Raw genomic sequence first — 228053 nt, forward strand, 5'->3', positions numbered from 1 at the left:
GGGCGGCTCCGGCACTGCGGCTGGCGGCACCGCCCACCCGGTGGGCGTCTCCAACGGCTCGGCCGCCCCCGGTGGGCTGCGGCAGGGCTGGGACGGTTCGAAGTACTGGTTCAGGAACGCCAGGGGCGAGTGGCGCTACACCAGCCACTACGACGTCTACCTCGACCGCACCGGCCGGCCCGGAGGGTCGGGCGGCCAGAGCGGTGCGGCCTCCGAGCCGTCCGCCCCCGCCGACGTCTCGCCGGCCTCCGACCGCGTCGAGACGGCGATCGCCTACGCACTCGCCCAGCTCGGCAAGCCGTACGTCTGGGGTGGCAACGGGCCGTCCGGCTACGACTGTTCGGGTCTGGTCCAGCAGGCGTACCGGCGTGCGGGGATCAGCCTTCCGCGGGTGGCGGACGACCAGTACGCGGCCACCACGCCGATCGGCGCGGGGCAGCTGCGTCGCGGTGACCTGCTCTTCTGGTCGGACAGCGGCCGCGCCTCCGGCATCCACCACGTCGGGATCTACCTGGGCGGGAACACGTTCGTCGAGGCGCCGCGACCGGGGAAGACGGTCCGGGTCTCCACGATCGGCTCCGGATTCCGCCCGACCCACTTCGGCCGCCCGTAGGTCCCGGCCGGCTGCGGGCCGCGGCCCTCCGCGCCCACGGCGGTCGGCGTCCGGAACGCCCCGGGCCCCGGCGGGAATCGTCCCGCCGGGGCCCGGGTGCGTCCGCCCGCCCGGCCGTTGCCCGGGCCGTGGCCGGCCGCCGGTCGGGCCGGCGGGCACTCCGTGACCGGGAGGGACCGCTCACCTCCACCGCCCCGGTGTTGCGCGGCCGGCGGGTGAAGACCCGGTGGAGGTGCCGCCGAAGGGTCCCGCGGGGAGGGTCCGGGGTGTCGGCGGAGCGCGCGGATTCGTTAGAGTCCCTGCCATGGCTGACAACGACTACGACTCCGCCGGCAGCACCCAGATGTTCCGGGCGTTCGTCGACGAGAGCCCGGCACCGCAGGCACCGGGCTCCGTCTCCACCTACGGCAACAGCAGCAGCCGGACCGGCCTGATCGCGGTCGTGACCGTGGTCGCGCTCGCCGTGCTCGGTACCGTCATCTGGCTGGCGGTCAAGTAACCCTCACGACGGGGTGCCTGGCGGAGCACCCGCCCTGCCGGTTCAGCAGGGCTTCCGCCAGGCGTCCAGTTCGAGCTTCTTCTGCATCGAGCTGAGGCCAAGGGCCTTGGACTGGTTGCAGAACTTCTCCGTGCCGAGTTTGTACTCGACGTGGAAGACCGCCTTGCCCGCCTGGATGAAGGGCGAGAGCCGGCCGCACTCGTTGAACTGCGCGCACTCCTCGTTCACGGCGAAGTCGAAGTCCGGCAGCAGGGCGGGGATCTGCTCCAGGTCGTTCTTCAGACCGATCGCCATGCCGCGCTCGTGGGCGAGTCCCGCCAGCATGCGGTTGTAGCGGAGCTGGTCCTCGGAGGTCAGCGGGAAACCGCTGTTCTGGTTGTAGGCCTCGATGGTGTCGGGCTCGACCGCGTCGAAGCCCTTCTGCCGGCACATGTCGAAACGGGCGGCCATCAGCGGCTTCAGCTGGTCGAGCTTGCGGATGTCGAACCACTTCTCGCCCTTCCAGCCGTTGCCGGAGCCCTGGAGGGCCTGGGCGAAGGCGGCGGAGTCGGGGCGGAAGTCCTCCCAGGAGCCGGCGTTGATGTAGCAGATCACCTTGCGGCCCTTGGCGTGCAGCGCGGCGACCACCGAGGCGTCGGTCTCGAAGCCGTCGATGTCGTAGACCGGCACGTCCACCGACTGGTCGACGCCGCCGCCGAGCTGCCACTGCCAGGCCAGGCCGGGGGTGGGCTGCCAGCGGGCGCCGCTCGGCTGATGGGTTCCGGGGGTGCCCGGCGTGGCGGGTGTGCCCGGGGTGCCCGGCGTCGCCGGGGTGCCCGGCGTCGTGGGGCCGGCCGGGGTGGTCGGGGTCCCGGGTGTGCCGGGGGCCGACGTCGCGGGCGGCGTCGACGGGAGCTCGGTCGGGCTGCCCGGAACGGGTGCGGCGGTGGCCGCGGGCGGCTGGGCGCCGGTGGCGTCGGCCGAGGGATCGTCCTCGTCCTCCGAGCCCGAGCTGCTGCAGGAGGTGGCGAGCAGGGCGGTGGTCAGGGCGAGCGCGGCCAGCAGGGGCCGGGTACGGCGGGTCACGGTACTCGAACTCCGTTTGGGGTCAGGTCGGTTCGGCGACGGTCAGGCCATGCGGCACGGTGCTCCAGGGGTTGTCCCCGGTGCCCGGGACCGCACAGCCGATGCCGGCGCGGCGGGCGGCGATCAGGGCGGCGGCCTCCTGGGCCTCCTCGGCGGGCACGTCGTACACCAGGTGGCAGAACCGGGCGGCGGCGTGCCGGCCGGTCCAGAGCGGCAGGGTCATCTCCCGGTACGCCGTCCAGTCGCCCTCGAAGGTGACCAGCAGGTCGGCGAGCCCGACCTCGGCGTAGCCGGGGTCCGGGTGGTCGCCGTGTCCGAACACCACGGTGGAGCAGCCGGCGGCGCGGGCCGCGGTGGCCAGCCGCCGGTAGTGCGGCAGCGCGCTCGGGTGGGTGGCGACCTGGTCGAGGTAGACGCCCGTGATGCCGTGGCGCTGGCGGTAGGTCAGGACGTCGTTCACCACGGCGGCGTGCGGGCGCCGGCCGTAGTCCGTGTCGGCGTAGCCGAGCAGCGGGAGTCCGGCCTTGCGCAGCTCCTCGGCGGCTTCGGCGAAGACGTGGTCCGGGGCGGCGCCGGGGCCGTCGGCGAGGTTGAGCACGACGGCGGCGATCCGGTGCGGGTCGGCGGCGGCGACCGCCTGCCAGGCCGCCGGGTCCACCGCGGGGTGGACGTACAGCGGCACCAGCAGGCGGCCGTCGGGGTGGCTCGCGCCGGTCATGCGGCGACCGGTGCTTCGGTGCCGAGCCAGAGGTCGCGCAGGGTGTCGGCGAGTGCGGTCTCCGGGTGCCAGCCGAGCACCCTGGCGGCGGCCGACACGTCGGCCTGCTGCCAGGAGACGGCGGCCGAGCGCTCGGAGCCGGCTCCGCTCTCGTCGATCCGGCCCGTGAAGCCGGACGCCGCGACCAGTCCGTCGGCGATCGCCCGGACCGGCTGCGCCCGGCCGGAGGCCAGGTTGAGCACCCGGGGCAGCGGACGCCCGGCGGTGACCGCCAGGGCGACCGCGCGGGCGATGTCGCGGGCGTCGACGAAGTCGCGGTGGGCCGAGAGGTCCCCGACCTTCACCACACCCTCGGCGCCGTCCGGCAGCGCCCGGCGCAGCTCGGCCGCGAGGCGGCCGGGCAGCGAACCGGCCGGGGCACCCGGGCCGACCGGGTTGAACACCCGGAGCACCACGGCGTCCAGCGGCGAGCCGGCCACCGCGAGGGAGCCGGCCAGCTTGGTGGCGCCGTAGACGCCGACCGGGCGGGCGTCGGCGTCCTCGGCGAGCGAGCTGCCGGGGTCGCAGACGCCGTACTCGCCGGCCGAGCCGATGTGCACCAGCCGGGCCCCGCGGGCGCCCTGTTCGAGCGCCTCGCAGAGGACGGCCGGGCCGCGGGCGTTGACCTCGGCCAGCTTGACCGCGCTGCCGGCCACCGCGCCGGCGAAGTTGACCACGGCGTCCGGTGCCAGCGCCGCGAGCTCCTCGCCGAGCGGGCCGGCCTCGGCCGTGGCCAGGTCCAGCCGCAGGTCGTGGTCGGGCCGGCGCCCGGCGGTCAGCACGGTGGCGCCGGGCAGTGACCGCAGGACGTCGGCGGCGTGGCGGCCGAGGAAGCCGTCCGAGCCGAGCAGCAGGATCCTCACGCGGCCCGTCCGCCGTTCTCGGGGCCGCCGACGGCGGCCGCAGCCGGCTGCCCGGCGGCGTCGGCCTCGGTGCGGGCGGCCGGGACCGGCGCCTCCTGGCCGTTCGGGACGGCGTACAGGCTCTCGGCCGACTCGGCCGGGAGCAGCTGCGAGCGGATCTCGGCGAACTCGGCGTTGGCCCGGTCGTAGTCGTCCGGCCGGCCGATGTCGAGCCAGTAGCCGCCGAACTCGTAGGCGGACGGCGGGGTCTGGGCGGCCAGCAGGTCGAGGACCAGCTCGTCGAAGCCCAGCGGCAGGCCGGGGCTGTACTTGGCGAGCGCCGAGCGGGAGACGCCGTAGACGCCCATCGACACCCGGTAGTCGATGCTCGGCTTCTCCTGGAAGCCGGTGATGGAGCCGGACTCGGCGGTCAGCACACCGAAGTCGATCTTGACCTGGCGGGCGTAGGTGGCGATGGTCAGCGGCGCCCGGGAGGCCTCGTGGTGCTTGAGCACACCGGCGAAGTCCAGGTCGGTGAGGATGTCGCCGTTCATCACCAGGAAGTTCTCGGGCAGCCGGTCCTGCATGGTCAGGAGCGGGCCCATGGTGCCGAGCGGGGTGTCCTCCACGGCGTAGCCGACCCGCAGCCCCCACTGGGAGCCGTTGCCGACGTAGGCGCGGATGATGTGGCCGAGGTGGCCGATGGCCAGGGTGACCGACTTGAAGCCCGCCGCGGCGAGCTGGCGCATCACGATCTCCAGGATCGCGTGCTGGTCGCCGATCGGGACGAGCGGCTTGGGAAGCGCGGTGGTGTACGGGCGCAGGCGTACGCCCTTGCCGCCGGCCAGGATCACTGCGTGCATGGTGTTTCCCCCACGGAAGATGGTGCGACTGGAGCCTTCGGTTACCAGTGGTGTGCGGAGCCGGCGGTTCGTGCGGCCGGCGGCCCCGGTGGTGGCGGAGCGGCGCGCGGGATCAGACGTTGTAGATGTCGGTCTTGTAGCGCGCGAGGTTGGCCGGGTCGCGAAAGAACTCGATGGTCTGCTCCAGGCCCTCCTCCAGGGAGAACTGCGGCGCCCAGCCGGTGGCGGTGCGCAGCCGGGTGGCGTCGGCGACCAGGCGCATGACCTCGGAGTTGGTCGGGCGGATGCGCTGCTCGTCCTCCTTCACCGTGACGTCCACGCCCATCAGCTTGCCGACCAGGGTGACCAGGTCGCCGACCGAGATCTCGCCGCCGGTGCCGGCGTTGAAGGTCTTGCCGACGACGGCCTCGGCCGGGGCGGTGCCGACCGTCCGGAAGGCGTTGGCGGTGTCCTTGACGAAGGTGAAGTCACGGGTCGGGCGCAGGTCGCCCAGGGTGATCTCGGTCTCGCCGGCGGCCAGCTGGGCGATCACCGTCGGGATGACGGCGCGCATCGACTGGCGCGGGCCGAAGGTGTTGAACGGGCGCAGCGTGACGACCGGGGTCTCGAAGCTGGCGTGGTAGCTGTCGGCGAGCCGGTCCCCGCCGGCCTTGGAGGCGGCGTAGGGGGACTGGGTGTTGATCGGGTGGTCCTCGGTGATCGGCACGGTCTGGGCGGTGCCGTAGGTCTCGCTGGTGGAGGTGTGCACCAGGCGGGGGATGTCCAGGTGGCGCACCGCCTCCAGCACGTTGAGGGTGCCGGTGACGTTGGTCTCGATGTAGGAGTGCGGGGCCCGGTAGGAGTAGGGGATCGCGATCAGGGCGGCCAGGTGGTAGACCGCCTCGGTGCCCTTGACCAGGCCGTTGACCGAGCCCGGGTCCCGGACGTCGCCGAGGACGATCTCGACCGAGTCCAGCACCTCCTTGGGCAGGGTCTCCAGCCAGCCGAAGGACGAGAAGGAGTTGTACTGGACCATGGCCCGGACCTGGTGGCCGTCGGCGACCAGGGTCTCGACCAGGTGGGAGCCGATGAAGCCCTCGGCTCCGGTGACGGCAACGCTGCTCACGGTGACTCTCTCTCTGTGGATGGGGACTGCCGAGCGCCGGACGGTCGTGGTGGAGCGCTCAGCGGTGCTTGGTGGTGCGGCCGAGCACGGGCCCGGCGATGGCGGTGAGGACGGTGGCGGCGGCCCCGCAGCCGATCAGCTGCAGGACGGTCGGGTCCGCACCGGTCAGGAGCCCGGCGCACTCGGCGCCCGCGGCTGCCAGACAGATCAGGGCGGTGCTCCAGCTGAGCCCGAAGGCGTTCAGCAGCAGCGCCAGCCAGAGGGAACCGCCCAGGAGCAGCAGCGCACCGAGTTCCGGGATCCCGAGCGCCGGGGCGCCGGGCCAGAGCACGGTGGCGGCGGCGTCCAGCGCGGCCACGGTGGTGAGGTAGATGAACAGACAGCCGAGCAGTACGCCGCCGGTGCGGCGGACGAACGCGGCCGGGGTGTGGCTGGTCCTCAGCGCGGCGACGGCCATCGCCCGGTAGCGGAAGAGCAGCCACTCGGCGAGGCCGAGGCTGAGCGTGAGCGCGATCATGGCCGGCCCGGTCGGGCTGGCGGACGCGCCCGCGGCGGCGCCGGTCTCGACGGCCTGGTGCACGGTGGTACCGAGGCCGGCGATCAGGGTGAGCGTGCCGACCGCCAGGCCGAACAGCAGGTGCGGCAGCTCGTGCAGGAGCGGGAGCTTCGGCACGGTGGTGTCCCGTTCGCCGCGCAGGCAGCGGACGATCTCGCGGGCGGCCAGCCCGATCGCCAGCCCCAGCGAGGACAGCAGCACGACCGTTCGGGTGAGCTGCGGGACGTCCACGGCGAGCACCACACCGGCGCCGACCGCGGACGGTGCCAGTGCGAGCAGCAGGAACTTCTCCCGGCCGAGCACCAGCAGGACGGTGGCCGCCGCCAGGTATCCGGACTGTCCGGCGGCGAAGCAGAGCGCTCCCAGCGGCCCGCCGACCACGTACCCGGCGGTGGCCGCGACCAGCGCGCCCAGCGGTGCGCCGACGGCCAGGCAGATCCCGGCCGAGCGGCGTCGCCCGCGGCCCAGCCAGGCGTACGAGCGGTGCGCGAGCGCCTGGTTCCAGGACCAGCTGACCAGGGTGGCGACGGAGAGCGCGAGCATCCCGGAGGGGAGGCCGAAACGCATCCGGGTGGCCGCGAACAGGTTGGCGCCGAGCAGGTAGCCGAGGCCGGGGAGGGCGAAGACCAGGCCGCGCACCACGCAGCGCCAGGGGTCGGCCCGCCAGGGGTTGGCGAACTCGGCGCTGGGGCCGGGGTAGCGGCGATCGACCTTCTCGAACAGCTCCTCGGCGACGGTGAACGCGTCGGGGCGGCCGTACAGCAGGGCGGCCTGCTCGTCGGAGAGACCGTCGGACTCCAGGAAGGCCGCGATCTCGTACGGGTGGACGGCGTCGGCGCAGACGTCGGCGAGCCGTTCGGCGAGTTCGTCCAGCGGGTCGGGGGAGAGGTCGAGCTGCGGCTCCGGCTCGGGCCGCTGCCCGGGCAGGACGGGGCGGCGGCGCTTGCGCGGCAGGGTGCGCAGCTGCACGGTCTGCTCGGCCCAGTCCGGGCCGGCCTCGTCGGGTACCAGGCGCAGGGGGCCGCTCATGCGTCCACCCCTTCCCCGGCCTCGGCGGACGGGAGGTACCCCCGCCACTCGGCAGCCGCTTCGCGGGACGCGCACCTCTCGGTGATCCGCTCTGCCCCGGCCTCCGGCCGGGGGGATCCCCATCGCTCGCTCATGCCGTCACCTCGTCACGCTCGCCGACGGCCAGCGCTTCGTCCCAGCCGGCCGGGGCGCCGTCCCCGACCGCCACGACGCCCTTCGGCATCCAGCGGGAGGTGCCCAGCAGCTCGGTGTAGATGCCGCGGAAGCCGTCGATGTTCTGGCGGAGGGTGAACTGCTCGATCACCCGCAGCCGGGCCTGCTCGCCCAGCCGGGCGCGGCGCTCCGGGTCGCGCAGCAGCTCGACGGCGGCGGCGGCCATCGGCTCGGGCTCGCGCGGAGGGACGACCAGGCCGGTGTCGCCGACGGCCTCGCGCACGCCGCCCACGTCGGTCGAGACGGTGGAGCGGCCGCAGGACATCGCCTCGATCAGGGTGAACGGGAAGCCCTCGCTGATGCTGGAGAGCATCACCACGTTCCCCGCCGCGTACGCGTCGGTGATGTCGGCGACGCGGCCCTCGAAGGCCACCGAGTCGGCGATGCCGAGCTCGGCGGCCAGGGCTATGCAGCCGTCCCGGTACGCCTCGCCGCCCTTGGGCGTGCCGCCGAACAGCCGCAGCTTCGCCTCGGGTATCTCGCGCTGGACGATCGCGAAGGCGCGGATCAGCGTCTCCAGGTCCTTGATCGGGTCGACCCGGCCGGCCCAGCTGAGCGTCGGGGTCTCCGGCTCCGGCCCGGCCGGCGGGAAGGCCGCCGGGTCCACGCCGTTGTAGACGGTGCGGATGTGCGCGGACGGCGTCCCGCCGCGCTCCTCCCAGCGCCGGTTGTACCGGTTGCCGGGGGTGACGAGGGCGGCGCGGCGGTAGCTCTCCTCGGCGAGCATCCGGTAGAAGCCCAGCAGCAGCGCCTTGACCGGCCAGCGGTAGGGGCCGGTGCGGTAGCCGAGGTAGCGCTCGCGCAGGTAGATGCCGTGCTCGGTGAGCAGGAAGGGGACGCCGTACTGCTGCGAGGCGATCAGCCCGGGCAGCGTGGCCAGGCCGCCGCTCGCGGCGTGCGCGACGCCCTCGCGCGGCGGTTCGACCGACAGCGGACGCAGCGCGTGCTCCAGCAGGTCGGTGGCGTTGAGCGCGTCGTGCAGGGTGGGCCGGGAGACGGCGGTGGAGAGGTAGTCGCGGGTCCAGACGTGCTGGAGGGTGCGCAGGGCGCGCTCGCTGCGCAGCGCCGGGCTGAGCAGCCCGCGCCGGGCGAGGTCGGCGAAGCCGTACAGCTCGGTGCCGAAGTGGGTGGTGTAGACCGGGTCCAGGATGGAGTGCAGGAAGCGCTCGTACGCGTTGAGGAAGCGGCGCATCTCCTTGCCGCGCGGGGCTCTGCCCTCGGATGGCGGCCCCCAGAGCGGTGCGGTGGTGACCGACCGCACGTTGGCGGGCAGCTCCCAGGCGAGCGACTCGTGGCCGGTGCCGGTCACGGCGATGATGTCGAAGTCGACGTCGGGCATGCCCTGGACGAGCTGGTCGCACCAGACGCTCACGCCGCCGTGCTGGTGCGGATACGTCCCCTCGGTGAGCAGGGTGACGCGCATGGCTTTCCCCCCTCCTGTCCTTGCGTCAAGCGCCCGGTCCTGGACGGTCCGGGTCGGGTGGCCGGTGGTGGGGCCGGGGGACGGCCCGACCCCACCACCGGTGTCACCTGTCTAGCGGATGCCGGGCTGGCCGGCGGTCTTCTTGGCCGGGTCGGCCTTCCCCCCGGAGGCCTTGCGGGTGGTGCTCTTCGTGCCGCTCTTGGCGGCCGCCTTGTCGGTGGTCACGCCCTTGCCGGCCACCGGAGCCCCGCTGCCGGGGACCAGCACCGGGGCGTCGGTACGGGCGGTGTCGCCCGGACCGGCCGGAACGGCGTCGGCGGTGCCCTGGGGCACGATCTTCTTGTCGGCCGGGGCCGGAGCCGTCACCGATTCGGCGGCGACGGCCGGAGCAGCGGTCGGCGCCACCGGGGCGACGTCCGACGGCAGCTTCAGCAGGACGCTGCTCTGCAGCGAGCCCGGCTTGACCCAGCCGGACAGCGTACCGGCGTAGGCCGAGCCGAACCCGGTGGTGCCGATGGCGAGCTGCTGAACGGTACCGGTCGGCATGGTGGCCTGGACCTGCACGCCGGACGGGGCGGACACCGTCACGGTGTTGCCGACCCGGTAGGCGGTGACCTGGCCGGCGGCCAGGGCCGCGTTCCAGGCCGCACGGCGCTGGAACTCGGCGCCGATGTCCTTCTGCGCCAGGTTCACGATCGGGGCGTTGTCGGCGTGCAGGGACCGGTAGGTGGAGAGGATCTTCTCCAGCACCGGGTACACGATCCGGTCCTCCGCCAGGTTCGACTGGTGGATGAAGTGGGGGCGCGGGTCGTTGCTCAGCACGTGGCCGAGGTCGATCCGGGCCTCCAGCGGCACGATGTACGACTGGTAGCCGGTGTTGACGTCCAGCGGCGCCGGCAGGCAGGTGGAGTTGGCGTTGCTCTCGCAGACGCCGCTGCCGCCGTTGGCCACGCTGGTGTAGATCCAGTTGTACTCGTCGGCCTCCTCCTTCGCCGTACCGGCGTTGTAGAAGACGTTCATCGGGTAGCGCGGCACGGTCAGCGTGGACGAGCCGACGGCCCGCTGGGCGGGCTCGCGGGACGCGTCGCTGGCGGTCCACTTGACGCCGTTGGCGACCAGCGAGGGCGCCAGGTACGGGTTGTCGCTGGTCTCCTGCGGAGCGGTCAGCAGGCCGGAGTGCTCGCCGGTGACCAGCTCGGTCTTGTCGATGTGCAGGTTGCGCGCCGCGGCCCAGTCGATGTTGTTCTTGATCTGGGACGTGATGGTGGCCTGGTCGACCCAGACGGTGTTGCCCGAGGCGTCCTTGGTGCACTTCCACGGCACCACCGAGACGTCCTGGAGGCAGCCCAGGTACGGGTGGGTGTAGGTGTGGTTGATCCACCGGTAGCTGTTCTGGTCGGCGACCATCTGGTCCACCACCGGGTCGGCGGTGACCTCGTGGTCGGCCTTCCAGTCCTCGCTGCCGCCGCCGTTGAACACCATGTCCATGGTGAAGTTGTTGGCGGTCTGCCACTGCTTGGCGTACTGCGCGTCCGCGGTGGTCATCCGGATCGGGTTGACCGTCTCGGGGGTGCCGGGCGGGCAGGTGACGTCGCCGGGGGTGCACTTGAGCACCGTGTCCCAGCGGTCGTCGGCCAGGAAGACGTCGTCGACGTGGGCTGCGAAGTAGTTGCGGTCGTAGCCGAGGTGGACGCCCTGGGTGATCCAGTCCACGATGCCGCGCGCCAGCAGCCGGTACTGCTGCTGGTACTGGTTGTAGACGAAGGTGACGACCAGCTCGTTGCGGCCGTCGTGGCTGTACTCGCCGACCAGCGAGCCGCGCTCGGTGGAGCCCGGTATGGGGGCGTCGACCAGCGGCGTGAACGTGGAGCCGGACGGCAGGGAGGCCAGCGGAGTGGCCAGGAAGCCGTAGCTCTCGTCGACGCCCGGGTCGTTGTCCTCGAACGGGACGGATCCCTTGAGGTACCCGAACGGGCCGGCCAGGCCGGCGCCGGTGACCTGGGCCTGGACGCCGTCCAGCTTGCCCATGTATCCGGGGTTCTGTGCCCAGTTCAGACCGACGTCCGGCTGGGCGTAGGTGTACGCGTCGACCTGGCGCACGTTGAACGCGGCCTCGTAGGTCGCGATCGCGGTCATCTCCGCGGAGCCAGCCGTGAACGGGTTGTTGTTGGGCATCACGATGCCCTGGAACTTGCCGCGCGGCTGTCCGTTGACCGTGTCGCTGAGGAAGGCGGCGTCGATCACCGGACGGTGGGCGTCGGTGAGGTCGACGATCTTGTACGGGGTGCCCTGGCTCTTGAGCTCGGCGGCGATGGCCGCCGTCGCGGGTCCGCCGTCGCTGATGACCAGGACCGTCAGGTCGATCCTGGGTGCGGTGGTGGCACCGTGTGCGAGGGACGACTGCAGGCCGCCGGCCAGCAGGACTGCTGCCGCGCAGGCGGCAACTCTTCGGGTCGCTCGACCCATTCTGTGTTCCTCCCCTGGGCAGGGCGCTCCGCTGCTCGGCGCTCGCCTACCCGGTCGCTGTTCTCGGGCAGCAGGCTGCCCGGAGCCCATCCTGGTGGAGACTCCGCACCGATTGGGACCAAATGGGCGGGAGTGCAGCGAATCTGTTACCAACGTTCATGGCGATGCCATGGAAGCGCTGATTGTGGCCGGAACCGAGCCTGTTGCGCAAATAATGAATTGAGAATTAAAAGATGGCGGAGTCGGAGCGTTACCGCTGGTCACCGATCTTCTGGTCTGGGCCGGTAACCCGCGGCCTACACTGGCGGCGTTGCGCATGACACTCTTGCACATCCAGCCGTTCTGTCGGGCAGGTTCATGCAATATTGCGCAGGGTTGTGCCATGTCACAGTCCGAATATCCAATGGAGGCCACCGCGTGACCGAGCAGCAGACCGAGACCACCGCAATCCAGGCCGACCGGAAAGCGGTGCGCGTGCCGACGGACGGTGCCGAGGCGGCCCCGCAGGCCCGGAGCCTCGGGCTCCGCGGCGCCGTCAACGCGCGCGATCTCGGCGGCTACCGGACGGCCGACGGCCGGGTGCTGAAGCACGGCGTGGCACTGCGCAGCGACGGTCTCAACCGGCTCACCGAGGAGGACCTCGGCCTGCTGGCGGCGATCGGTCTGCGCCAGGTGGTCGACCTGCGCAGCCTCGACGAGGTCCGCGAGGCCGGTCCGGACCGCGTCCCGGGCCTGCCGGTCGCCGCGATCGCGGCCGCCGAGCTCTCGTCCGAGCCGATCACCGTGGCACCCGCCTCCGGGGACGGCATGACCCTGCACCACCTGCCGGTCTTCGCGGCGGACTTCGACATCTACGTGGCGCTGCGCGACGCCCTGGCCGACCGCAGCCCGGAGAAGCAGCGCGCGCTGCTCGGGGACGGCAAGGCCGCCGCGATGATGGTCGGCCTCTACCGGTGGTTCGTCACGGACGCCGTGGCCCGGGAGCGCTTCGCCGCCGTGCTGCGCCTGCTGGCCGCTCCGGACGGCCCGCCGCTGATCTTCCACTGCTCGGCCGGCAAGGACCGGACCGGCTGGACGGCCGCCGTCCTGCTGACCGCGCTCGGGGTCGACCGCGAGACGGTCTTCGCCGACTACCTGCTCACCAACGAGCGCTCCGCCGCGATCGTGGAGCACGTCGTCGACAGCTTCGGCACCCGTGGGCTGATGCAGGAGCCGGAGCTGCTGCTCCCGGTCTTCCGGGCGGAGCGACGCTACCTGGAGGCGGCCTTCGAGGAGGTCGCGGCCGGCTGGGCCACCTTCGAGGACTTCTGGCAGGACGGCCTGGGGCTGGACGACGAGGTGCTCGCCGGCCTGCGTGCCAACCTGCTGGCGGACGCCCGGTAGGGCGCCCGCCGGGGCGGCTCAGCCCTCGCTGACGAGGCCCTCGCGCAGCTGCGTGAGGGTCTTGGCCAGCAGCCGGGAGACGTGCATCTGGGAGATGCCGATCTCCTCGCCGATCTGCGACTGGGTGAGGTTGCCGAAGAACCGCAGCATGATGATCCGGCGCTCGCGCGGCGGCAGCTTGGCCAGGAGCGGCTTGAGCGACTCGCGGTACTCCACGCCCTCCAGGGCGAGGTCCTCGTAGCCCAGCCGCTCGGCCAGCGGGCCGTCGCCCTCCTCCTCGCCGGGGGTGGAGTCCAGCGAGCTGGCGGTGTACGCGTTGCCCACCGCCAGGCCCTCGACCACGTCCTCCTCGCTGACGCCGAGGCAGGCGGCCAGCTCGGCGACGGTCGGGGAGCGGTCCAGCCGCTGGGAGAGCTCGTCGCCGGCCTTGGTGAGGGCCAGTCGCAGCTCCTGCAGCCGCCGGGGGACCCGCACGGACCAGCTGGTGTCCCGGAAGAAGCGCTTGATCTCGCCGACCACGGTCGGCATCGCGAAGGTGGGGAACTCCACCCCGCGCTCCGGGTCGAACCGGTCGATCGCCTTGATCAGGCCGATCGTGCCGACCTGGACGATGTCCTCCATCGGCTCGTTGCGGCTGCGGAACCGGGCCGAGGCGTACCGCACCAGCGGCAGGTTGAGCTCGATCAGGGTGTCGCGGACGTAGGTGTGCTCCGCGCTGCCCGCCTCCAGCGCGGCCAGCCGCAGGAAGAGCGAGCGGGAGAGCGTCCGGGTGTCGAGACCGGCGGCAGGCTCGGCGGCGGCCGGCCCGGCGGTGCCGGGCGGGGCGTCGGGGACGGGCGCTGCGGCCTCGGCCCGCTGGAGCGGGATCAGGCCGGCGGTCGCCGTGCGCTCGGCCGCACCGGCGTGGCTCCGTGCAGTGTGGATCTCCGCAGTGCCCAGCTCTCCGGACATGCGCCCACCCCCTTGTGACTGACGGTTCAACGGGTGCCGTCGCGGGAGCGTTCCCGTGCGGCGCCTTACCCCTCCATACCGGCGCACCGGACCCGGCAAACCCGAGCGTCGCAAGATGTCACGCGCCGGTAACGCGCAGCGATCGGCCGCTGCCCCCGCGTCGCCGGTCAGTCCTCCCAGGAGTTGCCGGTCCGAAGCCTGGTCAGGATCCGCGAGAGCAGCCGGGAGACGTGCATCTGGGACATCCCCAGCTCGGTGCTGATCTGCGACTGCGTCAGGTTGGCGAAGAACCGCAGCATGACGATCCGCCGCTCCCGCTCGGGCAGCTGGACCAGCAGGTGGCGGACCATGTCCCGGTGCTCGACCTCGGCCAGCGCCGAGTCCTCGTAGCCCAGCCGGTCGAGCAGGGCGAGCCCGCCCTCGTGCTCCTGGGCGGCCTCCAGCGAGGCGGCGTTGTAGGCCCGGCCGGCGTCCAGGCAGGCCCGGACGTCCTCCTCCGGGATGCGCAGGCTGGCGGCGATCTCGGGGACCTTGGGGGCCCGGCCGTGGACCACCGTCAGCTCCTCCATCGCGCCGCTGACCTGCACCCAGAGCTCCTGCAGCCGGCGCGGGACGTGCATGGTGCGGACGTTGTCCCGGAAGTAGCGCTTGATCTCGCCGAGGATGGTCGGCAGCGCGTAGGTCGGGAACTGCACGCCGCGGCTCGGGTCGAACCGGTCGATCGCGTTGATCAGGCCGATCGTGCCGACCTGGACGACGTCCTCCATCGGCTCGCTGCGGCTGCGGAACCGGGTGGCCGCGTAGCGGACCAGCGGGATGTTCACCTCGATCAGGGCGGCCCGGACCCGCTCGCGCTCGGGCGCGTCCGGGGGCAGCTCGGAGAGCCGCTCGAACAACACCCGGGTCAGGGTCCGGACGTCCACCGCGGGGCGGCCCCCGGGACCGCGCAGGCCGTCCGGTCGCAGTTCGCCGGCGGGGCTGATGATCGCGGCCAGCACCTCCTCCGGCGGGCCGGCCGGGGCGGGCGGCTGAACGGTCGGTGCGGTCGGTGCGGTCGGTGCGGCCGGCCGGGCGGCGGCGGAGTGCGCGGCGGCCGGTGCGGTCGCGGACGGCGCCGTGGCGGACCGCGCAGCGGTCTGTGCGGCGGCCGGACCGGTGTCGGCACCCGGCGCGCTCCCTGGTGTCCGCACGGACACGTCACCCCTCCCAAAGTCGACAACGGTGGGACTTGCGGATCGGGTGTCGCGTCTCGATTCACCACCTCGCCATGTCCGGCAAAACCGGTCATAGCATCACAAGCTGGGCGCAGTTCGGGCAAGCACCGAGCGGAGGTGTGTTGGTGCGGCGTTGGCGCTCCGCGGGGCCTTCCGGCGGGGCGGCGGGCAGACCGTTCCCGGACAGGGCAAGGCGCCCCGCCCGGTCTCGGGCGGGGCGCCGCGGTCCGTCCGGGGGATGCCCGGGGGATCAGACCTCGATGTCGGCGATCACCCAGGTGGCGAACTCGCGCCACTGGCCGGCCGCGGCCTGGTGGGCCGGGTGGGTGAGGTAGGACTGCAGCGCCTCGCGGTCCTCGACGAGGCTGTTGATGGCGTAGTCGTACGCGATGTCGCGCTCGGTGGTGTTCCAGCCGCACTCCCACTCGCGCAGCTCGGGGATCACCGGGCCGAGCTCCTCGAAGGCCTTGGCGCCGGCGAGTGCGCGGGCGTCGTCCTTGCCGACGCCTTCGTTGAGCTTGAACAGGACCAGATGCCGGATCACGATGCCGCTCCTAGCGGACGGGGTTGAGGGACGGCCCCACCGTAGCCGGTGCCCCGTTGCCTACTTCACCAGCCCGGTCATGAAGGTGCCGATGGCCTTGGCGGCGTTCGAGATGCCCTCGAACCCCAGTTGGACCAGCTCGGCGGCCCGGGCGGGTGACGTGATGATCGTGTAGAGCACGAAGACGAGCAGGAGGACCATGCCGATCTTCTTCGCCTGCGCCATGCGCGACCTTCCTCCCTGCTGCGGGCCGCCGTCACTCGGTCCCCGAGCGGCCCTCTGCAGTGGGCAGCTTATCCACCGAACGGCCCATCAAGTGTGCGACGCGTTCACCCGGCGGGACGAAGGTCCTCGTGACCGAGGCCTTTCTCCGGGTGCCCCGGCGCGGGCGGTCGAGCAGGATGGATGTCGTACCGAGGATCTGGCAGGAGTCCCCGGTACGTGGATCCGGAGCTCCCCGCTGTGGGACCGGGGCCGCGGCTTCCCCCCGACGCGGCCCCGGTTGTGGGACTCCGCCCGGGGGAGCGGTCAGTTCCCCCGAACCGCTCCCCCTCGGGCTCCGTGCACGAAGGGCGTTGGTGGTCATCGGCCCCCGGCGCGGAGCCCCCGTTCCGCGGATGAGGGTGCGCGGAAACGACGAAGGCCCGTCCGTTCGGACGGGCCTTCGTGCTGCTGGCGGTAGCGGTGGGATTCGAACCCACGGTGGAGTTGCCCCCACACACGCTTTCGAGGCGTGCTCCTTTGGCCGCTCGGACACGCTACCGAGGGGAACTCTACCGGACGGGGGCCGCCGTCACGAAATCCGTATCCGCGCGGGCGTGCGGCGGGGTCGGCGGTGGGGTTCAGCGGTGGGGTTCAGCGGTGGGTGTCGAAGAAGTCGCGCAGCTGCTCGGCGCACTCGTCGGCGAGGACGCCCCAGACCACCTCGGGGCGGTGGTTGAGGCGTCGGTCGCGCATCACGTCGAAGAGGGAGCCGGCCGCGCCGGCCTTCTCGTCCAGGGCGCCGTAGACCACGCGGTCGATCCGGGACAGCACGATCGCGCCCGCGCACATCGTGCACGGCTCCAGGGTGACCACCAGCGTGCACCCGCTGAGCCGCCACTCCCCGATCTTCCCCGCCGCCTGCCGGATCGCCACCACCTCGGCGTGCGCGGTCGGGTCGCCGACCGCCTCGCGCTCGTTGTGGCCGCGTCCGATCACCTCGCCGTCCGGGGCCAGGACGAGCGCCCCGACCGGGACGTCCCCGGTGGCCGGCGCCAGCGCGGCCTCGGCCATGGCGAGGCGCATCGGCGCCGCCCAGCGGTCGCGGACCGGGTCGGGGCGGACGGGTGCGGGGAGCGGGACGGGCTGGTGGGCGGACGCGGACTGCATGGCATCCAGTGTCCGGCATCCGTCGAGCGGCACCGGCCGCTACCGGACCGCCTCCAGGACCTCGCCGCAGCCGAGGGCCTCGGCGATCTCCTCCAGCGCGTCGCCGGGCACCGCGCCCTCGCCGCTGAGCCCGAGCAGTTCGTCGGAGGCCAGCCCGAACTCGGTGAGCAGGTGGGAGTCGCCGAGCGGGCCGACCGGGACGCCGCCGCGGCCGACCGTGTCCTCGTCCTCGTCCTCCTGCTCCTGGGCGGCCTCCTCGTCCTCCAGTTCGGCCACCAGGTTGTCGAGGTCGCCGAACTCGCTCTCACCGGCCTGGTCGACCAGCTCGTCGGTGAGGACGGAGCCGTAGGAGCTGCGCGCGGCGGCGGCGCCGTCCGACACGAAGATCCGGGGGTCGTCCTCACCGTCGACCCGGACGATGGCGAACCAGGCGTCCTCCTGTTCGATGAAGACCAGGACGCTGTCGTCGTCCTGCGCGGCCTCGCGGGCCAGGTCGGCCAGGTCGGCCAGCGTTTCGACGTTGTCGAGCTCCGTCTCGCTCACATCCCACCCGTCCTCGGTGCGAGCAAGCACTGCAGCGAAGTACGCCACCAGGGACACTCCCAAGATCTCGGTCTCGGCTGTCGGCGCGCTCGGGCAACGCGGAACCTGGCCGCCCCCGCGCCAGAGGCGGTCCGCTGTTCGGACCGTCCCATCGGAATCGTGACAGAAAGCCCGCCCTTGCGGGGGGTGTTCGGCAGCGCGTCTTTGCAGGTCGTGTCGGAAGCCTTGGCCGGGAGCCGGTGAACCGCAGCCCCGGCCGCGGGGAACCGGCCGGATCGTTGTCAGATCCGGAAGGTTCGCATCCGCATCGCCTCGCGCATCCGGCGCTCCTTGGTCCGGCGAGGCTGGACCCGCTCCCTCAGCTCGCGCGCCTCGGCGAGCTCGCGCAGGAAGACGGCCCGCCGCTTGCGGCGCTCCGCCTCCGTCTCCGGGCGGTCCGGGGGCTGGCCCGAGCGCCCGCCCGACGGGCCGAGGGCGCCGTCCGCCGAGCCGTCCCCGGTCCTCGGGTTGCTCGTCATAGGACCTGACTTTCCCAGATCCGCCCGGTTGATACCACAGGAAGCCGTTCCGTCCGGACATTCGCAGCGGGTCACGGCGTGTCACGTCTGCGTCACTCGGGCCCGCCGCCGGCGGGGGCTCCGGGGCGGCCGTCCGGGGGCTGTTCTCGGCCGGGCCGGCCGAGGCGGGTCGTACGGGCGTCCGGGCGCGGGCTAACCTCGACGCATGCGGATCCACGTCGTCGACCACCCCCTGGTCGCCCACAAGCTCTCCACCCTGCGCGACGAGCGCACCGACTCGCCGACCTTCCGTCGCCTGACCGACGAGCTGGTCACCCTCCTCGCGTACGAGGCGACCCGGGACGTCCGCACCGACGACGTCGAGATCACCACGCCCGTGGCGGTCACCACCGGTACCCGGCTGAGCTACCCCCGCCCGCTGGTGGTGCCGATCCTGCGGGCCGGCCTCGGCATGCTGGACGGGATGACCCGGCTGCTGCCGACCGCCGAGGTGGGCTTCCTCGGCATGGTGCGCAACGAGGAGACCCTGGAGGCCTCCACGTACGCCACCCGGATGCCGGACGATCTCTCCGGCCGCCAGGTCTACGTGCTCGACCCGATGCTGGCCACCGGCGGCACGCTGGTCGCCGCGATCCGGATGCTGATCGAGCGGGGTGCCACCGACGTCACCGCCGTGGTGCTGCTCGCCGCCCCCGAGGGCGTCGCGGTGATGGAGAAGGAGCTGGCGGGCCTGCCGGTCACCGTCGTCACCGCCGCGGTCGACCAGCGGCTGAACGAGAACGGCTACATCGTCCCCGGCCTCGGCGACGCGGGCGACCGCCTGTACGGCACCGCCGGCTGAGTCCGCCGCTCCCGGACGTGAAGGAGCCCCCGGCACGGCGGGTTCTAGCGATCCCCGCAACACCCTGTAGTTCAGGGAGTTGCGGGGATCGTGGATTTCGGGGTGTTGAAGGCGAGGTTCTTCGAGGCGTTGGACCGGGAGGACGGCAGCGTCTCGGGTGCTGCCCGGATGGTCGGGGTGAGTCGTCATACGGCGGCCGGCTGGGCGCGGAAGGCCGGTGTCCGCGGCCGGGGGAAGTCCGGTACGGGCGGGCATCCGGGCCGGGCGGAGTACGAGCGGCTACGCGCGTCCGGGGTGCGACGCCGTGATGCCGCGGCACGGGTTGGGGTCCACGAGCGCACCGCCCGGGACTGGGACCGCGGGATCCGCAAGATCGGCAACGCGCGCCTATACCCCGATGGGCGCAGGATCGACTACACAACGGGGATGACCAGCACCGTTTCCTCCAAGGCCACACCGTCCCTCGCGGCGGTCGAGGCCGAGCTGCATCCCCGGTTCTTGACGGTGGCCGAGCGGGAGCTGATCGCGGACCTGCACCGTGAGGGCCGGTCGCTGCGGGCGATCGGACGGGCATTGGGCCGGCCGGCCTCCACCGTCAAACGCGAGATCGATGCCCGTTCCGTCGACGGCCTCTACCGGCCGCACCGCGCCCAGCGGGCCTGGGCCGGGAGCCGGGCGCGCCCCAAGGACTCCAAGCTCGCCCAGGACGGTCCACTGCGCGAGTTCGTCACGGACGGGCTGCGGAAACGGTGGTCGCCCGAGCAGATCTGTCACGCTCTGGTCATGGAGTTCCCCGACGACGACAGCATGCGGGTGAGTCCGGAGACGGTCTACCAGGCGATCTACGTCCAGGCCCGCGGCGGGCTGCGTCGCGAGGTCGCACTCGCACTGCGCACCGGGCGCACCCGACGCAAGCCGCAGCGCAGCCCGGAGCAGCGCACGTCCCGGTTCGTCGACGAGATGGTGATGATCTCCGAACGCCCTGCCGAGGTCGAGGACCGGGCGGTTCCCGGCCACTGGGAAGGCGATCTGATCGTCGGCACCCGCAACGAGAGCGCGATCGTGACCCTGGTCGAGCGCTCCACCCGTTACGTCCTGCTCGGACACCTGCCCGGCGGGCACACCGCCGAGGAGGTCCGGGAAGTGCTGGTGCCCCTGATCCAGACCCTGCCCCAGCACCTACGCGGCTCGCTGACCTGGGACCAGGGCTGCGAGATGGCCGCGCACAAGCAGTTCACCGTGGCCACGGGCGTGCCGGTCTACTTCTGCGATCCGCACTCACCCTGGCAGCGCGGATCGAACGAGAACACCAACGGCCTGCTACGGCAGTACTTCCCCAAGGGCACCGACCTGTCCGTCCACAGCCCCGAAGACCTCGAACACGTCGCCCAACAACTCAACGGCCGACCACGCAAAACGCTCGACTGGAGAACCCCAGCCGAGCGCCTGCGTGATCTACTAACGACCACATAGCCATCAGGTGTTGCGAGGACCCCAAGAATCCGCCCACGGCGCCGGGGGCTCCTTCACGTCCGGGAGCGGTTCAGCAGCTGCCGGTGGCGCTGGGGGTCGGGGAGGGCTTGGTGGCCAGGGCCAGGGCGGCCGCGGCCTGCGTCTCGTCCAGCAGGGCGTTGTAGCTGTCGCCGACGACGACGTCCACGGTGTTGTCGGTGCGGGCGTCCGTGGTGACGGTGGCTCCGGCGATCTGCGAGCTGATCAGGGTGGCGGCGCCGGCGCCGGCCGGACCGGCGATCACGATGGCGGTGCCGGGCACCTTCTTGTCCAGCTCGGCCGGGGCGTTGCCCTTCTTGTCGACCGTGAAGCCGCGCTTGGTGAACTCCTCGGCCGTCCGCCCGGCCAGGCCGGACTTGGTGGTGGCGTTGAAGATGTTCAGCTTGAAGGCGGTCGGCTGCGGGATGGCCTTCGGATCGCCCGCGGGTGCGCCGGGCGACGCCTCCGCGGTGGGGGTGGGTGCTGCCAGCGGTTTGCCGGAGGGCGTCGCGCAGGCCTGGGCGGAGGAGTCCCTGCCCTTGCCGGTGAAGATGTCGTAGAGCTGCACGCCGCCGAGGGCGATCAGCGCCAGTGCGAGCACCGAGCCGATCAGGGCGAACACCTTGCGGCTCTTCTTCGGCGGCCGGCCCAGCCGTGGATAGCTGTTGCCGGTGATGCGGTACTGCTTCCCCTTCAGGCCTTGGGGAGTCAACATGCTCACGGTTTGTCTCCCCCTCGTGCCGGGGCGGGGATCGGGTGACGGTCGGCCGGTGCCGGCGTTCGCCGTGGTCGCGGCCGTAGTCAGCAGACTAGTGCGGTACGGCAGCGAAGGTACTAAATGATCATCATCTGGAGTACGCCGGTACCCGAAAGGAGGTATCCGGGTACGAACGGACCGCCTTCCGGCGGGTGGCCGGAAGGCGGTGCGGCGGTACGCGGGAGGGGCCCGTCACTCCATCTCTAGGACGCGGGCGTGCAGCACCTGGCGCTGTTGGAGCGCGGCGCGGACCGCCCGGTGCAGCCCGTCCTCCAGGTAGAGGTCGCCGTGCCACTTCACGACGTGGGCGAAGAGGTCCCCGTAGAAGGTGGAGTCCTCCGCGAGGAGCGTTTCGAGGTCCAGTTGTCCCTTGGTGGTCACCAGCTGGTCCAGTCGCACCGGACGCGGGGCGACGTCCGCCCACTGGCGGGTGCTGGTCCGGCCGTGATCCGGGTACGGCCGCCCATTGCCGATGCGTTTGAAGATCACACGGAAAGCCTACCGTTTGGGCGGCGGATGGCGCAGCAGCCGCGGCGCCGCCACGCCCCCGGGTGCGGGCTGCGGGCGGCCGATTGCGGCTGTTTCATGGGAAATGTCGCGATCGTTCCTTCCCGGTCCTGCCTTCGGAGTGTGCCCGATGCCCCCCGCCGAGCCGCCGTCCCCCGCCGAGCCGCCGCCCCCCGGCACCGCCCTCGCCGGCCTCCCGTCACAGGTGCGGGAGATCGCCGGCGGCTACGCCTTCACCGGTCCCGCACTCGACCTCGGCGCCGTGCTGCTGGACGGCGCCGCCTACCCGGACGCCCCGGTGCGCGTCCCGCTCGGGGTGCTCAACCGGCACGGGCTGGTGGCCGGCGCCACCGGCACCGGCAAGACCAAGACCCTCCAGCTGATCGCCGAGCAGCTCTCCGCCCAGGGCGTCCCGGTGTTCCCGGCCGACGTCAAGGGCGACGTCTCCGGTGTCTCGGCGCCCGGCGTGCCGGGCGAGCGGACCGCCGCCCGCGCGGCCGAGGTGGGTCAGAGCTGGGCGCCGCAGGGCTGCCCGAGCGAGTTCTACGCACTCGGCGGCCAGGGCGAGGGCATCCCGATCCGGGCCACCGTGACCAGCTTCGGCCCGCTCCTGCTGGCCAAGGTGCTGGACCTGAACGACACCCAGGAGTCCTCGCTCGGCCTGGTCTTCCACTACGCCGACCGCAACGGGCTGGAGCTGTACGACCTCAAGGACCTCACCGCCGTCATCGACGACCTCCTCGAAGCGGGTGTCCGGGAAGGCCTGGTAGAGCTCGGTGGTGGCGCCGCCGAGGTTCGGGCCGCCGTGCGGGCTGCTGGTGCAGTCGATGATCTCGAAGACGTGGGGGATGGCGCCGGGTCCGATGATCTTGTCGGTCTCCGGGTCGGTCCAGATGCCCTTTCGCTCGCGGATCATGACGATGTGTCCGGTGTAGAGCGCGTCGCCGTCGTCGGCGTACTCGAAGGCGACGAGGTCGCCGCCGCAGGCTGCTCGCCGGAGCCGCGGGCACCGCCGGAGCCGCCGCTCTGACCACAGCGGCCGGCACCGCCCCGGCCGCCGCCGCCACGCGGGTGTGGTCTCCATGGTTGCTCCCCCCTCGGCGGATGATCACGGCGAGGGGAGCCTAGGGCCCGGATGTCGGTGTGGACAGGGGTGATCGCTCGGGTGGCGATTGCTTTCGGACAGCCGGTGGGCGGTCGCCGGCCGGACGGGATCCGGCCGGCACCTGCCTCGGCCGGCCGGTTGCCCGTGTCGGCCACCCGGCTCACCCGGCTCACCCGGCTCACCCGGCTCACCCGGCTCACCCGGCTCAGCCGGCGAGGGCGGCGCCGATCCGGTCGAGCGAGGAGAGCCGCATCAGGCCGTAGTGGTAGAACTCCACCTCCGGAACGCCCAGTTCGCGCAGCACGGCGATCTTGGCGGCGAGGTCGGCCGGGCCGTCGCAGTCCGAGGCCATCGGTCGCAGGACCACCGCCATCTCCTGCGGGCGGACGCCGTGCAGGGCGAAGGCGGCGACCTTCTCGCGGACGGCCTCCGGGGTCTTCGCGTAGCCGAGGGTCTCGATCTGGTCGGCGGCCCTGGCGAGTGCGGGCAGGTCGATGCCGGCGAGCCACCCCCGGCCCGGGCCGCCACCGTCCATGAAGCTCAGCCGCATGCCGTGGTGGCGGGCCTGCTCGGCCAGCTCGGCGGCGAGTGAGGACACGGTGGCGGCGGAGGCGTCGACGTACGCGGCGAAGGCGCCGCCCGCCAGCTCGTCCAGGGCGGCGGGTGCGGCGGCGGCCGCCTCGTCCGCCAGCCGGCGGCGCAGCTCGGTCCGGACCGCCGCCGCCACCTCCTCGGCGGGCACGCCGGCCCGGTCGGCGGCGGCGCGGCAGTGCGCGCAGAAGCAGACCCCGAGCAGGGCCTCGGCGACCGGGCCCAGCTCCTCGAAGTAGCGCTCGTGGTGGTAGCCGTGGCGCAGGCCGTGGAAGTGCAGCGATTCGGCCCGGATCGCGTCCACCCCGTACCGGGCCAGTTCGGTGACCAGGGTCGCGGCGTACGCGCGGACCTCCGGGTGGGCCGGGCAGAGGTCGGTGAGCTGCCGGTCGCCGAAGGCGTTGGCGGGGGCGCAGTCGGGGTGCTCGAAGCCGAGCCGGTCGTTGTGGCAGAAGACCGTCCAGGCGTGCAGCTTCAGTCCGCGGCGGTGGGCCTCGGCGGCGGCCTCGGCGAAGGGGTCGCGGTCGCCGATCGCGGTGGACGGGGTGGGCCGGAGCCGGCGGCCGGCCCAGCGGGCCGGGTCGGGGCGGAAGTAGGCGGCGCCGGGCTCCAGGTAGCGGACCACCCGGTGCGGGTTGTGCGGGAAGACGTCCCGGGCCTCGTGGTAGACCGAGGCGAGGGTGACGCCGCCGACGCCCGCCCGGTCGGTGAGGTTGCCGAAGAAGGTGTCGGTCCCCTCGTCGAGCAGATCGGTGGCGAAGGCGAGGACGGACGACTCCACGGTGCGGCTCCGGAGCAGGGGGCAGGTGCCCCTCACGCTAGCCCGTGGGGCAGCACTGGTCTATACCTGGTCGGCGGCGCGCCACGGTGGCCCGGCCGCCGCGATCCGGTGGCGGCGGTTCAGAGGCCCAGGTCGTCCAGTTCCTTGAGCAACTCGGCCCGGGAGCCGGGGACGGCGGGGATGCCGGTGGGGGCGCCGGTGGGGGCGCCGGTGGCGGCGGCGGGATCCGGGACGGTGGCCTTCGGTCCCCGGTCGCGGAAGATCCAGGCGCCGGCCAGTCCGCCGACCAGCCCGCCGAGGTGGGCGGCCCAGCTGATTCCAGGGGCGACACCCGGCAGGGCCCCGGTCACCATGTAGGCGTAGGAGGCGCCGAGCACGACGCCGATCAGGGTGTCGATCAGGTTGCGGTCGAAGACTCCGCGCAGGACCACGTAGCCGAAGTAGCCGAACACCAGACCGCTGGCTCCGACGCCGATGGAGTTCGGCTTGTCGAAGATCCAGGCCGTCAGCTCGCTGGTCACCGCGAGCAGCGCGGTCAGGCCCAGGAACTTCTTCACCCCGCGGTAGGCGGCGAGGAAGCCGAAGACGAACAGCGGGCCCGAATTGGCCTCCAGGTGCGCCCAGTTCCAGTGCAGCAGCGGTGAGGTGACGATGTGCGGCAGGCTGCCGAGCTCCTGCGGCCGCACCCCGTACGCCCGGCTGAGGCCGTAGTCGTCGAGCCAGTTCACCAGCTGCAGCAGCCAGACGACGGCCATGACGCCGACCATGGTGAAGAGCGCCCGCCGTGCATCGGCGATCATCCGGGCGGGGTCGAGGCTGGACGCGGAACCGCTGCGGTCGTTCGAGGCCATGACGGTGACTCTAGGGCCGCGTCGATCGGGTGTGCACCCCACTAGAGTGAACGGCGTCATTCAGCCAGGAGCCGGGGCGACCCCGGCTCGTCGAGAGGTGACCACCCATGAGCGTCCGTCCGCCGCTGCCGTACGAGTTCCTGCCGCAGGTGCCGTCCTTCGAGCTGACCAGCGAGGACATCGCCGAAGGCGGCGAACTGGCCCAGGAGTTCATCCACGCCGGCGGCAACCTCTCGCCGCAGCTGGCCTGGTCCGGCCTGCCCGAGGGCACCAGGTCCATCGCCGTCACCTGCTACGACCCGGACGCCCCGACCGGCTCCGGCTGGTGGCACTGGCTCGCCCTCAACCTGCCGGCCGACACCACCGGCCTGGCACGCGGCGCAGGCTCGTCCGACGCCGACCTGCCGGGTGGGCGCTCGTTCCACGCCCGCAACGACTTCCCCGGCAACAAGTACGACGGCGCCGCGCCGCCGCCCGGTGCCCCGCACCGGTACGCCTTCGCCGTGCACGCGCTGGACGTCGAGGCACTGGACGTCGCCGCCGACACCCCGCCGGCGCAGGTCGGCTTCAACATCACCTTCCACACGCTGGCCCGAGCGGTGCTGACCGCCGAGTTCGGCGTCTGACGGATCCTCCACGGGGGCCGGGGCGGCACGGGTCAGTCCGTGCCTCCCCGGCTCCCGCTGTTCGCGGCCCGGCCGGCCCGGTCGGCGAGGTCGCGCAGGTGGGCGTGCAGCTCCGTCGGCCGGTGCACCTCGAACTCGCAGCCGAGCATCAGCAGGCGCATCGCCAGCCACTCCAGCGAGTCGGCCCTGGACCGGAGGCGGCAGGTGCGTTCGTCGACCGGCTCGACCGTGGAGTCGCCGTAGCCGCCGATCCGGCGCTCGACCTCGGCCGCGGAGGCCTGCACGGTGGCCTCCAGGGTGTACGTGGGGGACTGCCGGCGGAGCTTGCCCGCCACGAACGCGGCCGCGTCCTCGGCGGGGAGCGGCCGCGGGGTGAACCGGGCACCGGTGGGGAAGGGTTCGCTGAGCCGGTCGACCCGGAACAGCCGCCAGTCGTCGCGGTGCAGGTCGTACCCGACGAGGTACCAGCGGCGGCCCGCCGAGACCAGCCGGTCCGGCTCGACCAGGCGCCTGGTCTCGGCGCCGTCGCCGGCCCGGTAGGCGAAGCGCAGGCGTTCGCGGTTGGTGACGGCGTTGGCGAGCACGGTGAGCTCCTCGGGGTCGACGGTCGGGCCGTCGCCGGTGAGCAGCGGGACGGTGGCCGTGTTGAGCGCGCCGACCCGGTGGCGCAACCGGTTCGGCAGCACCTGGAGCAGTTTGCCGAGCGCGCGCACCGAGGCCTCCTCGATACCCACCACGGCGTGCCCGGCGGCCGCCCGGAGGCCGACGGCGATGGCCACCGCCTCCTCGTCGTCGAGCAGCAGCGGTGGCATGGCCGTCCCGGCCACCAGCCGGTAGCCGCCGACTGCGCCCATCGTCGCCTCGACCGGGTAGCCGAGTGCGCGCAGCCGGTCGACGTCGCGGCGGATCGTCCGCGGGCTGACGTGGAGGCGTTCGGCCAGTTCACTGCCGGGCCACTCGCGCGGCGTCTGGAGCAGGGACAGCAGGCTCAGCAGTCGTGCCGGAGTGTCGGTCATGGTGTCCAGCATGCCGGACAAGGCGGACAGGATCTGACCTACATGCCCCCTACCGTCGCAGTCGTGCCGAAGAGTGACGAAGAGGAGTACGTGATGACGAGCGACGCCGTGGCGGCGGACCGCCGGAGGTGGATCGCGCTGGCGATCGTGATGACCGCCTCGTTCATGGACCTGGTGGACGTCACCATCGTGAACATCGCCGTGCCGAGCATCCAGGCCGACACCGGGGCCTCGTTCAGCGCCGTCCAGTGGGTGACCGGGGGCTACGCGCTGGCCTTCGCGATCGGGCTGATCACCGGTGGGCGGCTGGGCGACATCCACGGCCGGAAGCGGCTGTTCCTGGTCGGCATCGGAGGATTCACGCTCGCCTCCGCGCTCTGCGGGGTGGCGAGCGGCGCCGAGATGCTGGTCGCGATGCGGGTGGTCCAGGGCGCCACGGCCGCCCTGATGGTGCCGCAGGTGCTGTCGATCATCCACGCGACCTTCCCGGCGGAGGAGCGCGGCAAGGTGTTCGGCATGTTCGGCGCGGTGGTGGGGCTGGGCGCGGTCTCCGGGCCGATGATCGGCGCGCTGCTGACCGAGTGGGACCTCTTCGGCCTGGGCTGGCGGCCGATCTTCCTGATCAACCTGCCGGTCGGCGTGGCCGGGCTGCTGCTGGGCCGGGCGTTCATCGCCGAGTCGAAGGCCGAGCGGGCGCTGAAGCTCGATCTGGTGGGCGTGCTGTTGGCCAGCGTGGCTCTGCTGATGCTGATCTACCCGCTCACCCACGGCCGGGAGGCCGGCTGGCCGCTCTGGGGACACCTCTCGATGGCCGGGAGCCTGCCGGTGTTCGCGCTGTTCGTCGCCTACGAGCGGGTGAAGACCCGCCGGGACGGCTCGCCGCTGGTCGAGCTCTCGCTCTTCCGGGTGCGGAGCTTCGCGGCCGGCATCGGGGTGCAGCTGGCCTTCGGCGTGGTCACCGGGATCTTCTTCCTGGTCTGGACCCTCTACATGCAGCTCGGCCTGGGCTGGAGCCCGCTCAAGGCCGGCACGACCGGCATCCCGTTCTCGCTCGCGGTCTCCACGGCGGCCGGGCTCTCGGTACAGAAGCTGGTGCCGCGGTTCGGGCGCAAGGTGCTCCAGGCGGGCGCGGCGGTGATGGCGGTCGGCGTGCTGGTCTACATCGCGGAGGCCGAGCGGTACGGAACGGCGATCGCGCCGTGGCAGATGGCGCTGCCGCTGGTGATCATGGGCCTGGGCATGGGGCTGATCGTCGCGCCGATCACGGACGCGATCCTGGCCGAGGTGCCGCGCGAGCACGCCGGGTCGGCCTCCGGGCTGATCAACACGGTGGGCCAGGTCGGGATGGCGCTGGGGCTGGGCCTGGTGTCGGTGGCGTTCTTCGACCGGGTGGACGACGCGGTCGCGCCGGCGGAGGCCGGGGCGGCGTTCAGCGCGGCTTTCGTGCACGCGATGTGGTGGGTCGTCGGGGTGCTGGCCGTGGTGTTCCTGCTGATGTGCGCGCTGCCGCGGCGCCGGCCGGCGGCGGTCGTGGCGGAGAGCGTCGAGGCCGTGGAGCGGGAGCAGGAGCCCGTGCTGGTCTGACGGTCTGCGGGCGGTGGGCCCCGGTCGCGCTGCGCGGCCGGGGCCTTCGTGCGCACACTGGGAGGGCCATGGACCGCACGCCGGTGGACTCCTCGGCGCTGCGCTCGGTCGGGTACGACGCGGCGCGGCGGGTGCTGGAGGTGGAGTTCGCCGGAGGGTGCGTGTACGCCTACGACTCCGTTCCGGGGCGGGTGCACGGGGAGTTGATGGCGGCGGAGAGCCACGGGCGCTACTTCGTCCGGGAGATCCGGGGCAGGTACCCGTACCGGCGGCTCGGCTGAACCGCCCCCACCGGTCGCGCTAGCGGGGCCAGTCGGGGGCCGGGTCGGTGTCGAGCAGGGGGCGGACGGCGCCGAGGACGGCGCCGATGCAGACGTCGCGCAGCTCGGCGCGGGAGCAGGTCTCCTCGGTGAGCCAGTCCACGCAGAGCACCTGGACGAAGACCAGCCAGCTCTTCAGGACGCCCGAGACCGCCTTGCGGGCGGCCTCGTCGGCCAGCGGGAGGACGCCCAGCAGGCGGGCGCGGAGGGCGTCCAGCTCGTTGTTCATGATCGTCTGGATGACCGGGTCCCCCGCGAGCACCCGGTTGGCGGCGAGCACGGCGTGGCGGTTGGCGACGAAGTAGTCGAGGTGGGCGTCCATGCCCTGGGCGAGCTGCTCGACCAGGGTGTGGGCGGGGTCGAGCCGGGTCTCGGCGAGCAGCTCTTCCGCGGCCTGCCGGTAGACGGCCGCGAAGAGGTCGTGCTTGCTCGGGAAGTGCCGGTACAGCAGGGCGCGCGAGACGCCGGCCCGGTCGGCGACGTCCTCCATCAGCACCTCCTCGTACGGGCGCGCGGCGAACAGCTGCGCGCCGACGGAGAGCAGCTGGGCGCGGCGGTCGGCGGGGCTGAGCCGCTGGCGGGGAGGCATGCGGGAAGCCTACTTGACACGCGTCTACCAGAGCGGGCTAGCTTAGTAGACGCATGTCAACTAGTGGCGCGAGGGATGGTGGTCGCCGTGGCCAGGGTCAAGGTGCTTCGGGTGCTCGCCCGGACGATGGGCGTCGCGTGCGTGCTGATCGGGCTGTTCCACGTGCTCGGCGGCAACGCCGCGATCCCGGGGGAGGCGGACGCCGGCCCGACGATCGACAGCCTGGGCCGGTTCTTCGGCGCGATCTTCGTCGGGTACGGGCTCGCGTGGGTGTGGGCGGCCCGACAGGCGCCGATCCCGGCACGGGTGGTGGGGTGCTGACCGGCGTCTTCCTGCTGGGCGCTGCCGGGCGACTGCTGTCGATCGCGGTGGAGGGCCGGCCGCACGCGTTCCAGCTCGGCCTGATGGTGCTCGAACTCGCCCTGTCCCCGGTCTACTTCTGGCTCGCCGACGCGGACGAGAGGGCGGTGCGACCGGCGCGGGCCCGGCGCTCCCGGAGCAGCGCCGGGCGACCGTGACGATCGGTCAGGCCTTCACCTTGGCCTCCTTGGCGGCGCGCTTCACCTCCTGCTTGTGGGCGCGGACCTTCTCCAGCGACTCCGGTCCGGTGATGTCCGCGACCGAGCGGTAGGAGCCCTCCTCGCCGTACGCGCCGGCCGCCTCGCGCCAGCCCTCGGGCTGCACGCCGTACTGCTTGCCGAGCAGGGCCAGGAAGATCTGCGACTTCTGCTTCCCGAAGCCCGGCAGCGCGTTCAGCCGGCTGAGCAGCTCCTTGCCGGTGGCGACGCCCCGCCAGAGCGCGGCCGCGTCGCCGTCGTACTGCGCCACCAGGAACTGGCAGAGCTGCTGCACCCGCTTGGCCATCGCCGCCGGGTAGCGGTGCACGGCCGGCTTCTCGGAGAGCAGCGCGACGAACTCCTCGGGGTTGTAGACGGCGATCTCGTGCGCGTCCAGGTCGTCCCGGCCGAGCCGCTGGGCGATGGTCAGCGGGCCGCTGAACGCCCACTCCATGGGCACCTGCTGGTCGAGCAGCATCCCGACGAGTGCGGCGAGCGCGCTGCGCCCGAGCAGTTCGTCGGCCTCGGGCTGCTGCGCGAGCCGGACGGTGACGTTCATGGGGAAGCCCTCCTCTGAGCGTGGAGACTCGGGTCGCCGCCCAGTCTGGTGGACGGGTGCGGAGCGGGGGGTGTCAACACGCCCGTGAGCGGGCATTGATCGGGTCGGCCGGCCTTGCCCCGCCTAGGTGGTTCGTCGGCGTAGTTGTTGTGCGCGTGCGTGCGCGCCGCCCCTGAGGGTCCCAGGACAGGTTCCTTTAGCGCATCCGTTCCATCGCGCGGCTCGCGGCGCCGGGCGTGGTCGGAGACGGGGCCGGGAGCGGAGACGCACGGCGACGAGGCCGGGCGTCCGGTGGCCGCCTCGGCGCCCTCGCCGCCGTCGCCGTCCGAGGGGGGAGTGCGTGAGGCGTGCTCGCCCCCTCGCGGTCCTCGCGGTCCTCGCGGCGCTCGGGCCTGCGGGTGCCGTACAGGCGATCCAATACCGTCCGGTTCCTGGGTCGGATGTTCGAGTCAATGGGCCTATTTCATATGACTGTTCCTGTTCTCCGGTGTGGGACGTCGGCGAGGGGTAAGGCTGGGCCGACCGGGTGGCGGGTGTGGGGAGTGAAGGCGCTGCTTCGCCGTGCCGGTCGGCCTCGTCGACGCGTCCAGAAAGGCCCGCCCGGTGACTCAGCCGTTCGAACTGCCCTCCTTCTACGTGCCGCACCCGGCACGGCTCAATCCCCATCTGGAGGAGGCCCGCACCCATTCCACGGCCTGGGCACGGGAGATGGGGATGCTGGAGGGCTCGGGAATCTGGGACCGGGCCGACCTGGAGGCCCACGACTACGGCCTGCTCTGCGCCTACACCCACCCGGACGCCTCCGCCGAGGCGTTGTCGCTGGTCACCGACTGGTACGTCTGGGTCTTCTTCTTCGACGACCACTTCCTGGAGGTCTACAAGCGCACCAACGACCGCGAGGGCGGCAAGGCCTACCTCGACCGGCTGCCGCTGTTCATGCCCGCCGACCCGGCCACCCCGGTGCCCGAGCCGACCAACCCCGTGGAGGCCGGGCTGGCCGACCTCTGGCGGCGCACCGTGCCGGCCATGGGCGAGGACTGGCGGATCAGGTTCGCCGAGAGCACGCGGAACCTGCTCAACGAGTCCCTCTGGGAACTCGCCAACATCAACGCGGGCCGGATCGCCAACCCGGTGGAGTACATCGAGATGCGCCGCAAGGTCGGCGGTGCGCCCTGGTCCGCCGGGTTGATCGAGTACGCCGCCGGCGCCGAGGTGCCGAAGGAGGTGTCCGGCTCGCGGCCGCTGCGGGTGCTGATGGACGCCTTCGCGGACGGCGTCCACCTGCGCAACGACCTCTTCTCGTACCAGCGGGAGGTCGAGGACGAGGGCGAGCTGAGCAACGGCGTGCTCGTCCTGGAGACCTTCCTGGGGTGTAGCACGCAGGAGGCCGCCGAGGCCGTCAACGACCTGCTCACGTCGCGGCTGCAGCAGTTCGAGAACACCGTGTTCACCGAGCTCCCGGTGCTCTTCGCGGAGACCGGGCTGGATCCGGAGGGCTGTGCCCGGGTGCTCGCCTACGTCAAGGGCCTGCAGGACTGGCAGTCGGGCGGGCACGAGTGGCACATGCGGTCCAGCCGGTACATGAACGGCGGTGGCACGGAGGCCGGTTCGGGCGGCAACTGGTGGGACGCCTACGCGATCGGCGGCGTCGGCACGTCCGCGCTGGACGTGCTGCGCCCTGGGGCGTCCGGCGGACTGCCGGGCGGGATGGGTGAGTTGGGATCGCTGAGCGGGGCCCGGGCGGCGGCGGCCGAGGCCCCCGCTCCGGCCGCCGGGCGGGATCCGGCCGCACGGCGGGCACGCTCCCATGCCCACGTGCCGTTCCAGCATGTCGGGCCGTCCCGACTACCGGATTTCAGGCACCCGTTCACCGTGGAGCCGAGCCCGCACCTGGACGCGTCACGGCTGCACACGGCGGCGTGGGCCGAGCGGATGGGCCTGCTGGAGGCCCAGCCCGGTGTGATCGGTTCGGGCATCTGGACCGCCGGGAAGCTCGCCGACTACGACTTCCCGCTCTGCTCGGCCGGCATCCACCCGGACGCCACGGCGGAGGAACTCGACCTCACCTCGGACTGGTTGGCCTGGGGGACGTACGCAGACGACTACTACCCGGTGGTGTACGGGCGCAGGCGCGACCTGCTCGGCGCCCGGCTGCAGAACGAGCGGTTCCCGGCCTTCATGCCCGTCGACGGCGGCCCGGTGCCGGACCCGGTCAACGCCCTGGAGCGGGGTCTGGCCGACCTCTGGCAGCGGACCGCCGGACCGATGACCGTCGAGGACCGGCGCCGGTTCCGCGCGGCCGTCGAGTCGATGGTGGCGAGCTGGCTCTGGGAGCTCGACAACCAGGCGCAGCACCGGATCCCCGACCCGGTCGACTACATCGAGATGCGCCGGAGGACCTTCGGCTCCGACCTCACGATGGGCCTCGGCCGGCTGTCCCGAGGAGAGACCGTGCCGCAGGAGATCTACGAGAGCGGTCCGATGCGCTCGCTGGAGAACGCGGCCGCCGACTACGCGTGCATGATGAACGACCTGTACTCCTACCAGAAGGAGGTGGAGTACGAGGGCGAGGTCCACAACTCGGTGCTGGTGGTGCAGAACTTCTTCGACTGCGACTACCCGTCGGCCGTCCGGATCGTCGACGACCTGATGCACTCGCGGGTGGACCAGTTCCAGCACGTGGCGCGGAACGAGTTCCCGGTGCTGTACGACGACTTCGGGCTCGACGCGGAGGGCCGGGCGCTGCTCGACGGTCGTGTGAGGCAGTTGGAGAACTGGATCGCGGGCATCGACGTCTGGCACCGGGACTGCCGCCGGTACGGCGAGGCCGACCTGCGACGGCACTTCGGGCTGGAGGCGGAGGCGGTGCCGGCGGCGGCCGCCCTTCCGGCGGAGGGCGTGGCGGACGGGCAGGCGCCGGCCGCGGACGCGCCCGCCGGGGTCGCCGCGCTGCGGCTCGGGCCGACCGGGTTCGGCACGGCGGGTGTGCGGGCGCCGTTCGGCGCGGCGGTCCCGGCCCCGGCCGGTGCGCCGGGCCCGGTCCGGGCGGCGGAGCCGCGGTAGCGCGCGGCGGCAGTGGTGTCGGGGCGGCGGTCCGACGGGTTCCCACCCGGGCGGACCGCCGCCCCGCGCGTGCGGGCGGCGGCTCGGGGCGCGGAGCGGCGGCGTACTGACTACTGTGGCGAACCGGGGCAAATCGTCACACGGAGAGGGCGGAGCCATGGCTGTGCTACCCGAGGGAACGCCCTGCTGGGCCGACGCGATGGTCAGGGACCTGGACAGCACGAGGGCCTTCTACGGCGCCGTGCTCGGCTGGACCTTCGGCGAGAGCGCGTCCGAGTTCGGCAACTACACGACGGCGTACTCGGACGGGAAGGCGGTGGCCGCCGTGGTCCCGCCGATGCCCGGCGGCGAGGAGCCGCAGCCGGCCTGGTGCCTGTACTTCGCGTCGCCCGACGCGGCCGCGACCGCCGAGCGGATCCGGGCCAACGGCGGCGAGGTTCTGATGGGGCCGATGCCGGTCGGCGACTTCGGCACCATGGTGGTGGCCAAGGACCCGGGCGGGGTCGCCTTCGGGGTCTGGCAGGCGGGCAGCCACGAGGGCTTCGAGAAGCAGGGAGCGCCCGGCGCGTACACCTGGGCCGAGGTGCTGACCCGCGAGCCGGGCAAGGCGGACGCCTTCTTCCCGGCGGTCTTCCCGTTCACCACCAAGCGGATGGACACCGACGAGGTCGACTACAAGATCTTCCACGTCGACGACCGGCCCGTCCTCGGGCGGATGAGGATCGGCCCGGGTGAGCTCCCGCCCGAGGCGCCCTCCTACGTGAGCGTCTTCTTCGCCGTGCAGGACTGCGACGGCGCCGTCCGCAAGGTGACCGAGCACGGCGGGCAGCTGTTCTTCGGGCCGATGGACAGCCCGTACGGCCGGTTCGCCGCGGTGGGCGACCCGCAGGGCGCCGCCTTCGGCATCATCGACCTCGGGGCGGCCTCCGGCGACGTCCCCGCGCTGGCGGACGCCTGATGGGCGCGGGGCAGCCGACGGGCGCCGGGGAGCGGGCCGAGCTTGTCCAGACGCTGGACAAGCACCGGGGCTTCCTGCGCCACACCGTCCGCGGCCTCGACGACGAGCAGGCCGCCCGGCGCACCACGGTGAGCGAGCTGTGTCTGGGCGGCCTGATCAAGCACGTCACGGGCACCGAGGAGCGCTGGATGCGGTTCGCGGTCGGCGGCGCGGAGGCGATGGAGAGCGTGCCGTACGACTGGGCGGGCCAGTTCCGGATGGCGGACGGCGAGACGCTGGCCGGCCTGCTCGCCGCGTACGACAAGGTGGCGCACGAGACGGACGAACTGGTGTCGACGCTGCCCGATCTCGACCTCGTCCACCCGCTGCCCGAGGCGCCGTGGTTCGAGCCGGGCGCCGGCTGGTCCGTGCGGCGGGTGGTGCTGCACGTCATCGCGGAGACCGCGCAGCACGCCGGGCACGCGGACATCATCCGGGAGTCGCTGGACGGACAGAAGACGATGGGGTGAGGCCGCCGCTGCCGCCGCGGCGTGCGTGTCCGGGGGCCGCGTCTCTGGGGCTGGCTACGGGGCGAGGCCCGGTGCGGGGCGGGCTCAGCGCGCCGGGTCGAGGTCGATCCCGAGCAGCTCGTGCAGCGTGCGCCCGCCGTCCGCGGTCACCCGCAGGGCGCGGCCGGAGCCGATCCGCTCCACCCAGGACCGGTCCAGTGCCGTCCGGCAGAGCGCCGCGCCGAGCACGCCGCCCAGGTGGGTGCGGCGCTCCGTCCAGTCCAGGCAGGTGCGGACCAGTGGGCGGCCGCCCGTGCGGCCCGGCCGGACCGGCAGGTCGATCCCGGCGCCGGCCAGCCACGTCCGCCCGTCCTCGGTGACGGCGAGGCCCGCGTCGTCGGCCACCAGGCCGCGGTCGTGGAGCGCGTCGGAGACGGCCACACCGAGGCGGCCGGCCAGGTGGTCGTAGCAGGTCCGGGCCCGTGCCTCGGCGCTCTGCCGGGCGGATTCGCGCAGGGTGCGCGGGGTCCGGCCGGGGCTCGCCGCCTCGGCGAAGGCGGTGAGGTCCTCGATCAGCGCGGCCGCCGCCGGGTCGGCCAGCCGGACGTAGCGGTGCCTGCCCTGCCGCTCCTCGGCCAGCAGCCCGCCCGCGATCAGCCGGGACAGGTGCTCGCTCGCGGTGGACGGCGCCACGCCGGCGTACCGGGCGAGTTCGCCGGCGGTCCAGGCCCGGCCGTCGAGCAGGGCGGTGCAGAAGGTGGCGCGGGTGGGGTCGGCGAGGAGTCCGGCGAGCTGGGCGAGCGACATGCCTCCATGGTGCCCCTGCGGCTGTTCGGCGGATGCCGAAACGTCCCGCGTCCGGGCCTGCGGACCTCTATGGGTAAATCATCGACATATCCAAATCGTTGATCTATGCTCCGAAGCATGGCTAACCGTCAACTTCAGGAGCCGACAAGGCTCGTGCTCACTGCGCTGGCCGATGCCCCGCGGCACGGCTACGCGATCGTCCAGGAGGTCCTGGCCATCTCGGGCGGCCGGACCAAGCTCCTCACCGGCACCCTCTACACGGCGCTGGACCGCCTGCTCCAGCAGGGGCTGGTCCGGATCGACCACGAGGAGGTGGTGGCCGGGAGGCTGCGCCGCACCTTCGCGCTGACCGAGGAGGGCGGAGAGGTGCTGGCCGCCGAGGCCGAGCGGCTGCGCGCCGGCGTCGCCGAGGCCGAGCGCCGGCTCGCCCTCGGCGGGCTCCGGCCGGGCCTGCGGCGCGCTCTGGGGGAGGGCGTGGAGCGGACGTTCGGTGCGGTGCCGGGACCGGGCGGGGTGACCGCATGAGCGCGACGCGGCCGCAGCTCCCGCTGCCCACCGGACTGCCCCTGCTCGGTCTCTATCCCGCCGCGTACCGGAGCGCGCACGGCGAGGAGATCGCCGCCGTCTTCGCCGAGTCCGTCGAGGGCGCCGACCGCGGAACCGTCCTGCGCGAGTGGGCCGTTCTCGCCGCGCACGCCCTGCGGCTGCGCACCGGGCTCAGCTCGCGCGACCGGCTCGGCCGGATCGCCGCCGGCGCCGCGCCCCTGATGCTGGCCGGCGGGGCCGCGCTGGCCGCCGTCCACCTGCTGCTCGGACTCGTCCTGCGGCAGCCGTTCTTCGCGGACTTCGCCCACCCCGGGGTGGCGGTGGCGGTGGGCGCGGCGCAGACGCTGCCGTGGATCCTCGCGCTGTCCTTCGCCGTCGCCGGCCACTGGCCGAAGGCCCGGCTCCTGGTGCTGGCGGGCACCCTGCTGCGGATCGGCTCCGCGGCCGCGGCGCTGCTCGTCGGCTACGCGTCCTTGTGGCAGTACGTCTTCCTGCTGCCGTTCTGGCTGGTGCTCGGCGGGGTGCTGCTGGCCGCCCCGCCCGACGCCGTGGACCTCTCGCGGCGGGGCCGCTACGGGATGGCGCTCGCCGCCGGGGCCGTGGCGCTGCCGATGATCACCCTGGTGGCGCTCTGGCCCTGGCCGGATCCGTCGGCGCCCGTCGAGGCGGAGTTCGGCGGGGCCGCGAAGGTCCTGCTCGACGTCTCCACCGCCTGGCCGGCCACCGTGATGTGCCTCGCCTACCTGGTCCGGCTCGGCGCGGCCCGGCCCGACCGCCTGCGGGCCGCCGGGGCGGCCCTGGCGGCGCTGCCCTGGACGGTGATGCTCTCCGCGCCGGACTACCTGATCCCGCCGGTTCCCCACGCCGCGCTGCGCAACCTCGGCGTCGTGGTCGGGCTGATCGGCGTCTGCACCGCGATCGACGCCCTCCGGCGGGCGGTCGCCGCGCGGACGGGCCGGACCGGTGGTGCGGACCGTGCGGCCGGGGCGGCCGACGTGGCCTGAGGATGCGTCATCCCGGTTCCGGGGCGACGCCGTGTGCCGGCGTCGCCCGGGTGCGGTCGGACCGGGACGGGCGGGCGCCCGGGTCGTCGTCGGCGCCCTCGGCCCGGGCGCCCGGCCGGCGAGACGATCGGACATCTTCCGAAGACTGAAGGATATTCAGCGGCTCGTCCGATCTTCCTAGAGTTGAGGACATCAGGAGCCGGGCCGACGGGGGCCGGACCGAGCGAGAGGCAGTCCTCCCATGCGCGCAGTCATCCAGAAGTCCTTCGGCGGCCCCGAGGTGCTGGAGGTGGTCGAGACCGAGCGCCCTGCCCCGCTCGGCGCCGAGGTCCTCGTCCGGGTCCACGCCAGCAGCGTCAACCCGGTGGACGTGGGAGTCCGTTCGGGAGCCTACCCGCTGCTCGGAGAGCCGCCGTACGGGGTCGGCTGGGACATCTCCGGCGTCGTCGAGGAGGCCGGTCCCGGCGCCCGGTTCAAGCCCGGCGACGAGGTCTTCGGGATGCCGTTCTTCCCCCGCGCCGCCACCGGCTACGCCGACTACGTCGCCGTCCCCTCGCGGCAGGTGGCCCGCAAGCCCGCCACGCTCGACCACGTGCAGGCCGCCGCGCTCCCGCTGGCCGCGCTCACCGCCTGGCAGGGCCTGGTCGACGCGGCCGGGCTGACCGAGGGCCAGCGCGTACTGATCCACCGCGCCGCCGGCGGCGTCGGCCACTTCGCCGTCCAGATCGCCAAGGCCCGCGGCGCCCACGTCATCGCGCTGGCGAGCGAGGCCAAGCACGACTTCGTGCGCGGTCTGGGCGCGGACGAGGTGATCGACTACCGGACCACCGACTACACCGAGGCGGTCGCCGACGTCGACGTGGTCTTCGACTCCTCCTCCGAGGGCGTCCGGGCCCTGGAGGTCTTGAAGCCGGGCGGCACCCTGGTCAGCATCATGGAGCACTGGAACACGGAGCTCGCCGCGAAGATCGAGGAGGCCGGCCGGCGCTTCGCGGGCGTCTCCGTCGAGCCCGACTACGCCTCGCTGGAGGCCATCGCCGCGCTGGTCGACGAGGGCCGGATCCGCCCGCACGTCACTGCGACCTTCCCGCTCGCGGAGGCCGGCAAGGCGCACGAGCTGGTCGGCTCGGGCCGGGTGCAGGGCAAGGTCGTGCTGACCGTCGCCTGAGCGGCGCTCCCACGGGGGCGGGGGTGCGGGCCCGGACGGACGCAGGGCCGGGCCTCCGCCCGCTCGGGGGACGGGCGGAGGCCGGGCGGAGGCCGGGCGTGCCGGGGCGACCGGGGACGGGCGGGCGGCCCGGACACGGACCGGGGGCCGGTGATGCCAGCCCCTAAGGTGGGGGCGGACCGCGGCGGACCGTGGACAAACGGATGACGGGGGAAGGTCGTTGGACATCCTGACCGAGGCACTGAGCTCGATGCGGACGGGGCTGCCCACGTCGGTGCGTACCGAGGGCCGGGCCCCCTGGGGCCTGCGCCTCCCGCCGGTCGCCGGAGCCGGCTTCCACGTGGTGCTGCACGGCACCTGCTGGCTGATCCCGCTCGGCTGCGCCTCCAGCACCGAGCCGATCGCGCTCAGCCCCGGGGACGTGGTCTTCCTGCGGGCCGGCAGCGGCCACATCCTGGCCGACCACCCGTCCACCCCGGCCGAGCCCGAGCGTCCCGACCTGTACCGCCCGACGGGGCCGATCGGCACCGTGACGCTCGGCGGCGACGGCGCCCGCACCAGCCTGCTGTGCGGCAACTACCACCTGGACAAGGGCCGTCCGCACCCGCTGGTCCGCCAGCTGCCCGAGGTCGTCCACCTGACCACCGGGCACGGCCGGCACCCCGAGCTGAGCGCCGCCGTCCAGCTCCTCGGGGTGGAGCTGGAGAACCCGCGCCTCGGGTCGACCGGCATCGTCCCGGCCCTGATCGACTCGCTGCTGCTCTACATCCTGCGGGCCTGGCTCGACGACCAGCCCGCGGCGGCCGCTGGCGGGTGGGCCGCCGCGCTGGGCGACTCCGCGGTCGCGCCGGCCCTGGCCGCCATCCACGAGGACCCGGCGACCCCGTGGACGGTGGAGTCGCTGGCCCGGCGGGTGGGCCTGTCGCGGGCGGCCTTCGCCCGGCGGTTCGCCGCGATGGTGGGCGAGCCGCCGATGGCCTACCTGACCCGGTGGCGCCTCACCACCGCGGCCCGGCTGCTGCGCGAGTCGGAGGCCCCGCTGACCGCGGTGGCCGCCCAGGCCGGGTACGGCTCCGAGTACGCGTTCGCGAAGGCGTTCAAGCGTGAGTTCGGCCGGGCGCCGGGCGGCTACCGACGGGAGGTCAGGGTCGCTGCCTGAGCGGGTGCCGGGGCGCGGGTGCCGGGGCGCGGGTGCTTGGGACCGGGTGCCGGGGCCTCGGGCGGCGGGGTCGGGTCAGTCGGAGGTGCCCAGGATCTCGCGGATGCGGGCCGCGTAGGCCCGGGGGTGGGTGGTGTTCCCGTTGTGGCCGCCGGGCAGCTCCAGCGCCTCGGTGCCGAGGAGGCCGGCGAGGGCCAGGGCGCACTGGACGTCGAAGACCTCGCGGGGCGTGGTGAGTCCGACGGCCGGGAGGATGCGGGTGCCGGTCCCGCGCAGGCCGGCCGGGTCGAGGGTGTCCTGGATGATCGCGCTGAAGTCGTGCCGGACGAAGTGGTCGAAGTTGGCGAGGCGCTGCTCGTCGAGGGGCTGCGGGGTGAGGCCGGCCTCGCGGTCCGGACCGGCCGGGTCGATGCCCAGGACCCGGGCGATCTCCGGGAACGTCGCAGCCCCTCGCGCCGGTAGAGGTCCTGGAGGTGGGCCAGCTCCCGCTCGTGGCCCGCGCGCTGGTCGGCGGGCAGCAGGCGGGGTGCGACGGGCTCGTGGGCGATCAGGGTGCCGATCAGCCCCGGGTGCCGCTGGGCCGCGTGGAGGCCGATGACGGCGCCGAGGCTGCAGCCGAGCATGAGCACCGGCTCGTCGGTGAGGGCGGTGAGCAGGCGGTGGACGTCGTCGGCGTGCTCGACGAGGGTCGCCCCGCGGTCCGGCTCGGTCAGCCGGCTGCGGGACAGGCCCCGGCGGTCGTAGGTCACCACGGTGAAGGCGTCCGTGAGCGCGGTGACCAGGTCGACGCTGCGGTCGGCGTCCCCCTCGCCGCTCTGCGAGATGAGCAGCATCGGCCCGCTGCCGCTGACCTGGTAGTGCAGAACGGCGCCGGCGACGGCCAGGGTGCCGGTGGTCGGGTGCGTGGTGCCGGGCATGGTGGTCCCCCTTCGCCGGGCCGGCGGTCCGTCCGCCGCCCGGTGCTCCACCATGATTCATCGAAGGAGATGCATCTGTCTAGATGTATTGAGATGGATGTATCAAGGCGGGCGCTTCGCGCCCCCGGGGCCTGCCGGATCCATTGATCTCGATGAATCGAATCCGATGTACGCTCCCGGCCATGAACGGAGTGGAGCTGTTCCTGCTGGGCCGGGCCCTGATGAAGCTCGGCGAGGACGCGCTGCCGGAGCCCCCCGGCGGCGCCGGCCGCTACGCCGGCAGTGCCCGGCTGGTCCTGATCGTGGCCAGTGACATCGCCGCCCACCCGGACAGCGCGGTCGGTGAGATCGCCTCGCGGACCGGCCTCCCGCAGAGCCAGGTCTCCACCGCCGTGGCTCGCCTCAAGGAGGCCGGTTCGGTGGTGACGGCCGCCGACCCCGCCGACCGCCGCCGCGTCCTGGTCAGGCAGGCCGCCGACGCGTCCGACCGCGTCGCCCAGGTCCGCGCCGCCGGCATCGAGCGTGTTCTCAGCGCCGCGCTCGGCACCGAGGACCCCCGGCGGCTCGGTGAGGTCACCGCGGCCCTGGACGTCCTCGCCCGCCACCTCCTGCCCCACAGCCCGCAGGACCCGGCGCCCGGCGCGGGCCGGTAGGGCCCGCCCGCGGCCGGTCCTGTCCGGGCCGTCGTTGGGCGGGCGGCCGGGGCAGGGCGTCCTCGGACGTGATGTGGGGGGCTTCGGCGGCCTCGTGGGCGCAGGAGCGGCAGGGCGGGGACCGGGCAGGTGACGGGTGGTCCGGAGCGGCGAGCAGCGGACCGGGAGCCAGACCGCGGCGAGCCCCGCCGCACCGGCCCGGAGCGGGACGAACCGGTCCGCATCGGGCAGGAGCAGAGCGGGAATCGAGCGGGAATCGAGCAGGAATCGAGAAGCGCCGCCCACGGACCAGCGCCTAGCCTGCCCACCATGGACATCACCATTCACACGACTGCCCTCCCGCACGACGACCCGGACGCGTCGCTCGCCTTCTACCGCGACGTCCTCGGCTTCGAGGTCCGCAGCGATGTCGGGCAGGGCCGGATGCGGTGGATCACGGTCGGCCCGGCCGGTCAGCCCGGCACGTCGATCCTGCTGGCGCCGCCGGCCGCCGATCCCGGCATCACCGAGGACGAGCGGCGCACGATCACCGAGATGATGGCCAAGGGCACGTACGGCTGGATCCTGCTGGCGACCCCGGACCTCGACGCCACGTTCGAGAAGGTGCAGGCCGGTGACACCGAGGTCGTCCAGGAGCCGACCGAGCAGCCGTACGGCGTCCGTGACTGCGCCTTCCGCGACCCCGCGGGCAACCTGGTCCGCATCCAGGAGCGGCGCTGATCTCTGCGGGTACCGGTGCGGCCGTGCGGGCCTCGCCGAACCGGCCGTGAGCCGGACACCGCCGAGCGTCCGGGGTTCCCGCCGGGGCGGCGACCCCGGACGCTCGTGGACGTCCGGGGGACGGGAAGACGAACGACGAACGGGGAGGGTTCTCATGGGCAGGCCTGAATGGCGGCGTGCACAGGCGCAGCGCCTGGACGATCTCGCGCGCCTGCGCCGCGTCCGCGACCGGATCGACAGGGAGTACGCGCAGCCGCTGAACGTGGAGGAGCTCGCCCGCGAGGTGCACATGTCCTCCGGGCACCTGAGTCGGCAGTTCCGCGCGGCCTACGGTGAGTCGCCGTACGCGTATCTGATGACGCGTCGCATCGAGCGGGCGGCGGCGCTGCTGAGGCGGGGCGACCTCAGCGTCACCGAGGTCTGCTTCGCGGTCGGCTGCGCGTCGCTGGGCACGTTCACCACCCGCTTCACCGAGCTGGTCGGCATGCCGCCCGGGGCCTTCCGGCGCCAGGCGGCCGCCGCAGCGGCAGCCGCAGTGGCCGCCGAGCCCGATGCCGCGGGTACGGGCGGTGCGGCGGGCCCGACGATCACGGTGGAGGGGATGCCGGCGTGCGTCGCGAAGCAGGTCGCACGACCGGTCAGGAATCGAGAAGCCCCGGCCGCCGGGCAGCCCCTAGCGTGATGGTCATGGCAACCACCGCTTCCACCGCAGCCCCCACGTCCATCGCCTCCGTCACCCTTGAGGTGGCCGACCCCGATGCCGCCCGCCGCTTCTACACCGCCTTCGGCGTGGACGAGCACATCCGCCTGCGGGCGTCGGAGGGGCACTCCGCCGGATTCCGCGGCTTCACCCTGGCGCTGACGGTGTCCGGGCCGGCCACCGTCGACGGCTTCTTCACCGCAGCGGTGGAGGCGGGCGCCACGGTGCTGAAGCCCGCCGCGAAGTCGCTGTGGGGCTACGGCGGTGTCGTCCAGGCCCCGGACGGGACGATCTGGAAGATCGCGACCTCGGCGAAGAAGGACACCGGCCCCGCCACCCGCGAGATCGACGACCTGGTCCTGCTCCTCGGCGTCGAGGACGTGAAGGCCACCAAGCAGTTCTACGTCGGCCGGGGTCTGACCGTGGCCAGGAGCTTCGGCGGCAAGTACACCGAGTTCGCGCCCGGCACCGCCAGCCCCGTCAAGCTGGCGCTGTACAAGCGTCGCGCCCTGGCCAAGGACCTCGGCGTCCCCGTCGACGGCACCGGCTCGCACCGCATCGCCCTCGGCAGCACCACCGGGACCTTCACCGACCCGGACGGCTTCGCCTGGGAGGCCGCCGCGCAGCCCGCTCCCATGCCGTCCTGACCCCCCACGGCGTCGCCACGGCGCCCGACCTGACGGTTCATGCAGTACGTACACCTCGAACGAACGGAGAAACGACATGAAGGCGCACGTGAGCTCGATCCTGCTGGGCGTCCGGGACATGGAGGCCGCCAAGCGGTTCTACACCGAGGGACTCGGCTGGAAGATCCAGAGCGACTACGGCATCTCGGTGTTCTTCGAGTCGGACGGCGCCTCGCCCGTCGGCTTCTACAGCCGCGAAGGCCTTGCCGACCAGGTGGGCACGAGCGCGGACGGCAGCGGCTTCAGCGGGCTGGTCCTCACCTACGTCGTCCGCAGTGAGTCGCGGGTCGACGAGGTGATGGCGGAGGCCGCGAAGGCCGGTGCCGAGATCCTCAAGCCTGCCGGTGCCCTGCCCTGGGGCGGGTACGGCGGCACCTTCGCCGACCCGGACGGCTACGTCTGGAGCCTCGGCTACAGCGCCCAGGGCGCCGACCAGCCCTACGCGGAGTGAAGGAGCACGCCGTGAGGTTCCGCACCCTCGTCGAGCCGCCCGAGCCCATGCGGGGACTGGAGGTTCCGCCCGAGGTGGTCGGGGCGCTCGGCGGGGGCGCACGACCGCCGGTGACGATCACCGTCAACGGGCATCGTTGGACGAGCCGCGTCGCCGTCCTGCGCGGCCGTCACCTGCTCGGCCTCAGCAACGCCAACCGGCAGGCCGCCGGTGTCGCGACGGGCGACGAGGTCGAGGTCGACTTGGAGCTCGACACCGAGCCGCGCGTCGTCGTCGAGCCCGTGGACTTCGCCCGGGCCCTCGACGGCGACCCGGCCGCCCGCGCCGCCTACGACGCTCTCACCGACAGCCGCAAGCGTGAACACGTGCGCGCCGTCGAGAACGCGAAGAGGCCCGAGACGCGCCGGCGGCGCATCGAGAAGGCCGTCGCCGCCCTGCGGGGCTGAACCTGGACGAGGGCTCCGGCGCCGCGGTGCGCCGGGCCGGGAAACGAGCAGGACGCGGGCAGGCGACGAAGGCCCGGACCGCCGGGTGGTTTCTCGGGGTCGTGGCAACACGTGGTCGGTTGTCCGGGCCGCGAGGGGTTTCAGCCAGACGCTCGGCCGGGGTTTCCCAGCCGAGCGTTCTGCGTGGGCGGCGGCTGAGCTGGTCGGCGACGTGGTCAGGTGCTCGGGGCTGTAGCCCGACAGGTCGGTGCCCTTCCCGGCAGGTCGGTGCCCTTGGGGAAGTCGCAGCAGGCCGTTCGTGTTCTCGTTGGAGCCGCGCCGCCAGGGGCTGGCCGGGTCGGTCGCAGACGTAGGCCGGGACCACGGCGGCGGCGCTCGGATGCTCAGTAGGCTGCAGCGCATGTTCGAGTACCACGGCTGGATCAAGGTTCTGGAGAACGCCGACGCCGACGATGAGGAGCACAACGACGACCGTTTCCGGCTGGTTGTCGAGGGTATCGAGGAGCGCATCCGGGAGATCGACAGCCGTTATCTGCTTGATCTGCGGTGGATGAACGGGGAGGTGTTCGTTCACTTTGATCTGCGGTGGATGAACGGGGAGGTGTTCGTTCACTTCGGCGGCCTCGCGAACCACCGTGACGCGGGGATCCCGGTGTTCTTCCGCGAGGTCGGTGAGCGGGCGCCGGGTTCCTATGGGCTGCTGCATGTGCGTGATGACGAGGACCCCGGTCGTGAGAACGAGGTCCTCGTCATCAAGATGGTCCGCGGGCAGGTGAGCGAGCACGCGGATTCGCTACTGTCGCCCTGCATCCCCGTGCTGGAGGATCCGTTCCGGGGGTAGGACGTGAGGTCGGTCAGGCCCGTCGCAGGGCGATGCCGACGTTGGTCGTCAGGATGGTGCTGGACTTCAGATACCGCTGGTTGATCACCTGGAACAGGGCGGGGCCCCGTCCCCGGGCAGCGGGAGGTAGCCGAGTTCGTCGATCCGAGGAGCCTGGGGCCGGCGAAGAAGCGCATGCAGGTCGACCAGCGGCCCTCGATCGCGGTCTTGCGGCACTCGGCGGCGAGTTCGGCGGCGGTGGTGAAGTAGACGCGGTGGCCGGCCTCGACCGCCGAGCGGGCGAGCGCGATGGCGAGCACGGTCTTGCCGGCGCCCGGCGCCCGGCGCCCGACGCCCGACGAACAGGACGTTGGAGGTGTTGTCGAGGAAGCGCAGGGTGGCCAGGTCGCGGATCAGCTTCTCGTCGACTCCGGGCTGGGCGGCGAGGTCGAAGTCGTTCAGCGTCCAGGGCTCGGGCAGGCAGGCGAAGCGCATCCGGGAGACCAGCTTGCGGGCCTCGGTCGCCTTCACCTCGATCTCCAGCAACCACTCCAGCGCCGTGGTCAGGGACATCCGCTCGGTGCGGCCAAGCACGCCGGGGCCACCCGGATCGAGGTGGCGATCGACCAGGACACCGGCGTGGTGAGGGTGTCGGTGTGCGACGACGGACGCGGCGGCGCCGATCCGCCGGGCCGGGTCGTGGAGGGCCGTCCCCGCCGCACTCTCCGGCTCCGCGTGCCCTGGTCCGCCCTTGTCCGGTCCCGTTCATCACCGTGCCCGACGGCGCTCACACCGAGGGTCCGGACTGCGCCGGACGGTAGCGGATGAGACCACCGACGAGGCCGTGCGCCGCGAGTTCCACCGAGGCGAGCGGATGCGTGGGCAGAGCGGCCTGCTTAGCCTGAAAGAGTGAAGCGTGTCACGGTTGACCATTTCGGCGGGCCCGAGGTCTTGAGGGTGGTCGAGGACGAGGATCCCCGTCCGGGACCGGGTGAGGTGTGCGTCAGGGTGCTGGCTGCCGGCGTTTCGTTCACGGACGCCCAACTGCGCGCCGGCACGTATATTCCGGGTGCTCCGAAGCCACCGTTCACACCCGGCTACGAGCTGGTCGGCGTCGTCGAAGAGCTCGGGCCGGACTGCTCGCGGCTGCACGTGGGAGACCGCATCGGCGCGCTGACGGTGTGGGGCGCCGACGCCGAGCGCGTCTGCGTGCCCGAGGCCGGAGCCGTCGAGGTCCCCGAGGACCTCGACCCGGCGGAAGCCCTGAGCCTCCTCTTCCCCTACATGACCGCCTACCAGGTGCTGCACCGCACGGCGAAGGTGAAGAGCGGCGAGACGGTGCTCGTGCACGGTGCGGCCGGCCGAGTCGGCACCGCGGCCCTGGAGCTCGGGGCGCTGGCCGGGCTCCACCAGTACGGGACCGCTGCAGGGCGCGACCGCGCTGCGGTCGAGCGCCTCGGCGCGGTGGCGATCGACTACCAGAACGAAGACTTCCTGGCCCGCGTGCGCGAGACGGCCGGTGGCGTGGACGTCGTGCTCGACTCGCTCGGTGGCCCACTGTCGCTGCGCTCCTTCCGGGCGCTGCGGCCCGGCGGAAGGCTCGTCGTGTTCGGTCGCTACTCGACGCTGTCGCACGGGCACAAGAACTGGTCGGCGGTGATCGAGTGGTACGCGTCGATCGCGGCTCTCTGGCTCTGGGCCAAGTTCTCACCCCGCCGGAAGGCGTTCTCGTATCGGATCCAGAGGTTCCGCGACGCTGCTCAGCAGCGGCCCGGAGCAGTGGGTGGCGAGCCCCGCTACCCGCAGTGGTTCCGGGAGGACTTCCACGCGCTGGTCGAGTTGCTCCGTCGGGGTGAGATCCACCCGGTCGTGGCCGAGCGCCTGCCGCTGTCCGAGGCCCGGCACGCTCACGAGCTGCTTGAGACCTCGGCGGAGAAGGGAAAGCTCGTGCTCGTGCCATGAGCGAGGAGGACGCCCGCTGATGGCGTGCGAGGACCGTGCCGGTCGAGGAGGGCGGGTCGTGTCCGGTGGAGTTCGACGGGCGCCGCAGGCGCGCTACCTGCCCATCGCCGAGCACGGCCTGATCGGCGACATGCACACTGTCGCGCTCGTCGGCACCGACGGGACGATCGACTGGTTCTGCTGCCCGCACTTCGACTCGCCGAGCGTCTTCGCGGCGATCCTCGACGCAGACCACGGGGGCCTGTTCCGTATCTCGCCCGACTGCGACGGCTGGAGCTCCAAGCAGCTCTACCTCCCCGACACCAACGTCCTCATCACGCGCTTCCTGATGCCCGACGGAGTGGGGGAGGTGCAGGACTTCATGCCTCCGCCGCGTTCCGGCGAGGCGACGCACCGCCACCGCGTGATCCGCCGGGTGCTCGCCGTACGCGGGCAGATGCGATTCGTCGTCGACGTCGTCCCCCGCTTCGACTACGCGCGCGCCCGCCACGAGGTCGCGCTCACCCCGTACGGCGCGCACTTCCGCTCTCCCGAGCTGGAGCTCAGCCTTTCGACGGGCTGCCCGCTGGAGAAGTCCGACGACGGCGACGTCCGCGCGCGCATCGCCGTCCGGGCAGGGGAGACGGCCACCTTCGTGCTCGACCGCGTCGAGCCCGGGGAGACGCCGGTGCCCTGCTCCGATGCCGACATCACCGCCGAGTTCGACGCCACCGTGGCGTTCTGGCGACGTTGGCTGAGCCGCTCGCGCTACAACGGACGCTGGCGCGAGACGGTGCACCGCTCGGCGCTCACGCTGAAGCTGCTCACCTATGCACCCACCGGCGCGATCGTGGCCGCCCCCACCACGAGCCTGCCGGAGGAGCTCGGCGGCACACGGAACTGGGACTACCGCTACACCTGGATCCGCGATGCCGCCTTCTCCCTCTACGGGCTGCTCAGGCTCGGGTTCACCGACGAGGCCGGTGCGTTCATGGAGTGGCTGGAGGGGCGCTTCCGCCACTCGGCCGACCGTGAGTCCGGCCCGCTGCAGATCATGTACGGCATCGACGGGCGCGAGGAGCTCCCCGAGGAGGAACTTCCGCACCTGGAGGGCTACATGGGCTCGGCGCCGGTGCGGATCGGCAACGAGGCGGCGACCCAGTTGCAGCTCGACATCTACGGCGAGCTGATGGACTCCGTCTACCTCTGCAACAAGTACGGGCGGCTCCTGTACCACGACGGCTGGATGGAGCTCACCCGCAACCTCGAATGGCTGATGGACCACTGGGACCAGCCCGACGAGGGGATCTGGGAGACCCGCGCCGGCCGCCGGGACTACACGTACTCCCGGCTGATGAGCTGGGTCGCGGTCGAGCGGGCGATCCGGATCGCCCGCCAGCGGGGCCTGCCTGCCGACCTCCTGCGCTGGACGGCGGTCCGGGACAGCATCTACAACCAGATCATGGAGCGTGGCTGGCATCCCGGTCGCCGGGCGTTCGTCCAGCACTTCGACACCGAGGTCCTCGACGCCTCCCTGCTGCTCATGCCCCTGTGCAAGTTCATCGCGCCGACCGACCCGCGTTGGGTCTCCACGCTCGACGCCATCACCGCCGAGCTGGTCTCCGACAGCCTCGTCTACCGCTACAAGGCGGATGCGTCGCCCGACGGACTCACCGGCGAGGAGGCGACCTTCTCGATGTGCTCCTTCTGGTGGGTGGAGGCGCTTGCCCGGGCCGGGCGGCTCAACGAGGCGCGGCTGGCCTTCGAGAAGATGCTCACCTATGCGAACCACGTCGGGCTGTACTCCGAGGAGATCGGGCCGACCGGCGAGCAGCTCGGCAACTTCCCCCAGGCCTTCACACACCTGGCGCTGATCAGTGCCGCCTTCAATCTGGACCGCCAGCTCGGGTGAGCGCCGACGAGCCCATGATCCCGGGCCGTGCGGCCTTCGCAGCGGCGCGGCACGGACCCGCCACCTCTCGGCATGTCTGCCGCCGCGCGAACCGCGCACCCCCTCGACGCCAACGTGGTCGCCGAGATCACCACTCGGCCGAAGCCGGCTCGGGCTGTTGCGGCCTGGGCCCGTTCGGTCCCTGCCACCGGTCTCTGCGTGAGCGTCATGGCGTTCTGACCTGTGGTGGAGCGAGCGTCCAGCAACGGCTGAACCTGGCCGGACGGGGGTGAAGGAGACCAGAACCGAGGCCAGGCGGCTGCTCGGCCGCAGCCGTGCCGGTTGCTTCCAGCCGACGCAGCTGCCCGGCTGATGCCTCGACGTGTCGCAGCGGAGTGCAGAGGCCCTATGCCTCGGTGGAAGTGAAGCCCGCGCGGTACTCGCGTGGCGTGACGGCGTGTCCGGCACGGAACACCCGGGCGAAGTAGCCGGCGTCGGGCAGGCCCACGCGGCGGGCGATCTCGCCGACGGGCAGATCGGTGCCGGTCAGCAGTCGGCGTGCCTCGGTGAGGCGGCGCTCGGTGATCCACCCGACGACGGTCCGGCCGGTGCGGCGGCGGACCACGGTGGTCAGGTGGCCCGGCGTCATCCCGATGCTGTCGGCCACCTCGCGCAGCGACAGCGGTTCGGTGAAGCGTCGCTCGATCACTTCGAAGACCTCGGCGAGCAGGGGTTCGTTGCTGCGGCGCAGATCGCCGACCACATCGGTGGCCAGTCGGGCGACGTCGACGAGCAGCAGCGTCAGGTGCGCGAGCGCGGCTTGCCGGTAGCCGTCCTGCTGGTCGGCGAGCTCCGTTTCGATCGCGCCGATAGTGGCCGCCCACCTCGGCCGCCGGGCGGGCGGAACCCGTACGCGCAGCAGGCCGCCCGGGATCTGGTGGAGGAAGGGCAGCAGCAGCGGGTGAGCCCGCCAGGACGGCCACGCCGCCCGCTCGTCGCCGCCGAGAGCGGTCGGGTCGAAGAACAGCCCCGTCCCCGCCGTGAGCGCGGCGACGGCCCTCGGGTGGACTACCGCGCCCTGGGCGACCACGAAAGCGTCGCCGTCCGCGACCGGATCGCCCGGCAGATCAGGAGCACCGGGAGCACCGGGTGACGGCGGCGCGGCGCGCTCGACGTACACGAGCACCGGGAAGTCGTGGATGTGGCGCTGGTCGTACCCAGGGTGCGAGTGCGGTCCGAAGCGGAGCACGGAGACCGGCGGTGTCGCCGGGTCCGTCCGGTACTGGTAGACGGGTACGCCGGCGTGGAGACGGACCGCCCTTGCCATCTCGGTCATGCTGCCGAAGATAGTCCTACTTCTGTCAAGAAACGACTGACCAGCCTGGAAGCCAAGCAATCAGCATGGAGGACATGGCGAAAAATCATCCCACCACAGCTGCAGCCACCGCCCCGCGCCGCGACTACCTGCCTGCGGCCGGCCGCGACGCCTTCCTGCCGCTCTACGACCGGCTCACCGCCCTGCTGGGCGTTCCCGGACTGCACCGCACGCTGATCGAGCAGGCCGACCCCACCGAGGGCCAGCGCCTGCTCGAGATCGGCTGCGGCACCGGCAACCTGGCCGTCCTCGCCAAGCGATCCCGCCCGGGCGTCGAGGTGGTCGGCTCCGACCCCGATCCGCTCGCGCTGGCCCGCGCGCAGCGCAAGGCGCGCGGCCTCGACGGAATCCATTTCGAACGCGGCTACGCGCAGGCGCTGCACTACCCCGACGGCTCCTTCGACCGGGTGCTGTCCGCGCTGATGCTGCACCACCTCGACCGCGACACCAAGACGGCGGCGGCCGCAGAGGCGCTGCGCGTGCTGCGCCCGGGCGGGTCCCTGCACGTGGTGGACTTCGCCGGGCCGCAGGGCGGCATGCACGGCTTCATGGCTCGACGCATGGTCAAAGCCGGGCACTTGGCCGACAACGCCGGCGGCGGCCTCCAGCGCCTGCTGGCCGAGGCCGGTTTCGCCTGCGAGGCGGTCGCCGCGCGCCGCCACCCGGTCATGGGAGAGATCACCTTCTACCGGGCCACTCGCGCCTGAGACCCGACCCGGTGTCGCTGAGGAAGCAGCGTGCTCGTGATCCGAGGTGCCGCGTTCGTGAGCTCTGCTGGGCCGGCGAGCGCGGGTGCCTCTGAAGGGGGGATCCGACGCGGTTCGTGCTCGCCTTGCGCCCGCCGGTTGCCCCGCTCGCCGGCGGAGGTGACCGCTGCTACGGCGCTGCGCCGGCTGCACCCCCAAGGGCCGGGCGTCGAGACGACGAAGGCCCGTACCGAGTGGTCCGGGCCTTCGTTTGCCCTGGCGGGCGGAGGCGGGCGGAGGCGGGCGGAGGCGGGCGGAGGCGGGCGGAGGCGGGCGGAGGCGGGCGGAGGCGGGCGGAGGCGGGGGATACGAGATTCGAACTCGTGAGGGTGCCCCCAACGCGCTCTCCAGCTGCTCGCCCGACCGTCCGGGGGCAGTCGTGGGTGTCCTGACCTGCGGCGGAGCAACCCGCCAGCCGGGCTTCGAACGGTGCTGGACGGTGCTGGACAGGGGTGGACGCAACCAGAACTGCCGCCAGAACAAGCGCATCGCGATCAGGGACGGCATTCCTACTTCTTTGATAATTTGGGGCTCATGACTGAGATGCCCTACAGCATCGGCGAAGGGCCGGCCACCAGAGTCAGCCTCTCCCTGCCTGAAGGTACGGCCGAGGCGATCCGCCAACGGGTGGGCAAGCGCGAGTTCTCGGCGTTCATCACCGCAGCCGTCGAGCGGGAGCTGCGAGGGCAGATCCTGGATGAGTACCTCGCCGACTATGAACGTCGGAAGGGACCGGTCTCGGCGGCAGAGCAGGACCGGGCCCGGCAGGTCTTCGACGAGGTGTTCGCCGAGGAGGGCGAATGGCCCGTCGCAAGCTGAGTCATGAAGGCACCCTGGTGCTCGATTCAGAGGGCCTCTCGAAGCTGATCAATGACCACGAGCCGGCCGTCGCGCTGGTCGCGGAGGCCCGGAAGCGTGGCATGGAAGTCGTGATCAGCGCCTTGACCATCATCGAAGCCGCGCACGGCCGTACTGATCAGGCTCGCCTCCGGCGGATTCTGTCCGGGCTGAGAATTGTGCCGGTGGGTGACGAGGAGGCTCGGGCGGCTTCCGCGATGCTGATCGCCGCAGGCCTTCATGGCCACAAGTACGCGATCGACGCCGCTGTTGGCGAGATGGCTCTGCGGCAGCAGCGGCCGGTCGTCGTGCTGACGTCGGACACCGACGACATGGCCAAGCTCTGCGGAGATCGCGTCCGTCTCGTGGCCGTCTGACAGCTACCGTTCGACGACGGGGCCGGGCGGGAGGCAGGGCCGCGGCCTTCACACCGTTCGCGAGTAGCGTTTCGACCAGGCGGTCCGCGCCGCTCTTGGTGTCGATCAACATGATCACCCTGCCTTCGCGGGACGCGATGTGGGCGATCGTGGCGTTCTTGTCGGCGCGCTGCACCTGCAGCGCATAGTGCTCCATTGTGCTGACCGCTCCCGCGGACGGATCCACCGAGTGCGTGACCGGGTCCTTCAGGAAGCGCCGCACGAGGCTGTCGACGTTGCGGTCCAAGGTGGCGGAGAGCAGCATCGTCTGGCCGCCTTCGGCGACCTGGTCGAGAAGCGCGGTGACCTCGGGCAGGAAGCCCGTGTCGGCCATCCGGTCGGCCTCGTCGAGGACGGTGACACCGACCCGGTCCAGGCGGCAGAGCCTGCGCTCGACCAGGTCCCCCAGTCGGCCGGGCGTGGCCACCACGATCTCGGCACCGCGGTTCAGCACCTGCGCCTGGCGGCGGACCGACACCCCGCCGACCACGGTGGCCATCCGCAGACGCGCCGCGTGGGCGTACGGGGTGAGGGCTTCGGTGACCTGCTGCGCGAGCTCACGGGTGGGGACCAGGACCAGCGCGATCGGGCACTGCGGCTCGGCCTGCCGCCCTGCGGTGCGGGTCAGTACGACGAGACCGAACGCGAGTGTCTTGCCGGAGCCGGTGCGGCCCCGTCCCAGCACGTCGCGGCCGGCCAGCGAGTTCGGCAGCGTCGCGGCCTGGATCGGGAAAGGGGTGGTGACACCCCTCCGCGCCAGGATCGTCAGCAGTTCCCCCGGCATGTCCAGTTCCTCGAAGGAACCGACTGCGGGCAGGGCCGGCACGGTAGTCACCGGCACCGAGAACTCCCGCCGAGAGGCGGGTCCCGCGCTGCTGCCCGGTGCGGAGCGGGACCCGGTGTGTCGGCGCGGAGGACGGCTGGAGCGGTTTATGCGGGAGACCCCTCTCGGGGCGGCAGATGACGTACGGTCGACGCTCACCGGGAAGGCTGGAGCTGGAGCGGAGAACCCCGAACCGTGGACCGCCAGGGCGTGATGCCGGTCCGGACGCGGCGCTGCGCGTTCGCGCGGGAAGGCGGCCGGTGGACCGGATGCGCCCGCCCAGGCCGGAACAGCCCGGGGCGCGTTGTGGCACAAAGCCGAGAGGCCCGCACCGGGCATCATGTGCGCGGTGCGGGCCTCTCGCTGCCAGGCGACTGCCGTGGCAGTGGGAACTACAGCGGGCGAATGTTCTCGGCCTGCGGGCCCTTCTGGCCCTGCGTGACGTCGAACTCGACCTTCTGGCCCTCAAGCAGCTCGCGGAAGCCGCTGGCGTTGATGTTCGAGTAGTGGGCGAACACGTCCGGGCCGCCACCCTCCTGCTCGATGAAGCCGAAGCCCTTCTCCGCGTTGAACCACTTCACAGTGCCATTAGCCATGTAAAAGAATCTCCTTCAAGGGACCTTCCGGCACTCGCACGGTACGGGCACCGAGTCACCGCGATGAGCGCCCGCCCGGAAAATAGTCCGGAAAACAAAAGTGCGCCCGCGATACATCAGCAGGCGCACACAAAGTTCATGGGAACCACTACTGCAACTCCTTCGACTGTAGCAGCCCCAAGTCCGCAATGGGGGACATTTTGGCCCCGGTTTCGGCGGAGGTTGTCTCCGGCGCTGTCGGGCCGGATCCACCCCGCACACCAACACGCCTGTCAGTCAGGGTAATTGATCCGATCGCGCGTGCGCCCCGGCGCAGCAGCCGACCCGCGGCGCCCCGCCGGGCCCACTCCCGCGGGGGAGTGCCGTTCGACACACCCGGCATTTCGGGCATCCAGAATTCGGGCTGTCAGAAAGGGTCGTTTCCCGCGCTCCACCGCGCATACTGGCCTGGATGAGAAAACCTGAAGCAGTCCGCCGGCACCTGCCCACCAGCCCCTTCAAGGCCAGGACCGAAGCACCGCGCAAGCACTTCGCCCTCGGTGACCGCGTCACCCACGACGCCTACGGCCTCGGCCGGGTCATCGGTGTCGAAGGCGACACCGCGGTACTGGTCGACTTCGGATCACGACAGGAGCGCATCGCAGAGCCGTACCGCGGGATGTTCAACCTCTGACCCGTCCCGCCACGGGCGCCGTTCCGTCGCGTTCCGCCACCAGTCCTTCGGCTCCTTCGGCCGAGGCGGAGGAGGCGGGGTTCGAAAGCAGGCCGTGGTCGGAGTGAAAGACCACTCCGCGCACGTCCCCGCCGCGGGCGGCGACCGCTGACTGCACGGCGTCGGCGACCGGGCCGTCCCGCATGTGCTCCGCGAGCGACCCGCCCACGAGCCGCCGACCGGCAGGTACGTGATGTCCCCGCACCAGTGCACGTCAGGCGCCGACGCCGCGAACACCCGTCCGAACAGGTCCGGGGCCGGCGGCACGCTCCGGTCCGCGACCGCCGTGCGGACCGTGCGCCGCAGGTGCCGCCCGGCGAGCCCGCGCTCGCGCATCAGCCGGGCGACCCGCTTGTGGTTCACCGCGCCGTGCCGCTCCGGCAGCTCCAGGGTGATCCGGGGCACTCCGTAGGCGCCGTTCGACTCGTCGTGGATCCCCTCGATCCGCGAGCCCAGGTCGTTGTCGGCAGCCCTGCGCGCGGCCCGGGCGGCCGCCGCGGAGATCCACCGGTAGAAGCCGGACGCGGAGAGCCGAGCACCCGGCACAGCCGCTGTACTCCGTACAGGTCGCGATGGTCGGAGATGAACCGCCGGCGGCCGGTCGGAACGACGAAGGCCCGGACCGCAGTTGCGGTCCGGGCCTTCGATCAGGCGGAGGATACGAGATTCGAACTCGTGAGGGGTTGCCCCCAACACGCTTTCCAATTCTCCCGAACCCCGTCCGCCGGGGTTCGCACCCGTTCCGACCTGCAGCGGAGCCTTGGCTGAGCGTCGGCTGAACTTGGCCGGACGGGGATGAATGAGACCAGAACTGAGACCACGCGAGGGGATCGCCGGGGCGGTCGTGGAGTCAGCGAGGTGTCGGCGCGGGGCGTCGGGTCGCGGCGGCGAGGCGGGCGGCGGCTTCGGCGAGGTCGGCGGGTTCGGCTGCGGCGGCGAAGCTGAGACGCAGGTGGGCGGCGGGCGGCTCGGCCGGGAAGTGGTGGTGGCCCGGGTTGACTGTGACTCGGTGGGCCGTGGCCGCCTCCGTGACGGCGGCCTCCGTGAGGTCGAGGGGAAGCTGGACCCATAGGTGCAGACCGCCTTCCGGCACACGCAGAAGGGTCCAGTCGGGGACCTCGCGGGCGATCGCGTCGGCCAGGATGGCGCAGCGGTGGCGCAGTGCAGTGGCCAGGCTGCGTAGGTGGCGGTCCCACGCGGGGGTGCTGAGCAGTTCGACCGCGGCTTCCTGGAGGGGGCGGGCGATGAAGAAGTCGTCGACCTGCCGCATGCCGAGCAGGCGCCGCATGACCGGGCCCCGGGCGATGACGGCGCCGATCCGCAGGCTGGGTGAGGCCGGTTTGGTCAGCGAGGTGAGGTGGATGACGGTGCCGTCGCAGTCGTCGGCGACCAGCGGGCGCGGTACCGGGCGGCCGTGGCCCAGATGGCGGGCGAAGTCGTCTTCGATCAGGAAGGCTCCGGCGGCGCGGGCCACGTCGACGATCTGGCGGCGCCGTTCGGGGGAGAGGACGGTGCCGGTGGGGTTGTGGAAGGTGGGCTGGCAGTAGAGCAGGCGAGCACCTGTCATGGCGAAGGCGTCGGCCAGCAGGTCGGGGCGCAGGCCCTGTTCGTCCATTGGTACGGGCACCGGCCGCAGTCCGGCGGCGCGGGCGGCGGCGAGCGCACCGGGGTACGTCGGCGACTCGACCAGGACCGGGGACCCGGGGGCTGCGACGGCGCGGAACAACATGGACAGCGCCCCCTGCCCGCCCCCGGTCACCAGGACGTCCTCGGGGGCGACGTCGCCGCCCGCCTGACGGGCGAAGACCGTGCGCAGTGTCGACAGACCGGCCACCGGGGCGCGGTGCCAGGCGTCCGGGCGGCGGGCGGCCCGGGCGAGAGCACCACCGAGCAGCCGGGTGGGCTGGAGGCTCTCGTGCAGGTAGCCGCCGGACAGCGCGATGGTGCCGACCGCCGGTGTGCCGGACTGCTCGTTGGAGGTTTCAGGGAGGGGCTGGCGGCCGGCCAGGGCGACCGCCTGCCAAGAGGTGTCCGGTTCGCCGCCGGCGGCCTGCGGCCGGCGGGCGGCCACGTAGGTCCCGCTCCCCGGGCGGGTGACGACTGCCCCCTCGGCGGCCAGGAGTGCGATGGCCCGGGAGACGGTGACCGGCCCGACTCCGTGACGCACGATCAGGTCGCGGCTGCTGGGCAGACGATCGCCCGGGGCGAGCCGGGCGATCTCGTTCCGAAGGACCGCCGTCAGAGCCTCGGTACTGCTACCGTCATACATGAAGAATGAGAATAGCGCTTTCAGTCGCAGCGCGGAACCGCTCCTGGACCTCACCGCCCTCCGGGCCGACACTCCCGGCTGCGAGGCGGTGATCCACTTCAACAACGCCGGCGCCGGGCTGATGCCGCGTCCGGTACTCCAGGTGATGCTTGATCACCTCCAACTGGAAGCGGCCATCGGGGGGTACGAGGCATCCGCCGCCCGGGCCGCCGAGGTCGCCGACTTCCACGCCTCGCTCGCCGAACTCCTGGGTACCCGCCCCGGCAACATCGCCTTCGCCGCGAGTGCGACCCACGCCTACACCAAGGCCCTCTCCGCGATCGACTTCCGCCCCGGAGACGTCATCCTCACCACCCGCAACGACTTCATCTCCAACCAGATCGCCTTCCTCTCCCTGCGCAAACGCCATGGCGTCCGAATCGTGCACGCCCCCGACCGCCCTGACGGAAGCGGCGTCGACGTCGACGCCATGGCCGCGCTGATGCGCGCCCACCGCCCGAGCCTGGTCGCCGTCACGCACGTGCCCACCAACTCCGGCCTGGTGCAGCCGGTCGCCGAGATCGGCCGGCACTGCCGCGAACTCGACCTGCTGTACCTGGTCGACGCCTGCCAGTCGGTCGGCCAGTACCCCGTCGACGTGGAGCAGATCGGCTGCGACCTGCTCACCGCCACCTGCCGCAAGTTCCTGCGCGGGCCGCGCGGTTCGGGCTTCCTCTACGTGTCCGACCGGGCCCTCGCCGCCGGGTACGAGCCGCTGCACATCGACATGCACGGCGCGCGCTGGGTCGCCCCGGGCTACTACCGTCCAGTCGCCACCGCAGCCCGGTTCGAGGAATGGGAGTTCCCGTACGCCACCGTGCTCGGCTGCGCAGCCGCTGTCCGCTACGCGCTGCGGGTCGGCCTCGACCCGGTCGCCCGGCGCACCCCGGCCCTGGCTGGACGGCTGCGTGAGCACCTCGCCGCCGTACCCGGTGTCCGGACGCTGGACCGGGGGCCGGCCCCGGCCGCGTTGGTCACGTTGGCGATCGAGGGGTGGGAGTCGGAGCCGTTCAAGGCGGCACTGGACGCGCGCGGCATCAACTCCGCACTCAGCTACCGGGAGTTCGCGCAGTTCGACTTCGCCGACAAGGACGTGCAGTGGTGCCTGCGGCTGTCGCCGCACTACTACAACACCGAGGACGAGGTCGACGCGGTGGCCGGTGCGGTCGCCGAACTCGCGAGGAGCGCCCGATGACCCAGACCTCGACCGCGCCGGACACCACGGTCGCACCGGGCCAAAGCCTGTGGCACAACGGCGACTTCCTCCGGTTCTGGACGGGCGAGACGCTCTCCCTGCTCGGCACCCAGGTGACCAACCTCGCGCTCCCTCTGACCGCCATCGGCGCGTTCGGCGCGACCGACGAACAGGTCGGGCTGCTGCGCTTCCTGCAACTGGTCCCCTACCTCGGGCTCGCCCTGGTGATCGGTGTCTGGGCGGACCGGCACCGGCGGCGGCCGGTCATGCTCGGCGCCAACCTGGTCAGGCTGGTCCTGCTCGGCCTGATACCGGTGCTGTACTGGTGCCACGTGCTCAACCTGCCCGTGCTGATGGTGATCACCTGCACGGTCGGCATCGCGTCGGTGGTGTTCGACGTGAGCTGGATGTCGTACGTGCCGGTACTGGTGAGGAGTCCCGAGCACTACGTCGAGGCCAGCGCCAGGATGAGCACCAGCTCCTCCGCCGCCGACATCGCAGGGCCCGGGCTGGGGGGCGTCCTGGTGTCGGCGGTCGGTGCGCCGGTGGCCCTGGTCGCCAACGCCTTCTCCTACGCGGTGTCTGTCATCTCGCTGCTGCTGATCCGCACGACCGAGCCGCGCCCCGAACCGGTCGCCGAGCGGCACCTGTGGCGCGAACTCAAGGACGGCATGGGCTGGGAGATGCGCGACGGCGTGCTGCGGTCTCTCGCGCTGATCGGATTCTGCTGCAACTTCTCGATGGTCACCGTGTGGACGATGTTCCTGCTCTACGGCAACCACGACCTCCACCTCGGTTCGGAGACGATCGGGGCGGTCTTCGCGACCGCCTCCGTCGGCGGCCTGATCGGCGCGCTGATCTCCCGGAAGGTCATCGCCCGGTTCCCGCTCGGCAAGGTCTACTGGATCGCCCAGTCCGCCCTGCTGCTCGGCCCTTCGCTCATCCCCGCCGCCACCGGGCCGCGACCGGTGATGATCGGGATGTTCGTCCTGTCCTTCTTCACCACCTACCTGGGCCTCGGCGTGGCCGGTGTCGTCATCGTCAGTCTCCGCCAGGCCGCGACGCCGCAATCGATGATGGGCAGGATGACCGCCGCGTTCCGAACACTGCTGTTCGGCGGCGGCTCCCTGGGCGGCCTCTCCGCCGGCCTGCTCACCGGCCAACTCGGCGCCCGAGGGGCCCTGACCGTGGCCGCCGCCGGCTCCGCCGTCGTCATCATCGGACTGGTGCTCTCCCCGGTCAGCCGCCTCAAGACCCTGCCGTCCGCCTGGAAACAGACGGCAGCAGCCCGCTGACCGAACGCCGAAGGCCCGGACCGCTGAGCGGTCCGGGCCTTCGATCAGGCGGAGGATACGAGATTCGAACTCGTGAGGGGTTGCCCCCAACACGCTTTCCAATTCTCCCCGGCACCGTCCGCCGGGGTTCGCTCCCGTCCTGAACTGCAACGGAGCAAGCCGTTGGGTGGTGACCGTACCTGGTTGGACGGCGATGAATGAGACCAAAACTGAGACCACGCTGCCTGGCACCTACGGCCGGATCGCCTATCTTGCTCAGGGTCAGCTATCCGTGTCCTTGGGGTGCCGAGGCGAGGCGTAGACGAGATGGACGGTCCGCCCCGGCTCGTCGACGAGGTAGCGCACGCGCCCGCCGGCAGTCACCTCGTACTCCCACTGCGGTAGCTCGTCCCCGCCGAGAACGCGCGTCGCCAGGCGGCCTCGGAGCCGGTGCTGTCGATCGGGGTCGCGCGTGGACAAGGGGTCGGCGCGGAGCGCCTCGAAGCAACGACGAGTGTTCCCCGGAACCTCCGTGCAAAGGTCGCCCCACCCCTTGGCGGCCTCGCTGGTGGCGAATCGAAGCCGCCACTCGCCATCGATCGGTGGCGGCGGGACGTCGTCTCCACGCTTGGGGCTCACGGGACGAGTACCTCGCCGTGGTCATCGCCCGGGAGCGGTCCGGTGAGCTGGGCGCTCAGTTCGGGGTCCGCCAGGATCCTGGCGGTGGCCCGCCATTCGACGATCACACGGTGCAGGTTGGCGTGAACGTCCAATTCCACCACGTCGCGGGTGGCGTTCACGAGGTCGATGACGAACTCGCGTACCTCCTCGGCCGACAGGTGTCGGGTCCAGGGGAAGACCTCGGGGAGGGCGAGGAGAACCGCGCGCGCACCCTCATTGCTGGTGATCAGCGCTGCGAACAGTCGCGCGGTGACGTCGGCGGTTTCCTCACGCTGGCGGTCGTGGCGCTCGGTGGTGAGGTACAGGTCCTCGCCGTCGCGACGGGTGACGTGAACGCGGTGCGCCTGCTCGACGGTGTCCGCGACACGCTTCGAGTTCTTCGACAGGTCGGAGAACGACACGGTGAGAGTGGACATGGCTCGATGCTACTTCGGAACGTGTTCCGAAGTCAATCGAATCGAACGGGAGCGGATGCGGACAGGGCGATGCCTCCACCTTGCAGCGAAATTACGGAGAGTGTCCGAGCTTCTCGCGACCCTCAGGGGCTGTTGGATCCCAGAGGGCCCTGAAGGCCTCCTGTAGTGCGACTCCCTGCAAGTGTGAAGTTCACGATTATTCCTCTGGTGTCAGTCGAAGGCAGGGGTCTTCTCGTGATTCACCTACAAAGGTCCAGTTCAAGTCCATCATCCTGCGGGGCTGCTGGCGCTTCCTGCGAAGACTGCCTCAGTGGAGGTTTGTGCGCACTTCAGTGCGCACTTGGTGCCTGATGGTCAGTCATCTAGCTTTCTCTAGCAGAGCAGCCGATCGATGACGGAGAGAGAGTGACTGCGTTGAGTGACAAGAGCAGTGGCAGGAGACTCGTCTCCCGAGCCAAGATTGCAGAGCTGGCCGGTGTCGGGGCCTCTGCAGTCACGAACTGGCAGAACCGCCATCCGGACTTTCCGCAGGAGCTGCGGCACGGCCGCGATCGGCTGTTTCGACTCTCCGACATCGTGCAATGGCTTGACGCCCGGTCTGTGCCCAAGTCGGCACGGAGGGTGGAGGAGCCCGCAGGGGTCACCTACGGCGACAGGGCCCGGGCTTGGTTCGGGCAGTCCGAGGGAGTGCCCGTGGCCGGCTGGGCCACTGGGTTCGCCGTGTCTTCACCGAGCGCCGAGCAGCAGCGGTTGCGGTCCCGGCGAGTTCTGGCGGAGTTGCTGAAGCCCCAGATGAGGACAAGGTGGGGCGCGCCGTCGCTGACGGCTTACCTTCCCCTGCCGATGTGCCTGATCTTTCTGAGAAGGAGTGCACCCGAGGACTGGGCGGCTCTGGAGGACCGGGTCGGCGCACACCTGATGATGACCCCCAAGGGCTTCCTCGTAGAGGTGGGGGAGCGAACCGATCGGTTGCTGAAGACCTGTGGGGTGGCGCCGACCATGCGGCTTGCGCTGCACGGTCTTGAGCCCCTACCCGCTGCTGACGTACCGCAGTTGATGGCCTCGGTGGCCGAACTCGACCGGGATGCCTTCCGGGATCTGCTCGATGCGTATGCCGACGTCGTGCGCATGGACAGTCGTAGCGCCTTCACGCCCAGAACGGTGGTGGCCCTGCTGAGCGAGCTGGTTGCCCCGGAGGGTGTGTCGGGCCGGATTCACGATCCCTACCCGCGTGGCGGCGAACTGCTGTCGGCCATGGTGGCGGCCGGCGGCGACGGGTCGGTGTCGGAGGTGACGGTCGGGAGGCCGGACGCGGCGACGCTGCACCTGACCGCGATGAACCTGATGCTCCACGGCGTGACTCCGCGGGTGGGCACCCACGACATCGCACCACGGCCCGAGCCGGTGGATCGACGCGAGGAACGGGTGGACCTGGTGCTGACCAATCCGCCGTTCAACGCCGAATCGGGCCGGATTGTGGACGGAGGCTGGCGATATGGGCCCCCGCCTCCGTCCAACGCCAACTTCGCCTGGATCCAGCACGTCCTTTCCACTCTCGGGCCCGGCGGACGAGCTGCGGTGATCATGGCGGACAACGCTGCTGTGTCCGATCAGCCGAGGGAGCGTGCGATCCGGCAGGCCCTGGTCGAGGACGGCGTCGTCGACGGCATCCTCGCCCTTCCTCCCCACCTCTTCACCGGTACCGCGGTGTCGGCCTGCATCTGGTTCCTCTCGGCGCCGGCGCAGCGTACCGAGGTGCACTTCATCAATGCCCGCGAGTTGGGCGAGCTGGTCACTCGGACCCGCCGCGAGCTGAGCACCGACGATGTGCGGCTCCTGGGGCAGATCCACCGATCGCTGCGTGACGGGAGGCCGATGCCCGACGAAGCGCGTGCGCTCGGTCGATCGGTCTCCGTGGAGGAGATCGGGCAGCGTGATTACTCGCTCAGCCCCGTCGACTACGTCAGCCTCGGTGCGTACGAAGCGGCGACACCCGCCCAGGTGGAATCCGCCCGCCGGAAACTCGACGATGCCTTGGAACTGGCGGGACCCCTGGACGAGGAGGTGCGGCGGGTCTGGGATCGGGCAGCGCCCGGCCGAAGTCCGGAACCCGGTGCGAGGGGCCGACGGTACGTGCTCCTGCAGGATCTGTGCAAGGTGCAGCCTGGCCCGTCACCCTCCTTGATGAACCCCGGGATGTACTCCGCGGACGGCCCTGTTCGAGTGGTGCTGCCCAAGCACCTGCGAAACCGGCGGATCCACGGCAGCGAGGACACCAGGATCTCGGCACGCGACGCGCGGCGGCTCGAACGGTTCCTGTTGAATAAGGACGACATCCTCTGTACACGTACCGGGACGGTCGGACCCGTGGCACTGGTGGGAGCGGACGGGGCCGGCAGCCTCTACAACGGAAATCTCCTTCGACTGCACGGCTTCGAGCCCGGCGTGGACCCGCGTTTCGTCCTGTCATACCTTTCCCTTCCGGGAACTCAGGCGTGGATCAAGGACCGGGCGGCGATGTCGACCGTTGACTCGATCAAGACCAGCGCGATGAGACAGCTCCCGGTATCGCTGCCGCCCTACGAGGAGCAGCACCGCATCGGAGAGCTCCTGCGCGTGTTCGACGACCAGATCGCAGCCCACCAGCAGGTGGCTGCCGCAGCCGATGCCGCCAGAGCAGAGCTCTCGACGCTCCTGATGGACATCGCGGCAATGCCGACTGCCCACCGGCCCGATGCCGGACTCGTTCCTTCCAGCGACCACGACACAGAAGAGGAATCCGAAGATGAGTAACCTGCCCGTCGTCACGCGAGTTCCATGGCTGCTTGTCTCCGCGCTGGTCTCCGTGATCACCGCCTTGCTGGCCTTCATGCTGAAGCGGAGCGCCGGTACCGACCGGCACAGTGCTGTCCTCGCGGCCGGCGCGGCCTTCGCCAGTTGCATGCTGCTCTGCCTCGCGGTCCTCTCCGCCGCAGTGAGCGGTTGAATCGGGCGCCGGAAACGACGAAGGCCCGGACCGCAGTTGCGGTCCGGGCCTTCGATCAGGCGGAGGATACGAGATTCGAACTCGTGAGGGGTTGCCCCCAACACGCTTTCCAAGCGTGCGCCCTAGGCCTCTAGGCGAATCCTCCGTGGGAGAGCTTAGTACATGTTCAGGGGTGGTCGCGACCACGTATCTCGCAGGCGGGGCGGCGGCGTGACCTGCGGATCGGGGAGGTGGAGGTGAGGGGCGGGGATCCGGTACTGTGGGGGTCAGCCCCTCGTGTGGCGCCATCTCGCTGAACCCCCCCAGGGCCGGAAGGCAGCAAGGGTAGGAGAGCTCTGGCGGGTGCGCGAGGGGTCTTTGCGTTCCCGGGGGAGGGGCGGGCGGGGGCAGGACGAGGGGCGACGCGTTTGTCGGTCCGTCCCGATATCGTCGGTGGTGTGTCCCTAGCCCTGTACCGCCGCTATCGCCCCGAGACTTTCGCCGAGGTCATCGGGCAGGAGCACGTGACCGCTCCGCTCCAGCAGGCCCTGCGCAACAACAGGGTCAACCACGCGTACCTGTTCAGCGGCCCGCGCGGCTGCGGCAAGACGACGAGCGCGCGCATCCTGGCCCGCTGTCTGAACTGCGAGCAGGGGCCGACGCCGACGCCGTGCGGGGAGTGCCAGTCCTGCCGGGACCTGGCGACGGGCGGGCCCGGGTCGATCGACGTGATCGAGATCGACGCCGCATCGCACGGTGGTGTGGACGACGCGCGGGAGCTGCGCGAGCGGGCCTTCTTCGCCCCCGTGCACAGCCGGTACAAGATCTTCATCCTGGACGAGGCACACATGGTGACCTCGGCCGGCTTCAACGCGCTGCTGAAGGTGGTGGAGGAGCCTCCGGAGCACCTCAAGTTCATCTTCGCCACCACGGAGCCGGAGAAGGTGATCGGGACGATCCGGTCCCGCACGCACCACTACCCGTTCCGGCTGGTGCCGCCCGGCACGCTGCGGGACTACCTGGCGGAGGTCTGCGGCCGGGAGCAGATCCAGGTCGAGGACTCCGTCTTCCCGCTGGTGGTGCGGGCCGGTGCCGGGTCGGTGCGTGACTCGATGTCGGTGATGGACCAGCTGCTCGCCGGGGCCGGCGAGGGCGGTGTGACGTACCAGATGGCCACCGCTCTGCTCGGGTACACGGACTCGGCGCTGCTGGACGAGGTGGTGGACGCCTTCGCCGCGCACGACGGGGCGACGGTGTTCCAGGTGATCGACCGGGTGGTCGAGGGCGGGCACGATCCGCGGCGGTTCGTGACGGACCTGCTGGAGCGCCTGCGCGACCTGGTGATCCTGGCCACCGTGCCGGAGGCAGGCGAGAAGGGGCTGATCGACGCCCCGGCCGACCGGGTCGCGGTGATGCAGGCGCAGGCGGACGCGTTCGGGGCGGCGGAGCTCAGCCGGGCGGCCGACATCGTCAACACCGGGCTGACCGAGATGCGGGGGAACGCGGCGCCACGGCTCCAGCTGGAGCTGATCTGTGCCCGGGTGATGCTGCCGGGCGCTTACAGCGACGAGCTGTCGCTGCAGGCGCGGATGGACAAGCTGGAGCGGCGGGCGGCGGCCGGAGGGTTCGCGGCACAGGTGGCCGCTCCCGTGGCGGCTCCCCCGGGCGCTCCGGTCGTGGTGCCCGCGGCGCCCGCGGTGGCGCAGGCGGCGGTGGACGAGCCCGCCGCCGTGCAGATGGCCCCGGTGCAGCCCGCCCCCGCCCCGGTGGCTCCGCCCGCGGCGCCCCCGGGACCGGCCGGGCCCGCTCCCGGCGCCTGGCCGATCCCGCGCAGTTTCCCGCCGGCCGGGTCGGCCGGCACCGGTGCGCCCGCGCAGCCGGCACCGGCGCAGCAGGCGCCCGCACAGCCCGCACAGCCTGCACCGGCAGCCGCACAGGCCGCGCCCGTCCAGGCTCCGCCGGCGGCCGCTCCGGGCGGCGGGCAGCCTTCGCAGGCCGCCCAGCAGGGCGCGGCGCAGGTCCGGCAGCTCTGGCCGCAGATCCTGGAGGCGGTGAAGAACCGCCGCCGCTTCACCTGGATCCTGCTCAGCCAGAACGGCCAGGTGGCCGGGTTCGACGGCAGCGTGCTCCAGGTGTCGTTCATCAACGCGGGCGCCCGGGACAGCTTCGTCGGCAGCAACAGTGACGACGTGCTGCGCCAGGCGCTCGCCGACGCCCTCGGTGTGGACTGGCGGATCGAGTGCATCGTCGACCCGTCGGGCGGCGCCGGCGGCGCCGGTGGTGCCGGCGGTGGCGGCAGCTTCAGCGGCGGCGGCGGCGGTGGTGGTGGCGGTGGTGGCTGGGGTGCCGCCCCGGCGCGCCCGGCCGCGCCCGCGCCCGCGGTGCAGCCTTCCGCGCCGGCGCCCGGTCCCGCGCTCGCGCCGATGGCCGCGCCCCCCGTGGTCCCGGTCGCGCCGGTGGCGCAGCCGCCCGTGCAGGCGCAGGTCGCGACGGCCGCGCCGGTCGGGCGGCCGGTGCAGCCGGTCGCCCCGGAGGACGACATCCCGGAGGAGGACGACCCGGACCTCAACGAGGACGCGTTCTCCGGCCAGGAGCTGATCATCCGCGAGCTCGGGGCGACGGTCCTGGAGGAGATCCGCCACAGCGGCGGCTGAGCCCTCGGGCGCTGGGGCCCTCCGGTCGCCGGGTCCGGGGGCCCGGGGGTCCGGAGCTCCACGCGGCCGCACGGGCGTGCCGGGCGCGGAGAGCACGTAGGCTCGGGGTGACGACGCAAGCGCGACAGCACGCACACAGAACGCAAGGAGTGAGCCGTGTTCCCCGGTGGTGGCCAGCCCAACATGCAGCAGCTGCTCAAGCAGGCGCAGAAGATGCAGCAGGACCTCGCCAAGGCGCAGCAGGAGCTGGCCGAGGCGAAGGTGAACGGTTCGGCGGGCGGTGGCCTGGTCGAGGTGACGGTGACCGGTGCCGGTGAGCTGGTGGCGCTGACCATCGCCCCGGCCGCCGTGGACCCGGAGGACACCGAGACCCTGGCCGACCTGATCCTGGCGGCGGTCCGCGACGCCAACCAGACCGCGCAGAAGATGCAGGCCGAGCGCATGGGCCCGCTGACCCAGGGCCTGGGCGGCGGCATCCCCGGCCTGCCGTTCTAGGTTCGACCGCAGGCGGTGAGCGCGGACGGCGAGCCGTGCGGTCCGACCACAAGCGCCGAGAGGTCTTGACGGTCCGAAGTTCAGACAGTCGACCTGTGTGATTTATGCGGGAGTAGGGCGTCGGGCGGTGTGCCCGGCGCCCGATTCGTTGGATGATGGCACCGGGGCGCCCCGAGCGGGTGCCCCACCGACCACCTGAGGGAAGGCGCGACGTGTACGAGGGCGTGGTTCAGGACCTGATCGACGAACTGGGCAGGCTGCCCGGCGTCGGGCCCAAGAGCGCGCAGCGGATCGCCTTCCACGTCCTGCAGGCCGACCCTGTGGACGTGCGCCGGCTGGCGCACGCACTGTTGGAGGTCAAGGACAAGGTCCGGTTCTGCGTCGTCTGCGGCAACGTCGCGGAGGCCGAGCAGTGCCGGGTCTGCCTCGACCCGCGTCGCGACCTCGCGGTGATCTGCGTGGTCGAGGAGCCCAAGGACGTCGTCGCCATCGAGCGCACCCGCGAGTTCCGCGGCCGCTACCACGTGCTGGGCGGCGCGATCAGCCCGATCGAGGGCGTCGGCCCGGACGACCTGCGGATCCGAGAGCTGCTGGCACGCCTCGCGGACGGCACGGTCACCGAGCTGATCCTGGCCACCGACCCCAACCTGGAGGGGGAGGCGACCGCCACCTACCTGGCCCGGCTCTGCAAGCCGATGGGCCTGAAGGTGACCCGGCTGGCGAGCGGACTGCCCGTCGGCGGGGACCTGGAGTACGCGGACGAGGTCACCCTCGGCCGTGCCTTCGAAGGGAGACGACTGCTCGATGTCTGACCGGACGATCAACCAGCAGCCCCACACGCCTCACCAGGCCGGCCCGCAGCAGGACCGGCACGCCCCGCACACCCATGCGCACGGCTCCGAGCCGGACGACTTCGCGGTGCAGATCGCGGACTCGGTGGAGAGCTTCGTGCTCGCCGTCACCGAGGTCGCCAAGGGCGACGAGCCCGGCAGCGCGGTTTCGCTGCTCCTCCTGGAGGTCTCGCAGCTGCTGCTGGCCGGTGGCCGGCTGGGCGCCATCGAGGACGTCGTCCCCGAGGACCGGTTCGAGCCCGACACCGGGCCGGAGCCGGACGGTGAGCAGCTGCGCGAGCGGCTGGCCGAGCTGCTCGCGCCGATCGACGTCTACCACGAGGTCTTCGACCCGTACGGTCCGCCGGAGAAGCCGAACGCGTTCCGGATCTCGGACGACCTGGCCGGCGTGGTCAGCGAGCTGCAGCACGGTCTCACCCACTACCGCGAGGGGCGCGTCAGCGAGGCGCTCTGGTGGTGGCAGTTCTCGTACCTGTCCAACTGGGGCACCACCTGCACGGCGGTGCTCCGGGCGTTGCAGTCGCTGATCGCCCACGTCCGGCTGGACAGCCCGATCGGGGCGGTCCCGGACGGTGCGGACACCGACGACGACGGGCTCACCGACGAGCAGCTGGAGCAGCAGGCCGGCGACCTGATGGCAGCCGAGCTGGGCCTCCACCGCTGAGGGTCCCCTCGCGGCGCTGCGGGGCGCTGTCCGACGCCGAGGGGCGCTGCGGGGGCTGTCCGGCGCGGTGGGGTGCTGCGGGCGCCGTGCGGCACCGTGCGGCGCTGTGACGGAAACCTCAGGGATCTCCGCGGAACGGAAATCCCGGGGGCCGTCGTCCGTTCGTCCGCCGATTCTTCGGGAGGGCGGCGAGGCGCCCGCAGACCTGCCGGTCGCCCCCCGGCACCGGCGCCCACCTGCTGAAACGTGCGTCTCATCATATGGAAAGCATCGGCCGGTCCACCCCTGCTCGGTAGACTGGCGCCGACCGCACAGCCCCCGCCACCCGGGGGTGCCGGGGGCCCCGGGCCCCCGGAACGACACAAGTCGAGGAGCGCACGTGGGCCTTGTCGTGCAGAAGTACGGCGGCTCATCCGTTGCGGATGCCGAGGGCATCAAGCGCGTGGCCCGTCGAATCGTTGACGCCAAGAAGGCCGGCCATGAGGTCGTCGTCGTGGTGTCCGCGATGGGCGACACGACGGACGAGCTCATCGAACTCGCGGAGCAGGTGTCCCCGCTCCCTGCCGGCCGTGAGTTCGACATGCTGCTGACCGCTGGAGAGCGCATCTCCATGGCCCTGCTGGCCATGGCGATCAAATCCCTGGGTCACGAGGCCCAGTCCTTCACGGGCAGCCAGGCCGGTGTCATCACCGACTCGGTCCACAACAAGGCGCGCATCATCGACGTGACGCCGGGCCGCATCCGCACCGCCCTGGACGAGGGCAACATCGCGATCGTGGCCGGCTTCCAGGGTGTCTCGCAGTCCAGCAAGGACATCACCACGCTCGGCCGCGGCGGGTCGGACACCACCGCCGTCGCCCTCGCCGCGGCCCTCAAGGCCGAGGTCTGCGAGATCTACACCGACGTGGACGGCGTCTTCACCGCCGACCCGCGCGTGGTGAAGAAGGCCCGCAAGATCGACTGGATCGCCTACGAGGACATGCTGGAGCTGGCCTCGTCCGGTTCCAAGGTGCTGCTCGACCGCTGCGTGGAGTACGCGCGGCGCTACAACATCCCGATTCACGTACGCTCGTCCTTCTCGGGCCTTCCCGGGACGATCGTCAGCAACGACAACCCGAACCAGCCCGAAGGGGGCGAGATGGAGCAGGCCATCATCTCCGGAGTCGCCCACGACACGTCCGAGGCCAAGGTGACGGTCGTCGGCGTGCCGGACAAGCCGGGCGAGGCGGCGCGGATCTTCCGGGCCATCGCCAACGCCGAGGTCAACATCGACATGGTGGTGCAGAACGTCTCCGCCGCCTCGACCGGGCTCACCGACATCTCCTTCACCCTGCCGAAGACCGAGGGCCAGAAGGCCATCGACGCGCTCGGCCGGGTCAAGGAGGGCATCGGCTTCGAGTCCCTGCGCTACGACGACGCGATCGGCAAGATCTCGCTGGTCGGCGCCGGCATGCGTTCCAACCCGGGCGTCACCGCGACCTTCTTCGAGGCGCTCTCCGAGGCCGGCGTCAACATCGAGCTGATCTCCACCTCGGAGATCCGCATCTCGGTCGTCACCCGCGCCGAGGACGTGCCGGAGGCCGTCCGCGCCGTCCACACGGCCTTCGGCCTGGACAGCGAGTCGGACGAGGCGGTCGTCTACGGGGGCACCGGGCGATGACCCGGCGGCCGAACCTCGCCGTCGTCGGCGCCACGGGCGCGGTCGGCGAGGTGCTGCTCGGCCTGCTCTCCCTCCGTCAGGACATCTGGGGCGAGGTACGCCTCGTCGCCTCCCCGCGCTCGGCCGGCCGCAAGCTGGTCGTGCGCGGGGAGCCCGTCGAGGTGCTCGCCCTCGACGAGGCCGCCTTCGACGGCGTCGACGTCGCGCTCTTCGACGTACCCGACGACGTCTCGGCCCAGTGGGCGCCCATCGCGGCGGCCAAGGGCGTCGTGGTGGTGGACAACTCCGCCGCCTTCCGGATGGACGAGGACGTCCCGCTGGTCGTCCCCGAGGTCAACGCGGCATCGGCCCGGCTGCGCCCGCGCGGCATCGTGGCCGGCCCCAACTGCGCCACGCTCACGATGATCGCGGCGATCGGCGCCCTGCACGCCGAGTACGGGCTCAGCGAACTGGTCGTCGCCTCCTACCAGGCGGCCTCCGGCGAGGGCCGGTCCGGCGTGGACGCGCTGCGCGCGCAGACCGCGCTGGTCGCCGGCACCGAGGTCGGCGAGCAGACCGGCGACCTCCGCGCGGTGATCGCCGACAACGGCCCGTTCGCCGCCCCGCTCGCGTTCAACGCGGTGCCGTGGACCGGCTCGCTGATGGACGGCGGCTGGTCGTCCGAGGAACTCAAGATCCGCAACGAGTCGCGCAAGATCCTCGGCCTGTCGGCGCTGCGGGTCTCCGCGACCTGCGTGCGCATCCCCGTCGTGCGTACCCACGCGCTGGCCGTGCACGCGGTCTTCGAGCGCGAGGTGACGCAGGAACACGCCCAGGAGATCCTCCGGGACGCCCCCGGCGTGGTGCTCTACGACGACCCGGCGGCGGGGGAGTTCCCGACGCCGAACGACGTGGTGGGGACGGACCCGGTCTGGGTCGGGCGGGTGCGCCGGGCGCTGGACGACCCGACCGCGCTGGACCTCTTCCTCTGCGGTGACAACCTGCGCAAGGGGGCGGCGCTCAACGCCCTCCAGATCGCCGAACTGGTGGCGGGCGAGCTCTCCGGCTGAGGGGTCGTGAGGACCCCGTCGAGAGACGGTGAGGACCTGTCCCGAGGGGTGGTGACGCCGACTCGGACCGGGTAGTTGTGGACAACGTCCCAATCCCCTGGAGGGCGTTTCGGCCCATGCGGGAGAATGTCCCGCGGGCTGGGCAACCATGACAGGGGATCGAGTGTCCAACGGGCGTGGCGAACGTGATGGTGGGGGTTGGGGCGGGCATCTCGGCAGTGGCCGCGGTGACCTTCCCGCCGCGCGCCCATCGGCCCTCGGATAGGCCGGAAGACAGTCAGATGACCGCGGTCGCACCCGGCGCGGCGGATCCCGGCGCCGACACCAGCGCCGGCGCCAGCGAGGACCTGCTCACCGAGACCTACCAGGCCCACTACCGCTCCCTGCTACGGCTCGCGGCGCTGCTCCTCGACGACCTCTCGACCTGTGAGGACGTGGTCCAGGAGGCGTTCATCCGGGTCCACGCGGCCCGGCGCCGGGTGCGCGAGCCCGAGAAGACGCTCGCCTACCTCCGGCAGACCGTGGTCAACCTGTCCCGCTCCACCCTGCGCCGCCGGATCCTCGGGTTGCGGCTGCTGCCGAAGCCCATGCCTGACATGGCCAGTGCAGAAGAAGGGGCCTACGATGCCCTGGAGCGTGACCAGTTGAAGGCTGCGCTGCGGGGTCTGCAACGCCGTCAGCGGGAGGTTCTGGTGCTGCGTTACTTCGTGGACATGACGGAGGCGCAGGTAGCGGAGACCCTGGGGATCTCGCTCGGCTCGGTGAAGGCGTACGGCTCGCGCGGACTCGCCGCACTCCGGGTCCAGATGGAGGCCGGGCATGGCTGACGATCGGATCGGTCCGAGGCGGGAGGGCGGCGACGCCGGTGGCGCGGACGCCGGCGGGCCGGGGAGGTCGGCCGCCGCACCGGGCGGCCCGGGCGCACCGGACGCACCGGGCGGCCCGGGCACGGAGGAACGGACGCTCCGGGAGCTGATGCAGCGCGCCGTCGCCGAGATCGAGCCCGACCCCTCCGGCCTGCAGCGGATCCGGACCGCCGTACCGCGGCGGCGGGCCGCCCGGCGAGGGGCCCTGACCGGGGCCGCCGCGCTGGCCCTCGCGCTCGCCATCGCCCTGCCCGCCCTGCACGACCCCGACCACCTGGGGCTCTCCGGCGGGCCCGGCTCGCCCACCGCGCGCGGCGGGACGGCCGCGGACCACGACGACGACGGCGCCGGGCCCGGCACCGTCGGAGGCCACGGTCCCGCCCCGCACCCGGGGGCGGGCGGGACCGCCACCGGCGGCACCCCGTCCGGCTCCGCCAGTGCCTCGCCCAGCCCCTGGACGAGCCCCACCAGCGCCGTCCCGGGCACGACCGAGCCGGTCACGTCGTCCAGCGCCGGCAGCGACGGCGGCCCCCTGGTGCCGCTCTGCATCCGCGGAGATCTCGGTCGCGGCGCCTCGCAGGTCGGTGCGCCCGACGGCGCCGGACGGATCTACGGGTACTTCATGGTCGTCAACATCTCCGCTCGGGCCTGCCGGTTGGGCGGGCCGGGCTCGGTCGCCGTCACCGAGGCCGCCGGCACCGACCCCGCCCGGATCAGGGTGACCGACCACGTGGCCGGGGATCCGGCGACCGGACTGCCCGCACCGGGCCCGACCTCCGCCGCGGGCGGCGCCGGCGGCGCCGCCGTGGACGGCCAGGGCCTGCTCCTCACGCCGCGGGCCGGGTACCGGGTGGACTTCGGCTGGGTGCCGGACGCCGCCGGTTGTCCACTCTCGGCCGGCTCCTCGCCCAGCGCGACGCCGGGCGTGGCCGGCCCGCCGGTGGCGGGCGACCCGGGCATCGCGGGAGGCGGGGGAGACACGGGAGGCACGGGCACGTCGTCGAGTGTGCGGTCCGGCGGACCGGGCAGCGGCCCGGCCGCCATGGCCCCGGCGGGGGGACCGTCGGCCGAACCCACTGCGGGCGGCGGCGCGGCCTCGGCGTCGCCGACGGCCGCTCCCACCGCGGCCCCGAGCCCGACCGCGACCGCCGCGACCGGCGCGCCGAGCACGCCTCCGTCGGCCGTCACCATCGCGCACACCCCGGCGCCCGGCAGCCCGTCCGCGGCCACGGCGACCCTCCTCGGCGTCTGCTCCGGCACGGTCTACCGCACCGGCCCGCAGCCCCTCCCGCCCCCGCCCGCCGCGACCCCGTCGGCATCCCCCTCGGGCGGCTGAACCCGCGCGCCGGTCGCCGGCCGGGCCGGCGACCGGCGGACGAGCAGTCCGGCGGCCTCCCGTGCTGCCGCCCACCCCCTGTGGTCGGGAGTGGTGTGAGGAGTGGTTACCGTGGGGGTGTGTACCGGTTCCTCCTCACCCCGCGCTGGCTGAGCGGCACCGCGCTGGCCGTGGCGGCCGTTGCGGTGTGCGTCTGGCTCGGCTCCTGGCAGCTCGGCCGGTTCGAGGACAAGGTCTCCTCGCACCAGGAGATCAGCAGGTCGGTGACCGACGCCGGAGCGGCCAGGCCGCTCGGCGAGCTGCTCGACGACCGCCGCCCGCAGGTCACCACGGACACCGTCGGCCGGGCCGTGACGGTCTCCGGCACCTTCGACCAGCAGCACCAGCTGGTCGTCCCCAACCGGGTGCTCGACGGCAAGCAGGGCTACTACGTGCTCACCCCGCTGCGCACGGGTGACGGCCGGACCGTCGCCGTCGTCCGGGGCTGGGCGCCGGGTGTGCCGGCCGCCGAGGCCTCCGCCGTCGCGGCGCCCGCCGGCGAGGTGACGGTGACCGGGCGGCTCCAGGCGGGCGAGACCAGCGGCAGTGGCGGTGCGGTGGCCGGCGGTCTCCCGGCGGGGCAGCTCGGCACGATCAACCAGGCCGCGCTGGTCAACAAGCTCTCCTACGACGGCTGGTACGACGGCTGGGTCGCCGCGGACGCCGTGCCGACCGGGCTGACCGCGGTGCCGACCGTACAGCCGCAGGGTGGCAACGGCCTGAGCCTGCGGGCGTTCCAGAACCTCGGGTACACCCTGGAGTGGTTCGTCTTCGGTGGCTTCGTCGTCTTCATGTGGTTCCGCCTGGCGCGCCGCGAGGCGGAGGCCGAGCAGGACCGGGCCCTCGGACTGGACCCGGTCCTGGAGTAGCCGCCCCCGCCTCAGCGGGTGGGCGCCCCCGCACCGGCGGGCGACCTCGGAGGTGCCACGGGCGCCGTGGCCGACGGCGACTTGTCCGGCGAACCCGGTGCCGAGGCGGAGCCCGACGTGGAGGCCGCCGGCGTGGGCGACGACGCGGACGGCGTGGGCGAGACCGTCGCCGTGGCCGGCGGGCCGCCCGTCGGCGGGTCGTCGCACCGCCGCCCGCTGCTGTCGTTGCCGCTCCCGCTGTAGTCGTCGTCCGAGTCGTGGTCGGCGTGGTGGCGCACCTTGCGGCCGCTCTTGGAGGTCTTCGAGCCCTTGGAGCTCTTCGAGCCCTTCGAGCTGCCCTTCGACCCGGACTTGGCGAGCAGGACGACCCCGCCCCCGCCCTCACCGGTCTCCACGGTGACGAACTCCGCCCGCACCGCGAGGCCGCCCACCGGTGCCGCCGTCCCGGCAGCCGCGGCCCCGGCAGCCGCGGCACCGGCACCCGAGGCGGCGACGCGCGTCGCGCCCCCCGACACCGCGGGCGAAGCCTTCTCCGGACCCGAGGCCCCACCCGGGGCCGCAGTCGATGCACCGGCCGACGGCGCAGCCGACCGCGACGACGTCGCCGTCGGTTGCGCGGACGGCACGGCCGACGGCGGCGGGCAGGCCACCTCGTCGTCGTCCTGGCCCGAGCAGCCGGTCAGTACCAACGCGCCGGCCACCCCCGCCCCCACGACCGCCAGCAGTCGTCTCACCCGGTCCCCCCGTCTCTCCCCGCAACGCCCGAGGCCACGACGGCGTCCTGGGCCCCCTCGGTCCCGTCGGCCCGGTTCTCCCCGCCGACGCTAGCTCCGAGGTGTCGCCGGACGAAGTCGATCTCCAGCCGCAGCTGCTTGATCCGCTCCTCCACCACCAGCGAGCCGTGCCCGGCGTCGTACCGGTAGACCTCGTGGGGCTTGTCGAGCTGCTCCAGCCGCTCGACGTAGTTGTCGATCTGCCGGATCGGGCAGCGCGGGTCGTTCACTCCGGCGCTGATGTAGACCGGCACCCGGACCTGCTCGACGTAGGTCAGCGGGGAGGAGGCCGTCCAGCGCTCGGGCACCTCCTCGGGCGTGCCGCCGAAGAGCGTGCGGTCGAGCGACTTCAGCGCCTCCATCTCGTCGTCGTACGCGGTCAGGTAGTCCGCGACCGGGACGGCGGCGACCCCCAGCGCCCAGCTCTCCGGCTGCACGCCGAGGCCGAGCAGGGTCAGGTAGCCGCCCCACGAGCCGCCGGTGAGCACCAGCCGCCCGGGGTCGGCGAGGCCGCTCGCCACCGCCCAGTCGCGGACCGCGCCGATGTCCTCCAGCTCGATCAGGCCGACCCGCTCGCGCAGGGCGTCCGTCCAGGCCTGGCCGTAGCCGGTGGAGCCGCGGTAGTTGACCCGGACCACCGCGAAGCCGTGGTCCAGCCAGGCGGCCGGACCGGCGGCGAAGGCGTCGCTGTCGTGGTGGGTCGGGCCGCCGTGGATCTCGAAGACGGTCGGGAGCGGTCCGTCGCCCTCCCCGGCGCCGGCCGGCCGCTGCACCAGCGCGTGCACCCGCCCGCCGGGGCCGTCCACCCAGACGTCCTCGACCGGCACCGAACCGGGCGGGACGGCGCCGGGGGCGCGCAGCACCACCGTGCCGGCCGTGGAGCGGACGGCGGACGGCTCGGCGGCGGAGGACCAGAGGAACTCCACCGTGCCGTCCGGGCGGGCGGTCGCACCGCCGACGGTGCCGCGCGGGGTGTCCAGCCGGGTGAGCACGCCCGTGTCCAGCGCGTACGAGAACAGCTCGCTGCGTGCCTCGTACTCGTGCTCGACCAGCAGGGCGGCCGCTCCGGGCCGCCACTGCGCGGAGACGTCGCCGGGCAGCTCGCGGCCCTGCTCGTCGCGGAGCGGCAGCACGGTCTCGGCGCCGGTGGCGACGTCCCAGATCATCGGCTCCCAGCGGCCGGTGCGCTGGTGCGCCACCAGCAGCCGGGAGTCGCCCTCGACCGGGGCGAAGCCGAGGCAGGCGACCCCGCGCGGCTCGTCCCGGCCGGTGACCTCGTCGAGCTCGGCGACGGTCGCGCCGTCGGAGAGCCGGACGACCCGGATCGCCGCGTGCATCGCGTCGCCGTGCTCGGTGTGGTCGATCGCCAGCAGCGTGCTGTCGTAGCTGAGGTCGCCGACCCCGCCGTACTCCTCGTGCCGGTAGATCTCCACGGCCTCGGCCGCGCCGGGGAGGCGCAGGTGCAGGGTGGTGCCGTGCTCGTCCGTGGAGCGGCCGACCACCACGGTGCCGTCCCGGCCGAGCGCCAGGCCCGCCGAGTAGGAGGCGGCCAGTCCGGGGACGGCCTCCTCGTCAGGCCCGTCGGAGCCCTCCGGCCGGCCCTCGAAGGGCTGGCGGCGCCAGATGCCGAACTCGTCCCCGTCGTTGTCGTCGAACCACCAGACCCACGCGCCGTCCGGGGTCAGCTCGGCGTCGGTGGTGCCGTTCGGGCGGCCGGTGACCCGGCGGTGGGTGTCGGCGGCGCGGTCCCAGGCGTACACCTCGTAGGTGCCGGTCCCGTTGGACACGTACAGCGCCCGGTCGGGGGCGTCGTCCGCCCAGTCCGGCAGGGAAACCCGTGCCGCCCTGAACCTCTGCTCCCACGCCGGTACGGCGCTCTTCTCCTCGCTCATCCACCCATCCAACCCGATCGGGGCGACCGAACGGAACGGGCGGGTGGGCCCCGTAGGCCCACCCGGCCGTTCCGTTCGGTCGCCTGCCCGCCCGGCCCGCGAAGACACGCCGGCCGGTCCGCCGGTCAGCCGGTCCGCCGGGGCAGCAGTTGCACCAGGCCCACCAGCACCAGCTCCAGCCCGGCCAGCGCCACGACGCTGTGCCCGAAGGCGGCGACCGGATCGCCGGCGCCGTAGTACAGGATGCCGATCAGCGCGATCCCGAGCGCCCCGCCGACCTGCTGGACGGTGGCCACCACGCCCGCGGCCGAGCCGGCCAGCGCGGGCTCGACCGCGGCCAGCACCACCGCGGTCACCGGGGCGATCACCAGGCCCATGCCCAGGCCGTCCACGAAGAGGCCGGGCGCCAGCCACCAGACGCTGCCGGTCGTGCCGCCGGCGTACGCGGCGAGGCAGAGCAGGCCCAGCCCGGCCGCCATCAGCAGTCCGCCGAGCGCGATGGTCCGGCGCCCCAGCCGGGCGGCGACGCGGTGCGCGGTGGTGGAGGTCAGCAGGTAGCCGACTCCGATCGCGGTGAAGACCAGGCCTGCGCCGAGCGCGTCCAGCCCGCGGCCGGGCTGCAGGTACAGGGCCAGCACCAGGAAGAACGACGCCTGGCCGAGCCAGAAGGCGAGCTGGGCGAGGAGCCCGGCGGTGAACGCGCGGGACCGGAACAGCCGGGTGTCCACCAGCGGCGAGCCGGTGGCGCGGCTCCGGTGCTGGTGCACGGCGAAGACGGCGAGCAGTGCGGCCGAGCCGGCCGCACAGAGCCAGGTCCAGAGCGGCCAGCCCAGCTCCCGGCCCTGGATCAGCGGCAGCACCAGGCCGGTCAGCGCGGCGGTGACCAGCAGCACGCCCACCGGGTCCAGGCCGGGCCGGTGCGGGGCACGGGACTCCGGCAGGCAGCGGCGGACCAGGGCGAGCGCGGCCAGGCCGACCGGAAGGTTGATCAGGAAGCAGCTGCGCCAGTCCAGCCCGAAGAGGTCGGCGCGGATCAGCAAACCGCCGATGAGCTGGCCGAACACCGCGCCGACGCCCATGGTCAGCCCGTACATCGCGAACGCCTTGGCCTGCGCTGCGCCGCTGAACGCCGTTCGCAGGATGGCCAGCACCTGCGGGCCCATCAGCGCCGCCGCCAACCCCTGGGCGACCCGCGCGCCGACCAGGGCGGCCGCGGTGGGGGCCAGCCCGCAGCCGGCCGAGGCGAGCGTGAACAGGGCCAGGCCGAGGCCGAACACCCGGCGCCGGCCGTAGCGGTCGCCGAGCCGCCCGGCGGTGATCAGGCCGACGGCCAGCGCCAGGCCGAACCCGGCGATCACCCACTGCACGGCGGCCGGTCCGGCCCCGAGGCCGGTCTGGAGGGAGGGGACGGCGACGTTGACCACGAAGACGTCCAGGGAGGTCATGAAGGTGGCGGTCAGGACGACCGGCAGCAGCCCCCGGGGAGCTGACTCGACGTGCCCGACGTGCCCGACGTGCCCGACGTGCGGGACGGACTCGACGTGCTCGACCGGTTCGGTTGGCGTGGGGCCGCCGGCGGCGGCCGGTGCGGGGCGCAGGTCGGTGCTCATCTCGGCTACTCCTCAAGGGGGTTCGGAGGGGCGGGCGCGGTGCGGCCCGCCCCTGCACGCTGGCGCGCGCTCGGTGGCTCAGGCGCCCGGCACGCGGTCCAGGAAGCCGTGGACGGCGGTGATGCGGCCCTCCGGGTCGGCCACCAGCACGTCGAACCCGACCACCAGGGCCTCCCCGCCGGCCGGCCCGAGGTTCCAGGTGAACCGGGCGATGTCGTGGTGGGCGTCCACCGGGCCGAGGGTGAACACCAGGCCCGGGAACTGCGCCTGAGCCGCGCCGATCAGCGCGTCCACGCCCTCCCGGCCGGTGACCGCGGCCAGCGGGTCGGTGTAGCGGCAGTCCCCCGCCCAGACCTCGTCGATCAGCTTGCGGCGGGCGGCCGGGTCGGTCTCGTTCCAGGCGGCGAGGTAGCGCTCGGCGAGCTGCTGCAGGTCGGTCGTCCGGGTCTCGGTCATCGTCTTCTCCCTGTGTGCGGCTGGTCGTTCGGCGGGTCGTTCCCGCTGCTCATGAAGGTACGGACGGCGCGCGGCGGCCGAATCTGTCACGTATGGGTAGGGGTGTACGTAGGCCGGAGAGGTACGGCGCCGGCGGGCCGCGGGTAGGGTCGCCGGAGGACACGGGTGTTGCCGCCGGGGCGCCGGTGGTCGCCGGTGCGGGAGGGGCGCAGGACACGGGGGGATGCGGGGGATGCTGTACGGGCGGGAACACGAACAGGCCGTCGTCGAAGCGTTGTTGGACGGCGCCTCGACGAGCGGCCGCAGCGGGGTGCTGGTGGTGCGCGGCGAACCCGGGATCGGCAAGACCGCGCTGCTGGAGCACGCGGTGGCGGCGGCCGGCGCCGCGTTCCGGGTGATCCGGGCGACCGGCGTCGAGTACGAGGCCGAGCTGCCCTTCGCCGCGCTCAGCCTGCTGCTCGCGCCCGGGCTGGACCGGCTCTCCGCGTTGCCCGGCCCGCAACAGCGCTCCCTGGCCGGGGCATTCGGTCTCGCCGAGGCGCAGGCCGGTGCGGCGACTCCCGGTGACCGACTGCTCGCCGGACTCGCCACGCTCGGCCTGCTGGCCGAACTCGCCTCCGATCAGCCGCTGTTGTGCGTGGTCGACGACGTGCAGTGGCTGGACCGCTCCTCGCTGGACGCACTGGTGCTCGCCGCCCGCCGGCTCCAGGCGGAGGGGGTCGCCCTGCTGCTCGCAGTGCGGGACGCCGGCCCGGCGGCCTCGCCGGGTGTGTACGGGAGCGGCCTGTCGGTCACGGCAGGCGCGACCGGGACCGACGGGCTGCCGCTGGCCGGCCTGCCCGAGCTGCGGCTGACCGGGCTCGCCGAGCCGGACGCCGCCCGGCTGCTGGACGCCCGCGCCGGGTCGGGGGTGAGCGGCGAGGTCCGCCGCCGGTTGCTCGCCGAGGCGGCCGGGAACCCGCTGGCGCTCACCGAACTGCCAGCCGCCGTCGCCGAATCGGGTCCGGCGGAGTCCGCGCTGGCGACCGGCGTGCTGCCGCTCACCAGCCGGCTGCAGCTCGCCTTCCACGGCCAGGTGACCGGCCTGCCACCCGCCACCCAGAGTCTGCTGCTGGTCGCCGCCGCCGAGGAGAACGGCGAGCTCGACGTCGTGCTGGCCGCCGCCGCGGCGCTCGGCTCGACCGCAGAGCACCTCGCACCCGCCGAGGCGGCCGGCCTGGTCGTCGTCGGCGCGGACCGCCGGATCGCCTTCCGCCACCCGCTGCTGCGCGCCGCCGTGCTGCAACGTGCACCGCTGCAGCAGAGGCTGGCGGTCCATCGGGCCATCGGCGAGGCGCTGGAGGACGGCGACCGCCGCACCTGGCACCTCGCCCTGGCCGCCACCGCGCCCGACGCCGAGCTCGCCGACGCGCTGGAGCGCACCGCCGTCCGCGCCGAGGCCCGCGGCGGCCACGGCGGCGCCGCGGCGGCGTACGAGCGCGCCGCCCGGCTCACCCCGGACCGCGACGGCGCCACCCGCCGACTCGTCCTCGCCGCCGAAGCCGCCACCGCGGAGGGCAAGTTGGAGCAGGCCGAGGAGCTCGCGGAGCGGGCCGGCGCCCGGACCGACAGCGTCCTCGCGCACGCCCTGCTCGACCAGGTCCGGGCAACCGCGCACTTCTGGCGCGGCTCCTACCCCACCGCCTACCGCCTCCTGCTGGACGCGGCGGCGACCGGCGTTGAGCCGGCCCACGCCGCCCGGATGCTGCTCCAGGCCTTCCACGCAGCCTGGTACGCCGGTGAGGAGCCGGTGGTCGCCGTCCTCGACCGGCTCGCCCGGCTCCCGCTCGCCGCGGCCGATCCGCTCACCCCGCTGGCCCACCACCTGTCGGCCGCCGTGCTCCCGGCCCTGGGCCGTCGGGCCGGGGCGCTGCCGGCCGTCCGGGACACCGCGGCGGCGGCCCGCCGGGCGGGTGCCGACACCCCGGTCGACCTGGTCCAGCTCTGCGGTGCGACGCTGATCCTCGGACGGGACGCCGAGACCGCCGAGCTCGCCGCCGAGCTCGTCGCCGAGGCCCGGGCCAAGGGTGCCGTCGGCGTGCTGCCGACGCTGCAGTTCTTCCTCGCGGAGGCGGAGCTGTTCCACGGCCGGCACCGCGACGCCGAGGTCACCGCCACCGAGGCGCTCGCCCTGGCCCGGGACGCCGGGCAGCACCAGTGGGTCAGTCAGCTCAGCGCGCTGCTCGCCTGCCTGGCGGCGCTCGGCGGCGATGACGCGCAGTGCAGCGCGCTCGCCGCGACCGCCCGGACGGCGACCGCCCTCACCGGCGCGGCCGCCGGCACCGCGGCCCCCGCGCCGGGGGAGCCCTGGACGCAGTGGGCGCTCGGGCTGCTCGACCTCGGCCGGGGTCGGGCCGGCGACGCCGCCGACCGCCTGCACGCCCTCGCCACCGGTCCCTACCGGCACCACGTCAGCGGCACCCGGGCCGTCCCCGACCTGGTCGAGGCCGCCGTCCGCCTCGGCGCCCCGGAGCGCGCCGCGGAACCGTACGAGCGGTTCGCCCGCTGGGCCCGCGCCGCGGCGCTGCCCTGGGCGGAGGCGCTGCGGCTGCGCTGCGAGGCGCTGCTCGGCCCGGACGAGTTCGCCGAGACCGCCTACCGGGCCGCCCTCGGCCTCCACGACGGCACCCACCGGCCGTTCGAACAGGCCCGCACCGCGCTGCTCTACGGCGAGTGGCTGCGGCGCGAACGCCGGCGCACCGAAGCCCGGCCGCACCTGCGCGCGGCCCTGGAGGCCTTCGAGGCCGTCGGCGCCCACCCCTGGGCGGACCGCGCGCGCACCGAGCTCACGGCCACCGGGACCAGCGCGCCCGCCCCGGCCGACGCCCCCGCGGGCGTGCTCACCGCGCTCACCCCACAGGAGCTCCAGATCGTCCGGCTCGCCGCCCAGGGCCTCACCAACCGGGACATCGCCGCCCAGCTCTTCCTCAGCCCCCGGACGGTGGGGCACCACCTCTACAAGGCCTACCCGAAGCTCGGCGTGGCCTCCCGGTCCGACCTGCCGGCGCTGCTCTGAGCGGTGCCGGGTCGGCCGCCCGCCCGGAGCGGTCCGGCGGCCCGCCCGGCCGCGCGCGGGAGTTCACCGACGAGCGCGTTCGCCGTGACCTCTTCTCCTCCACCGGCGAACTCGCCTATCTGGCAGGCTGGACGGCGTTCGACAGCGGTCGACACGCGACCGCGCAGCGGTACTTCACCGAAGCCGTGAAACTGGCGGCCGAGGCCGAGACCCGTCCATGGCCGCCCACGTGCTGCGAGCGATGGCACACCAGGCGATTTCGGCGCCGTCCCGCCCGCTGAGCCCCTGTGGGTCTCGGCGGACGGGAGATGGACCTGGTCAGCCTCGCTCGTTGTGTGGTTGCGTGAAGGTCGGCCTATGTCAGGCCGTCCTCCACGGTGAAGATCACGCTGCGGACGGGAGCGAGTCGCTGGAGATGGGCCGCGTCGGCGGCGCAGGCCTGCCCCTCGGGTGAGGCGAACGCGGCGCGCAGCTCGTCGACGCTGTCCCATTCCAGCTCGGCGGTCAGGTGAAGGGGTCCGCCGCCGCGGACGGCGACGAGGTCGCGCCCGAGGGCGTAGCGGCGCAGTCCGGGAAGGCGCCGGGCGAGTGGGAGGTGGACGTCCCGGTAGTGGCGGTCGAAGGCCGCCGGGTCGGTGGGGGTCTCGTACAAGGCGAGGAAGTGGGCGGTCATCGTGCCGCCCTGCGGTGGCGGGTGAGGACGGCGGTGCCGATCCGTTCGGCCGACAGGCACTCCAGGTCGGTGTTGGGGCAGTGGGCGGGGAAGAGGCGTTGGCCGGTGCCGAGGACGGTGGGGAAGGTCAGCAACCGGTACTCGTCGACGAGGTCTGCGCCCATCAGCTGGTGCACGATGTCCAGGCTGCCCGTGACGACGATGTCGCGCTGCTTGTGCTTGACGGCGTCGAACAGTTCGCCGTCGAGGACGCGGGAGTTGGCCCAGGCGGAGGTATCGGTGAGGGTGCGGGAGGCGACGAGCTTCGGGACGGCGTTCATCCGCTCGGCGAACGGGTCCGTGCGGCCGGGCCAGATGCGCGAGAACAGCTGCCAGGTCCGGCGGCCGAGCAGCAGTACGCCGTCGTCCAGGGTGCTGCCGAGCCGGAACTTGTCCCCGGCGACCGCCTCCGGGCCGTGCCGGAAGGCCCAGCCGCCCAGGGGCGTGCCGGCGGAGCCGTCCGGGTCGGAGACGATCCCGTCCAGGGTGGTGAACTCGATGACAATGACACTCACGATGAGGTTCCCTTCGGTGCGGTGCTCACCGGTACGTACCGGCGACACCGCCCCGACTCATCGCTCCGGTCCGAACTCCTCTCCCGCGAGCTGTCGCGGCAGGCCGAAGGCATCGAAGATGCGCGGGTCGGCGAACACGACGTTGTGGGTGACGCGGCCCGCAGCGACGGTGAAGACCTGCAGGGTGTGCAGCCGGTGTCCGCCGCCGGGTTCCGGTGCGTACGCGGCGAGCGCGGGCTGGCCGTTGGCGGTCAGCTGCCGCACGGCCCAGCCCGTACCGCGCATCCGGAACACCCGCTCCATGAACCGGCCGTAGTCGCCGCTGCCCTGGTACCACAGCGGCACCGGCGGCATCTCCAGCACGGCGTCCTCGGCCAGCAGCCGTACCAGCGCGGGCACATCGGCTGCCTCGAACGCCCTCATGTACCGTTCGATCACCGAGCGCGCCTCGATGTCGTCCGGCTCACGGACCTCACCGGCACCGCCCGCACGGGCGACGGTGGCACGGGCCCGCTGCAGGGCGCTGTTGACCGCCGCGACTGTGGTCCCCAACTGCTCGGCGACCTCGGCAGCGGTGAACGCCAGCACCTCGCGCAGCACCAGCACCGCCCGCTGCCGCGCCGGCAGCAACTGCACCGCCGCCACCCACGCCAGCCGCAGGTCGGCCCGCGCCGCCACGTCGAACCGGGCATCCGGGAACGGCTCCAGCCACGGGACGTCGAGCGCCGGTGCGAGCGGCGTGCCCGGGTCGTCACTGGGCGCGCCCAGCCCCGACGGCAGCGGGCGCCGCTCTCGTCCCTCCAGCGCGGTCAGGCAAGCGTTGGTCGCGATCCTGTACAGCCAGGTCCGCACCGACGCCCGCGCCGGGTCGTACCGGTCACGGGCCTTCCAAGCCCGCAGCAGCGTCTCCTGCACCAGGTCCTCGGCGTCGTGAACCGACCCCAGCATCCGGTAGCAGAACGCCACCAACTCACCCCGGTACGGCTCGAAGTCCACCCGATCATCATGCCCCCCGGCGCCGCGGCCGAGGCAAGCGCGCCGGGCGCTCGCGTAACCGCAGCCGCGAGAAGGTGATCACCACCGGGCTCGGCATCCTGCTGATTGCCGAGCGTGCCGCGCTGCTGTCAGGTCGGGACGGCGAGTTCGTCGCGGTGGTGCTCAAGGGCTACACGGGCGTGCGCCGGGGCGAGATCGTCGGGCTCGAACCGAGTTCATCCGCCCGGCGGCCGTGCGCGTCGAACGGCAGCTGTACGAGCTGGGCTCCGGCGAGATGCACCGTTGCCCGCCCAAGGACGACTCCTACCGGACGATCGACACTCCGCCCTTCCTGTCCGGCCTGCTCGCCGGGCAGGTGGTCCGCGCCGGCACGAAGGCGTGCGAGTGCCACGGCCGGCGGTACCTCTTCAGCGGCCACGGCGCCGCCAACGGTGCGGCCCGCAGGCCCGGCGCGAAGCTGGTGGACGTGGCCCGCGTCGCTGGTGTCTCCACCGGCACCGTCTCCAACGTCCTCAACCGCCCCCACGCGGTCGCCCCCCGACACCCGGTCCCGGGTGGAGAAGGCGATCGCCGACCTCGGCTACATCCGGTACTGGCCGTCCGGGGAGAACGCCGCGCACTGGCGCCGGGACGGGTTCGCCACGTGGTTGTTCCATCCGGCGACCTCCGGCTGGTACCCGAAGAAGGCGCCGGAGGAGGCCTGGCCGGTGCCGCTGCGCGCCGAGCCGTGGCCCGGCATCCCGGCGCGCGGCAGGAGAGCCTCCGTGCGGGCGGAGGCCTGCTGGCTGCCGATCGCCCGGGGTCTCACACCGCACGGGCTGCGGCACACGCACAAGACGATGATGGACGGCTTCGGCACGCCGCCGAAGCTCAAGGACGAGCGGATGGGGCACGAGGACGGGTCGGTCCAGGCCCGCTACCCGCACCTCACGCCCGAAATGAGGAGCGACCTCCCGGACGATCTCACCGGAGTGTGGGACGCGTCACTCGAAGCGCGCCGACGGATGTCGCCGGGGTCGCCCGTGGGAGTGCTCGACGTCTTGCTGAGGGCCGGTCAGTAGGGGGTCCGCCGGAAGATCATCCGGAGCGCTCTTCTCCCAGGATTCTCCCGGGCGCCGCCGGAAAGCCAGTCAGGGCCGGTCTCCCTTGCGGGAGACCGGCCCTGAGCTGGTCCTACTGGGTCGGGGTGGCGGGATTTGAACCCACGGCCTCTTCGTCCCGAACGAAGCGCGCTACCAAGCTGCGCCACACCCCGGTCTTTCTGTTTGTCGCTCCGTCTCCTTCGCGACGAGTAGAACTCTACCGGACGCTCGCCGAGAGACGAAATCCGATTCCCGGCGGGCGTCCGGTGCAGGTCAGCGGGCGGGGGTGAGGGTGAGGAGGGTGGCCTCCGGCGGGCAGGCGAACCGGATCGGGGTGTAGCGGTTGGTGCCGCAGCCGGCCGAGACGTGGAGGTAGGAGCGGCGGCCGCCGGCCTGATGGGTGGAGAGGCCCTTCACCCGCTTGGCGTCGAGGTCGCAGTTGGTGACCAGGGCGCCGTAGAAGGGGACGCAGAGCTGGCCGCCGTGGGTGTGTCCGGCGAGGATCAGCGGGTAGCGGTCGGCGGTGAAGGCGTCCAGGACGCGCAGGTACGGCGCGTGCACGACGGCGAGCGAGAGGTCGGCGTCGGCGGACGGGCCCCCGGCGACCTCGCTGTAGCGGTCGCGGCGGATGTGCGGGTCGTCCAGTCCGGTGAACTCGATGTCGAGGCCGCCGAGGTTCAGCCGGCCCCGGGTGTTGGTGAGGTCGAGCCAGCCGGCCGCGTCGAAGCCGTCGCGCAGCTTCTCCCACGGGTTGTGCACGGCGCCGGTGATGCCGCGCCGCGCAGTGCCGTCGGGGTTGTTCATCCCGTGGGCGCCGGTGCGCATCGCCTGCAGGTACCGGGCAGGGTTCTTGCGGGCCGGGCCGTAGTAGTCGTTCGACCCGAAGACGTACACGCCGGGGAAGTCCATCAGCGGCCCGAGCGCGTCCAGCGCGGCGGGGACGCCGAGCGGGTCGGAGAGGTTGTCGCCGGTGTTCACCACCAGGTCGGGGCGGAGCCCGGCGAGGCTCTGCAGCCAGCGCTGCTTCTTGCCCTGTCCGCTGACCATGTGGATGTCGGAGACCTGCAGCACCCGGAGGGGGCGGGCGCCCCGGGGCAGGACGGGAACCTCGACCCGGCGGAGCCGGAAGGCACGGACCTCGTACCCGACGGAGTAGGCGAGGCAGGCGGCGCCGGTGGCGGCGATTCCGAGGGGGACGGAGTACAGCGGTCGCATCGCTCCATGCTCTCAGACGGCGGATCAGCTGGTGAACGCCTGGTGGGCGTGCCCGGACACGCCACCGCACCACGGGAGCCCCCGGTCGGACGCACGGCGGTTTCCGGGGGCCGCCGCCGGGGGCGGCCCGCCCGCGCCGTCCGCAACGCTCCCGGCGGCACCTTCTGCGGCACCCGCCGCCGGCCGTCGCCCGGTCGTCCGGATCACTCCTCGGTCCGGTCGCGCCGGGCCCGCAGCGCCCGGACCTTGTGGCGGTTGCCGCAGCGCTCCATCGAGCACCAGCGCCGCCGTCCGGGCCGCGAGACGTCGACGAAGAGCAGACAGCAGTTCGCCGCGCCGCACTCACGGACCCGGTCCGCGTACGGGCCGGTGAGCAGCGCGATGGCGTCGCGGGCGACGGTCGAGACCAGCTGGGCCCCGTCGGCCCGCAGTGGCCGTGCCGCCGTGCCGTCCGGCGCGATCTGCGGGACCAGCGGCGGGTGGGCGGCGGCCTCGTTGAGCACGGCGTGGTCCTCCGCGGTGCCCGGCCTGCCGTGGGCCCGCGCGGCGGCGAGCCGCCACAGCGCGTCCCGCAGCGTCCGCGCGGCGGCCAGCTGGCCGGGGCTGACGGCGACCGCGTCGGCCGGCAGCCGCAGCCGGGACGTTCCCAGCCACTGCGCGAGGTCCTCGGGGCGGTGCAGCACCTCGTACCGGGCGTACGCGTCGGGCCCGCCCGTGGTGAGCAGTTCCAGGCAGAGCGCCCCGGGATCGAAGTGGTACCGCGCCCCCTCGGGGGATTGCAGGACCAGCCCCGGCGTCCACTCGTCAGTCATGTAACCACTATAAGTGGTTACACCGGGCGGGCGGAAGGCCGCGGACCGGGGCCGGTGGGGGCGGCCGGGTCGCGGAACGGCGGCCCGGGCGTTATTGGTGGGCGGCCGAACGCCGCAGGTGGGAGACTCTGGTCCATGACGACGCTCAAGGAGCAGCTGCAGGAGGACCTCACGGCTGCCATCAGGAACCGGGACGAGCTCCGCTCGTCCACCATCCGGCTCACGCTCGCCGCCGTCACCAGCGAGGAGGTGGCGGGTACGGAGAAGCGGGAGCTGTCGGACGACGAGGTCCTGAAGGTGCTCGCCCGCGAGGCGAAGAAGCGCCGGGAGGCCGCCGCCGCGTTCGACAACGCGGGCCGCACCGACCAGGCGGCCCGCGAGCGGGCCGAGGGCGAGGTGCTGGCGGACTACCTGCCCAAGCAGCTCTCCGACGAGGAACTGGCGGCGATCGTGGCCGCCGCCGTCGCCGAGAGCGGCGCGACCGGCCCGCAGGCCATGGGCGCCGTGATGAAGATCGTGAAGCCGAAGGTGGACGGGCTGGCCGAGGGCGGCCGGGTCGCTGCCGCCGTGAAGGCCGCGCTCTCCGGCTGACCCCCTGGCGCAGCGGGTTCGTCGGCCGCCGATGGCACCAGCGAGGGACCACGACGGAGGGGCGCCCCCGAGCCGATCGCTCGGGGGCGCCCCTCTCGCGTGCCGTCAGCTGGCCGGGCTGTCAGCCGGTCAGCGCCGGCCGCCGTGGCCGTTGCCGCCACCGCCGCCGATGACCCCCGGCGGGAGGGTGAACCCGCCGCCGATCATGCCGCCCCCGCCCGGGTTGCCACCCGCCGCGTCGCCGTTCGGCGGCGGCGTGGCGGCGGGCGGCGTCGCGTTCGGGTCCGGCTTGGGGGCCGGGTCCGGGATGCTGATCGTCGGCAGGGTCTGCATCGGGGCGCCGCGCAGGGCCTGGTTCATCGCCATCTGCCAGATCGGACCCGGGCCGGTGGCGCCGAAGACGCCGTCGCTGCCGTAGTAGGTGTCGCCGATCTTGATGTTCTTCATCTTCACACCGCCGGCCGGACCGCCCAGCCAGACCGAGGTGGCGAGCTGCGGGGTGTAGCCGCTGAACCAGGCGGCCTTCTTCTCGTCGGTGGTACCGGTCTTGCCGGCGATCTGGCGGCCGCCCTCCAGGCCGAGGGAGGCGCCGGTGCCCTTCTCGGTCACGTTGAGCAGGACGGCGTTGAGCGCGTCGGCGGTGCTCTCGGAGTAGGCCTGGCTGCAGGACGACTGCGGGACCTTGACGTCCTTGCCGTCCACCGTGGTGATCTTGTTGATGGCGACCGGGGTGCAGTACTTGCCCCGGGCGGCGAAGGTCGCGTAGACGTTCGCCATGGTCAGCGGGGAGAGCTCCAGGGTGCCGAGGACCATCGACGGGACCTCCAGAAAGGCATCGCCCTTGGCCGTCTGGTTGATGCCGAGCTTGTTGGCCATCTGCTTCATCGCGCAGAGGCCGACCTGCTGCTCCATCTGCACGAAGTAGGTGTTGACCGACAGCGCCATGGCCTGCTTCAGCTCGTACGGGCCGATCTCGCTGCTCGACTCGTTGCCGACGCTGCGGTCCTTGCCCTTGGCGGTGTTCCTCCAGGTGCCCGAGCAGGTGGACATCGTGGGGTAGTCGATCCGGTTCTCGGACGGGAACGACTGGGTCGGGGACATCCCCGACTCCAGCGCGGCCGCGGCCAGCACCGGCTTGAACGTCGAGCCGGTCTGGAAGCCGTTGCCGCCGCCCATCGAGGCGTCGACGTTGAGGTTCACGACGGTCTGGTTCTTGTTCGGGTCCAGGCCGTACGGGCGGGTCTGGGCCATCGCCAGGATCTTGCCGCTGCCGGGCTCCATCATGGTCGCGGCGGCCGAGACCGGGTCGGTGACCTTCACCTTGCTGGTCACCGCGTTCTGCGCCGCGGCCTGCTTGTCCGGGTCCAGGGTGGTGTAGATGTTCAGACCGCCCTGGTCCCAGAACTTCTTCCGCTCGGCGGCGGTCTTGCCGAAGACCGGGTCCTGCTTGACCACGTGGCGCACGTAGTCGCAGAAGAAGCCCATCCCGGCGTTGGCGGTGATGCAGCCGTTCTGCGGGTCCTTGTACTTCAGGCCCAGCGGGGCGGCCTTCGCCGTGGCCGCCTCCTCCGCGGTGATGTGCTTGTTCTCCAGCATCTTGTCGAGCACCACGTTGCGGCGCTTGACCGTGTTCTCCGGGTAGCGCACCGGGTCGTACTGGGAGGGGTTCTGCACCAGGCCGGCGAGGGTGGCGGCCTCGGCGATGGTGAGGTCCTTGTTGGACTTGCTGAAGTAGCGCTGGGAGGCGGCCTCGACCCCGTAGGCCTGGTGGCCGTAGAACGTGATGTTCAGGTAGTTGGTGAGGATCTGGTCCTTGGTCAGATCCTCCTCCAGCTTGATCGCGACCTTCAGCTCCTGGATCTTGCGGCCCAGGGTCTTGCGCTGGGCCTCCAGAACGGCGGCCTGGTCGTCTCCGGCCTTCTCGACGTTGACGTTCTTCACGTACTGCTGCGTCAGCGTCGAGGCGCCCTGCGAGGCGGTGCCGCTCTCCGCGTTCTTGCCGATCGCGCGGAGCACGCCCTTGAGGTCGACGGCGCCGTGCTCGTAGAAGCGGGCGTCCTCGATGTCCACCTGCGCCTTGCGCATGTAGGGCGACATCTGGTCGGCCGCGAGGACGGTGCGGTCGCGCTCGTAGACCTTGGCGATCAGCTGGTTCTTGCTGTCGAAGATCTGGGTGGCCTGGGTGAGCGGCGGGGTCTTGAAGTCGTCGGAGATGCTGTCGAAGCTCTCCGCGGTGTTCTTTGCGGTCAGGCCCAGCGCTCCGACCGCAGGCAGGGCCATGCCGGCCAGCAGGACTCCGGAGAGCACGCTGATGCCCAGGAACTTCACTCCGTGTCCCGCCAAGTCCAGCGGTGACTCGCGGCGCGGGCCGCGCGGAGCTCCGGTGTTGCCTGGGGGCTGGGGTGCCTGGGGGCGCGTCGGTGCCATGAGGAGAACCCTACGTTGCCGAATCCCCTCCGGCGGAGCAGGTGTTCGCCTAGGCTTGTCACAAGCTTGCGACAGCTTCGGTACGTCAACATCGCTCACTCTTGTGAGTGATGAGGTTTGACCGAATTGCCCCTTTCTGAAGCGCTTTTGGGGCGACTGTCACCCGCGGTGCGGCTGGTTCTGGTAGCGCTCCGTGACGGCGTGCGTGGCGAGAGTGTCTTCGACGTTCTTGGCAAGGCTTGCGACCTGCGATCACTCCAACGAGTGAGCTGGCCGATACCCATAGTCCAATCGGACCATTCGAGATTGAGCCCGAAGGGGCTGTTGCAAGCTGTCGTTCTTCCGTAACGTCCTCAACTGGCAACGGTGAATATGCCGTTGCCGCCGTGGGGGAGCCTCGATTCGGGAGAGGACGGCGCCGGCATGGGCTGGGTAGACGACTGGAGTGCGCAGGCCGCCTGCCGCACTAGTGATCCGGACGAACTTTTCGTCCAGGGGGCGGCGCAGAACCGCGCCAAGGCGGTGTGCAGTGGGTGCCCCGTCCGTACGGAGTGCCTGGCGGATGCGCTGGACAACCGGGTGGAGTTCGGGGTCTGGGGCGGGATGACGGAGCGCGAGCGCCGGGCGCTGCTGCGCCGCCGGCCGACGGTGATCTCGTGGCGGCGGCTGCTGGAGACGGCCCGCACCGAGTACGAGGAGTCCCTCGCGACCGGCGTGATACTGACGGACTACGCCCAGGCCGGCTGAGCCGCCACGGGCCGGGCCCCGGTGGGCCGGGTTCCGACGGGCCGAGCCGCTGCGGCCGATGCCGTCACGGGCCGAGCCGGCTTCGGCTGTGCACCTGACCGGGCGTCACGGCGCGGCGCCGCCACTACGAAGCGCCGCCGCTGAGCCGCTCGCCGATGGCCCGCAGGCCGTCCAGGTCGTGGACGTCCCCGGGCAGTGCGGCGACCTCGACGATCGGCACGTCCGGGTAGACGGAGACGAAGCGGTCACGGGTACGGCGCTCCCGCGCCATGATCTGCATCCGCTCGGCGTGCAGCCGCAGCAGCCCCGCCGCGAGCAGTTCGGCCTCGGGGGAGGAGTTCTCCGAACCGTTCTCCTCCAGGGCCTCGGCCGCCGCCAGCGCGCGCTCCGCGGTGAGCTGGGGAGCGCCCGTCCCGTGCACCCGGTTGAGCACCAGCCCGGCCAGCGGCATGCGGTCGGCCGCCAGTCGGTCGACGAAGTACGCCGCCTCGCGCAGCGCGTCCCGCTCGGGCGCGGCCACCACCAGGAACGCCGTGCCCGGCGCCTTCAACAGCTGGTACGTCCGGTCCGCACGCTCGCGGAAGCCGCCGAACATCGAGTCCATCGCGCTGACGAAGGTCTGCACGTCGGTCAGCAGCTGGGCGCCGAAGATCTTGCCCAGGGTGCCGGTGAACAGCCCCATCCCGACGTTGAGGAACTTCATCGCGCTGCGCCCGCCGACCTTGGCCGGCGCGGTCAGGATCCGGATCACCTTGCCGTCCAGGAAGGACCCGAGCCGGTTCGGTGCGTCCAGGAAGTCCAGCGCCGAGCGGGACGGCGGGGTGTCGACGATGATGAGGTCCCACTCCTCGGCCGCACGGAGCTGGCCGAGCTTCTCCATCGCCATGTACTCCTGGGTGCCCGCGAAACCGGCCGAGAGCGACTGGTAGAACGGGTTCTCCATGATCGCCCGGGCCCGCTCGGGCTCGGCGTGGGCCAGCACGACCTCGTCGAAGGTCCGCTTCATGTCGAGCATCATGGCCTGGAGCTCGCCCTCGCCGGTCACGCCCTTGACCACCCGCGGGGTGTTGTCCAGCTCGGACAGCCCCATCGACTGCGCCAGTCGGCGGGCCGGGTCGATGGTCAGCACGACGACCTTGCGGCCGCGCTCGGCGGCGCGCAGCCCGAGCGCCGCCGCGGTGGTGGTCTTGCCGACGCCTCCCGAGCCGCAGCAGACGATGATCCTGGTCTTCGGGTTGTCGATCAGCTCGTCCACCGCGAGCCGGCTCCCCGTGCCCCGCACGCCGTTCACCCGGCCACCGTTCCCCTGACCGCCGTTCTCCCGGACACCGCTCCTGCGGCTCCTGCTCTCCCGGCTGCCGGCCGCCCGGCCGCCGCCCTCCCCGTGGTCGTTCACGTCCTGGTCGCTCATGCCGCCCCCTGACGCTTCAGCTCGCCCGCCAGCCGGTACAGCCCGCCGAGGTCGACGCCCTCGCCCAGCAGCGGGAGCTCGTAGGTGGGGAGCTTCAGCTGCTGCAGGTCGGCGCGCTGCTCGCGCTCCAGCTCCACCCGCTCCGCGTGCTCCCGGGCCTGGTCCAGCAGCGGGTCGATCAGCGGGTCCACCGCCGCCCGGACGGTCTCCGCCCTGCGCGAGCGCCCGCCCAGGCCCGCCTCGCCGAGGGCCAGCGCGACCTGTTCGCGGTGGTCGCCGTCGACCGCCGCCACCGCCGCGGCGTCCAGGACCGGGGGCCGGACCATGTTCACCATGACCCCGCCCACCGGGAGCGCGGCCTCGCGCAGCTCGGCGAAGCCGTCGACCGTCTCCTGCACCGGCATCTCCTCCAGCAGGGTGACCAGGTGCACCGCGGTCTCCGGAGACTTCAGCACCCGCATCACGGCCTGCGCCTGCGTATGAATCGGGCCGATCCGGGCCAGCCCGGCCACCTCGGAGTTCACGTTCAGGAACCGGGTGAGCCGGCCGGTCGGCGGTGCGTCCATCACGACGGCGTCGTACGCCCGCCGCCCGTCCGTGCCCTTGCGCCGGGCCGCCTCGCAGGCCTTGCCGGTGAGCAGGACGTCCCGGACGCCGGGCGCGATGGTGGTGGCGAAGTCGACGAAGCCGACCTTCTGCAGTGCCTTGCCGGCCCGGCCGAGTTTGTAGAACATCTCCAGGTACTCAAGCAGCGCCTGCTCGGTGTCGATGGCCAGGGCGAACACCTCGCCGCCGGCGGCGGCGGTGCCCGGCAGGCCCAGCTGGGCGCGTGAGACCGAGGCGATCCTGCGCTCCTCGTAGGGCAGCGCGGAGATCCCGAACAGCTCGGCGATGCCCTGGCGGCCCTCCACCTCGATCAGCAGGGTCCGCCGGCCCTCGGCGGCCAGCGCCAGTGCCAGCGCCGCGGCCAGGGTGGTCTTCCCGGTGCCGCCCTTGCCACTGACCACGTGCAGCCGTACGCCCTCCCAGTCGGGGTCGCGCCGGGCCGCCTCCTGGCCGGGGGTGCGTGCCACGCTCCGTCTCCGTCCGTCTCCGAGGGCCGGCACCGCTCAGGTGCCCTCCCGCGAGGGTAACCAGGGACCGCGCCGGATGCCGGGAGCATCGGGGGGACCAGGGCTGAATCATGCCCGGTTTGTGGGCCACCTCACACACCGGGCCGCGGGCCGCGCCGCGCGCGGGGGCCGCTCGTCTAGAGTCTGGCCATGACCAAGTGGGAATACATGACGGCGCCCCTGCTCGTGCACGCGACGAAGCAGATCCTGGACAACTTCGGCGAGGACGGCTGGGAGCTCGTCCAGGTCGTGCCGGGCCCGAACCCGGAGCAGCTGGTGGCCTACTTCAAGCGGGAGAAGAACGCATGAGCAAGGTCGAGGAGAAGCTCGCCGAGCTGGGCCTGACGCTGCCGCCGGTGGCCGCTCCGGTCGCCGCCTACGTCCCGGCCCTGCGGACGGGTGAGTTCGTCTTCACCTCCGGCCAGCTGCCGATGGTGGGCGGCAAGCTGCCGAGCACCGGCAAGGTCGGCGCCGAGGTCACCCCGGAGGAGGCCAAGGAGCTCGCGCAGACCTGCGCGCTCAACGCGCTGGCGGCCGTGAAGTCGGTGATCGGCGACCTGGACCTGATCGAGCGGGTCGTGAAGGTGGTCGGCTTCGTCGCCTCCGCCCCGGACTTCACCGGTCAGCCCGCCGTGATCAACGGTGCCAGTGAGCTGCTCGGCCAGGCGCTGGGCGAGGCCGGTGTGCACGCCCGTAGCGCGGTCGGCGTCACCGTCCTGCCGCTGGACGCCCCGGTCGAGGTCGAGCTGCAGGTCCGGATCAAGCCCGGCGCCTGAGCTGCGGCACCTTTCACGGGCCCGGGCCCGGGCCCGTGAAAGGGGACAGCCGATCACGAGGCGGGGTTGGCCCTTCCAACCCCGCCTCCGTGCGCTTAGCATCCGGGGCATGGACCATCGAGCAACGACGCTCCCGATGCCGCCCGGCTGGCCTGCCCGGATCCGGGGGGTCGAGTCCGGCGAGCTGACCCCGCCGGTGCCCAGGCCCGCCGCCACCGTGGTGCTGTTGCGGGACGCGGTGGAGGGGCCCGAGGCCTACCTGCTGCGCCGGCGCACCTCGATGGCCTTCGCCGCCGGCATGTACGCCTACCCGGGCGGCGGGGTGGACCCGCGCGACGCCGAGGCGGAACTCGGCTGGGTCGGCCCCGGCCCCCAGGAGTGGGCCGAGCGGCTCGGGGTGGACGCTGGGACCGCGCAGGCAGTGGTCTGCGCAGCCGTCCGCGAGACCTTCGAGGAGGCCGGCGTCCTGCTGGCCGGACCCGATGCGGAGAGCACGGCCGAACCGCGGGACTGGAGCGCCGAGCGCGCCGCCCTGGAAGCCCACGAACTCTCCTTCGCCGACTTCCTGCGCAAGCACGGCCTGCTGCTCCGCAGCGACCTGCTCGCCGGCTGGGCCCGCTGGGTCACCCCGGAGTTCGAGGAGCGCCGGTACGACACCTGGTTCTTCGTGGCCGCCCTGCCACCGGGCCAGCGGGCCGCGCTGGAGGTCGGCGAGGCGGACCGGGTCACCTGGCTCACCCCGGCCGAGGCGGTCCGGGGCCGTGAGGAGGGCCGGTTCGGCATGCTGCCGCCCACCGTCACGGTGCTGCGCGAGCTGATGCCGGTGCAGACCGCCGCCGAGGCGCTGCAGGCGGCCGCGGGCCGTTCACTCGATCCGATCCTCGGCCGGGCCGAGGTCCGGGGCGACCGCATGACGGTTCGCTGGGCCGGGTACGACGAGCTGACCATCGACGGGCACTTCCCCGCGGACGGCTGAGCCCCCCGGACCCGGTGAGGCCGCGTGGCCCGAGGGATCACCCGGCACCGAAGACCACCGGCACCAAGACCACCGACACCACAGACACCACAGACAACGCCGACACCACAGACAACGCCGACAACGCCGACACCACCCGACCCGAGGAAGGACCGACGCCCGATGACCCACAACGACGTGGCTCGCCGGACGGCGCGCGAGATGCCCGCCCGCAGCCTGTACCCGCACGTCCCCGCCTGCGACTCCGCCCCCGTCCCCTTCACCGAGGTGGCACAGCGCGCGATCGTCCGGGCCCTCCCGCGGCGCAGGTTGCACCGCTCCGGCGAGGGCAGCCGGTGAGCGGTCTCCTGCCGGGTGACCCCGCCGCCGGCATCGGCGGCGAGGCCACCCCCCGGGCGGTGTGCGTCCTGGCGCCCAACCCGTCGCCGATGACGTTGGACGGCACCAACACCTGGCTGCTCTCCGAACCCGGCTCGGACCTCGCGGTGGTGATTGACCCGGGTCCGCTGCACGAGGGCCACCTGCGCCGGGTGATCGAGACCGCCGAGCAGCAGGGCAAGCGCGTCGCGCTGACCCTGCTCACGCACGGCCACGCCGACCACTCCGAGGGCGCCGCCCGGTTCGCCGAGCTCACCCGGACCAAGGTCCGCGCGCTGGACCCGGCGCACCGGCTCGGCTCCGAGGGCCTGACCGGCGGCCAGCGGCTGGACGTCGGCGGACTGGACCTGCGGGTGGTCGCGACCCCGGGTCACACCTCCGACTCGCTGACCTTCCACCTGCCGGCCGACGGGGCGATCCTCACCGGCGACACCGTCCTCGGGCGCGGCACCACGATGGTCGCCCACCCCGACGGCCGGCTCGGCGACTACCTGGACTCGCTGCGCCACCTGCACACCATGGCCGCCGAGCACGGCGTCCGGACCGTGCTGCCCGGCCACGGGCCGGTGCTCGCGGACGCACTGGGCGCCGTCGACTACTACCTCGCGCACCGGGCGGGCCGGCTGGCCCAGGTCGAGACGGCCGTCGAGGCGGGCTGCCGGACGGCGCACGAGGTGGTGGCCCGGGTCTACGCGGACGTGGACCGCGTGCTCTGGCCGGCGGCCGAGCTGTCGGTCCTGGCCCAGCTCCAGTACCTGGAGGAGCACGGGCTGATCTGACCGGTCCGGGCCCGCCCCGGGCGGCCCGCCCACCTGCGCGGACGGGTGTCCGGGCATGCGCGAGGGCCCGCACACCGGATGGCCGGATGATGTGCGGGCCCTCGCGATGGAACCGGCCGGCAGCCGGCCGGTGGCCGGACGGGTGCGGTCAGCGCGAACGGCGGGAGAGCCGCTCGACGTCCATCAGGACCACGGCGCGCGCCTCCAGCTTCAGCCAGCCGCGGCCGGCGAAGTCGGCGAGCGCCTTGTTGACCGTCTCGCGGGAGGCGCCGACCAGCTGGGCCAGCTCCTCCTGGGTGAGGTCGTGGGCGACGTGGATGCCCTCCTCGGACTGCACGCCGAAGCGACGGGAGAGGTCCAGCAGGGCCTTGGCGACGCGCCCGGGCACGTCGGAGAAGACCAGGTCGGACATCACGTCGTTGGTCCGGCGGAGGCGGCGGGCGATGGCGCGCAGCAGTGCGATCGACACCTCGGGCCGGGCGTGCAGCCAGGGCTGGAGGTCACCGTGGCCGAGGCCCAGCAGCTTGACCTCGGTCAGCGCGCTGGCGGTGGCGGTGCGCGGGCCCGGGTCGAACAGCGACAGCTCGCCGATCATCTCGCTGGGGCCCAGGACGGCGAGCATGTTCTCGCGGCCGTCCGGCGAGGCGCGGTGCAGCTTGACCTTGCCCTCGGCGACGACGTAGAGCCGGTCGCCGGGGTCGCCCTCGTGGAACAGCGACTCACCGCGGGCGAGGGTGACCTCGGTCATGGAAGCGCGCAGCTCGCCGGCCTGTTCGTCGTCGAGTGCCGCGAAGAGTGCGGCGCGCCGCAGAACGTCGTCCACGTGCTTCCTCCTTCTCGGCCGCCCGGCGATCAAGCCGGCCGGCGCAAGTTCCGTACAGTGCTCTGCATCACCAAGCATGGCGCATGTCGCTCCGATCATATGAGGAGGGGGTGCGCCGAGGGGTGCTGCGCGGGGCCATTCGTACCGCCGGCCCGGCCGGTGCGGAGGGCCGACGGGCACCGGATTCAGCCGGCTCCGCCCGGATTCACGCAGTGGGTCGCACCGGGTCGAGCAGCGCGTCGGCGACGGCGGTCCGGGCGTAGAGGACGGCGTGGCCGGCCCGGTGGGCGCTGGTCAGTCCGGCCGCGCGCAGGGCGGTGAGGTGCTGGGAGACCCCGGGGGCGGAGAGCCCGGTCCGGCGCGCCAGCTCGGTGGTGGAGGCCGGCGAGTCCAGTTCGGCGAGCAGCCGGGCCCGGGACCGGCCGAGCACGGCGGCGAGCGCGCCGGCGTGCTCGTCGGAGCCGGCGCCCGGGCGGCGCTCCCACAGCGCGGCGGTGCCGCGGGCCGGGTAGGCGAGCTGCGGCGGGTCCGGTGGCAGCGAGCGGGTCAGGACGCGCGGCCAGGCGAACGCGGACGGGACCAGCAGCAGTCCGTCCGCGGCGTCGATCCGCTCGACCGCGCAGTGCCGCTGCTCCAGCCGCAGCGCGCCGCCGTCCCAGCGGACCGTCTCGTGCAGGTCGTCGAGGACCCGCGCGGTGCCGTGTTCGACGGCCTGGCGGGCCCGGTGGAACACGTCCGCCTCCAGTGCCGCGCGGATCCGGGCCCAGTAGGGGGCCAGCGCCAGCTCCCAGTACGCCTCGATCTCGCCGACGACCCGGGGCAACTGGCCCGCCGGGTCGCGGTACAGCGGGCCGAGCCGGGCCGGGAGCCCTCCGCCGCGCTCCGCCGCGACGTGGTCGAGGTCGGTCCGCACCTGCGCGGCGGTGGTGGCGCCGATCGCGGCCAGCTCGTCGGCGAGTGCGGGGGACGGGCCGGTCGGCGTCGGGTTCAGGAAGTCGGGCAGGTGGCCGGTGGCCGGGACCATCGCGGCGAGCCGGCCGCGGTCCAGCCCGGCGGCGGCCAGCCGGGGCCGGACCTGCTCGGCCCAGCGGCGGTGCAGGGCGGGCGCGGGCACGTGGGCCAGGGCCCGGAGGCTGGTCACGACCTCCCACATGGGGGAGACGGCGAACCGGGTCTGGGCCAGGTCGTTGGCCGAGAAGGCCAGCTCGGTCCGCATCGACGCGCTCCTCCTGTCTCCCGGGCCGCCCCGCTGGGCGCCTGGGCGTCGGGGCCCTGGCTCTGCCCGTGATTCGGCCTCAGCTTAATCAATGGAAGGCGGGCCGCATCCTGCGCAGGATTCCGACCAGGGCCGGTCCGGCAGCCCTGCACCAGCCGCAGTCCCGAAGCACCCGCAGACGCCCGCTCCACCCGCAGACCCGAAAGACGGTGACCCCGCATGTCCACTGACGCCACCCTCCCCACCACGAAGCTCCGCGAGCACGCACTGCGGCTGCGGGAGCTGGTGGCCGACGGCGTGCTCGTCCTGCCGAACGCCTGGGACGCCGGCAGCGCCGCCGTGATCGCCTCGGCCGGCGCGGCCGCCGTCGCCACCACCAGTGGCGGCGTCTCCTGGTCGCTCGGCCGCGGCGACGGCCAGCAGCTCGGCCGGGAGGACATGGCGGCGGCGGCGCACCGGATCGCCGCGGCCGTCGACCTGCCGGTCACCGTCGATGCCGAGGGCGGCTACGGCCCGGAGCCGGCCGACGTCGCCGACACCGTCCGGGCACTGATCGCGGCGGGTGCGGCCGGCGTCAACCTGGAGGACTCGGCGGCCCCCGGCGGACCGCTCTTCCCGGTGGCCGAGCAGGCCGCACGGCTGCGCGCGGCCCGGGAGGCGGCCGCCGGGGCGGGCCTGCCGGAGCTGGTGGTCAACGCCCGGACGGACGTCTTCCTCTTCGGCCTGGGCGGCCTGGACGACGTGCTGGTCCGGGCGGAGGCGTACGCGGACGCCGGCGCGGACGGGCTCTTCGTTCCCGGCCTGCTGGATCTCGACGTGCTGGCCCGGCTGACCGCCGCCACCGTGCTGCCGGTGAACGCGATGGCGGTGGCGGGCGGTCCGGGCGTCGCCGAACTCGCCGCCGCCGGGGTGAGGCGGATCAGCCTCGGCACCGGGCTGGCGCAGGCCGCGTACACCGCCGCCCGGCGGGCCGCCGCCGAGCTGCTGGGCGCGGGCACCCTGGCGGAGCTGGACGGTTCGCTCGGCTTCGGCGAGCTGGACGCGCTCTACCGCCGCTGACGGTCGCCCGCGGAGCCGGCGGTCGCCGCAGGGCGGCGGGCGGGCGGCGAGGCCCGGCGCGCCGCCTGTGCCTCCGCGTACCCGGCCGGCGTGTCCGGCTCGGGATCGGGCAGCCCGGCGAGCGGCCCCGCCCCCGCCGGCAGCCTGAGGACGCGCCGCATCGCCCGCCGGGCGCGCCCGGCCGCGGCTCCGTCCCGGTACAGCCGCCGGGTGTGGTTGAGCGCGAGCACCTGTCCGGTGAGTTCGAACACCAGCTGCTCGGCGTCCGGTTCGCCGGGCAGCTGCCCGGCGGCGATCGCCAGCTCCGCCTGTCTCCGCAGCTCGCGCTGCCAGACGGCGTTCTTGGCGGCGACGGCGGAACGGACCGGGCCGCTCTCTCGGTCGTCGAACTCGGCGGTGACGGTGGTGAAGAAGCAGCCGCCCGGCAGCAGGTCGCGCTCCAGGTAGGACACCCAGGCCTCGCACTGGACCAGCAGCCGCGGCAGCCCGGGGGCCGCGCCGGCCGCGTCCGCCCGGCGCACCACCTCGCGGACGAAGAGCGCCACCGCCTCGTCGACGACGGCGAGCTGCAGGCTCTCCTTGGTGCCGAAGTGGCCGAGCACGCCGGACTTGCTCATCGCGAGGTCGGTGGCGAGCCGCCCGATGGTCAGGCCCTCCAGCCCCTCGACCGAGGCGAGGTCCAGGCCGCGGCGGAGGATCGCGGCTCGGGTCCGGCGGGTGTCGGCGACGGATCTTCTGGGGCTCACCGCGCCAGTGTATCCAGCGCGGGCCATTTAAAGTCCGACCGTTCGGACGCTATATTCATCGGGCGTGACATCCCGTCATGCGTGACGCCACCCGCGAAGGAGCAGGCATGCCCGGTTCCCGTATCACCGCCTTGGGCCACTACCAGCCCGCGAAGGTCCTCACCAACGACGACCTCGCCGGGATGGTCGACACCAGCGACGAGTGGATCCGGCAGCGGACGGGCATCGTCACCCGGCGGATCGCCGAGAGCGAGTCCGTCACGGACCTGGCCGCGGCCGCGGCGGGCAAGGCGCTCGCCTCGTCCGGCCTGGCCCCCGACGAGATCGACATGGTGGTGGTCGCCACCTGCTCGGCGATGGACCGCTGCCCGAGCATCGCCACCCAGGTCGCCGGGCGGCTGGGCGTGCCCGCGGCGGTCGGCTTCGACGTCAACAACGGCTGCGCGGGCTTCTGCACCGCGCTGGCCACCGCCGACCACGCGATCCGGGCCGGCGCCGCCCGGCACGCCCTGGTGATCGGTGCGGAGCGGATGACCGACGTCACCGACTGGACCGACCGCTCCACCTGCGTCCTGCTCGGCGACGGTGCCGGTGCGGCGGTCCTCAGCCGTGATCCGGCCGGCGGGGGCGTCGGTCCGGTGGTCTGGGGCTCCGACCCCACCCGGGGGCACGCCGTCCGGTTGGACGACGGCTGGCAGCCCCGGTTCCGCCAGGAGGGGCAGACCGTGTTCCGCTGGGCCACCACCGCCCTCGTCCCGATCGCGGAGGAGGCCTGCCGCCGGGCCGGCATCACCCCGGCCGAGCTCGGTGCCGTGGTCACCCACCAGGCCAACCTGAGGATCGTCGAGGCCATCACCCGGCGGCTCGGCGCCGACCGGGCCGTCGTCGCCCGCGACGTCGTCGACTCCGGCAACACCTCCGCCGCATCCGTCCCGCTCGCCCTCGCCAAGCTGGTCGAGCGCGGCGAGGCCTCCAGCGGAGCCCCCGCGCTCCTCCTCGGCTTCGGCGGCGGCCTCTCCTGGGCCGGCCAGGTCGTCACCTGCCCCTGAACCACCGCCTCCGGCACACCCGGTGCCGCCGCACAAGGGTGTCCTGTGAACGGTCATGAAGTGCTCCCGGCCGCCGAGCGGGCGGCGTAGCCTTCGGGCATGGCAGAGAGCAAGGTCCGGAAGGCCGCGGAGCCGCAGCCGGTCGCGGGGAAGGCGGTCGCGAAGAAGGCGGCCGTGAAGAAGCCGGCGGAGAGCAAGGCGGCGGCCGACAAGGCGGTCGTGAAGCCGAGGAGGCCCGAGACGCACCTGGGCATGGTGCGCCGGGCGCGGAGGATCAACCGGGAGCTCGCGGAGCTGTATCCGTACGCGCACCCGGAGCTGGACTTCGACAACCCCTTCGAGCTGCTGGTGGCGACGGTGCTGTCGGCCCAGACCACCGACCTCCGGGTGAACCGGACGACGCCGGCGCTGTTCGCCAAGTACCCGACGCCGGAGGACATGGCGGCGGCGGTGCCGGAGGAACTGGAGGAGGTCATCCGGCCGACCGGCTTCTTCCGGGCCAAGGCGAAGTCGCTGATCGGGCTCTCGATCGCGCTGCGGGACGACTTCGGCGGCGAGGTGCCCGGCCGGCTGGAGGACCTGGTCACGCTGCCCGGCGTCGGGCGCAAGACCGCCAACGTCGTGCTGGGCAACGCCTTCGGCGTGCCGGGGATCACCGTGGACACCCACTTCGGGCGGCTGGCGCGGCGGTTCGGCTGGACCGCCGAGGAGGACCCGGAGAAGGTCGAGGCCGCCGTGGCCGAGATATTCCCGAAGTCCGAGTGGACGATGCTCTCCCACCGCGTGGTCTTCCACGGCCGGCGGATCTGCCACTCCCGCAAGCCGGCCTGCGGGGCCTGCCCGGTCGCGCCGCTCTGCCCCTCCTACGGGGAGGGCGAGATGGATCCGGAGAAGGCGAAGAAGCTCCTGAAGTACGAGATGGGCGGGCAACCCGGCCAGCGGCTGCGGCCGCCGGCCGACTTCCCGGGCGAGGCGGCGGCACGGGCCGACGCCGCCGCGCACCACGGCGAGATCGCGGACATGGCGGTGGCCGAGTGACGGCGCGGGGCAACGGGGGGCAGCCGGAGGCGCCGGACCGGCGGGTGGAGCGGGACGGCCTGCCGTCCTGGCTGGAGCCCGTCCGGGACGCCGCCGAGCGCGTCCTGCCCGAGCAGCTGAGCCGCTTCCTCCCGCCCGACGAGGGCGGCCGGGACGCCGCCGTCCTGATGCTCTTCGGCGAGGGCGTCGCCGGGCCGGACCTGCTGCTGATCGAGCGGGCCCGGTCACTGCGCTCGCACGCCGGCCAGCCCTCCTTCCCCGGCGGCGCGCTGGACCCGGAGGACGGCGACCCCGGCGGGCCCGGCCCGGTCGCGGCGGCGCTGCGCGAGGCCTGGGAGGAGACCGGTCTGGACCCGGCCGGGGTGCAGGTCTTCGCCACGCTGCCCGCCCTCTACATCCCGGTCAGCCGTTTCGTGGTGACCCCGGTGCTCGGCTGGTGGCGTGAGGAGTCGCCGGTCCGGCCGGTGGACGCGGGCGAGACCGGCGCGGTGTTCCGGGTGCCGATCGCCGAGCTCACCGACCCGGCCAACCGGGCCCGGCTGCGCCACCCCTCCGGCCACCTCGGCCCCGCTTTCGAGGTCGGCGGGCGGCTGGTCTGGGGCTTCACCGCCGGGGTGATCGACCGGGTGCTGCACCACAGCGGTCTGGAGCTGCCCTGGGACCCCTCCCGGATGCTCGACCTCTCCGAGGAGGCGATCGAACTGGCGCAGGGCGGCGACCGCGGGCGCGCCGGCTCGCTGTCGGGCGGCGACGCAGGGTCGCCGTGACCGCGCGGGGCCGGGTCGCCGTGACCGCGGGTCGGGCTGCTCCGGGGGCCGTGGCCGTCCGTCCGGAAGGCGGCGGCCCCCCGGGCGTGCGCCCGCGTGGCCGGGGATCCGTGGCCGCCCGTCGGCACGGGCGCCCCGCCGGGCGTGGGAGGGTGTTCGAGTGAACGTCCTGGATCTGCTGCTGATCGCCGCCGCCGTGGGATTCGCCGTGTCCGGCTACCGGCAGGGCTTCGTGGTCGGCGTGATGTCGGTCCTCGGCTTCCTCGGCGGCGGCCTCCTCGCCGTCCAACTGCTGCCGCTGCTGCTCGCCCACCTCAGTCCCGGCACCACCGCGTCGGTGATCGCCGTCGTGGTGGTGATCGTGCTGGCGGCGATCGGCCAGGCGGTCACCACCCACTTCGGCTGGAAACTGCGGGGCCGCATCGACCGCCGCCCCGCCAAGGCCCTGGATGCGGCCGGCGGGGCCGTGGTCAACGTGATCTCGATGCTGCTGGTCGCCTGGCTGATCGGCTCGGCGCTCGCCGGAACGTCACTGCCGACCGTCTCCAAGCAGGTCCGTAGTTCGGCGGTGCTCGGCGGCGTCCAGGACGCGCTGCCCGCCGACGCACCCAACTGGTTCTCCGACTTCTCCAAGGTGCTCGCCCGCAACGGCTTCCCGCAGGTCTTCAACCCCTTCGAACACGAGCCGATCACCCAGGTGGACACACCCGACCCGGCGCTGGCCGCCAGCCCGGCGGTGGCCAGGGCGAAGCAGAGCCTGGTCAAGGTGGTCGGCACCGCCACCGCCTGCGGCAAGACGCTGGAGGGCAGCGGCTTCGTCTACGCCCCGCACCGGGTGATGACCAACGCCCACGTGGTCGGCGGAGTCGACGAGCCCACCGTGCAGATCGGCGGTGTCGGCCAGCTCTACGACGCGACCGTGGTCCGCTACGACTGGCAGCGCGACATCGCCGTCCTGGACGTGCCCAAGCTGAACGCGCCGCCGCTCGTCTTCGCCGGCGAGGCCAAGACCAACGACAGCGCGATCGTGGCGGGCTTCCCCGAGAACGGCGCCTTCAACGTCCAGCCCGCCCGCATCCGCGGCCGGATCCAGGCCAACGGCCCGGACATCTACCACCGCGGCCAGGTGGTCCGGGACGTCTACTCGGTGCGCTCACTGGTCCGCCAGGGCAACAGCGGTGGCCCGTTGCTCACCCCGGACGGCCAGGTGTACGGCGTGGTGTTCGCCAAGTCGCTGGACAGTGCGGACACCGGGTACGTGCTGACCGCCGCCGAGGTGCGCGACGACGCCGTCCGGGGCAGCGCGGCGAGCGCCCGGGTGGACACTCAGGGTTGCGCGCTCTGACACCTGCGGGACGGGGGCCCGGTGCGGTGCCAAACCGGTGCCGGTGCCGGTGCCGTCCGGTGGCCGGTCGCGGCCGGAGCCTCAGCTGTCGCGCCGCAGGCGTGCGCCCACCCAGCGGGCGCGCCGGCCCAGGATGCGCGGGATGCCGAGCTGACGCTGCCCCCTGCGCTGACGGCGGTCCAGGCCGTCGTATCCGAGGTCGTCGGCCCAGTCGGGGCGGTGTCCGGACCTCTGCGAGCTGTTGTGGCGTCGGCCGCGCGGAGCGCCGCCGCGATCGGGCATCCAGGTCATACCGCAATGGATGCCCCTGGGCCGGTCGGAGTAATCGCTCGCGGCGACGCCAACTTGGCCTATGCGTTTGTCATATGAAGCCAGGATCAAGGGAGTTGGGCCTTCGGCTCCTGGGCTGAAGTTGCCCGAGGTGCCCCCTCCGTCCGCCGTCCGGGTGCCCCGGCCGCCAGGGGCCGCCGGGACCGCCGCCCCCTGGGCTGCCGTCCGGGCGGGCTCCGGGGTGGGCGGCCGCGGCGGTTCAGTCCTTGTGCCGGCCGATCCAGTCCAACAGCTCGGCCGTGAACTCCTGCGGCGCCTCCTCGTGCGGGAAGTGCCCGACCCCCGGCATCAGCCGCCAGCGGTACGGTGCGGCCACGTACTCGCCGCCGCCGAGCGCGGTGTGCGAGAGCAGCACCGGGTCCGCCGCACCCTGGACGTGCAGGGTGGGGGCGGTGATCGGCTTCTTCATCCGGCGGGCGAACTGGATGCCGTCCGGGCGGGCCATCGAGCGAAGCAGCCAGCGGTACGGCTCGATCGAGCAGTGCGCGGTGCTGGGGATCTGGATCGCCTGCCGGTACGCCGCGACCGCGGCCCGGTCCAGCTGGTTTCGGCCGGTCCAGGCGTCCAGGTAGCGGCCGACCAGCTCGCCGTCGTCGGCGACCAGCCGGCGTTCAGGTATCCACGGCCGCTGGAAGCCCAGGACGTGCTCGAAGGCGGCCATCTGCCGGCGGTCGGTCAGCAGGGCCCGGCGCAGGTCGCGCGGGTGAGCGGCGGAGACCACGGTGAGGCTCTGGATCACCGAGGGCCGCATCACCGCCGCCACCCAGGAGAGCGTGCCGCCCGAGGCGTGGCCGACCAGGTGGGCGCGGTTCTCGCCGAGCGAGCGGATCACCCCGGTGATGTCCAGCGCGAGGTTGCCGGGGTCGTACCCGCGCGGGGTGCGGTCGCTGCCGCCGATGCCCCGCAGGTCGAGTGCGACCGCCCGGTAGCCGGCCTCGGCGAGCGCGGTCAGCTGGTGGCGCCAGGCCCACCAGTACTCCGGCCAGCCGTGGACGAGCAGTACCAGCGGCCCCTCGCCCAGTTCGGCGATGTGGAACCGGGCCCCGTTCGCGGCCAGGTCGCGATGCGTCCAGGGGCCCGCCTGCCGGATGTCCCAGGCGGGCGCGGGTGCCGACCGGTCGCCGCCGTCGGCGAGCGCGGTCGCGCCGTCGGGCGCCTCGTCGACGGCGTCCCGGTCGACGGCGTCCCGACCGCTCGTGCGGTCGGGACCGGAGTCGGCGGACGGCTGCGCAGGCAGGTGCTTCTGGTCGAGCGGCATACCGAGAGCGTGTCACATCCGTGCGCCGGACACGCGCCCGGCACTCGGTCTCGGAGCGTCCGCGCGATCCGGGGAGGCGTCCGTCCCTACGGGATGCGGCCCAGCGCCCGGTCGATCTCCTCCTTGGTGGCGGGGCGCGGACGGGCGTTCTTCAGCACGTCGGCGGTCTTCTGGGCACCCTCGATGGTGCGGTGCGGCTTCTCGATCCGCTTGAACGAACGGAGCGCCAGGAGCCCGAGCACCACCGCGAGCAGCAGGTAGGCACCGGCCACGATCAGGAACGACCAACCGAGCGAGAGGCCCAGCGCGTGGATCCCGAACGCCGCCGCGGCGCTCAGCATCGGCACGGCGGCCAGCGCCACCACGCCGGCGACCGTCAGCGAGACGCCGCCGGAGACGCCGCGCTTGACGTCCGCGCGCAGCTCGGCCTTGGCCAGCGCGATCTCGTCGTGGACCAGGGCGGACAGGTCGGCGGTGGCCGCCGCGAACAGCTGCCCCACCGAACGCTCGCCCTCGTAGGGCGCCCGGCCGTTGCTGGACGGGTCTGCGGCTCCTGCGGGCATCAGCGGTTCTCCTTCTGCGGCTCTGCGGCGTACGCCGCCGGGCGGTGCGTTCTCCGGGGCCGGAGGGGGCCCGGTGGCGGCCGTGGACTGTCGACAGCTCAGAATCATGCCCCCAGCAGTCAGCGGCACACCACTCCGGGGCCCTGCCGGAGTGGTGTGTCCCCTTGCTGCCGTCGGCGCCGCGGGACTCAGCCGGTGCCGGAACCCCGGTCGGGGCGGCCCTTCACCGAGCCCCCGGCCGTGCCGTTCGGGGAGTCCTTCGCCGGGCCGTCCGCCGGGGCCTCGGCCGGGCTGCCCTCCGGACCGTCGGCCGGACGGTCGGCCGGGCCCCCTGACGGGTACTCCGCCGGGTGGTTCGTCAGGTCGGCCGTCCGCGCCTGCCGGGCCGGGTCGTCCTGCTGGTAGACGTCGGGGATGCCGTCGCCGTCGAGGTCGCGCTCCTCCTCCTCGCACAGCGCCCGGTAGTGCCGGTTCCGGAACTTGAGCAGCACGGTGGCGAGCAGCGCGCACAGCAGCGACCCGACCAGGACGGCCGCCTTGGAGCGGTCGGCCAGCGCCGGGTCGTCCGGGAAGGCCAGCTCGCTGATCAGCAGGGAGACGGTGAAGCCGATGCCCGCCAGGACCGAGACGGCGAACATGTCGGCCCACTTCAGCTGCGGATTCAGCTCGGCGCGGGTGAAGCGGGCGGTCAGCCAGGTGCCGCCGAACACGCCCACGGTCTTGCCGACCAGCAGGCCGAGGATGATCCCGAGCGGGGTCGCCTGGGTGAAGACCTCGCCCAGCGCCGACCCGGAGATCGTCACCCCGGCCGAGAACAGCGCGAACACGGGGACGGCGAACCCGGCCGAGAACGGGCGTGCCAGGTGCTCGATGTGCTCGCCGGGCGACTCCTGCTCGTCGCCGACCCGGTGGCAGCGCAGGATCAGGCCCATCGCGACGCCTGCCACGGTGGCGTGCACGCCGCTCTCGTGCATCAGAGCCCAGATCACGAAGGCCAACGGCACGTAGAGGTACCAGCCGTGCACCCCGCGCCGGTGCAGGAACCAGAACAGCACCAGGCCTGCGAGGGCCAGCCCGAGTGCCCAGAACTTGATGCCGGAGCTGTAGAAGACCGCGATGATCATGATCGCGATCAGGTCGTCCACCACGGCGAGGGTGAGCAGGAAGGCGCGCAGCGCGGCCGGCAGGTGGGTGCTGATCACGGCCAGCACGCCGAGCGCGAATGCGATGTCCGTCGCGGTCGGGATCGCCCAGCCGTCCGGATGCCCGCCGCCGCCCGCGTTCACGACGGCGAACAGGATCGCCGGCAGCGCGACGCCGCAGACCGCCGCGACCACCGGGAGCAGTGCGGCGCTCGGGCTGCGCAGCTCGCCCGCCACGAACTCGCGCTTGAGTTCGATGCCGGCGACGAAGAAGAAGACCGCCAGCAGGCCGTCCTTGGCCCAGTTGGCCAGGGTGAGGTCGAGGTGGAGCGGGCCGGACGGCCCGACGGTGTAGTCGAGAACGCTGTCGTACGCGGCGGGCCACACGTTGGCCCAGATCAATGCCACCAGTGCGGCGGCGAGCAGCAGGATGCCGCCGACCGTCTCGGTGCGCAGGGCGTCGACGATGAAGGTGCGCTCGGGGAGGGGCAGCCTGCCGAGGAGCTGGCGGCGGCGGTTCGTCGGCTCGTGGACGGGCGGCTGGCTGGCCACGCGAGACCTCCTGGGGCGGGGAACGGCGTACGGATGCACGTGTGGTGCAGTGCCGACCAGACTTCCCGGCGCGCCCTGTGACGCTGGATCCAATGGCGTTGGATCTTGGTACGTCTTTGACAGTCTAGCCGGAAGGGCGAGATGACACCCTGATCGTCATATTTCAGGACCTAGGCCCTGGCGGCTTCTCCCGCCCCCGTACGGGCGACTCGACGGCCCCCGAATGGAGCCGGCCGCATGCAGACGGGTGAACGCCTCCCTATCGTCGGTCGCAGGCGCCGTCCGTCCGGACGGCGTGCTCCTCCTTCCCTTCCCCTTCCTCTCTCTGCTGTGCTGTGGAGGCACGACCATGCCCAGACCGCCCCTCTTATTACCGCACCCCGCCTCGGCTGCGATCCGCCCGGCCTTGATTCGTCCGGCCTTGATGCGCGCGGCTTCGATTCGTCCGGTTTCGATCCCTTCGTCCCGGTTCCGGCCGGGCCCGTCGTGCCTGCCGGTCCCGAGGACGGGCCGCCGGGGGAGTGCGGACCGATGAACCTCGCTCCACCCGTAGGACCCGGCCCCGACCTCGATCATCTGCTCCGCCCGCTGTTCCGCGCCGCCGCTCCGGGCGGTGGCGTCGCCGTCGTGGTGATCCGCGGCGACGAACGGGTGGTCGCGTGCCGCGGCCATGCGGACCGCCCCGGCGAGCGCCCGGTGCGCGCCGACACCCGGTTCGCACTCGGCTCCGTCACCAAGACCTTCACCGGACTGCTGCTCGCCGAGATGGCGGCCCGTGGCGAGGTCCGCTACGACGATCCGATCGGCCGCTACCTGCCCGCCGACGCGGCCCCCGGGTACCCGCACGAGCGCCCGATCACCCTGCTCCACCTCGCCACCCACACCTCGGGGCTGCCTCGCCTGCCGGTCGGACTGCTGCCGACGGCTGCCCCGCGCTGGTTCACCCACCCCTACGCCACCTTCGGACCGGCCCACCTGCTCAGGGCACTGCCCCGGACCCCCGTGCGCGGGACTCCGGGCGCCCAGGTGCGCTACTCCAACCTCGGCTGTGGGCTGCTCGGCCTGCTGCTGGCCAACGCGGCGGGCCAGCGGTACGACGACCTGCTGGAGGCCCGGGTCTGCGGACCGCTCGGCCTGGTGGACACCTCTTGCGGCCCCGGTCGCGGGGACGCCGCCGGCTACCGGCGCGGCCGCCGTGTCCCGTCGTTCCGGCTGCCCGCCCTGCCGGGCGCGGCTGCGCTCCGCTCCACCGCCGACGACCTGCTGCGCTACCTGCAGGCCCATCTCGCGCTGGACGCCGTCCCGCTCTCCGAGCGGACCGACGAGGAGGCGCTGCGGACGGCCCTGGGCGAGGTCCGGCGACCGAGGGCCGGCCGGCGCCGCGGCGGGACGCGGATCTGCCTCGGGTGGAACCACCGCTGGGTCCCGTGGGCGGCGCGGGCAGGCCGGTCCGACCTGCTCGATCTGCCGGGCCCGCCGGACCTGCGGGACCGGGCCGGGGCGGCCGAGGGGGGTGCGGGGAGCCGGGCGATCCGGGAGGGCGAGGGGCCTGGCGTGGTGGATGCGCCGGGCGACGAAGAGCCGGCCGGCGAGCTGCGGGACGACGGAGCCCCGGACGACGGAGTGCCGGACGATGCGGCCGACGAGGTGGTCTACCACGCGGGCGCGACCTGGGGATCCACCACCTTCGTCGGGTTCAGCCCTCGTGCCCAGGTGGGGCTGGCGGTGATGGGCGGCCCGCTGCCGCTGCGCAGCCGGGGCTTCGTCCAGAGCGCGTACGACACGCTGCGCACGCTGGTCGTGGAGCGCCGGGCGGCGGGCTCCGTCAGCTGAACGGCGCGGGTCCGTCCGGTCGTTCCAGCCGGTCCGGTTCCGCGCCTGGCGCGGCGGGGCCCCGGGGCGGTCGTCCTGACCGCCCCGGGGCACCCGTTCCTCGAAGTTCTGCGCTCAGCGCGGTTTGCAGGTCAGCCCGCGCTGCCGGTGGGCGGGAGCTGGGACTGGATCAGGCTCATCACGGTGCTGTCGGCCAGCGTGGTGGTGTCGCCGACCTCGCGGCCTTCGGCGATGTCGCGCAGCAGGCGGCGCATGATCTTGCCGGAGCGGGTCTTGGGGAGTTCCCCGACGACCTTGATCTGCTTGGGCTTGGCGATCGGGCCGAGGGTCTTGCCCACGTGGGCGCGGAGTTCGTCGACGAGTTCGGGGGTCTCGGTGGCGGTGCCGCGCAGGATGACGAAGGCGACGATGGCCTGGCCGGTGGTGGCGTCGGTGGCGCCGACCACGGCGGACTCGGCCACCGCCGGGTGGCCGACCAGAGCGGACTCGACCTCGGTGGTGGAGATGTTGTGGCCGGAGACCAGCATGACGTCGTCGACCCGGCCGAGCAGCCAGATGTCGCCGTCCTCGTCCTTCTTCGCGCCGTCGCCCGCGAAGTAGCGCCAGATGCCGTCGGGCCGGGTGAGGCCGGGGCTGAAGCGGGACCAGTAGGTGTCGATGTAGCGCTGGTCGTCGCCCCAGACGGTGCGGAGCATGGAGGGCCAGGGCTCGGTGAGGACGAGGTAGCCGCCGGAGCCGTCGGGGACCTCGCGGGCCTCGTCGTCGACGACGGTCGCGGCGATGCCGGGCAGCGCGCGCTGGGCCGAGCCGGGCTTGGTCTCCGTCACCCCGGGCAGCGGACTGATCATGATCGCGCCGGTCTCGGTCTGCCACCACGTGTCGACGATCGGGGCCCGCCCCCCGCCGATGTGCTCGCGGTACCAGACCCACGCCTCGGGGTTGATCGGCTCGCCGACACTGCCCAGCACCCGCAGCGAGGACAGGTCGAACTTCGCCGGGATGTCCTCGCCCCACTTCATGAACGTGCGGATCGCGGTCGGCGCGGTGTACAGGATCGTCACCCCGTACTTCTGGACGATCTCCCAGAACCGGCCCTGGTGCGGGGTGTCCGGGGTGCCCTCGTAGACGACCTGGGTGGCGCCGTTGGCCAGCGGCCCGTACACGATGTACGAGTGCCCGGTCACCCAGCCGATGTCGGCGGTGCACCAGTACACGTCCGTGGCGGGCTTGAGGTCGAACACCGCGTGGTGGGTGTAGGCGGCCTGGGTCAGGTAGCCGCCCGAGGTGTGCAGGATGCCCTTGGGCTTCCCGGTGGTGCCGGAGGTGTAGAGGATGAACAGCGGGTGCTCGGCCTCGTGCGGCTCGGGCGTGTGCTCGGCGCTCTGACGGTCGGTGATCTCGTGCCACCACACGTCACGGCCCTCGGTGAACGGGGTGTCCTGGCCGGTGCGGCGCACCACCAGCACGTGCTCGACGCCGTCGACCTTGGTCAGCGCCTCGTCGATGGCGGGCTTGAGGGCGGAGGGCTTGCCGCGGCGGTAGCCGCCGTCGGCGGTGATGACCAGCTTGGCGCGGGCGTCCTGGATCCGGGAGGCCACCGCGTCCGCGGAGAACCCGCCGAAGACCACGGAATGGGTGGCGCCGATCCGGGCGCAGGCGAGCATCGCCACCACGGCCTCGGGGATCATCGGCAGGTAGACCGCGACCCGGTCGCCCTTGGCGACACCGAGTTCCAGCAGGGCGTTCGCGGCGCGGCACACCTCGTCCCGGAGCTGGGCGTAGGTGATCGAGCGGCCGTCCCCGGGCTCGCCCTCGAAATGGATCGCGACCCGGTCGCCCAGGCCGGCCTCGACGTGGCGGTCGACGCAGTTGTAGGCGACGTTCAGCCGGCCGTCGGCGAACCACTTCGCGAACGGCGGGTTCGACCAGTCCAGCGTCTCGGTGGGCTCGACCGCCCAGCTCAGACGGCGGGCCTGCTCGGCCCAGAAGCCCAGACGGTCCTCGGAGGCCTGCGCGTACGCGGCCGCGGTGACGTTCGCGCCGGCGGCGAGCTCTGCCGGCGGGGCGAAACGCCGCTCCTCCTTGAGCAGGTTGGCCAGGCTCTCGTTGCTCAACGCGCACTCCTCATCGAGTCATGATCGGGGTCGTTCCCGTGCGTGGGGATTGTCCCGTGTGTCCCAGCGCACAGCTCACCAGGCGAACAGGTCGGTTGACAAGAGGTGCCGGGAGAATTGGTGTAGACCTTTGCTCGAATATCGAAGGCGGAGTCGAAGAAGCAGGCGAGCGGGCCGGTCGTGGCGGTTGCCGAGAGGCGTGTGGAACTCGCCCGCGCGGAAAGGGGGTGGGTCCGCGCCCCTGCCCGCCCGGCGGGGCGCGGACCCGGCTTTCAGGCGGCCAGGCGGGGGTCGCCCCCGGTGGCGGCAGGTGCGGCGGAGGCGTGTTCGATTCCGTTCACCCGCTCGGGCGTGTCGCAGGGCGTGGGCCCGGCCGACTGGCCCTCCAGCGCCTCCACGGGGCTGAACCGCCCGCGCTCACGGTCGAGCACATAGGCCTGAGCGGTGGCGAAGTCGAAGTACATCCCGACCAGGCGCAGGGCGCCCTCGGCGACCCGTCGTTCCACTGCGGGATTCGCCACCAGCTGGTCCAACTGCTGCACCACGTTGGTGATGCAGAGCTGTTCGACGAGATCGACCACCGGCCGGGTGGTGAACTCGGCGGGGGCCCGGCGCAGCCGGTCGAGGGCGCCGCGGCCATTGCGCAGCCAGCGGGCCAGCGGGGTCGGCGGCCCCGGGCGTTCGTGCACGCCGTCCAGCAGGGCCTTCATCGCACCGCAGCCGGAGTGCCCGCAGACCGTGATCGACCGGACCTCCAGGACCTCGACGGCGTACTGCACCGCGGCAGCCACCGAGTCGTCGGCCGCGCCCGGTTCGAACGGGGCGGGCACCAGATTGCCGACGTTGCGGACGGTGAAGAGGTCGCCCGGGCCGCTGTTGGTGATCATGCTGGTGACCATCCGCGAGTCCGCGCAGGTCAGGAAGAGCTGGGAGGGGGTCTGCCCCTCCCGGGCGAGCCGGGCCAGTTCGGGGCGGACCAGCGGGGCGGTGTGCAGCTGGAAGCCGCGGACGCCGTCCAGCAGCCGGCCGTGTGGGTCCTCCTGCTGCTCGATGCAGTGGTGGCCGACCCAGGGCGTCCACGCCCGGCACCGGTGCGGGCCGGGAGAGCTGCCCGTGCGAACCGTGCCGTCGGGATCGAGCACCTCGGCGCTCTGGCGCCGCGTCACCATCGAGACCCGGCCGCCCGCCGCCAGGTGGCCGACCCGCCAGCTGTGCAGGGCCTCGTACGCGGCGTGGTCCAGGAAGGATCCGTCGTGGACGACCGCGACCTGGGCGGTGCCGGGGATGTCGGCCAGCGCACGACTCAGTCGGGGCACGGCGGTGAAGGTGAGCGGGCCGTGCGTCTGCACCGTGAACGAGCCGTCGGGGCCGGGCAGGACGTCCACGTGGGCGCGGGTCAGGCGGTAGAGCGCGAGCAGGACGGCCGTCGCGGCGCCCAGTGCCACGCCGAGCAGGGCGCCGAGCAGCACCACGCCGAGCACGGTGGCCAGGTAGACCGGGAACTCGCGGTGCCGGTGCACCTTGCGGATGTGCGCGAAGCTCACCATCTGCAGGCCGACGACCAGGACGAGGGCGGCGAGCGCGGCGAGCGGGATCCGGCGCAGTCCGCCGGCGAGCAGGAGAGCGGCGGCCAGCACCCAGACGCCGTGCAGGATCGAGGACCACCGGGTCTGCGCGCCGGCCCGGACGTTCGCGGTGCTGCGCACCGCGCCGCCGGCGATCGGTAGGCCGCCGAGCAGGCCGCTGACCACGTTGGCGATGCCCTGGCCGCGCAGCTCACGGTCGAGGTCGCCGGTGCGCTGTGACATCCGGTCGATCGCGACGGCGGAGAGCAGCGACTCGACGCTCGCCACGGCGGTGACGGTCAGCACCGCGGCCAGCACGCCGGCGATCGGGCCGTGCGGCAGCTCGGGAATGATGTCGTGCGGCTGCCAGGTGGGCAGTTCGACCCGGGCGAGCTGCAGGCCGAGGGCCATGGCGAGGCTCGTCGCGACGGCCACGGCGACCAGCGGGCCCGGCACCTTGGCCAGTCTGGCGCCCAACACGCCCGCCCGGCCGGGGAGTCGGCTGAGTCGGGGCCAGATCACCAGGAGGGCCGCGGTGATCGTGCCCACGGCCACTGCGGGCGGGTGCGACCCGGCCAACTGGCCTGGCAGGGCGAGGAGATTGGCGGGGGCCGAGCTCTGCGGCGAGCCGCCGAGGACGACGTGGAGCTGGGCGATGGCGATGGTGAGGCCGATGCCGGCCAGCATGCCGTGCACGATGGCGGGCGAGACGGCGAGCGCCGTCCGGGCCACCCGTCGCACTCCGAGGAGAAGTTGGAGGAGCCCGGCGGCGAGGGTGACGGCGCAGGTGGCCTGCCAGCCGTACTGGGAGATCAGCCCGGCGGTGATCACGGTCAGTGCGGCTGAGGGGCCGCTGACCTGGAGTGTGCTGCCGCCGAGGAGGCCGACGACGAGTCCGCCGACGGCCGCGGCGGTGAGCCCGGCGGTGAGCGGGGCACCGGTGGCCAGGGCGATGCCGAGTGAGAACGGTACGGCGATCAGGAAGACCACGAGGGAGGCGGAGAGGTCCTGTGCCCAGCGGGAGCGGGGGTGCGGGCCCGGTGGGGCGTGGTCATTGGTGTCGGAGGCGATGGGGGCGCTGGAGATGTCGAGGGTCATTGTCTTCCCGTCTGTCCGGGGGGAACGAACGCAGTCAGGTCCGGTGGGGGAGGCCGGTTGTCGGCCCACCGGGGCGGATCGGCTGTCGTGGGTCGCGACGGCGTGGCGGGATGGTGTGGTCGCGGCGGGGATCGCGGGTGTCGCCGGCCGGACCGCGGACCATCTGGGGCCTCGGCGAGGCAGTGGGCGGCTGCCTTGCAGAGGACCATCAAGACTCGGTAAACCGAGGGTAATGAAAGCTTTGCACAGCGTCATCCCGGGCGACAGTGACAAAGCGCCCGATTCACCCCATTGGGTGGTGGCCGAACAGACGGGAATCTGCTGGTGGCGGGCTCGGGCGGGCTCGGGCGGTGAGGTTCGGCGAGGCGGCCCGGGGTCGCCCTCCGCGGGCGCGAAACGGAACGGGCTGCGGCCCCCCGGGTGGTGGGGGCCGCAGCCCGTTCGGCGGTTGCTCCGGTCGGCGGTGCGCGACGCTCGGCCGACCGGATGCTGCTCAGCCGAGTGCCCCCGCGGTCGCGGCCTGCTCGCCGCCGAGGACGAACTCGTGGTCCACCTGGGTGGCGAGGTCGATCCCGACCTTGGCGTTGGCCCAGCTCTCGGCGTTGCGGAGGTGGAAGAGGACGGCCTGCTCGGTGTAGCGGCGGGCGTCCCGCAGCTCGTGCGCGGCGTCGGCCTCCTCGCGCAGCCGCTCCAGCACGGTCCGGTTGCCGGGCTCCAACGCCCGCAGCGGCGGCTCCGCGCCCTGCTCCAGCCGGCGGACCCAGTCCGAGTGCCCGAAGGCGGTCAGCAGGTCGTCGCCGACCTCGCGGCGGAGGAAGTCCAGGTCGTCCGGGCCCTGCACCTTGTTGCCGACCACCCGGAGCTGCACGTCGAAGTCGCGCGCGTAGTCCTTGTACTGGTGGTAGACCGAGACGCCCTTGCGGGTCGGCTCGACCACCAGGAAGGTGAGGTCGAAGCGGGTGAACAGCCCGGAGGCGAACGAGTCGGAGCCCGCCGTCATGTCGGTGACCACGTACTCGTCCCGGCCGTCCACCAGGTGGTTGAGCAGCAGCTCGACCGCGCCCACCTTGGAGTGGTAGCAGGCGACCCCGAGGTCCTCCTCGGTGAACGCGCCGGTCACCAGCAGTCGCACCGATCCCTCGTCCAGCGCGATCGGGCGCGCGCAGGCCGCGTACACCGGGTTCTCCTCGACGATCCGCAGCAGGCGCGACCCCCGGCCGGGCGGGGTGGTCTTGATCATCTCCTCGGCGGAGCGGATCAGGGGGTTGGAGCCGCGCAGGTACTCCTTGATCTCGGGCAGGTGGGCGCCGAGCGCCGGCAGCTCTGCGGCCTGGGCGTCCGCCAGGCCGAGTGCCGGGCCGAGGTGTTGGTTGATGTCGGCGTCGACGGCGATGACCGGGCGGCCGGTGGCGGCCAGGTGGCGGATGAACAGTGAGGACAGCGTGGTCTTCCCGCTGCCGCCCTTGCCGACGAACGCGATCTTCATCTGGAACTCCGGCTCTCGCTCTGGGGCCCGCCCTCGGGCCTCGTGCTCGGTGCCTCGCCCGCGCCGCTCCGGGCCGCTCGTCCAGAGCCGGTGCCGACCGCGCCGAGGCAGGACGATCCCCATAGTTGGAAATCGTTATCGTCTCCGATAGCGGCCATGCTATCGGCGGTTTCGGGTTCGTCGTCGGAGGGAAGTGACGATTGCCTCGAACGGGTGATGCGGGGTTGCTGTTCCAGCAGAGGCGTCCGGTCACTACTCTCGGGTAGGTGAGCACTGGAACAGATCCCCTCGCCCCGCTGGCCCAGCTCCCCGGGGTGCCGGACGCGGTGGCCGAGGTGCGCAAGGCCGTCGACCGCCTCTACGGGCACCGGGTGATGCGCCGCCGCGCGGCCGAGGTCACCTCCGAGTCCGCCCTGCGCGGCGCCCGCGCCTCAGCAGCGCTGGCCGGGGCCGACTGGCCGCTGGAGGAGGTGCGCCGCCGCAGCGACTTCAGCGCCGACGAGGAGGCCCGCACCGTCGGCGCCGCCCTGCGGATCGCCGCCGAGGCGGGCCAGCTGCTGAGCGTCTGGCGGCACTCGCCGCTGCAGGTGCTGGCCCGGCTGCACCTGCTGGCGGTCGGCGACGCGGACCCGGCGGCGGGTCGGCCGCGACAGGCCGGCGAGCCCGCCGAGGATCTGTTCCCGCTGGAGCTCCAGCCGGTGGAGGGCGTCGGCGCCGCTCCGGCGCCGGCCGGGCCGCCGGCCGCGCTTCCGCCCGCGCCGGGGGCCGAGGAGGTCGCGGCCCGGCTCGACCAGCTGTCCCGGCTGCTGGTCGCACGGGCCGAGGGGCAGGGCGTCGGGACCCCGGCCCTGGTGGTCGCCTCGGTGGTGCACGGGGAACTGCTGGCCCTGCGCCCGTTCGGCGCCCACAACGGGGTGATCGCGCGGGCCGCGCAGCGGATCGTGCTGATCGCCGAGGGGCTCGACCCGAAGTCGATCTGCCCGGCCGAGGTCGGTCTCGCGGAGCTCGGCACGGAGTCCTACTGGCGGGCGCTTGCGGGCTACCTGGCGGGCACCCCGGAGGGTATGGCGGCCTGGATCGGCCACTGCGGGCGGGCGCTTCGGCTCGGCGCGCGCGAGAGCACGGCGGTCTGCGAGGCGATGCAGCGGGGGATGGTCTGACGGCTCCGGCCCGGCCGGTGCCGTCGGGTGCGGGGGCGCGGACGCGCCGGCCCGGGAGCATGCGGATGCGGCGGCACCTGATCCTGCCGGGTGCCGCCGCTGGCACAGGTACCGGGTGACCATGCATGCACCGGAAGTGCCGATCAGACGGGGATCCTGCCCGTTCGTCTGGTCCGGCGGCCCGACAGCGGGTCGGCTGCATGTGGGTGCTCGGCTACTGTACACACGGTCCGTGGGGCCTGAACTGCGTTGTCGGTTTGACCTCTTCGGGTCCTGACCGGGTCTCGCGGGCCGTGCTTCATTTGTATCGCGTTTCGGGCGAAAGGGGAACCCGAAACGAGAAGTCTTCGGCTTTTGCCCGTTTTGTCCCAAAGTGCAGGGTTTAGCGGTCCCCTCCGCCGGTTCGTGGGCCGTGTTCGGCTGCGGGCGCGGGGGTTCGACCCCGCCTGGTGCGCGCGGGCTCCGCTCAGGCGGCCGGGCGGCGGCGGCGCGCGGCGTACCAGACCACCCCTGCGGTGAGCACCGCCGTGCCGACCGCCACCGCGGTCAACACCGAACGGCTCGGCGTGGAGAACTCCGGGAGCCGGCGCCGCAGTTCCACCGGTCGGTCGAAGACCAGCACCGGCCACTCGCGGGCCACCGCCTCCTTGCGCAGTGCCCGGTCCGGGTTGACAGCGGACGGGTGGCCCACCGCCTCCAGCAGCGGGAGGTCGGTGGAGGAGTCGCTGTACGCGTAGCACGCGGCCAGGTCGTAGCCCTCGACCTCGGCCAACTCCCGGATGGCGGCGGCCTTGTTCTCGGCGTAGGCGTAGTACTCGATCTCGCCGGTGTAGCGGCCGTCCTCGATCTTCAGCCGGGTGGCGATCACGTGGTCCGCGCCGAGCAGGGCGCCGATCGGCTCGACCACCTCGGAGCCGGAGCTGCTCACGATCACCACGTCGCGGCCGGCCGCGTGGTGCTGCTCGATCAGCGAGGCGGCCTCGTCGTAGATGATCGGGTCGATCAGGTTGTGCAGGGTCTCGGCGACGATCTCGCGGACCTGCTGGACGTTCCAGCCCCGGGTGAGCGCGGAGAGGTACTCGCGCATCTTCTCCATCTGGTCGTGGTCCGCGCCGCCGACCAGGAAGACGAACTGGGCGTACGCGCTGCGCAGTACGGCCCGACGGTTGATCAGGCCGCCCTGGTAGAAGGGGCGGCTGAAGGCGAGGGCGCTCGACTTGGCGATGATGGTCTTGTCGAGGTCGAAGAAGGCCGCGGTCCGCGGGCCGACTGGGCGGGTGCGGGCGGGCGGGGGTCCGGGGGAGGTGCTTCCGGCGGGCTCGGCCGGTTCGGCGGTCCCGGGAGTCTCGGCGCCCCGACCGGCGTCCGCGGCTCCGGCGGCCGGACCGGTGGTGGCCCCGCCGGTGGTTCCGGGTGTCCCGGAGGGGGTCTCGGACAGTGTCTCGGGAGCCGTTTCCGGGGCGGCGTCGGCCGTCTCGGCGGACCCGGTGGTGGAGTCCGCGGACTCGTCGGCGTACTCGTCGGCGTTCTCGGTGGTGTCCACGGGAACCGAGGATAGAGGGCGCCGCAAAACGGGCCGCCATTCGGTGTACTCGTGGGCGTGCGGGTTTGTGTTTCTGGCCGCTCGGGTACACCATGGAAGTCACGGATCGTTCGCGACCGTGCTAACCCGGTCCGGCTCCTCCCCCCCGAGTCGGGCTGTGGATAGACGACCCCCGCTCTCCCCCCCGGCGGGGGTCGTCGCACGTCCGGGGCCATTTTCAGGGGTTGAACGGCCTGTGCGGCAGATGCCTCGCCGCTCCCGGGGGTGGTCTACAGGGGATGTCGGGTCGCGGGTCCGCCGACCCACCTTCGTCACTCTGCGTTGCCGGTCGCACCTGGTGGTCGGCCGCTTCGGCATGCCCGCCGCGAAGGGTCGGAGTGACCCCGAAGGACCGCTCGGAGGGCGGGCGCGGAGGTGCTCGAAGGGGCGGCGAGCGGTGGCCGGCGGGGCCGTACCGCGTGCCCCTCCGGGCGTCGGCGTGCCCGCTGCCGGGCAGGCGCCCGGTCGGGCGGTTCTCCACAGTGAGGCCTTTTCGTCAATTCTTTGCGCAATAGCCCCCCGCCCGGGTGAACGTTGTTATCCACAGCCCCCGAGTTGTCCACAGGGATTCGGAACCCGCCTGACGGAAACCGCACCTCCCCCCACCGTGGTGCACGGCAGCGGCTGCCGCGGCCTCCTTGCGAGGTCCTGGCCGGCCGCCTGCCGGACCATCCGGACGCGTCCCGGACCGCCTCGCGCGGGATGGGCGCCCGCTGAGGGGAGAGCACCATGTCGACGCCGATCGCCGGATACACCGCCGCACCGGGCCCGGGGGCGGGCCCGCTGGTCGTCACCGACGACGAGGCCCTGGCCGAGCACCTGCTGCGGCTCTGCGCGGCCGCCGGCACCGAACCCCGGCTGATCCGGGGCGCCCCGCCGCCGCGCGACCTCTGGGAGGGCTCCTCGCTCGTGCTGGTCGGGGACGACCAGGTCGAGCGGTGTGCGGTGATGCCCCGCCGCACCGGCGTGCTGCTGCTCGGGCTGGACCTCGACGACCCCGGCGTGTGGGTCAGAGCCGTCCAACTCGGCGCCGAGCACGTGCTGTTCCTGCCCGACGCGGAGGCGTGGCTGCTCGACCGGATCGCCGACGCGGTCGAGGGGGTCGGCACACCCGCGCTCACCGTCGCGGTCCTCGGCGGCCGCGGTGGTGCCGGCGCTTCCACCCTGGCCTGCGCGCTCGCGGTCACGGCCGCCCGGACGGGCCGCCGGACCATACTCGTCGACGGCGATCCGCTGGGCGGCGGGATCGACATCCTGCTCGGCGGCGAGACGGCCGGTGGCCTGCGCTGGCCCGACCTGGCCGGTGCCCGCGGCCGGGTCAGCGGCGCCGAACTGGCCAAGGCGCTGCCGGTGCTGAAACGGCTGACCGCGCTCTCCTGCCTCTCCTGGGACCGTGGCGACATGCTCGCCGTGCCGCCCGAGGCGATGCGCAGTGTGCTGGCCGCCGCCCGGCGGCGCGGGGGGCTGGTCGTGGTCGACGTCCCGCGCCACCTCGATCCGGCGGCCGGCCAGGCGCTTGAGCAGGCGGACACGGCGCTGCTGGTGGTTCCCGCCGAGCTGCGCGCAGTGGCTGCCGCCGACCGGGTCGCAGCCTGCGCCCGGATGCGGCTAGACGACCTGCGGGTCGTGGTGCGCCCGCTGCGCCCCTTCGGACTCCCGGCCCACCGGATCGCCCGCGGGCTTCGGCTGAAGCTCGCGGGTGTCCTGGAGGGCGAGCCCGGCCTGGCCGTCGACGTGGAGCAGGGCGTGCCGCCCGGAATCCGCGAGGGCGGACCGCTGGCGCGGTTCTGCCAAACCTTCCTGGACGAGGTGCTGCCGCCGGTTCCGGCGGTCGGAGGAGGTGTCTACTGATGGTCCGTCTGCGCAGGATGTGCAGTGGGGCGGCGGCCGGCGGCCCGACCGAGAGGACTGGTGCGCGGGAGCACCGGTGGCTGAGCAGCGTCACGGCGGCCGACGGGCCGCCGGGGCGCCGTCCGGGCCCGGAGCCGAACCCCTACGGGCGAACCGCCCGGGAGGAGCGCGCCGCGGCGCTGGTGGACGCGGTGCGGCTCCGGTTGGCGGAGTCCGGGGCGCCGCCGACGGCCGGGTCCGTCGCGGCGGCGCTGCGGGCCACCAGGCCGCCGCTCGGGGGTGACGAAGTCCTCGACACGGTGCGGTCGCTGCGCGCCGAGCTGGTGGGTGCGGGCCCGCTGGACCGGCTGCTGGCGGCGCCCGACGTCACGGACGTCCTGGTGAACGGTCCGAACGAGGTCTGGGTGGACCGCGGCGGCGGGCTGCGGCGGGCCGTCGGTGTCCGATTCGCCGATGCCGAGGCGGTCCGGCGGCTGGCCCACCGGCTGGCCACGGCGGCCGGGCGGCGACTCGACGACGCCCGACCCTGGGTGGATGCACGGCTCCCGGACGGCACGCGCCTGCATGCAGTGCTGCCGCCGATCGCGACCGGCTGCACCCACATCTCGCTCCGGGTCTGCCGACCCCGCCCGTTCACGCTCGACGAGTTGGTGGCCGGCGGGGCGGTCCCCGAGGCCGGCGCCGGGCTGCTGGCGGACATCCTGCGCGCGCGGTTGTCCCTGCTGATCTCGGGCGGGACGGGCACCGGCAAGACCACGCTGCTGTCGGCCCTGCTCGGGCTGGCCGGACCGGACGAACGGATCGTCGTCGTCGAGGACTCGGCCGAGCTCCGCCCGGCCCACCCACACGTGGTCCGGTTGCAGAGCCGGCCGCCCAACCAGGAGGGGATGGGCGAGCTGACCTTGCGCGACCTCGTCCGCCAGGCCCTGCGGATGCGCCCCGACCGGCTGGTGGTCGGGGAGGTCCGTGGAGCCGAAGTGTCCGACCTCCTGGCCGCGTTGAACACCGGCCATGAGGGCGCGTGACTGCGATAACCGTACACGTATTCGCCCCGTTGGGTATGGGATCCCCGGCCATCCGTCACGGGAATGAGACCGCACGACCGGGGCCGGACCCGCTGCGCTTGGCGTGCCTTCCCCGGCAGCGGGAGTCAGGGGCCCGACCGCCTCGCGGGGGACGTAGGCGGCCGGGCCGGTCTTGGACGGCTACCTGAGCCGGTGGCGGAGCCAGGTCAGCCCGGGGGTGCTGAGCCCGTCCCACGGCGCACCCGGGGTCTCGGCGGCGCGCAGGGTCCACAGACCGGTGAGGATCGCGCCGAAGGCTGTGATGGACCACGGGGAGGCTTCCCGCCACATGGCCACGCTGTCGGCCCATTGTTCGGCTTCCTCGGGCGTGTGTCCGGCCTCGATCAGCCGGATGACCACGTATGCCGTGTCGGCCCATGGCGCGCCGGGGGCGGGGAATGCCCAGTCGATGACGCGTACGGTGTCGCCGTCCACCATGAGGTTGGGGCCAGTCAGGTCAGTGTGGACCAGGGTCTTGCCGTCGATCAGGTCGGGTGCTTCGCGTTCGGCCATGATCAGCGTGTCGAGCCGTTCCATGATCCACGGGTCGAGCCGGTCACGGTGCTGGTCGCCGATCTTGTGCCAGAAGTCCTGACCGGACCACCGGTCGGCCAGGCTGAAGGCCCGCAGGGGTGGGGCCGGGGTCAGCGTCTCGGCGAGCATTTCCAGCGTCCGGCTGATCAGCGGCAGATCGGCGGAGCCGGGCGACAGGTCCGCGTGCCTGCCGGGGGCGTATTCGAACCCGAGGGCCAGCCACCCGGCGGCCTCGATCTTCCAGAGCATCCGGGGGGCGATGCTCGCCGGGATCACGGTGTTCACGACCGACTCAAGGCGGTGCATCCACGCCTTGGCGTTGTCCTCGCGGACGGCCTTGCAGAACACCTGCCCACCGGTCGTCTCCAGAGTGGCGGCGAAGTCGGAGACGGTCCCGGCCGTGGGCGACACGGCGCCGTCGACCACCCCCGTCCGGCCTTCGATGCTCGCGCGCAACTCGTCCGGCAGGTCGTTCCAGGCGTAACCCATCGTGGGTCCTTCGGGTTCGGGCCCGCCCCGCTCCGGGGAACAGAGGGGGCGGGCCAGGTGATCAGTTGCTAGCTGTTGTGGCAACCACGGTGGCACTGCGAGCAGTTGCCGCTTCCGCTGGTGTCGCTGCCGTCACCGCCGCTGCCCTCCGAGCAGTCGGCGGACATGCTCCACAGCTCGGTGTCCACGGCGAACCCGCTGGCCTCGATGATGGCCACCGTGGCGGCGATGCTCACGCCCTTGGTGGACTCGTCCGGGCCATCGGTCGGCACGTGGTGGAGGAACCGCCCGGCCACCGAGCGGCAGAACCTCGCGTAGTCCCGGGTGTGCAGGATGAACGTGTGCCATCCGACGTCCACCAGGCCCGAGGGGGACAGCCCGGCGTCCGGGTTGACGGCACACGCCCCGAGGAAAGCGAGCGCCTGGTCCATGACCCTCTCGGCGAGCGCCTGGTCCATGTCCTCGTCCTTGACGATCCGGGCGACCAAGCGCCCGAACAGCGCCGGGTCCACCAGGGTCCGGCCGATGATCCGTTCCGTGCTGATCGAGGTCACTGCGGACTCTCCTAGCTCTGGTTCGGACCCAACCCGCTTGTGCGGGAGGGGATTTGGCTGCCCGCATCCGGCAGCCGGCGAATCCGCTGGGGTCGCCTGCTGCGGGCGGGAGTCTGTGGGGCCCAAGAGGGCCGGTTCTGCTGCCACCAGGGCACCGGGGCAGGTAGGCCGTCGCGTGCTCGGCGCTGTCCCGCCCACAGCCCGCCGATACCGAAGACGGGAGGGGCGTAGGGGTCCATCAGCGGCTCGGGTGGTTGGCCTCGCGCACGCGGGCCAGCAGCTCGGCACGCCTCTGCCGCTCCTCGGCCGTCAGGGGCACCTCTGTGTGCTCTTCCGGGGTGAGGACCGGCCGGGGTCCGGCGGGTCGCTCCGGGGGCCAGCGGTGGGCCCTCAGCCACCCGAACGGGTCCAGCGGGTCAGAGTCCTCGGCGGGGCTGTCAAGGGCCGGTTGCGCGTCGTCCTGGCGGTCAGCCACGGGGGCCCCCGGGGGTCAGGCACTCCCCCGACTCGGCGTGTCGGCGGCGGAGGATCCTCACGTCCGTGCGGAGCGAGTAGTTCAGCCCCTCCGGGTCCTGGATCGCCTGCTGCGCCATGGCGTCGTACCACCGGCAGGTGGGGCACTCTCCGGCGTCCGTGGGCCGCTCCTCGGGCAAACGCCGGGTGATCTCGTACAGCATCACGCGGCCCCCTTGTCGGGGCAGTGATCCGCGCCGCAGGTGCAGGGAGGCCACTCGCGCAGGATGCCGTCACGCGTCACCCGCATGGACAGCTCGGCGTCGTAGCCGGTGAGCGGGTTGTTGATGGGGTCGCGTTGGCGCTGCTCGGCCCGGTACTCCTCGCGGGTCTTGGGCTTGCGTGTGCTGGTGCTCACCGCCATGCGGGCCACTCCCTCGGACTGGTCAGAACCGATGGGCAACACGCTAGGTAGTCAAGCAAGTTGGGATCTATGAGATTGCACGAGATTGCAGGCCGTCACCCGAGGGCATTAGTGGCTGCGGTGATCAGCGCTCGGGCCTTCAGGCCGTAGACCGCCATGTCTGCCAGGGTGGCGAACGTGTCGGCGTACATAGCCACCTCGCTGGGCTGCGTCAGCGTGAGATGTCCAGAGACAAGCTCAACGTTCACTTGCGCCGTGTCGAAGATCCAAAATCCCTCAACGGGCATCCGGGCACGGTGCAGTCGAGTGGGGACGACCCCAACGCTGACGTTCGGCAGTGCGCTCACGGCGACCAGCCGTTCAAGCTGCTCGGCTTGGGTATCGGCGTCACCCAGCCCGTTGCGAAGGACGGACTCCTCCAGCAGGAACGCAAACCGCCGGTGTCCGTCGCGGAGCACGCGTTGCCGCTCCATTCGAACCGCTACCGCGTCGGCCACATCGTCGACTGACACGCGCCTTTGTTGAACGGCGCGCAACACGTCCTCGGTGTAGCCGTACGTTTGAAGGAGGCCGGGCACAAGCCAAGACGAGTAGGCCCGGAACCAGTGAGTCCGTTCGAACAACGGCAGAACGGCCTGTTGCGCCCTTCGCAGCCCCGCACGCTCCATGCGGCGCCACTCGACCCACATGCCTTCCACGGCGCGCAGGGAGGCGACCAGATCCGCCGTCTCGTCCTCCCGGCCGCAGGCACTGCACCAGGCGCGCAGATCGTCGGCGGAGGGCGACGTCTTGGCGCCGGCGATCCGGGACACCTTGGACGGGTGCCAGCCGCACAGGGCGGCGAGTTGCTTGCCGTCCAGCCCGGCGTCCTTGCACATCTCCCGGAGGCGATCTGCAAGGACTTGCCGGGCAGCTTGGACGTGGGACGAACCAGACACGGACATGATCGGTCAGACCAGCTTGTAATCCTCGTGCGGCGTGGCGCGCTCCCACACCGCTTCGAAGGCGGAACTCACCAAATCCACGGCGGCCGGGTCCGTCCGCCACTCCCGGTCCACGACCTCCCCGACCCCGGAGAAGTACGTGAACAGCACTGTCGACCCGTCGAACATCCACAGGTCCGTTCCTGGCAGGGCAATGTCGGCAGCCCTTCGCCGGGGCAGCCAGCGGACCTGTTCGCCCGCTGCGACGTTGGCGAACGTAAGGTCGTGCTCGTACCGGATGTAGTCCGTCACCGGCTCCGAGACGATTCGGGCCCGCCGCATGACCACTCCGCGTCCGACGGTCTCGGCAGCAAGGTCGGCCCAGGATCCCCACCAGTCAGGCAGGTTCGCCGGATCGTTGCGGTACCGATGGCCCGCACGCCAGCGCGCGAACTCGGGATCGTCAGGCGTGTAGCTGTCGCGCATCTCTAGGTGCACGGCGGAGTGTCGTGCCTTGGTCAAGCCCTCACGTACGGGGTACTTCACCGTTTCCGCCCTCCGGTCGCGGGATGTACTTCAGCATCACGGCGGGAAGCCGGATGATCGTCTCGTGTCCGGGAACGTCCGTGCTGTGACCGGGAATTGACCCGATCTCCTGACACGCCTTCACCTCTTCTTCGGTGGCCTTGTAGGACTGGATCAGGAGATCACCGGTGTCCTCGTCCAGCCAGATCGTCGGCGAGTCGTCGACGGGGGTGTTCGGAATGATCCCGAGGAAACGCAACCTCATGACATCTCCCTGTGTCGAGCCGATTGCAGTCAGTTGCACGACTATCGCCCCGTCAGTCGATCAGCACAAGAGGGCGTCAGGGCAAACGACGAAGGGCCCCCGCCCGACCCTGTGAAGGGCCAGGCGGGGGCATGAGGGCGCTCAACGGTCCCGGTAGGGGCGTCGGCGCCACAGTCCACGGTCGTCCTGCCAGAGGCCCACCGTGGCGGGCGGGAGGCAGTAGCGAGCATGGTGCGGGCCTGTGCGGTGGGCGTCGCCCGCTCGGGTGCTGGCGAACGTCTCGTGACAGGCCGGGCAGTGCTCGGCGCGCTGGCCGGACCATGACCGCCCGCACTGCGGGTGAGTGGTGCGCATAGAGGAACCTGCCTTGCTGCCAGAGCGAAGATTTGGCGGCCCGAGGGAGGTCGGGTGGACTGGTTGGGCTCCGGCATGCTGCCGGGCCGCCCACGGCTCGGCGTGGCACTCCCATGGGCGTCGCCTGCCGGTCGGCGCCCTCGCGTGCGCACTCACGCTCGCGTCACGTGCACGCGCTCCCTGCACGCGCGCGTATTTCCCACCCCTGAAAACGGACCTCGCCCTTATGTCGCAGGGGATTTTCAAGATCACTCAGGTTGGGAGACCCGTAGCCAGGCCGGATCCTGCTATCACGTAGCGATAGGGGAAGACCGGGAAGGGGGTCGCCCCCCACCCTCAATACCGCTACTTTCAGGCCGACTTGAGCTTGAGACCCACAGCACGGTTGGCATCGAGCGTGGTCGCGCCGACGAACGTCGAAACGATCGAACGCTCTTGAAGTGCCTCGGAGTTGAAGTCCCGCAGGTACCGCAGCGCGTAGCCCTGGCTCTGGACCGAGGCTGCGTACGCGACGCCAAGCGGGGCGTTCGGCGCACGGACGGCCAGGGCAAATGCCTCGGAGGCGAACGCGACAGCACCCTTGATGAACGGAGAGAAGTACACATCGAAGCCGTACAGGCGGCCTACAACGCCTTCCCGCAGGGTGTTGGCGCTGCCCGCGTCGTCTACGGCCGACAGGTTCGGATCGGCCAGCATGGCGGCCTTCACATCCGCATCGACCACAAGGTACCGGCGGTTGCCGACCTTGGCCTTGTCGAGCACGGCGCCCGCAGCGATCACGGCCTTACGCGGGAATGCGGCGTCGATCTCCAGCGCGTTGGCGGCGGTGGAAAGCTTGTTCATCTCCGCCGCAATGGTCTGCTCCACGAATTCACCGACACCGGCCGTCTGCGGCACGAGAACCTGCGCACCGAAATCGACAATGTCCAGCGTGAGATCTTCATCGGTGAGATCAACGGCGCTCACGGCGTGCGTCTTCAGCTCCACGGGAACGGAACGCTCGTTGATCTGAGTCGCAATGGCGCTCACACTGCCGGTGAACGCCTGTGCCTTGACAATATTGGGCAGGCGCACGCGCACGCGGCTGCCGACACCGCCGGAAAAGTCCTTCTCGGCGTCGCGGTGGACGAGCCGGCCGAGGACTAGCTGGGCTTCGAGAAGGCCAATGCCGACCCTGGCCATGATGTCGGACTGCTCGAAATGGTTGGGTGAGGTCATTCAGCGATTCCTAGGGGTAGACGGCTATGACTCGAATCGGCGCCGGATGACCTCGCTGGTGAAGCGGGCCATCATGTCGCCGATGCTCTGGAAATTCCCGGGGCCAACGCTGGGCGTTCCGCCGGAAGCTGGCTGGGCCTGGACTGGCGGCGCGGGCAGCTGCGCGGGGGCACTGCTCTTCGCAATGGCACCTAGCCGCTCGGCATCGGCGGTCAGCTCCGCCTCTGTATCGCCCTTCAGGCGATCAGCGAGCTGAATTGGAATGCCGTACCGAACTGCAAGACGGCCACGGAGAGCGCTTGCTTCCTTGCCGGTCAGTTTCTTCTGGGCTGCTGTTGCTGTTTCCTCGGTCGCCTTGGCGACTGCGGCACGGACGGTCTGATCGTGGCTGTTACTCACAGGGTCCCAATGGAGCGTAGGAACTGGACAGCGCAGCGCGACGGGGGCTTAAACACAGAAAGGCCCCCGCCACTGCGGTGCGCATCGACAGGGCCCGTCTAACCCTGGAGCGGCACCCGCAGCAGCGGGGGCGAAATCGGCGCGTCCGTGACGAAGGATCGAAGGCACGGACGGCCGAAGCATGGAGTTGTTGTGGTGCGCCAGACGGAGGCGTACCAGCGGCGGGTGCGCGGGCCCGAGCGGCGGACCTTCCGCACCGAATCGGCCGGTCGCGTCCGCAGGACGGGCGGAACGTTGTCCGCCTGAATGATGAGAGCCCGGCGGGCTGAAACGCCGGGCTTCGACCCCATCAGGGTGATTAATGGGGGGTGGTTAAAGGTTCACCCCCCATCCTCGCCCATCACCCACATTGATGGGGGGCGGTAAAGGCGGGGTGCGACGGCGCGCCGGCGCCCAGAGTGACGAAATGACGAAATGAAGCGGCTTCCAGCATTGCGCGCATAGAGGTAGAGAGAGATTTGCTGTATGCGTGGATGCCAGAACTACGTCATTTCGTCACTTCGTCACACTCAACAGCAGATCATGAACGATTAGCGATCGATCGGCAACTCTGTGTGCTTGCGCTCAGCGCGGCGTCGTTGTCTCCCGCAGTGCGCCGCTCCGGCCGGGGCCGGAAGCTACTGTGGTCCGGATCACAGAAAGTGGTCGGCAACTGGCCGGGTTTCGATGCCGCCGCCCAGCCCGCAGCCAGCCCGCGCCAACCAGGGCCAGCACGGACACGAGAGAGCCCCGCCCCGGCCAGATGGCCAGGACGGGGCTGCGTGCGCCACTTAAGGGCGCGGGGGACCTTATGGGACTTCGTTCAGTTCGTCCCGCGCGATAGCTGCCAGCTCTGCCGTCGCTGGATCAGCGTCGCGCATCCACGCGGGGCCCTCGAAGTCGATGGATACGCGCGATGGGTCGAACCGCTTGGGTGCGCCCGGTGCTGGGGGTGATATCACCACCCGTGCGCCCAAGTCGATGAGCAGGCCCCGCCGCCCCTCTTCATCTCGCTGCTCCCACTCGGTCTTTACCGTCCGGCCAGCGTCAACCCAGCGCCCTTCGGCTTGTTCGGCCTCCGTCCGCAGCTCTGCCTGTCGGCGTTCCAAGGCGTTCAACTGTGTTACGGCGATCCGCGCTGCTGCCCCACCCGGTTCAAGGTGGACCAGGTTTCCGGCCAGTCGCTCGATCTGCGTCGTGACCTCGGAGAGTTGGAGAACCGCACTGCCGTCTGGCTCAGTCCAGCGCATCAGCTTGAGCCGTCCGAAGCGCTTCAGAAACTCGGCGGTCACCATTGCTTCGACCGGAGCAGCCACGATCACGTTCGGCCGGTGGATCCCGTGCTTGCCGACGCCCTTCCGGCACACGTACGTGGTGTAGTCCTTCCCGCGCGCCTCGCGGCGCTGCCGGTACATTGGTCCGTCGCACTCGGAGCAGGGCGCGACGTGCAACAGCAGAGCCTTCCCGCTGCGCCGCACACCACGCCCCTTGGCCTTCTCGTCGAGGATCCCGCGCACCGCAGACCAGGTTTCGGCATCCAAGAGTGCGGGGCCAGCGGACAGAGGGCGGCCCTCGGCGTCGAGCACCGGCTGATTTGTCAGTGCCCCTCGCTTTTCACCCGGCACAGCCTGTACAAGCCAGCCTCGGACCGCAGGTGTGTAGAGCACGTCTCGCAACGTCGTCGTGTGCCAGACCTGACCCCGCACCTTGCGGCCGTCGCGCTGTCGCGCATGATCGGCGGGGGGCAGGATGCCACGCTCGTTAAGGTTCCGAGTCAGACCGGCCAGCGATGCGCCGTGCTGCGTCAGCTGCTCGGCGCACTCGCGGATGATGGAAGCGGCGGTCTCGTCTATGGTCCAGCGCTTGTTATTCACTGGCCCATCCACGGCGTAGCCGTAGGGTGCCAAGCCGCCCAGGTGATTGCCGCGAGACCGGAAGTGGTCCTTCGATGCCTGGATCCGGGCCGTGATCATGTCCCGCTCGTACTCGGCGAACGCAGCCAGCACGTTGATGATGATTGAAGCGTTCTCGGGGGACACCACACCGTCGGCGGTGACGACCGTCGCATGGGTGGAGTCTGCTGCCTTCAGCAGGCGCTGGAACTCCAGAACGCTGCGGGCGTAGCGGTCCAGCTTGGCGGCGAGCACGTAGTCAGCGCGCGGAAGCCAAGACAGGACCTCGCGCATGCCGGGGCGGTCTTCCAGCTTCGTGGCGCCGGACACGTTGGTGTCGGTGGCTATGTGGATCACCTGCCACCCGCGCTGTTCGGCGTACGCCTTGCATGCGTTGATGCGGTGGTCGGGCGCCTCTTCGGCGAACAGGCGAGACAAGCGGTCGTAGATGACGACGGTTGGCACGGTGGCCCTTTCTTTCGGTCGGACTGGGCCACGGCCCGGCACAGGATACGTGCACGGTTATCCCGATCATGCGGGCGGGTGCGGCACGGTGCACGCCAATACGGCGGCGGACGTCCCGGTCCGGCTGGAAGCGCTCGGCTCGCTCGCGGGGCTGGACCGGTCGGCCCTGCACAGCCAACTCCGGGCTGCACTCGACCTGGTGGTGCACCTGGTGCGGGAGCCGGGCACCGGGCGACGCAGGGTCGCCGAGATCCACACGCTGGCCGGCGACCGCGACGGCCTGGCCGTCACCGAACCGGCGGTGCTGTTCGCGGCGGACGGCAGCACGGTGCGTGGTGCGGGCTGGGAGCGGCTGTCCGGACTGCTGGCGGCTCGGGGCGTGATGGCCGCGGACCGGGCGCCGTGACGCCGGCCCTGGCCGAGGCGGTGTTCAGCCTCGCGCTCTGCGGGTGCGCGTTGGCAGCCCTGTTGCTGCTCGGCCACCGGGGCGGGTGGCCGAGCGGGGATCGGGCGGGGAATCGGAATGACGGAGCTGATCGAGGGGCCTGATCGGGGCCCGGTCGAGAGGGAGGTGCGGGACATGGCTCGTGATCAGTTGTCCCTGTGCTGGGCGGCGGTGCTCGTCGTGGTGGCGCTCGCCGGGTGGTGGTCGCTGCAACCGGCCGCGCGCGGCTCGCGGAGGTGTCGATTGGTGCTGACCGGAAGCGATGGTGGCTTCGACGGTGGTGGTGGTGGCGGCGGTGGCGCGGGGCGCGGTGCACGCCGGGCAGCAGGAGTTCGGTGGGGCAGCTCTGTGAGGTCCGGGGCATCCGGGGGCGAGCTGCGGATCGCTTGCCGCCGGCGCGACCGGTTGGCGCCCGAATCGCTGCTGGTTCCGGCTGGGTTGGCCTTCGCGTGGGCGACGGGCTCGCCCGTCCCGCTGCTGGCCGCAGTGCTGGCGTTCGTGCCGCTGCGGCGCCGACGGCAGCGCCGTGCCACGGAAGAGGAGGCCCGGCGGCGGGCCGCCGCGGTCGTGGACCTCTGTACCGGGCTGGCCGGCGAGTTGCGTGGCGGGGCGACCCCGGAGCAGGCGCTGCACCTGGTGACGACCCGCCTTGCGGCGGACCACGAGGCGCTGCACCGGATCGGTGCGGAACCGGTGGCACGGCTCGCCGCGGGCTGGTACGGCGGGGACGTTCCGCTGGCCTTCCAATTGCTCGCGGAGCTTCCGGGGGGCAGCGGGGCCACGGCGATCGCCGCCTGCTGGCGGGTCACCGCCGACGGCGGATCGGGGCTGGCGACGGCGCTGGACGGCGTGGCGGAGGCGCTGCGCGCCGAGCAGGCACTGGTTGAGGAGATCGCGGCCGAGCTGGCCGCGCCGCGGACCACGGTCGCGGTCCTGGCGGCACTCCCGGTCGCGGGGCTGCTGCTCGGGGCGGCGCTCGGGGCCGGACCGTTCACCGTCCTGCTCCACACCCCCGCCGGGCTGGCCTGCCTGCTGGGCGGCGCGGTCCTGGAAGGCCTCGGCCTGGTGTGGACGGCGCGGATCGTCCGGGCCGCGTCGCGTGGGGCCATGGAGGCGCCGGCGGACGGCGGACCGCCGGCCGTCGCGGGTGCGGGCCGGGGTCCGGTCCCCGCTGCGGGTCCGGTCCCGCGCCGTGCGCGGGACCGTGACGGCGAGGCCCGGTGGTGCGGCATCTCTCGGACCGGAACCAGCTCGGGGCGGTCGAGCGGCGTGTCCCGGACGGAGGCGATGCCGGCGTGATCCGTGGTGCGGGCAGCTTGGCCCTGGTGCCGGCGGTGACTGCCGGGGTGCTCCTGCTACCCCGAACGGCGGTCCGGTGGGCTGGGCGGCGGCGGGCTGCAGCCTGGCTCCGGGCGGGGAGCCGCTCGTCGGACCGAGCCCGGAGGCCGCTCGTGCGATGGCCCCGCAAGCGGCGGGCCTGGGCCCAGGGCGGGGCCGGGGCGGATGAGTCCGGGCCGGGCGTAATCGGGTCGATGCCGGTGGCCGTCGGTGCGGAGCGCGTACGGCGGGCCGTCGTGCCGGGTGGTGCCGCACTGGTCGCGGCGATGGTGATCGGAGGAACGGCCGGGCTGGTGGCCGGGGTACTGCTGGCCACCGGGCTGTACCGGTGGCTGCCGAGGCCGCGGTCGCCGGCCGAACGGCGGGCCGCGCTGGAGGACGAGCAGCTGACTCGCCAGCTCCCGCTCACCGCGGAACTGCTGGCGGCCTGCCTCGGTTCGGCCGCCTCGCCGGCCGTGGCGGTCGCGGCGGTCGGCCGGAGCGTCGGTGCCCCGATGGGGCCGCGGCTGGTGGCGATCGCGGCTGAGCTGGCCCTCGGCGCACCACCGGAGGTCTGCTGGGTCCGCTTGGGCATGGAGCACCCGGCCCTGGCGTCGCTGGCCCGTTGCCTGGTGCGGACGAGCCTCAGTGGTGCTCCGGCGGCCAAGCCGCTGGCCGGTCTGGCACACGGGCGGCGGTCGGAGGCCGTCCGCACGGCACACGCCCGGGTTCGGCGTGCCGGTGTGCTGGCCACGGCCCCGCTCGGGCTCTGCTTCCTCCCGGCCTTCGTGCTGATCAGCGTCGTCCCGGTGGTCCTCGGCCTCACCTCCCGGTTCGCGCAGGCACTGTGAGCGTCCGTGCTGCGGGCGCGGCCCTTCGGCGGCCGGGCCGACACAAAATCATCGTCTTCGATCGAGGAGAGAACTCATGACCGCAATCACGATGCTCGGGCCGGTCGGCGGACTCCGCCGGCGCCGTCTTCCCGGGGTGCGCCGACGGCGAGGCGTCTGGATGGTCGGCCGGATCCGGCGGGCACTCGGGAGCAGGAGGCCCGGCGGGGGCGACGGCCGGGGCCTGGAGTTGCGCACGGCCGGTTCCAAGGGCAGGCGCGGTGGTCGGTCGGCCGGCAAGGGGCGGTCGGACGCCGGGATGACGACCGCGGAGTACGCGGTCGGGACGCTCGGGGCGTGCGCGCTGGCCGCCGGACTCTACAAGGTCGTGACCAGTGCGGCCGTCATCGGGAGCCTGACCGACCTGCTGGACCGGGCGCTCCATGCGACGTGACGGTCGGCCCGCCTGGCGTGTGTCCTGGGGCGGCCGGCGGGCCGGGCGGTGTCGCAGGGGTCTGTTGGCCCGGCGCCGGGGCGACGCAGGGTTCGCCACGGCCGAGACGGCGGTGGCCCTGCCCGCGCTGGTGCTGCTCGCGGTGATGATGGTCTGGGGTGTGCTCGCGGCGGGCGCACAGCTCCGCTGCGTGGACGCCGCACGGGCGGGGGCCAGAGCGGCCGCCCGCGGTGAGGCGGACGCCGTCGCCGTCGCCATCGCCCGCTCGGCCGCCCCGGCCGGGGCGGCGGTCCGGATCACGGCCGAGGCCGACACCGTGCGGGTCACGGTCGAGGCGCGGTCGGCGGCTCCGGGCCGGCTTGCGGCCCTGCTCTCGGTACGGCTCGGCGCGGCCGCCGTGGCCGCGCGGGAGGACATCCTGGGCGGTGGCAGCGGTGGCAGCGGTGGCAGCGGTGGCAGCGGTGGTGGCGGGGCCGGTACCGGTGGAGGTGGCGGCCCGTGGCCGGCCTGAGCACGGGGCCGGTCGTCGGCCCGCTGAGGCGGGCGCTGGATCGGGCAGCGCGGCTCCGGGTCGGCCGTACGGCAGCGAGGGCGCGGCGGGGACGGGCGCCCGACGCGGGGTCGGCGACGGTCTGGCTGGTCGCGTGCGCGGTGCTCGGCTGCGCAGCGTTCACCGCGACCCTCGCGGTCGGCGCGGTGGCGGGCGCCCGCCACCGGGCGGAGGCGGCCGCGGACCTCGCCGCCCTCGCGGCGGCCGATCGGCTGTTGCTGGATCCGGACGGCGGGTGCGCGCGGGCGGTCGGCGTCGCCGCTGCGCAGGATGCCACGGTGGTGTCCTGCGCGGTCGACCGGGAGGCGGATGCCGTCGAGGTGGTGGCCGAAGTCCCGGTAGCCGGAGTACCGGTCCGGCTGCCGGTCGGCCCGGCCCGCGCCCGGTCCCGGGCCGGACCGGTCCGCGCCGCGCCCGCCCCGGTCGGGGGCGAAGCGGGCGTGGACCTCAGCGTGGTGGGCGGCTCATGAGCCCCCGGGACCGGGCTCCTGGGGCCCGCCCGCCCGGTTCTGGCTCTCAGGGCCGCCGGGCTCGCCCGCCGGGCCCTGTCCGTCCGGCGAGGCCTGTCCACCGGCCTCTGCCGGTCCGCCGGCCGACGCCTCTCCGGCCGGTGCGCCCGGCGAGTCCGCCTCGCCGGGCCTGCCGGGCTCGCCAAGTCCGTCCGGTCCGGCCGGTGCAGCCGTGCCGTCCCCGGCCGGGCCGACCTCCTCGTCGGCGCGCCCCGCATCCTCTGCTGGTGCGCCGGCGAGCAGGACGTCCAGCAGTCGGACGGCGGCCGCCTTGTCCAGCGGGTCGTTGCCGTTGCCGCACTTGGGCGACTGCACACACGAGGGGCAGCCGCGCTCGCACTCGCAGGCCGCGATCGCCTCCCGGGTCGCGGTCAGCCACTGAACGGCGCGCCGGAAGCCGCGTTCGGCGAAGCCGGCCCCGCCGGGGTGGCCGTCGTAGACGAACACGGTGGGCAGTTCGGTGTCGGGGTGCAGTGGCACCGAGACACCGCCGATGTCCCACCGGTCGCAGGTGGCGAAGAGCGGCAGCAGGCCGATGGAGGCGTGCTCGGCGGCGTGGGCCGCGCCCGGCAGCTGGTCCGGCGGGATCTCGGCGTCGAGGAGCTGGTCCTCGGTGACGGACCACCAGACCGCCCGGGTGCGCAGGGTGCGTGGCGGCAGGTCGAGCTTGGTCTCGCCCATGATCTCCCCGGTGGAGATCCGTTTGCGGAGGTAGCCGACCACCTGGTTGACCACCTCCACCGAGCCGAAGCTGAGCCGTCCCTCGCCCCAGTCGATCGAGGTGTCGGTGGAGAGCACGGAGATGGAGGTGATGTCCCGGGCGGCCGTCGTGTAAGGCGGGTCGGCCGGCTCGACCAGCGCGACGGAGGTCTCCAGGTCGAGCTCCCGGACGAGGTAGCTGCGTCCCTGATGCAGGTGGACGGCGCCGGTGTGGACGGTGGTGTGGGCGGCCGCGGCGTCCACGGTGCCCAGCAGCCGGCCGGTCGGGGCCTCGACGATCTGCACCGGGCTGCCGCCGCTGCCGCGCAGGTCGACGGCGTCGGCGGCCCGTTCGCGGCGGGTCCAGTACCAGGAGCCGCCGCGCCGTCGGAGCAGTCCGCGCTGCTCCAGGACGGGCAGCAGCGGGCCGGTGGACGGGCCGAACAGCTCCAGGTCCGCGTCGGTGATCGGGAGCTCGGCGGCGGCCGCGCACAGGTGCGGGGCGAGGACGTGCGGGTTGTCCGGGTCGAGCACGGTGGCCTCGACGGGGGTGGCGAAGAGGGCCTCCGGGTGGTGCACCAGGTAGGTGTCCAGCGGGTCGTCGCGCGCGATCAGGACGGCGAGCGCGCCCTGGGCCTCGCGCCCGGCCCGGCCGGCCTGCTGCCAGAGCGAGGCCCGGGTGCCGGGGTAGCCGGCCATCAGGACGGCGTCGAGGCCGGAGACGTCGACGCCGAGTTCGAGGGCGGAGGTGGATGCGAGGCCGAGCAGACGGCCGGTGTGCAGCGCACGTTCGAGGGCCCGGCGCTCGTCGGCGAGGTAGCCGCCGCGGTAGGCGGCCACGCGGTCGGCGAGCGGCCTGCCGAGCTGGTCCTGGGCCTGGAGGGCGACGAGTTCGGCGGCCCGGCGGGAGCGGACGAAGACGACGGTCCGGGTCTGCCGCTCGACCAGGTCGGTCAGCAGGTGGGCGGCCTCGGCGGTGGCCGTACGGCGGACGGGTGCACCGTGCTCGCCGACGTTCTCGGTGAGCGGCGGCTCCCAGAGGCCGAAGACCATCGGGCCGCGCGGGGAGGCGTCCTCGGTGACCGCCCGGGCCGGCAGGCCGGTCAGCCGGTGCGCGGTGGCGGCCGGATCGGCGGTGGTGGCGGAGGCGAGCAGGAAGGTGGGGGAGGAGCCGTACCGGGCGCAGATCCGGCGCAGCCGCCGCAGCACCTGGGCGACGTGCGAGCCGAACACGCCCCGGTAGCTGTGGCACTCGTCGACGACCACGTACCGGAGCGTCTTGAGGAAGGAGGACCAGCGGGCGTGGGCGGGCAGGATGCCGCGGTGGAGCATGTCGGGGTTGGTGAGCACGTACGAGGCGTACTGACGCACCCATTCGCGTTCCTCCGGCGGAGTGTCGCCGTCGTAGAGCGCGGCGCGGACCCTGGGCGGGGCGAGTTCGGCGGCGCGGCGGCGCTGGTCGGCGGCGAGCGCCTTGGTCGGGGCCAGGTAGAGCGCGGTGGCGCCGCGTCCGTTCCGGGCCTCGGTTCCGTCCAGCAGATCGCTCAGGACCGGAGCCAGATATCCGAGCGACTTGCCCGAGGCGGTTCCCGTGGCGATCACCACGGAATGGCCGGTTCTGGCCAGGTTCATGGCCTCCGCCTGATGGGTCCAGGGCCGTTCCACGCCGAGGTCGTGGGCGGCGGCCACGATCTCCGGACGGATCGAGTCGGGCCACGGCGAATAACGGGCAGGTCGGGCGGGAAGGTGCTCCGTATGGGTGAGCCGGTCCGATCGCCCCCGGGTGGCGGACAGGGTCGCGAGCAGTGCCTCGGGCAGGCTGTGACGGGGCGGCATGAGGACCCAGTGTGTCACCGGCGTGACGGAGAATCGTTGTAAGCCATCGTGCGGGCATGGTCGCAGGTGGTTGAATGTGGCCGTGACGGCCGTACGGCCGTGGGTCGCAGCGCCGAGGCTTGCCACGTGTTGGCTGGCGCGCCCGGACTCGCGACCATGCGGTTGCGGCTGTCCGGCCGGAGATCGCACATGACGTAGCAAGGCAAGGTGCTGGAGGTTCCGTGGACCTGTCCCTGTCGACCCGTACAGTCGGCGATCGCACGGTCGTCGAGGTTGGCGGCGAGATCGATGTGTACACCGCCCCGAAGCTGCGTGAGCAGTTGGTCGAGCTCGTGAACGACGGCAACTACCACCTCGTCGTCGACATGGAGGGCGTGGACTTCCTCGACTCGACCGGCCTCGGTGTGCTGGTGGGCGGTCTCAAGCGCGTGCGTGCCCATGAGGGTTCGCTGCGGCTGGTGTGCAACCAGGAGCGCATCCTGAAGATCTTCCGCATCACCGGCCTGACCAAGGTCTTCCCGATCCACACCTCGGTGGACGACGCGGTCAACTCGACCGACTGACGTGGCCGGGCCGGCCTCCGGGCCGGCCCGCCCGATCCATGCGTCCGGCGTGCCGGGGCCGCACTGCGGTTCCGGCTGTCCCGGCCGCCTCGGAGCCGGCCGGCGCCGGCTCACAGGGGCCGCATGCCCGGCCCCGGTCGGACACCCCGAGGGGGAATGATGGCAACCGTCGAACTTCGATTCAGTGCGCTTCCCGAGCACGTACGGACGGCCCGGCTGGTCGCCGCGGCTGTCGCCAGACGAGCCGGGGTGGACGAGTCGGTGCTCGACGAGGTGCGGCTCGCCGTGGGCGAGGCCTGCTCCCGTGCCGTCGGTCTGCACCAGCGCGGTGGGATCACCGGCACGGTCCGGGTGGCGCTCAAGGACGAGGAGAAGCGTTTCCTCATCGAGGTCGAGGACGAGGCCGGCCCCGCCACCGCCCCGGCCGACGCCGCGGCCGAGGGCGCCGATCCGGACGAGGACACCCTGGGCCTCGCGGTGATCACCGGCCTGGTCGAGGACCTGGAGGTCGCCGACGGCGCCGAGGGCGGCGTGATCCGGATGAGTTGGCCGGTCTCGGTCGACGCCGTCGCGGTCTGAGGCGCTCCCGCCCGCGTTCCGCTGCCCGCTCGGACGTCTGCCGGTTCGGCCTACCCGCACGCTGCTTCGAGCCGGTGTTCGCGACCGCGCGTCCGTGCTGACTGCGTCCTCGCGCGAGGCTGCGCATCCGTGCTCCAGGGTCCATTCCCCAAGAACGCGTTGACAAGTTGTTGAGATTGGCGGTTCGCTGCTTCCGGCACGACCGGGTCCGATCGTTGGTCGGACCTGTCGCGGAAGAGGAAAGCCATGCGGATCCGCATTCTGTGGCCGGCCGGGCAGGCCACCGCCACACTCGACCCCACGCCCACCGCCGAGGCGCTCTGGGATGCGCTGCCGATCAGTTCGTCGGCCAGCCTCTGGGGCGAGGAGGTCTACTTCGACACGCCCGTCAGCGTGCCGCGCGAGGACGGGGCTCGGCAGGTCGTCGAGCCGGGCACGGTCGCGTTCTGGACGGACGGCGACAGCCTGGCGCTGCCCTACGGGCCGACGCCGGTCTCGCATGGCGACGAGTGCCGGCTGGCGAGCCCGTGCAACATCCTCGGCGCGCTGGACGGGGACGCCCAGGTGCTGCGGACGGTCCGTCCGGGCGACTCGATCCGCGTCGAGCGCGCCTGACCGGCTTCTGCCCGGTTCGGCAGTGGCAGTGGCAGTGGCACCGGCAGTGACACCGGCACCGGCCGCGAACCGGTCGGGGGCCGGTGCCCGACCCGGGGCCGGGCACCGGCGGTCGGTGGAGGAACGGGAGCGGGAACCGGGGGTCGGTCGGCGGCCGTGTAGGTTCGCAGTTCGACGACCCAAGACGACCGAAACCGAAAGGCTTCCCCCGGTGAACAAGCGACTGCTGGCCGTACCCGCGCTCGGCGCGCTGCTCGCGTTCGGCGCCGTCGGCTGCGGCGACGACAACACCAAGCAGCTGGAGTCCTGGGCGGCGAACGTCTGTGGCGCGGCCAAGGACCCGATCGCCCAGGCCCAGACCGCGCTCGCGGACACCGGCCAGGTGAAGACCGGCGAGGCGCCCGCGGACCTGCAGAAGCGCCTCTCCACGGACATCGGCCGTCTGGCCAAGACCAACCAGGACATCGCCGCGGCGATCGACTCCGCCGGGGCGCCCAAGGTGGACGACGGTGCGACCATCCAGAAGGACACCGTCGCCGAGCTGAACAAGGCGGCGGACGGCTACCTGGAGGTTCAGAAGAAGCTGGACGCGGTGTCCAACGCCGACCAGTCGAAGTTCGCGGACGGATTGCGCAGCGTGGCGGACCAGATCCAGCAGCTGGCCTCGCTCTCCACCCAGGCGCAGGCCAAGCTGCAGCGCGGGGAGCTCGGTGCCGCGATGGCGAAGCAGGAGGGCTGCAAGCCGGGCTCGGCTGCGGCGGCTCCGACCGCCGACGCCGGCAGCTCCCCGGCCACCGGATCGTCGGCCTCGGGTTCCCCGGCCACGGGCGCCCCGACGCCGGGGGCGACGGACCAGGCCGCCACGCCGGCTCCGTCCGGCTCGACGTCCGGCTCGGCCGAGCCCGCCCCCGCGGCCACGTCTGCGACGACCCCCGCTCCCACGGCGAGCTGATCCTCGCTGGGGATCCCTCCCTCGAACGAGCCGTCCGAGGGAGGGATCAGCCCGCCACGTCCGCCGGGCCGCCCGGCCACTCGCCGGCGGCCGGACCGCCTGTCGCCGGACCGCCTGCCGGCAGGCCGCCCGAGCGGGGGAGCGCGGGCGGTGGCCGGGGGACAATGGCGGGGTGATCAGTAGCCCCGTTCTCGACCCGACCCGCCTCGCCAAGCTGCGCGAAGCGTTGCTCGCCGCCTCGTTCACCGCCGACGGCTGCCTCGACCTGCTCGGGCCCACCGGCTATGCGGCGCTGGCCCGCAGTGAGGCGGTCCCGGCGCTGCGCGCGACCCGCGGTGGCAGCCCGCTGGAGACGCTGGTGCGGCTGTTCCTGCTGCAGCAGCCCGTGCCGTACAAGGCGGCCGCCGCCGCGTTGCCGGTCGAGGACTGCCTGACCGACGGCTGGCTGCGCCCGGACGGCGATCTGGTGCGCGCCACCGTCGACGTCCGCCCCTACGCCAACGAGGTCGCCGGCCTGCCCAGTTCGGACGCCTGGGTGGTCTCGGACCTGGGCTGCGCGGTCGGCGGTGCGGGCGGGATCGGCTCCGGCGAGACCGCGCACGGCGTGGCCCGGCGGGACCTGGTGCTCGGCGTGGGCGGCGCGTCCACCACGCTGGCCAACATCACCGTGCGCCGACCGGTCCGGACGGCGCTGGACCTCGGTTCGGGCTCCGGGGTGCAGGCGCTGCACGCCGCCCGGCACGCCCGGCGGGTCACCGCGACCGACCTCAACCCACGCGCCCTGCGGTTCACCGAACTGACGCTGGCACTCTCCGGATTCGAGAACACCGACACCGCGGCCGGCAGCCTCTTCGAGCCGGTCGGGGAGCGGAGGTTCGACCTGATCGTCTCCAATCCGCCGTTCGTGATCTCGCCGGCCGGCCGGTTCACCTACCGCGACGGCGGGATGGCCGGCGACGACCTCTGCCGCAGCCTGGTCCGCTCGGCTGCCGACCACCTGGAGCCCGGCGGCTACTGCCAGCTGCTGGCCAACTGGCAGCACGTCAAGGGAGAGGACTGGCGCGAGCGGCTGGCCGGCTGGGTCGCGGGCACCGGCCTGGACGCCTGGATCGTCCAGCGCGAGGTCCAGGACGTGGCCCAGTACGCCGAGTTGTGGCTGCGCGACGGCGGCGACCACCGCGGCCCCGGCGGCGACTACCAGGCCCGGTACGGGGAGTGGCTGGACGCCTTCGAGGCGGGCCGGGTCGAGGGCATCGGCTTCGGATGGATCACGCTGCGGGCGAGCGGCGCCGAACAGCCGACCGTCCGGGTGGAGGAGTGGCCGCACCCGGTCGAGCAGCCGCTCGGCCCGCACATCGAGGAGTGGTTCGAGCGGCAGGACTTCCTGCGGACGCACGACGACGCGGGGCTGCTGGCCGCCCGGTACGTGCTGGCCGACGAGGTGGTCCAGGAGCAGGTCGGCGAACCCGGGGCGGAGGACCCGGAGCACGTCGTCCTGCGGCACAACCGCGGCATGCGGCGCGCGACCAAGGTGGACACGGTGGGAGCCGGGTTCGTCGGCGTCTGCGACGGCACGCTGTCGGCCGGCGAGATCGTGGACGCCATCGCGCAGCTGCTCGGCGAGGACCGCGTGGTGCTACGCGACCGGGTGCCGGAGTCGCTGCGGCTGCTCACCGAGCAGGGCTTCATCCAGCCGGTCACCTGATCGATCGACCGTTCGGGCCCGGGCCGTCCGTGGTCCGGGCCCCCGCGGTCATCGGGCCGTCCGTGGTCCGGGCCCCCGCCGTCCCCGGTGTGTCCGTCGTCCTCGGTCCGCCCGTCGCCGGGGAGCGTGGGCAGGCCATCCGGGTTCATCTCGCGGTGGCCCGCGATTTGCCAGGCAGTCGTCGAACGTCCGCCCCTCGTTGGTCGGCGGCTGTGAGGCTCTGTCCACAGGCTGTGGACAGGGCTGGGGGCGAGGGGTGGAGCCGACGACGGCGATGGCGGGCGGCGCGGTGCTCGCGCTCTTCGGGGGCGCGCTGTTGTTCTGGTGCGCCGCTGAAGTGCGCCTTCGTCACCGGCTTCGGCGGCGCGGTGTGCCGGCGGTGGCCACCGTGGTGGCCGAGACCGACGCGCACGGCGAACTCGACAGTGCGCCGTTGCTCTCCTTCTCCGCCCTGGCGGCGGTCGGAGGGCCCGGTGCCGCGCGCTGCGCCGAGGCGGTGATCACCCGGCCGCGCGGCCACACCCCGCTGCGCCGCCCGCCTGGCCTGGTGCCCGGTGCCGCCGTCCGGGTCGTCTACGACCCACGCCGTCCGAACCGCGTGGTGCTGGCAGCGGCGGAGACGGGCCGGGTCGCTCTGACGGATCTGCTCTGGGCGGCGCTCGGCGCCGGTTGCCTGGCCGCGGGCGCCGCCCTGCTGGCGGCCGTCGCCACCCGCTGAGTCGCGCCCGGGCACCCGCGCCGGCCCCCGCCCGGGCGGCCACCCGCCCTGCCGGCCCCCGCCCGGGCGGCCACCCGCCCTGCCGGCCCCCGCCCGGGCGGCCACCCGCCCTGCCGGCCCCCGCCCGGTAGGCCATCCCGTCCGGCCGGCCACCCGCCCTGCCCCGGCCGTCCACCGCCACCCCGCCCCGAGGGCCGCCGACCGACGCCGTGCACCGTGCGCCCACGCCTTCCCCTACCACCGCGACCGCCCCCGTCGCCGGTGCGGCGAATTTCCGTTGACAGATCTTGGAATCCGTCATTCCATCCTTCGAAACCCGCCGAAGCCCCCCTCCACGGGGCGCGATCCTCCATCATCGGGTTACCGTTCGAGTGGCGTCGGTCGGCCTTGCCGGTGAAAAAGCGGGATCCGTCCGTTTGACAAGGGTGGCCGGGGTACGGTCACACTCCGCTGGTGGGGTCGTCGTACAGCGGCAGCCCCGGGACGGTGGAGGGGTCGGGCGGAGCGCAGCCCGTGCTGCCAGCGCCGACCAGCTCACATAACGACCGGGAGAGAAGAGCGAAGGTGTCCCCGAGCAGCGAGACCGCGCACGGACAGCGACTCGTCATTGTCGAGTCGCCGGCCAAGGCGAAGACGATCAAGGGCTACCTGGGCCCCGGCTACATCGTCGAGGCGAGCGTCGGGCACATCCGCGACCTGCCCAGCACGGCGGCCGAGGTCCCGGACAAGTACACGGGCGAGGTGCGCCGCCTCGGCGTGGACGTCGACCACGACTTCGCTCCCATCTACGTCGTCAACGCTGACAAGAAGTCGCAGGTCAGCAAGTTGAAGTCGCTGCTCGCGGAGTCCGACGAGCTCTTCCTCGCCACCGATGAGGACCGCGAGGGCGAGGCCATCGCGTGGCACCTCCAGCAGGTCCTGAAGCCCAAGGTGCCGGTGCACCGCATGGTGTTCCACGAGATCACCAAGTCGGCGATCCAGGAGGCCGTGGCCAACCCGCGCGAGCTGAACCAGCGCCTGGTCGACGCCCAGGAGACCCGCCGCATCCTCGACCGCCTCTACGGCTTCGAGGTCTCGCCGGTGCTGTGGAAGAAGGTCATGCCGAAGCTCTCGGCCGGCCGCGTGCAGTCGGTCGCGACCCGCCTGGTGGTCGAGCGCGAGCGCGAGCGGATGGCCTTCCGCACCGCTTCCTACTGGGACCTGGTCGGCACCTTCGGCACCGGTCGCACCCCGGCCGACGCCGCCAACCCGGAGACCTTCGGCGCCCGCCTCTCCGCCGTTGACGGCAAGCGGATCGCCAGCGGCCGCGACTTCGGCCCGGACGGCCGGCTGAAGGCGGGCAGCTCCAGCACCCTGCACCTGGACGAGCAGGCCGCCCGCGCGCTGGCCGCCGCCCTGGAGCAGACCGCGTTCAGCGTCCGCAGCGTCGAGTCCAAGCCCTACCGCCGCTCGCCGTACGCGCCGTTCCGCACCACCACGCTGCAGCAGGAGGCCAGCCGCAAGCTGGGCTTCGGCGCCAAGCGCACCATGCAGGTGGCCCAGAAGCTGTACGAGAACGGCTTCATCACCTATATGCGTACCGACTCGACGACGCTCTCGGACACCGCCGTGGCGGCCGCCCGCGCGCAGGTCACCCAGCTCTACGGCGCCGACTACCTGCCGGACGCGCCGCGCACCTACGCCAGCAAGGTGAAGAACGCGCAGGAGGCGCACGAGGCGGTCCGCCCGTCCGGCGACCGCTTCCGCACGCCTGCCGAGACCGGTCTGACCGGTGACGACTTCCGCCTCTACGAGCTGATCTGGATGCGCACCGTCGCCTCCCAGATGAAGGACGCGGTCGGTCAGTCGGTCACCGTCAAGGTCGGCGGCCGCGCCTCGGACGGCCGGGACGCCGAGTTCTCCGCCTCCGGCAAGATCATCACCTTCCACGGGTTCCTCAAGGCCTACGTCGAGGGCGCCGACGACCCGAACGCCGAGCTCGACGACCGCGAGCGCCGGCTCCCCCAGGTCGCCGAGGGCGACCCGCTGGCCGCCGAGCAGCTCACCCCGGAAGGCCACGCGACCAAGCCGCCGGCCCGCTACACCGAGGCGTCGCTGGTCAAGGAGCTGGAGGACCGGGAGATCGGCCGCCCCTCCACCTACGCCTCGATCATCGACACGATCATCGGCCGCCGCTACGTCTTCAAGAAGGGGACGGCGCTCGTGCCGTCGTTCCTCTCTTTCGCCGTGGTCAACCTGCTGGAGAAGCACTTCGGCCGGCTGGTCGACTACGACTTCACCGCGAAGATGGAGGACGACCTCGACCGGATCGCCGCCGGTGAGGCGCAGTCCGTCCCGTGGCTGAAGCGCTTCTACTTCGGCGAGGGCGAGGGCCACGCGCCCGGCGGCGCCGCCGAGGCTGGCAACGGTGACGGCGACCACCTGGGCGGCCTGAAGGAGCTGGTCACCGACCTCGGCGCGATCGACGCCCGGGAGATCAGCTCGTTCCGGATCAGCGAGGACATCACCCTGCGGGTCGGCCGCTACGGCCCGTACGTCGAGCGCGCCTCGGTCGTCGAGGGCGAGCCGGGCCAGCGCGCCGACATCCCGGACGATCTGCCGCCGGACGAGCTCACCGTCGAGCTGGCCGAGGAACTGCTGGCCAGCCCGAGCGGCGACTACGAGCTCGGCCCCGACCCGGTCAGCGGCAACATGCTGGTCGCCAAGAAGGGCCGCTTCGGCCCGTACGTGACCGAGATCCTGCCGGAGGGCACGCCCAAGACCGGCAAGAACGCCGTGAAGCCGCGCACCGCCTCGCTGCTCAAGACGATGTCGCTGGACACCGTCACGCTGGAGGACGCGCTGAAGCTGCTCTCGCTGCCGCGCGTGGTCGGCGTGGACGCGGAGGGCGTGGAGATCACCGCGCAGAACGGCCGGTACGGCCCGTACCTCAAGCGCGGCACCGACTCCCGCTCGCTCGCCAGCGAGGAGCAGATGTTCACGGTCACCCTGGAGGAGGCCCTGGCCATCTACGCGCAGCCGAAGCAGCGCGGCCGGGCCGCCGCCGCCCCGCCGCTCAAGGAGCTGGGCACCGACCCGGTCAGCGAGCGTCCGGTGGTGGTCAAGGACGGCCGCTTCGGCCCGTACGTCACCGACGGCGAGACCAACGCCACGCTGCGCAAGGACGACGACGTCGAGACCATCACGCCGGAGCGCGGCTACGAGCTCCTGGCGGAGAAGCGGGCGCGCGGTCCGGTGAAGAAGGCCGCCAAGAAGGCCCCGGCGAAGAAGGCGGCCCCCAAGAAGACGGCCACCAAGACCGCCGCGACCAAGACGGCGGCGAAGAAGACCGCCGCCAAGAAGACGACCACGGCCAAGACGGCCGCGAAGAAGACGGCCGCCAAGAAGACCGCGGCGAGCGACTCCGCGGCGAGCGGGTCCGCGACGAGCGAGACCGCCACGGACGAGGGCTGATCCGCCCCGCCTGCGGAACCCCGGGCCCGTGCCCCTCCCTCCCCGGGAGAGGCGCGGGCCCGGGGCCGTCGGGGAGCCGTGCGGACTGCGTCACAACCGTGCAATGACCGGTATCCGGAGGCCCGCTCCCCTCTTATCCGACCTGCCCCGGCCGCTACGCTGACCGTATGACGAGCGAGGAGCAGCCCACCCCCAGTGCCCCCGCGGCCGCGAGACCCGGCACGCCCGACCTGCTGGAGGTCGTGCCCGCCGGAACCCCTGGTGAGCGGGCCCGGGCGCTGCTGCGGCTGCGCCCGTACCGGCGGCTCTGGACCACCCAGCTGATCGGCGGCACCGCCGACCGGCTCGGGTTCCTGGTGCTGCTCGTGCTGACCGTGATCGCCGCCGCCCTCGGCGGCCAGTTCGGCGACCTGCCGCGCAACCTCGCATTCGCGGTCGCCGCGGTCTTCGCCGTGCGCGTGGCCGCCACCGGGCTGGTCGGCGTCGCCCTGCTCGGCCCGGTGCACGGGCTGCTCGCCGGAAGGCTGGACCGCCGCTGGACGCTCTTCGGGGCGGACGCGCTGCGGGCCGTGCTGGTCGGCATCGCGCCGTGGTGGATCGTCTGGCTGGGCTCCGGCCCCAGGCCGTCCGGCGCCGCGACCTACGTGCTGCTCGCCACCGTCTTCGTGACCGGCGCCGCCGAGCGGGTCTGGGCGATCGCCAAGGCCGCCGCCGTGCCGGGCCTGCTCCCCCCGGCCAACCCGTACGCGCCGGCCGCCGAGCAGCGCCCGTCCGCCGCCGACCTGGACACCGTCCGGACGCTGGACCGCCGCACCGGCTGGGGCACCGTGCCCCTGGCCGCCGCCGCGCTGGTCGCGCTCACCCTGGCCAACAACGTCTTCGCGGCGCTCGGCTCGGACTGGCTGCGCGCCCACCAGAGCACCTTCGCCGCGCTCGGCGCGGCCGCCCTGTTCGCGGTCGCGGCCGTCCGGGTGTACCTGCAGCAGCTGCCCGGAGGGCCGGTGGCCGTCGCCCCGCACTCCCCGCTCCAGGGCCTGCGCGCGCCGACCGACGCCACGCCCGGCCCCGCACTGCGCAAGGGCCGCACCGGATCCGCCCCCTACTTCACCTTCGCGGTCGCCGCCGGGTACGCCTCGATGGCAGGCGTCGCCGCGCTCGCGCTGCTGACCGCCGCCGAGCACCGCGCCGGGCCGATCGGCTACGGCCTGCTGGTGCTGGCCGCCGTCGGCGTCCCGGCGCTCGGCGTCCGGATGACCAGGGCCACCCTGCCCGCGCTCTCCCGCCGCCGGCTGCTCGCGCTCGCGCTGCTGGTCGAGGGCGTCGCGCTGATCCTCGCGGGCCTGGTGCTCGACTTCGTGCTGGTCCTGCTGTTGACCGTGGTGGCCGCGCTGGCCGCCGGGACCGTCGTCTCGACCGGGCGCACCCTGCTCGCCCAGGAGGTCGAGGAGGTCCGGCTGCCGAAGGTCACCGAGCACCTGTTCGCGGTGCTGCGGGCCGTGGTGGCCGCCGCGCTGGTGGTCGTCCCGCTGATCGCCGCCGCCTACGGGAACGTCGAGTACGGCACGGTCGAGCCCGGCTCCTTCACCTTCATCCACGGCGGTGCCGCCCTCGCGGTGGCCACCGCGGGCCTGCTCACCCTGGTGCTCGCCGCCGTCGTGCTGCTCAAGACCGACGACCGCCGGGGCACCGCGCCGTTCGGCCGGGACCTGCTGGACGCCGTTCGCGGCGGTGCCGGGCTCCCGCCGCACCGGACGACCGGTACCGGTTTCTTCATCGCGCTGGAGGGCGGCGACGGCGCCGGCAAGTCCACCCAGGCGCAGGCGCTCGCCGAGTGGATCCGCGGCAAGGGCCACGAGGTGGTGCTCACCCGCGAGCCCGGCGGCAGCCCGGTCGGCCAGCGGCTTCGAGGCCTCGTCCTGGACGTCGCCAACACCGGCCTCTCGCACCGTGCCGAGGCGCTCATCTACGCCGCCGACCGCGCCGAGCACGTCGAGAACGTGATCCGGCCCGCGCTCGCCCGTGGAGCGGTGGTGATCACCGACCGCTACATGGACTCCTCCATCGCCTACCAGGGCGCCGGCCGTGACCTGGCCGCCACCGAGGTGGCCCGGATCTCGCGCTGGGCGATCGGCGGGCTGCTGCCCGACCTGACCGTCGTGCTGGACGTCGACCCGACCAGGGCCCGGGAACGGTTCACCGAGGCGCTGGACCGGCTGGAGTCCGAGCCGACCGAGTTCCACCAGCGGGTGCGCGCGGGTTTCCTCGCACTGGCGGCCGCAGACCCCGCCCGCTACCTGGTCGTCGACGGCAGCCAGCAGCCCGGCTTCGTCACCACGGCGATCCGCCACCGGCTCGACCGCGAGCTGCCGCTCTCCGAGCAGGAGAAGGCCGCCCGCGTCGAGCAGGAACGGCTCGCCCGCGAGGAGGCGGAGCGCCGCGCGGCCGAGGAGGCGCGGAAGAAGGCCGAGGCCGAGGCCGCCGAGCGCAAGCGGCAGGAGCTGCTGGAGCAGCTCCGGGCCGAGCAGGCGGAGAAGGAGCGGCTGGCGAAGGAGGAGGCCGAGCGCAAGGCCGCGGAGGCGGCGCGCAGGGCGGCCGAAGAGGCCCGTCGCAAGGCTGAGGAGGAGGCCCGCCGGCGCGCCGAGGAGGAGGCGAGGCTCCGGGCGGCCGAGGAGGCGCGGCTGGCGGCCGAGGCCGCCGAGCGCAAGCGGCTCGCCGAGGAGGCCGCCGCGCAGGCGGAGCTCCAGCGGCAGCGGGAGCTTCAGCGCGAGGAGCAGCGCCGTCGTGCCGAGGAGGCGCTGCAGCGGGCCGAGGAGGCCCGGCTGGCGCAGGCCGCAGCCCTGGCGGCGGCTGCCGCGGCAGCGGCGGAGGCGGCCGAGCGGGCCGAGCGGGCGGCTGCTGCCGAGGCTCCGGCGTCGTCTCCGGCCCCGGCCCCGGCTCCGGCTCCGGCGACAGGTGACGCGGTGACCACCGAGCTGCGGGTGGTGAAGGAACGGGGTGCCGACGACGCCACGCAGGAGATCTCCGAGCGGGACCGTCGGGCGGCCGTCCGGGCCGCCGAGGCGGCTGCGGCCGGTGGGACCCCGGAGGTCGACGCGACGGCCAAGCTGCCGGTCGTGCCCGGTACGCCGGTGCCCCCGGCGGCGCCGACGACTCCCCCCGCGGACGAGACGGCCGTGCTGCCCCGGATCCCCGCGGCGGACGCCGACCGTGGTGCCACCGACCGGACCGAGCTGCTGCCCCGGATCGGGTCGGCCGGTCCTGCTGGTCCTGCTGGTCCTGCCGGTCCTGCCGACCGGGTGCCGCCGGGCCTCTGGCGGGACGTCCCGGCCGGGCGCGCCGCCCGGGAGCAGCCGGTCGACAGCACGCGCGAGCTGCCCGTGGTCGACGACGACGAGCAGCAGCCGGCCGTCGAGCCACGGCCCCGGCCCTCCTGGGCCGAGGAGACGCCGATGGACGACCTGCCGAGCCTCACCGACACCCTGCTCGGCTCGCGTGACGAGTGGGCCCGTTGGGAGCAGGGCAGTGCCGCGGAGTCCGGCCCCCGCGACCCGCGTGTCCGATACGGCGCCGGCACGGCGGACCAGGGCGGTCAGCCGGGTGACCCCGGTCAGCCCGGTCAGCCCGGTCAGTCCGCTCAGGGCGACCACGGGCAGGACGGGAGCGGGGACAAGGGCAAGGGCGGCCGGCGCTGGCGGCGCCGGGGCTGACCCGGCGCGGCGCCGGAGGCCGCAGGTCGGCGGAGGCGGTGGCCCGACGGCTCGGAGGCCGAACGGGTCGGGTCGGGGACGGAGGCGGGCGGTGCGGTCGGGGCGAGGAGCTCCGGCGGCACCGCCCGCTGTCGTTCCCGCCACGTATGCTCGACGGCGGAAACCACCCCGGGCCGCGTGCCCCGGGGCACGGCGGCCAAAGGGGCGGCGCGGCCACGGCGGTCAGGCCGGTCCGGGGCCGGGCACGGACTCCGCACCGGGGTACCGCGCGGGGCACCCCCCGCGCGGCGGCGTCCACACAGGGAAGCCCGCGCAGGGCGATCAGCACGAGGCAGCAGTCCGTACGAGGTGGCTCGTACCGAGCTTGGGAGCAGCAGTGGCCGTCTGGGACGACCTCGTGGGCCAGGAGCGGGTGGTCGAGCAGCTGACCGCCGCTGCCCGGGCGGCCGGGGCCACGGTCGCCGCCGGGCGCGGGGCTGCACCCGAGCCGGGCGGCAACGCCTCGCTGATGACGCACGCCTGGCTGTTCACCGGTCCGCCCGGGGCGGGTCAGACCACCGCCGCCCGCGCCTTCGCCGCCGCCCTCCAGTGCACCAGCCCGGACCTCGCGCTCGGCGGCACGCCCGGCTGCGGCTTCTGCGACGGCTGCCACACCGTGATGGCGGGCAGCCACGCCGACGTGAAGTACGTCCGCACCGACGGCCTGTCGATCGGCGTCGGCGACATGCGCGACCTGGTGCTGCGCGCGTCCAGCTACCCGACCGGCGGCCGCTGGTCGGTGATCCTGGTCGACGCCGCCCACCGCCTCACCGAGGCCGCCGCCAACGCCCTGCTCAAGGGCGTCGAGGAGCCGTCCCCGCGCACCGTATGGCTGCTCTGCGCCCCGTCCGTGCAGGACGTGCTGCCCACCATCCGCTCGCGCTGCCGGCTGCTGGTGCTGCGCCAGCCCGCCGCCGAGGCCGTCGCCGACATGCTGGTCCGGCGCGACGGCGTCGATCCCGAGACCGCCCGGTTGGCCGCGCTCGCCGGGCAGGGGGACATCGAGCGTTCCCGCCGCCTCGCCGTGGACGAGCAGGTCCGCACCCGCCGCACGGAGGTGCTGCGGATCCCGCTGGAGGTCTCGGACATCGGTGGTTGCCTGGCCGCCGCCCAGCGCCTCGTCGACACCGCGAAGGCCGACGCCGAGGCCCTCGCCGAGACCCAGGACGCCAAGGAGACCGACGACCTCAAGGCCGCGTACGGCGCGGCCGAGGGTGGCAAGGCCCCGCGCGGGATGGCCGGGGCGGTCAAGGAACTGGAGAAGCGGCAGAAGAGCCGCGCCACCCGGACCCGCCGGGAGACGCTCGGCGTCGCCCTGCTGGACCTGCTCGGTTTCTACCGGGACGTGCTCGCCCTGCAGCTAGGTTCGGCCGGCGCGCTGTCCAACGAGGACCAGCGGCAGGCGCTGAACCGGGTCGCCCAGGCCGGTCCGCCGGAGAGCACGTTGCGGCGGATCGAGGCCGTGCTGGCCTGCCGGCAGGCACTGGACCGCAACGTCGACCCGCTGCTGGCGGTGGAGGCGATGACGGTCGCACTGCGGGCGGGCTGAAGCGTCCGGGCCACCGCGCGGGCGGTCGGTGTCTCGTGGGCCGTCGGTCTCCGGCGCGCTCCGGGCCCGTCGAGGTCCGCGACGGCCGCACCCGGTAGGGCTTCCCGCGCTAGCCGCACGTCCCACCTTCGAGTGAACGGTCGGTACGCGCCGTGCACAGCGGCGTGTGACCGCCGGGTCGTCTTGCACGCTGGGGCCGACTGCGCCCCGACGGCGGGGCCGTCACGTCCCGTCCGGCACCGGCGCCCACCGGTGGCCCGGCCCTCCTCCCGAGGCGGTGCGTCCCATGGTCCGTTCGCTCCTCGTCGTTCCCCTGCTCGCCGCCGCCGCGGGCGGTGTCTGGCTCGCCCGCGGCGCCCTGCAGCGCTGGCGCGACCTGCGGGCCGCGGAGACCTACGAGCTGACCGGTGACCAGCGGCCGATGCTGCTGCGGGCGGCCGGGGCGATGGCCTGCGGTGTCTTCGTCACGCTGCTCACCGTGCTGACGGTGCTGGGGACGTTCGGCGTGCTCGGGTCGTCGTCGGAGCCGCGGTCCGGGTCGGCGGAGCTGGCAGCCGACCCGGCCGACGGTGCCGCCGCCGGTGGCGCCCGGCAGGCGGTGCCCCCGGCGGCCGACGGCGCGCCGGCAACCGCGCCCGCACCTGCACCCGCTGCCGGCGCCGCTCCCGCCGCCGTGCCCGCTGCCGCGTCCGCCCCGGCCACGTCCGCCGCGCCGCCGGTCCCACCGGTGACCAGCCGGTTCGACAGCGTCGGCCACCCGGGCGGCGGCGAGCTGCTGCAGTCCGCCGTCCTGGGGCCGGACGGACACCCGCGCAACGTCCGGGTCTGGCTGCCGGCCCAGTACGCCAAGGACTCGAACGCCCGGTTCCCCGTGGTCGTGATGCAGGCCGCCACCCCCCGGAAGACCGCCGACGCCGAGGTCCCCGACGTCTTCGACGGCCTCAGCTCGGCCGTCCAGACCGGCAAGGCCCGCCCGTTCATCCTGGTCGCCCCCGAGGCGCCGAGCGGCACCGAGCACCCTTGCGACCTGGTCACCGCCGCGCCGCAGGCCGTCGCCGACGACGCCGCGCTGCGCACCACCATCGCGGCCGCCTTCCGGACCCTGCCGCCCGGCCCTGCCTCCTGGGGCACGCTCGGGGTGGAGGGCGGCGCGCCCTGCGCCGCGGCCGCCGGCCTGGCACGCCCCGACCTGTACGGCGCGGCCGCCGCGGTCTCCGGCCGGTTCGACACCGCCGCGCTGGCCCTGACCGGAGCCGAGGCCCCTGCCAGCGCCGCCCCCAAGCTGTTGCTGGCCGCCGCCAAGGCGGACGCCGCCGGGCTGGACGCCGCCCGCAAGCTGCAGGCCGCGCTGCGCGGCGGGACCGGTGCGGCGGCCCGCGCCGACGTGCGGATCTCCGACAACGTCCAGGACTACACGCCGGACCGGGAGCGGCTGCGGCTGGTCCGGCAGGCGGTGCAGTACCTGGCCGAGACCCTGGCCAAGGCGTCCTGAGCAGGGCCGCGGCGAGGACTACGCTTCGACGTACCCGGGGTGCCGGCACCGGCCGCGCCCCTGCACCCGAGGGGGAGCGGATGAGGGCAGATCGGGACCGGCACACGACGGCGGTGGCCGCGCTGCTGGCGGTGGCCGGGCTGCTGCTCGGCGGGTGCTCCTCCGCCGCGTCGACCACCGCGTCCACCCCCGGCTCCGCCTCGTCGGACACGGTCGGGTCGGCGCCCGCCCAGGGCGCGGCGGCCGGCGGAGGGGCGTCGGCTGCTTCAGCGGCGGCGGCCTCGGGAGCGCCCCCGGCGGGGGACGCCCGGCCGGGCGTCACGCCGCTGGAACCGCTCCCGGCGGCCGTCCCCGCCGCGCTGGCTCCGTACTACGCGCAGAGGCTCGACTGGCAGCCCTGCGACGACGCTTTCGAGTGCACCACCTTCAAGGTGCCGCTCGACTACGCGCACCCGGAGGGCGGGGACCTCGCCCTGTCGGCGGTCCGGGCCCCGGCGCTCCCGGCCGACTCGGGGAGCGGCCCGGGCTCCGCTGGGGCCGGCCGGCTCGGTTCGCTGCTGCTCAACCCCGGCGGCCCGGGCGGCTCGGCGGTCGAGTACGTGGAGGCCGCCGCGAGCAGCTTCGACCGCGGTGTGCGTGCCCGGTACGACCTGGTCGGCCTCGACCCGCGCGGGGTCGGCCGCAGCAGTCCGGTCACCTGCCTGAGCGGCGAGCGGATGGACGCCTACACCGCCGTCGACATCACCCCCGACGACCAGGCCGAGATCGACGCCCTGGTGGCCGCCGACAAGGAGTTCGCGGAGGGCTGCCGCCGGCAGGCCGGCGACCGGCTCGGCCACCTCGGCACCGTCGAGGCGGCCCGGGACATGGACGTGCTGCGGGCACTGGTCGGTGACGAGCGGCTCAACTACGTCGGCAAGTCGTACGGGACCTTCCTCGGCGCGACCTACGCCGGCCTCTTCCCCACCCGCACCGGCCGGATCGTGCTGGACGGCGCGATGGACCCGTCGCTCGACTCGCTCAGTGGCAACCGCACCCAGGCCGGCGGCTTCGAGACCGCCTGGGCGGCCTTCGCCGGGGACTGCGTCAAGCGCGAGGACTGCCCCCTCGGCCGGACCGAGCAGCAGGCCGGCGAGAAGCTCACCGCCCTGTTCCAGGCCGTCGACGCGCGGCCGCTGCCCACCGGTGACTCCGGCCGTCGGCTCACCGAGGCCCAGGCCACCACGGGCGTCATCCAGGCCATGTACGCCGACTTCCTCTGGCCGCGGCTGCGCACCGCCCTCGCCGACGCCGAGGCCGGCGACGGCACCGGCCTGCTCAAGCTCTCGGACTCGTACTACGACCGCGGCGCGGACGGCTCGTACCCCAACCTGATGTTCGCCAACATGGCGGTGAACTGCCTGGACCTGCCCGCACCCTTCGCCGGCCCGGCCGACGTCCTGCGAGCGGTGCCGGAGTTCGAGCAGTCCTCGCCGCGGTTCGGCCGCGACATGGCCTGGATGGCGCTGACCTGCAGCTACTGGCCGGTGCGGGCCACCGGCTCGGCGCACACCGTCCGGGCGGCAGGCGCGGCCCCGATCGTGGTCGTCGGCACCACCCGCGACCCGGCCACCCCGTACGCGTGGGCGCAGTCCCTTGCCGACCAGCTGGAGTCCGGCCGGCTGCTGACCTACGACGGGGACGGTCACACGGCCTACGGCCGCCGCGACGCCTGCGTCGACGGCGCCGTCAACCGGTACCTGTTGGGAGGAGAGGCGCCGGAGAACGGCAAGCGCTGCGGGGCCTGACGGCGGCCGGAGGGTGTGCGGTCACGAAGCCGTGACCACGGGTGATGGCCACAGGCGCACCGCGGGGCTTACGAGAAGCAGATGATTTCCGCTTCAACCTCTCGCGGGTACGACGTTACGATGAGCGCCCGCCCCCACCTGCCACCCCCACCGGAGCGCACCGTGCTCGGAGTCAACGACCTGGCGACCTACATCCTCGGCGCCCTCGTCATCATCCTCCTCCCCGGCCCCAACTCCCTGTACGTGCTGTCCGTCGCGGCCCGCAAGGGCGTCCGGACCGGCTACACCGCCGCCGCCGGCGTCTTCGTGGGCGACTTCACCCTGATCAGCCTCACCTCGCTGGGCGCCGCCTCGCTCCTGGAGGCCAACCCGGCCGTCTTCGCCGTGGTGAAGTTCGGCGGCGCCGCGTACCTGCTCTGGATCGGCGTCGGCATGCTCCGCGCGGCCCGCCGGCTCTGGCGCGAACACCGCGCCGCCGACCCCGACGCCGCCGAGGCCCCCGCCCCGGATTCCACCGAGCGCCCGTTCCGCCGCGCCCTGGTGATCAGCCTGCTGAACCCCAAGGCCATCCTCTTCCTGCTGTCCTTCTTCACCCAGTTCGTCGATCCCTCCTACGGCCGACCGGTGCTCTCCTTCGCCCTCCTCGGCGGCATCCTGCAGACCTTCAGCCTGCTCTACCTCTCCATGCTGATCTTCGCGGGCACCACCCTCGCCACAGCCTTCCGCCGCCGCCGGCGCCTCTCCGCCGGCCTCACCAGCGGCGTCGCCGTCCTCTTCGCCGGCTTCGCCGCCAAGCTCGCCGTCTCCTCCGCCTGACCCCACCGGAGAACCGGGTACGGATCACCCCCCGAACCTGTGTAGACTGGCCCGCGTTGCCGACGCACTCGGCAGCGGCGCCGCCTTAGCTCAGTTGGCCAGAGCAACGCACTCGTAATGCGTAGGTCGCGGGTTCGAATCCCGCAGGCGGCTCAGTGAAGGCCCAGGTCACATAGCCCGTGACCTGGGTCTTTTGTCATTCCTTGGCGTGCGGGCAGGCGTCGGCGACGCGCTACGAGATCGCTTGCGTGAGCGATGCGTGAGCGCGGGTGTTGATCTTGGGTTAGCCCTTCGGAAGATTTCAAGTCCAGTGAGACGGTCGTGATGCTATGAGGTTTGTGGTGCGGGTTGGCTGCGCTTGGCGGGGTCGTTGATCCATGCCGTCTTCGGGATCTCGGGTGGTCTGGGGCGGCGGCCGAAGCGTTCGGGGTGGCGCGCGTAGGCCTCGGAGAGGGTGATGGCCCGCTGGTCGCGGATCTCCTCGGCGGTGCCGAAGTGGACGCTGGCGGGTGTGTGAAGTCCGATGCCCGAGTGCCGGTGTTCGTGGTTGTAGTACGCGATGAAGGCGTCGAACCATTCGCGGGCGTGGGCGAGGGAGTCGAATCGCTCGGGGTAGTCGGACATGTACTTGGTGGTCTTGAACTGGGCCTCGCTGTAGGGGTTGTCGTTGGAGACCTTGGGGCGCGAGTGGCTCCTGGTGACGCCGAGGTCGATCAGCAGCTGGGAGACTTTCTTGGAGGTCATCGAGGTGCCCCGGTCGGCGTGCACGGTCTCGGGGACGATGCCGTTGCGTGCGATGGTCTCGCGGATCAGCTCCTCGGCTCGTTCGGCTGATTCGGCCGCCTCGACGGTGTGGCCGACGATGTAGCGGCTGAAGATGTCGATGATGACGTAGGCGTGGTACCAGATGCCCTTGCGGGGGCCGGCCGCTTTGGTGATGTCCCAGGTGAAGACCTGGGAGGGGCCGTCGGCGACCAGTTCGGGCACCGTCTTGGCCGGGTGGGTGGCCTGGCGGCGGCGCTCACCGGACTGGCCGCGCTCGCGCAGGATCCGGTACATCGTGGAGACCGAGCAGTGGTAGCGCCCGGTGTCCAGTTCGCGGGCCCAGATCTGCGCGGGTGGCAGTTCGGCGTACTCGGGGCTGTTCATCAACTTCAGGACCGCGTCACGCTCTTCGGCCGTCAGGGCGGAGGGTTGGACCTGCGGGGACCTGGGCTTGCGCGGGGGTGGCGGTTTCAGTCTGCGGTAGTGGGTGGCCCGGGAGCGGCCGGTCAGCCGGCACGCGGCCGTGGTGCCCAACTGGTGTTCGATGGCGGTGAACGCCTCGTCCACGACGGGGTCGGCGGCGTGCGTCAGTCCGCGCTCTCGGAGATCATTTCCAAGAGCGCCGACGCTTTTCCCAGGACCTCCAGCGCGGCCTTGTTCCGGGCGAGCTCCCTCTCCAGCCGTTCCACCTGGCGGCGCAGCTTCTCGTTCTCCGCCTCGGTGGCGGACTTCTTCGGGCGGGCCGGGCTCGTGCGGCGGTCGACCAGGTTCTCCAGGGCCCCGGCGTCGCGCGCGGCCCGCCACTCGGTGACGTGGGAGTGGTAGAGGCGCTCGCGGCGCAGGACCGCGCCCTTCTCGCCCTCGGGCGCGGCGTCGTACTCGGCGACGATCCGCAGCTTGTACTCGGGCGTGAAGGTGCGGCGCTTCGGCCGGGGAGCCGGGTCGGACGCGGACGGCTTGGTGCTGGTCATCAGGGGTGGAACTCCTACTCGGGCCCTCTCAGGCTAACCCGACAAAGCGGGACGTCTCACCCAAGGCTGACAGAGAGGGCTTGGCCTTCTTGGCCTTGGTCTTCGCCTTCTTCGCGGCCTTCCGCTTCGCCTTCTCCGCTGCGGCTGCAGCCTTGGCGTGAGCCTCGGCTTCGGTCTTCCGCTGGAGGGGAACGAGCCTCGCGGCGGCCTCGGCCGCGCCCTTGGCGATCTCGGGCAGGACGCTGGTGTAGGTGTCCGACGTGATCTTGATGGAGGAGTGGCCGAGCATCTCGGACACCACCTTCAAGTCGACCCCGCCGGCGAGGGCGAGCGTGGCCGCGCCGTGGCGGAGGTCGTGCAGGCGGATCGGCGGCAGCCCGGATGCGGCGATCAGTCGCGCGAACATCTCGGTGACCTTGCCGGGGTGGAGCCAGGACCCGTCCTCATTGGTGAAGACCCGGCCGGTGTTCTTCCAGGCAGTCCCCCAGTCGTTTCGCTCCTTCCGCTGCCGCTCGCGGTGGCGCCGCAGGACGGCCACCGTGTCGTCGTCCAGCGCCACGGTCCGGAAGCTCCCGTCGGTCTTGGGGTCGGACTCCTCGACCTCCCAGCCGTCCTGCACGAGCTGGGTCGTTACGGTCAGCGAGCTGTCGTCGAGGTTGGTCTCGGACCACAGCTGCCCACACGCCTCGCCTCGGCGAAGACCGCGGAAGGCGATCACGTGCCACATCGCGTACAGGCGGTCGTCAGCCACGAAATCGAGGAACGCGCCAGTCTGTTGCGGCGTCCAGACCATCACGGGGGAGGGCTTCACGCCGGTCTCCCGCCACTGCGCGACCCGCTCGGGTGTCCACACCAGACCCTTCGGCTTGGTGGCCGGGTCGAGCTTGACGTGGGCCGCCGGGTTGAGGGTGATCAGGCCCTCGGGGATCGCGGCGTTCAGGGCGGTCCGGAGCGTGGCCCGGATGCGCTGGCGGGTGGCCGCGCCGGTCGTCCGCCGGAAGGGCGGCATCTCGGCGAGTTCGGCGCGCAGAGCCTTGCGGCGGGCGCGGTTCTCCATGCCCTTGATCGGCACCGTGGCGAGCTCGGCCTTCAGCGTGTGCCGCAGGGCGTTGTTCTCCAGGATCTCCTCGTTGGCGTCGGCGATGGCCGTGAACATCTCGGCGAGCGTGCTCACCCGCAGCCGGTCGACGCGGATGTGCCCGATGCGGGGCTTGAGGTGCACCCGGACGTCGCACTCGTAGCGGGTGAGGCCGGACTTGCGGATCTTCTTGCTGGCCAGCCAGGTGTCGAGCCACTCGCCCACGGTGACGCGGGTCGAGAGGTCCTGACCGGTCTTCAGGCGGTTGCGGGTCTCCTCGATGTCGGGCAGCTGGGCCTTCTCGTCGGCGACCTTCACCAGGAGCTCGGCGACCAGGGCCAGGTCGTCGAGATCCTCCTTGCCGAGGGCGAGCAGGCCGCGAACGTGGTCGAGGTCGGCCTGCGCCTCCTTCAGCGTCTCGTAGCCGGCGCGGTTGAACGAACGGCGGGTGCCGTCCTCGGCGTTGGGCAGCTCCTGGCGTATGGAGTAGGCGCCGTGCTTTCGGCTGCCGAGCTTCGGGCACGCCTTGCCGAGCGGCTTTCCGGTCTCGGCGTCGCGGCAGTAGCAGCGGTGGTAGGTGGAACCCTTCATTCGTCCTCCAGGTCGAAATCGGCTTTAAGAGGGGGGAGTTCGGCGTCGAGAAAACCGAGGCTTGGCGCGAGGGGCGGAACCTCCAGGCCGATCTCGCGCAGGTGTGTCCTGACGGGTTGAAGCCGATCGCGGACGGCGGCAACGAAAGCGTCGAGTTTCTCCTGCGATCCGGGAGGCCATTCCTCCCGGAACAACTTGAACTCCAGCTGGAACGCGTCGTGATGTTCCTCTTGGAGTTCCTGCCAGATCCGTTCGTGTTTCCGGTAGAGGCGGAGCCGGTACATCCCGAGCGAGTGGCGGGCCTCTCCTGTGAAGTGGGTGAGCGCTGACCAGCGGTCGCTGGGCATCTCTGGCAGGTAGTCGACCCAGCCGCCGAGGGCTGGGGAGAAGAGCAGCTCGACCGGTGCGATGTCCAGGGCCTCGGCCACGACGATCAGCTCGGGAATCGTGATCGTCTTGCGCCTGCCGGACTCCCAGTTGGCGATGACGTTCCGGGGGACTTCGTAGCCCAAGTCCCCTGTTGCGTCGGCCACGTCCTGCGCGGACAGTCCAAGGTCTTGCCTCCTTCGGGTGATTGCTCGGATCACGTCCTTGGTGATCCGTTCGGGCCAGTCGGGCGCGTCTTCGTCGTCGGTGGACCAGTGTTCCTCGCGGCGTTGTGTCATATCGACACAGTAGCCACTGGAAAGCTCTTCTCCGTTGCGGCACTCCGCCGCAGCCCCCCGTCCGGGGGCAGCTCAGATTTGGAGTTCATGTGCGAACTGGTGACATATCGGCGACAGCGCAGGGGATGGGTCGGGCCGAACTTCTCAGGCTGCCGGCGGCCATCGACCTCGACACCGCCAACCGGGCCATCGGCCTCGGGCGGAGCAAGGGCTACGAGCTGGCCCGCCTCGGCGCCTACCCCTGCCGGGTCCTGCGACTGGGCAAGAAGTGCCGCGTGATCACAGCGGACCTTCTGCGCCTGCTCGGCATCGACGCGGCGTTCGGCGAAGGTTCGGCGGCTGATGCAGCTTGACGTGGTGAGAGCCCGATCCACAAGCCTGTCTGCCGTGGGCGTACTTGCCCGATTGGAGTGGATCTTCCTTCGGCATGACCGTACGTTCGTGGTCCCTCGGCGGCCTCGGCCGCCGAGGGGACACCGCCAAGGTGCAAGCAGTCCCTGTGAGTTGAGAGGGCCCGGATCCCCACCCCGACCACTCCAGGGCGCACGAAGGCCCCCGGTGCTGCGAACACCGAGGGCCAGGCGAAGTCCTTATCCACGACCTTCATCGGCGGCGCGCGACGGATCAGGTCCCGCGCCCCAGTCTGGAGCTTCAGCATGGAGTCTACGTCCCACCGGCCCGATCCGGCAGCTTCCACCGTGAGTTGGCCGCCGGTCGCCAAGCCCGGCGAGCCCGGATCCTTCCTGCCGGGTCAACAACCGGAGCCTGCATCCACAGCCTGTGGACACGACGCCGAGGCGGCGTTCGTCGAGCCCACCGCCCCGGACGGGACCGACCTGATACCCGACACCGAGGCGACCGAGGGCGCCGACCTGCTCGCGCAGCTGAGGGCCCAGATCGCGAAGTTCGTGATCCTTCCCTCCGAGCAGGCCCTGGACGCCGCCACGCTGTGGGTCGCCGCGACCCACCTGCAGTGCTCGTGGCAGCACGCCCCGCGCCTGGCCGTGGTCGGCCCGGCAAAGCGCTGCGGCAAGTCCCGCCTGCTGGACGTGCTCGCCGAGACCGTCCACCAGCCGATGCTGACGGTGAACTCTTCTCCGGCCGCCATCTTCCGCTCGATCAGCGAGGAGCCGCCCACCCTGCTGGTGGACGAGGCGGACACGATCTTCGGCAGTCCGAAGGCTGCGGAGAAGAACGAGGAGATGCGCGGCCTGCTCAACGCCGGGCACCAGCGCGACCGCTACGTGCTGCGGGTGGTCGGCAACGACCACACCCCTCGCCAGTTCCCCACCTTCGCCATGGCGGCCATCGCCGGCATCGGCGACCTCCCCGACACGATCATGGACCGCTCGATCGTGATCCGCATGCGCCGCCGAGCCGAGGGCGAGCGCGTCGCGCCGTACCGCACCCAGCGGGACCGGCCCGCCCTGCACGTGATCCGCGACAAGATCGCCCGCTGGACCGCACCCCTCGCCGACCAGGCCCTCCACCTGGAGCCGAGCATGCCGGTCGAGGACCGCGCCGCCGACACCTGGGAACCCCTGGTGATCATCGCCGACCTCGCCGGAGGACCATGGCCCCGCATGGCCCGCCAGGCGTGCAAGCGCATGGTCGACGCCGAGGCCCAGACCGAGGAGGACAACCCCGGCGGCGCGCGGATCCTCGCGGACATCCGGCGGATCTTCCACGCTGCCGGTGAGCCGGACAGCATCGCCACCGACCAACTGCTGTTCAACCTCAACGGCGACCCCGAGGCGCCCTGGGCCGAGACCAGCCGAGGCGGGCTGACCCCGCGCGGCCTCGGCGCGATGCTCCGCGAGTTCGGCATCTCCTCCGGCAACGTCCGAATGCCCGACGGAACCCAGCGCAAGGGCTACCTGCGCAACAAGTTCCTCGACGCCTGGCGCCGCTACTGTCCGACCGTCCACCCCGTGAACGCCACCGCAGCGGGCAGCAGAGGCTGACCTCCCTCCCCGAAATGCCGTCCCTGCCGTCCCAGCCGTAACACCGCAGGTCACCGCACCTGCCGCCAAGACGGAACGGCGCCCCAAGACGGCAACGGCATCCGTACCAAGACGGATCAGGCCCACGCCAAGACGGCAGCCGTCCACTCCCACCAGCGGCCCGCCGCCGCCCCCGTCCGGGGCGCGAGCGGCGGGCCCTGGCCGGGACGGGAAACACATCCGTCTTGTGCCGTCCCAGCCGTCCCTGCCGTAAAACCGCAGGTCACGGGCTATGCCGCTGGGACGGATACGCGCCCCAAGACGGATGCGCGCACCGTCCCCGCCGCCCTCGTAACGCCCCCGAGCCACCCGCGTCGGCCTCAGCCCGGGGGCCTGCCCTGCAGCGCCAAGACGGCAAGACGGCAAAGACGGCAATCTCGCAAACCACCACTCGACCCGCGAGGACCACCTTCCGCATGACCGCCACCACCCCACCGCGTCTGCCCCGCCCGGACGCCGTCCTCGTACAGGCCGGCATCGCGGGCGCCCTGTCCTTCGCCCACCTCCACGACATCGCCCAGGCCGCCGGACAACACGGTTGGAAAGCCTGGGCCTATCCCGTCTCGGTCGACCTGCTGCTCGTCGCCGCCTGGCACCGCATGCGGGCCCTGCGCACCACCGGGCGCCCTGCTGGCACCGCCTGGACCTGGTTCGCCATCGCCCTGACCGCCTCCCTGGGCGCGAACGTCGCCACCGCCGGACTCCTCGACCTCGACCACGTCCCGGCCTGGCTGCGGATCCTGGTCGCCGGATGGCCCGCCCTCGCCTTCTTCGGCGGCACCCTCCTCGCCCACAACACCACGGCAACCGCCACCGAACCGAAGCGCGCTGAGGGCGAACTCCCGCCCCGCGAATACCCCGAGCCTGCACCGGCAACCGAGTCCGCACCGGTGCCAGACGCGGAGCAGTACGACCTGCCCGCCGACGAACCGGTGCCCGAGCCCGACGACGACGTCCGGCCCGACAGCCGGGAACCGGTGGTGGGCACCACGCGCACCGGCCGCAAACCCGCCGCCTCGATGGACGAGCTGGCCGAGATCGTCCGGCCCGCTGTCCAGGAGCACGGCCCCACCCAGGCCGTGATCAGGACAGTCCTGCGCGAAGCCGGCATACCTATCGCCAGCGACCGCCTTGGCAAGCTGACCCAGCGCTTCAAGGACGAACAGGCCACCCGGCAGGCCGACGCGCAAGCCAGCGCCTCGGCGGCCTGAGGCCCCCGCCGCTCGCCCGAGCACCGGCCCGCTTCCGGACCGGGCGAGCGGTCCCTCACCGGCGCTGACCGACGCTCACCGGAACTCCCCCAGCGTCCATCCGGAGACCCCGGAAGTCCTGAACCGGCGACGTCTACACCGGAACTCCGGCACCGCCAAACCCCTCTTCCGCCGGACCATCACCCCGCATCCGGCGAACGCCCCACCAGCCGACCACCACCTGCCCTCACAGAAGAACCGGAAGATCCCCGTGCCTGACCAGCAGCACCACCTCGCCCCTGCTACCGCCATGCCCGAGCAGGAAGCCCAGCCCCGCGGAACCGGTAGCGACAAGCCCGGACGTGGTGGCATATTCGCCCGCGTCAAGCAGGCCCTGCCCTGGACCGGCCACGGTCACGACGACGACGGAGCAAGCTGGGGCAAAGTCCACAACGCCGTTGGCGCCGCGGACTTTGCGCTTGACCCCGCCCCAGGGGTGGCGGGGCAGGACCGGCGCGAGGGCGCGCCGGATCAGGAGGTCATGACCGAGGGCGGCCATGACCAGGACGAACTTCCCCCGTATGACACCGAGCTGCACAACGACATCGGCGCCGAGCGTGCCGACGCCGACGACCGCGTCGTGCGTGAAGCGCCGACCGTGACCCCTGCCGAGTTCATCCACGAGCGCGTTCCGGTGCTCGACCGCCCCGCGCTTCCGGTGGACGACAACACCGCTCCGCTTGCCGAACGCATGTACCGGCCGCGTTCCGGAACCAAGCGCGATGACCAGATCACCTGCTCGGTCGAGCCGGCCGAGAAGGAACTGCTCGACTTCGTCGCCACGAAGCTCAAGCGCTCTCGATCCGCGTTCCTCGCGGATTCCGCCATGAGCGTCGCCCAGGCGTACATGCGGACCGGCCGCCTCGATGCGTTCGTCCCCATGCCCGACTACGAGGCCATCGCCCTCCTCACCGAAGCGATCGGCACCCACCAGCGGGCAATCGACCGGGCCGGCAACAACCTCAACCAGCTCATGGTCGAGGTCTACAGCGGCCCGATCCCCGAGCGCGCCATGGAAGTCCTGACCGAGCTGCACGCCTGCGCGACCCAGGCCCGTCACGCTTACCAGCGCGTCCTGCCGGGAGGCCGCCGTGGTGCCTGACGTCTCCACCGGCTCGCGCACCCGCGGTCTGCTCTCCTACCTCTTCGGCCCCGGCCGGCGCGACGAGCACACCGACCCGCACATCGTCGCCGCGTTCGCCATGCCCGGCCTGCCCGACCCCAGCCGAGCCCCCCTCGACCAACACCATCAGCTCCTCGACCAACTGGCTGACTACCTTGACCAGCCCGCCCGCGCCCGCGAGAGGCGCCTGGGCGCGACGGTCCCGCAGCACGTATGGCACTGCCCTGTGCGCACCGCCCCGGGCGACCGCTACCTCACCGACGCCGAGTGGGCCGAGGTCGCCCGCCGGATCGTCCACGCCACTGGCATCGCCCCTGATGGCGACGACAAGGGCTGCCGGTGGATCGCGGTCCGGCACGCCGACGACCACATCCACATCATGGCCACCAGCGTCCGCGAGGACGGCCGCCGGCCCCGCAACAAGCGCGACGGCCAACGCGCCCAGGCCGAGTGCCGCAAGATCGAGAAGGAACTCGGTCTGCGCCAGCTCAACTCCGGCGACCACACCGCCGCCCCGATGCCCACCAGCGCCGAGCAGGCCAAGGCCCAGCGCACTGGCCACCAGCAGACCGCCAAGGAGTGGCTGCAGGAGCAGGCCCAAGCCGTCGCCTCGGCCGTCCGCGACGAGCAGGAGTACTTCTCCACCCTCACCGCCCTCGGCATCCAGGTCCGCTACCGCATCGGCCCCGAGAGCGGCGACGTCATCGGCTACAGCCTCGCCCGACCCGGCGACGTCAACGCCCAAGGCGAACCCGTCTACTTCGGCGGCTCCAAGCTCTCCCCCGACCTGTCCATCAACCGCCTGCGCGAACGCCTCGCCGCCCAGCAGCCCACCACGCCCGCACGGGGCACGGTCGAACCGGACCGCTGGCGACAGGCCGAGACCACCCTGCGGGAGACCGCCCGCTTCGTCTACCAGGACCAACACCACCCCGACGTGCCCGACGTCGACGCGTTCGACACCGTCGTCCAGGCCCAGGCCGCCGCTTTCGGCGAACTCCTCCACACCGCCGCCCTCACCGCACCCGCCCACACCCGCGCCGAACTACGAGCCGCCGCAATCGCGTTCAACCGCGCCACCCGATCCAAGGTCCGTGCCGAACACCAGCAGGCCGCAGCCCTGCGCACCGCCGCCAAGCAACTCCTGCACACCGCCGGCTCCGGCGAGGACGGCGCCACCGCCGCTGCCCTGTTGTCCACCGCCGTCTTCGTCGTGATCGCTATTGCCCGCTGGCACCAGACCCGAGGCCACCAGCAGCAAGCCCACGCCGCCCAGGAGTCCCTCGTCCACCTGCGAACCGCCTACCGGCAGACGGCCGAGCCGGTCATCGCCGACCTCACCCGCCGCACCCCCACCCCCAAGACCACCGACCGCCTCGCCGCCCAGGTCCAGGCCGCCGTCCCCGACCACGCCCAGCGCATCCTCGCCGACCCGTCCTGGCCCGCCCTCGCCACCGCGCTCGCCCAGGCCGAATCCTCCGGCCAACCACCCCGCCGAGCCCTCACCGAGGCCGCCCAGCAACGGGAACTCACCACCGCCGACCGACCCGCCGAAGTCCTCCTCTGGCGCCTGCGCAACGCCACCAGCGACCGCATCGACCAGCGCACCCAGGCCGCACGCGCCCGCACAGGCAGCCGCACCACCCCGACACCCGCACCCACCACACCCACCGTGCCGACCGGCACCAGGGCCGCCAACGACCCCACCCGCCGACGCTGACCCCGACCGGAAACACCCGATGCCTCGAGCCCCCCCACCCAGTCACAGGAACGCCCGTGCGCACAGATGTCGCTTCGATGTCTTCTTCGGCGGCCGGGAACCATCCCGGCCGCCGTGCGTCTTGTGTGCTTGCCAACCGTCACCCGACACCGAAGGGCACCACTTGACCAACCCCAGCACCGACCACGACGGCCACCACAGAGCCGTCATCCGCGCCGTCCCCCACCCCGGCGAACTTGACGCCCGCGGCATCCCCATCACCTGCCCCAACTGCCGCGCCCGCCGGGACTGGCTCCTCCTCAACGTCCGCCACCAGGTCTTTGTCCGCTGCCGCTGCGCGGCCGAATGGCACGAGCCCGACCTCACCCGCGCCTACTTCGACCTGCACTTCACCGCCCCCGAACACGAGTGGGACGAGTGGGACGACTACAACACCGCCATGCGGGCACTCGCCTTCGACGGCCTGCTCGCCGGCACCACCTGGGACTAGACCAACAGCCCTACGGGCGGCCACCCGCTGGGTGACCGCCAGTAGAGCCTGAGCCTCGGTCAGGCAGTGAGCGTAATGTCCAGGTACGCCTGCACCGGCTCGAAGAGCCCATACGGCACATACTCGGGGATCTCGGCGAGAGCCACCCACGCAAGCTGGTCCAGCTCGTCCGTGTCGACCACCTCGGCGGTGCCGCTGACGGCCTCGCAGGCCGTGTACGACATCAGCCGACCGGTCTTCGGATGCACCCGCTCGCCCAGGAGCTTGACGGCGGCCACACCCAGTCCGGTCTCCTCCGCCGTCTCACGGACAGCCGCCTCCTCGGGCGACTCCCCGGCCTCGATCTCGCCGGCCGGGAACTGCCAGGAGAGCTGGCCCTCGCTCACCCGCCGCCTCACCATCAGGACGCGGCCTTCATGGACCACGATCGCGGCGGCAATACCCGGGCGTTCCTCCGCAGTCTGCTGTGTCACGTCTGCTCCTCCAGGGCGGCCAGGATGGGTGGGAAGATCGTATCGGCGTCGATGAAGCGCGTCACAGAGTTTCGGGGAACCCACATCACGTCGACGTTCTCCACGGCGTCGCTGTTGGTTGCCTCGCCGGCCAGGTACTCGCACAGGAAGTACTGGCACAGCACGCCCGTCACGGGGTGGACACGGCTGCCGAGGCTCCTGCGGACAGCACAGTGAACGCCGGTCTCGTCCAGCGTCTCCCGGACGGTCGCGGTCTCCGGCTTCCCGCCGGGCTTGATCACCCCAGCAGGGAACTGCCAGGTGATCCCGGACGTGTCGTCGTCGCGCCGGCAGACCAACAGCACGTCGCCCTGCCGGAGGACAACCGCGATGGCCACCCGCAGGGCCTGCGCAGCTAGCGTGCCGGACTCGGAGGCTCCGTCGCCGCGTTCTTTCGCTGCCAGGAGGGCGAAGCGCTGACGAGCCGCGTCGGAAGCTCTCTCGTGCGCGGCGTCGAGGAGCTGCTGCATCTCGGCTCGCGGCACAACGGAGGAGTCGGCGTGCCATGTGGCCACCGTTCTCACCGCGATCCCGAGCTGATTGGCGAAAGCCTCGTTGGTGAGGCGGAGGGCGGACTGGAGCAGGCAGGCGTAACGACCGCTCCAGACCTCGATGACGTCCAACGCCGTTCCCTCTCCGTCGTGGTCGCTGCAGTGCAGGTGCGTCGAAGATGCACATCGACTGCACTGGCGCTTCATCGCTGCGCGGCGTGGATACCGGAAGACTTGCGGTCGGCACCCCAAGGCCAGGCTCATCTAGGCAACTTGAGCTCTGGAAGCACCCGGGAGTAACAGGACACACACGCCGACCCCCTCGGAGATTCTAGGTGAGTACCCGAAGCAGGACAGCGAGTTGGGCGATTACGCCCGCGAGACCGCCTTGTCGACAGGATGGCGGATCGAACACCACCGGGCCGCGAAGGGTTCACCCGTTCGGAGGGTAGGTCGGAGCGCCGAAAGTGGCTCGCCAGCGCCGGTAACCTCAGTTCAGGACGGACTGACCGTTCGTCATGTCTGAATCCCAGAAAGCTGAAAGGGAACTGATGGCCGAGGACCAGGTCCACACGGTCGAGCGTACGCTCGTCCTGCTCAAGCCCGACGCGCTGGTACGCGGCCTCGGGGGCCGGATCATCTCGCGCTTCGAGGACGCCGCGCTGAAGATCGTCGGCGTCAAGATGAAGTGGATGGACGAGGAGTTCACCCGCAAGCACTACTTCGACCTCGAAGAGCGGCTCGGGGCAGAGGTCTACAACCTCACCGCCACCTTCATGCAGCAGGGGCCGGTCATCGCCCTGGTACTGGAGGGCTACGACGCCATCGCCACCGTCCGGAAGATCGTGGGCAGCACCTACCCGAACCAGGCACCGGCCGGCACGATCCGCGGCGACCTCTCGCACATGAGCTCTGCGGGCAGCGTGGCAGTCGGCAAGGCCGTGGCCAACCTGGTCCACGCCTCCGGCAACAAGGAGGAGGCCGCGCAGGAAGTCGAGCTGTGGTTCGACAAGGACGAGCTGCACGAGTACCGCACGCTGGCCGAGATCTTCACCAACTAGGCCGATCGCGGCGTCACCGCTGAGACGCCGCTGCGTTGACCACCACCGGGGCACCACCGTCCGATCTGAGAGGGCACCATGACCAACCAGACCCGCCTGGCCTCCGCCGAGGAGCTGGAGTCGATCTTCCAGCGCGAGCTGGCGACCGACCGCTGGGCGGCCACCGAGACCGCCTACGCGCTGGCGGTCCGCCTCCGTGACGCCGGGGACTGGCCCAAGTCCCGCGAGTGGGTCCAGCAGTGCCTCCAGCTCCTGGAGGGCTTCCCGAACGAGACCGAGGACCAGGTGGCGACCACCCGCGTGGCGGTCGGCGGCGTCCCGCTGCCGAACTACCTGCACACCGGCGTGATCCGCGAGCGCTTCGGCGACCTGGGCTGATCCATCTCGGGTGGTGCGGCCGGTGAAGTGACGGCCCGCCGCACCACCCGGCTTCACCACCAACTCCATACCACCCATCCGGACCAGCCAGGGGCCACCCCACCTTGGTTCGGCTGGATCCGCCATGCCTGAAACGAGGAGACACGACCGTGGCTGTCGAGATCGAGATGCGCGCCCGCTTCGACAAGGAGACCCACGCCCAGCTCATGGACCGCCTGCGGAAGGACGGCGAGGACCTGGGCGACGACGCCAAGCACATCTACTTCTACGTGCTGCCCGAGCAGCTGCTGAAGGTCACGGACAACACGGCTGCCGGCACCGCCAAGATCACCCTCAAGGGCAGCAAGATCGGCCAGGGCGCCGCCTTCCACGAGACCGAATTCGCGATCGCCCGAGAGGACGTCCAGGCGGCCGTGAAGGTGTTCAACGCGCTCGGCTTCGAGTCCGCGATGCACGAGGCGTTCAACTTCCGCCACAACTTCCGCTTCCAGGGCGTGGAGATCGCCCTCAAGTGGAGCGAGGCATGGGGCTATCACGCCGAGTTCGAGGTGCTGCTCGACGACGGTGCCTCGGACGCCGCCCGCGACGAGGCGTCCGCCCAGATCGTCGACGTCGCCGCCGAGCTCGGCGTGACGCTGATGAGCGAGCAGGAGCTGGCCGACTTCGCCGCCGCCTTCGAGGCCGCCGAGCAGGAGCGCAAGGCCCGCGAGGCACAGGCCGCGCCGATCCGGTAGGAGCACGTCACCGCGGTAGACCACCAGAAGGGGGTGGGCACAGATGAGCACGACCCCGACGACCACGAGTCTGGTCGACCTGGCTGCCCGAAGGCAGCTGCCGCACCACCAGTACATGGACCCGGCAACCGTTGAGTGGATCAAGGCCAACCGGCCCGACCTCGGCGCGGCCTGGCCGCCGCCCCTGCGGCCGGCCTCGAAGCACCTCCTGAGCCGGTCCGCTCTTCCGGCAACGTGGTTGGCGGAGCCTCGCCTCCACGACTCGCTCCACGGTCTCAGGCACAGCATGCGGACCGCCGCACTGGCCGCTCTGCTCGCTGAGATCCACGAGCTGGACGACACCGAGACCGCCACGGTCGTCCTGGCAGCAGCCGTCCACGACTGCCAGCGCCTGCACGATCAGGACGACCGTGGCCACGGTGCTCGTGCCGCCGTCTGGTTGGCCGCCAACGCCGACACCGTCTGGACCCACTTCGGCTTGGTGGCCACGCCCCGGCGGATCATCCAGGCAGCAACCGCCATCCGCCTACACGACGTGCCGTACGGCGCCTTCTGCTTGGACGACCAGGCCGACTACCACCGCGCCGGGCTCATCTGCGACTTGGTCAAGGCGGCAGACGCGCTCGACCGTTACCGCCTGCCGAAGCTCAGCTGGTGGCCCGACGCGCGACACGTTCGTGAGCCGGCCTTCGACCAGCTCCGCGCCGTGGCCTTCGACCTCGTCGCCGTCTCCGAGACCGCGCACCTCGCCGGAGCCAGCAGCGCCGAAGCCGTCCTGTACGCGCTCGCCGAGAAGGGGCTGGTGTAGCCGTGAGCCTCCGCGACGCCTACGACCTGTGGGCCGACGCGCATGCCTTCTTCGACTCCGCGCTGCTGCCCGAGGCCGGGCAGGCCGACCCACTGGCAGCCCAGACGGCCGCCTGGCACAAGCGCCTGACCGACGAGACGCCGAACGGCAGCCTGCTCCGAAAGAACGCGCTCTTCGACAGCCTGAGCAGCGACGGCAAGCTGCACCTGCTCCACGTCACCCACGCCCTGGAAGAGATCAGCGAGGAGGGGGTGCTCTACCCCTCCGGCGGATGCCTCGTCGGCAGCATCTACTGCGCGCCGCTCACAGCGACCGAGCACGGCTTCCGCATGCACAACCTGGCCGCCTACGTCCTCACCAAGGAGGCCCCCGCCTCCCTTGCCAGGGTCGGCCTGGGCGGACGCGCACCCACGCCGCTGATCTTCGAGATCACCGCGCCGCCCCAGGCCTACCGCGGATTGGCAGGCGTGGACTACCTGCGGCTGGGCTCGATCCACCTGCAGATCTACACCGACCTGGAGTACCTGCTCAGCAAGACCGAGCGGCACCACCTGCGCGAGACCGTCGTCGGCCGGATAAAGAACTCGGCCGCGTTCCTGGCCCTGGCCGCCGGCATCGTCTACCAGGGCTCGACCGTGGCCACGGAGGGCTTCCTGCAGCTACTGGATGCGGCCATCCCCCGGCTGCCGATCCTCGGCTACCTCTACTTCGAGGCCCTCGCCGAGTACCTGATGCTCCACTCCACCTCCGCACGGACCCGGCAGCTGGCCGACCTCGGGGAGTTCAACAACTGGCTCTACAAGGAGATGCTGTTCGCGTCCTTCCCGGACATGGCCGGCAAGTTCAACCTCGCCAGGTTCCGTCCCCGCCCGCAGCAGCTGGCGGCACTTCTGCAGCGGGTGGACCCGACCATCGCCGCCGACCACGCCCGCGCGTACATGGTCGAGCGGATCAGCTACCTCGTGGCGGCCCGGCTTTTCACCAGCGGGCAGGTGCCCGAAGCCTGGCACCGCACGCGCTGGGAGTTCGACAGCCTCGCTGCCCAACTCGGCCCGCTGCTCGGACACCTCATCCACCGCGAACTCCGCAGCTTCGGCCGCTACCCCGACTTCTACTTCTACTTCGACCAGCACAAGGCCCTGCAAGCCTGGAACTACTGGAACCACATGGACATCGTCGTGCCGTTCAACGGCACGATGCCCAAGGGCGAGATCGGCATCAACCCGGCCTACCCGAACCTGGACTACCGCGTCTGGCGTGCCGAGCCGGACGACGCCGGGCACCTCCACCCGACCGAGCAGCTGGCGCTGAGCATCGCGCCGCGCCTGGTCGACATCAAGTACACGCTCATGCGCAACAGCAGCCGCTGACCGCTGCCCCACGCCCCTCGACGACGATCGCAGAGGAGACGCATGCCCACCCACGGCCCCGCCACCCCGTCCACCGCTGCCTGGCCGGTACCCACCCAGCCCGCCGAGACGCTCTTCACCGAGATCTACCGCACCAACCACTGGGGATCTCCCGAGTCGGTCTCCGGTCCCGGCTCCGAGATCCGTCAGACCGAGGCCGTCCGGGCCGCCCTCTCCTCAGTTCTCGCGCGCTACCCGATCCGTACCGTCACGGACGCCGGATGCGGTGACGTCAACTGGATCCGCGGGGTCGCCGGGTTCGACCAGCTGGACAGCTACGTCGGCCTCGACGTCGTCCCCGACCTCGTCCAGCTCAACCAGGAACGGCACGGCAGCGAGCGCATCTCCTTCCGGCAGGCCGACCTGAGCAGGGACGACATCCCGGCAGCGGACCTTGTCATCGCACGGGACTGCCTCGTCCACCTCACCCACCACGAGGTGCTCACGTTCCTCGACCGCGTGACGGCCAGCCGCTCGACCTACCTGCTCGCCACCACCTACGTCGGCGAAGCCGAGAACCGCGACACCACGGACACCCACTGGCGCCCGCTCAACCTTCAAGCGGCCCCGTTCCACCTGCCCAAGCCCGTCGAGTACTTCGACACCGACTTCACGGACGGCGGCCGGCACCACCCCGGCAACGGGCTGGGCCTGTGGAAGATCGACCAGCTCAGCGCCCGAACCACCTGACCACCACCCAGGCACCCCAGGAAGCGAGACCCTCGATGAGCCCGCACGACCGGCAGATAACCGCCCTCCTCGCCCAACTCGACCAGGCCCTCGACTCACCCGCGACCACGCACGGCCTTGCCCGAACCCTCCGGGCGGCCGTCAAGGAAGTCGAACTGCACCGCCACCACCGGGCCAGCGGCGCCGCCCTGCCCGACTGCGTCCTCGTGCCCAGCCCCGCCAAGATCCAGATCGGCGGCGGCGGCCACCACATCGACGGCTACTTCAACATCGACATCGTCCCGCCGGCCGACCTCCTGTGGGATGTGCGCGAGGGCATCCCACTCGCCGATGCCAGCGCCGAGACGATCTTCTCCGAGCACTTCCTTGAGCACATCGACTACCCCCGCTCCGCCAAGTACTACGCCCGCGAGGCCCACCGCGTCCTTGCGCCCGGCGGCCAGCTCATCACCGGCGTGCCCGACGCCGCCTTCGTGCTGAACCAGTACCCGGCACCGCCGGACCGGGCCGCCGAGATGATCGACCGGTGGTACGCCAAGCGGCAGTGCCGAGACGACATCAACACCTACCTCGACCTCATCAACTACGTCTTCCGCGACCAGGACGACGACCCGACCTACAACCCCCACTACTGGGCGTACGACCATGAGAAGCTCGCCCAGCTCTTCACCGAGGCGGGCTTCCGCACCGTCGAGCCGTGGACCTTCGACCCCACGATGGCCAACCCGAAGCGCCAGTGGGCCAGCGTCTACGTGGTCGCCACGAAGTAGCCGCGTAGCCCGCGAGCGATCCGCACGGGAGCGCACAGGACCTCTGACCGTGATAGCTGGCGGCCCGGCCACCACGGGACGGCGGGACCACTGATCAACGCGAACAGCAGGCACCTGCACGCCTACGCAGCCCCGAGCGGGAGGCACCTCATGTCTCAAGGCCATCCGTACATCAGCCACCTGACCTTGGCCGATACCCCCAACGCGGTGCCCTGGGCCCGCCGGCACACCGCCGACATCCTGCACCGCTGGCAAATCCCGGGCGCTGTCATCGAGACGGCCAACCTCATCGTCTCCGAGCTCACCACCAACGCGGTCCGGCACCCGGCCGACAACGAGCAGCGGAGCACCGGATACTTGAGCCTGTCCGCCGTCGGCACGTTCACCCTCACCCTCCAGATGACGGGAACGGGCCTGCTCGTCCAAGTCGCAGACCACGACCCCCGGCCGCCAGTACGGCGAGAGGTGGGCGTGGAGGCCACTGGTGGACGCGGACTGTTCCTGGTGAGCGAGATGGCCAACCGCTGGGGCTACTACTACCCCGCCACGGCGGTCGGGAAGGTCGTCTGGGCGGAACTTCTCCTTCACGCTTCCGGGCGGTCCGGTCCGGGCCGGACAGGGCAGGCCAAGGAACGTGGGCAACCCACCGACGCTACCGGCCCGATCTCCGACCCCCTGCTGATCGGCAGGGTGCTGGTTGGCCTGCGTGAGCTGTAGAGGAGGACGAAACGTCCATCTCAGCGGCACCGCCAGCACCCTGCCGGTCGTTCAGTAGTTTTCCCGCACGTACTCGTACGTTCGGTCGAACAGCTCGCCCTTGATCGGCAAGCCGTATTCCTTCAAGACGGAACGCAGCTCGCGACGAACGCGTTTGTCGCCCGCGTCGCTCACGCTCCAACCGGCATAGGCGACCTCAACGACGATCGAGTCGATCCGCGAGGCTATGTCGGGAACGATCTTGTGCAGCCCAGGCGGTGTGTTCTCCGCGACGATCTGAGTGAGCGCCCCACGCTTCGGATCGGCCAGCCGATCGAGCGCTCCCTGGTCGCCCTGTTCCGCTGCCCGATCCGCAGCGACCACGTCCTGAGCGATCTTCAGAGCTTCCTCGAGGAACGCCAGCGAATCCTCGACGTTCTCGATCGCCTTGGCGCGAAGCTTCTCGATCCGCTCCGCCAGCGACCGGTACGCCGGGCTCTCGGTATCGGCGAGCCGACGCCTGAGACGCGCCTCGATGGAGTCGAGGACCTCCTGGTACACATCATCGGCTTTCGACGCCGGCGTCTGCCGCTCGGAGAGCTTCAGCTGCTCGGCGATCTTCTTCACCAGCTCCAGGCCGGCAGCGTCGAGCGTGACTGTCTTCGACGGCATCGACCTCACGCCCACATCAGTCATGTGACCGTGAATCAGATCCGTGGTCTTCGCGCCGAGACGTGCCCAGAGGAACGTCTTGGAGACGTCCTTGGGCCGGATCGACTCGTACACCTTCGCGAGCCAGAAGTACTGGCCCGCGAACGGCCGGAGCATCGGGTGCGGGTCGAGGAACTCCCACACCGTCTGCAGCGCGACGTAGGTCTCGATGAACTCGGTGCGCTGCCCGCCGCCCTCGGGAATCCGCTCGTGAGCCTCGGCGAGCGACTCGAACGACGAGTCACTGGTGTCGATACCGTCGAACAGATGCAGTAGACGCGTGAGGTCGGTGACAAACTTTCCCGCCAACTTGGAGGCGTCGGTGACGTTGAGCTCGTCCTGTTCGTCGTCCTTCACCTTCGGGCCGGCGACTGCCTTGCCGATTGCCCTCGCGAGACCGATGTAGTCGACGACCCGCCCGAAGTCCTTGCGCTGACCGGTGACAGGGTTCTTCCACGGACGGTTGGGCCGCGTGATCGTCTGGAACAGGTTCGTGTCCTTGGCGGGCTTGTCGAGATACAGGACACCTTCGATGGGCGCATTGAAGCCAGTCATCCACTTCGCGGTGACGACGATGAACGACATCGGGTCGTCGACCTTCTTGAAGCGGCGCTTAAGCGCCTCCTCCTGCTCCGGAGTGAGCAGGTACTTCTTGTGCTCCTTCGGGGTCTCCTTGCTGTCGGCGACGTGCATCACAACACCGACCTCACGGAGTCGACCGTCCGGCATGGCTGCAGCACGGCGTTCCAGCTCGGCCTCGATAGCCCTGGCGTACGCAATTACAAGGCGCTGGTTGTAGGCCACGACCTGAGCCTTCTGTCCCAAAGGCGCGACATAGGTAAGGAAGTGGTCGACGATGTCGGCACACACAGCCGCCACGCGCTCGGGGTTGGAAAGGATCGTCTCGATGTGAGAAGCCTTCCCCGACAGGAAGACCTTCTCCTCCTCGTCCAGACCCTCTTCCGTGGCCAGCTCGTCGAACGCCTCGTCCAAGGCTTCCTTATCGAGGTTGAACCAGACAGACCGGCCCTCCACGATCACTGGCTTGGTGAACCCATCGGCGATGGATTGCTCCGGCGTGTACCGCGACATCACAAAGTCTGGGTCGTCAGGGTCGCCGAACAGCTTGAACGTCGAACGGTCCTTGTCCTTGATCGCAGTACCTGTCGCGCCGAAGAACTTCGCGTTCGGCACCGCCGCGCGCCACGCGTCGCCGAGCTTCCCCTCATGTGAGCGGTGCGCCTCGTCGACGAGAACCACGATGTTCGACCGATTGTTCAGATGGCCGGCCTCAGCGAACTTGTGCACCGTCGTGATGACCACGCCCGGCTCACCGGTGCGCAGCAGAGAGTGCAGCTCGCGCCGATTTCGGGGCACCGTCATCCGTGGCATGCCAGCAGTCTCGAACATCTCCGCCGTCTGCCGAACCAGATCCTTACGGTCGGCGATCACGATGACCGTAGGCGCGCTCCCGAACTTTCCCGTCACCGCGTCATCACGCAGCAAACGGGCAGCGGCGAACGCCATGAGCTCGGTCTTGCCTGATCCCTGGTGATGCCAGATCAGTCCGCCAGGACGGCCGGCAAGTACCTTGGCGTGGATCGCCAGAGCCGCCTCGAACTGCGGGTAGCGAGGCAAGAACTTGATGTCGACCTCTGAGGCGTCCCGAGCGTGACGGAACATCACCAGGTCCTTGAGGATCGGCAGGATAGTCTCCGGCCGCAGCAACAAGCGCGCTGCCCGCTCGACACGAGCCGGGCCCGTGACGATTTTTGGGTCGTCCTCAGTGGATCCCCACGGGGCCCAGATCTCGGAGTCGGGGTCCGGGACCGCACGGATCGGCGCCATCCGGAACTCCAGGCCCTCGGTGGCGACGTTGAAGACGTTCGTCGCGAAGAAGTTCGGGTACTCCTCCTCGTACACGTCGTGAAGGTCCTTCGCGGCGTTGACCCACGAGACCTGATGCTTTACAGGCGTCTTGGTCTCGGCAACGACCAGCGGGAACCCGTTGACGTAGTAGACGACATCGAACCGGCGTGGTTTGGTTGCACCGCTGACGGTGACCTCGTCAGCGACAGTGAAACGGTTATTATTGGGGTCTTTGAAGTCGATCAGCCGACGAGGCACATGCTTACCGTCGATCGTCGTGAACGAGTGGTCGCCACGAAGCATCACGGTCAGCCGCTCGTTGGCCGCAACGAGACCGTTGTGCGCATCGAGGACAGCCTGATTGAGCTCATGCAGAACGAGGTCTGCCGACTCGGGGTCGTCGACAAGCTCCGGGTTCAGCGCGAGTAACGCCTCGCGCGCCCAGTTCTCGACGATGACGTCATGCTCATCGCGCGGCAACTCCTCCCCTTGAAGACGCTCCCAGCCAGCCTCCTCCGCCCACTCGAGCAGTGAAAGCTGGATCGTGCTCGCTTCCGTCCACCCCATGTCAGTACACCTCCGTGAGCAGTGCGTCGTACGACTCGGGAATCTCGGTTTCCTGGTTGATGAGGGAGGCCAGGAGTGCGGAGCGGACGTTGCGGATGTGCAAGAGTTCCTCCCGCAATCCCCTGGTCGTCGCGCGCAGCCGTGCAAGTGCGTTGTTGAGGTCAGTACCTGATTCCGCTGGCCACGGGATCCGTGCGCGCCGAATCAGCCCCATATTCAAGGATGGGACAGCTCCCGGCTGAACCAATTCCGCCAACCGGATCGACTCGGTGGCAGCGAGTAGGCACTCCGGGGGAACCCCTTCTTTCGGCGTGAGTACAAGGTGATTCTCGTCAACCGCCGCATCGACGTCGAGGATACGCTTCTTCTCGGTCAAGACGGCGGCACCTACTCGCGGAAAAACGACAGAGCCAGCTGGTACGGCGATGCCCTTCAATGATTTGACCTGCTCAGGGGGCAATCGCGTTTCAGCACAGGTATATCCGTCTTCGTTCCCAAGTCCGACCATGTCAGCGATCTTGAACCATGACAACTCGCCGGATTGCTCACCCTGGACGGATTTCGGTAGGGCCTTGCCCTGCGAGACGTTAGCAACATCCTCTATGCAAACCTCTTGCAGATCAGCCGAACTAAGGAAGAGTGCAACTCGCAGCGAAAGATTTCGGTGGAATTCTTCTTGCAGCGCCTGGATCTGCGCGTCCACCGCGGCCATGACGTCAATAATGCGCCGCTGCTCGGAAAGGGGCGGGAGGGGGATCCTCCACGCCTCGAAATCGGTCTCCTTCCAGCGTGACCTCCCCTCGCTGCCGGCGCGCATGGAGTCGATCTGCCTGAGCACCGATCGCTGCTGGAAGTAGAGGAGGAGGAACCGGGGAAGCAGCCGGTCCGGATCCAGGACGTAGAGGGGGAACTCGTTCGTCGCGAGGGCGCCGTGGAGTTCGGCCGGAACGACGTCGAACGCCCCGTTCTGCGTATCGATTCGATTGAAGACGAAGTCGCCCTCGTGTGCTCGGAACAGACGCTTGGCCTTGATGGTCTCGGTGCTTCCGGCGCCTCGGTCGTACGCCCCTCTGCCGTACCAGCGCACACCCATCGTCCGGTACTCAACACCAGGCACGAGTGTCACCACGTCCTTGCGTTGCGTGGCGACGGTTCCGGCCGGAACGGTCTTCCACTCACTCATCGGATGCCCCGAACACGCTCAGGTCGATGCCGGCCGCCGCGAGGCGCTTGAACATTTCAGCCTCGGTGTCCACCCGGTGCTGGCGGGCATCGGCATACGCGACGAGCACTGCGCCGAGATCAGCGGCTTCTTCGGCGGCAACATTGATGTAGCGGCCGATGTTCAGGTCGAAGCCGTTCTGCTCGATCTCCTCGAACGGCACCAGTCGGACGTTCGCACCATCTGGGTCATTGCCCGTCTTGTACGCCTCGATGAGAACGCTGACGTCCTCCTCGGACATCAGGTTCTGGTTCTTGCCCTTGATGAACCGGGCAGAGCCGTCGATGAAGAGAACGTGCTTCTTGCGTTTGGCAGGCTTCTTGTCTCGGAAGATCAGCAGGCACGCCGGGATCGAAGTCGAGTAGAAGAGGTTGGGCGGCAGCCCGACGACGGCTTCCAAGGAGTCCTGCTCGATGAGGCCCTGGCGGATCTTCGCCTCCGCGCCTCCGCGGAACAGCACTCCGTGGGGCATCACCACGCCGACCCGGCCGGATTCGGCCTGCATCGACGAGACCATGTGCTGGACGAAGGCGTAGTCACCGTTCTTGGCCGGCGGCACGCCCCAGATGGCTCGCGGGTCCGAAGTCCAGCGGTCCGCTCCCCAGTTTGCCAGCGAGAAGGGCGGGTTGGCGATCACGACATCGAACCGACGGACGGCACCGGTGGTGTCCTTGAACGCCGGAGCGCGGAGGGTGTCTCCGCGCTTGATGTCGAAGTCCTCGATCTCATGCAGGAACAGGTTCATCCGGGCGATTGAGGCCGTCGTCAGGTTGATCTCCTGGCCGTACGCCTTGAGCGCGCGGTGGTCCTTGCCGGACTCCCGCAGCTGGTTGATCATCGCGACCAGCATTCCGCCGGAGCCGCAGGACGGGTCGTAGACGGAGTCGCCCGGCTCAGGCTGGAGGATCCCGACGAGCAGGTTCACGACCTCACGGGGCGTGAAGAACTCGCCGGCCTTCTTGCCCGACTCGTCGGCGAAGTTCTTCAGCAAGTACTCATAGCCTGCGCCGAGCAGGTCGTGTGAGACCGTCGACGGGTCGAGCGTGATCTTGTTGAAAGCTCGGATGAGCCCGAGCAGAGCCGACTCCGGGATGCGCTCCTGGTTGCCCCATGAGGCGTCGCCGAAGACGCCGGCGAGCGAGCGGGGGTTGGCCATTTCGATCCGCTGGAAGGTCTTCGCGATCTCCGCACCGAGGTTGGTGACCTTCTCGGTGACCTCGCTCCACAGCGTGCCCTTGGGTAGCTCGAACCGATGGAAGTCGGCCTCGATCTCGTCGTCGAGGTCGTCGCCGTACTCATCGAACGCCGCGTCGTGCTCGTAGACCCAGGTGTCGCTGATCCACTTCCAGAACAGCATCGGGAAGACGTAGGTCTTGAAGTCAGCCGGGTCGACGGGGCCGCGGAGCGCGTTCGCGGCGTCCCACAGCCGGGACTCGAGCTCGTTCTGGGTGATCGTCACAGAGGTGAGGTCCTTCGTTGAAGACGGTTCCTAGATTATGGACGAGGGCCCTGACATCTCGGGAGTCCCATACGGCAGGCAACAGCGACCAGCAGACGATGACTTGCACCCACGCTCCGAGCCCGAGCGTGTCGCGGACACGCTGAGACCGGATCTCCGTGTCTCCGCGTCCGAGGTACAGCGTGTGAGACGGGCCTCCTCCTCGGGACTGAGCATCCAAGGCTCAGGAGGGAGGCCGAGGAGCTGCAGGATGGCCCTTTTGGTGGGCTCGGGCAGGCTCTCGCCGGGCTGGCATTGCGTGAGCGATGCGTGAGCGGACGGGGCAGCACGTGCCGGTTCGGGCGGGATTGTGGATCAGGGTGCAACGTCCTGACCTGCGGGTTCATCACCATGTGATCGATGGCGGCAGCAGCCATCATGATCACTCCCGGGCTCGTAATGCGTAGGTCGCGGGTTCGAATCCCGCAGGCGGCTCAGTGAAGGCCCAGGTCATATAGCCCACGACCTGGGCCTTTTGCCATTCCTTGACGTGTGAGCAGGCGTCAGCGACGCGCTGCAAGATCGCTTCGGCTTCGCCCTCTTCGCGGCCTTCCGCTTGGCCTTCTCGGCTTCGGCCGCGGCGTTGGCGCGAGTCTCGGCCTCGGTCTTCCGCTGGAGGGGGACGAGCTTCGCGGCGGCCTCGGCCGCGCCCTTGGCGATCTCGGGCAGGACGCTGGTGTAGGTGCCCGACGTGATCTTGATGGAGGAGTGGCCGAGCATCTCGGACACCACCTTCATGTCGACCCCGCCGGCGCGGGCGAGCGTGGCCGCGCCGTGGCGGAGGTCGTGCCCGCGGATCGGCGGCAGCCCGGATGCGGTGATCAGTCGCGCAAACATCTCGGTGACCTTGCCAGGGTGGAGCCAGGACCCGTCCTCGTTGGTGAAGACCCGGCCGGTGTTCTTCCAGGCAGGCTCCCAGTCGTTCCGCTCCTTCCGCTGCCGCTCGCGGTGGCGCCGCAGGACGGCCACCGTGTCGTCGTCCAGCGCCACGGTCCGGAAGCTCCCGTCGGTCTTGGGGTCGGACTCCTCGACCTCCCAGCCGTCCTGCACGAGCTGGGCCGTCACGGTCAGCGAGCTTGAACTGCCCATCGCCGCCCTCCCGCTCCAAGGCAGGGTCGCCCTTGTCACCGGTGGAGCCACCGGGATCGGCGCCGCGATCAGCCGAGCCCTGGCCGCTGCCGGAGCCCCTGTCGCCGTCAACCACCTCGCGCAGATCCACCAGGCCCGCGCCGTCCTCAGCGACGTCCGCCGCGAGGGCCGCACCGGCGTCGAGGTCAGCGCCGACCTCACCGGTCCGGACGCCGTCGCCGCGATGACTAGTCAGGTCGAACCCGAACTCGGCCCGATCGACGTCCTCGTCAACAACGCCGGCGCCTACCCCCGCACCTCTTGGGAGGATCTCGGCGAGGTGGAATGGGACGGTGCCATCGAGTCCAACCTCACCATCCACTACCGCACCTGCCGAGCCATCACCCCCGGCATGACCGCTCGGCGCTGGGGCCGCATCGTCAACATCGGCAGCGTCAACGCCTGCGCCGGACGGCCCGGCCTGACCGCCTACAGTACCGCCAAGGCCGGACTGATCGGCTTCACCAGGTCGCTGGCCAGGGAACTTGGCCCGGCCGGAATCTGCGTGAACACTGTCCTCCCCGGGGCCATCCAGGTCGAGGCGGAGAACGACCTGCCCGCCCACCACCGCGCCCGACCCCAGGACCAGATCCGCCGCCAGTGCGTCCAGCGCCGGGGCCGCCCCGAGGACGTCGTCGCCGCCGCAGCGGCCTTCCTCGCCGGCCCGAGCGCGTCCTTCATCACCGGCCAGTCGTTGCACGTCGACGGCGGCTGGATCCTCCACTGACCGCCGGCACCACCTGGAAAGGAAGAGAACACCATGCAGCACCGCGTCCGCGCCGTCCTCCTCACCCCGAACAACACCACGCTGCTGATCAAGCGCATCCGCCCCGGCATCGACCCGTACTGGGTGATCGTCGGCGGCAAGATCGAACCGACCGACGCCAGCCCCGAGGACGCCCTCCGGCGTGAGGTCCGCGAGGAGATCGCCGGCGAGGCCCAGATCGTCAGCCTCCTCCACACCCTGGAGGCCGACGAGGAGCGCCAAGACTTCTACCTCGCCACGATCGACAGCTGGAGCTTCGAGGACCGTACCGGCCCCGAGTTCAGCCAGGAGGGCCGAGGCGAGTACCTCCTGGAGGAGATCCCCCTCACAATCGAGGCCCTCGACGCGATCAACCTCCTGCCGCAGGAGATCGCCTCCGTCCTCCGCGAGGCCGTCGAGCGCGGGGAACTCTTCGCAGGCAGGTAGCGCGAAGCGGGATGCGCGGCCGGCGAGACGCCTGCAAGGTGTCTGGCCGACCACGCTGGCGTACAGGACCCAGCGTCCATCCGCGCTCGCGGCTGCCGCAGCCTGGAGAGCGCCGTGGACGGGCCCGAGGCCGGCACGAGGTGCTGCTCGTTCAGGTGCTCACAAGCTTCACCTGCCCCATCCCAACTCGGTGGTACGGAAGGATGGATGGATGAGTGACTGGGAGTACGTGAAGGACAGAACCGTCACCGAGGGCGCGGTGTGGCGGTCGGCCGACGGCCTCCTCTGCAAGCGGACCGGGGGTGAGGACCTGCGGGCCGAGACCGAGTTCCAGCAGCTGGCCGCCGGCCTCGGCTACCCGGTGCCGGAGATCGTCGACAGTGGCTCGGAGGACGGACGCTACTTCGTCGTCGGGCGCGCCATCGATAGCGGCAGCAGCCATCATGATCACGCTCGGGCGCGTATTGCGTAGGTCGCGGGTTCGAATCCCGCGGGCGGCTCAGACATGGAAGGCCCGGTCAGGCACTCTGACCGGGCCTTTTGTCGTCCACGTCGTACGTCGGCGGTGGCGCGCTCGGGCCGCCCGGGTGTTCGTGGTCCAGCTGCGGTCTCCGTTCCGGTCTGCTGCGGGAAGAGCGCGTTGCCCATTCGCCGGGCCGCCTCGCAGGTGGTAGGCGTGGTGGTCTTGACGTAGCGCCGGGTCGTGATCTGCGAGTGGCCGGGGATCTCCATGATGGTGAAGGGGCTCACGCCCAGGTTGTCTACGGGGTGCGCGCCCTGCTGGTCCCGCGAACCGCACCGCTGCGGGCCCGGATCCACGTGTGGACGCTCTTCGGCGCAGCCACCGGGACGAGCCTGTGTGCCAGCGCCCTGCACACCGTCCGGCTCAACGAGCAGAACGCCACCACCGGGCTGCGGCTCGGCGGCACGGTGGTCGCGGTGCTGTCCACCATCGCCCCGCTCGCCCTGGTCGGAGCCGTCCACCTCTACATCCTCATTGCCGGAGGATCGGACAGCCCTACTGGTCGAGGCGGTCACGGTCACCGACCGGCCGACGCCGTCACGAGGCGTCACGAGGCGGCACGGGGCGGCAGCACGCAACATGAGTCCTGGTGGTCCCCGTGTCCACACACCGGGGGACGCCTCATCGTCCACCGACACCCACAACGCCTCCGGATCCGCGTCCCAGGACCGGACCTCGTCGGCGGTCAACGCGTCACGCGGACCAGACGCGGCGGCAGCATCAGCCCTATACGCCACCAACAAGTCTGATCATCATCACGTTACGTGAACGACTGGCCGTGGTGCCGGTGTCCCATAAAGCGGGGAACTCCCCGAACCGCGTTGGGGGGTCGATCATGAGGTGGCGGCAGTAGTGCCCGCGTCCGGATGCGATGTTTCCCCGCTGGAGTGATGAGACATGAGAGAGACGCCATCGGATGTCACCCTGGCGACCCAAGTCGGAGTTCCCAGGCTGCGGTTTCATCACTTCGGCGTGCAGACGACCGACCTCGAGAACAGCGTTCGCTGGTACGGGGACTTTCTCGGGTGCCGGCAGGCGTGGTCGCTCGACCAGTTCTCCGAACTGACCCGTAGCCGGCTGCCCGGGATTCGCGAGTTGACCGAGATGACTCTCGGAGACGTCCGCATTCACCTCTTCGACCGGCCCGGCCGCAAGTCCGATCCGGCCGAGAGTGCCGTGCAGTTCCAGCACCTCTGCTTCAGAGTGGACACCCCCGAGGACCTGATATGGCTTCGCCGGCGCTGGATAGAGCTCTACGAGTCCGGGCGCTACGTGTTCGCGACAGATGAGCAGCCGACTGACATCGTGATCGACGAAGACGGCGTGCAGAGCTTCTACACGTACGACGTCAACGGGCTGGAATTCGAATTCACCTTCCTGCCGGACGGGCTGTCATGAAGCCAGCCGCCAGTGGTGCGCTGTGCGACGCTCCGGCCGTCGGGCGATGGGACTTCGGGGGGTTTCCCTACGGTCTCGAACCGCTGATCCTGCCGGCGGTGGGGGATCCCGACGGCCCGGCGGACGCAGCTCCGGCCTGGGACTACGCCGAGAGCTGCCGGCGCCTGGCCGATCTCGGCGAGCGCGGCCTGCTGACGCCCGAGGTCGAGCCGTGTGAATCGCCGGACGAGCTGTTCTGGTTCCGGTGGCTCACCGGGCACCAGGTGTGCTTCGTCGTGTGGCGGCTGATCGCTCAGCTCGTGGACGACCTCGACCAGGGACGCCGGCCGGCCGACGAGGTGCTGCCGCAGATCAGCCACTACGTGGACGGCTACTCCGCGATGCTGCTCTACACCGGCTCGTGCCCGCCCGACGTCTACGACGTTCTGATCCGGCCGAGCATGCGGCTGCGGCACCGTGCGTTCAGCGGCGCCTGGGCGCCGGACTACTGGCCGATCCGGGACCTCTTCCGCCGCCGTCGGCTGCCCGGGATCTCCGACACCGACGCCGGCGGACTGCTGGACGCCATCAGCCTGCTACACCTCGTCCACGACGGGGTCGCCGCGCGTCTGGTCGCCAACGGTCGGTCGCTGCTGCGCGAGGCCGCCGTCCGCAGTCCCGGCCACCGGGCCGCAGGGCTGATCTACGACTCCTATTTCACGACGCTGCGGGCGCCGGTTCCCCGGCACGAGGTCGTGGCCCAGCTGCTGCGCCGACTCGTGGCGATCGCCCAGGACGTCACCGCGAACGGGCTGTACGCGGCGGGTGACGCCGACGAACGGCCGACCGAGCTCCAGAAGCCCGAAGTGGTCAAGTGCGAGAACAGCCTCGTCGACATCCTGCTGGGCGTCGCCCAACACGCATGCGGCATTCCGTCCCAGCCGCTGCCCACCTTCCGTACGAAGCCTGGCCGAGGAGTTAGTCGATGACCGTCCTGCGACCGGCGCTGACCGGAACCCTCGGCGGCGTGTCCGCGACGCACTGGCTCGCGTCCGCCGTCGGTATGGGCATCCTGGAGCGCGGCGGCAACGCCTTCGACGCGGCGGTGGCCGCCGGGTTCGCCCTGCAGATCGTCGAACCGCACTCGAACGGGCCGGGGGGCGACGTCGTGATCGCCGTCTACTCGCGCTCGACCGGCGAGGTCCGCATCATCTGCGGCCAGGGCCCGATGCCGCAGGCGGCGAGCATCGACGCGTTCGGTGCGCTCGGCATCAAGCAGATACCGGCGGGCGGCCTGCTGCCGGCGACCGTGCCGGGAGCCTTCGGGGCCTGGATGCGGCTGCTCGGCGAGTTCGGCACCATGCCGCTGGAGTCCGTCCTCGAACCGGCGATCGGATACGCCTCCAGCGGCTACCCGTTGCTGCCCGCGGCCGCGTCGACGATCGGGGCGATGGCCGACCTGTTCCGGACGGAGTGGACCGATTCGGCCCGCACCTACCTGCCGGGCGGCGCGGTTCCGGCGGCCGGGTCCCGGATGCGCAACGAGGCGCTGGCCGACACCTATCGACGGCTGGTCCGCGAGGCGCGGGCGAAGTCGTCGAACCGGGAGGCCCAGATCGAGGCGGCTCACATCGCCTTCTACCAGGGCTTCGTCGCCGACGCGATCGACCGCTTCGCGCGGACCAGCGAGGTGTTCGACTCGACCGGCCGGCGCCATCGCGGCCTGCTGAACGGCGACGACCTGGCAACCTGGCGGCCGGGCGTCGAGGCCGCGTGCTCGCTGCCGTACGGCGAGTTCACCGTCCACAAGGCGGGACCCTGGTCCCAGGGCCCGGTGTTCCTGCAGCAGTTGGCCCTCCTGCAGGGGTGCGACCTGCGTGCCATGGGGCTGGGCAGCGGCGAGTACATCCACACCGTCGCCGAGGCGGCCAAGCTCGCGATGGCCGACCGGGAGGCGTGGTACGGCGACCCGGACCACACGCCGGTGCCGCTGGCCGAGCTCCTGGCGGCCGAGTACTCCGCCGAGCGGCGCTCGCTCATCGGCGAGCAGGCGAACCTCGATCCGCAGCCGGGACGGCCGGGCGGCGCCGAGGGCTGGATCCCGCAGGCGGCGCCGGAGGAGCCGGGCGCGGAGGAGCCGGAGTGGATGACCCATCTGCGCAGCGGCCTGCCCACCGTCACCCCGATCGGTCCGCGGGCCGGCGCCGGGAACACCTGCACGGTGGCCGTCGCCGACGCGTGGGGGAACCTGGTCGTCGCCGTGCCCAGCGGTGGCTGGCTCAAGAGCTCGCCGGTGATCCCGGAACTCGGTTTCGCGCTCGGCACCCGGGGCCAGACCGCGTGGCTCACCGAGGGACACCCCAACTCGCTCGCGCCCGGACGGCGTCCCCGCACCACGCTGAGCCCCAGCATCGTGCTGCGCGGCGGCGAGCCGTTCCTGGCCTTCGGTACTCCGGGCGGTGACCAGCAGGACCAGTGGACGCTCCACGCGTTCCTCGCAGTCGCCGAGTTCGGATGCGAACTGCAGGCGGCGGCCGAGCTGCCCGCCTGGCACATCGACCACTTCCCGCAGTCGTTCGCACCGCGCACCTCGCGGCCGGGCGTGGTGGTCGTGGAGCGCTCGTTCGACCCCGCCGTGCTCGCCCTGCTGGAGAAGAAGGGCCACCGGCTCGACGTGGTGCCGGAGGGCACGCTCGGCAAGGTCTGCTCCGCCGGTGTCGACCCGGTCACCGGTTTCCTGCGGGCCGCAGCCGGTCCGCGCGGCCGCCAGGCGTACGCGGTGTGCCGTTAAATTTCCGATCACGTGAGGCGGTAGCCATGTTCGTGCCCAGCCACTACCAGATCCAGGACGAGGACTGGCACCGCCGGATCATCGACGGCCACCCGCTGGCGACGCTCACCACCAACGGTGCGGCCGTGCCGTGGGCGTCGCGCCTGCCGGCCCTCGTCGCTCCGGGCCAGCCCCAGTCCGGCCCGCTCACCGGCACGGAGCTCTTCGGCCATCTCAACCGCGCCAACCCGCACTGGAAGGCGCTGGCCGACGGCACGTACGCCCGGCTGATGTTCGACGGGCCGGGCGGATTCGTCACCCCGGCGGTCTACCCCGGCGACCCGTCCGCCCCGACGTGGAACTTCGCGGCCGTGCACGTCTGCGGGCGGATCCAGCTGATCCACGAGCCGGAGGAGACGCTCGAGGTCGTCCGGTGGACGGCCGAGCGCCTGGAGCAGCGCTTCGGCGCCGGCTGGGACCAGACCGCATCGGTCGACTACTTCCGCCAGATCCTGCCCGGCGTCGGTGCCTTCCGGCTCCGGATCGACGCGGTGGAGGGGTTGTTCAAGTTCAGCCAGGAGAAGCCGGCGGACGTCCAGGAGTCGGTGATCCGGCGCTACGAGGCCGATGACAGCGGCACCGGTCGGCCGATCGCCCGGATGATGCGCGAGGCCGGGATGGGGCAGCCGGCCGGGGCCGGACGGCCCGGTCTGACGCCGGACGCCGCCGCGGGGGTCTGCCCGTTCTGACCGGTCCCGGATCGCCGAACGATCGGTCGACCACAGTGTGCGGCACGTCGTAACGTCCGAGGCATGGCACTCATCGCTCACACCGCCCAGGCGCTCTCCACCGAGACGCTGAACCAGTTGCGTTCGGCCGTCGCGACGGCAACTCGGCCCGAACGCCTGGGCGGCCGCAGCCCCTATCACTACACCTTCTGGTACCCGCTGGGGACGCCGCCACGCAATCTGGTCGAGGCGGCCGTCCGGGACCGTCTCGTGCACCACATCCCCGCCGAGGTGCGGGCGGCCGCCGTCGGCGTCGAGTGGTGGCTCGGTCGGCTGTCTCCGCCGTACGCCCCGAACTTCGAATTCGGTCTGCACCGTGACATCGGCGAGGATCCGGAGACCGGTGCGCTGGAGTCCCCGATGCTGTCCAGCGTCATGTATCTGAACGACGTGGACGACGGCCCGCTGGTGGTCTTCGGCGGTGAGCCCTCGCCGGAGGCGCAGGACCGGGAGTTCGTCTTCCCGGCCGAGAACCTCTACGTCACGTTCCCGGGCCATCTGTGGCACTCCGTCGGCAGCCGACGCGACGTGCTCCAGGAACCGTCAGCCGTTCCCGAGCATCGGGAACGGCTGACGGTTCTGGTGAACTGGTGGCCCTACCAGCCGGGTGACGTCGCCGCCGAGCCGATGAAGCAGGTCGCCGCGCCGTACGACGGGTCGATGTACCCCGAGCTGCAGGCGGCGGTCACCGGCTCTCAGATCTCCTCGTAACCCATCCGCCGGGTGATGGCGTCCTTCATCGCCGTGGCCAGCTGGTCCACGTTCTCGCGGTCGAACAGGCTCAGGTGGCTGCCCTTGACCTCGGTGCTCTCCAGTTCGGCGACGAAGGCGCCCCACCCGCGGTCGTCGTCCATGTAACCCGCGGGGAACCCCGGCGCGTCGGCGGGCAGCGGGTCGCTGGCGCGCAGCAGTTCCACCTCGGCCGGGTAGAACTCCGGCCAGTAGTCGAGGAACGCGGCGCGGTTGCGCTCGACCATCCCGGTCAGCTCGGCCAGCGCCGTGGCGGCGCCGGGCTCGGCGCCCTCCAGGCGCAGCACGTCGAGTGCCAGGCACGCGTCCCGCACCTCGGCGGCCTCCTCCGCCGAGGACATGAACGAGGGCGGCGCCCAGGTGTCGAGCAGCAGCGTCGCGGCGACCCGCTCGCCGCGCAGCAGCCAGTTCCGGGCCATCTCGACCGCCACACAGCCGCCCATCGACCAGCCGGCGAGCACGACGGGGGCGACGCCGCGCACCGCGTCGACGGCGGCCGCGTACCGGGCGGCGATCTCCTCGACCGTCGCCGGTGCGTCGTCCGGCAGCGACTGCAGGGCGTACACCGAGAACTCCCCGCCGAGCCGCTGGGCCACCTCGTGGAAGGGCAGCGCCGAACCACTCGCCGCGTGCACGAACACCACCAGCGGCGCGCCGGGGGTGTCGACCAGGTTGATCAGGTGGCCCTCGGGCGCCGGAGCGGCTTGCGCCGTACCCAGCGTGGCCGCCAGTTCGCGCACCCTCGGGCCGGTGAAGACGTCCTGGACGGACGGCCGCAGTCCGAGCCGGCTCGCGCATTCCTCGATCAGCTTGAACACCAGCAGCGAATGGCCACCCAGCTCGAAGAAGCTGTCGGTGACGCTGACCGCGTCCCGGCGCAGGAGCCGGGCGTAGATCGCGGCCAGGCGGGCCTCCAGCTCGGTCTCCGGAGCGACGAACCCCTCGTCCTCGACGGGTGCGCCGTCGCTGCGCAGGTCGAGCAGCGCGGCGACGTCGATCCGGCCGTCGTCGGTGCGGAGGATCCGGTCCACCACGGTGACGCTGCCCGGCACAAGATAGCCGGGCAGCTGCCGGGCGGCGCCGTCGGCGAGCTCCGTCGCCGACAGAGTCCGGCCGCCGGCCGGCACCACGAAGGCGGCGAGGCCGCCCTCCGGCGCCGCGGTGACCGCGCACAGGGCCACCCCGCCCTGGCCGGTGAAGGCCGCCTCGACGGCGGCCCGGTCGACGCGCATGCCGTGGACCGTGATCTGCCGGTCGACCGGGCCCAGGTGTTCCAGCGCACCGTCCTCGCGGCGTCGGCAGAGTTCGCCGGTGCGCACCATGCGTGCGCCGGGCACGCCGAAGGGGTCGGCCACGAACTGCTCCGCGGTCGGCGCGGACAGCCCGTGGTAGCCGCGGGCCGCGCCGGCCCCGCCGACGTACAGCTCGCCGACGACGCCGACCGGCGCCGGCTCCAGCGTCTCGTCCAGCACGTACAGGGCGCGGTGGGCCGGTTGCCGGCCCTTCTCGGTGACCCGGCCGGTGTCCGGCCATCCCTGCCACGTGATGACGTCGCCGGGGAAGCCGGCGACGGTCACCGGTTCGCCGCCGCAGAAGATCCGGCGCAGCGACCCGCCGCCGGCGCCGTCCAGCGGCACCGACGGCCTCGTCCACAGGGTGGTGACGCGGTACGTGTCGAGGTGTTCCAGCAGGGTCCGCGGGTCCTGGTGCGCCTCGGGCCGGCAGAGGGTGACCGTGCCGCCGTACGACAGCGGCCAGAACGCGCCGTCGGGGGTCTCCGGGAGCACCACCTCGCCAGCGGCAAGGGGATGGCTGCGCTGCAGTTCCGCCACCTCGGCCAGCTCCCCGGCGACGGAACGGGCGACGGCCCCCGGCCGGCCGGGGGCGCGGACCAGGCGGAGCAGGTCGTACCCGGCTTCCGGGGTCGGCGGGTCGTCGGTGGACGCCTCGGCCCACCGCTCGGCGTCCGCGAACGAGACCACCCGCCAGGATCCGGCCGGCACCTGGGCCGCAGTCGCCCGATCGGTGATCACCAGCTCCGGAGCGGCGTCGGCCAGGTGCTCCGGCGCGATCGCCGTGTACGGGGCGCCGAGCTTGGCCGCGGCGTACCGGGCGACGATCTGGTCGGCGCCCTGGGCGAGGCACAGCGCCAGGACCGTGCCGGGCCGGACTCCGGCGTCGCGCAGGATCCACGCCAGCCGGTTGGCACGGGTGTTGAGCTCCGCGTAGCTCACCGCGCCTTCGCCGGTGTGGACCGCCACCGCGGCCGGGGTGCGGCGGGCCTGCTCCTCGAAGGGCTGTGCCATCGTCCGGTACCGGATGTCCGGCTGCCCGGATCCGGCCAGCTCGCGCAGGCTGCGCTCCCGTTCGGCCGGTGCGAGCAGCGGCAGCTCGAACGCCCGTGCGTCGGGTTGCCCGGCGCCCTCGGCCAGCAGGCTCTCCAGGACCCCGGCGAAGCGCAGGGCGGTCGACCTCTCGAACAGGCCGGCGTCGTAGATCAGGACGCCGCTCATCCCGTCCCGGTCGCTGAACAGGCTCACGGCCAGGTCCCACATCGCGGCGTTCGTGTCCAGCTCGGAGCCCAGGTCGGCGGTGCCGCCCGCGCCGGTCGACTGCACGTTGACCATGGTCTGGAACACCGCCTGCACCCCGTCCAGCCGGGGCAGGGCCAGTTCTGCCACCACCTGGTCGAAGGGCACCGCCTGGTGGTCGTGGGCCTCCAGGACGGTCTGGTGCACCCGGCGGACGACCTCGCGGAACGTGGGGTGGCCGCTCAGGTCGGTGCGCAGCGGCGCCGACTTCACGAAACAGCCGATGATCGTCTCGGCGACCTCGTGGTCCCGGCCGGCCAGCGGGGCGCCGACGATGATGTCCCGCTGCCCGGTCATCCGGGCAAGGAACAGCTTGTACGCGGCCATGAGGACGACGAACAGGGTGACCCCCTCGTCCGCCGCCAGCTGCTGCAGGCGGGCCAGTGCCGGGCCGGGGACCGTGAGTGGCACGGTGCCCCCGGACCGCCTCGACTGGGCCGGCCGCGGATGGTCCCTCGGCAGGTCCAGCACCGGCAGGTCGCCGGCCAGCTTTCCGGTCCAGTAGGACAGGTCGCGCTGGGCCGCCGTCTCGTCGGCGTTCTCCTGCTCCCAGGCCACGTAGTCGAGGAAGCCGACCGGCGGGGCCGGATCGAGCGGGCGGCCGGCCAGCAGGGCGTCGAGCTCGGCGACGACCATCATCCGGGACAGTCCGTCGATGACGATGTGGTGGAAGTTGACCGCCAGCATGGTCCGGTCGCCGGGCAGGGCGAACCCGATGATCTGGAAGAAGCACGGCCCGTCGAGCGGGAACGGGCGCCGAGCGGCCTCGTTGCCGCTCCCGGTCGCCCGTGCCTCCGCCTCCTCGGCCGACAGGTGCCGCAGGTCGTGCCAGGTCACCGGCGGCTCGATCGGGCCGTCGTCCTGCTGCACCGGCACACCGTCGAGCTCGAACATCCTTACCCGCAGGACGTCATGACGGGCCATCAGCTCCACTGTGGCCGCGCGCAGCGTCGGGAGGTCGAGTGCCCGGTCCAGGGTCCGCAGCTCCGGCAGGCTGTACTCGCTGGTGTCCGGGTACTGGCGGCAGGAGAACCAGATCCTCGCCTGCGGCGGGTTGAGCGGCACCGGGGTGCCCTGCGGTACCGGTGTGATGTGCGGGCCCCGCGTCGCGGTGCTCCGCTCGCGCAGCAGCTTCATGAGCATCTGCTGCTTGTCCACGTTCAGTGCGGTCATCGGATCAGCCCTCCTGGCTGTCGCGCTGCGCGGTGTCGTCGTCGGACAGCGCGGTCAACTCGGCGATCAGCGCCTTCTCCAGGTGTTCGGCCACACCCGCGATGGTCGGCGCGCTGAAGAACTGTCGTACGGTGACCGCCACTCCGAACCGGGTCTTGACCCGGTGCAGCATCTGCAGGGCCGACAGCGAGCTGCCGCCTGCCTCGAAGAAGTTCTGCAGCCGGCCGATCTCCTCGATGTTCAGCAGGCCGCACCACACTTCGGCGAGCTGCGACTCGATCAGCGAGGCGGCCTCGGAGACCCCGGCTCGTGCCCCGCGGTCCTGCGCGGTCGGTGCCGGCAGTGCCTGCCGGTCGACCTTGCCGGACGGGGTGAGCGGCAGCGCGGCCAGCTTCACGTACACCGCCGGCAAGAGGTACCGGGAGAGGTAGCCGGTCGCGTACTCCGCCACCTCGGGGACGACGGCGTCGGGTCCCACCAGGTAGGCGACGATCTCCTTGGTGCCGGGCTCGTCCTCCCGGATCCGCACGGCCGCCTGTTCGACCGACGGGTGGCGGCGCAGCACCTCCTCGATCTCGCCGGGCTCCACCCGTACGCCCCGGACCTTGGCCTGGCCGTCGGACCGCCCGGCGTAGTGCAGCAGGCCGTCGTCGTCCCGGACGGCCAGGTCGCCGGTGCGGTACAGCCGCTCTCCCGGCGTCACGGGCCAGGGGTGCGGCAGGAACCGTTCCGCGGTGAGGTCCGGTCGGCCGAGGTAGCCGCGGGCCAGGCCGTCCACGCCCGCGACGTAGAGCTCGCCCACCACGCCCGGGGCCACGGGCTGCAGAGCCTCGTCGAGCACGAACAACCGGTAGCCGTTCACCGCCCGGCCCATCGGGACGCTGCCGCCGCCCGGCCAGTCGCGGCCGCTCCACAGCGCGACCTCCGAGGTCTCCGTCTGGCCGTACGCGTTGTCCAGCCGGACATCGAAGTGGGTGGCGAACCGCCGCAGCAACGCGGCCGGGACCGCCTCGCCGGAGGTCTGCACGCGATCGAGCCCCGGGTACCGGGTGGCGTCGACCGTGGCCAGATACATGTCCAGCATCGACGGGACGAAGTGGGCGACCACGGTGTCCGGTGTGGCGAGCGACTCGGCCAGGTACGGCACATCCGTCTCGGTGCCGGCCTCGGCCAGCAGGACCGTCGCGCCGGCCCCGAGCGTCGCGAAGATCTCCCAGATCGCGACGTCGAAGATCAGCGGGGTCTTGTGCACCACCCGCAGGCCCGGGCCCAGCTCGTAGCGCCGGGCGATCCACTCCACCCGCGAGGCCGCGCAGCCGTGATCGATGATCACGCCCTTGGGCCGGCCGGTCGACCCGGACGTGTAGTAGACGAACGCCGTGTTGCGGGGGTGGATCCCGACAGCCGGTCCGCCCTCCGGGGCGTCCGCAGCCGGGTCGATGACCGGCACGTGCTCCAGACCGGCCGGCACCGTGGACGCGACCACCGCGGCCATCGCGGAGTCGGCGGCGATCCACCGCAGCCGCTCGGCCGGGTACCCGGCGTCCAGTGGCACGAACCCGGCACCGGCGCGAAGCACCCCGAGCACCGCGGCGATCGAGGCGACCGAGCGTTCGACGCAGACCCCCACCAGCGCCTCCGGACCGATGCCGGTGGCGGCCAGTGCGGCCGCGATCGCCTCTGCCCGGGCGTCGAGCTCGGCATAGCTCACCGCGCGCGTCCCGGCCTGCACGGCGACCGCGGACGGGTCGCGGGCCAGCGCCGTGCGGAAGCCGTCGTGCAACAGCGTGTCGGCGGCGATGCGGTCCCGGTGGTCGGCATTGATCGCGGCCAGCTGGGCGGTGGCCGCGTCGCGCGGCAGCAGCGGCAACTCGGCCAGCCGCGCCGACGGGTCCGCGAGCGCCGATTCGAGGAGCGTCACCAGGGCGTCCTGCCAGCGGTCGGCGGACGGGCGGTCGAAGCGGCGGCCGGCGTACTCCACCTCGCCGGTGACCCCGCCGGTGTCCAGCCGCAGCGTGCAGGTCAGTGCCATCTTGGCGGTGCCCGAGTGGATCAGCTGTTCGGTGATCTCAAGGCCGTCGATCGCACCCTCGTCGTCCACCGGGGTGGACTGCAGGACGAACATGGTCTGGAAGAGCGGGTTCTCGGTGGCGTCCGCACCCTGGGAGATGCCGCCGGCCATCTCCGAGAACGGCAGGTCCTGCCGGGACAGTGCCCCGGCCAGTGCCGCATCGGTGCGCTCCACCAGCTCCCGGAAACTCATCCGGGGGGTGAACCGCATGCGGAGCGGCACGGTGTTCACCAGGTATCCGATCAACTCCTCGGTGCCTGCCCGTCCCCGGCCGGCCATCGGAACACCGACCACGATGTCGTCGGCGCCTTCGGTCATCCGGTGCAGCGTGGCGAGGAAGCCGGCGAGCAGCACGCCGAACGGGGTCGACCCGCAGGTCCGGGCCACGTCCTCGACCTGGGCCGGGCCGAGCCCGCCGAGCCTGAGCGGTATCGAGAACCCGGACTGCCCCGGCGCCCCGGTCGGCCGGCCCGGCTCCACCACCGGTGCGTCGCCGGACAGCCGGTCCGTCCAGTAGCGCCGCTGCCCGGCCGCTTCCTCCGAGGCCAGCCAGCGCTCCTGCCAGGCGACGTAGTCGGCGTACCGCACGGAGGGCTCGGGCAGAGAGCGGCCCTGGTACAGCGCGGCGAATTCGCGCCGGAACACCCCGAGCGACCAGGCGTCGAAGGCGCTGTGGTGCACGTCGAGCAGCCAGAGGTGGTTCTCGTCGTCGACCCGGTAGCAGAAGGAACGCAGCAACGGGCCGGTGGACAGGTCGAACGGCCGGGCCGCATCCGCCTCGGCCCGGCGTGTCGCGGCGGCGCGGTCGGCCACCGCCGTCACCCGGGTGCGGACCGGCGCCGGCGGCTGGAGGCGGGCCCGAACCAGGCCGTCGCGCTCCGCGAGGGTGGTGCGCAGTGCCTCGTGCCGGGCCAGCAGTTCGGTGAGCGCGGCGTCCATCCGGTCGACGTCGAGCGGGCCGGAGATCCAGTACCCGAAGGGCACGGCGTACGTCGCCGCGCCGTCGTGCAGCTTGTCCAGGTACCAGAGGGCGGCCTGGCCACGGGACACCGGCCGCCACTCCTCGCGCCCGCCGGTCGGCGTGACGGCCCCCAGGCCGGGTTCGTACCGCGGCGCGCGGTCCACCAGTGCGGTGATGCCGGCCACGGTCGGGTCCGAGCGCAGCTGCTCGAAGGTCAGCGCCGCACCGGTGACCTGGGCTATGCGGCTGAGCAACTGCAGTCCGCGCAAGGAGTCGCCGCCCACCGCGAAGAAGTCCTCGTCGGCGCCCGGCATCCGGCCCAGCACGTCCGCGACGAGGCCCGCGACGGTCTGCTCCGGGGTGGACGGTGCGACCGGGCCGGGCCGGTCGGCGGCGGCCGGCGGCGGCAGCTGGGACGGGACGACCTTGCCGCTCAGCGAGGACCGCGGGATTCGGTCCAGCCGCACGATGGTCGCCGGGACCATGACGGCGGGCAGTCGGCCGGCCAGCTCGGTCCGGAGAGCGGCCTCCGCATCCGGTGCCGCGTCCGCCTCGACGTACGCCACCAGGCGCGCGCCGGAGACCGGGTCCTCGGTCGCGACCACGACGGCGTCGCGGACGCCGGCGCAGGCCCGTACGGCGTTCTCCACCTGGCCGGGCTCGATCCGGAACCCGCGGATCTTCACCTGGCGATCCGAGCGGCCGAGGAACTGCAGGTTCCCGTCGGGCAGCCGCGCGGCCCGGTCACCGGTCTTGTACATCCGCGTGCCGGGCGGCCCGAACGGGTCCGGGCCGAACCGGTCGGCGGTGGCCGCGGGCGCGCCCAGGTAGCCGCGGGCCAGCCCGAAGCCGGCGATCCACACGTCCCCCGGTTCACCGTCGGCCACCGGCGTCAGGTCGTCGTCGAGCAGGTGCACGGTCACCCCGGGCAGCGGCCGGCCGATCGGCACGAGTCCGGTGTCGGGCAGCTTCGCCGGGCCCGGACGGTACGTGGTGCAGCTGATCGTGGTCTCGGTGGGCCCGTAGTCGGCGACGAAGTCCACCGGTCGCGAGCCGACGACCTCCGTCCAGGCGGCGAGCTTGTCCATGCGGATCTTGTCACCGCCGATGAAGACCGTGCGCAACGTCCCGGGAAGCGCCACCACCCCGGCCCGGAGGTCGTCCGTCCACTGGTGCCAGTACGCGCTCGGCAGGCTCACCACGGTCACGCCGCGCGCCGTGATCAGCTCGGTCAGCTCGACGCTCGTCGGGCGCGGCGCGTCAGGCAGCACGACCGTCCCGCCGGCGAGCCAGACCGGCAGCGTCTCCTCCAGCGAGGCGTCGATGGCCATCGAGGTGAACTGGAGGAACCGGTCGGTCGGCTTCAGCTCCAACTCGGCCCGGATCGCGGCGGCGTGGCCGGCCAGCGAGGCGTGCGAGATCCCGACGGGCTTCGGCCGGCCCGTGGAGCCGGAGGTGAACATGCAGTAGGCCAGGTTGTCCGGCGACATCGCCGGCGTCGCGCCGTCGGCCGGGGCCGTGCCGGTCAGGGCGGCCAGCTCGTCCAGCGCCACGACCGAGAAGCCGGAACCGGTCGGCACCGGACCGGATCCGGCTTGCAGCAGCAGTTCCACCCCGGCGTCGGCCAGCATCGAGGCGGCCAGTTCGGCGGGGAGCGCGGTGTCGAGCGGGACGTAGACGCCACCGGCCTTCCAGATGGCGAGCAGCGTCACCAGCCAGCGTGCCGACTGGTCGACGGCCAGCCCGACCCGGACCTCGGGGCGCACACCCCGTTCGACGAGCAGGCCGGCCAGCTGCCCCGCCTGCTCGTCTAGTTGGGCGTAGCTCAGGACTCCGTCACAGGAGATGACCGCGGGCGCGGTCGGCGTCCGAGCCGCCTGCGCCTCGATCAGATGGTGTACGCAGAGAATGGACATGAATAGCCTGCCTCCGTATCCGAAAGGGCGTGAATCGCGCACGGGGAACGGGGATCTGCCACCGTGTCCAACTGTGTGAGATGCGCGGTCAGACAATGCCTAGAGCAGTACCCAAGCAGGCTAGACCGGGACTTCGCAGGTGGGGAAACGCTCCGCCGTCGATGCGCAGCCGGTGGCCCTGATGCACGTTCACGAGGTGGATGCTGCTGGTGATCTCCGCTGGTGAGGGTGAGGCTCCTGTCGATCACCTGCCATGGCGCTTCCGGCAGCTCCGTCGGCACGTGAGCAACGGAACTCCGACCCGTCTTCCATGAAGGTCACCGACCGCAGCCGAAGTGTGAAGCATCGCCGGCTCCTTGGCGGGGAGCCCACGCCAAGGGGCCGGCGACGGGTGGCCGCAGCGGCCTCGACCTGCGGCGCCGTGGTCCCCGGCTACGGCAGCCTGGCACCGCCCACCACGGGCAGGGTCAGGTAGCTGCCGCGCAGGTCCAGTCGCACGGTGGCGCCGGTGGTGGTCGGCGTCGTGTAGTCGGGGTCGCTCTGCTGCAGGACCAGCCCCAGCACGTGTCCGGCCGGGACGGTCTGGTCCGTGGCCTGCATCGGCACCGTGATCGAGTACCACCGGCCGGGCTGCAGCGGAACCCGGAAGCGCAGCGAGATCCGGTGGGCGGCGTCCTGCCAGCCCCGGGTCAGGATGCCGCGGTCGCTGGTCACCACGTCCTCGACGGAGTCGCGGTAGCACGCGCTGTCGGCCGCGGTCGACTCGCCCCAGCAGGACCTGCTGTCCAGCGTGCGGACGCCCTCGTTGGGATAGACGGTGTTGACCCGCGAGGTGGTGCCGTAGTCGACGAGCCGGGCGCTGAGTTCGGTGGTCGGCCGGTCCACCTGGACGCGCAGCTGTACGGCCGGATTCCCGGAGATCCGTACGTCGCGTGTCAGCGGCCCGGAGAGGAAGGCGACCCGGCCGGCGACGGCGTCCTTCGGGTTGGCCGTGGCGGCGTCCTCGACCAGATCGGGGTTGTCCACCCAGGTCCTCTCACCGGTGCCGGAGCGGTTGCCCAGGGTGCCGGTGGTGCCGTTGCCGTCACCCAGGCCGACCTGCACCTGCCGCGCGCCCGGTGCCGGCCAGGACGGCTGGTCGACCCACGTCCCGGGCGTGGTCTCCAGGGTCACCGGCGCTTCCCGGTCGATGCCGTTGTGCAGGCCCTGCAGGTAGAAGTCGAACCAGCGGTGCAGCGTGTCGACCCACTCGGCGCGCCGGTAGTCGAACGGGTCGAGGTGGCCCGTCTGGGAGAGCCACATCTTGCGAGGGACCTTCAGGCCCTTCCACCACGTGGTGGCGTGGTCCGTCATCACGTTGCCGTCGTTGAGGCCGTGCACCAGGAAGACCGAGGCCCGCACCTTCGATGCGTCCGGCCGGATGTCGCGCTCCGCCCAGAAGGCGTTGTAGTCGCCGGTCGCGTCGTCGCTGCCGGTGTCGAGTTCCTTCAGCATCTGGGCGCAGGCTTCCGCCGGGCGGCTGGTGACCAGGTTGAACAGGTACTCGTTGGCCTTCGGGGCGACCACCACGCCGTTGTGGCGCGAGTAGTCGTATCCGCTGGAGGTGGCCGCGATCGCCACGACGGTCTTCAGCCCGTTGACGCCGGTGGCCGCCACCTCGTTGGCGACCGTCCCGTCCGCGGACTTGCCGACCATGCCGACCCGGCCGTTGGTCCAGCCGCTCGCGACGGCCGGTGACCCGTCGGCGTACGTGGCCTTCGCCCGTCCGTTGAGCCAGTCGATGACGGCCTTCGTGCCCAGCGTGTCCTCGCGCCCGTCGGTGTCCGTGCAACCGGTGGAGCGGCCGGTGCCGGCCATGTCCACGGAGACGACGGCGTACCCGCGCGGCACGAAGTAGTTGTCGTAGAAGAGGGGCATCTTGGAGATCGTGCCCGCCGCGTCGTACGCCTTGAACTCCTTCTCGAGGCCGCGGCCCACGCGGGCGTTGTAGGGCGACGCCGACATGATGACCGGCACCCGGACGTTGCCGGCCCGGGGCCGCACGATGTCCACCGCCACCTTGTCGGGCACCCCGTCGTGGTCGTTGTCCAACGGGGTCTGGACCCAGACGCTCTCACGGACCGCGTCCGCATACGAGTACACGGGCACCGTGCTGGTTCCGCGGACGTGGGGAGCGGCGGTCGAGGCACTGGCCGGTGCGGCGGCGGCGCCTGTGACCGCGACCAGAACTGTGCAATACACGAAGAAGCGACGCATGGTCAGAGTTTGGTGGAGACCTTGCCGGAGACGAAGCTTCGCGGTGCCGCATAATTCGGGGACTACGACGGGGCCGCGACCGGTCAACCGGCCGGTGGCGGGAGGTCGACCCGGGCGGCGAGAAACCTCGGGGCCAGTTGGCAGTAGCTGTCGGTGATCAGTTCGGAGATCTCGGTCCAGTCGGTGTGGTCACCGAGAACGGCGGCGACGACGTTGTGGCCCCAGTCGGCGCGGAGGAACGGGAAGCCGCCGGAGGTCAGGCCGACCAGGTCGTCGACGGGCACCCGGAACGTCATGACGACCAGTTCCTGGCCTTCGGTCACATGCGGTGCATAGAACGGGATGCGATCCGCGTTCGGCGCGTAGACATGGGCGAAGGTCCGCATACGGATCCGCCAGCGCACGCCGATCCAGGCCGGTTCCTCGTACGAGTCGGGCAGCTGCCGGCAGATCGGCCGCAGCCGGTCCAGGATCTCCGGTGGTACGTCTCCCATGCTGGACATGAGACGACTCTAGCGGCCGTCGGCGAATTCCGCGCCGGATACGGCGGGCCGGGTGCTCGCACGATTCCCCAAAACAGGGGGCATCGCGGAACCCGCTGTTCGCCGGGTGGAGAAGCCAGAATGATTCTGCTTGACGCGACGTGATGTGACTTCGGACGAAGAGGGTGTGGCTCGTGGATTTCAGGCGTCGGACGATTGTCTTCGAGGCGGCGGATATCGAGAGGGAAAGCGCTTTCTGGGCGGGGCTGCTGGACGGCACGGTCGAGGCGAAGGACACCTGGCACAACGTCTGGGTCGAGGGGGACTGGCACCTGGCCGTCCAGCTCGCGCCCGACCACGTCCCGCCCGTGTGGCCGGACGGGGCTTCGCAGCAGGTTCATCTCGACTTCTACGTCGATGACCTCGAGGCCGCGCACGACAAGGTGATCAAGCTGGGTGGACAGCTGGTGAAGTCGTCCGACGATCCCGCCGCGCGCACCGGGTTCCGGGTCTACACCGATCCGGCCGGTCACCCCTTCTGCATCGCCTGGCCGTAGGACCGCACGAACTCCGCGCAGAACACGACGCTGGTGGCGGTCTTCTCGAAGACCGCCACCAGCGTCGTGTTCGTGCTGGTCAGACGTCGAAGACGTAGAGACCGTAGTTGCGGTCGGTGACCAGGGCGTAGTTCTTCCCACCGATCCTGTGGACCACGACGCCGACGAAGTCGTTGCCGGGCTCGCAGTAGGCGCCGACCTCCCTCAGGCCCTCCGGGCCGTAGCTCAGGACGCGGAGCCCGCCCGAGTAGAAGGTGGCGTACACCAGCCGGCGGTCCGGATCGATCGCGACGTGGGACGCCGAGAGGTCGCCGAAGCCGATCGCGTACTTCGGGTCCTGCGACTCGGGGATGGCGTACGTGTCGACCTGTTCGATGGAGCCGCTGCCGACGGCCGGGACGAGTGTCCTGAACAGCCGGAGGTAGCCCCATCCGTTGAACACCGACCTGAGGTCGATCGAGGGTATGTCCGGCGCGGCCGGTGTCGGGGTCGAGCCGGCCGTCTCCTCGGTCACACCGGTCACCCCGAGCAGCCGCAGACCGGTCAGGCGGTTGACGAAGATCAGCGGAATCGGTCCCTTGGCCGACGTGGGGTACTGGTGGAGCGCATCCGGCCCCTGCCGGTTGAAGACGATGCCGGCCGAGTAACCGGCCGCGGCGACGGCGTTGAGCTTCTCCTGGAACGAGCACCCCGGGTTCGACCCGGCGGTCAGCAGCGAAGCGTCGCGTTCCATGAGCGCGATCCCGCGGCCGGGCCGGACCGTGCCCGGGCATCCGTTGCCGACGAAGGTCGGCGTGCCGGAGAGGCCGTCGTCGTCGATCGGTGCCGTGTCCGGGCTCCAGGCCGCGGTGAACTCCAGACCGGCGTCGGGCCCCGACGTGATGGTGCCGAGCAGGCGCACTGCCTCGTAGTTCTCGTCGGCGCCCACCAGGAACTGCGCGTCGGGCGAGAGCGCGCAGTGTTCCGCGTTGCCCTCCGGCGGGACCTGGTGCCCGTGCTTCGCACGCTCCTCGTCCAGTTCGGCGTAGAAGGACTGAGCGATCATCGAGACGTTGCCCGGCGTCGGGTCGGTCACATCGAGCAGCACGTATCCGCCGTCCCAGTACGTCGCGCTCATGACGTAGCGGTCGCCGGTCCGCGTCACATCGACGGCGTGCCCGAACAGCGAGTCGAGGCCCGCGGGGGACTCCTGGCCGACTCCGAACGGCGGCACCCGCAGGTCCAGGGAGTTGACCAGCGTGGGGTTGCGCGGGTCGGTGATGTCCATGATGCAGATGTCGGTGGTGATCTTCACCGTGACCATGGCGACGTAGGTGCGGCCCGTGAAGCTGTTGGTCCACGGGAACACGTAGTAGACCTCGACGGCCTGGGACAGCGGTGAGCCGTCCACGTCCGTGTAGTCGCCGGCGTGGGCGGCCAAGAGCCGGGCGTGCTCCGGGTCGGTGATGTCCCAGATGTTGATGCCGCCCCGCTGGCGCGGCCCGGTCGGGTCGGGCGCATGGGCCTGGGCGTAGATCTCGTTCCCGTGAACGAACAGGACACCGCTGAAGTACTCGTTGTCGACCTCGATGACGCCCGGACCCTCGCCGACGTAGTTGCCCGTCGTCGTCTCCATGAACGCGCTTTCGACCTCGAACGGCGCCTGCGGATCGCTGATGTCGATCACGTAGGCGCCGGTTCGCTCGCACGTCGGCTCACGATAGGCCGTGAGGAACGCGTGATTCCCGTGCGCGGCCAGGTCGCAGATGTGCCGTTCGAGGCCGGCCCCCGACGGGTTGTTGACCTGCGTCCTGCCCACACACCGCACGCCGTACCGGACGGTCGGTAGGTGGTTTCTCTCAAGCGCGTTCTGGTCGTCGTGGGCCGTGCCGGTGCCGGTCATGCATACCTCCTGGCTGTGCCTGCCTTCGACAACGCGAAGGAGGACGTCATTTCTGCTCGGCGAACGGGGTCATCTGGAAGCTGATGAACTGCCAGCCGTCACGTTCGTGGCGGCGGAGGACCTGCGTCGCCACGCCCGCGAGCGTGCGTTCGCCGCCGTCCGGCGTACGCAGAAGGTTGGTGAGCTGGCCGGTGACGACCGCGACGTCGCCGACGAGCCGGATGAGCAACTCGCCCCGGGTGATGCGCAGATAGGGGCGCCGACTGGCGGTGTGTTCGAGAAGTTGCGTCTTGGTGTGGGTGATGCCGTGTGCGTGGGTGTGCACGAGAGTGTCGTCGAAGATCTCGTCCAGGACGTCCAGGTCGGCGTCGACGAGTGCCCGCTGCCGACGGAGCTCGACGGCATGCAGTTCGCTGGCTACCTGCTGATCGGGTGGTCGAACGGTGGCGTGCATGCGGTCTCCACGGTGCCTCGGCGAAGGACTTCGGTCAGGCGGCGGACTTCGCCAGCCGGTTGAGCAGCGCGACCCGGGTGAGCTCGGCCTTGTTGCCGACGCCGAGCTTGGCGCGGATGCGCTTGACGTAGGTGTCCACGGTGTGCGGGCTGATGCCGAGCCGGGTGGCGATCTGTCCGTGGGTCAGTCCCTGGGAGATCTGGCTGAGCACCTGTTCTTCGCGTGCGGAGAGGTTTAACGTGAGCAGGTCGTGGCGTTCCGCCGGGGGCTTCGTGGCGTGGCCCTCGGGCAGCACCCGGGTGCCGGCCGTGACGTTTCGCAGCGCCGCGACCAGGCTTTCGCTCGGCTGGTGCTTGTGGATCACACCGACAGCGCCCGCCTGCAGGTAGTCTTCGGTCAATGACGACCAACTGTTGAGCAGGACCAGGACCGAGGTGGTTCGGGCGGTTTCGGCGATGTCGTTCAGGCCGTCCGCTTCTCCGAGGGCTTCGTTGTCGATCAGGGCCGCGTCCGCGAGCCAGGACACTCGTTCGGTCGGAGACCGGCGGGTCGAGACGACGGCAATCCCCTCGTTGGAGAGGACCTGCATGAGGCCGACGAGATAGACTGGATTGTTGACCAGTACATCAACTCGAAGCATGCTTCCCCTTGTAGATAGCTGGGTGGGTTCATCCATCGTCAAGCGAGTAGCAGTCGGACCATGGTTTGCCCGTTGCCACGAAGCGGTTCGTCGGGCGCATGACAGGTGGTCGTGCCTGAGTCCGGCCTCCGGGAGCAGTGAGTCGTATCCGGACGAGCGGCCGTGATCCACTACCGCCACCGATTATTAGTCCCTTCGAGGCGGCCCGCTTGTCGCGCCAACCGGGGACATGGACCCGCCTTGACGGCAACCGTAGGATCGTTTCTTTGGATTGCGTTCATTAGCCTCTGACCTGCGCAAACGTCGCAGCGGCAATGATTGGTTCCGCGCGGTGGAGGGTATCTGTCGCCGGTTCACGTGACTGCGCGGCCCCGACCGGTCCCGCCTACTGTCGGTCACACAGTGGGCTTGGTGAAGGGATGGGACCGGTGGCTATCGGCACGGCTGCGGCGCTGCTCCCGGCACTGTTGGTGATCACCGTGGTCGCCCGGGTGCTGGGGCTCCTCTGCAGGCGGTTCGGCCAGCCGGAGGTGATCGGCGAGATCGCCGGCGGAATCCTGCTCGGTCCCTCCCTGTTCCACGGTGTGATCACGCGCACCTTGTTCCCGACCGAGATTCGTCCGGAGCTCAAGACGATCGCCGGTGTCGGAGTCTGCGTCTTCATGTTCCTTGTGGGGCTGCATCTGGCAGAAAGTCGTCTAAGCGGGCAGAGCCGGATCGTTCTGTCGTTGTCGATCGGCTCCATGGTCGTGCCGTTCGTTCTCGGCAGCCTCTTTGCGATCGGCATCGTCGGCGACCGGTCCGGGAGGACTGCGGTTCTCTTCTGTCTGTTCCTCGGCACGGCGATGTCGATCACCGCTTTCCCGGTACTGGCACGAATACTGGCGGACCGCCAGCTGGTCCACACGCCCATCGGTGGTCTGGCACTGGCCGTGGCCGCGGTCGGGGACGTCCTCGCCTGGGCGATGCTTTCGGTGCTGGTCGCCCTCTCGCACGGGGACCGGCCTCCCTGGCGGATTCTGCTGGTGGTGCCCTTCGTGGCTCTCCTCGTCCGGGTGGTGCGACCGGCGCTGGCCAGGCTGGCGAGCCGCCCGGCCGGGCGCGAGCGCGGGTCCGCTGCCCGGATCACCCACGGCGCCGGCCTGCTGGTCGCGATCGCCGGCGCACTGTGGCTTTCGTCCGCGGCGACCGAGTGGATGGGACTGCATCAGATCTTCGGCGCGTTCCTGCTCGGCGCGGTGATGCCTCGCTCGGGCGGCGCCGACCTGCGTGAGCGGGTACTGCCCTGGGTCGAGCGGGTCAACCGGGCGGTGCTGCTGCCGGCCTTCTTCGTGGTCGCCGGCTTCGCGGTGAACCTGTCCGGGATGGACGCCGGGGAGTTCGGCCTGCTGCTGTTGATCCTGCTGATCGCGATCGGCGGCAAGATGGCAGGTGCCTTCATGGCCGCGCGGCTCGTCCGGGTGTCGCGCCGGCACAGCGTCGCGCTGGGCCTGCTGGTCAACACCCGAGGACTCACCGAGCTGATCGTCCTGGCCGTCGGCCTCCAGATGGGCCTGCTCGATCAACGCCTGTACTCGCTTCTGGTGCTGATGGCGCTGGTCACCACATCGATGGCGGGTTTACTGCTGCCCTTCGTCTACCCCCGGCAGCAGGCCGAGTCGCACCACGACGGCGGCTCGGCCGAAGAGTTCGCACCCTTGGTGAGAGAGGAGTCGAGATGAACCCGTTCGACGACCCGGAAGGTCGTTTCCTTGTGCTCGTCAACGACGAGGAGCAGCACTCGTTGTGGCCGAGCCGCCGGGCGGTACCCGCCGGTTGGCGGATCGTCCACGGCGAGGACAGCCGGCAGGCGTGCCTCGACTACGTCACGCAGCAATGGACCGACCTGCGCCCGCTCAGCACCCGCTGAGCGGTCCGCCGAGAAGAGGCAGCCCGTGATCCCGATCTCCGACTTCCTGGAAGAACTACGCGTGGCCGGCGTACAACTCTGGCTTCAGGAAGGCAGGTTGCGCTATCGGCCGGCCGGTGCGCTCGACGCCGAACGGCTGGCGGTGCTCCGCGAGCGGCGCGACGAGGTCATCGCCACCATGCTCGCCGACGCGGCCCCGGCCCCAGCTGCCCGGCCGGACGTCATCCCGCTCTCCGACCACCAGCAGGGCATGTGGTTCCTCGAGCAGATGGGCGTGCTGGGCGCGGCGTACAACCAGACGGCGTTGCACCGCATCACCGGCGACCTTGATGTGGCGGCGTTGCGGTCGGCGATCGCCGAGATCGTGCGACGGCACGAGATCCTGCGCACGGCGTTCCCGGCGCGCGAGGGCATCGGCGTGCAGGTCGTGGAGCCGCCCGGTGACCCCCGCTTCACCCTGCTCGACATGTCCGAGCTGTCCACCGCCGAACAGCAGCGGTGGCTGGACCGGCGCAAGCGGATGTACGCCGAGTACCGGTTCGACATCTCCGTCGCACAGAACTTCCGGACCGAGCTGATCCGTTTCTCGCCGACCGAGCACGTACTGGTCTTCCGTTCGTACCATCTGGTGCTCGACGGTCCCTCGCACGCCAACCTCTACGAGGAACTGCGCACGTTCTACCGGGCGTTCCGGACCGGTACCCCGGCCGACGTGCCCGAACTGAGCATGCAGTACGCCGACTACGCCCTGTGGCAGAACGGCCGGGACGCCGCCGAGGCGAAGCGGCACATGGACTACTGGACGCGGCGACTGGCCGACGCACCGCACGTCTTCGACCTGCCGACCGACCGGCTCCGCGCGGCCACCGCCGAACTCGACGGTGACACGGTCGAGGTGCCGGTGCCCGCCGAGGTGGCCGAAGGGCTGCGCCGACTGGCCCGGCAGGAGGGCGCCACGCCGTTCATGGTGCTGCTGGCGGCCTTTCACACGCTGCTGTACCGGTGGAGCGGCCAGACCGACGTGAGCGTCGGGATGATCGTCGACGGGAGGGCGCACCCGGACGTCGAGGCCAACATCGGCCACTTCGTCAACCCGGTCGTCCTGCGGGCCGACCTGGCGGGGCGGCCGACCTTCGTCGAACTGCTGGGCAAGCTCCAACCGCTGCTGCTGGAGGCGTACGAGCACCGGCACGCGCCGTTCGACCGCCTGGTCGCGGAACTTCGGCCACAGCGGGACCTGGCGGTGCAGCCGCTGTTCCAGGTGCTGTTCACCTACCTGAGGGCCGAGCCGTTCGACATGCTCGACGGGCTGACCGTCACCCCGATCGAGCTGGACGAGCGCAAGGCGATGTTCGACCTCACGCTCTTCGCGCAGGAGGGCGAGACGGGGGAGCTGAGCGTCGGGCTGGAGTACCAGACCGCGCTGTTCGAGCGCGCGACCGTGCAGCGCCTGGCCGGCTACCTGGTCACCCTGCTCGCCGGGGTGGTCACCACGCCGGACGTGCCGATCGACGATCTGCCCCTGATGTCGGCCGGAGAGGAGCACGAGGTACTCGAACTCTGGAACGGCACGGTCACCCGGTACGACGACGACATCTGCCTTCATCAGGTGGTCGAGCGGCAGGCGGCCGCCACACCGACCGCCGTCGCGGCGGTCTTCGGCGACCGGGAACTGACCTACCGTGAACTGGACGAGCAGGCGAACGCCCTGGCCCGGCAGCTGCGGGAGCTGGGCGTCGGCCCCGACGAGCGGGTCGGCATCGCACTGCGCCGCTCGCTCGACCTGGTGGTCGCCAACCTGGCCGTGCTCAAGGCGGGCGGTGCCTGCGTCCCGATCGACCCGTCCTATCCGGAGGCGCGGCGGCAGCTGATCGCGCAGGACGCGGCGCTGCGCCTGGTGATCGGCCCGGCAGACGGTGAGGCCGGCCCGGAAGGCGCCGCGCCGGTACTGGCGTTCCGCCCCTTGGCCGCCGCCACCGGCCCGGCGAACCTGACCGACCCGGCCGACATCGCCTGGGTGCTCTACACGTCCGGGTCCACCGGCCGGCCCAAGGGCGTGGCCATGTCGCACCGGGCACTGCTCAACCAGGTGCGGTGGCAGCAGCGCCAGGGCCCCGGTGGCCGCGGGCGGACCCTGCAGTGGGCAGCGCTCAGCTTCGACATCTTCTATCAGGAGATGCTGACCACGCTGGCCGCGGGCGAGACGCTGGTCCTTGTCGAGGAAGAGGTCCGGCACGACTTCGAGCGTCTGCTCGACGTCATCGAGACGCAGCGCATCGAGCGGGTCTTCATGCCGTTCGTGGCCCTGCAGGGCATGGCCGAGCTGGCCGTGCGCCTCGACCGGTTCCCACCGTCGCTGCGCGCGGTGCTCACGGCCGGCGAGCAGTTGCAGGCCACCCCGGCGATCCGGGAGTTCTTCACCCGCCTGCCCGACTGCACGCTGTTCAACCAGTACGGGCCGATCGAGGTGCACCTGGCCACGTCGCACCGGCTCGGCGGGGACCCGGCGCAGTGGCAGGCGCTGCCGCCGATCGGCCGGCCCTTCGACAACGTCAGGACGTACGTTCTCGATGCCGAGCTGCGGCCGGTGCCGCCGGGGGTGGCCGGCGAGCTGTTCGTCGGCGGCAGCCCGCTGGCCCGCGGATACCTGGGCCGCCCGGACCTGACGGCGGAGCGGTTCCTGCCCGACCCGTTCCGCGTCGGTGCCCGGATGTACCGCACCGGCGACAAGGTCCGCTGGAGCGCCGGCGGGCAGCTGGAGTTCCTCGGCCGGTTCGACGACCAGGTGAAGATCCGAGGGTTCCGGGTGGAGGTCGCCGAGATCGAGGCCGTCCTCAGCGGGCACCCGCAGGTGCTGGAGTGCGCCGTCGCCGCCCACCGGTACGGCGTCGGCGACCGGCGCCTGGTCGCGTACGTCGTGCCGGACCCGCAGGCCCCGCCGCCCTTCGCCGAGCTGCGTGCCTTCCTCGCCGACAGGCTGCCGGACTACATGGTTCCGGCGGCCTATCTGACGGTGACGGAACTGCCGTGCACGCCGAGCGGGAAGCTCAGCCGCGCATTGCTGCCACGGCCGGACGACGAGACCGAGTGGGCAGGGGCGGCCGCCTACGAGCCGCCGGGTACACCGCTGGAGGAGCGCATCGCCGCGATCTGGTCGCAGGTGCTGGCCGTGCCGCGGGTCGGTGTGCGGGACAACTTCTTCGAACTGGGCGGCCACTCGCTGCTGGCGGTCGCGGTCGTCAACGAGGTCGGGGACCTCGTCGGGCGTACGGTCGCTCTGCGTACGCTCTTCGAGGCGCCGACCGTGGCCGGCCTCGCCACCCGCCTGAGCGAGCCGGACCGGAGCTGAGCGGCCGAAGCGGCGGGCCCGCGGCGACGCCCTGCTGAGAACGCATGAGAACGCATGAGAACGGGCCGGTGTCCTGGTGGACACCGGCCCGTCGCGTTCCTCCCGAGGTCTCAGCCGGACACTCCGCCGGCCGCGGTGTTGCCGTAGTCGTCTTCGAGCCCCATCGCGAGCTGGATCCAGGCGGCCGCGCAGGACCTGGCCAGTGACCCCAGGTTGAGCCGCGAGTGCGGCGGGATGTGGCTGAGCGTCAGCGGGATCTCGTCGGGCACCAGCACGCGCGGTCCCAGCCAGCGCAGCAGCACCCGGCCGGACTCGGTGTAGCGCAGCGACGGGTCCCGTTGGATGCTGTCCAGCAGCGACCGCAGTTCCTGGGAGGGGTCGGCCTCCGGCAGTTTCACCGTCATCTGCCGGTCCTCGTCGCGGTCGACGAGTTCCGGCCGGGTCCGCCGGTCCAGCACCGGGTCCTCGCCGGCCCGCAGACGCGCCCGGACACTGCGCGCGGTCTCCACCGAGATGCCGGCCTCCTGAGCGATCCGGCGCAGCGTCGCCTCCGGGTGCACGGCGATCAGCTCGGCCGCGGCCTGCCGGCCGGCGGCCCCGTTGATCGGCCGTACCCGGCCGTCACGGCCGATGCGCGCCTCGACCGGCGGGCCGTCGATCCCGCGGCGCAGCGAGCCCACGGTCTTCGCGGCGAGCCCGGCGGTGACGGCGATCGACCGGTCCGACAGCTGCGGGTGGCTCCGGATGATCCGGACCGCGGCGGCGCGCCGATCGGCGAGCGTCAACGGCCTGCCGTGCGACACGTTGAGCCGGACGGCAACGAGGAACGCCTCGTGACTGTCGCCGTCGAACATCTGCGCGCGGATCTCCTGCTCACCGCGCAGGCGTGCGGCGGTGAGCCGGTGCATGCCGTCGACGACGCGCATGGTCTCGCGGTGCACCACGATCGGTGGCAGGTCCGCCTCCATCTCCGCCAGGGAGCCCGCGTACTCCAGGTCCACGCCCGCGGATCGCGGCGAGTCGGCATCCTGGATGGCGGAGAGGGGCAACTGCACGACTGCGTCGTCCCCGTCGGAAAGCGGCTGTGTGCACGGCTGCACACCGGTGGAGGTCGCGGTTTCGAGTATGGATCCAGAGGTGTTGACCGGCACTGGTTCAGCTCCGTTTCTGTCACGGCCCCGATGGTCGAACGAGGACACACGGCCCTCGTTCATCCTGACCACGTGGTCGGACCCACGGCACTCACCTGTTTTGGGGGCAACGCCCGCTAGCCGGGTGTGCGGAGGTACCCCAGGCGCCGTACCGGCTCCACGCCGTCGGCCAGCCGGACCGGATCGCTGCCGCGGGCCAGCGCCGCCAGAAACTCGTGGCGCGGCAGCGGCCCCGCGCCGAGCCGCCGGCTCCGCTCGCTGTCCCACTCGACGTCCAGCAGCGTCACGCCGGCGCCGGCCAGCCGGTGCTCCATGTCGAGCAACGCCACCTTCGACGCGTTGCTGCGCCGGTGGAAGCAGGTGTCCAGGACGAACACCTCCCCGGTGCCGATGCCGATGGCACCGCCCACCAGCTCGTCGTCCTCCCATACTTCGACGCTGTGCGCCCAGCCCTGCCGGTTGAGCTCGATCATGCACGCGCACAGCTCGGTGGTCAGCCACTCGGGGAGGCGGTCCCGGCGGCACTCGGCGAGCACCCGGGCGAAGTCCTGGTTCGTCGTGGTGGTCCAGCGCAGCCGGTTGCGCAACAGCTTCATCAGGCTGCGTGCCTTGGTCAACCCGCCGTACGGTATGACCGGCCGGGGATCCGGGGACCACCAGACCAGCGCGTACGGGTCGGGCAGCGGCGAGTCGAGCACCACGGTCCTCCCGGACTCCACCGACTCCTCGTAGAGGGCGTGGTTCACCTCGACGTCGGCCGCCGTCGCGGCTGGCATGGGGAAGGCGCCGTGCCGGTAGCCGCCGAGAACGGTGGCCGGGTCGAGCTGCCCACCGATCGCGATCGGCACATCGGCCGGGGCACTATCCATCGCGAATCCGTCCCAGACGCACCCTTCGCAAAGAATCACATGCGGATTCTGGCCTCAGACCCGCTACCGACGGGAGTCCCTCGATGACCGCACCCTCGACACTGGGAAGCACCGGCGCGGCCGCGCGCTGGCTGCGCCGGCCCCGGCCGCGCCAGGACCCGTCCGCACGCCTCGTGTGCCTGCCGCACGCCGGCGGCACGGCCAGCGTCTACAGCCCGTGGACCGACCGGCTGCCGCCCGCGATCGAGCTGATCGCAGTGCAGTACCCGGGCCGCCAGGACCGGCTGGCGGAGCCGTTGATGTCGTCGGTCCCGCAGATCGCCGATGCCGTGGTCGCGGCGCTGGCGCCGTACACCGACCGGCCCCTGTTCCTGTTCGGGCACAGCATGGGCAGCCTCGTCGCCTACGAGGTCGCGATCCGCATGGAGGCCGGTCCGGGCCCGGATCCGGCCGGTCTGTTCGTCTCCGGCCAGCTCGCCCCGCAGCGGTCCGCGCCACCGAAGGGGGCGCTCGACGACGCCACCGTCGAGGCCGAGGCCCGGGAGGCCGGCTGGACCGATCCGGTCGTGTTCGAACACCCGGAACTGCGCGAGCTGGTGCTGCCGGCGCTGCTGGCGGACGTCCGGGCGTCCCTCACGTACCACCGCGAGGAACCGGTGCGGCTGAGGGTCCCGATCGCCGCCTACGCGGGGCTGGGCGACGGCGGCGACGTGCCGGGTGAGTTGGCCGCCTGGGGTGAGGTGACCTCAGGCGGTGCCGTCTGGCGGGCGTTCGACGGCGACCACTTCTACCTGCGGCCCCAGGAGGCCGACCTGGTTGCCGACATGGTGACCCGGATGTCTGACTGGGGAGAGCCGTCAGTTGGACATAGCTGAGTGAGGAGAAGGACCGTGGCCGATTCCCATCTAGCCGAGCGGTACCGCTTCGCGCCGGACCTCATGGCCGAGGTCCGGGCCGCGTCCCGGCCTGACAACTGGCACGGTCCCGTGGAAGCCGTCACGCACTGGGCCTGGATGGCGTTCTGGTGCGCGGCATCGGTGCTGTCGTGGCAGCACGCACCCTGGTGGCTGGCGCTGCCGGTGTACCTCGTGGCGGTGTTCTTCATCGGCGGCCGGCAGCGTGGCATCGCCGGCATGCTCCACATGGCGACGCACCGGGTGTTCATGGCCGACCACCGGGCCGGCAGCGTGATCGGGGCGGTTCTCGGCGGGTACCCCGTGCTGCAGAGCTACACCGGCTACCGGGCCTCGCACCTCGGCGAGCACCACGGCCGGCTGGGTGACCCGGACCGCGACCCGGACTACCAGCAGTACCGGGACAACGCGCTGTGCGGGGACGACCTGACCCGCAAGGCGCTGCGCCGGTACCTGCGCACGGTGGTGACGCCGAAGGCGACCGCCTCGTACGTGTTCTACCTGCTGCGGCACCGCATCGTGGCGGCGGGGGAGCATCCCGCCGAGCGGGCGTTGCGGGTGGTCCTGCTGGCGGGGGTGCTCAGCTGGGCCGTCCTGGGCGGCTGGTGGCTGTGGCTGCTGCTGCTCTGGTTCGTTCCACTGGTCACCACACAGGTGTGGATCGGTGCGGTGTCCGAGCTGATGGAGCACTTCCCGCTGATCGAGACGGCGCCCCGGGTGGACATCTACATGTCCTGGAACCGGGTCTACGGATGGGGCACCCGGTTCCTGCTGGGGGAGATCGACGGTGAGGGCTTCCACCTGGTCCACCACCTGTTCCCGCGGACGCCGATGTGGCGACTGCGCGAGGTCGACGCGATCCTGAGCCGCGACCCGGTGTACGCGGCACTGCCGCGGCTCGGCGGCCCCCTGGGCGGCCTGGAACAGATCTACCGTTCGCTGCCCGCGCACCGCGAGCACGACCACACAGTGAGGGTGGACGCATGACCGAGACGGTGATCGTGGTCTACACGGCCGGAGCCGCCAGCCCGCTCGAACTGGCCGCCGACGCGGAGGGCTACGACCTCCTGTTCGCGGTGCCCGTCGAGGAGGTGCCGGACGGACTGACCGACCTGTTGGCGGTCGTCGGTGAGGTCGTCGACATGACCGACGAGGCGGCCGGCGCCGCCGTGCTCGCGGCCCGCCGCCCGGCCGGGATCGTGGCCTTCTCCGACCGTGACCTGCCGCTCGCGCAGCGGCTGGCCTCCCGGCTCGGCCTGCGCTTCCACTCCGAGCGCACGGTGCTCGCCGCCACCGACAAGCACGTCCAGCGGCAGCGCTTCCGTGAGGCCGGGCTCCGAGTGCCGCGGTTCCGGCTGCTGACGGGGCCCGGCCAGGCGGTGGAGGCGCTCGCCGAGGTGGGCACGCCGGCCGTGCTCAAGCCGGTGAGGGGTGCGTCCAGTCGTCAGACGTACCGCCTGGACAGCCCGGAGGACGCGGCGCGGTACGCCGCCGAGGCGTTCGCCTCCGGCGACGCCGACGAGTTCGTGGTCGAGGAGATGCTGGTCGGCTGCCCGTCGGTGGCCGGGCCCGGCCTCGGTGACTACGTGTCGGTCGAGGTGTTGTGGTGGCGCGGCACGGTCGCGTGCCAGGTGCTCAACTCACGGCTGCCGTTGATGGAACCGTTCCGGGAACGGGGCTTCTTCCTGCCCGGTCTGCTGCCCGCGCCGGTCGAGGCGGAGGTCTACGCGATCTCCGCGGCGGCCTGCCGGGCTCTAGGCGTGCAGGACGGGTGGGCGGACATCGAGCTGAAGCTGACCGCCGACGGGCCCGTGGTGATCGAGGTGAACGCCCGCCTCGGCGGCTACTCGGCCGCGCTGCTGCACCGGTCGTTCGGAGTGGAGGCGGTCCGGCTCGCGTTCGAGGTCGCCGTCGGCCGACAGCCCGTGGTGTCGCTGGGGGAGCCCGCCGCGGTCGCCTTCGGCTACCAGATCCTGCCGCCGGTCGGCGACTGGCGGTTGGCCTCCTGGGGCAACGTGGCCGCCCTCGCCGAGCGGCCCGACATCCTCTCGGTCGTCCTGACCGCGGAGCCCGGTGACCGGGTCGACTGGCGGCTGGGCGGCCAGGGCACGCTCGGCGTGGTGGAGGGCCTGGTCACGCGGCCGGACGAGGTGCTCCCGGCGATGCGTGCCATCGAACGGACCATCGCCGACCAGGTGGTCTTCACCCCCGCGTGAGCGGCCGCTCCCAGTAGCTCGGCCGGCCCCGGGGCCTCGACCGGCGCATCGGATCGCGCAGGACCCGAAGGACCAGGCCGGCCGGGATCACGAGCAGGACGTACACGACGGTGAGCAGGGCCTTGCGCATCAGGAACCCCCTTCGGTGTGGGACGGACGGCTGCTGGTCAGTCGAGGGGAACCTCGGTACGCCAGTCCACGTCCTCTTTCCAGTCCGGCTGGTCGGACTTGTGCAGCAGGAACCCGCCGAGCACGAGCAGGTCCATGTCGGTCCGCATGAAACAGGTGTACGCCTCGTGCGGCGTGTTCACGATCGGCTCGCCGCGCACGTTGAACGACGTGTTCACCACGACGCTGCTGCCGGTCTCCCTCTTGAGTGCCGTGAGCAGACGGTGGTAGGCGGGGTTGTCCCGCGGCCCGACGGTCTGCACCCGCGCCGAGTAGTCCACGTGCGTGACCGCCGGGATCACCGACCGGGCGACCTTGAGCCGATCGATGCCGGTCAGGCCGGAATCCGTCTCGACGGCGAGCCGGGCCGCCTCCGCGACCGGCGCGACCACGAGCATGTACGGACTCTCCTGGGAGAGGTCGAAGAACTCCTTGGCGTCCTCGGCCAGTACGGACGGCGCGAACGGCCGGAACGACTCCCGGAACTTGATCTTCAGGTTCATGACCGACTGGGTCCGCGGATCACGGGCGTCGCCCAGGATCGACCGTGATCCGAGCGCCCGCGGGCCGAACTCCATCCGGCCCTGGAACCAGCCCACGACCATCCCCGCGGCGATCGACCTCGCGACCTCGGCAGCCAGCTCCTCCGGTTCGAGGCGGCGGTGCGGGACGCCGGTCTCGGCCAGGTAGGCCGCGATCTCGTCGTCGTCGTACGCCGGTCCGAGCAATGACCCGGACATCGCGTCGTGTCCGGTCCCCACGTGGGCACGCGCGGCTCCCCGGTCCATCGCGACCGCGAGCGCCGCGCCCAGCGCGCCGCCGGCGTCGCCGGCCGCCGGCTGGATCCAGACCTCGTCGAACAGTGCGTCGGCGATGATCTTTCCGTTCGCCACGCAGTTCAGGGCCACGCCGCCGGCCAGGCACAGCCGCGACTCGCCGGTCAGCCGGCGGGCCGTGCGCGCGAGCTTGAGGACGACCTCCTCGGTGACCAGCTGGACGGACGCGGCCAGGTCGAACTCGCGCCGGGTCAGCTCGCCCTCCGGCTCCCGGCGCGGACCGCCGAACAGCTCCTCGAATCCGCGACCGGTCATCACCTGACCGCGCAGGAACTCGAAGTAGCGCATGTTCAGGCGGAACGACCCGTCCGGCTTGACGTCGATCAGCCGCGCGCGGATCAGGTCGGCGTACCGCGGCTCGCCGTAGGGCGCCAGGCCCATCAGCTTGTACTCGCCGGAGTCCACCTTGAATCCGCAGAAGTAGGTGAAGGCGGAGTAGAGCAGGCCGAGCGAGTGCGGGAAGCGGATCTCGGCCATCGGCTCCAACCGGGTGCCCTGCCCGTGCCAGATCGAGGTGGTCGCCCACTCGCCGACACCGTCGATGCACAGCACGGCGGCCGATTCGTACGGGCCGGCGAAGAACGCCGAGGCGGCGTGCGACTCGTGGTGCCGCCGGCAGACGATCTCCGGTACCCGTCCGCGCTCCAGGCCCCCGAGCTCGCGACGGACCACCTCGGCGACCCGCCGCTTCGACGACCACCAGCCGGGAAGGGTGTCGCGGAACGAGGCGAGCCCGAACGGGACCGCGCCGAGATAGGTCGCCAGGACACGGCGGAACTTGAGGGCCGGATCCTCGTAGTAGGCGATCGCCGACACGTCCGCGAGGGTGGCGCCGACCTCGTCCAGGCAGTAGCCGACGGCGTTGGCCGGGAACGAGGAATCGTGGCGGCGGCGGGTGAAACGCTCCTCCTGCGCGGCTGCCACGGGGCGGCCGTCGGACACCAGCGCCGCGGCACTGTCGTGGTAGTAGGCGGAGATGCCGAGAACCAGTTCAGACATGTGCGGATGCCTCCACTCGGGCGCGACGGGCCGCGTTGCGGGCCCAGAATCCGGATGGCGGGTTCAGCGAGCGGTACCCGGTCCGGACCCGGTCCCACGCGTCCGCGCGAGCCGCCGGCGCCTGTTGCGCCAGATACCCGTCGACGGCGTCCGCCGCCCACGCGGAGTGCCCGGTCGCGACATTGTCGATGGTGTTGTGGACGTCGACGAACGTGGTGCTGAAGCCGTACTGCTTGAGCGCGTGCCGGGCGCGGCGATAGCTGCCGCCGACACCGGACAACTCCATCGCCAGGTTCAGGCCGAGGATCTCCGGTTCGAACGTGCGCGGGAACCGGCCGATCGCCAGCCAGTAGACGGGCAGTTCGAACGACGGGTCCCGGATGGCGGGCCAGGCCGCGAACTCCGGCGACCGGGTCGGTGGCAGGTCGATGCCCATCTCCCGCAACAGGATGCGGTAGATCAGCGGGTGGTTCAGTTCCAGCTCGCCGTTGCCCAGTTCGTCCCAGTAGGTGTTGAACAGGAAGTGGCCGCGTTCGGCGGAGGCGAGCTGGTAGTCGGTGTGTCCGGCCAGCCAGGCGCCGTCGATCAGGGTGAGCGGTGCCAACTGCAGCGTCGAGTCGATCAGTTCGGCGCGGCTCGGCAGCGGAGCGTCCGAGCCGTCCCGGAACTCGCTGTTGTGGAGGTCGTGCTGGTCGAGCAGCCACGGCCGCAGGCCGTCCGCCGGCGGCTCGGCCGGCAGCGACTGGGCCGCCTGCTTCATGCCGTGGCGCGATCGGGCCAGCCACCTCTCGACGTAGCGCAGCGCATACCGTCGGGTGGCCTGCGTGACCGAACGCCGCAGAAGTCGGGTGTACGCCTCCCGCAGGTCGGCGGGAGCGACGCCGTCGTCGCCCGTGGTGTCGGGGGCCGGGCGGAATCCGAAGCTCCGGGGCTGGTACGCGGCCGGCCGGAGCTGCCCGCGCTCGGCCGGATCGGCCGGCAGCGCATCGATCCACCGATTGATGACGTCCAGGTCGTCGTCGGGGAACACCCGGAACATCCGGCCGCTCTCCGAGACCAGTTCGCCGGTGAGCCGGCTCTCCCCGGACCGGCCCGGCCGTACGAGGCGGCTGTCGGCGAGCGCGGCCAGGAACGGAGCCGGGTCGGTGCGCGCCTCGGTGAGCCACTGCTTCAGTGGTCGCCCGCGCATGACGAACCGGTCGTGATAGGACGACGCCTCACGGGCCCGGGAGCGCATCAGCTCGGCCATCTCGAAGGACGGGTCGCGAGCGGCGTCGAGCTCCCGGTACACCTCGTCGCTCCAGCGCCGCAGGGCGGCGAACGCCCACGCGAAGCCGCGCTCGATCGCCGCCGTACCGGCCGCGCCGGCCGTCGCGGTGAACTCGGCCGCGACGGCTCGTGCGTCGTCGATCGCCGGCGCCCGGCGCGGGTCGCGTGCGCGGCCCGGATCCAGCGCGGCCCAGTCCGCCGTGTCCGGACCCCGGGTCCGGACACCGGCGAGCGGGGGCAGCAGCCCGACCTCGCGCAAGCAGAGGTCGAGACCGATGATCTCGCCCCGGTAAGCGTCCGGGCGTCGGCTCATCGTCAGGGCGAGCGCCGACATGTGGAAGGACGGGTCGGCGATCCGGCGGTCGTGTGCCAGGCGGGCGGCCGGGCGCGCGTGCACGGCCACCCGGACGTGCCGCATCAGGGCGAGGTAGGCGTCGCCACGGGACTCGCCGGGATGCCCGGTGCCGACATCGGCCGCGAACAGCGCGAGCGCCCGCATGGTGACCGGGTCCTCGGCGTTGCCCGGCTCGCTCATCCACTGCAGCCAGGCACCCGAGACCGAGGCCAGCGGCGCGCAGGCGAGCACCGCCCGGCGGACGAGAACGTCCGCACAGCCCTCGCGCTCCGCGGTGGCGAACAGCGCGGTGAAGCGCACCCGTTCGGCCTCGGCCCAGGTGGCGGCCGCAGAGGGTTCGCACCGCAGAGCGCCGTCCCGGCCGGCACGGTCCAGCTCGTCGGCGATCGCGGCCCGCAGCGTGTCGGGCAGTGGCGTGTCCTCCGGCTCGCACGCCCGCGCGAACACCGTCCGGACCGACAACATCGGCTCGTCGTCGCCCATCGCCTGATCAGAACATCGGGTAGATGGAGGCATCGGCCTTCTTCTTCTTGCGGCGGCCGAACAACCTGGCCATCAGCGTACGCAGGAACGACACGGAGAAGTCACCTCGGTTCACTTCGGGGTCGGCATCCGGACGTCACGTCAGGTCGAGGCTCTCGGCGAGCACCTGCGCGACGGCGTCGTTGCCCTCGTCGGTGTAGTGGCCGCGGTCGACGAAGAGCCAGTCCGACGGCTTCGTCACCGCGTTGAGCCGGGAGAGCGTGTCGACGAACGGGATGCCCTTGCGCGCGCACGCCTCGCCGAGGGCCTCGGCATAGGCGGCGCCCGTCGCGATGCTGCCGACGTCGCCGTAGCGCTCCTCCCAGGTCCCGTAGTCCGAGGCGTGGTCGAACTCGTCGAAGAGCAGCTTCTCCTGCGGCGCCGGCGTCTCCCGCAGCCAGGTCGCGAGCGGCTGGAGGGCGAAGCTCACCCGGGCGCCGGTCGCGGCGGCCATCACGAGCCAGCTGTCGAGGTTCCGCAGCGTGACGTCGACCGCGGACCGGATCATGCCGTCCGTCGTCGGGCGGGCTGCTGACGGCGTGACCGACTGCGCCGACGGCCTCGGGCCGGTCCGCCACCGCTTGGTCCTGGCCGGCTCGGCGTACCGTGCGCGCAACTCCTGCATCTTCTCGAAGTACTCGTTGCAGAAGAAGAACGGCTCCTGGCCGCCGACGTCCACCCCGGTCAGCTGTCCCATGACCAGCGTGTTGAAGCCGCTGAGGATGACGATCTCGTCGATCGGCGGCAGCAGGTGCCGGTGGAGCATGAACAGCATCAACTCCTGCGTGGAGTTGAGGTATGGGGCGCCGAAGGTGTACCACGGCCTGCTCGGCGCGTGTTTCGTCCAGAGCCGGGAGGCGATCGTGGTCGCGTCGCTCGTGGCGCCGTAACCCAGCGACACCGAACCGCCCACGAGCAGCCGGACCGGCCCGTCGACCTGGTCACCGCCGACGGACCCCGGTCCGCTCGGGCCATGCGAGATCCGGAATCCGAGCCGGTCGGTGTTGATGGCCGCCGATCGGAAGTTCGGCCTGTTGAAGTACATCAGATAGGGGACGTACCTCATCTCCCCGCGATCGAGGAAGTCGAGATAGTCGGAGAGCTGAGGCGTCAACAGCTCGGTTTGCCGCACCATTAAGACGACCTCCAATTGCCATCAGGTGGTCCTCCGGCCGGAATCCCTTCAAAGCAACCTAATGCCGCGTCGGCCGGTCGGCGTGTCCCGTAAAAGGGCTGCGGGCCGCCGGCCGGCCTCCGGAGCTCCCGGCGCCGTCCGTCCGGCGTGCTAGATTCGGCTCGGCTTGGCTCTGACGTGGAACGCCCCGTCGTTCCGTCCGACACGGAGATGTGATGACTGACGACGTGGCCAGGGACATCTCGCTGCGACCCCTGACCGAGGATGACGTTCCGGCGCTCTTCGACATCCAACTCGACGAGGAAGCCCAGCAGCTGGCGGCCTTCACCGACGCCAGGACCGCCCGCGACGCCGACGCCTTCCGGCAGAAGTACCGGAAGATCCTGGCCGACGACGCGATCGTCAACCGGGTCGTCGAGATCCGCGGTGAGGTCGTCGGCAGTGTGGCCACCTTCCCGATCGAGGGCGACACCGAGCTCACCTACTGGATTCGCAAGGACTGGTGGGGCCGGGGCGTGGCCACGGCGGCCGTCGCGGCACTGCTCGACGAGGTGACGGAACGGCCGATCCACGCCCGGGTCGTGGAGGACAACGCCGGCTCCGTCCGGGTGCTGGAGCGCAACGGCTTCGTGCGCGTCGGCAGTGAGGACTCGTTCGCCCCCGGCCGTCAGGCCACCGTCACCGAGCTGATCTTCAGACTGGGCGGCTGACGACAGACCCGGTGCGCATCCGCGCAGACCGGGCCGGGACAACGACATCCGTGCGCCGCATGGTCCTAGGACCATGCGGCGCACGGCTTTTCGTGTGAGTACGCCGCTTCCAAGTGCCGATTGTGAACAGTTGGACGCCGGGCGCGGCCTCATGCCCGTCGGCGTCGGGCGAGGTCGAGGCGCCCGCGGTGGCGCGAGTGGTGAACGCCCGGTCGACGGCATCGTTGACAGTTCCGGCCGTGGTTAGCGTCGTCACCGTATCCCGGGCTCTGTGACCCGTGGCCCGATTCCCGGTGCTTGCGAATTCGCGCAGGGAAGCGCCACTTCGGTGAATCGCCGGGCAGGTCCACCACGCGTACGGAAAGGTACTGGTGCAATGGTCGACGCCAAACCACAGCAGTTCTGGCGAAACAGTCCGGCCGACGCCATCCTGCTCGCCATCACTCTGACCCAGTTCGTCGGGACCATCGCGCTCGCGGCTCTGACACCGGACGGGTTGTGGCCCAGGCTCGGCTCCGCCGCCCTGGTCACAGCCATGATGACCTACTCGATCATCGTGGTCACCCACCTGTTCGTCCATCAGCCCTGGTTCACCGACGGACGGCTGAACGCCCTTCTGTCGCTGGTGAGTTCGGCGAACATCGCGCAGTCGGTGCAGGGCTACTACCTGACCCACGTGCGCAACCACCACCGGTACAACAACGACCGCAAGCGTGACGGGACCACCGCCGACATCACCTCCACCTACCGGCACGGCCGCGACGACGGGCACGCCCCGCTGTGGCGGTACCTGGTCGGCGGCCTGGCCTCCTCCGCTCTGGAGTGGGTGGCCACCTGGGCGATGCTGCGCCGGGGGTGCGCGGTCGGCCCGCAGGAGGCCACGCTGCAGGGGCTGGCCTCCCGGAACCCGACCCGCCGGGCGGCCGAACTCCGCCAGATCAGGTACGACCGGCTCGCGTACGTCGCGTTCACGGTGCTGCTGGCCGTTCTGTCCTGGCAGTGGACCCTGCTGTGTTACCTGCCCTCGGTGGCGCTCGCGTTCACCCTGGTCAACATCCAGAACTACTACCGGCACTTCGGCGCGGAGCCGGAGAGCCGGTACGCGAACTCGGTGAGCCATTACGGCCGGCTGTACAACCTGCTGACCTTCAACGACGGCTACCACCAGGAGCACCACCTGCGCCCCGCGACGCACTGGAGCCGGCTGCCCGTGGTCGCCGAGCAGTACCAGGAGCAGTTCGAGCAAGCCGGTCGCGTGGTCTCCCCGGTGCCGGCCCTGGTCGGCTTCCTGGACACGGGCCGCGTCGGTGATCGCCCGTCGGCGAAGCCGTCCGTCGGATGAAGCCGCCAAGCCGTCGAGGAAGGAACAGTACGTGAAGGATCTCGGCACGCGGGATGACCCGTACGACGTGATCGGTCTGGGTTTCGGACCGTCGAACATCGCGCTGGCGATCGCCGCCCAGGAGATCGCCCCCGATCGCAGCTGCCTCTTCTTGGAGCGCTCGCCGGACGTCTGCTGGCACGAGGGCATGCTCATCGACGGGGCACGCATGCAGATCTCGTTCCTCAAGGATCTGGTGTCCCTGCGCAATCTCGCCAGCCCGTTCACCTTCCTGGCGTACCAGAAGGCCAAGGGGCGGCTTGAGAAGTTCGTCAACCTCTCCGAGTTCCGGCCGACCCGGCTGGAGTTCCAGGACTACCTGAGGTGGGTCGGCAGTCAGTTCTCCGGCACGGTGCGGTACCGCTCCGCGGTCACCTCGGTGTCCCCGGTCCGCGGCGACGACGGCACGCTGTCGCTGCTGCGGGTGACGGCCACCGACACCGCCACCGGTGAGGTGGTCGAGTACCACGCCCGCAACGTGGTGCACGGGCTGGGCGGCCTGCCGAAGGTGCCCACCGGGGTGACGACCGGCCCGTCGGTGGTGCACTCCAGCGCGTTCCTGTCCAAGTTCCCGGGCGCCTTCACCGACCACGACCGGGACTGGGAGTTCGCGGTCGCCGGGGACGGGCAGAGCGCCGGCGAGATCACCCACTACCTGCTGGACCGCTACCGCAACTCGCGGGTGCACCTGGTCCTGCCCGGGTACTCGCTGAGCGCCACCGACAACAATCCCTTCGCCAACGAGCAGTTCTTCGAGGCCAACGCCGACGCCTTCTACTTCCGCAGCGAGGAGAACCGGCGCGACTACGGCGCCCGCCTGCGCGGCACCAACTACGCCGTGGTCGAGGCGGGCTTCCTCGACGACCTGTACCGCCTGGTCTACGCCGACGAGGTACGCGGCCGGACCCGGCTCGTGGTGCACGACGGCTGCCGGCTGACCTCGGCCGACTCCGACGGCACGGGAGTCCGGGTGGGCGTGTTCAGCCGCTTCGGTGCCGGAGCCCACGAGTTGCGCACGGACGGACTGGTGCTGGCCACCGGTTACCGGCGGGACCTCGACACGGAGATGTACCGGGACGTCCTGCCGTACCTGGAGACCGACGACCGCGGCCGGCCCGTGGTCTCCCAGGACCACCGGGCGCGTTCTACCGCGGAGTTGACCTGCGGACTGTACCTGCAGGGCCTTTCCGAGGCGACGCACGGGCTCGGCGAGACGCTGCTGTCGCTGCTGCCGTTCCGGTCCAAGCAGATCATCACGGCCATCGCGAAGGACGGCGGTTCGATGGCGCGGGCGTTCCCCGCCGCGCAGGACGACTTCGAGGCCCTGGTCGCGCAGATCCGGCGGTGTGACTCCGGCACCGTGATCAGCGCCGGACCTTCGGAGTTCCCGGTCGCGATCCGGCTGCCGCTGACCCTGGAACGGAACCGGGGCCGGCAGGGAGTCCTGTTCGGAGTTCTGGACCGGACGGACGCGGTGCCGCTGACCGACGGCGGCAAGGTGCTGGCGGTGTTCGACCCGGCGTCGGCCGGTCAGCCGATGTCGGTCAACGTCCGCGGGCACGTCCGGCTGGTGAGCGACCGGGAGCGGATCGCCGGACACCTGGCCCGGTTGGACCCGGCGGAGTCGGCGGGTTCGCCGGACGCCACGGTCGGAATCGAGGTCGAGATCGAGATGCTGTCCGGCCGCGTCCACCCGTCCCGGGAACAGCGTGCCGTAGGAACCGAGACCGAGGGGCAGTCATGACCGACATCGATGAGACGTACGTAGTCGTGCACAACGACGAGGAGCAGTACTCGATCTGGCGGTCGGACCGACCGGTGCCGGCCGGGTGGACCCCCGTCGGCGAGCCCGCGCCCCGGGAGGACTGCCTGGCCCGGATCGGCGAGCTGTGGACCGACATGCGGCCGGCCAGCCTGCGGGCGGCCATGGACGGATCCCAGCGGTGATCGTCTGCGGCATCAAGGTCTCCCACGACGGCGCGGTGGCCGTGCTCGACGGGCAGCGGCTGCTCTTCAGTGCCGAGATGGAGAAGCTCGGCAACGGCCGGCGCTACAGCGCGCTCGGCGACCTCGACCGGATCTCCGCCGTCCTGGCCGACCACGGGCTCGGCGTCGCCGACGTGGACCGCTTCGTGGTCGACGGGTGGTGGTCGGAGGGCGACGGACCGACGCTCATCGACACCCTGTCCGGTGGGAAGCCGGTCAGCGTCGCCACCGCGCCGTACGCCGCGGACCCGTTCGTCCCCGCCCTGCCGGCGCGGTACACGTTCGACGGCATCCCCGGCAGCCCACTGGCCGGGGGCTACAGCAGCTACCCGCATGTGAGCCACCACCTGTACGCCAGCTACAGCACCGGTCCGTTCGCCGGCCGGACCTCGCTGGGCCTGGTCTGGGACGGAGGCACGCTGCCCCGGCTGTACCTCGTGCGTCCCGGCCGACCCGTGACCGGCGAGTACCTGGGTCCGCTGTTCGGCCTGGTCGGCGACATGTTCACGTACTTCTGCCTGGCGCTGGAGCCGTTCCACCGGTCGCTGGACGGGCTCACGGAGGTCCAGATCGTCGAGCACCACCTCGGCACGGCGGGCAAGGCGATGGCGTACGCCGGTCTGGGCGCCGTGGACGACGACGTGCTGGCGGTGCTCGACAAACTCGTCGCCGAGCTGGGCGCCGACCTGATGGGCCCGGAGGTCGGCACGATGCTGGCCGCCCGCTGCACCGAGCTCTTCCCGTCGCATTCGAGCGCCGACCTCATCGCCTCCTGCCAGGAGTTCATCGGCCGGACGCTGGTCGGCGCGCTCACCGACGCGGTGGGCCGGCTCGAACTGCCCGCACCGCTGCCGATCTGCCTCGCCGGCGGATGTGCGCTGAACATCAAGTGGAACAGCATGATCCGCTCCAGCGGGCTGTTCACCGGTGTCTGGGTGCCGCCGTTCACCAACGACTCGGGTGCCGCCATCGGCACCGCCCTCTGCGAGGTGCTCAGCCACGGGGGCGGGCCGGAGCTGGAGTGGAACGTCTACTCGGGGCCGGCCGTCACGCCCAGCCGGCCGGCGCCCGGCTGGTCGGCCCGGCCGTGCGACGAGGCGCAGTTGGCCGCACTCCTGCACACCACGGGTGCGCCGGTGACGGTGGTCGACGGGCGGGCCGAACTCGGCCCGCGGGCGCTCGGCAACCGCAGCATCATCGCCGCCCCGGTGGCGCCGGCCATGAAGGACGAGCTGAACCGGATCAAGCACCGGGAGCCGTACCGGCCGGTCGCGCCGATCTGCCTGGAGTCGGCGGCGTCGGCGGTCTTCGACCCCGGCGGCGCCGACCCGTACATGCTCTTCGACCACCGGCTGCGGGCCGGCTGGGCGGAGCGGGTGCCGGCCGTGCTGCACCTCGACGGGACGGCCCGGCTGCAGACCATCCGGCCGGACACACCGCACACCAGGGTCGGCCGGGTGCTCGAGGAGTACCACCGGATCAGCGGGATCCCCCTGTTGTGCAACACGAGCGCCAACCTGTCGGGACACGGGTTCTTCCCCGACGTGGCCACCGCCACCGCCTGGGGCGGCACACCGTACGTGTGGTCCGGCGGAACCCTGTACACCGACGAACGAAGGACGAACAGTGTCTGAGTCAGAGGAGACGACCGGGTCGCCGGTCCGCGCCTACAACGAGTGGGACCCGCTGGAGGAGGTCATCGTCGGCACCGTCGACGGTGCGCACTTCCCGCCGTACGACACCGTGACGGCGGCGCCGCTCTCGCCCGAACAGCGCGCGGTGTTCAGGGAGAACGCCGGCAAGCCGTTCCCGGCCGACCAGATCGCCGCGGCCCGCGACGAGCTCGACCAGCTCGTCGACATCCTCAAGAACCACGGCGTGCGGGTGCGCCGACCGGACGTGCGTGACCACGGCCGGTCGTACGGCGCGCCGGGCTGGACCAGCACCGGCCTCTACGACGCGATGCCGCGCGACCTGCTGCTGGTGATCGGTGAGCAGATCATCGAGGCGCCGATGGCCTGGCGGTCGCGCTACTTCGCCAGTTCCGCCTACCGGCCGCTGCTCAAGGAGTACTTCCGTGGGGGTGCCCGGTGGTCCGCCGGCCCTCGCCCGGAGCTCAGCGAGGAGCTGTACGTCGAGGGCTGGACCGACCAGCCGGAGGGCGAGCCGTTCCGGTCGGTGATCACCGAGTTCGAACCGACCTTCGACGCGGCCGACTTCATCCGGTGCGGCCGGGACATCTTCGCGCAGCGCAGCCACGTCACCAACATGATGGGCATCGAGTGGGTGCGCCGGGAGATCGGCGACGAGTACCAGGTGCACGTGGTCGAGCTGGCGGACGACCATCCGATGCACATCGACGCGAGCCTGATGCCGATCGCACCCGGCAAGCTGCTCATCCATCCCGACCGGGTGGTCGAGGTGCCGCGCCAGTTCAAGGACTGGGAGGTTCGCCGGGCACCGGCGCCGGTCATCCCGGACGGCCACCCGCTGTACATGACCAGCAAGTGGATCAACATGAACATCCTGATGCTGGACGAGACCCACATGGTGGTCGAGGCCGAGGACCGGCCGATGCAGGAACTCGCCGAGAACTGGGGCATCACGCCGATTCCCTGCCCGTTCCGGAACTTCAACACCTTCGGCGGCTCCTTCCACTGCGCCACCACGGACGTGCGCCGACGCGGTGAGCTGCAGTCCTACTTCTAAGTCCGGGACGTCGTCTCGACGCCGGTCGGCGCGTCCGTGCTTCGCCGACCGGTTCGACCAACGAAGGCGAAGGGCCGGGAAGGCCAGATGACAGATCAGAGGACGGCCGGGCGGTTCAAACAGGTCCGGCGATCACGGGCGTTACTGCTCGCCGCCTTCCGCGCCCACCCGGGCCCGATCGCCTGGGGACTCGTCGGCTCGCTGCTGTACGGCACGAGCCTGGTCGCCTGGTCGGTGGCGCTCGGCGTGTTGTGCAACGACGTGGTGATCCCGCGGTTCGACGACGGCCACGTCGCCACCGGCACGGTCCTCGCCGTGCTGGTGGCGGTGGCCGCCGTCGGCGTGGTGCAGGGTTCCGCGGGACTGATCCGGCGCTGGACCCTCGTCGTGACCAGGGCGCGCTTCGACGCCACCCTGCGGGACGCCGTCGTCCGGCGTTACCACCAGCTGCCGATGACGTACCACCAGGCCCACTCGACCGGCCAGAAGCTGGCGCACGTCACGACGGACGCCGAAGCGGCGGCGGAGCTGCCCGCCCGGCTGCCGGACGTGCTCGGCATGCTGGTGCTGTTCGTGGTCACCGTCGGGTGGGTGGTGGTCGTCGACCCGGTGCTGGCCCTGGTCGGCGGCATGATGATCCCGGCGCTGCTGCTGGTGAACTCGGTCTACCAGAAACAGGTCGAGGTGCCCGCCGAGGCGGTCCAGGAGCGCCTGGGGCGGGTGACCGAGGTCGCCCACGAGAGCTTCGACGGCGCGGCCCTGGTGAAGACGCTCGGCCGGGACCGCGTCGAGCGCGACCGCTTCGCCGCCGAGGCGGCCGGCCTGCGTGACGCGAAGATCAGACTGGCCGTCCGTGAGTGGATGCTGGACTCGCTGGTCGAGTCGATCCCGACGGTCACCTCGCTGGTCATCGTCATCGTCGGCGCGTTCCGGGTCAACAGCGGAGCGATCACGGTCGGCGCCCTGGTCAGCTTCGTCAACGTGTTCGCCATGCTGGTGGTCCCGGTGCGCACCATCGGCAACGTGCTCGGCGACGTGCCGCGCATGCTGGCCGGGTACACCCGGGTCCAGGCGGTGCTCGACGAGCCGCTGCCGCCGGCGACGGCGGATCCGCAGCCGCTGCCGGACGGCCCGCTCGACGTACGCGTCCAGGACCTCTCCTTCGCCTACCCGGGCGGCGCGGCAGCGCTGTCCGGAGTGAGCTTCCACGTGCCGGCCGGCGCCACCGTCGCGATCACCGGCGGTACCGGGTCGGGCAAGTCCACGCTGCTGCTGGCACTGACGGGCCTGGTGCCGCCGGCCGGCGGCACCGTGCTGCTGAACGGGGCCGACCTGAGCCGGATCAGCCCGGCCGACCGGGTGGCGGCCGTCGCAGCCGCCTTCCAGGAGCCGTTCCTGTTCGCCGGCTCGCTCGCCGGGAACGTGCTGCTCGACTTCGACGCCTCCGTCTCTGCCTCCGCCTCCGACTCCGCCGCGGCCGATCCGCGGCTGGACGAGGCGCTCCGCCTGGCCCGGGCGACCGCGCTGGTGGACGGCCAGCCGAACGGGGCGGACACGCCGGTCGGAGAGCGTGGAGTCACGCTCTCCGGTGGCGAACGGCAACGCATCGCGCTCGCCCGGGCGTTGGCCCACCGGCCACGGCTGCTGCTGCTGGACGAGGCGACCTCCGCCGTCGACGCCACCACCCGACAGGAGATCATGAGCGGCCTGGCGACGGGCCTGACCTCCACCACGACGATCGTCGTCACCACCAGCGCCGCGACGCTGGCTCTCGCAGACGCCGTCGTCTACCTCCAGCAGGGCCGGGTGGCCGGCATCGGCTCACACGCCGACCTGTTGCGGATCGACGGCTACGACCGGTTGATCCGGGCCTACGAGCGAGAGCGGGTGCAGGCATGACCACGATCGACCCGGCGGACCCCGAGAGCGTCACGGGGTCGACGACCGCCGTGATCCGCCGCGGTCTGGCGGCCATCCCCTCGATTCGTCAGGGCCTGGCGCTGACGGTCGTCCTCGCCCTGCTCGGCGGGATCGGTCGGCTCGCCGTGCCGGTGCTCATCCAGCAGGTCATCGACCGCGGGCTCAGTTCCGGTCACATCGACGGCGGCCGGCTGCTGGGGCTCGGCGCGGTGGCCGCGCTGGTGGTGGTGCTCACCGCGGTGGTCAGCTGGGCGAGCCTGGTGCGTCTGGCGATCGCCAGCGAACGTGCGCTGTTCGACCTGCGGGTCCGCGCCTTCACCCAGGTGCACCGGCTGAGCGTGGCGTACCACTCGGCCGAGGCCCGGGGGAAGCTGGTGTCCCGGGTGACCTCCGACGTCGAAACCCTCAGCATGTTCCTGCAGTGGGGCGGTATCGCCTGGCTGGTGAACGGCGCCATCATGCTGGCCGCCCTCGCCGGCATGGCCTACTACGACATCGTGCTGACGTTGATCACGGTCGTGCTGACCGTTCCGCTGCTGATGCTGGTCCGGGTGGTGGTCGGCCGCCTCGGCCCCGCACACACCGCGGTCCGGGTCCGGGTCGCCGAGTTGCTGACGGTGATCTCGGAGACGGTCCAGGGTGCCTCCGTCATCCGCGCCTACGGCGTCGAGGAGCCGAGCCTGCGGCGGACCACGGCCGGCATCCACCGGTGGCGGGACTCGAAGATCCGGGCCGGGTACCTGGGCAGCGTGCTGATCTCCCTCGCCGACCTGTTCTCCGTGGTCGTCGTGGTCGCCGTCGTCGCGGTGGGACTGGCGATCGGCCCGTCGACCGGGCACAGCGCCGGCGAGCTGGTCGCGTTCATCCTGCTGGTGACCCTGTTCATGGCTCCGATCACGGAGTTCACCCAGGTCATCGACTTCACCCAGAGCGCGGTCGCCGGGTGGCGTCGCGTGCTGGCCCTGCTCGACATCGCCGACGACCTCGCCGAGCAGGCCGAAGGCCGGCAGCTGCCACCCGAACCGCCCGGTGTGGTCGTGGAGAACGTGGTCTTCGGCTACCCGGGCGCCGGCGTGACGCTGGACGACGTGTCGTTCGAGGTGCCCGCGGGCCGCCAGGTCGTGCTGGTCGGTGCCACCGGATCCGGCAAGTCGACGCTGACCAAGCTGATCGCGCGGCTGGCCGACCCGGACCGGGGCCGCATCCTGATCGGCGGCGTGGACGTCCGCGAGATAGCGACCGAATCGCTGCGCTCCCGCGTGGTGGTCGTGCCGCAGGAGCCGTTCCTCTTCGACACCACCGTGGAGGAGAACGTCCGGTACGGTCGCCCGTCCGCCACCCGCGCCGAGATCGAGCACGCCTTCCGCGAGTTGGGTGCGGAGGCGTTCCTCGCCGGCCTGGCGAACGGCCTCGACACCCCGGTGGGGCAGCGCGGTGAGAGCCTGTCCGCAGGGGAGCGGCAGTTGGTCGCCCTGGCCCGCGCGCACGTGGCCGACCCGGCCTGCCTGATCCTCGACGAGGCCACCTCGGCCGTGGACCCCGAGATCGAGCTGACGCTCATCGAGGCGCTGCGCCGGCTGACCGCAGGGCGC

The 228053-nt window shown here is 72.0% G+C and carries 198 protein-coding genes, 4 tRNA genes, 1 other RNA gene and 12 pseudogenes (2 of these 215 only partly in view); 120 read left to right on the top strand and 95 right to left on the bottom strand.

Going from position 1 to position 228053, the window contains the following annotated elements; translation table 11 throughout:
* Both ACF9IK_RS18585 and ACF9IK_RS18590 read left to right on the top strand, forming a co-directional pair.
* Window positions 1–613 carry the 3' portion of a C40 family peptidase gene (locus ACF9IK_RS18585; protein ID WP_395295313.1) on the top strand. Its footprint begins 500 nt before the window's first position, so 613 of the gene's 1113 nt are visible here — the last part of the coding sequence; its start codon lies off the left edge, out of view; the stop codon is at window positions 611–613.
* Window positions 614–917: 304 nt separating this feature from the next.
* The gene (locus ACF9IK_RS18590) at window positions 918–1112 is read left to right on the top strand and encodes a hypothetical protein (RefSeq protein ID WP_395295314.1); all 195 of its coding nucleotides are present in this window, start codon (window positions 918–920) and stop codon (window positions 1110–1112) included.
* 42 nt (window positions 1113–1154) lie between these two features.
* Here the strand turns inward: ACF9IK_RS18590 and ACF9IK_RS18595 are convergent, their stop codons facing one another.
* From ACF9IK_RS18595 to ACF9IK_RS18630, 8 genes and pseudogenes are all read right to left on the bottom strand, one after another.
* A complete protein-coding gene (locus ACF9IK_RS18595) occupies window positions 1155–2177 on the bottom strand; it encodes an endo alpha-1,4 polygalactosaminidase (RefSeq protein ID WP_395295315.1) in 1023 nt (340 codons plus the stop codon).
* Between the two features lie 22 nt (window positions 2178–2199).
* The gene (locus ACF9IK_RS18600) at window positions 2200–2895 is read right to left on the bottom strand and encodes a spherulation-specific family 4 protein (protein WP_395295316.1); all 696 of its coding nucleotides are present in this window, start codon (window positions 2893–2895) and stop codon (window positions 2200–2202) included.
* Complete coding sequence (locus ACF9IK_RS18605; protein WP_395295317.1) at window positions 2892–3797, bottom strand: NAD-dependent epimerase/dehydratase family protein; 906 nt, start codon at window positions 3795–3797, stop codon at window positions 2892–2894. Before ACF9IK_RS18605 ends, ACF9IK_RS18600 begins: the two co-directional genes overlap by 4 nt.
* Window positions 3798–3937: 140 nt before the next feature.
* Window positions 3938–4639 (bottom strand): annotated as a pseudogene (locus tag ACF9IK_RS18610) (nucleotidyltransferase family protein); the annotation flags it as partial.
* 112 nt (window positions 4640–4751) lie between these two features.
* Window positions 4752–5744, bottom strand: coding sequence for an SDR family NAD(P)-dependent oxidoreductase (locus ACF9IK_RS18615; protein ID WP_395295318.1), 993 nt, complete (start codon window positions 5742–5744; stop codon window positions 4752–4754).
* Between the two features lie 58 nt (window positions 5745–5802).
* Window positions 5803–7329, bottom strand: a complete 1527-nt coding sequence (locus ACF9IK_RS18620; RefSeq protein ID WP_395295319.1) for a hypothetical protein — start codon at window positions 7327–7329, stop codon at window positions 5803–5805.
* A gap of 130 nt (window positions 7330–7459) precedes the next feature.
* On the bottom strand, window positions 7460–8965 hold the full coding sequence (gene pelF, locus ACF9IK_RS18625) for a GT4 family glycosyltransferase PelF (RefSeq protein ID WP_395295320.1): 1506 nt from the start codon (window positions 8963–8965) through the stop codon (window positions 7460–7462).
* Window positions 8966–9076: 111 nt separating this feature from the next.
* Window positions 9077–11431: a hypothetical protein gene (locus tag ACF9IK_RS18630; protein WP_395295321.1), complete on the bottom strand. Its 2355-nt coding sequence runs from the start codon at window positions 11429–11431 to the stop codon at window positions 9077–9079.
* A gap of 417 nt (window positions 11432–11848) precedes the next feature.
* Between ACF9IK_RS18630 and ACF9IK_RS18635 the strand changes: the two genes are divergently transcribed.
* Entirely contained in the window at window positions 11849–12814 is a 966-nt protein-coding gene (locus ACF9IK_RS18635; RefSeq protein ID WP_395295322.1) for a tyrosine-protein phosphatase, read from the top strand.
* Window positions 12815–12832: 18 nt separating this feature from the next.
* Here ACF9IK_RS18635 and ACF9IK_RS18640 read toward each other — a convergent pair whose 3' ends face one another.
* The 8 genes from ACF9IK_RS18640 to ACF9IK_RS18675 all read right to left on the bottom strand — a co-directional run bounded on the left by ACF9IK_RS18640 (window position 12833) and on the right by ACF9IK_RS18675 (window position 17955).
* Complete coding sequence (locus tag ACF9IK_RS18640; RefSeq protein WP_395295323.1) at window positions 12833–13765, bottom strand: RNA polymerase sigma factor SigF; 933 nt, start codon at window positions 13763–13765, stop codon at window positions 12833–12835.
* A gap of 167 nt (window positions 13766–13932) precedes the next feature.
* Window positions 13933–14961, bottom strand: coding sequence for an RNA polymerase sigma factor SigF (locus ACF9IK_RS18645; RefSeq protein WP_395295324.1), 1029 nt, complete (start codon window positions 14959–14961; stop codon window positions 13933–13935).
* 268 nt (window positions 14962–15229) lie between these two features.
* Window positions 15230–15523 (bottom strand): Dabb family protein, encoded by a 294-nt coding sequence (locus ACF9IK_RS18650; RefSeq protein WP_313764588.1) that lies wholly within the window; start codon window positions 15521–15523, stop codon window positions 15230–15232.
* 60 nt (window positions 15524–15583) lie between these two features.
* On the bottom strand, window positions 15584–15748 hold the full coding sequence (locus ACF9IK_RS18655) for a hypothetical protein (RefSeq protein ID WP_174315669.1): 165 nt from the start codon (window positions 15746–15748) through the stop codon (window positions 15584–15586).
* 448 nt (window positions 15749–16196) lie between these two features.
* A tRNA-Ser gene (locus tag ACF9IK_RS18660) sits at window positions 16197–16286 on the bottom strand.
* 92 nt (window positions 16287–16378) lie between these two features.
* Window positions 16379–16894 (bottom strand): tRNA adenosine(34) deaminase TadA, encoded by a 516-nt coding sequence (gene tadA, locus ACF9IK_RS18665; protein WP_395295325.1) that lies wholly within the window; start codon window positions 16892–16894, stop codon window positions 16379–16381.
* Window positions 16895–16933: 39 nt separating this feature from the next.
* A complete protein-coding gene (locus tag ACF9IK_RS18670; protein ID WP_395295326.1) occupies window positions 16934–17485 on the bottom strand; it encodes a tRNA adenosine deaminase-associated protein in 552 nt (183 codons plus the stop codon).
* Between the two features lie 233 nt (window positions 17486–17718).
* Window positions 17719–17955 (bottom strand): hypothetical protein, encoded by a 237-nt coding sequence (locus tag ACF9IK_RS18675; protein ID WP_395295327.1) that lies wholly within the window; start codon window positions 17953–17955, stop codon window positions 17719–17721.
* Between the two features lie 205 nt (window positions 17956–18160).
* Between ACF9IK_RS18675 and upp the strand changes: the two genes are divergently transcribed.
* Together upp and ACF9IK_RS18685 are read left to right on the top strand one after the other, a co-directional pair.
* Window positions 18161–18796, top strand: coding sequence for a uracil phosphoribosyltransferase (upp, locus tag ACF9IK_RS18680; RefSeq protein ID WP_395295328.1), 636 nt, complete (start codon window positions 18161–18163; stop codon window positions 18794–18796).
* Between the two features lie 294 nt (window positions 18797–19090).
* Complete coding sequence (locus tag ACF9IK_RS18685; protein WP_395298423.1) at window positions 19091–20269, top strand: IS30 family transposase; 1179 nt, start codon at window positions 19091–19093, stop codon at window positions 20267–20269.
* A 70-nt stretch (window positions 20270–20339) separates the two neighbouring features.
* On the opposite strand, the gene ACF9IK_RS18690 is transcribed toward ACF9IK_RS18685, so the two are convergent.
* Together ACF9IK_RS18690 and ACF9IK_RS18695 are read right to left on the bottom strand one after the other, a co-directional pair.
* The gene (locus ACF9IK_RS18690; protein WP_395298612.1) at window positions 20340–21002 is read right to left on the bottom strand and encodes a LytR C-terminal domain-containing protein; all 663 of its coding nucleotides are present in this window, start codon (window positions 21000–21002) and stop codon (window positions 20340–20342) included.
* 234 nt (window positions 21003–21236) lie between these two features.
* Window positions 21237–21533, bottom strand: coding sequence for a type II toxin-antitoxin system VapB family antitoxin (locus ACF9IK_RS18695; RefSeq protein WP_030061387.1), 297 nt, complete (start codon window positions 21531–21533; stop codon window positions 21237–21239).
* 148 nt (window positions 21534–21681) lie between these two features.
* On the opposite strand from ACF9IK_RS18695, the pseudogene ACF9IK_RS18700 reads away from it, so the two are divergent.
* Window positions 21682–22285: pseudogene (locus ACF9IK_RS18700) on the top strand (helicase HerA-like domain-containing protein); the annotation flags it as partial.
* Window positions 22286–22861: 576 nt separating this feature from the next.
* Here ACF9IK_RS18700 and ACF9IK_RS18705 read toward each other — a convergent pair.
* Window positions 22862–24028, bottom strand: coding sequence for a hypothetical protein (locus tag ACF9IK_RS18705; protein ID WP_395295329.1), 1167 nt, complete (start codon window positions 24026–24028; stop codon window positions 22862–22864).
* A 119-nt stretch (window positions 24029–24147) separates the two neighbouring features.
* Complete coding sequence (locus tag ACF9IK_RS18710) at window positions 24148–24879, bottom strand: rhomboid family intramembrane serine protease (protein ID WP_395295330.1); 732 nt, start codon at window positions 24877–24879, stop codon at window positions 24148–24150.
* Between the two features lie 107 nt (window positions 24880–24986).
* On the opposite strand from ACF9IK_RS18710, the gene ACF9IK_RS18715 reads away from it, so the two are divergent.
* Window positions 24987–25505 carry a YbhB/YbcL family Raf kinase inhibitor-like protein gene (locus ACF9IK_RS18715; protein WP_395295331.1) on the top strand — a complete coding sequence of 173 codons (519 nt, stop codon included), beginning with the start codon at window positions 24987–24989 and terminating at the stop codon, window positions 25503–25505.
* A gap of 32 nt (window positions 25506–25537) precedes the next feature.
* On the opposite strand, the gene ACF9IK_RS18720 is transcribed toward ACF9IK_RS18715, so the two are convergent.
* Complete coding sequence (locus ACF9IK_RS18720; protein ID WP_395295332.1) at window positions 25538–26521, bottom strand: helix-turn-helix transcriptional regulator; 984 nt, start codon at window positions 26519–26521, stop codon at window positions 25538–25540.
* A 93-nt stretch (window positions 26522–26614) separates the two neighbouring features.
* Here ACF9IK_RS18720 and ACF9IK_RS18725 point away from each other — a divergent pair, with 93 nt between their 5' ends.
* Window positions 26615–28105 (top strand): MFS transporter, encoded by a 1491-nt coding sequence (locus ACF9IK_RS18725; RefSeq protein WP_395298613.1) that lies wholly within the window; start codon window positions 26615–26617, stop codon window positions 28103–28105.
* A gap of 68 nt (window positions 28106–28173) precedes the next feature.
* Window positions 28174–28386 carry a KTSC domain-containing protein gene (locus tag ACF9IK_RS18730; protein ID WP_395295333.1) on the top strand — a complete coding sequence of 71 codons (213 nt, stop codon included), beginning with the start codon at window positions 28174–28176 and terminating at the stop codon, window positions 28384–28386.
* 19 nt (window positions 28387–28405) lie between these two features.
* On the opposite strand, the gene ACF9IK_RS18735 is transcribed toward ACF9IK_RS18730, so the two are convergent.
* Window positions 28406–29014 (bottom strand): TetR/AcrR family transcriptional regulator, encoded by a 609-nt coding sequence (locus ACF9IK_RS18735; RefSeq protein ID WP_395295334.1) that lies wholly within the window; start codon window positions 29012–29014, stop codon window positions 28406–28408.
* A gap of 75 nt (window positions 29015–29089) precedes the next feature.
* Here ACF9IK_RS18735 and ACF9IK_RS18740 point away from each other — a divergent pair.
* Window positions 29090–29532 (top strand): annotated as a pseudogene (locus tag ACF9IK_RS18740) (DUF4345 domain-containing protein).
* A gap of 7 nt (window positions 29533–29539) precedes the next feature.
* On the opposite strand, the gene ACF9IK_RS18745 reads toward ACF9IK_RS18740, so the two are convergent.
* Entirely contained in the window at window positions 29540–30130 is a 591-nt protein-coding gene (locus ACF9IK_RS18745; RefSeq protein WP_395295335.1) for an HhH-GPD-type base excision DNA repair protein, read from the bottom strand.
* 603 nt (window positions 30131–30733) lie between these two features.
* Here ACF9IK_RS18745 and ACF9IK_RS18750 point away from each other — a divergent pair.
* The 3 genes from ACF9IK_RS18750 (at window position 30734) to ACF9IK_RS18760 (ending at window position 34660) form a co-directional block, all read left to right on the top strand.
* On the top strand, window positions 30734–33193 hold the full coding sequence (locus tag ACF9IK_RS18750) for a terpene synthase family protein (protein ID WP_395295336.1): 2460 nt from the start codon (window positions 30734–30736) through the stop codon (window positions 33191–33193).
* 157 nt (window positions 33194–33350) lie between these two features.
* Window positions 33351–34151: a VOC family protein gene (locus ACF9IK_RS18755; RefSeq protein ID WP_395295337.1), complete on the top strand. Its 801-nt coding sequence runs from the start codon at window positions 33351–33353 to the stop codon at window positions 34149–34151.
* Window positions 34151–34660, top strand: a complete 510-nt coding sequence (locus ACF9IK_RS18760; protein WP_395295338.1) for a DinB family protein — start codon at window positions 34151–34153, stop codon at window positions 34658–34660. Before ACF9IK_RS18755 ends, ACF9IK_RS18760 begins: the two co-directional genes overlap by 1 nt.
* 84 nt (window positions 34661–34744) lie before the next feature.
* Here the strand turns inward: ACF9IK_RS18760 and ACF9IK_RS18765 are convergent, their stop codons facing one another.
* A complete protein-coding gene (locus ACF9IK_RS18765) occupies window positions 34745–35446 on the bottom strand; it encodes an ArsR/SmtB family transcription factor (protein WP_395295339.1) in 702 nt (233 codons plus the stop codon).
* Window positions 35447–35563: 117 nt separating this feature from the next.
* Between ACF9IK_RS18765 and ACF9IK_RS18770 the strand changes: the two genes are divergently transcribed.
* From ACF9IK_RS18770 to ACF9IK_RS18790, 5 genes are all read left to right on the top strand, one after another.
* Window positions 35564–35971 carry a PadR family transcriptional regulator gene (locus ACF9IK_RS18770; protein WP_395295340.1) on the top strand — a complete coding sequence of 136 codons (408 nt, stop codon included), beginning with the start codon at window positions 35564–35566 and terminating at the stop codon, window positions 35969–35971.
* Window positions 35968–36996 (top strand): hypothetical protein, encoded by a 1029-nt coding sequence (locus ACF9IK_RS18775; protein WP_395295341.1) that lies wholly within the window; start codon window positions 35968–35970, stop codon window positions 36994–36996. The genes ACF9IK_RS18770 and ACF9IK_RS18775 overlap by 4 nt, the downstream gene beginning before the upstream one ends.
* Before the next feature lie 241 nt (window positions 36997–37237).
* Entirely contained in the window at window positions 37238–38164 is a 927-nt protein-coding gene (locus ACF9IK_RS18780) for an NADP-dependent oxidoreductase (RefSeq protein WP_395295342.1), read from the top strand.
* A 220-nt stretch (window positions 38165–38384) separates the two neighbouring features.
* Window positions 38385–39323, top strand: coding sequence for an AraC family transcriptional regulator (locus ACF9IK_RS18785; RefSeq protein ID WP_395295343.1), 939 nt, complete (start codon window positions 38385–38387; stop codon window positions 39321–39323).
* Window positions 39324–39467: 144 nt separating this feature from the next.
* The gene (locus ACF9IK_RS18790) at window positions 39468–39785 is read left to right on the top strand and encodes a hypothetical protein (RefSeq protein WP_395298798.1); all 318 of its coding nucleotides are present in this window, start codon (window positions 39468–39470) and stop codon (window positions 39783–39785) included.
* Window positions 39786–39916: 131 nt separating this feature from the next.
* Here the strand turns inward: ACF9IK_RS18790 and ACF9IK_RS18795 are convergent.
* A pseudogene (locus ACF9IK_RS18795) lies at window positions 39917–40294 on the bottom strand (alpha/beta fold hydrolase); the annotation flags it as partial.
* 128 nt (window positions 40295–40422) lie between these two features.
* On the opposite strand from ACF9IK_RS18795, the gene ACF9IK_RS18800 reads away from it, so the two are divergent.
* The 6 genes from ACF9IK_RS18800 (at window position 40423) to ACF9IK_RS18825 (ending at window position 43896) form a co-directional block, all read left to right on the top strand.
* Window positions 40423–40893: a MarR family transcriptional regulator gene (locus tag ACF9IK_RS18800; RefSeq protein WP_395295344.1), complete on the top strand. Its 471-nt coding sequence runs from the start codon at window positions 40423–40425 to the stop codon at window positions 40891–40893.
* A gap of 309 nt (window positions 40894–41202) precedes the next feature.
* Window positions 41203–41613: a VOC family protein gene (locus ACF9IK_RS18805; protein WP_395295345.1), complete on the top strand. Its 411-nt coding sequence runs from the start codon at window positions 41203–41205 to the stop codon at window positions 41611–41613.
* A 154-nt stretch (window positions 41614–41767) separates the two neighbouring features.
* Window positions 41768–42295 (top strand): helix-turn-helix transcriptional regulator, encoded by a 528-nt coding sequence (locus ACF9IK_RS18810; RefSeq protein ID WP_395295346.1) that lies wholly within the window; start codon window positions 41768–41770, stop codon window positions 42293–42295.
* Between the two features lie 5 nt (window positions 42296–42300).
* Window positions 42301–42960 (top strand): glyoxalase, encoded by a 660-nt coding sequence (locus tag ACF9IK_RS18815; RefSeq protein WP_395295347.1) that lies wholly within the window; start codon window positions 42301–42303, stop codon window positions 42958–42960.
* A 76-nt stretch (window positions 42961–43036) separates the two neighbouring features.
* Window positions 43037–43450 carry a VOC family protein gene (locus ACF9IK_RS18820; RefSeq protein ID WP_395295348.1) on the top strand — a complete coding sequence of 138 codons (414 nt, stop codon included), beginning with the start codon at window positions 43037–43039 and terminating at the stop codon, window positions 43448–43450.
* An 11-nt stretch (window positions 43451–43461) separates the two neighbouring features.
* A complete protein-coding gene (locus ACF9IK_RS18825) occupies window positions 43462–43896 on the top strand; it encodes a YdeI/OmpD-associated family protein (RefSeq protein ID WP_395295349.1) in 435 nt (144 codons plus the stop codon).
* A gap of 139 nt (window positions 43897–44035) precedes the next feature.
* Here the strand turns inward: ACF9IK_RS18825 and ACF9IK_RS18830 are convergent.
* A pseudogene (locus ACF9IK_RS18830) lies at window positions 44036–44235 on the bottom strand (transposase); the annotation flags it as partial.
* 61 nt (window positions 44236–44296) lie between these two features.
* Here ACF9IK_RS18830 and ACF9IK_RS18835 point away from each other — a divergent pair.
* A complete protein-coding gene (locus ACF9IK_RS18835) occupies window positions 44297–44737 on the top strand; it encodes an Imm7 family immunity protein (RefSeq protein WP_395295350.1) in 441 nt (146 codons plus the stop codon).
* A 206-nt stretch (window positions 44738–44943) separates the two neighbouring features.
* Here ACF9IK_RS18835 and ACF9IK_RS18840 read toward each other — a convergent pair.
* Window positions 44944–45036 (bottom strand): annotated as a pseudogene (locus ACF9IK_RS18840) (IS21-like element helper ATPase IstB); the annotation flags it as partial.
* Between the two features lie 70 nt (window positions 45037–45106).
* Window positions 45107–45289: pseudogene (locus tag ACF9IK_RS18845) on the bottom strand (ATP-binding protein); the annotation flags it as partial.
* Between the two features lie 423 nt (window positions 45290–45712).
* Here ACF9IK_RS18845 and ACF9IK_RS18850 point away from each other — a divergent pair.
* Together ACF9IK_RS18850 and ACF9IK_RS18855 are read left to right on the top strand one after the other, a co-directional pair.
* On the top strand, window positions 45713–46678 hold the full coding sequence (locus ACF9IK_RS18850; RefSeq protein WP_395298614.1) for a zinc-binding dehydrogenase: 966 nt from the start codon (window positions 45713–45715) through the stop codon (window positions 46676–46678).
* 19 nt (window positions 46679–46697) lie between these two features.
* Window positions 46698–48569, top strand: coding sequence for a glycoside hydrolase family 15 protein (locus tag ACF9IK_RS18855; RefSeq protein WP_395295351.1), 1872 nt, complete (start codon window positions 46698–46700; stop codon window positions 48567–48569).
* A gap of 385 nt (window positions 48570–48954) precedes the next feature.
* Here ACF9IK_RS18855 and ACF9IK_RS18860 read toward each other — a convergent pair whose 3' ends face one another.
* Complete coding sequence (locus ACF9IK_RS18860) at window positions 48955–49884, bottom strand: helix-turn-helix transcriptional regulator (protein WP_395295352.1); 930 nt, start codon at window positions 49882–49884, stop codon at window positions 48955–48957.
* A 74-nt stretch (window positions 49885–49958) separates the two neighbouring features.
* Between ACF9IK_RS18860 and ACF9IK_RS18865 the strand changes: the two genes are divergently transcribed.
* The 3 genes from ACF9IK_RS18865 (at window position 49959) to ACF9IK_RS18875 (ending at window position 51883) form a co-directional block, all read left to right on the top strand.
* Window positions 49959–50630, top strand: a complete 672-nt coding sequence (locus ACF9IK_RS18865; protein ID WP_395295353.1) for a class I SAM-dependent methyltransferase — start codon at window positions 49959–49961, stop codon at window positions 50628–50630.
* Window positions 50631–51203: 573 nt separating this feature from the next.
* On the top strand, window positions 51204–51488 hold the full coding sequence (locus ACF9IK_RS18870) for a hypothetical protein (RefSeq protein ID WP_395295354.1): 285 nt from the start codon (window positions 51204–51206) through the stop codon (window positions 51486–51488).
* Complete coding sequence (locus ACF9IK_RS18875; protein ID WP_395295355.1) at window positions 51470–51883, top strand: PIN domain-containing protein; 414 nt, start codon at window positions 51470–51472, stop codon at window positions 51881–51883. The genes ACF9IK_RS18870 and ACF9IK_RS18875 overlap by 19 nt, the downstream gene beginning before the upstream one ends.
* Before the next feature lie 277 nt (window positions 51884–52160).
* On the opposite strand, the pseudogene ACF9IK_RS18880 reads toward ACF9IK_RS18875, so the two are convergent.
* Window positions 52161–53087 (bottom strand): annotated as a pseudogene (locus tag ACF9IK_RS18880) (DEAD/DEAH box helicase); the annotation flags it as partial.
* Window positions 53088–53137: 50 nt separating this feature from the next.
* Window positions 53138–53341: a cold-shock protein gene (locus ACF9IK_RS18885; protein WP_030916923.1), complete on the bottom strand. Its 204-nt coding sequence runs from the start codon at window positions 53339–53341 to the stop codon at window positions 53138–53140.
* Between the two features lie 451 nt (window positions 53342–53792).
* Between ACF9IK_RS18885 and ACF9IK_RS18890 the strand changes: the two genes are divergently transcribed.
* Window positions 53793–54014, top strand: coding sequence for a hypothetical protein (locus ACF9IK_RS18890; protein ID WP_395295356.1), 222 nt, complete (start codon window positions 53793–53795; stop codon window positions 54012–54014).
* Here ACF9IK_RS18890 and ACF9IK_RS18895 read toward each other — a convergent pair.
* Together ACF9IK_RS18895 and ACF9IK_RS18900 are read right to left on the bottom strand one after the other, a co-directional pair.
* Entirely contained in the window at window positions 53964–54749 is a 786-nt protein-coding gene (locus ACF9IK_RS18895; protein ID WP_395295357.1) for an IS3 family transposase, read from the bottom strand. The genes ACF9IK_RS18890 and ACF9IK_RS18895 overlap by 51 nt on opposite strands.
* 154 nt (window positions 54750–54903) lie before the next feature.
* Window positions 54904–56322, bottom strand: coding sequence for a PLP-dependent aminotransferase family protein (locus ACF9IK_RS18900; RefSeq protein ID WP_395295358.1), 1419 nt, complete (start codon window positions 56320–56322; stop codon window positions 54904–54906).
* Here ACF9IK_RS18900 and ACF9IK_RS18905 point away from each other — a divergent pair.
* Window positions 56321–57556, top strand: a complete 1236-nt coding sequence (locus ACF9IK_RS18905; protein WP_395295359.1) for an aminotransferase class V-fold PLP-dependent enzyme — start codon at window positions 56321–56323, stop codon at window positions 57554–57556. The two genes, ACF9IK_RS18900 and ACF9IK_RS18905, sit on opposite strands and share 2 nt — an antisense overlap.
* Window positions 57553–58851 carry an MFS transporter gene (locus tag ACF9IK_RS18910; RefSeq protein ID WP_395295360.1) on the top strand — a complete coding sequence of 433 codons (1299 nt, stop codon included), beginning with the start codon at window positions 57553–57555 and terminating at the stop codon, window positions 58849–58851. Before ACF9IK_RS18905 ends, ACF9IK_RS18910 begins: the two co-directional genes overlap by 4 nt.
* A 614-nt stretch (window positions 58852–59465) precedes the next feature.
* Here ACF9IK_RS18910 and ACF9IK_RS18915 read toward each other — a convergent pair.
* A complete protein-coding gene (locus tag ACF9IK_RS18915; RefSeq protein ID WP_395295361.1) occupies window positions 59466–59927 on the bottom strand; it encodes a prevent-host-death family protein in 462 nt (153 codons plus the stop codon).
* Window positions 59928–60341: 414 nt separating this feature from the next.
* Between ACF9IK_RS18915 and ACF9IK_RS18920 the strand changes: the two genes are divergently transcribed.
* Together ACF9IK_RS18920 and ACF9IK_RS18925 are read left to right on the top strand one after the other, a co-directional pair.
* A complete protein-coding gene (locus ACF9IK_RS18920; protein WP_395295362.1) occupies window positions 60342–62720 on the top strand; it encodes an N-6 DNA methylase in 2379 nt (792 codons plus the stop codon).
* Window positions 62713–62913 (top strand): hypothetical protein, encoded by a 201-nt coding sequence (locus ACF9IK_RS18925; RefSeq protein ID WP_395295363.1) that lies wholly within the window; start codon window positions 62713–62715, stop codon window positions 62911–62913. Before ACF9IK_RS18920 ends, ACF9IK_RS18925 begins: the two co-directional genes overlap by 8 nt.
* A gap of 60 nt (window positions 62914–62973) precedes the next feature.
* On the opposite strand, the gene ACF9IK_RS18930 is transcribed toward ACF9IK_RS18925, so the two are convergent.
* Window positions 62974–63058 (bottom strand) — tRNA-Ser (locus tag ACF9IK_RS18930).
* A gap of 120 nt (window positions 63059–63178) precedes the next feature.
* Between ACF9IK_RS18930 and ffs the strand changes: the two genes are divergently transcribed.
* From ffs to ACF9IK_RS18980, 10 genes are all read left to right on the top strand, one after another.
* Window positions 63179–63275, top strand: an RNA gene (gene ffs, locus ACF9IK_RS18935) — signal recognition particle sRNA small type.
* Between the two features lie 75 nt (window positions 63276–63350).
* Window positions 63351–65546, top strand: coding sequence for a DNA polymerase III subunit gamma and tau (locus ACF9IK_RS18940; RefSeq protein WP_395295364.1), 2196 nt, complete (start codon window positions 63351–63353; stop codon window positions 65544–65546).
* Between the two features lie 156 nt (window positions 65547–65702).
* Window positions 65703–66041 (top strand): YbaB/EbfC family nucleoid-associated protein, encoded by a 339-nt coding sequence (locus tag ACF9IK_RS18945; protein ID WP_395295365.1) that lies wholly within the window; start codon window positions 65703–65705, stop codon window positions 66039–66041.
* 212 nt (window positions 66042–66253) lie between these two features.
* Window positions 66254–66853, top strand: coding sequence for a recombination mediator RecR (gene recR / locus ACF9IK_RS18950; protein WP_030288200.1), 600 nt, complete (start codon window positions 66254–66256; stop codon window positions 66851–66853).
* On the top strand, window positions 66846–67556 hold the full coding sequence (locus tag ACF9IK_RS18955; RefSeq protein ID WP_395295366.1) for a DUF5063 domain-containing protein: 711 nt from the start codon (window positions 66846–66848) through the stop codon (window positions 67554–67556). Before recR ends, ACF9IK_RS18955 begins: the two co-directional genes overlap by 8 nt.
* Before the next feature lie 379 nt (window positions 67557–67935).
* Window positions 67936–69216, top strand: a complete 1281-nt coding sequence (locus tag ACF9IK_RS18960) for an aspartate kinase (protein ID WP_395295367.1) — start codon at window positions 67936–67938, stop codon at window positions 69214–69216.
* Window positions 69213–70265, top strand: coding sequence for an aspartate-semialdehyde dehydrogenase (locus ACF9IK_RS18965; protein ID WP_395295368.1), 1053 nt, complete (start codon window positions 69213–69215; stop codon window positions 70263–70265). Before ACF9IK_RS18960 ends, ACF9IK_RS18965 begins: the two co-directional genes overlap by 4 nt.
* 281 nt (window positions 70266–70546) lie before the next feature.
* Window positions 70547–71092 carry a SigE family RNA polymerase sigma factor gene (locus ACF9IK_RS18970; protein WP_313764521.1) on the top strand — a complete coding sequence of 182 codons (546 nt, stop codon included), beginning with the start codon at window positions 70547–70549 and terminating at the stop codon, window positions 71090–71092.
* Entirely contained in the window at window positions 71085–72467 is a 1383-nt protein-coding gene (locus ACF9IK_RS18975; RefSeq protein ID WP_395295369.1) for a hypothetical protein, read from the top strand. Before ACF9IK_RS18970 ends, ACF9IK_RS18975 begins: the two co-directional genes overlap by 8 nt.
* A gap of 119 nt (window positions 72468–72586) precedes the next feature.
* Window positions 72587–73375, top strand: a complete 789-nt coding sequence (locus ACF9IK_RS18980) for an SURF1 family protein (RefSeq protein ID WP_395295370.1) — start codon at window positions 72587–72589, stop codon at window positions 73373–73375.
* A gap of 11 nt (window positions 73376–73386) precedes the next feature.
* Here the strand turns inward: ACF9IK_RS18980 and ACF9IK_RS18985 are convergent, their stop codons facing one another.
* The 4 genes from ACF9IK_RS18985 to ACF9IK_RS19000 form a co-directional block, all read right to left on the bottom strand.
* Entirely contained in the window at window positions 73387–73806 is a 420-nt protein-coding gene (locus ACF9IK_RS18985; protein WP_395295371.1) for a hypothetical protein, read from the bottom strand.
* 299 nt (window positions 73807–74105) lie between these two features.
* Window positions 74106–76040: a S9 family peptidase gene (locus ACF9IK_RS18990; protein ID WP_395295372.1), complete on the bottom strand. Its 1935-nt coding sequence runs from the start codon at window positions 76038–76040 to the stop codon at window positions 74106–74108.
* 125 nt (window positions 76041–76165) lie between these two features.
* Window positions 76166–77650 carry an MFS transporter gene (locus ACF9IK_RS18995; protein ID WP_395295373.1) on the bottom strand — a complete coding sequence of 495 codons (1485 nt, stop codon included), beginning with the start codon at window positions 77648–77650 and terminating at the stop codon, window positions 76166–76168.
* A 78-nt stretch (window positions 77651–77728) separates the two neighbouring features.
* Entirely contained in the window at window positions 77729–78106 is a 378-nt protein-coding gene (locus ACF9IK_RS19000; RefSeq protein WP_395295374.1) for a nuclear transport factor 2 family protein, read from the bottom strand.
* A gap of 223 nt (window positions 78107–78329) precedes the next feature.
* Here ACF9IK_RS19000 and ACF9IK_RS19005 point away from each other — a divergent pair, with 223 nt between their 5' ends.
* Window positions 78330–81161, top strand: a complete 2832-nt coding sequence (locus ACF9IK_RS19005) for an ATP-binding protein (protein WP_395295375.1) — start codon at window positions 78330–78332, stop codon at window positions 81159–81161.
* 355 nt (window positions 81162–81516) lie between these two features.
* Here the strand turns inward: ACF9IK_RS19005 and ACF9IK_RS19010 are convergent, their stop codons facing one another.
* The 3 genes from ACF9IK_RS19010 to ACF9IK_RS19020 are packed head-to-tail and all read right to left on the bottom strand — an operon-like array spanning window position 81517 to window position 83384.
* On the bottom strand, window positions 81517–81834 hold the full coding sequence (locus tag ACF9IK_RS19010; protein ID WP_395295376.1) for an EthD family reductase: 318 nt from the start codon (window positions 81832–81834) through the stop codon (window positions 81517–81519).
* A complete protein-coding gene (locus ACF9IK_RS19015; RefSeq protein ID WP_395295377.1) occupies window positions 81831–82388 on the bottom strand; it encodes a dihydrofolate reductase family protein in 558 nt (185 codons plus the stop codon). Before ACF9IK_RS19015 ends, ACF9IK_RS19010 begins: the two co-directional genes overlap by 4 nt.
* 57 nt (window positions 82389–82445) lie before the next feature.
* Window positions 82446–83384, bottom strand: a complete 939-nt coding sequence (locus tag ACF9IK_RS19020) for a sigma-70 family RNA polymerase sigma factor (protein ID WP_395295378.1) — start codon at window positions 83382–83384, stop codon at window positions 82446–82448.
* Between the two features lie 11 nt (window positions 83385–83395).
* On the opposite strand from ACF9IK_RS19020, the pseudogene ACF9IK_RS19025 reads away from it, so the two are divergent.
* Window positions 83396–84445, top strand: a pseudogene (locus ACF9IK_RS19025) (LacI family DNA-binding transcriptional regulator); the annotation flags it as partial.
* Window positions 84446–84565: 120 nt separating this feature from the next.
* Here the strand turns inward: ACF9IK_RS19025 and ACF9IK_RS19030 are convergent.
* The 3 genes from ACF9IK_RS19030 to ACF9IK_RS19040 all read right to left on the bottom strand — a co-directional run bounded on the left by ACF9IK_RS19030 (window position 84566) and on the right by ACF9IK_RS19040 (window position 86493).
* Window positions 84566–84639 (bottom strand) — tRNA-Pro (locus tag ACF9IK_RS19030).
* A 100-nt stretch (window positions 84640–84739) separates the two neighbouring features.
* Window positions 84740–85681, bottom strand: a complete 942-nt coding sequence (locus ACF9IK_RS19035) for a metallophosphoesterase (RefSeq protein WP_395295379.1) — start codon at window positions 85679–85681, stop codon at window positions 84740–84742.
* A gap of 203 nt (window positions 85682–85884) precedes the next feature.
* Entirely contained in the window at window positions 85885–86493 is a 609-nt protein-coding gene (locus tag ACF9IK_RS19040; RefSeq protein WP_395295380.1) for a CGNR zinc finger domain-containing protein, read from the bottom strand.
* Between the two features lie 135 nt (window positions 86494–86628).
* Here ACF9IK_RS19040 and ACF9IK_RS19045 point away from each other — a divergent pair, with 135 nt between their 5' ends.
* Window positions 86629–87084: a GatB/YqeY domain-containing protein gene (locus tag ACF9IK_RS19045; protein ID WP_395295381.1), complete on the top strand. Its 456-nt coding sequence runs from the start codon at window positions 86629–86631 to the stop codon at window positions 87082–87084.
* 129 nt (window positions 87085–87213) lie between these two features.
* Here the strand turns inward: ACF9IK_RS19045 and ACF9IK_RS19050 are convergent, their stop codons facing one another.
* Window positions 87214–89412, bottom strand: coding sequence for a transglycosylase domain-containing protein (locus ACF9IK_RS19050; RefSeq protein ID WP_395295382.1), 2199 nt, complete (start codon window positions 89410–89412; stop codon window positions 87214–87216).
* A 522-nt stretch (window positions 89413–89934) separates the two neighbouring features.
* Here ACF9IK_RS19050 and ACF9IK_RS19055 point away from each other — a divergent pair.
* Entirely contained in the window at window positions 89935–90258 is a 324-nt protein-coding gene (locus ACF9IK_RS19055) for a WhiB family transcriptional regulator (RefSeq protein WP_030240986.1), read from the top strand.
* Window positions 90259–90382: 124 nt separating this feature from the next.
* Here ACF9IK_RS19055 and ACF9IK_RS19060 read toward each other — a convergent pair whose 3' ends face one another.
* Both ACF9IK_RS19060 and ACF9IK_RS19065 read right to left on the bottom strand, forming a co-directional pair.
* The gene (locus ACF9IK_RS19060) at window positions 90383–91669 is read right to left on the bottom strand and encodes an ArsA family ATPase (RefSeq protein ID WP_395295383.1); all 1287 of its coding nucleotides are present in this window, start codon (window positions 91667–91669) and stop codon (window positions 90383–90385) included.
* Window positions 91666–92742, bottom strand: a complete 1077-nt coding sequence (locus ACF9IK_RS19065; protein WP_395295384.1) for an ArsA-related P-loop ATPase — start codon at window positions 92740–92742, stop codon at window positions 91666–91668. Before ACF9IK_RS19065 ends, ACF9IK_RS19060 begins: the two co-directional genes overlap by 4 nt.
* 189 nt (window positions 92743–92931) lie before the next feature.
* On the opposite strand from ACF9IK_RS19065, the gene ACF9IK_RS19070 reads away from it, so the two are divergent.
* The 5 genes from ACF9IK_RS19070 (at window position 92932) to ACF9IK_RS19090 (ending at window position 95690) form a co-directional block, all read left to right on the top strand.
* Window positions 92932–93090: a DUF4177 domain-containing protein gene (locus ACF9IK_RS19070; protein ID WP_094743074.1), complete on the top strand. Its 159-nt coding sequence runs from the start codon at window positions 92932–92934 to the stop codon at window positions 93088–93090.
* Window positions 93087–93557, top strand: a complete 471-nt coding sequence (locus ACF9IK_RS19075) for a RidA family protein (protein ID WP_395295385.1) — start codon at window positions 93087–93089, stop codon at window positions 93555–93557. Before ACF9IK_RS19070 ends, ACF9IK_RS19075 begins: the two co-directional genes overlap by 4 nt.
* Before the next feature lie 109 nt (window positions 93558–93666).
* Window positions 93667–94533, top strand: coding sequence for an NUDIX hydrolase (locus ACF9IK_RS19080; RefSeq protein WP_395295386.1), 867 nt, complete (start codon window positions 93667–93669; stop codon window positions 94531–94533).
* 162 nt (window positions 94534–94695) lie between these two features.
* Window positions 94696–94872, top strand: coding sequence for a hypothetical protein (locus tag ACF9IK_RS19085; protein ID WP_395295387.1), 177 nt, complete (start codon window positions 94696–94698; stop codon window positions 94870–94872).
* Window positions 94869–95690, top strand: a complete 822-nt coding sequence (locus tag ACF9IK_RS19090; protein WP_395295388.1) for an MBL fold metallo-hydrolase — start codon at window positions 94869–94871, stop codon at window positions 95688–95690. The genes ACF9IK_RS19085 and ACF9IK_RS19090 overlap by 4 nt, the downstream gene beginning before the upstream one ends.
* Before the next feature lie 148 nt (window positions 95691–95838).
* Here ACF9IK_RS19090 and ACF9IK_RS19095 read toward each other — a convergent pair whose 3' ends face one another.
* Both ACF9IK_RS19095 and ACF9IK_RS19100 read right to left on the bottom strand, forming a co-directional pair.
* On the bottom strand, window positions 95839–96513 hold the full coding sequence (locus ACF9IK_RS19095; protein ID WP_030240972.1) for a Crp/Fnr family transcriptional regulator: 675 nt from the start codon (window positions 96511–96513) through the stop codon (window positions 95839–95841).
* A 205-nt stretch (window positions 96514–96718) separates the two neighbouring features.
* On the bottom strand, window positions 96719–97729 hold the full coding sequence (locus ACF9IK_RS19100) for a DUF5937 family protein (RefSeq protein ID WP_395295389.1): 1011 nt from the start codon (window positions 97727–97729) through the stop codon (window positions 96719–96721).
* A gap of 219 nt (window positions 97730–97948) precedes the next feature.
* Here ACF9IK_RS19100 and ACF9IK_RS19105 point away from each other — a divergent pair, with 219 nt between their 5' ends.
* Complete coding sequence (locus ACF9IK_RS19105) at window positions 97949–98788, top strand: isocitrate lyase/PEP mutase family protein (protein ID WP_395295390.1); 840 nt, start codon at window positions 97949–97951, stop codon at window positions 98786–98788.
* Here ACF9IK_RS19105 and ACF9IK_RS19110 read toward each other — a convergent pair.
* Window positions 98776–99534, bottom strand: coding sequence for a TetR/AcrR family transcriptional regulator (locus ACF9IK_RS19110; RefSeq protein ID WP_395295391.1), 759 nt, complete (start codon window positions 99532–99534; stop codon window positions 98776–98778). The genes ACF9IK_RS19105 and ACF9IK_RS19110 overlap by 13 nt on opposite strands.
* Before the next feature lie 107 nt (window positions 99535–99641).
* Between ACF9IK_RS19110 and ACF9IK_RS19115 the strand changes: the two genes are divergently transcribed.
* The 4 genes from ACF9IK_RS19115 (at window position 99642) to ACF9IK_RS19130 (ending at window position 103733) form a co-directional block, all read left to right on the top strand.
* Window positions 99642–100583, top strand: a complete 942-nt coding sequence (locus tag ACF9IK_RS19115) for a beta-ketoacyl-ACP synthase 3 (protein WP_395295392.1) — start codon at window positions 99642–99644, stop codon at window positions 100581–100583.
* 99 nt (window positions 100584–100682) lie between these two features.
* Window positions 100683–101621 (top strand): endonuclease III, encoded by a 939-nt coding sequence (gene nth, locus ACF9IK_RS19120; RefSeq protein ID WP_395295393.1) that lies wholly within the window; start codon window positions 100683–100685, stop codon window positions 101619–101621.
* On the top strand, window positions 101618–102388 hold the full coding sequence (locus ACF9IK_RS19125; protein WP_395295394.1) for an NUDIX hydrolase: 771 nt from the start codon (window positions 101618–101620) through the stop codon (window positions 102386–102388). Before nth ends, ACF9IK_RS19125 begins: the two co-directional genes overlap by 4 nt.
* A 160-nt stretch (window positions 102389–102548) precedes the next feature.
* Window positions 102549–103733 carry a MarP family serine protease gene (locus tag ACF9IK_RS19130; protein WP_395295395.1) on the top strand — a complete coding sequence of 395 codons (1185 nt, stop codon included), beginning with the start codon at window positions 102549–102551 and terminating at the stop codon, window positions 103731–103733.
* An 81-nt stretch (window positions 103734–103814) separates the two neighbouring features.
* Here ACF9IK_RS19130 and ACF9IK_RS19135 read toward each other — a convergent pair whose 3' ends face one another.
* The 4 genes from ACF9IK_RS19135 to nhaA form a co-directional block, all read right to left on the bottom strand.
* On the bottom strand, window positions 103815–104024 hold the full coding sequence (locus ACF9IK_RS19135) for a hypothetical protein (protein ID WP_395295396.1): 210 nt from the start codon (window positions 104022–104024) through the stop codon (window positions 103815–103817).
* A gap of 238 nt (window positions 104025–104262) precedes the next feature.
* The gene (locus ACF9IK_RS19140; protein WP_395295397.1) at window positions 104263–105321 is read right to left on the bottom strand and encodes an alpha/beta fold hydrolase; all 1059 of its coding nucleotides are present in this window, start codon (window positions 105319–105321) and stop codon (window positions 104263–104265) included.
* Window positions 105322–105407: 86 nt separating this feature from the next.
* Complete coding sequence (locus ACF9IK_RS19145) at window positions 105408–105884, bottom strand: phage holin family protein (protein WP_313764492.1); 477 nt, start codon at window positions 105882–105884, stop codon at window positions 105408–105410.
* A 188-nt stretch (window positions 105885–106072) separates the two neighbouring features.
* Window positions 106073–107578 carry a Na+/H+ antiporter NhaA gene (gene nhaA, locus ACF9IK_RS19150; RefSeq protein ID WP_395295398.1) on the bottom strand — a complete coding sequence of 502 codons (1506 nt, stop codon included), beginning with the start codon at window positions 107576–107578 and terminating at the stop codon, window positions 106073–106075.
* 531 nt (window positions 107579–108109) lie between these two features.
* Between nhaA and ACF9IK_RS19155 the strand changes: the two genes are divergently transcribed.
* Complete coding sequence (locus ACF9IK_RS19155; RefSeq protein ID WP_395295399.1) at window positions 108110–109411, top strand: serine hydrolase domain-containing protein; 1302 nt, start codon at window positions 108110–108112, stop codon at window positions 109409–109411.
* A 131-nt stretch (window positions 109412–109542) separates the two neighbouring features.
* Here ACF9IK_RS19155 and acs read toward each other — a convergent pair whose 3' ends face one another.
* The 3 genes from acs to ACF9IK_RS19170 all read right to left on the bottom strand — a co-directional run bounded on the left by acs (window position 109543) and on the right by ACF9IK_RS19170 (window position 115674).
* Window positions 109543–111525 (bottom strand): acetate--CoA ligase, encoded by a 1983-nt coding sequence (gene acs / locus ACF9IK_RS19160; protein ID WP_395295400.1) that lies wholly within the window; start codon window positions 111523–111525, stop codon window positions 109543–109545.
* 272 nt (window positions 111526–111797) lie between these two features.
* Window positions 111798–114188 (bottom strand): SulP family inorganic anion transporter, encoded by a 2391-nt coding sequence (locus ACF9IK_RS19165; protein WP_395295401.1) that lies wholly within the window; start codon window positions 114186–114188, stop codon window positions 111798–111800.
* A 493-nt stretch (window positions 114189–114681) separates the two neighbouring features.
* Window positions 114682–115674, bottom strand: coding sequence for an ATP-binding protein (locus ACF9IK_RS19170; RefSeq protein WP_395295402.1), 993 nt, complete (start codon window positions 115672–115674; stop codon window positions 114682–114684).
* A 266-nt stretch (window positions 115675–115940) separates the two neighbouring features.
* Between ACF9IK_RS19170 and ACF9IK_RS19175 the strand changes: the two genes are divergently transcribed.
* Window positions 115941–116834 (top strand): oxidoreductase, encoded by an 894-nt coding sequence (locus tag ACF9IK_RS19175; protein ID WP_395295403.1) that lies wholly within the window; start codon window positions 115941–115943, stop codon window positions 116832–116834.
* A gap of 466 nt (window positions 116835–117300) precedes the next feature.
* Here the strand turns inward: ACF9IK_RS19175 and ACF9IK_RS19180 are convergent.
* A pseudogene (locus ACF9IK_RS19180) lies at window positions 117301–118098 on the bottom strand (HAD family hydrolase); the annotation flags it as partial.
* Window positions 118099–119145: 1047 nt separating this feature from the next.
* Here ACF9IK_RS19180 and ssd point away from each other — a divergent pair.
* Both ssd and ACF9IK_RS19190 read left to right on the top strand, forming a co-directional pair.
* Window positions 119146–120267, top strand: coding sequence for a septum site-determining protein Ssd (gene ssd, locus ACF9IK_RS19185; protein ID WP_395295404.1), 1122 nt, complete (start codon window positions 119146–119148; stop codon window positions 120265–120267).
* Window positions 120267–121286, top strand: a pseudogene (locus ACF9IK_RS19190) (TadA family conjugal transfer-associated ATPase); the annotation flags it as partial. The gene ssd and the pseudogene ACF9IK_RS19190, both read left to right, overlap by 1 nt.
* A 186-nt stretch (window positions 121287–121472) precedes the next feature.
* Here ACF9IK_RS19190 and ACF9IK_RS19195 read toward each other — a convergent pair.
* The 12 genes from ACF9IK_RS19195 to ACF9IK_RS19245 all read right to left on the bottom strand — a co-directional run bounded on the left by ACF9IK_RS19195 (window position 121473) and on the right by ACF9IK_RS19245 (window position 129865).
* Window positions 121473–122354, bottom strand: coding sequence for a phosphotransferase family protein (locus ACF9IK_RS19195; protein ID WP_395295405.1), 882 nt, complete (start codon window positions 122352–122354; stop codon window positions 121473–121475).
* A gap of 68 nt (window positions 122355–122422) precedes the next feature.
* Window positions 122423–122908: a glycine-rich domain-containing protein gene (locus tag ACF9IK_RS19200; protein ID WP_395295406.1), complete on the bottom strand. Its 486-nt coding sequence runs from the start codon at window positions 122906–122908 to the stop codon at window positions 122423–122425.
* A gap of 238 nt (window positions 122909–123146) precedes the next feature.
* Window positions 123147–123383 (bottom strand): hypothetical protein, encoded by a 237-nt coding sequence (locus tag ACF9IK_RS19205; protein ID WP_395295407.1) that lies wholly within the window; start codon window positions 123381–123383, stop codon window positions 123147–123149.
* Window positions 123376–123585 carry a hypothetical protein gene (locus tag ACF9IK_RS19210; RefSeq protein ID WP_395295408.1) on the bottom strand — a complete coding sequence of 70 codons (210 nt, stop codon included), beginning with the start codon at window positions 123583–123585 and terminating at the stop codon, window positions 123376–123378. Before ACF9IK_RS19210 ends, ACF9IK_RS19205 begins: the two co-directional genes overlap by 8 nt.
* Window positions 123585–123785, bottom strand: coding sequence for a hypothetical protein (locus ACF9IK_RS19215; protein ID WP_395295409.1), 201 nt, complete (start codon window positions 123783–123785; stop codon window positions 123585–123587). The genes ACF9IK_RS19210 and ACF9IK_RS19215 overlap by 1 nt, the downstream gene beginning before the upstream one ends.
* A gap of 95 nt (window positions 123786–123880) precedes the next feature.
* A complete protein-coding gene (locus ACF9IK_RS19220; protein ID WP_395295410.1) occupies window positions 123881–124729 on the bottom strand; it encodes a helix-turn-helix domain-containing protein in 849 nt (282 codons plus the stop codon).
* A 6-nt stretch (window positions 124730–124735) separates the two neighbouring features.
* Window positions 124736–125254, bottom strand: coding sequence for a DUF6879 family protein (locus ACF9IK_RS19225; protein ID WP_395295411.1), 519 nt, complete (start codon window positions 125252–125254; stop codon window positions 124736–124738).
* The gene (locus ACF9IK_RS19230) at window positions 125235–125498 is read right to left on the bottom strand and encodes a hypothetical protein (protein ID WP_350558561.1); all 264 of its coding nucleotides are present in this window, start codon (window positions 125496–125498) and stop codon (window positions 125235–125237) included. Before ACF9IK_RS19230 ends, ACF9IK_RS19225 begins: the two co-directional genes overlap by 20 nt.
* A 141-nt stretch (window positions 125499–125639) precedes the next feature.
* Entirely contained in the window at window positions 125640–125852 is a 213-nt protein-coding gene (locus tag ACF9IK_RS37050) for a hypothetical protein (protein ID WP_428846372.1), read from the bottom strand.
* Window positions 125853–126203: 351 nt separating this feature from the next.
* Complete coding sequence (locus tag ACF9IK_RS19235; protein WP_395295412.1) at window positions 126204–127070, bottom strand: P22 phage major capsid protein family protein; 867 nt, start codon at window positions 127068–127070, stop codon at window positions 126204–126206.
* A 24-nt stretch (window positions 127071–127094) separates the two neighbouring features.
* Complete coding sequence (locus ACF9IK_RS19240) at window positions 127095–127469, bottom strand: hypothetical protein (protein WP_395295413.1); 375 nt, start codon at window positions 127467–127469, stop codon at window positions 127095–127097.
* Window positions 127470–128317: 848 nt separating this feature from the next.
* Window positions 128318–129865, bottom strand: coding sequence for a recombinase family protein (locus ACF9IK_RS19245; protein WP_395295414.1), 1548 nt, complete (start codon window positions 129863–129865; stop codon window positions 128318–128320).
* On the opposite strand from ACF9IK_RS19245, the gene ACF9IK_RS19250 reads away from it, so the two are divergent.
* From ACF9IK_RS19250 to ACF9IK_RS19275, 6 genes are all read left to right on the top strand, one after another.
* Window positions 129849–130271 (top strand): ATPase, T2SS/T4P/T4SS family, encoded by a 423-nt coding sequence (locus ACF9IK_RS19250; protein WP_395295415.1) that lies wholly within the window; start codon window positions 129849–129851, stop codon window positions 130269–130271. The genes ACF9IK_RS19245 and ACF9IK_RS19250 overlap by 17 nt on opposite strands.
* A gap of 477 nt (window positions 130272–130748) precedes the next feature.
* Window positions 130749–131609, top strand: coding sequence for a type II secretion system F family protein (locus tag ACF9IK_RS19255; protein WP_395295416.1), 861 nt, complete (start codon window positions 130749–130751; stop codon window positions 131607–131609).
* A gap of 233 nt (window positions 131610–131842) precedes the next feature.
* The gene (locus ACF9IK_RS19260) at window positions 131843–132478 is read left to right on the top strand and encodes a type II secretion system F family protein (protein ID WP_395295417.1); all 636 of its coding nucleotides are present in this window, start codon (window positions 131843–131845) and stop codon (window positions 132476–132478) included.
* A gap of 76 nt (window positions 132479–132554) precedes the next feature.
* Window positions 132555–132911 (top strand): DUF4244 domain-containing protein, encoded by a 357-nt coding sequence (locus ACF9IK_RS19265; RefSeq protein WP_395295418.1) that lies wholly within the window; start codon window positions 132555–132557, stop codon window positions 132909–132911.
* A gap of 64 nt (window positions 132912–132975) precedes the next feature.
* Window positions 132976–133422 carry a TadE family type IV pilus minor pilin gene (locus ACF9IK_RS19270; RefSeq protein ID WP_395295419.1) on the top strand — a complete coding sequence of 149 codons (447 nt, stop codon included), beginning with the start codon at window positions 132976–132978 and terminating at the stop codon, window positions 133420–133422.
* On the top strand, window positions 133410–133931 hold the full coding sequence (locus ACF9IK_RS19275) for an Rv3654c family TadE-like protein (RefSeq protein ID WP_395295420.1): 522 nt from the start codon (window positions 133410–133412) through the stop codon (window positions 133929–133931). The genes ACF9IK_RS19270 and ACF9IK_RS19275 overlap by 13 nt, the downstream gene beginning before the upstream one ends.
* Here the strand turns inward: ACF9IK_RS19275 and ACF9IK_RS19280 are convergent.
* Window positions 133926–136505 (bottom strand): DEAD/DEAH box helicase, encoded by a 2580-nt coding sequence (locus ACF9IK_RS19280; protein WP_395295421.1) that lies wholly within the window; start codon window positions 136503–136505, stop codon window positions 133926–133928. The genes ACF9IK_RS19275 and ACF9IK_RS19280 overlap by 6 nt on opposite strands.
* Before the next feature lie 221 nt (window positions 136506–136726).
* Here ACF9IK_RS19280 and bldG point away from each other — a divergent pair, with 221 nt between their 5' ends.
* From bldG to ACF9IK_RS19345, 13 genes are all read left to right on the top strand, one after another.
* Entirely contained in the window at window positions 136727–137068 is a 342-nt protein-coding gene (gene bldG / locus ACF9IK_RS19285) for an anti-sigma factor antagonist BldG (protein WP_148644090.1), read from the top strand.
* A 159-nt stretch (window positions 137069–137227) separates the two neighbouring features.
* Entirely contained in the window at window positions 137228–137647 is a 420-nt protein-coding gene (locus ACF9IK_RS19290; protein ID WP_395298615.1) for an ATP-binding protein, read from the top strand.
* A 246-nt stretch (window positions 137648–137893) separates the two neighbouring features.
* Complete coding sequence (locus ACF9IK_RS19295; protein WP_395295422.1) at window positions 137894–138262, top strand: cyclophilin-like fold protein; 369 nt, start codon at window positions 137894–137896, stop codon at window positions 138260–138262.
* Between the two features lie 211 nt (window positions 138263–138473).
* Window positions 138474–139214 (top strand): small secreted protein, encoded by a 741-nt coding sequence (locus ACF9IK_RS19300; protein WP_395295423.1) that lies wholly within the window; start codon window positions 138474–138476, stop codon window positions 139212–139214.
* A 172-nt stretch (window positions 139215–139386) separates the two neighbouring features.
* Window positions 139387–140919 (top strand): DUF7059 domain-containing protein, encoded by a 1533-nt coding sequence (locus ACF9IK_RS19305; RefSeq protein ID WP_395295424.1) that lies wholly within the window; start codon window positions 139387–139389, stop codon window positions 140917–140919.
* A 256-nt stretch (window positions 140920–141175) separates the two neighbouring features.
* Complete coding sequence (locus tag ACF9IK_RS19310) at window positions 141176–141637, top strand: DUF3592 domain-containing protein (protein ID WP_395295425.1); 462 nt, start codon at window positions 141176–141178, stop codon at window positions 141635–141637.
* Window positions 141638–142201: 564 nt separating this feature from the next.
* A complete protein-coding gene (topA, locus tag ACF9IK_RS19315) occupies window positions 142202–145090 on the top strand; it encodes a type I DNA topoisomerase (RefSeq protein ID WP_395295426.1) in 2889 nt (962 codons plus the stop codon).
* 167 nt (window positions 145091–145257) lie between these two features.
* Complete coding sequence (gene tmk, locus ACF9IK_RS19320) at window positions 145258–148797, top strand: dTMP kinase (protein WP_395295427.1); 3540 nt, start codon at window positions 145258–145260, stop codon at window positions 148795–148797.
* Window positions 148798–149173: 376 nt separating this feature from the next.
* Window positions 149174–150385 carry a DNA polymerase III subunit delta' gene (locus ACF9IK_RS19325; RefSeq protein ID WP_395298616.1) on the top strand — a complete coding sequence of 404 codons (1212 nt, stop codon included), beginning with the start codon at window positions 149174–149176 and terminating at the stop codon, window positions 150383–150385.
* 286 nt (window positions 150386–150671) lie between these two features.
* Complete coding sequence (locus ACF9IK_RS19330) at window positions 150672–151877, top strand: hypothetical protein (protein WP_395295428.1); 1206 nt, start codon at window positions 150672–150674, stop codon at window positions 151875–151877.
* An 80-nt stretch (window positions 151878–151957) separates the two neighbouring features.
* Window positions 151958–153664 carry an alpha/beta hydrolase gene (locus ACF9IK_RS19335; RefSeq protein ID WP_395295429.1) on the top strand — a complete coding sequence of 569 codons (1707 nt, stop codon included), beginning with the start codon at window positions 151958–151960 and terminating at the stop codon, window positions 153662–153664.
* 162 nt (window positions 153665–153826) lie between these two features.
* Window positions 153827–154480: a leucine efflux protein LeuE gene (gene leuE / locus ACF9IK_RS19340; RefSeq protein ID WP_395298617.1), complete on the top strand. Its 654-nt coding sequence runs from the start codon at window positions 153827–153829 to the stop codon at window positions 154478–154480.
* Window positions 154481–154559: 79 nt separating this feature from the next.
* Window positions 154560–154633, top strand: a tRNA-Thr gene (locus ACF9IK_RS19345).
* A gap of 174 nt (window positions 154634–154807) precedes the next feature.
* Here ACF9IK_RS19345 and ACF9IK_RS19350 read toward each other — a convergent pair.
* From ACF9IK_RS19350 to ACF9IK_RS19365, 4 genes are read right to left on the bottom strand one after another with little or no spacing between them, the layout of a single operon-like run.
* Complete coding sequence (locus ACF9IK_RS19350; protein WP_395292217.1) at window positions 154808–155812, bottom strand: IS3 family transposase; 1005 nt, start codon at window positions 155810–155812, stop codon at window positions 154808–154810.
* Between the two features lie 20 nt (window positions 155813–155832).
* Window positions 155833–156216 (bottom strand): transposase, encoded by a 384-nt coding sequence (locus tag ACF9IK_RS19355; RefSeq protein ID WP_395295430.1) that lies wholly within the window; start codon window positions 156214–156216, stop codon window positions 155833–155835.
* A gap of 28 nt (window positions 156217–156244) precedes the next feature.
* On the bottom strand, window positions 156245–157885 hold the full coding sequence (locus tag ACF9IK_RS19360) for a tyrosine-type recombinase/integrase (protein ID WP_395295431.1): 1641 nt from the start codon (window positions 157883–157885) through the stop codon (window positions 156245–156247).
* The gene (locus ACF9IK_RS19365; protein WP_395295432.1) at window positions 157882–158550 is read right to left on the bottom strand and encodes a helix-turn-helix domain-containing protein; all 669 of its coding nucleotides are present in this window, start codon (window positions 158548–158550) and stop codon (window positions 157882–157884) included. Before ACF9IK_RS19365 ends, ACF9IK_RS19360 begins: the two co-directional genes overlap by 4 nt.
* A gap of 125 nt (window positions 158551–158675) precedes the next feature.
* Here ACF9IK_RS19365 and ACF9IK_RS19370 point away from each other — a divergent pair, with 125 nt between their 5' ends.
* From ACF9IK_RS19370 to ACF9IK_RS19395, 6 genes are all read left to right on the top strand, one after another.
* Window positions 158676–158903 (top strand): hypothetical protein, encoded by a 228-nt coding sequence (locus ACF9IK_RS19370; protein ID WP_395298618.1) that lies wholly within the window; start codon window positions 158676–158678, stop codon window positions 158901–158903.
* A gap of 303 nt (window positions 158904–159206) precedes the next feature.
* The gene (locus tag ACF9IK_RS19375; RefSeq protein ID WP_395295433.1) at window positions 159207–160514 is read left to right on the top strand and encodes a DUF3631 domain-containing protein; all 1308 of its coding nucleotides are present in this window, start codon (window positions 159207–159209) and stop codon (window positions 160512–160514) included.
* A 455-nt stretch (window positions 160515–160969) separates the two neighbouring features.
* A complete protein-coding gene (locus tag ACF9IK_RS19380) occupies window positions 160970–161764 on the top strand; it encodes a DUF2637 domain-containing protein (RefSeq protein WP_395295434.1) in 795 nt (264 codons plus the stop codon).
* Between the two features lie 289 nt (window positions 161765–162053).
* Window positions 162054–162905 carry a hypothetical protein gene (locus ACF9IK_RS19385; protein ID WP_395295435.1) on the top strand — a complete coding sequence of 284 codons (852 nt, stop codon included), beginning with the start codon at window positions 162054–162056 and terminating at the stop codon, window positions 162903–162905.
* Entirely contained in the window at window positions 162895–164646 is a 1752-nt protein-coding gene (locus tag ACF9IK_RS19390; RefSeq protein ID WP_395295436.1) for a relaxase/mobilization nuclease domain-containing protein, read from the top strand. The genes ACF9IK_RS19385 and ACF9IK_RS19390 overlap by 11 nt, the downstream gene beginning before the upstream one ends.
* 163 nt (window positions 164647–164809) lie before the next feature.
* The gene (locus tag ACF9IK_RS19395; protein WP_395295437.1) at window positions 164810–165136 is read left to right on the top strand and encodes a hypothetical protein; all 327 of its coding nucleotides are present in this window, start codon (window positions 164810–164812) and stop codon (window positions 165134–165136) included.
* 59 nt (window positions 165137–165195) lie between these two features.
* Here the strand turns inward: ACF9IK_RS19395 and ACF9IK_RS19400 are convergent, their stop codons facing one another.
* Window positions 165196–165609: an NUDIX hydrolase gene (locus ACF9IK_RS19400; protein WP_395295438.1), complete on the bottom strand. Its 414-nt coding sequence runs from the start codon at window positions 165607–165609 to the stop codon at window positions 165196–165198.
* Complete coding sequence (locus ACF9IK_RS19405) at window positions 165606–166271, bottom strand: NUDIX hydrolase (protein WP_395295439.1); 666 nt, start codon at window positions 166269–166271, stop codon at window positions 165606–165608. Before ACF9IK_RS19405 ends, ACF9IK_RS19400 begins: the two co-directional genes overlap by 4 nt.
* Before the next feature lie 419 nt (window positions 166272–166690).
* Here ACF9IK_RS19405 and ACF9IK_RS19410 point away from each other — a divergent pair, with 419 nt between their 5' ends.
* The 8 genes from ACF9IK_RS19410 (at window position 166691) to ACF9IK_RS19445 (ending at window position 172706) form a co-directional block, all read left to right on the top strand.
* Entirely contained in the window at window positions 166691–167200 is a 510-nt protein-coding gene (locus ACF9IK_RS19410; RefSeq protein WP_033346890.1) for a nucleoside-diphosphate kinase, read from the top strand.
* Window positions 167201–167278: 78 nt separating this feature from the next.
* On the top strand, window positions 167279–167578 hold the full coding sequence (locus tag ACF9IK_RS19415; RefSeq protein WP_395295440.1) for a hypothetical protein: 300 nt from the start codon (window positions 167279–167281) through the stop codon (window positions 167576–167578).
* Window positions 167579–167727: 149 nt separating this feature from the next.
* Entirely contained in the window at window positions 167728–168312 is a 585-nt protein-coding gene (locus ACF9IK_RS19420) for a hypothetical protein (RefSeq protein WP_395295441.1), read from the top strand.
* A 43-nt stretch (window positions 168313–168355) separates the two neighbouring features.
* The gene (locus ACF9IK_RS19425; protein ID WP_395295442.1) at window positions 168356–169120 is read left to right on the top strand and encodes a hypothetical protein; all 765 of its coding nucleotides are present in this window, start codon (window positions 168356–168358) and stop codon (window positions 169118–169120) included.
* A gap of 2 nt (window positions 169121–169122) precedes the next feature.
* Window positions 169123–170490, top strand: coding sequence for a hypothetical protein (locus ACF9IK_RS19430; protein ID WP_395295443.1), 1368 nt, complete (start codon window positions 169123–169125; stop codon window positions 170488–170490).
* 42 nt (window positions 170491–170532) lie between these two features.
* On the top strand, window positions 170533–171219 hold the full coding sequence (locus tag ACF9IK_RS19435; protein ID WP_395295444.1) for a class I SAM-dependent methyltransferase: 687 nt from the start codon (window positions 170533–170535) through the stop codon (window positions 171217–171219).
* Window positions 171220–171254: 35 nt separating this feature from the next.
* Window positions 171255–171989 carry a class I SAM-dependent methyltransferase gene (locus tag ACF9IK_RS19440; protein ID WP_395295445.1) on the top strand — a complete coding sequence of 245 codons (735 nt, stop codon included), beginning with the start codon at window positions 171255–171257 and terminating at the stop codon, window positions 171987–171989.
* Window positions 171990–172139: 150 nt separating this feature from the next.
* Entirely contained in the window at window positions 172140–172706 is a 567-nt protein-coding gene (locus tag ACF9IK_RS19445) for an ATP-binding protein (protein ID WP_395295446.1), read from the top strand.
* Window positions 172707–172757: 51 nt separating this feature from the next.
* Here the strand turns inward: ACF9IK_RS19445 and ACF9IK_RS19450 are convergent, their stop codons facing one another.
* The 4 genes from ACF9IK_RS19450 to ACF9IK_RS19465 all read right to left on the bottom strand — a co-directional run bounded on the left by ACF9IK_RS19450 (window position 172758) and on the right by ACF9IK_RS19465 (window position 179617).
* Window positions 172758–175832, bottom strand: a complete 3075-nt coding sequence (locus ACF9IK_RS19450; protein ID WP_395295447.1) for a type I restriction endonuclease subunit R — start codon at window positions 175830–175832, stop codon at window positions 172758–172760.
* 1 nt (window position 175833) lies between these two features.
* Window positions 175834–177015, bottom strand: coding sequence for a restriction endonuclease subunit S (locus ACF9IK_RS19455; protein ID WP_395295448.1), 1182 nt, complete (start codon window positions 177013–177015; stop codon window positions 175834–175836).
* Window positions 177008–178513: a type I restriction-modification system subunit M gene (locus ACF9IK_RS19460; protein WP_395295449.1), complete on the bottom strand. Its 1506-nt coding sequence runs from the start codon at window positions 178511–178513 to the stop codon at window positions 177008–177010. Before ACF9IK_RS19460 ends, ACF9IK_RS19455 begins: the two co-directional genes overlap by 8 nt.
* A 489-nt stretch (window positions 178514–179002) precedes the next feature.
* On the bottom strand, window positions 179003–179617 hold the full coding sequence (locus ACF9IK_RS19465; RefSeq protein ID WP_395295450.1) for a tyrosine-type recombinase/integrase: 615 nt from the start codon (window positions 179615–179617) through the stop codon (window positions 179003–179005).
* Here ACF9IK_RS19465 and ACF9IK_RS19470 point away from each other — a divergent pair.
* From ACF9IK_RS19470 to ACF9IK_RS19510, 9 genes and pseudogenes are all read left to right on the top strand, one after another.
* On the top strand, window positions 179565–180407 hold the full coding sequence (locus ACF9IK_RS19470; RefSeq protein ID WP_395295451.1) for an SDR family NAD(P)-dependent oxidoreductase: 843 nt from the start codon (window positions 179565–179567) through the stop codon (window positions 180405–180407). The two genes, ACF9IK_RS19465 and ACF9IK_RS19470, sit on opposite strands and share 53 nt — an antisense overlap.
* A 33-nt stretch (window positions 180408–180440) precedes the next feature.
* On the top strand, window positions 180441–180872 hold the full coding sequence (locus ACF9IK_RS19475; protein ID WP_395295452.1) for an NUDIX hydrolase: 432 nt from the start codon (window positions 180441–180443) through the stop codon (window positions 180870–180872).
* Between the two features lie 211 nt (window positions 180873–181083).
* Entirely contained in the window at window positions 181084–181344 is a 261-nt protein-coding gene (locus ACF9IK_RS19480) for a hypothetical protein (protein WP_395295453.1), read from the top strand.
* 284 nt (window positions 181345–181628) lie between these two features.
* Window positions 181629–181910 (top strand): annotated as a pseudogene (locus ACF9IK_RS19485) (DUF2637 domain-containing protein); the annotation flags it as partial.
* A gap of 382 nt (window positions 181911–182292) precedes the next feature.
* On the top strand, window positions 182293–182793 hold the full coding sequence (locus ACF9IK_RS19490) for a VOC family protein (RefSeq protein ID WP_395295454.1): 501 nt from the start codon (window positions 182293–182295) through the stop codon (window positions 182791–182793).
* 98 nt (window positions 182794–182891) lie between these two features.
* Window positions 182892–183761, top strand: coding sequence for a hypothetical protein (locus ACF9IK_RS19495; protein ID WP_395295455.1), 870 nt, complete (start codon window positions 182892–182894; stop codon window positions 183759–183761).
* Window positions 183758–185563 (top strand): gamma-glutamyltransferase family protein, encoded by a 1806-nt coding sequence (locus tag ACF9IK_RS19500; protein ID WP_395295456.1) that lies wholly within the window; start codon window positions 183758–183760, stop codon window positions 185561–185563. Before ACF9IK_RS19495 ends, ACF9IK_RS19500 begins: the two co-directional genes overlap by 4 nt.
* Window positions 185564–185589: 26 nt before the next feature.
* Window positions 185590–186291 (top strand): FMN-binding negative transcriptional regulator, encoded by a 702-nt coding sequence (locus ACF9IK_RS19505; RefSeq protein WP_395295457.1) that lies wholly within the window; start codon window positions 185590–185592, stop codon window positions 186289–186291.
* A gap of 63 nt (window positions 186292–186354) precedes the next feature.
* On the top strand, window positions 186355–187041 hold the full coding sequence (locus ACF9IK_RS19510) for a hypothetical protein (RefSeq protein ID WP_395295458.1): 687 nt from the start codon (window positions 186355–186357) through the stop codon (window positions 187039–187041).
* Here ACF9IK_RS19510 and ACF9IK_RS19515 read toward each other — a convergent pair.
* From ACF9IK_RS19515 to ACF9IK_RS19530, 4 genes are all read right to left on the bottom strand, one after another.
* Window positions 187026–190844 carry a non-ribosomal peptide synthetase gene (locus tag ACF9IK_RS19515; RefSeq protein ID WP_395295459.1) on the bottom strand — a complete coding sequence of 1273 codons (3819 nt, stop codon included), beginning with the start codon at window positions 190842–190844 and terminating at the stop codon, window positions 187026–187028. The two genes, ACF9IK_RS19510 and ACF9IK_RS19515, sit on opposite strands and share 16 nt — an antisense overlap.
* Window positions 190845–190848: 4 nt before the next feature.
* Entirely contained in the window at window positions 190849–195792 is a 4944-nt protein-coding gene (locus tag ACF9IK_RS19520) for an amino acid adenylation domain-containing protein (protein WP_395295460.1), read from the bottom strand.
* Window positions 195793–196224: 432 nt separating this feature from the next.
* Window positions 196225–198048, bottom strand: a complete 1824-nt coding sequence (locus tag ACF9IK_RS19525; protein ID WP_395295461.1) for a Xaa-Pro dipeptidyl-peptidase — start codon at window positions 198046–198048, stop codon at window positions 196225–196227.
* Between the two features lie 83 nt (window positions 198049–198131).
* Entirely contained in the window at window positions 198132–198551 is a 420-nt protein-coding gene (locus ACF9IK_RS19530; RefSeq protein ID WP_395295462.1) for an MmcQ/YjbR family DNA-binding protein, read from the bottom strand.
* 173 nt (window positions 198552–198724) lie between these two features.
* On the opposite strand from ACF9IK_RS19530, the gene ACF9IK_RS19535 reads away from it, so the two are divergent.
* On the top strand, window positions 198725–199087 hold the full coding sequence (locus ACF9IK_RS19535; RefSeq protein WP_395295463.1) for a VOC family protein: 363 nt from the start codon (window positions 198725–198727) through the stop codon (window positions 199085–199087).
* Window positions 199088–199166: 79 nt separating this feature from the next.
* Here the strand turns inward: ACF9IK_RS19535 and ACF9IK_RS19540 are convergent, their stop codons facing one another.
* Genes ACF9IK_RS19540 through ACF9IK_RS19550 form a run of 3 tightly spaced genes read right to left on the bottom strand, consistent with a single transcriptional unit; the run spans window position 199167 to window position 202063 of the window.
* Window positions 199167–200969, bottom strand: coding sequence for a PA domain-containing protein (locus ACF9IK_RS19540; protein WP_395295464.1), 1803 nt, complete (start codon window positions 200967–200969; stop codon window positions 199167–199169).
* Between the two features lie 46 nt (window positions 200970–201015).
* Window positions 201016–201423 (bottom strand): nuclear transport factor 2 family protein, encoded by a 408-nt coding sequence (locus ACF9IK_RS19545; protein ID WP_395295465.1) that lies wholly within the window; start codon window positions 201421–201423, stop codon window positions 201016–201018.
* 34 nt (window positions 201424–201457) lie between these two features.
* Entirely contained in the window at window positions 201458–202063 is a 606-nt protein-coding gene (locus ACF9IK_RS19550; RefSeq protein ID WP_395295466.1) for a response regulator transcription factor, read from the bottom strand.
* A 428-nt stretch (window positions 202064–202491) separates the two neighbouring features.
* Here ACF9IK_RS19550 and ACF9IK_RS19555 point away from each other — a divergent pair, with 428 nt between their 5' ends.
* The 3 genes from ACF9IK_RS19555 to ACF9IK_RS19565 are packed head-to-tail and all read left to right on the top strand — an operon-like array spanning window position 202492 to window position 207321.
* Window positions 202492–203784: a cation:proton antiporter gene (locus tag ACF9IK_RS19555; protein WP_395295467.1), complete on the top strand. Its 1293-nt coding sequence runs from the start codon at window positions 202492–202494 to the stop codon at window positions 203782–203784.
* A complete protein-coding gene (locus ACF9IK_RS19560) occupies window positions 203781–203972 on the top strand; it encodes an MbtH family protein (RefSeq protein ID WP_395295468.1) in 192 nt (63 codons plus the stop codon). The genes ACF9IK_RS19555 and ACF9IK_RS19560 overlap by 4 nt, the downstream gene beginning before the upstream one ends.
* Window positions 203973–203997: 25 nt before the next feature.
* Window positions 203998–207321 (top strand): amino acid adenylation domain-containing protein, encoded by a 3324-nt coding sequence (locus ACF9IK_RS19565; protein WP_395295469.1) that lies wholly within the window; start codon window positions 203998–204000, stop codon window positions 207319–207321.
* Window positions 207322–207431: 110 nt separating this feature from the next.
* Here the strand turns inward: ACF9IK_RS19565 and ACF9IK_RS19570 are convergent, their stop codons facing one another.
* Window positions 207432–208376, bottom strand: a complete 945-nt coding sequence (locus tag ACF9IK_RS19570; RefSeq protein WP_395295470.1) for a ParB/RepB/Spo0J family partition protein — start codon at window positions 208374–208376, stop codon at window positions 207432–207434.
* A gap of 212 nt (window positions 208377–208588) precedes the next feature.
* Window positions 208589–209341, bottom strand: coding sequence for a leucyl/phenylalanyl-tRNA--protein transferase (locus tag ACF9IK_RS19575; RefSeq protein WP_395295471.1), 753 nt, complete (start codon window positions 209339–209341; stop codon window positions 208589–208591).
* Between the two features lie 83 nt (window positions 209342–209424).
* Here ACF9IK_RS19575 and ACF9IK_RS19580 point away from each other — a divergent pair, with 83 nt between their 5' ends.
* Genes ACF9IK_RS19580 through ACF9IK_RS19590 form a run of 3 tightly spaced genes read left to right on the top strand, consistent with a single transcriptional unit; the run spans window position 209425 to window position 212471 of the window.
* On the top strand, window positions 209425–210216 hold the full coding sequence (locus ACF9IK_RS19580) for a thioesterase II family protein (RefSeq protein ID WP_395295472.1): 792 nt from the start codon (window positions 209425–209427) through the stop codon (window positions 210214–210216).
* 15 nt (window positions 210217–210231) lie between these two features.
* The gene (locus ACF9IK_RS19585; RefSeq protein WP_395295473.1) at window positions 210232–211242 is read left to right on the top strand and encodes a fatty acid desaturase; all 1011 of its coding nucleotides are present in this window, start codon (window positions 210232–210234) and stop codon (window positions 211240–211242) included.
* Window positions 211239–212471: an ATP-grasp domain-containing protein gene (locus ACF9IK_RS19590; protein ID WP_395295474.1), complete on the top strand. Its 1233-nt coding sequence runs from the start codon at window positions 211239–211241 to the stop codon at window positions 212469–212471. Before ACF9IK_RS19585 ends, ACF9IK_RS19590 begins: the two co-directional genes overlap by 4 nt.
* Here ACF9IK_RS19590 and ACF9IK_RS19595 read toward each other — a convergent pair.
* The 4 genes from ACF9IK_RS19595 to ACF9IK_RS19610 form a co-directional block, all read right to left on the bottom strand.
* Window positions 212458–212601, bottom strand: a complete 144-nt coding sequence (locus ACF9IK_RS19595; RefSeq protein ID WP_395295475.1) for a hypothetical protein — start codon at window positions 212599–212601, stop codon at window positions 212458–212460. The two genes, ACF9IK_RS19590 and ACF9IK_RS19595, sit on opposite strands and share 14 nt — an antisense overlap.
* Before the next feature lie 37 nt (window positions 212602–212638).
* Window positions 212639–214474 carry a carbamoyltransferase family protein gene (locus tag ACF9IK_RS19600; RefSeq protein ID WP_395295476.1) on the bottom strand — a complete coding sequence of 612 codons (1836 nt, stop codon included), beginning with the start codon at window positions 214472–214474 and terminating at the stop codon, window positions 212639–212641.
* Window positions 214467–216581, bottom strand: a complete 2115-nt coding sequence (locus ACF9IK_RS19605; RefSeq protein ID WP_395295477.1) for an iron-containing redox enzyme family protein — start codon at window positions 216579–216581, stop codon at window positions 214467–214469. Before ACF9IK_RS19605 ends, ACF9IK_RS19600 begins: the two co-directional genes overlap by 8 nt.
* A 136-nt stretch (window positions 216582–216717) precedes the next feature.
* Window positions 216718–217755, bottom strand: a complete 1038-nt coding sequence (locus tag ACF9IK_RS19610) for an Inducer of phenazine A (RefSeq protein WP_395295478.1) — start codon at window positions 217753–217755, stop codon at window positions 216718–216720.
* A 215-nt stretch (window positions 217756–217970) separates the two neighbouring features.
* Here ACF9IK_RS19610 and ACF9IK_RS19615 point away from each other — a divergent pair, with 215 nt between their 5' ends.
* From ACF9IK_RS19615 to ACF9IK_RS19650, 8 genes are all read left to right on the top strand, one after another.
* Complete coding sequence (locus tag ACF9IK_RS19615) at window positions 217971–218465, top strand: GNAT family N-acetyltransferase (protein ID WP_395295479.1); 495 nt, start codon at window positions 217971–217973, stop codon at window positions 218463–218465.
* Between the two features lie 376 nt (window positions 218466–218841).
* Window positions 218842–219807 carry a fatty acid desaturase family protein gene (locus ACF9IK_RS19620; RefSeq protein WP_395295480.1) on the top strand — a complete coding sequence of 322 codons (966 nt, stop codon included), beginning with the start codon at window positions 218842–218844 and terminating at the stop codon, window positions 219805–219807.
* Between the two features lie 31 nt (window positions 219808–219838).
* A complete protein-coding gene (locus tag ACF9IK_RS19625; protein WP_395295481.1) occupies window positions 219839–221590 on the top strand; it encodes a SidA/IucD/PvdA family monooxygenase in 1752 nt (583 codons plus the stop codon).
* Complete coding sequence (locus ACF9IK_RS19630; protein WP_395295482.1) at window positions 221587–221793, top strand: MbtH family protein; 207 nt, start codon at window positions 221587–221589, stop codon at window positions 221791–221793. Before ACF9IK_RS19625 ends, ACF9IK_RS19630 begins: the two co-directional genes overlap by 4 nt.
* Window positions 221790–223466, top strand: coding sequence for a carbamoyltransferase N-terminal domain-containing protein (locus ACF9IK_RS19635; protein ID WP_395295483.1), 1677 nt, complete (start codon window positions 221790–221792; stop codon window positions 223464–223466). Before ACF9IK_RS19630 ends, ACF9IK_RS19635 begins: the two co-directional genes overlap by 4 nt.
* Window positions 223459–224541 carry an amidinotransferase gene (locus ACF9IK_RS19640; protein WP_395295484.1) on the top strand — a complete coding sequence of 361 codons (1083 nt, stop codon included), beginning with the start codon at window positions 223459–223461 and terminating at the stop codon, window positions 224539–224541. Before ACF9IK_RS19635 ends, ACF9IK_RS19640 begins: the two co-directional genes overlap by 8 nt.
* Before the next feature lie 87 nt (window positions 224542–224628).
* Window positions 224629–226440, top strand: a complete 1812-nt coding sequence (locus ACF9IK_RS19645) for an ABC transporter ATP-binding protein (protein ID WP_395295485.1) — start codon at window positions 224629–224631, stop codon at window positions 226438–226440.
* On the top strand, window positions 226437–228053 hold the 5' portion of the coding sequence (locus ACF9IK_RS19650; protein WP_395295486.1) for an ABC transporter ATP-binding protein. The gene runs 180 nt beyond the window's last position; the window shows 1617 of its 1797 coding nt (coding positions 1–1617); the start codon lies at window positions 226437–226439; the stop codon falls past the right edge of the window. The genes ACF9IK_RS19645 and ACF9IK_RS19650 overlap by 4 nt, the downstream gene beginning before the upstream one ends.

This window comes from Kitasatospora hibisci (assembly GCF_043950205.1).
Classification (GTDB): Bacteria; Actinomycetota; Actinomycetes; order Streptomycetales; family Streptomycetaceae; genus Kitasatospora; species Kitasatospora hibisci.

Coding starts and splice junctions, on each gene's coding strand:
- ACF9IK_RS18590 (WP_395295314.1), top strand. CDS start 918: ATGGCTGACAACGACTACGACTCCGCCGGCAGCACCCAGATGTTCCGG.
- ACF9IK_RS18600 (WP_395295316.1), bottom strand. CDS start 2,895: ATGACCGGCGCGAGCCACCCCGACGGCCGCCTGCTGGTGCCGCTGTAC.
- ACF9IK_RS18620 (WP_395295319.1), bottom strand. CDS start 7,329: ATGAGCGGCCCCCTGCGCCTGGTACCCGACGAGGCCGGCCCGGACTGG.
- pelF (WP_395295320.1), bottom strand. CDS start 8,965: ATGCGCGTCACCCTGCTCACCGAGGGGACGTATCCGCACCAGCACGGC.
- ACF9IK_RS18630 (WP_395295321.1), bottom strand. CDS start 11,431: ATGGGTCGAGCGACCCGAAGAGTTGCCGCCTGCGCGGCAGCAGTCCTG.
- ACF9IK_RS18640 (WP_395295323.1), bottom strand. CDS start 13,765: ATGTCCGGAGAGCTGGGCACTGCGGAGATCCACACTGCACGGAGCCAC.
- ACF9IK_RS18655 (WP_174315669.1), bottom strand. CDS start 15,748: ATGGCGCAGGCGAAGAAGATCGGCATGGTCCTCCTGCTCGTCTTCGTG.
- tadA (WP_395295325.1), bottom strand. CDS start 16,894: ATGCAGTCCGCGTCCGCCCACCAGCCCGTCCCGCTCCCCGCACCCGTC.
- ACF9IK_RS18675 (WP_395295327.1), bottom strand. CDS start 17,955: ATGACGAGCAACCCGAGGACCGGGGACGGCTCGGCGGACGGCGCCCTC.
- upp (WP_395295328.1), top strand. CDS start 18,161: ATGCGGATCCACGTCGTCGACCACCCCCTGGTCGCCCACAAGCTCTCC.
- ACF9IK_RS18690 (WP_395298612.1), bottom strand. CDS start 21,002: ATGTTGACTCCCCAAGGCCTGAAGGGGAAGCAGTACCGCATCACCGGC.
- ACF9IK_RS18710 (WP_395295330.1), bottom strand. CDS start 24,879: ATGGCCTCGAACGACCGCAGCGGTTCCGCGTCCAGCCTCGACCCCGCC.
- ACF9IK_RS18715 (WP_395295331.1), top strand. CDS start 24,987: ATGAGCGTCCGTCCGCCGCTGCCGTACGAGTTCCTGCCGCAGGTGCCG.
- ACF9IK_RS18720 (WP_395295332.1), bottom strand. CDS start 26,521: ATGACCGACACTCCGGCACGACTGCTGAGCCTGCTGTCCCTGCTCCAG.
- ACF9IK_RS18725 (WP_395298613.1), top strand. CDS start 26,615: ATGACGAGCGACGCCGTGGCGGCGGACCGCCGGAGGTGGATCGCGCTG.
- ACF9IK_RS18730 (WP_395295333.1), top strand. CDS start 28,174: ATGGACCGCACGCCGGTGGACTCCTCGGCGCTGCGCTCGGTCGGGTAC.
- ACF9IK_RS18735 (WP_395295334.1), bottom strand. CDS start 29,014: ATGCCTCCCCGCCAGCGGCTCAGCCCCGCCGACCGCCGCGCCCAGCTG.
- ACF9IK_RS18745 (WP_395295335.1), bottom strand. CDS start 30,130: ATGAACGTCACCGTCCGGCTCGCGCAGCAGCCCGAGGCCGACGAACTG.
- ACF9IK_RS18755 (WP_395295337.1), top strand. CDS start 33,351: ATGGCTGTGCTACCCGAGGGAACGCCCTGCTGGGCCGACGCGATGGTC.
- ACF9IK_RS18760 (WP_395295338.1), top strand. CDS start 34,151: ATGGGCGCGGGGCAGCCGACGGGCGCCGGGGAGCGGGCCGAGCTTGTC.
- ACF9IK_RS18765 (WP_395295339.1), bottom strand. CDS start 35,446: ATGTCGCTCGCCCAGCTCGCCGGACTCCTCGCCGACCCCACCCGCGCC.
- ACF9IK_RS18770 (WP_395295340.1), top strand. CDS start 35,564: ATGGCTAACCGTCAACTTCAGGAGCCGACAAGGCTCGTGCTCACTGCG.
- ACF9IK_RS18775 (WP_395295341.1), top strand. CDS start 35,968: ATGAGCGCGACGCGGCCGCAGCTCCCGCTGCCCACCGGACTGCCCCTG.
- ACF9IK_RS18780 (WP_395295342.1), top strand. CDS start 37,238: ATGCGCGCAGTCATCCAGAAGTCCTTCGGCGGCCCCGAGGTGCTGGAG.
- ACF9IK_RS18800 (WP_395295344.1), top strand. CDS start 40,423: ATGAACGGAGTGGAGCTGTTCCTGCTGGGCCGGGCCCTGATGAAGCTC.
- ACF9IK_RS18805 (WP_395295345.1), top strand. CDS start 41,203: ATGGACATCACCATTCACACGACTGCCCTCCCGCACGACGACCCGGAC.
- ACF9IK_RS18810 (WP_395295346.1), top strand. CDS start 41,768: ATGGGCAGGCCTGAATGGCGGCGTGCACAGGCGCAGCGCCTGGACGAT.
- ACF9IK_RS18815 (WP_395295347.1), top strand. CDS start 42,301: ATGGCAACCACCGCTTCCACCGCAGCCCCCACGTCCATCGCCTCCGTC.
- ACF9IK_RS18820 (WP_395295348.1), top strand. CDS start 43,037: ATGAAGGCGCACGTGAGCTCGATCCTGCTGGGCGTCCGGGACATGGAG.
- ACF9IK_RS18835 (WP_395295350.1), top strand. CDS start 44,297: ATGTTCGAGTACCACGGCTGGATCAAGGTTCTGGAGAACGCCGACGCC.
- ACF9IK_RS18855 (WP_395295351.1), top strand. CDS start 46,698: ATGGCGTGCGAGGACCGTGCCGGTCGAGGAGGGCGGGTCGTGTCCGGT.
- ACF9IK_RS18860 (WP_395295352.1), bottom strand. CDS start 49,884: ATGACCGAGATGGCAAGGGCGGTCCGTCTCCACGCCGGCGTACCCGTC.
- ACF9IK_RS18865 (WP_395295353.1), top strand. CDS start 49,959: ATGGCGAAAAATCATCCCACCACAGCTGCAGCCACCGCCCCGCGCCGC.
- ACF9IK_RS18870 (WP_395295354.1), top strand. CDS start 51,204: ATGACTGAGATGCCCTACAGCATCGGCGAAGGGCCGGCCACCAGAGTC.
- ACF9IK_RS18875 (WP_395295355.1), top strand. CDS start 51,470: ATGGCCCGTCGCAAGCTGAGTCATGAAGGCACCCTGGTGCTCGATTCA.
- ACF9IK_RS18885 (WP_030916923.1), bottom strand. CDS start 53,341: ATGGCTAATGGCACTGTGAAGTGGTTCAACGCGGAGAAGGGCTTCGGC.
- ACF9IK_RS18890 (WP_395295356.1), top strand. CDS start 53,793: ATGAGAAAACCTGAAGCAGTCCGCCGGCACCTGCCCACCAGCCCCTTC.
- ACF9IK_RS18905 (WP_395295359.1), top strand. CDS start 56,321: ATGAAGAATGAGAATAGCGCTTTCAGTCGCAGCGCGGAACCGCTCCTG.
- ACF9IK_RS18900 (WP_395295358.1), bottom strand. CDS start 56,322: ATGTATGACGGTAGCAGTACCGAGGCTCTGACGGCGGTCCTTCGGAAC.
- ACF9IK_RS18910 (WP_395295360.1), top strand. CDS start 57,553: ATGACCCAGACCTCGACCGCGCCGGACACCACGGTCGCACCGGGCCAA.
- ACF9IK_RS18915 (WP_395295361.1), bottom strand. CDS start 59,927: ATGTCCACTCTCACCGTGTCGTTCTCCGACCTGTCGAAGAACTCGAAG.
- ACF9IK_RS18925 (WP_395295363.1), top strand. CDS start 62,713: ATGAGTAACCTGCCCGTCGTCACGCGAGTTCCATGGCTGCTTGTCTCC.
- ACF9IK_RS18955 (WP_395295366.1), top strand. CDS start 66,846: ATGTCTGACCGGACGATCAACCAGCAGCCCCACACGCCTCACCAGGCC.
- ACF9IK_RS18965 (WP_395295368.1), top strand. CDS start 69,213: ATGACCCGGCGGCCGAACCTCGCCGTCGTCGGCGCCACGGGCGCGGTC.
- ACF9IK_RS18970 (WP_313764521.1), top strand. CDS start 70,547: ATGACCGCGGTCGCACCCGGCGCGGCGGATCCCGGCGCCGACACCAGC.
- ACF9IK_RS18975 (WP_395295369.1), top strand. CDS start 71,085: ATGGCTGACGATCGGATCGGTCCGAGGCGGGAGGGCGGCGACGCCGGT.
- ACF9IK_RS18990 (WP_395295372.1), bottom strand. CDS start 76,040: ATGAGCGAGGAGAAGAGCGCCGTACCGGCGTGGGAGCAGAGGTTCAGG.
- ACF9IK_RS18995 (WP_395295373.1), bottom strand. CDS start 77,650: ATGAGCACCGACCTGCGCCCCGCACCGGCCGCCGCCGGCGGCCCCACG.
- ACF9IK_RS19000 (WP_395295374.1), bottom strand. CDS start 78,106: ATGACCGAGACCCGGACGACCGACCTGCAGCAGCTCGCCGAGCGCTAC.
- ACF9IK_RS19005 (WP_395295375.1), top strand. CDS start 78,330: ATGCGGGGGATGCTGTACGGGCGGGAACACGAACAGGCCGTCGTCGAA.
- ACF9IK_RS19010 (WP_395295376.1), bottom strand. CDS start 81,834: ATGACCGCCCACTTCCTCGCCTTGTACGAGACCCCCACCGACCCGGCG.
- ACF9IK_RS19035 (WP_395295379.1), bottom strand. CDS start 85,681: ATGCGACCGCTGTACTCCGTCCCCCTCGGAATCGCCGCCACCGGCGCC.
- ACF9IK_RS19040 (WP_395295380.1), bottom strand. CDS start 86,493: ATGACTGACGAGTGGACGCCGGGGCTGGTCCTGCAATCCCCCGAGGGG.
- ACF9IK_RS19045 (WP_395295381.1), top strand. CDS start 86,629: ATGACGACGCTCAAGGAGCAGCTGCAGGAGGACCTCACGGCTGCCATC.
- ACF9IK_RS19055 (WP_030240986.1), top strand. CDS start 89,935: ATGGGCTGGGTAGACGACTGGAGTGCGCAGGCCGCCTGCCGCACTAGT.
- ACF9IK_RS19060 (WP_395295383.1), bottom strand. CDS start 91,669: ATGAGCGACCAGGACGTGAACGACCACGGGGAGGGCGGCGGCCGGGCG.
- ACF9IK_RS19070 (WP_094743074.1), top strand. CDS start 92,932: ATGACCAAGTGGGAATACATGACGGCGCCCCTGCTCGTGCACGCGACG.
- ACF9IK_RS19075 (WP_395295385.1), top strand. CDS start 93,087: ATGAGCAAGGTCGAGGAGAAGCTCGCCGAGCTGGGCCTGACGCTGCCG.
- ACF9IK_RS19080 (WP_395295386.1), top strand. CDS start 93,667: ATGGACCATCGAGCAACGACGCTCCCGATGCCGCCCGGCTGGCCTGCC.
- ACF9IK_RS19085 (WP_395295387.1), top strand. CDS start 94,696: ATGACCCACAACGACGTGGCTCGCCGGACGGCGCGCGAGATGCCCGCC.
- ACF9IK_RS19100 (WP_395295389.1), bottom strand. CDS start 97,729: ATGCGGACCGAGCTGGCCTTCTCGGCCAACGACCTGGCCCAGACCCGG.
- ACF9IK_RS19105 (WP_395295390.1), top strand. CDS start 97,949: ATGTCCACTGACGCCACCCTCCCCACCACGAAGCTCCGCGAGCACGCA.
- ACF9IK_RS19115 (WP_395295392.1), top strand. CDS start 99,642: ATGCCCGGTTCCCGTATCACCGCCTTGGGCCACTACCAGCCCGCGAAG.
- nth (WP_395295393.1), top strand. CDS start 100,683: ATGGCAGAGAGCAAGGTCCGGAAGGCCGCGGAGCCGCAGCCGGTCGCG.
- ACF9IK_RS19135 (WP_395295396.1), bottom strand. CDS start 104,024: ATGACCTGGATGCCCGATCGCGGCGGCGCTCCGCGCGGCCGACGCCAC.
- ACF9IK_RS19140 (WP_395295397.1), bottom strand. CDS start 105,321: ATGCCGCTCGACCAGAAGCACCTGCCTGCGCAGCCGTCCGCCGACTCC.
- ACF9IK_RS19145 (WP_313764492.1), bottom strand. CDS start 105,884: ATGCCCGCAGGAGCCGCAGACCCGTCCAGCAACGGCCGGGCGCCCTAC.
- ACF9IK_RS19155 (WP_395295399.1), top strand. CDS start 108,110: ATGAACCTCGCTCCACCCGTAGGACCCGGCCCCGACCTCGATCATCTG.
- ACF9IK_RS19165 (WP_395295401.1), bottom strand. CDS start 114,188: ATGACCCTCGACATCTCCAGCGCCCCCATCGCCTCCGACACCAATGAC.
- ACF9IK_RS19170 (WP_395295402.1), bottom strand. CDS start 115,674: ATGAAGATCGCGTTCGTCGGCAAGGGCGGCAGCGGGAAGACCACGCTG.
- ssd (WP_395295404.1), top strand. CDS start 119,146: ATGTCGACGCCGATCGCCGGATACACCGCCGCACCGGGCCCGGGGGCG.
- ACF9IK_RS19195 (WP_395295405.1), bottom strand. CDS start 122,354: ATGGGTTACGCCTGGAACGACCTGCCGGACGAGTTGCGCGCGAGCATC.
- ACF9IK_RS19210 (WP_395295408.1), bottom strand. CDS start 123,585: ATGCTGTACGAGATCACCCGGCGTTTGCCCGAGGAGCGGCCCACGGAC.
- ACF9IK_RS19215 (WP_395295409.1), bottom strand. CDS start 123,785: ATGGCGGTGAGCACCAGCACACGCAAGCCCAAGACCCGCGAGGAGTAC.
- ACF9IK_RS19220 (WP_395295410.1), bottom strand. CDS start 124,729: ATGTCCGTGTCTGGTTCGTCCCACGTCCAAGCTGCCCGGCAAGTCCTT.
- ACF9IK_RS19230 (WP_350558561.1), bottom strand. CDS start 125,498: ATGAGGTTGCGTTTCCTCGGGATCATTCCGAACACCCCCGTCGACGAC.
- ACF9IK_RS37050 (WP_428846372.1), bottom strand. CDS start 125,852: ATGCGCACCACTCACCCGCAGTGCGGGCGGTCATGGTCCGGCCAGCGC.
- ACF9IK_RS19235 (WP_395295412.1), bottom strand. CDS start 127,070: ATGACCTCACCCAACCATTTCGAGCAGTCCGACATCATGGCCAGGGTC.
- ACF9IK_RS19250 (WP_395295415.1), top strand. CDS start 129,849: ATGACGACGGTTGGCACGGTGGCCCTTTCTTTCGGTCGGACTGGGCCA.
- ACF9IK_RS19260 (WP_395295417.1), top strand. CDS start 131,843: ATGCCGGTGGCCGTCGGTGCGGAGCGCGTACGGCGGGCCGTCGTGCCG.
- ACF9IK_RS19265 (WP_395295418.1), top strand. CDS start 132,555: ATGACCGCAATCACGATGCTCGGGCCGGTCGGCGGACTCCGCCGGCGC.
- ACF9IK_RS19280 (WP_395295421.1), bottom strand. CDS start 136,505: ATGCCGCCCCGTCACAGCCTGCCCGAGGCACTGCTCGCGACCCTGTCC.
- ACF9IK_RS19290 (WP_395298615.1), top strand. CDS start 137,228: ATGGCAACCGTCGAACTTCGATTCAGTGCGCTTCCCGAGCACGTACGG.
- ACF9IK_RS19295 (WP_395295422.1), top strand. CDS start 137,894: ATGCGGATCCGCATTCTGTGGCCGGCCGGGCAGGCCACCGCCACACTC.
- tmk (WP_395295427.1), top strand. CDS start 145,258: ATGACGAGCGAGGAGCAGCCCACCCCCAGTGCCCCCGCGGCCGCGAGA.
- ACF9IK_RS19330 (WP_395295428.1), top strand. CDS start 150,672: ATGGTCCGTTCGCTCCTCGTCGTTCCCCTGCTCGCCGCCGCCGCGGGC.
- ACF9IK_RS19335 (WP_395295429.1), top strand. CDS start 151,958: ATGAGGGCAGATCGGGACCGGCACACGACGGCGGTGGCCGCGCTGCTG.
- ACF9IK_RS19355 (WP_395295430.1), bottom strand. CDS start 156,216: ATGACCAGCACCAAGCCGTCCGCGTCCGACCCGGCTCCCCGGCCGAAG.
- ACF9IK_RS19360 (WP_395295431.1), bottom strand. CDS start 157,885: ATGAAGGGTTCCACCTACCACCGCTGCTACTGCCGCGACGCCGAGACC.
- ACF9IK_RS19365 (WP_395295432.1), bottom strand. CDS start 158,550: ATGACACAACGCCGCGAGGAACACTGGTCCACCGACGACGAAGACGCG.
- ACF9IK_RS19370 (WP_395298618.1), top strand. CDS start 158,676: ATGGGTCGGGCCGAACTTCTCAGGCTGCCGGCGGCCATCGACCTCGAC.
- ACF9IK_RS19375 (WP_395295433.1), top strand. CDS start 159,207: ATGGAGTCTACGTCCCACCGGCCCGATCCGGCAGCTTCCACCGTGAGT.
- ACF9IK_RS19380 (WP_395295434.1), top strand. CDS start 160,970: ATGACCGCCACCACCCCACCGCGTCTGCCCCGCCCGGACGCCGTCCTC.
- ACF9IK_RS19385 (WP_395295435.1), top strand. CDS start 162,054: ATGCCCGAGCAGGAAGCCCAGCCCCGCGGAACCGGTAGCGACAAGCCC.
- ACF9IK_RS19410 (WP_033346890.1), top strand. CDS start 166,691: ATGGCCGAGGACCAGGTCCACACGGTCGAGCGTACGCTCGTCCTGCTC.
- ACF9IK_RS19415 (WP_395295440.1), top strand. CDS start 167,279: ATGACCAACCAGACCCGCCTGGCCTCCGCCGAGGAGCTGGAGTCGATC.
- ACF9IK_RS19425 (WP_395295442.1), top strand. CDS start 168,356: ATGAGCACGACCCCGACGACCACGAGTCTGGTCGACCTGGCTGCCCGA.
- ACF9IK_RS19435 (WP_395295444.1), top strand. CDS start 170,533: ATGCCCACCCACGGCCCCGCCACCCCGTCCACCGCTGCCTGGCCGGTA.
- ACF9IK_RS19440 (WP_395295445.1), top strand. CDS start 171,255: ATGAGCCCGCACGACCGGCAGATAACCGCCCTCCTCGCCCAACTCGAC.
- ACF9IK_RS19445 (WP_395295446.1), top strand. CDS start 172,140: ATGTCTCAAGGCCATCCGTACATCAGCCACCTGACCTTGGCCGATACC.
- ACF9IK_RS19450 (WP_395295447.1), bottom strand. CDS start 175,832: ATGGGGTGGACGGAAGCGAGCACGATCCAGCTTTCACTGCTCGAGTGG.
- ACF9IK_RS19455 (WP_395295448.1), bottom strand. CDS start 177,015: ATGAGTGAGTGGAAGACCGTTCCGGCCGGAACCGTCGCCACGCAACGC.
- ACF9IK_RS19475 (WP_395295452.1), top strand. CDS start 180,441: ATGCAGCACCGCGTCCGCGCCGTCCTCCTCACCCCGAACAACACCACG.
- ACF9IK_RS19480 (WP_395295453.1), top strand. CDS start 181,084: ATGAGTGACTGGGAGTACGTGAAGGACAGAACCGTCACCGAGGGCGCG.
- ACF9IK_RS19490 (WP_395295454.1), top strand. CDS start 182,293: ATGAGAGAGACGCCATCGGATGTCACCCTGGCGACCCAAGTCGGAGTT.
- ACF9IK_RS19500 (WP_395295456.1), top strand. CDS start 183,758: ATGACCGTCCTGCGACCGGCGCTGACCGGAACCCTCGGCGGCGTGTCC.
- ACF9IK_RS19505 (WP_395295457.1), top strand. CDS start 185,590: ATGTTCGTGCCCAGCCACTACCAGATCCAGGACGAGGACTGGCACCGC.
- ACF9IK_RS19510 (WP_395295458.1), top strand. CDS start 186,355: ATGGCACTCATCGCTCACACCGCCCAGGCGCTCTCCACCGAGACGCTG.
- ACF9IK_RS19515 (WP_395295459.1), bottom strand. CDS start 190,844: ATGACCGCACTGAACGTGGACAAGCAGCAGATGCTCATGAAGCTGCTG.
- ACF9IK_RS19520 (WP_395295460.1), bottom strand. CDS start 195,792: ATGTCCATTCTCTGCGTACACCATCTGATCGAGGCGCAGGCGGCTCGG.
- ACF9IK_RS19525 (WP_395295461.1), bottom strand. CDS start 198,048: ATGCGTCGCTTCTTCGTGTATTGCACAGTTCTGGTCGCGGTCACAGGC.
- ACF9IK_RS19530 (WP_395295462.1), bottom strand. CDS start 198,551: ATGTCCAGCATGGGAGACGTACCACCGGAGATCCTGGACCGGCTGCGG.
- ACF9IK_RS19540 (WP_395295464.1), bottom strand. CDS start 200,969: ATGACCGGCACCGGCACGGCCCACGACGACCAGAACGCGCTTGAGAGA.
- ACF9IK_RS19545 (WP_395295465.1), bottom strand. CDS start 201,423: ATGCACGCCACCGTTCGACCACCCGATCAGCAGGTAGCCAGCGAACTG.
- ACF9IK_RS19550 (WP_395295466.1), bottom strand. CDS start 202,063: ATGCTTCGAGTTGATGTACTGGTCAACAATCCAGTCTATCTCGTCGGC.
- ACF9IK_RS19560 (WP_395295468.1), top strand. CDS start 203,781: ATGAACCCGTTCGACGACCCGGAAGGTCGTTTCCTTGTGCTCGTCAAC.
- ACF9IK_RS19575 (WP_395295471.1), bottom strand. CDS start 209,341: ATGGATAGTGCCCCGGCCGATGTGCCGATCGCGATCGGTGGGCAGCTC.
- ACF9IK_RS19580 (WP_395295472.1), top strand. CDS start 209,425: ATGACCGCACCCTCGACACTGGGAAGCACCGGCGCGGCCGCGCGCTGG.
- ACF9IK_RS19590 (WP_395295474.1), top strand. CDS start 211,239: ATGACCGAGACGGTGATCGTGGTCTACACGGCCGGAGCCGCCAGCCCG.
- ACF9IK_RS19595 (WP_395295475.1), bottom strand. CDS start 212,601: ATGCGCAAGGCCCTGCTCACCGTCGTGTACGTCCTGCTCGTGATCCCG.
- ACF9IK_RS19600 (WP_395295476.1), bottom strand. CDS start 214,474: ATGTCTGAACTGGTTCTCGGCATCTCCGCCTACTACCACGACAGTGCC.
- ACF9IK_RS19605 (WP_395295477.1), bottom strand. CDS start 216,581: ATGGGCGACGACGAGCCGATGTTGTCGGTCCGGACGGTGTTCGCGCGG.
- ACF9IK_RS19610 (WP_395295478.1), bottom strand. CDS start 217,755: ATGGTGCGGCAAACCGAGCTGTTGACGCCTCAGCTCTCCGACTATCTC.
- ACF9IK_RS19615 (WP_395295479.1), top strand. CDS start 217,971: ATGACTGACGACGTGGCCAGGGACATCTCGCTGCGACCCCTGACCGAG.
- ACF9IK_RS19620 (WP_395295480.1), top strand. CDS start 218,842: ATGGTCGACGCCAAACCACAGCAGTTCTGGCGAAACAGTCCGGCCGAC.
- ACF9IK_RS19630 (WP_395295482.1), top strand. CDS start 221,587: ATGACCGACATCGATGAGACGTACGTAGTCGTGCACAACGACGAGGAG.
- ACF9IK_RS19645 (WP_395295485.1), top strand. CDS start 224,629: ATGACAGATCAGAGGACGGCCGGGCGGTTCAAACAGGTCCGGCGATCA.